This window comes from Meishania litoralis, assembly GCF_042611095.1.
GTDB lineage: Bacteria > Bacteroidota > Bacteroidia > Flavobacteriales > Flavobacteriaceae > Meishania > Meishania litoralis.
The window spans coordinates 343065-573750 of record NZ_JBHFPV010000002.1 but is presented as its reverse complement, the minus strand read 5'-3'; the positions used below and the strand labels follow the sequence as shown (position 1 = coordinate 573750).

The following is a 230686-nucleotide window of genomic DNA, read 5'->3' as shown; positions in this document are numbered from 1 at the left end:
TTGGGTACGACCAATAGCTGCGTTTCCGTGATGGAAGGTAACGAGCCCGTTGTAATACCCAATGCCGAAGGAAAAAGAACTACACCATCGGTCATTGCATTTGTAGAAGGTGGTGAGATCAAGGTGGGCGATCCTGCAAAAAGACAGGCGGTCACCAATCCTGAAAAAACGATTTATTCCATCAAAAGGTTTATGGGCAATAAATTTTCGGAATGTAAGGCCGAAATTGACCGTGTTCCCTATAAAGTGGTGAAGGGCGATAACAATACGCCAAGGGTCGATATTGACGGGCGTTTGTATACGCCTCAAGAGTTGTCGGCCATGGTACTTCAGAAAATGAAGAAGACCGCCGAAGACTATTTAGGACAAGATGTTTCAAGAGCTGTAATTACGGTTCCGGCTTATTTTAACGATGCACAGCGACAGGCCACCAAAGAAGCTGGTGAAATTGCCGGTTTGACCGTTGAGCGAATCATCAATGAGCCTACAGCGGCCTCTTTGGCCTATGGAATGGACAAAAAGGACACCGATCAAAAAATAGTCGTCTTTGACTTTGGCGGGGGAACCCACGATGTTTCCATTTTGGAATTGGGCGATGGCGTATTCGAAGTATTGGCCACTGATGGCGATACCCATTTGGGCGGTGACGATGTAGACCAGAAAATAATCAATTGGTTGGCCGAAGAATTCAAGAAAGACGAAAGCATCGACCTTCGTGATGATGCCATGGCGTTACAGCGACTTCGTGAAGCTGCCGAAAAAGCAAAAATAGAATTGTCATCTTCGGCGCAGACCGAGATCAACCTGCCTTATGTGACCGCTACGGCCACCGGGCCCAAACACTTGGTACGTACCTTGACACGGGCAAAGTTCGAACAATTGATCGAAGACTTGGTGAAAAGGACCATCGAGCCTTGCCAAACGGCATTGAAATCGGCCGGACTTTCAAAAAGTGATATCGACGAGATTATTTTGGTGGGAGGTTCTACCAGGATTCCCGCGGTACAGGAAGCCGTTGAAAAATTCTTCGGCAAAAAACCTTCAAAAGGGGTGAACCCTGATGAGGTAGTGGCCGTTGGTGCGGCGATTCAAGGTGGCGTGCTTACTGGAGACGTAAAAGATGTATTGTTGTTGGATGTTACCCCATTATCCTTGGGTATTGAAACCATGGGTAGCGTGATGACCAAGTTGATCGATGCGAATACCACGATACCGACCAAGAAGTCACAGGTATTCTCTACGGCAGCCGATAACCAGCCTTCGGTCGAGATCCATGTTTTGCAAGGTGAACGGCCTATGGCAGCAGATAATAAGACGATAGGAAGATTTCATTTAGACGGAATTCCTCCCGCACCAAGGGGAACACCTCAGATCGAAGTGACCTTTGATATCGATGCCAACGGAATCATTAAGGTTTCGGCGACCGATAAGGCAACGAACAAGACACAGGACATACGTATCGAAGCTTCTTCAGGTTTGACGGAAGAGGAAATCGAAAAGATGAAGGCCGAGGCCGAGGCCAATGCCGAATCTGATAAAAAAGCCAAGGAAACGGCCGATAAGCTGAACGAGGCCGATAGCATGATTTTCCAGACAGAAAAACAATTGAAGGAATTTGGCGATAAATTGTCGGATGACAAGAAAAAGCCGATAGAAGATGCTCTGGAAGAACTAAAGAAGGCCTATGAAAGCAAGGACCTGGCCGTGATCACAACAGCTTTGGAGAAGATCAACGAAGCATGGAAGGTCGCGTCAGAAGAAATGTACAAGGCCCAGGCCGAAGCCCAGCAGAACGGTGCCGCCCCCGAGGGTGGTGATGCCACTGCCGATGCCGGTGGCGAAGGCGACAATGTCGAAGACGTTGATTTCGAGGAAGTGAAATAATTCCGAGAACCTTTAGATTTCAAAAAGCACCATTCATTAATGGTGCTTTTTTATTTTGGTCTCCTCTATTTGATCTTTAGGCTTCTTGAAGGTTCGCGGCCGTAGCCTTTTACGAGTAGGGAATCTTTCAAAAATGTAACCGTAGCAAAAGAAGAGGAATCTTCTGTGTCGACCATGCCTTTGAAGTTCAGGTAATGAACGCCATTTCTTTGAACATAGCTACCGGCATGATTGTGGCCGTTGAAATAAAACTTAACACAATCGTATTTATCGATAATGGCCAAAAGCTGTTCATAGTTCCAGAGATTGTGCGCCTGTTCTTCACCCAGTGCGGGAAAATGGCAATAAAAGCCTACGCGTTGGCCCTGTTCGGTCGCCAACCTTAATTCATCTTCGATCCAAGCCAATTGCCCATGGCCCAGGCCTCCGTTCCATTCCTTCAGATTCGGCATGTCTTTGCTCGATATATGGTTGAACAATGAATCGGTCTGCTGTCTTTTATCCTCGGTCAAGGCACCATGAACGCTAAGGTCGTTTCCATCGAGAACGATAAAACGCCAATCGTTCTTAACAACACTATAGTACCGGTCCTTGATATTCATTTTTTCAAAAATCAGGGGTTTGAGCGAATCCGCCACACTAAAATCATGATTGCCCAGAACGTGGTATTTTTTCGATTTAAGGCCGTTCCATATTGGGGTTACAGAATCATAGCTTTCAAAATTCCTATCGATGAAATCCCCTAAATGGATAGCATACTCCAAAGCGCGTTCATTGAATGTGTTCACGGCCTGTCGTAAACGACCGGGTGATTTTCTATAATGGCGAACCCCCGCTGCTTCACAGTTGCAGTATTGACAGTCTGCCACAATGCCTACCTCGAACCCCGTGTATTCGGAAACCTGTTTCTTTTTAATATTGCATCCGATGAGTACCAAGAAAAAGAAGAATAGAAAGATTGATTTTTGATAGACGTGCATCGTTGAAGGTTTACGAATTTTAGCAGGTAAAGATACGTCACCGTCTTTTTTAAATAGGGATTTCATGTCAAACTCATCTAAAACACAGAGATCGTTTGACGATTTGGCATCCCTTTTGTTTCTAATTGATCGAATAACAAGTAATTTTACGGTATGGTAAAAAACTACACCTATTTGGTATTGATATTAACGGCAATCGTTCCGCAGTTCATTTTATCCCAGGAAATCAAAATTTTCAGAACGTCCGATTTTGACTTAAAAGGGAAAGTGAAAAAGTGCTTGGTGCTCACCCATTATGGCAAAGAGGAGTATGAATTCAATATTGATGGCCTATTGACGAAGTCGGTGACCCGCTATAATGATCAAGATTACGACGTTACCCACTACAAATATTCAGGAGATGAACTTTTGGAGAAAAGATCGGAAGTTTATCGCGACGATGTTTTTGACGAAAATACGTCGATCGCCAATTTCTACACCATCGATACCACTGAAAATCGTAAGGTTACCGAAAAGATCATTTCGTACTCGAAGGAATTTTTGGGCCAAAATGAATATCATTACGATGCGGAGGGCAAGCTCATTAAAGTTTTTCGTAACGATAATGAGGGAAGTGATGAGACCGAAATCGTGTACACCAATGTCAAAGGAGAGTTCACAAAGACGATCAAGGTCAACGGCATTGTTCTGCGATCTGTGAGAACCTCTGAAAAAAAAGGAAAAGACCAAGGCAAAAATAGCATTGTTTTAACGAAGGAGTTTATCGAAGGACAGCCCAACAAGGCCGTTGAGGAAGTTAAAAATGGTATAGGCCTGTTACAGGATCGAACACTCTATTACTTTGATACCAAAACAAACCAATTCGTGCCTGAAGCTTCGATGTCGTATGCATACGACGAAAATAACATGCTCATAAAAACCGAAACCAAGACCGGGGAAGTTGTTGAAATAAAAGAGTATATCTACCAATTTGATGGCTCAGAATATGCCAATTGGGTGAAGCAAATCGTAAAACCCGAAAATGATTACAAAACCCGGGAAATCAGTTATTACAAAACTGAAAAACTCGTTGTTGAAGAGTAACTACTTGATTTCGATTTAAAATTTGGCATTTTTATGGTCAAAGATTCATAAAATTGGCATTTGTTCCCTCGAGCGCAGGCGAGAGGTAGGTAAGATTTGAGATCTTGAATGAGGTCTCGACTGCGCTCGACCTGACCTAAATGCATAAACTACTAAAAACCAGTTTAGGATTTCAAGTAAGTTGTATCGAACTCACTTTAACTAGCTTCGCCCGGCCTTTATTTGCCGCCATTCCTCCTTTAGAATTCCGTAACAGCAGGTGTTCCTTTTGAAGCCATCCAATAGGTACACATCTTTTCGAAGTATGCCTTCTAGGGTGCACCCCAATTTTTCGACCGCTTTTCGTGATCGCATGTTGCGTTCATCGACCCTGAACTCGACTTTTTCGAAGCCCATGGTTTCGAAGGCATGATCCAGCATCAAGATTTTCATTTGTCCATTTAGTCCGCTGCCCTGAAATTCCCGCCCGATCCATGTTGAACCTATATGCAACACTTTATTGGCCCAATGAATGTGCATATACCTCGTGCTACCGGCAAAGCTGTCGGTAGCCTTGTCAAAAATGATAAAGGGAATGTCGGTCTTTTTACGTTGACCCTCCAAGGCAGTTTCCACATAGTTTTTCAACCCTTCTTTATGCGCTATGTCAGATGGAGAATATTGCACCAATTTGTCCTGGGCGGCAATAGCGTACAAATGGTGAAAATTATCAAGCGTCAAAGGTGATAGTCTCACCCTTTCGTTTTCAAGGATAATCGCATGTTGTTGCTCCATAGCCTTATTTTTTTAAGGATTCGTATTCTTTCTTGAGCAAGCGATATTGGATCAATGAGACATAAACATTATCATCAATGGTATGGTCTCTTTTGACATCATGGTCTATGAGTTCAGCCTCTTTGATCATTCCGTTTTTGACCATCACTTTTCCGGAAGCACTGTTCGTCGTGAGATAGACGGCGATTATTTTGTTGAGTCCGAGCGTTTCAAATCCGAATTTCAGTATTGCCTCGACGGCTTCAGTGGCAAAGCCCAGGTTCCAAAAAGGTTCCGCTATCCAATATCCCAATTCGGCCCTATTGTTCTGCACATCAAGGGTTAGGCCAATTCCTCCAATAAATGAATCATCTAAATTCAGTCGCACGGCAAATATGTACCGATCTTTATCCTGAAAACCCTGATTGACCATTTGGATCCACGAAATGGCATCTTCTTCGTGGTAGGGGTGGGGCATAGTACGGGTATTTTCAACGATCTTGATATTGTCGGCATGTGAAACGATAACGGGAACATCGTTCCATTTCGGTTGGTTCAGCACCAATCTTTCCGTTCTAAGTTCAGGAAAATCTTCCATGATCATATCAATGCGTTTATCAGTTCTTTTTTGATTTCATGGCCTCCTTCATAAATTACCTGCTCGGCCTTGCCGTTAAAGAGCAGCTCTATTTTTTTCGATTCGTCTCGCAGCCTATCTTCGTTGATGTATTCATCTTGATTGCCGATCAACACCTTTACCTTGGTGCCGTAATCTTTTATAAAGTCAAAATCACTTGGCTCCAGTTCGGTAGGTATTCCACCCGCATAAAGTATTAAATGTTCACACCTCGGTTTTTGATATGCCGCCCAGCGCATTGCAATCGATACCCCTTGTGAAAATCCGAAAACGATTAGCTTACAGGTTTCGGGAATTTTTTCAACCTCAAAAACGGCATCTAAATAGGCCAATACATTTTTCTTTTCAAGGGCCGTGTTTTCTTTGGTAAGCCAACTCGCGCCTACATGACGGTATTCATTCTTGAGATAGTACTTTGAAGGGGCCTGGGGGGCAATGAAATAATTCTCTTCTGGGGGAAGTTCATCGAAATACTTGAGAAAATACCGACTCAAGAAACCGATTCCGTGAAATACGATCCAGACATTCTTGGTTTTTTCAGACATTTTGTTCAATGTCTCGTACGTATTGGTCGTTCGGTACGACACTTGTTTTTCAGTAGTATGCATAACAAAAGGCCTTTTGTAAAGAAAGGCTTTAATGGTATTTAATATTCTATAGCGCGAAATTCTTGAAAGTTCCCATAGAAGGAATATTATATCCGTAATTTTGAAAAAAATACTTCCGTGAACGAATTAAAAGAAAAAATTCTAAAGGTCTGCAACGATTCATCCAAGAATACCATGATGGAGACCTTGCAGATCGAATATATTGATGTAGGTGAAAATTTCTTGACGGCCAAAATGCCGGTTAATTCTAAAGTACATCAACCCGATGGGATCTTACATGGCGGTGCCATGGTCGCTTTGGCCGAAAGTGTCGGTAGTATGGCATCGTATATCTTTTTGGATGCCGAGAATTTTTTTGTCCGTGGCATCGAGATATCGGCCAACCATGTAAAAAGCGTAAGCGAGGGAGAGGTTTTTGCTACCGCCACCATAGTACATAAAGGCCGTACGACCCAATTGTGGGATATCAAATTAAGAAATGCCAAAGATGAATTGATATCCATCTGCAAACTAACAACGATTGCCCTGCCCAAAAAATAGGTTTTAGAATGACTCCTGATTTTTTATCGGCGATAGCGCAACAGCTTTCAAAGCAATTGCCATTTGTAGTTTACCGAAAGCCCAAAGCATCGTTTATCTCGGCCATTTTTCAAGCGGATCCCAAATTGAACACGATCAGGGACTTTTCGGAAACAGGATTTGTATTTGCGCCTTTTGATGCCGACAATCCTTCCTATTTTATAAAAACGGATACGATCCTCAAAGATCCGACACATTATGAAACGGCACCAATAGCTTATAAAAAGGTGGAAAACATCGATTCGGAAGACAAAACCTCCTATATAAAACTGGTGCAAAAGGCCATAACCGAAACCAATAAGGGAACATTTGAAAAAGTCGTACTTTCAAGAAGTATTGTTTTTAAATGTGCGGTCAAGCCTTTAGAAATATTACAGTCTTTGATCCATAGGTACGAAAACGCCTTATGTTATCTATGGTACCATCCAAAAGTCGGTATGTGGATGGGGGCCACACCCGAAAAATTGTTGCATGCCGAAGGTAATCGTTTGACGACCATGTCTTTGGCCGGAACACAAAAATACAATGGAGAGAATACGCCTACATGGGGCGAAAAAGAAAGGAAGGAACAACAATTGGTCACCGAATATATTGCGGCAGCGCTTAAGGAACAAGTAAATAATCTTGAAATCTCCGAAACCGAAACTGTACGCGCAGGAAACCTTCGGCACTTGCGCACAAAGTTATCAGGTACAATGAACCACAATTTGGCATCGGTCATCAAGGTACTTCATCCCACACCTGCGGTGTGCGGCATGCCTTTGGCAGCCACGAAAAAATTCGTCATGGAAAACGAAGGGTACGAACGTAAATTCTACACCGGTTATTTAGGAGAGCTTAACTTTAAGAAAGAATCAGACCTTTTTGTGAACCTAAGGTGTATGGAATTTAGTGGTGGCTTTGCGACGATTTACGTCGGGGGCGGGATTACCAAAGATTCGGTGCCACAAAATGAATGGGAAGAGACCGTCGCAAAAAGTCGCACAATGCTCGACGTACTCTTAAATTGAAAATTATTGGTCTATAACGGGGTGGCATTGTATTTTTGTCGACTATGAAGCATTCGAGTATTCCGTCGGCTAGGTCCGTTGTTCAACATTGCAAAGCAAAGGGACTTGAGAACGTTGTAATTTCTCCCGGATCAAGAAATGCCCCATTGACCATTGGGTTCTCCGAAGATCCATTTTTCAAATGTTTCAGCATTGTCGACGAACGTTGTGCCGGGTTTTTTGCCCTGGGCATTGCGCAGCAGATAAGACGTCCCGTGGTTTTGGTGTGCACCTCTGGCAGTGCCTTGTTGAATTATTATCCTGCCATTGCCGAAGCTTTTTATAGCGATATCCCCTTGGTCGTTATTTCGGCCGATAGACCAGCCTATAAGGTCGATATTGGCGACGGTCAGACCATTCGCCAAGACCGTGTTTTCGATAGGCACATCGGTTATTCGGCCAATTTACGCCAAGATATATCACATTCAACAGAGCGTATTTCATACTATGCACCTCAATGGTTGACAGGTGGTTCGGTCGATCGGTTGCAACAAGAAGTTTTAACTTTCAATGTCCAAGAATTGAACAAGGCCATCAATATTGCGTTGAAGGAACGTACGCCAGTGCACATCAACATTCCTTTTGAAGAGCCGTTGTACGACGTGTCAAAAGCCCCTCCCGTAGATCCTGAATTGGTTTTCAATGATGAAGAGAGCAATCTCGAAATTAAGATGGAAACGTTTTGGGACGTTTGGAATGCTTCGGAACGAAAAATGATTCTTGTGGGGGTGAATCCCCCTAATACAATTGAACAACAGTTTCTCGATGTTCTGGCGAAAGACCCTTCAGTGGTGGTCTTGACCGAGACTACATCGAACTTGCACCATCCAAATTTCTTTCCCAGTATCGATAGCATAATTGCCCCGGTTGAAAAGCTTGAGGATAATGCGACTGTCTTTAAAAAACTACAACCCGATTTGTTGTTCACTTTTGGTGGTCTTATCGTATCGAAAAAAATCAAGGCCTTTCTAAGGGAATATCGTCCCAGGCACCATTGGCATGTCGATTCGAAAAAAGCTTTGAATACTTTTTTCTGTCTTTCACATCACTTTAAAATGGATGCCAACGCGTTCTTTCGTGATTTTGTTCAAGGAATAAAACCAATATCGAGTAATTATTATAGGCAATGGAATGCCTTGAAAGAGCATTATTTGGAAAAAAGGGAAGCCTATTTAAATGAAATGCCTTTTTCCGATATGACGGTTTTCAATCATGTCTTAAAAAGTATCCCCCCGAATTATCAACTGCAATTGGCCAATAGTTCCACGGTTCGGTACGCACAACTTTTTGACCAAGACCCTTCTGTAAAAGTATATTGCAACAGAGGAACAAGCGGTATCGATGGCAGTACCTCTACCGCTATCGGAGCCTCTATGTACCATAAAGAACCTACCATTTTTATCAGTGGAGACCTTGGTTTTCTCTATGATAGCAACGGTTTGTGGAATACCCACATAAGACCCGATTTTCGAATAATCGTGGTCAACAACGGCGGGGGAGGGATCTTTAGAATTCTACCCGGCAAGGAAGACACTGCCAATTTTGAAACCTATTTCGAGACCGTACATGGCCTAAACGCCAAGAACCTTTGTCAAATGTTCGGTATTTCATATAGGTCTTCCGATAATCAAAAATCTTTGCAAGTCGCCCTTAATGATTTCTTTAATGAATCGAATAAACCTCAACTGCTTGAGGTTTTTACGCCGCGGTTTACCAACAATAAAATTTTGCTCGGTTATTTCGATTTTATATCTTCGGAAATTATTAACCATTAATTAATTTGAACACTAACTATTATGAGTAAAAGAGATGATTTAATCGTAAAGTATGCCGCGGATATCAAAGAAAAATTTGGCGAATCCGCCGACATGGATCTTTTGACCAAGGTAACCGTTGGGCTTGGCCCGGCCATCTATAATTTGGATGCTTCAAAGGTTTCAGGCAACGATGATAAAGAATTGGAGACGGTCAAAAACAACTATTTGATTAAAAAACTGGGAATGAAAGATGGTCCTCAGTTAATGGAAGCCATCAAAAGTGTTTTGGATAAATACGGATCATCCAATAAGAATAAACATCGTGCCGTAGTTTACTATATGCTTTGCAAGCATTTTAAAAAGGCCTCGGTTTATAAATAAGATCTATCGGGATAATAAAAACCGTTTCACTTAAGAAACGGTTTTTTTTTGCACCCTACTTGAACTACATTAGCGTCATGATAGCACTAGGAGATTTCAATACGCTTGAAATATTAAGGGAAACAAGCGTCGGCCTGTTTTTGGGCGACGGGGAAGGGAACGAGATTTTATTGCCCAATAAGTATGTGCCCGATACCTTTGAGATTGGCGGTGCGTTGACCGTTTTTTGTTATTTGGACCATGCCGAACGCCCTATAGCCACAAATATTGAACCAGAGATTATAATCAATGAATTCCAGTTGCTCAAAGTAGCCGAGGTCAATGAATTTGGAGCCTTTATGGATTGGGGATTGGAGAAGCACCTTTTGGTGCCTTTTCGAGAACAACGGCATAAGATGGTCGAGGGGCAATGGTATGTTGTTTACTGTTATCTAGATCAAAAAACCAATCGACTTGTGGGCTCGAACAAATTAGAACGTTTTTTGAGCAATGAAAATATCACGCTGACGGAAGGTGAGGAGGTAGAGCTCGTCGTTACCCGCAAGACCGAATTGGGATGGGAAGTAATTATAAACCATAAACACAAAGGCTTGGTATATTTTGATGAGGTGTTCAAAAAAGTATCAGTAGGGGATCTTACCAAGGGCGTCGTTAAAAAAATACGAAAGGATGGAAAGATCGATGTTTCGCTCCAACCCATTGGAGTTGATATTTTAGAGCCGGCCGCCAATAAAATCTACGAAACCTTGCAGGCCCATGGGGGTTTCCTTCCCTTGCATGACAAATCAAGTCCCGAAGCGATCAAAGAAGAACTGCAAATGAGCAAGAAAACTTTTAAAAAAGGGATAGGGACTCTTTACAAAGCAAGAAAAATCCTTATCAAAGCTGACGGTATTCATACAGCCAGATAGCATAATACATAATTATTACTCTTTTGATTATCAGTCTTATAGTAGTTTAACCATAGTTTTTTGGTACTTTGCCTGCTAAAAAGCTATTTTTGTAACAAAAGGCAAAATATTATTGTTAACAATGCCTTATTTTTTGTTAAATTTAGCCTTGACGGTCCCCTAAAAATTGTAAACAGATGCCATTCATAGAAGAAAGTGATTTGTTGGAGCTCCATAAGGACATAGACAAAGCCCAAATAATAAACGAACGCCTTTTAGATCAAATAAAATTCAAGAACAAAGAACTCAAGAGAAGTAAGATCCAGCGAAATGTGCTTGCCGGAATTACCGGACTTTTTTTGATCGGCACTTTGGCAATCACTGCTTTTACCGCCGGGTTGAGCCAGAATAATTTTGAGGCACAGGATCAATATGTGCTTTCAGATATCGATAGTTTGGACGCCATAAAGAATAGGTTGGACAATCTAAAACAGCAAAATGAAGAGTTGAGCTTAGTAAAGGAGTTTTATTTGGCCAAGAACTTTCTTGAAAAAGAAAAGGTCTACTCCGTTCAGGTTAAATCCTTTGTCGATAACAATGTGACCTTGGCATCTGAGGCACTTACCAATACCATGTTCGTTAAAACGAACCCATTTTATTCGTATTCCTTGGGAAACTTCGAAACCTTGCAGGAAGCCCAAAAATTCAGAAAACAATTGGTAGATATCGGGTTTAAAGATGCCTTTGTTGCTTCTTACAAAGAAGGTAAACGTATAAAAATAGAAGATCCATATTAGTTTGTCGAAACTCTCCACTTGGCTCGATGCGGCTAGGTTGCGCACGCTACCATTATCCGTTTCAGGGGTAATAACAGGTACGGCACTTGCCAATTTTCAAAGTTATTCTGACAAGAGGATATTTTTTCTAGCCTTGTTGACCACAATTAGCTTTCAAGTCACTTCAAATTTTGCCAATGATTATGGCGATGGTGTCAAAGGCACCGATAACGAAGGGCGAATCGGCCCAAAAAGGGTCTTGCAAAGTGGAATGTTAACGCGAAATGAGCTGAAGACCGGCATAATCATTTCCATTGTAATCAGCCTATTACTGGTACTTCTTGTTCTATATGTTGCATTCGGAACCGAGTATTTAGAATATTTTCTGCTTTTCACCGTTCTAGGACTGGTCAGCATTTGGGCGGCCGTACGATATACCATTGGGGATTCCGCATATGGTTATCATGGTTTGGGCGATTTGTCCGTGTTTCTCTTTTTTGGCCTTTTGGCCGTTGTAGGAACAATGTTTCTATATACAAAAGAGTGGGTCTGGTGGTCATTTTTGCCGGCTGCCGTAATTGGTCTTTTAAGTACAGGGGTTTTGAATCTGAACAATTTACGTGATTTTGAGAATGACCAAAAAGTAGGTAAGAATACATTGGTCGTTAAGATGGGTTTTCGAAAAGGAAAGCGCTACCATGTATTTTTATTGCTTACGGCATTTGGTTGTTTGATGGTTTTTATCCTATTGAAAGCTGCATTTTGGTATCATTTCTTGCCAATACTGGCCTTTGTTCCGATACTGTTGCATTTGTTGAAAGTTTGGCATACAAAAGAACCTATTAAACTAGATCCCGAGTTAAAAAAACTAGCGCTGAGCACCTTTTTGCTCGCCATGTTGTTTTATATCACTTATAATAATTTTTTGTAATTTTGAATACTAACCACCTAAATCCCAAACACTTTGGAACAACCTATTAGAATACTTATCGTAGAAGACAATGTGATTATTGCCGACGATATGCAATCGATGCTCGAAGAAATCGGTTATGAAATCGTTGATAACGTAATCGTTTATGAGCAGGCCGAAGAGGTCTTGAAGACAAAAGAAGTAGATCTCGTTCTTATCGATATTATCTTGGCATCCGACAAGACGGGCATCGATCTAGGAAAACATATTCGAGAGAACTATAACATACCGTTTATTTTCGTCACTTCCAATTCGGATCGGGCCACCGTTGAGAATGCCAAGACTGTCAAGCCGAACGGTTATTTGGTAAAACCGTTCGAACAGCAAGATCTGTACACTTCGATTGAAATTGCCTTGTCTAATTTTATTTATTCCGATGAAAAGCCAAGTGCTAGTAATGGCAGTTCTGATGTACCTATGTCGAACAGTGTTCTAAAAGATTCGATTTTTGTAAAGAAACAACATCTCTACTATCGCATTCAGTTTGAAGAGATACAGTTTATAAAGGCCGATAATGTCTATCTTGAGGTAAATACGGTCGATAAAAAGTTTTTGGTGCGCTCCCCGCTTAAAGATTATCTTGAAAAACTACCCAAGAACAAGTTTTATCGCGCGCACAAGTCCTACATTGTGAATGTTGACCACATAGATGCCATTAACTCTAAGGATATTATGATAAACAACAATTTGATTCCTATATCGAAGGAATTCAAAGAGTTTATCATATCTGCCATGAATTCTTAGAGCCTAATTTTTTAGGACAAATTCTTTGATTCGGTTTCAAAAATGTAAGGCTTGATCGGAAGTCTTGGTTTCCCATCTTGGGTTTATCTAACTGCAATTCTATTATCGTGAATTATGGTTACGCCTAATATGCCCACAAATAAAATTTTTGATATCCATGAAATGCAAAAAAAACCGATGAAATGCATGGTGAAACCCCATAATTGCATTACACAACAAAAATCGGGCATTACACAACATTATTCCTGAAGATACGGCACAAAACAATAATTTTGAAATCATTAGAAAAGGTACCCCAAACCTTATCATGTTGATAATAGACTTAAAAAAGCTGTGTACGCGTTATGCAGCTTTTTTTTAATGTTTCAGCGATATTCTCTGCAAGAGTTTTATTGATGGGTATTAAAGGTTGTGGCATCAAACGCACAGTTCAATTTGATTTGTTGAAAAAGATCTTGAACCAGAAAATCAAAGTTGTCAACATCATCGTAATTGTTCCGCAACAATTAATTGGTAAAACCGTTCTATTTTTGGCCTGTTCCGTCGATACTATGAAGAATTTGCTTGGCAAGACCCTGGGATTACTATTTATGACTTTTTTGGTCGTTGACCAGCTACCTGCCCAAGAAACCGCTACATCGACTTCAAGTACGTTCGATGTCTTTCAAAATGCCGACTCATCTGCAGCTCGATTTACCTTGTTCTTTGAAACTCCGAACAGGTATAGCGAGAATTCGGCATATGATTGGCTCGAAGTGGTCAACCAATATCTTAATTCGGCACAAAGATCGAATGACTCCACCGAAATGGCCCGTTATGGGCTCATGCAGTCACGATTATACCATGATTTGGGTGAGTATGATAGAAGCTTGGCCATTGCAAAAGAAATTTATCAAAGAGACGAAAAGCTAGATGCCGACCTCAAAGCGGTTCTTCTCGAGCTAATGGACGATGTTTATGGTAAATTAGGATTGTATACTGAACAAATCGAAATTCGAAAAGAAGAGAAAGATTTAGGCCTTACCGATAACATTGCATTTTACGATATCTATTCTAATCTCGGCCTATATCGTAAAGCAATGGAAGATTATATAGATTATGCCAAAAAGACATTGGATGAAAAGAATTATTATCAGGTTGCGGCGCACAAAAATACCGTTGGAACATACCTTAGACTAGATAAGTCTATACCAACCGCCCTTACACGCTTCAAGGAGGCCAGAAGCTATAGTGATCTTAATATGATCGATGTGACCAAGGTCAAAACTGAGAAAGAGATTATCGAGGGTAAACTTCTCAATGCCGAAATCTTGGGTAATATCGGTAAGTGCTATGTTGAGCTTCAACAGTATGAAGACGCCATTCCAAATCTAGAAACGAGTTTGGAGACTTTGGAGGAATACGGAAAAGGGACATTCTCTTCTGAGATCATAGAGAATAGATTGGCGATCGCAGAATGTTACCTGCAGTTGAACGATCTTGAAAAAGCAACGGATTACCTGAGCGATAATCTTACAACTAAAAAGCTGGACAACCTAATCAACAAGAACCGATTACTTTCTCTGTATTATAGTAAAACTTCAGATTATGAAAATTCCGCATTTTATCTGCGACGTATAATTCGCATTAAAGATTCCATCAATGCCAATGAATCGGAGTTGCGTACACAACAACTGGCCGCAGTGATGGACGAAGAAAAAAAGAACACAAAGAAAATAATGGACGCTCAAAAGGAGGATATTGAACGACAGAGAAGCGAAATGATCGCCCAAGATGAGCGTACCAACATAGTATTGATATCGCTGGTATTCACCTTGCTCTTGTTTTCAGGTCTGGTCTATGCATATCTAAGAAGTATAAAGAACCAAAGACTTATTGCCGAGCAAAAGCATATTATCGAAAATTCATTGATTGAGAAAGATTCTCTGTTGAAAGAGATACACCATAGGGTTAAGAACAATTTGCAAATGGTTTCAAGTTTGCTGAGCCTTCAGACCAAGAATACGCGAAGCAAGGCGGCCATTGAGGCTTTAGAAGAAGGTAAGAGTAGGGTAAAGGCGATGGCCTTGATCCATCAGAAACTATATCAGAACGATGATCTTTCGGTAATCGAAATGCAGGGGTACATCGAAAGTTTGATCAACAGTGTTCAATCGGTTTACAAAAAAGGGGGGCATAATATCAACATTACAATTGATGCCGAAGGAGTGGAACTTGATATCGATCGTGCGATTCCCTTTGGCCTGATTTTGAACGAGCTTGTATCTAATTCGTTCAAATATGCTTTTCCTCTTGATGATGAGAATGGCAAAATATATATACATCTTCGTAAAATAGGTGATAAGGAAGGTTACTTCGAGTATACCGACAATGGTGTCGGGCTGCCCGACGATACCGATGAAAGGGCCAATTCTTCAATGGGTATTCGCCTAATGAACCGTTTGGCCAACCAATTGCAGACTAAATTGAACGTAGACAACACCAAGGAAGGAGTTCGGTTCTGGTTCAACTTCGTGTAAGTTCTCACGCCAATGCCAAAATGATACAAGTTGATTTTACCGAATGTGTTGCTGTTAGGCAATAGGTGCTAAATCAAGAAAACACCCTGATCGAAACCTCATTGCTGCCGGCTTTTTTTTTCGGTTTTTCTTAATACGAACCGATGCAATAATCGCGGAAAAAATCTCTTGAGATAAACACCGATTACTTCTTTTCCACCCATGTACTTTTCATGCTTTTTCATTTCGATTGCCAAAATCATTTTTTTTGCAACAAGGTCGACTTGAAGTCCATTTTTGTTTTCAATATCATCCGTTCCTTGAGCGCTTCCATCTCCGGTCAAGGCATTTTTGGCCACATTGGTGTCTACGTAACCGGGGCAAACCATGGTAACATCGATACCGTCTTTTTCATGCTCCAACCGAAGTACGTCAAAAAAACCGTGTAGTGCGTGTTTTGATCCGCAATAGCCGGACCGCGGGGGTGCCCCGAATTTTCCCATTAAACTGGTAACGGTCACAAAATGACCGGCTTGTTGCGAAATAAAATGGGGCAGCACGGCCTTGGTTATGCCTACCGTGCCCAAGTAGTTGATTTCCATTAATTTCTTATAGACCTCTAATTTGGTATCGATGATGTATGACCTTTGACTGATTCCGGCATTGTTTATCAAGATATCGATTTTGCCAAATTCGGCTATAGCCTTTGAAGCGGTTTCGGTCATCGTTTCAGTTATCTCGAGATCCAGAGGAATTACGCTTACCTTTTCTGGATTATGGCACTTGTTTTTTACCCGCAGCAGTTCCACTTCCTTTCTCGATGAGATTATAAGATTACAGTCTCTTGCAGATAAGGCATAGGCCAAAGCTTCGCCGATTCCAGAAGATGCACCCGTGATCCAAACTGTTTTCCCGTTTATCCTGTTCATTTATATAGCTTTCAGACCTAAAATATAGTTAAATTTGAACGCATCGATGAAGGCTTCCTATAAAAAATATATACTCGATTTCAAACGACCTAGCGGTACTTCTCGCGGGGTAATGCTACAAAAAGAAACCTGGTTCATCATCTTGGAGGAACAAGGGAAGTTTGGAATTGGCGAGTGCGGATTGTTAAAAGGCCTCAGTATTGACGATGTGCCTGATTATGAAAAACGTCTTGCCTGGGTTTGTGACAACATAGCGGTGGGCAAAACATCGCTTTTGAGCCAACTGCAGGATTTTCCTAGTATCCAATTCGGAATCGAACAGGCTTTTCTCTCCTTTGCATCGGATCATCCTTTTCGGCTTTTCGCCTCTGATTTTCTTGAAAAGGAGCAGCCTATCAATATTAACGGACTGGTTTGGATGGGCGATGAACGCTTTATGCATGAACAGATCCAGCGGAAAATAAATGACGGCTTCACATGCATCAAGATGAAGATCGGTGCCTTGAATTTTGAGACCGAACTCAAGTTGTTGCGTTCGATAAGAAATGAATATTCCAAGGAGCAGATTGAACTTCGGGTCGATGCCAATGGTGCTTTTAAGAGCGATGAAGCCTTCGAAAGGCTTTCCGTTTTGGCCGAATTAGATTTACATTCCGTTGAACAGCCAATTGCACCGGGTGATTGGAAGACAATGCAAAGACTTTGTAAAAACACTCCGTTGCCCATCGCTCTGGATGAAGAACTGATAGGGGTTTCAGATGTTACGCAGAAAGAAAGTTTGATACGAACCATTAAACCACAACACATTATTTTGAAACCAAGTTTGATCGGAGGATGCCAAAGAAGCCAAGAGTGGATCGATCTGGCCGATAAATATGGAATAGGATGGTGGGTCACGAGTGCCTTGGAAAGCAATATTGGTCTAAATGCCATCGCGCAATGGGCATATACGGCCGGCAGCAAGATACCCCAAGGTTTGGGCACCGGCAGTCTCTACAAAAACAATTTCGATTCCCCTTTGCAAGTTGAAAAAGGGAACCTATATTACAGACAAAACAAGACTTGGAACGTTAACTTAATAAGAATTCTATGTACGTAGAACAGGGTTATAAAGGCGAATTGGGCCTTTGGAAATATTTTTTGATCCCCATGGGATTTATCGGTTTGATGGCATTGAACTATGCCGTGATCAAATTTTTGAATATTGATGTAGAGGCCCTAATGGCCTCTGAAATAGCGAAAAAAGGGGCCAATCGTTTTTTGGTCGAAATGTTGGTGCCTTTTGTGGTGGGTATCGTATTGTTGTTTCTTTGGGTAAAGTACATACATAAGCAGACATTGACTTCGTTGACCACGTCAAGAAGAAAAATTGATTGGAAAAGAGTATTTTTTGCCTTTGGTCTTTGGGCGGCGATTACCATTTCGTTGACCGCGATAGACATGTATTTTTCTCCAGAAGATTATGTTTTCAATTTTAAACCCGAGCCCTTTCTATACCTTATGATAATCGCTTTGCTGTTGATTCCGATTCAGACCAGTTTCGAGGAATATCTCTTTAGGGGGTATATGATTCAAGGGCTGGGTATTATGGCCAAAAATCGATGGGTGCCATTGGTAGTGACATCGGTATTGTTCGGCCTTATGCATATTGGCAACCCCGAAGTGGAAAAAATGGGTGCCGGTATCATGGTCTATTATATTGGCACAGGGTTCTTTTTGGGAATAATGACCTTAATGGATAGAGGTCTTGAATTGGCCCTTGGCTTTCATGCGTCCAATAATTTGGTGACCGCTTTGTTGGTTACGGCCGACAGTACCGCCTTTCAGGTAGATGCTGCATATAAATATGTGGCCGAGCCAACTTTGGGCTTCGATGCCTTTGTTCCCGTATTCGTAATATTTCCTATTTTATTATTTGTTTTTGCACGTAAATATGGATGGACCGATTGGAAAGATAGGTTGACCGGAAGAGTCGAAACCAAAGAAGTTTTTCTAGCGACAAATACAGCACCAATAGATGACGAATGAAATTCACCCGCAATTTAAACTCAACGGCATTCATTTTTCCAAGGAAGGCCTAAAGGAAGTCGGGTATAGTCTCGTCAAGGAGGGGGACCCTTATGAACATGCGATAGGCGATTTTCTGCTCGATTGGTGCAACGAGACCCCCCATATATCTGTCAGAACATCGGGTTCTACCGGAAAGCCGAAGCAAATTCTATTAAAGAAGCAGCATATGGTCAATTCGGCCCTGGCCACCAGTAAGTTCTTTGGATTGAGACCGGGAGATAAGGCCTTACATTGTTTGCCTGCCGAGTTTATAGCGGGTAAAATGATGTTGGTAAGGGCAATGGTACTCGGTCTTGAACTTGATTATTTGCAACCCTCCTCAAATCCGCTCGAATTGCTTTCAAAGCGCTATGACTTTTGTGCAATGGTTCCGATTCAGGTCGCTAATTCCCTGAAAAAACTGAATAACATCAAAACGTTGATCGTAGGTGGCGCGCCCATTTCCAATGCTTTAAGAACGAAGTTACGAAGTGTTGATTGCGAGATTTACGAAACATACGGAATGACTGAGACCATAACCCATATCGCGGCAAGAAAGATGGGTAATATCAGATCTACCGAGGCCGATGCCCATTTTAAGGTCCTTCCGGAAATCAATATATCTCAAGATAAAAGAAGTTGTTTGATTATAGATGCTCCGCACATTTGCGAAGAAATTATCATGACCAATGATGTAGTTCGGTTAATCTCGAAAAATGAATTTGAATGGTTGGGCCGCTATGATAATATCATTAATTCAGGTGGAATAAAATTGTTTCCTGAGCAGATTGAATCCAAATTGGAAGAAACTATTCCTAAGCCGTTTTTCGTAACGGGACTTCCTGATGAGGATTTAGGTGAAAAATTGGTGCTGATCGTGGAAGGCGTCCATGATACCCAGAAATTGGACAGAAAACTGAAGGAACTATCGAACCTTGAAAAGTTTGAGGTGCCCAAAGAAATATATGGGGTGCCCGAGTTTGTTTTTACGCCCAACAATAAAATTGCCAGGAAGAAAACCGTCCAGATCGCTTTGGACAGAATGTGATTCATTTTTGAAATTTGTCAAATTGTGTTTTTTCGTATTTTAATGCAAAATCCATAAAGTATATGAAGAAAATCATATTTTCAATGTTCGCCTTTACGATGATGGTCTCTGCCCAGCAAATACTTCCCGAAAATGAAAGGGCAAGGGTCGTTGATGAGATTTTGGCCGACCGGTTCGATAATTTGCTTCCCAAGTTGATGGACAATACCGATATCGATATGTGGATTCTAATTTCCAGGGAATACAACGAAGACCCGGTGTTGAGGACTATGTTGCCAGCTACTTGGTTGAATGCACGAAGAAGAACGATCCTGGTTTTTTATCGTGATAAGGTAAAGAATACAATCGAGAAATTGGCAGTTGCCAGATACGATGTGGGCGACAATATCAAATCGGCCTGGAACAAAGAGGAAGAACCCGATCAATGGAAACGTCTGATCCAATTGATAGAAGAGCGCAATCCTAAGAAAATAGGTCTTAATTATTCAAAGGACCACAACATTGCCGACGGGCTTGATAAGACCGACCATGATGAATTCATGGCATATTTGCCAAAAAAATACCATTCAAAAGTAGGTTCGGCCGAACAATTGGCGGTACGATGGATAGAAACCAGAACACCACGTGAAATGGTGATTTACAACCAACTGGTCGACATAACACATGACGTTATTTCGGAGGCTTTTTCTGAAAAAGTGATTACGCCCGGTATTACGACAACCTCGGAAGTGGAGTGGTGGATGCGCCAGAAAGTAACCGATTTGGGATTGGAAACATGGTTTCACCCTACGGTAGATGTGCAAAGGAGCAGCGAAGAATTGGTCGGTCACCTCTATTCGTTTTCAGGTCGGCCGAGCGATACGGTCATCTTGCCCGGCGATTTGCTGCATTGTGATTTTGGCATTACCTATTTACGGTTGAACACCGATTGTCAAGAACTGGCATATGTTCTGAAACCAAACGAAAAAACCGCGCCCCAATTTTTGATCGATGCCTTTAAGGATGGAAATCGAGTGCAGGATTTTCTGACCAAGAATATGACCGAAGGCCGTACAGGCAACGAGATTTTGGCCAAAGCTTTAGGGGAGGCAAAGGCTGCAGGGCTGCGCCCTGCGATATATACGCATCCATTGGGGCTCTATGGACACTCTGCCGGTACGACCATTGGCATGTGGGACGCGCAAGGTGGTGTCATGAAAGATGATGGCGAAAACTATCCGTTGAATCCGAATACGGTTTATGCCATTGAACTGAATACAACGGTTAACATTCGGGAGTGGAAGAGAGATATTCGTATTATGTTCGAGGAGGCGGGTTTCTTCGGCGAAAATGGCTTTCGATACGTAAATGGCCGACAAACTGAATTATTGCTTATACCACGGCAAAAAGAACAATTAGGAAATTAGGTCAATCGTATGACGCTTAGGTTCAGTCCATAAATTGCAACTGTTTCAAGCACCGATGATGAAAAAATCTATCTGTTCGCTGGTTTTTTTTCTTTTCTGCGCTTCGGTGTTTTCCCAAGAGTTGACCAAAACTATTTTTGGAACCATATCAGATGATTATGATGTTCTCAAGGGTGTAAATGTTATTGTCAAAGGGAGCGATATTGGTGTAACTTCAGATAATCAAGGAAAGTATAGTATTCAGGCCAAAAAGGGTGATGTTCTGGTTTTTTCGCGCATGGGTATGCTACCTATCGAAATAAAGGTCGAAGATGTCACTAGGGTCTTGAACGTTACGATGTTCGAGAAGGTCGAAGAGCTAAAAGAGGTGACCGTTGCAAAACGCAAGCGTAGAACGCAGCAATATTTTGCTAGAGAATATTACAGGGATTCGAGTATCATTAATTCCAATTTCGGATACCTCAGTCCTGAATTGGTCGGTTACGAGCTTCGAGTCGTTGACGGCAAAAATTTGAATAGAAAGGCCCGTGATATATTGGATGCCATTGCCGAACAATTACCTGGATTCACGGTTCGTACCATCAGAGGGGAGCGTTTTCTTTATGTCTCAAGTTATGGATCATTACGGGGTGAGCCTCCTGTAGCCTATGAGCTAGATGGACATATTTGGAAAGAAGCCCCTGTGGAGTTGGATATTAGAAAGGTAGTTAGAATAGGGGTCATTCCCCCCGATCAGTCAGCGCGTCGGTACGGCCCAGATATTGCACCTGGAGGAATGGTGATTATCAACACAAGTGACATCAATCACGGATCTGACGAAGATGGCAACCGCCCTTTCGATTTGGCCAGACTTCGGGGAAATATTTATCAAGGTGATGCCATTAGTGGCGATGACATAATCAGAAATGAACCAAATTACATCAAGGCCTTACATCGTGCCAAAGATTTTGAAACAGCCAAGAGTATATATCTCGATCAAAGTAAAATCTACGGAGACTCTTACTTCTTTACACTCGACATGTTTCGAATTTTTCGCGAAGAATTCGATGAATTGGCATTTTCGGACCATATCTTAGAAGTTTATATCGAAACTTTCGCATCTAACCCTGTAGCTTTGAAAGCACTTGCCTATTATCTTCAAAGCTATGCTGATTTTGAGGGTGCCAATAGACTATATAAAGAAATTTTTATTCAGAGACCGAATTATGCCCAATCGTACCTTGACTTGGCCAATAGTTATAGAGAAATTGATGATACCAAACGTGCAGCTTCATTATACGCCCGATATAATTATTTGGTAACCCATGATTTCTTGAAAAAAGATACCCTGGCATTTGGTAAAATCATGGATCGCGAGTTTAATAACCTTATAACGTTGAACGGAAGAGACATACTTTTCAAGAATGAAGTCAAAAAGTCCGTGCTGGAGGAAGATTTCAAAGGGACCCGTTTGGTTTTTGAATGGAACGATAGTGAAGCGGAATTCGAATTACAGTTTGTAAACCCTGAGAATCACTATTATACTTCAATGCATGCATTGATCGCAAATGCAGCTCGTATTCGCGATGAAAAACTTCTTGGGTACTCTTGCGAAGAATTTCTGATTGATGAATCATTGCCTGGCACTTGGTTGGTGAATGCAAAGTATCTGGGTAATAAAAAATTGACCCCGACCTATATGAAGGCAACAAGATATTATGACTACGGACGCGTCTCTCAGCGCAAGGAAACCAAAGTATATAAACTGGGATTACGAAACGTAACCAAGAACTTTTTAGTATTAAGAACGCTTCAAGAGTTGTTTCGAACTAAGAATCGGTTTGATTTGGTAAATTTCTGTTATAAGGTGAAGATTTAGCCTATAATAGTCGCAAAATTTTAATTTGTAATATATTTAGCACAAATTGTTTTTATGAGACTATCAGTTACTTTTTTCTTATTATTCATTGGTTTTTTTGCAGTTTCCCAAGACAAGGTCAACATGATAAGTGGTGTAGTGTCCGACATGGGCTACCCTTTGGCCAATGCCAACATTGCAATAAAGGGCCTTGGAGAAGGGGTTCAAACCGACTCGAAGGGCCGATACGAAATAACGGCAAGACCTAGGGATGTTCTGGTCTTCAGCTACATTGGTATGCACACGGTTGAAATCATCGTTGAGGATGTTACCTCGATCCTCAATATTGATATGGTACCAAAAGTTGAAGAACTTGATGAAGTTGTTGTGCAGCAAAAGAAGCCAGAAGGACAGCGCGGCTTGATGCTTGATTATGCCTCAAATAAGAATATCTTTAGAACGGCTTATGGTTATATCGATGCGACAAAGACAGGATACTCCATGTCTAGCATCGATGGCGCCGATTTAAATCCCAGTGCCATAGACTTGATCACGGCATTACAGGGAAAAATTCCGGGGATTACCGTGGCAACGGCAGATGGAGTCAATGGAAGTTCCCAAAGGGTAATCTATATGCGTGGCAGAAGTTCTGCTAATAATCCGAGACCGGTTATCTATGAGGTCGACGGTACCATTTTCGAAACGGCACCTGATTTTTTGCAAATCGACAATATTGATCGCGTAGCCACCATACCTGGCCTGGCGGGCGTCATAAGATATGGGCAGATTGCTGCAGGAGGGGTAATAATCATTAATACCAAAAGAGGAAATGTGATTCGCGAAGAGGGCACGAACAAAGTGTACGATCATGCAAAACTTCGCAACAATATTTTTGACGAAAAGACCGGTGTCAGCAAACTCACCAGAGAACCGCCCAACTATATCGGCTTAATCGATTCGGCTGATTCGGCCGATGATGCATTTCGGATCTATGAAGAACAGAAGAAGTTGTTCGGTAATTCGGCCTATTTTTTTATAGAGTCGTCCAATGTCTTTTTGAACAAATGGAAAAATACTGAGAGATCTCTTGGAATATTGAACGAAATGAAGGAGTTGTTTGCAGATAACCCGAATGTTTTAAAGGCATTGGCCTATACCTATGAAGAAAGGGGACAATTAAAAGATGCTATGGACATCTATATTGCTATTTTCAAGCAAAGACCGCGATACGCACAGTCGTATCGTGACCTTGCCAATAGTTATACCGAAAACGGATTCTATAAAAAGGCATTGTCACTATACGCACGATACGAACAATTGCGAAAATTGGATACAACGACCAGTGACTTTGAAGGTATTGACGGTATAATAGAGGTTGAATCAACCAATCTCATTGCACAAAAAGGTGACGAGATGTCGATTTCTAATGGCGATATATTAGATGCCGATATAGGTGGCACAAGGGTACTTTTTGAATGGAACAATAGTGAGGCCGAATTTGATTTGCAGTTTGTCAATCCCGAAAATCATTATTTTATATCGAGCCATACACTGCAGAACAGTGCAGACATGATCAAAGACGAAAAGCTCAAAGGGTATAGTTGCGAACAATTTTTTATAGACGAGAATATGCCGGGAGTTTGGAGAATCAATATTACGTATTTTGGCAATAAGGGTTTCAATCCTACCTACATCAAAGCAACCACCTATAATGACTATGGCCGCCCATCACAGACCAAAAAAGTGACGCTATTGCCATTGGTGGAAAAGAATATTAATATAGAATTTCTAAAACTTGTGGTCCAGAATCGATTGGTTCGAAATTAAGTTTAAACGGCGATATTTATCAAAAGATTGATGGTATGGGGTATTTCGATAGAGAACTATTTCTGGTGTTCGGCAAAGCCCCATTTTTTGACCTAGGATATATTTTAGGCTTAAAAAAAACCATTTTCCTGTCCCTTGCCATCATTAGCTTTTCACTTTCGGCACAAGAATCGACCATAAGCCTAAGCGGAACCGTTACCGATTATGAAAATCGGCCTTTGGAAGGTGTCTCCATTACGCTCAAGGGAACTTTAGAGGGTGCCCAGACAGATAAGAGGGGTTTTTATGAGATTGACGTAAAAGTGGCTGATACACTTGTTTTTTCACATGTGGGTATGCATACGAAACAGATTGCCATTGAGGATCATATAGACCGCTTGAATGTGCAATTGTTCATAAACGTTCAAGAATTGGACGAGGTACAAGTGAAGAAAAGGAGGGTAAAGACCCAAAAAGACCTACTGGCCGAATACCCTACCAATAAGAATTTGATAAAGACTTCGAGGGGCATTTTGGATAAAGATCGCACTTCATTTTCAATGCGGATAGTTGACGGTGATCAGATACTTCCGACAGGTAATGATTTTTTGACCTCATTACGATCTCATTTTCCGAATATGGTCGTTCACAGGGATACAACTCCGCCAAGAGTTTATCTTTGGAACCCCGGTTCTATTAATAACGAAAGCCCGCCGCCAGCTGCAATTTTCGATGTAGATGGTATAATATATGAGCAGACTCCTACGTGGTTGATTCCTAGCGAAATTGACCGTATAGCCGTGATGAAAAGAAATGGGGCTTTCAAATACGGCCCGCAAGGGGCAGGAGGGGTAATCATTATCAATACAAAAGAAAAGACGCGTATTGACGAGCTTGATGTAGAAAGAGTCTATAATAACAGGGGTTTGGTAGATAGTTTAACTAAAGAATCCAACAAACCGACAAGGTATACGCCAAAAAAGTTTGATTTTATCGAGAAATATGAAGAAGCGAAATCGAGGCAAAAGGCATGGACAATTTTTAATGAAGACAAGGAAAACCATTTGGACTCACCGGTTTACTTTTTTGAGACCTCCAGATATTTTTTAAAACGATGGCAAGACGAAACAAATGCAATTGCCATCCTTGAAATGGCGAAGCAAAGTTTCGCTGACAATGTTGCCGTAAGAAAGGCAATCGCATATTTTTTGGAAGAAATGGGACAGTATGGGCTGGCCCTTCAGCACTATCTCGACATACTCAAACTTAGGTCTAGTGCGGCCCAATCGAATCGAGACGTCGCCAATGCTCAAAATGAAGTGGGCGATTATACGAAAGCCCTTTTGAGGTACGCGAGGTACGAAAAGGCCATTGTGTTATTCGATTCCATTGCTTTTGACCCCTTTGGTGCCGATTTGCTCATTTCGGTAGAGACGAACAATATTCTAAGGCAAAGACGTAAAGAACTAGATATATCGGAAAATCAGATTAACAAAGAACTCGAAGTCGCGACGACAAGGGTTTTATTGGAATGGAATCTAGACGATTTTGAATTCGAAATACAATTGACCGACCCCGAAGACCTTTTTGTACTTTGGAACAATTATGACAAATCGACGCCAGAAATGGAAATGGCACAAAAAAAGGGATATTCTAGCAAGCAGTTTTTTTTGGACGATTCCTTGGAAGGTGATTGGAAGCTTAACTTGAATTATCGGTACGAAGAAAACAAGGTGCCCGCAGTCTTGAAGGTTACTACTTTTTTGGATTATGGACTCCCTACGCAAAAAAGCGAGTCCAAGGTGTTTAGGTTGTACGATTTGCAATCGAGTTTTCACTTGGCCACTATCGATACATCGGGCAAGAAGATATCCTTTTAAACCTGTAGAACCCCCATATTAAAGGGTTTGTCAATGGGGGCATTATTGGCCGCCGCGATGCCCATTGATATCCATTTACGGGTATCTAAAGGATCGATAATGGCGTCGGTCCAAAGTCGGGAAGCTGCATAATAAGGCGAAATTTGGTTGTCGTACCGGGCCTTGATCTGATCATAAAGTTCTTTTTCCTTTTTTTCCGTTATTGCCTCACCTTTCTTTTTTAAGGATGATTTTTCGATCTGTAGCAATACCTTGGCCGCCGAGTTACCACTCATAACCGCAAGTTCGGCACTTGGCCAAGCCATTATCAAACGAGGGTCATAGGCCTTGCCGCACATGGCATAGTTTCCTGCACCGTAACTGTTACCGATTACCACCGTAAATTTGGGTACGACCGAATTACTTACGGCATTGACCATTTTCGCACCGTCTTTGATGATTCCACCATGCTCGCTTTTACTGCCGACCATAAAGCCAGTAACATCCTGCAGAAATACCAACGGAATCTTCTTTTGGTTGCAGTTGGCGATGAAACGGGTAGCCTTGTCCGCCGAATCGGAATATATGACCCCTCCGAACTGCATTTCGCCCTTGGTGGTCTTCACGACTTTGCGCTGATTGGCGACAATACCGACCGCCCAGCCATCGATGCGGGCATAGCCCGTTAAAATGGTTTTTCCATATCCTTTTTTGTATTCTTCGAAATCAGAATTGTCGACCAAGCGTTTTATGATTTCCAACATATCGTATTGGTCCGTTCTTGAAGCGGGGAGAATTCCATAAACATCTTTTGGATTCTCTATTGGTTTTTGTGATTTTGTTCGATTGTAACCTGCTTTGTCAAAATCACCGATTTTACCGACGATATTTTTTATGGTATCCAGAGCATCTTCGTCATCTTTGGCCTTGTAGTCGGTTACTCCACTGATTTCACTATGCGTTGTTGCACCACCCAGGGTTTCGTTATCTATGTTCTCGCCTATGGCAGCTTTGACGAGGTAGCTTCCGGCCAAAAAAATGCTTCCGGTCTTATCGACGATCAACGCCTCATCACTCATGATGGGTAGATAGGCCCCACCTGCAACACAGCTTCCCATGACGGCGGCGATCTGGGTAATTCCCATACTGCTCATTATGGCATTGTTTCGAAAAATTCGCCCAAAATGTTCTTTGTCAGGAAAGATTTCATCTTGCATGGGTAGATATACGCCCGCACTATCCACTAAATAAATTATCGGAAGTCGGTTTTCGATGGCGATTTCCTGGGCCCGTAGATTTTTCTTTGCGGTTATAGGAAACCAGGCTCCGGCTTTGACCGTCGCGTCATTGGCTACAACGATACATTGCTTCCCAGAAACATAACCGATTTTGACGACCACACCGCCAGAAGGGCAACCACCATGGTCTTCGTACATACCTTCGCCCACCAAAGCACCGATTTCGATTCGGTCGCTTCCATCGTCCAATAAGTAGTCGATTCTTTCACGAGCTGTCAGTTTACCTTGGGCATGTTGTTTTTCAATACGGGTTTTTCCTCCGCCCATTTTAACTTTTGCAAGTCTTTTGTTCAGCTCCGACAGCTGTAGTTTATTGTGGTCTTCGTTCTTGTTGAATTTGATATCCATTACGGTATGCTTTCATTGATGTTGCTAAAGATAAGGAGTAAAATTTGATTACATTTGGGCAAAGGTGACGGTATTTATGGATAGTATCAGATGGGGAATTTTAGGCCCGGGAAAGATAGCGCATAGTTTTGCAAAGGATTTAAAATTGGTAGAATGGGGTGAATTGACGGCCGTTGGATCCCGAGATATCGAAAGGGCCAAAACCTTTGCACAAGCGTTTGGTGCATCGGAATATTTCGGCTCTTATGAAGAATTGCTCGATTCGAACAATGTAGATGTCATTTATATCGCTACCCCTCATACCGGCCATGCCGAATGGGCCATCAAGGCCATGGAGAAGGGCAAGCATGTACTTTGTGAAAAACCTATGGGCGTTAATGGGGCAGAGGTGCGTCGCATGATAAAAACGGCTACCGAGAACAATGTCTTTTTAATGGAAGCCTTATGGAGCCGATTCAATCCTACCATAATCGAAGTCAAAAAACTAATCGATGAAGGACAAATTGGTACTCTAGGTTATTTGAATGCCGATTTTGCCTTTTATGCCATGGATCGAGATGAAAAGGGAAGGGTCTTGAATCCTGAACTGGCGGGGGGATCATTGCTGGATATTGGTATATATCCGGTTTTTTTATCTTATTTGATGTTGGGCAATCCCGAAAAAATACAGGCAAGCTCCAAATTTCATTCCACCGGGGCCGAGATTCAGACCTCCATTATTTTTGAATACAAAAACGCGCAAGCCGTGCTTTACAGCGGATTCACTTCAAAATCATCCATGCGGGCCGAACTTTCAGGAAGCAAGGGTACTCTTTATATCAACCCATGTTGGCATGAAGCGGAATCATATTCAATCGAAAAAAACGACGAAATCAAGTGTTATGATGTCCCCAAGATAGGAAAAGGGTATTCCCACGAAATTATCGAGGTCCATAAATGCATTCGAAATGGCGGACTACAAAGTGACCTATGGAACCATCAAAACAGTCTGGACCTTATCGACCTACTAGATGCCGTTCGTTCGAAAACAGGTATTACGTTTCCATTCGATACCTGATTCGTCATTGAACGACTTCAGGGTGTCTTACCATGCCTGTCAATCCTTTTTAGTACGATCTCAGCATTTAAATCTCGATTATCGCGTAAAAATTCCGATATTTGGGGTTACTACAAACCAATCTGAATACCATGGGAATGAACAAAAATACCGTACTTGCTTGGGCTACATATATAATGATAATCGTGGGTCTCGGCCTCATTGCACTTGGGGCATTTCGGTATAACGAAGTAGCTGGCTGGGGTTTTGCCTCCGTCGGAATCGGTTTTTTTGCCATAGCATGGGTATTCAATGCCTTGAAGGGCAGGGTTTGAAACAACAAAAACTTCCCAACCTAGTAAAATAAGAAAATGAGCGACGACAAGAAGGTAATCTTCTCAATGGCCGGGGTTACCAAAACCTATAAAAATGCCAATACTCCCGTACTAAAGAATATTTATCTGAGCTTTTTCTACGGGGCTAAAATCGGTATCCTGGGGCTAAATGGTTCCGGTAAATCGACACTATTGAAAATCATTGCGGGCGTTGATAAAAATTATCAGGGCGATGTGGTTTTTTCTCCAGGATATCAAGTAGGCTATTTGGAGCAGGAGCCACAACTGGACGAAACCAAAACCGTGATCGAGGTCGTTCGCGAGGGTGTTTCAGAAACCGTCGCCATTCTCGATGAGTATAACAAGATCAATGACATGTTCGGGTTGCCCGAAGTCTATGAGGATGCCGATAAGATGCAAATGCTCATGGACAAACAGGCCGAGTTGCAGGACAAGATCGATGCCGCGAATGCATGGGAGCTTGATACAAAGCTCGAAATAGCCATGGATGCGCTGCGTACTCCCGAAGCCGATAAAAAAATAGGCGTTCTTTCGGGGGGTGAAAGAAGGAGGGTGGCATTGTGCAGATTGCTTTTGCAAGAACCACAGATTTTATTGCTCGATGAGCCGACCAACCATTTGGATGCAGAGTCCGTGCATTGGTTGGAACACCATTTGGCGCAATATAAAGGAACGGTAATCGCGGTTACTCACGACCGCTATTTTTTGGATAACGTGGCCGGATGGATCCTTGAACTTGATAGGGGAGAAGGTATTCCATGGAAAGGGAACTATTCAAGCTGGTTGGATCAAAAATCAAAGCGATTGGCCCAGGAGAGCAAGTCCGCCTCTAAAAGACAAAAGACCTTGGAACGTGAGCTTGAATGGGTACGTCAGGGCGCCAAAGGGCGCCAGACCAAGCAAAAGGCACGCTTGAAGAATTATGACAAGCTCATGAGCCAGGACCAGAAGCAGCTTGATGAAAAACTTGAAATCTACATTCCGAACGGACCGCGATTGGGTACGAACGTGATCGAAGCGAAAGGGGTAGCCAAGGCCTACGGTGATAAGTTGTTGTACGAAGATTTGAATTTCAAATTACCACAGGCGGGTATTGTCGGGATCATAGGCCCTAACGGCGCAGGTAAGACCACTATATTTCGAATGATAATGGGGGAGGAGACCCCTGATAAGGGAGAATTTGAGGTGGGAGACACGGCGAAAATAGCCTATGTCGACCAAAGCCATTCGAACATCGATCCCGACAAGACGATATGGCAAAACTTCAGCGATGAACAAGAATTGGTAATGATGGGTGGCAGGCAGGTCAATTCGCGTGCCTATTTGAGCCGCTTTAATTTTTCGGGTAGCGAGCAGAACAAAAAAGTCAATATGCTGTCAGGAGGTGAGCGCAATAGGCTACATCTGGCAATGACCTTGAAGGAAGAGGGCAACGTATTGCTCTTGGACGAACCTACCAACGATCTTGATGTAAATACATTACGGGCCCTTGAAGAAGGTCTTGAGAATTTTGCCGGCTGTGCGGTGGTCATCTCCCACGACCGTTGGTTCTTGGATCGTATATGTACCCATATTTTGGCATTCGAGGGTGACTCCCAAGTGTATTTCTTCGAAGGCTCTTTTTCCGATTATGAGGAAAATAGGAGAAAACGCCTTGGAGCCGATACGATTCCTAAACGTTTGAAATACAAGAAGTTGGTGCGCTAGAAGTCATCTTTTGGATACCAATCGAGTTGTATCACCTCAATATCAGGATTTCCTGCATTGACGATTTCTTTAAACTTTGAAACATCGCTTACGTCTGGGTTGCCCCTGTAATGGTAGGGATAGACTTGTTTCGGTTTGAAATCCAATACGGCGTCGGCCGCACTTTCTTCGGTCATTGTGTAGGGCAGATTCATACAGATAAACGCCTTATCGATATTTTCAAGTGCCCTCATTTCGGGTATATCTTCGGTATCGCCCGAAAAATAGATGCGTTGATCGCCGAGGTTAAGTATGTAGCCATTGCCGCGCCCTTTTTCGTGGAATTTCAAGGCTTCTTCCCTAAGGTTATACATGGGAACGGCCTCTACCACGATTCCGTAACGTTCTTTCGAATCGCCATTGTTCAGAATATCGATTTGGGGTACAAAAGCATCGGGCATCTTGTCCGCCACGGCCTGGGGCATGATTATTTTGGCTTTTTCGGTATCAAGTGCCTGAAGGGTCTCCACGTTTAAATGATCCCCGTGAATGTCGGTGATCAAAATAAGGTCGGGGGCTTTTTGGCCCTCAAAAGCTTCCGCGCCGCCTACGGGATCGACATATATGGTCAAATCTTTCCATTCAAGAACGACGGTGGCGTGCTCGATGGGTACGATTTTCAAATTTTCTTTGGTTGACAACTCTAATACCTTAAAAGATTCTGGCGATGTAACAGCATTTTCTATATCCGAATCGATAAACGGCCCAGATTTGGTTTTTTCCTTGCATGCAAAAAAAGTGAGGTTAACCGCTACTAGAGCAATAAATATTTTTTTCATGATCGATTTAATTTAGTAAAAGTTCCATTTTTATATCGCTACGTACATACGGATTTTCTTTTTCCAAAGGGATTTCCGTAAAACCGTATTTTCGGTAAATATGTAGTGCGGCATCTAATTTTGTACTTGAATAAAGTATAATTTTTTTCCAACCTCCCTTTTTCGCGAAATCTATTGCAAAGGTCAGTAGGTGTTGTCCGATTTTCATCCCTTGGTAATTTTCGTCCACGGCCATCTTTCCGAGTTCGAACACATCGTTTTCGATCTTTATGAATGAAAAACAGCCAATAATGGATTTTTCATGTTCAGCAAAAAAAATATATCCTCCTTTGTCGATTATCGAATTTTCGCAGTCCCTTAAAAGTAGTACATCTTTAGGCTCTACAAAGAAAAATTTTTCGAGCCAAGCTTGGTTAAGATCCTTAAAGCGACCAGCATACTTTGGTTCAAACGGAATTATCTTTATATCCATAGATGGTCTGCCACTGATTATACTTGACAAGTATTAAAGATCGGTAAAAAATATTTCTTTGATCAAAAAATCCAATTCGAATCTTGAACCGTATATAGAACGACACAAACAAACACTGTATTAAACAGAAAAACAAAAGTTAATTAATTCTAACATTATGACTGAAACAAAGAATAACAATGGATTAAAAGTATTGGCCGGTCTTCTAGGTGTAATACTGATCGGTACGATTATCTATACCGTAAGTCTTTATCAAGACAAGCAGAAGACCGAAAAGGTGCTTACCCAAGAGAAGCAATTAGTGGTCGAGGACCTTAATAGCTTGAAATCTGAATACGATAAGGCTATTTTGGAAAGCAATGCGACCAATGAAGAGCTTGTCGAGGCAAGGGACAACATTGCGAAGTACATTGATTCCGTAAAGAACATGAAAGGTGATATCGCCAGTCTTTCAAGATATAGAAGGCAAGTGAGTGTTCTTAAAGCGGAAAGGGAGCAATTATTGAAGCAGGTTGATTCACTTACCCGTTCGAACACCATGATCGCGATGCAACGTGATAGTACGTACGTCGAGTTGGAAAAACAAACGGTGTTCAACGATTCTTTGGTCGTTCAGAATACCCAATTGGCCGACGTTGTCGAGAAAGGTTCGGCTTTGAACTTGGTGACTATGAACGTTGATGCCGTTAGGGAGCGTAACAGCGGTAAATTGGTTTCTACGCAAAGAGCTGGTAGAACTGACAAATTAAAAGTATGTTTTACCGTTGCGAACAATACGATTGCGCAAGCCGGTGATCGCGAGTTCTTCGTAGAGGTTCTTGACCCACAAGGTAACGTTATGGGCGAAAGCTATTCAAAAACCAATGAAAATGGTGCTTCGATAACCTATAGCAAAGGAACCAACTTTTACTATGAAAATAGCACTTTGGATGTTTGCGACTACATAAACAAGCCAGCCAGCGATTTTCAAAAAGGAAATTACATGGTCAACGTTTATGATGACAAATTGAAGTTATTGGCTACTTCAGAATTTACCTTGAAGTAAGATACTATCCATTAACAATAAAAGGGCCACTCCAAAGAGTGGCCCTTTTTTTATACTATCAAGTTTTTTTTACCCAAGTCCTCCGACCATATCTTCTGGTTTTACCCATTGATCATATTCTTCGGCGGTAACATACCCTAGATTAATCGCTTCTTCCTTTAAGGTAGTACCATTTTTATGTGCGGTATTGGCTATTTCCGCAGCTTTATAATAGCCGATTTTGGTATTAAGAGCGGTTACAAGCATCAAAGAATTGTTCAAAAGTTCTTTGATGACGCCATGATTGGGCGCTATGCCCACGGCGCAGTTTATATCGAAACTCACACAGGCATCGCCCAACAACTGCGCTGATTGCAATATGTTCGCGGCCATCATGGGTTTGAAAACGTTCAGTTCGTAATGGCCTTGGGTTCCTCCCACGGCAATCGCAACATCATTGCCCAATACTTGGGCGCAGACCATGGTCAGGGCCTCGCATTGTGTCGGGTTCACCTTACCCGGCATGATAGAGCTTCCCGGTTCATTGGCCGGAATGATTATTTCACCAATACCCGAACGCGGGCCCGAGGCCATCATGCGAATATCATTGGCGATCTTGTTTAATGATACCGCTAATTGCTTAAGGGCGCCATGACTTTCAACAATGGCGTCGTGGGAGGCCAATGCCTCAAATTTATTGGTTGCGGTCTTAAATGGTAAACCGGTGAAATCGGCAATGTATTTGGCCACAAGAACGTCGTATCCTTTCGGAGTGTTCAGGCCCGTGCCGACGGCAGTTCCCCCAAGGGCCAATTCACTGAGGTGGCCCAAAGTGTTTTCAAGGGCCTTAAGGCCGTGGTCGAGCTGCGAAACGTAACCCGAAAATTCTTGACCCAAAGTTAGGGGAGTGGCATCCATTAAATGAGTACGTCCGATTTTTACGACCTTGCTGAATTCCATTGATTTCTTGTGCAAGGTATCTCTTAATTGCTTGACTCCCGGTATCGTGGTCTCAACGATTTTTTTGTATGCCGCGATGTGCATACCCGTTGGAAAGGTATCGTTTGACGATTGTGACTTATTGACATCGTCATTGGGCTGGATTGTTTTTTCTCCCTCACCAATTTTTTTGCCCGCGATTTCATGAGCTCGGTTCGCAATGACCTCGTTTACATTCATATTGCTCTGCGTACCGGAACCGGTCTGCCAAACCACCAAAGGGAATTGACCATCGTGTTTTCCCTCCAAAATTTCATCACAGACTTGGGCTATAAGGTCTCTTTTTTCTATCGGTAAGACCCCTAGCTCATGATTGGTATACGCTGCCGCTTTTTTTAAGTATGCAAAACCATAAACAATTTCTATCGGCATGGAAGCCGATGGCCCGATTTTGAAATTATTTCGAGATCGCTCGGTTTGGGCACCCCAATATTTGTCGGAAGGTACCTGAACTTCACCCATTGTGTCTTTTTCTATTCTAAAACTCATTCTTTAAAATTTAAGTGTCTTACAAAGGTATGGTTTTGAAGGCTTAATCAAATAGGGGAGTGGTATATTTGAAAACGGATTTGCCATGGATTTGAGGCGTACACATATTTTTTTATTTTTTGATTTGCACTTTTTGTCAATTTCAAAGTATCTTTGTTGAAATAAATTTTCACACTCATGTTCGAATTCGACCAATATTTGGGTTTTTTAGCTTTCTTGACCATTTTGACAATCGGTTTTTGGCTAATGATGTTTTTACTGCTTTTTGTTGTTCCGTATTGGTTGGGTGGAAATTTACTCGAAATCTGGAAAGAGCGTCGTGAGGCCAAAAGGGCCAAACGATTGGAATCATAAACAAAAAGGAAGCCGAAGGGCTTCCTTTTTGTTTTTAATCCTCTTTGTTATAAAATTATCCCTCGAATTCGGGATCTCCATCGTCGTCTCCCCCTCCTCGTTGGCCATTACGTTGCCGCTGGTTCTGCTGTTGGTTGAAGCGGTAAAGAAATGAAAGCGTAATTTGTCTTTGACGCCATTGAAATTCACTATAGGTAAAGACGTTTTCTGTTCTTGTCTCGCTTTTGCGTTTACCGCTATTGAAAATATCGCGAACGTTCAATGAGATGGATCCCTTGTCCTTTAACACATCTTTGCTCAATGCCAAATTGGTGAACAACATGCCCTTACTTTTTGATTGGGCATCTTGTTGGGGGCCCATATAGAACAAGTTGGTCTGAAAATCGACTTTGCCCGGTAGCGGTAATTTTGCGCTTAATCTTGAAAACCAACTAAAATTGTCGGCATCAAAAACTTGGGTAATCTCCTCGTCACGAAAATTAATATAGGTGTAATCTCCTCGTAGTTCTCTTTGAAAAAGGTTTACATTCCAGGTCAGGCGCCAATTTCTTTTTGGTGTATAGGTAGTCGTGAATTCGGCTCCATATCTTTTCTCGGTGGCCAAGTTAATAGGACTGCGAACCTGTACCGGAACCAGTACGGGATTTGCGGGGTCATCGGGGTTTTCTATTTCGACGAAATCACCCCGTTCTCGCGTAATGAATTGAAATACACCTGTCGAGCGATTGAAATAGGCCGAGGTGTTGAAACTTATTTTATCCCATCGCTTCAAATAACCCAGGTCGTAGGCATCGGTAAATGTCGGGTCAAGATCAGGGTTTCCTTGAAACAAATTGGTATTGCTGCTGCGTGACGGAAAAGGGTTTATAAAACGTGACCTTGGTCTTCGCAGGCGCTTGCTGTAGCTTAAGTTAAATTGTTCTTTTTCAGAAAGTTCATAACCCAAGAATATCGATGGAAACCAATTTACATAATCCTTATCGGTCACTTCGTTCGTATTGACCAGTTCAACGCCGATATCGGAAGCTTCCATGCGAAGTCCTCCCAAAACACTGAACTTTCCGAATTTGCTTCCCAATTGGGTGTAAAGGGCGTTGACGTATTCTTTGTAATTCAGTTCGTTACTAAAATTGGGATCACTATCCAAAATTCCGTTTTCAAGTATTCCAAAATCAAAATCAGTGTTGAACCTATTGAAAGTGCCACGATAGCCGAATTCGAATTGAGATTCATTGTCCTTGCCGAAAGGCCTGACATAATCGAATTGGAGTAATTGATTTTTTTGGCTTTCATCGTTGATGGTCTGTTCGGTGGGAAGGTTGATGTTCTCTCCGAGAATCACCTCATTGATGATAGAATTCTCCAATTCTGAACCGCTCGAATATTGATAATCGACGGTCAATTTATGGTCGTCGTCTTCACCGAATTTTTTAACGTAATTGAGGGAATACTGCACGTCTTCATCCTCATCACTTTCATTGGTGAACCTATTTCTTTGGATTGTCGGATTGCGAACAGCATCAAAATTGAAGAAATCGATATCCGTTTCATCGTTCCCCCCTCCATTTCTATAGACAAAGGAGTTCGTGATACTACTTGTAGAATCGATAAAGTATTCAAAACCTATATTCGTATTGAAACCATCATTTTGACGCTGATAGTCGCGATATTCGTTTTGAAAGCTGGCCGTAGTGCCATCTGGGTTAAAATTCTCCTGTTCGAACAATGCATTGCCCGGTCCGCTTCGATAACGGTAAGAGGTATTGGTAAAAATGTTGAAATTGTCGCGGCGCAGATTCAAACTGACATTGCCCCCATAAGTTTTTGGATCACCTACATTAATGCCGAACGAACCATTCAGGCCAGCGGTTTTACTTTGTTTGAGTACAATGTTCAAAATACCGGCAGTTCCTTCGGCATCATAGCGGGCGGATGGATTCGTTATCACTTCGACCTTTTCGATCGCTTCGGCAGGTAACTGTTGCAATGCTTCCGGACTGAGACCGGATAGGGCAGAGGGCTTACCATTGATAAGTATACGAACACTTTCATTGCCACGAAGACTTATATTGCCTTCTACGTCTACCGATACCGAAGGCACATTGTCAAGAACATCGGTGACCGAACCTCCTTTTACGGTCAGGTCGCTACCGACATTATACACTTTTTTGTCCAGCCTGAGTTCAACAGTGGTGCGTTCACCAACGACCTCGACGGCTTCCAATTGTTCAACGTCGACTTTGAGCTTGATTACACCTAAATCGGTTGATGTTGTAAATTGTTGATTTTCGGCTTTGTAGGTCTGAAAAGAGATGTATTCGACACTCACATTGTAGCGCCCGGGCATGGTCTCTACTTCAAATTTGCCTTCGGCATTGGTCACGCCACCCGTTATTCTATCAGGGTTTCGAATATTTTGCAGTACCAAGGTGGCATATTCAAGTGGCTGATTTGTATCGTTGTCTAAAACTGTTCCCGTAATCTTTATGGGTTCTGGTCGACCCCCTTGAGGTCTTTGGGCACTTGTGGATAATGTAATAAGAACCAAAAGTGCAATCGGGAATAGTTTCTTCATATTCAGTCTTTAGATTTCTTTTTTTGCTTTCGTTTTTTTTCTTTTTTCTTTTCTTTCTTCGCCTTTTGAAGTCCGTTTTTCTGCATTTCTACGAAGGCCTCGTATTTTTCGAGGGGTAGTCCTGCCTTAAGTTCTTCATCTTGAAGCTTGGTTATCTTTTCCATGCCCGCTCGCATCTGATCGGCATCCAATTTCAAGATTTGCATCTCGATACGCTGCTGCACATATTTTTTTAGAATACTGCTTAATACTGCTGTTTCGAAATCGTTCAATTCCAAGGTCTCTGCAATACCGGGCATTTCGGCATCGACAATCTGATCGGCCGTCATCGGCTCAGGCTCTTTTTGGTTTTCCTGCACCTGGGGTATGGCACTTCTTTGTCTGCCATATCCGTAACCGTATCCACTCCCGTATCCGTACCCTCGCCCCCCATAACCTCTACCATATCCGTATTGGGCCTGTATTTCAGCACTTAACAATAGAATTGCAAAAAAGGCAATTATGTGCGTAACGTTGATTTTCATAATGTCTTGGTTTTAATGACTACTAAATTAGAAGATGGTTTAAGCCATTTTGGTTAAATCTTTGTTAAATGACCATAACCCTTGTTTTTTCTATATAATGGTTTCAATTTTTTCAGGCGGCCTACCGATCGCGGCCTTTCCCCCATTTATGACAATAGGACGTTCGATTAGTTTCGGATGTGCAACCATGGCCTCCAAAAGTTCTTCATCGGTTAAGGTTTTGCCTTTGTAATTTTCCTTCCAAACGGCCTCGTTCTTGCGAATCAATTGTTCTGGTCTGATGCCAAGCAATTTGACGATTTCCTTTAATTCTTTTTTAGTGGGAATATCTTCCAGATATTTCACTATTTCAAAGTCCTTTCCAGAACTTTCAAGAATCGCAAGTCCTTCTCTAGACTTGGTGCATCTGGGATTGTGGTATATTTTGATCATGTAATGTAGTTTGATGCGCGATGTCGGGTGCGCCATGACTTCCATCGAGCATCGCGCACCCGACTTCAAGCCGTTTTATTCTTCTTTTTGTCCCATCATCATAAGATAGGCTTTTAAAAAGGCGTCGATTTCACCATCCATGACCGCATCGACATTTCCGGTTTCCTCACCGGTACGAACATCTTTTACGAGTTTGTAAGGCTGCATGGTGTAATTTCGAATTTGCGAACCCCATTCGATTTTTTTCTTCGAGGACTCGATTTCTTCTCGGGCTTCCATTTTTTTTCGCAATTCGATTTCATACAATTGCGATTTTAACATCTTCATGGCCGTTGCCCTGTTGTCATGTTGGCTGCGGGAATCAGAGCACGATATCTGAATTCCCGTGGGGTGGTGTACGAGTTGTACTTTGGTCTCGACCTTGTTCACGTTCTGCCCCCCGGCACCACTAGATCGGGCAGTGTTTATTGTAATATCGGCAGGATTGACATCGATTTCGATACTATCGTCGACCAAGGGATATACATATACCGAGGCAAAAGAGGTATGCCGCTTGGCATTGCTATCAAAAGGCGATATGCGTACCAAACGATGTACGCCATTTTCACCTTTTAACCACCCGAATGCAAATTCGCCATCGATTTCAAGGGTCACGGTCTTGATACCCGCCACGTCGCCTTCTTGATAGTTCAGTTCTTTTACCTTATACCCGTTCTTCTCGCTCCACATGATGTACATGCGCATCAACATGGAGGCCCAATCGCAACTTTCGGTGCCTCCCGCACCTGCGGTAATCTGGAGCACAGCGGGGAGTTCGTCGCCTTCTTCAGAGAGCATGTTCTTGAACTCCAATTTCTCGATCTGGTTCAAGGTCTTTTGGTAATGGGCTATCACCTCATCTTCCCCAACATCGCCTTCTTGTTGAAATTCAAGCCATACTTCAAGATCTCCGACCAAGGTCTTGGCCGCATTGAAATCATCTACCCACTGTTTTTTGGATTGGATGAACTTCATGTGCGCCTGGGCCTCTTGCGGATTGTCCCAAAAGTCAGGAGCCAGGGTTTTTTCCTGCTCGTTTTCTATTTCGATGAGTTTCGCATCGACGTCAAAGATACCTCCTTAACGCACCAAGGCGATCATGAAGACTTTTATAAAGGTCCGTCGTAATTGTCATTCAGTGAAATTTTCGACAAAAATACCATTCTTTCCAATTAAAAAAGCTAGGGTTGATTATAGATTTTATCATGTAGAGGCGTTTTTTTTTCGAGATGGACAAAGAGATGGCCCTAAATATGTTATAGAAAGACCTTCGTAATTTTTGATCCTTTTTATCTAAATTTAACGGCAAAACCAATTCTGATGAACAAAAAGATACTATTCGTAACCGCCCTTTTATCACTACAGTTCGCAACTTCGCAGTATGCCGAAAAAAGCAAGGATTTTCAGCGGTTTAACGGACTTTTTAATTTTCTGTACGACGATAAAAACGATAAGGTCTATCTCGAAGTCGAAGATTTGAACAAAGAGTTCTTGTATGTCTATTCTTTAAGTAGTGGTATCGGTAGCAATGACATCGGTTTAGATAGGGGCCAACTTGGAAACGAACAAGTTGTTTTCTTTAAAAAGGCGGGTGGAAAACTTCTTTTGGTGCAGCCGAATATGACTTTTAGGGCTTTGACCGACAATGATCTGGAAAGAAAATCTGTTGAACAAGCTTTTGCCAAGTCTATTTTGGGAGGATTCAAGATAGAGGAAGAAAAAGATGGAAAATATGTTATCGATATTACCGATTTCCTGATGCAGGATGCCCATGGGGTCATAGGAAGATTGAAGCAAGCCGATCAAGGTACCTACAGCTTGGATAAGGAGAAAAGCGCAATTGATTTGGAACGTACCAAAGCGTTCCCCAAAAATGTGGAATTCAATGTGGCCTTGACATTCAAAGGGGAGCCCAAAGGCGGATACATTCGTTCGGTAACTCCTAACCCCGGTCTGGTTACGGTCGCGCAACACCATTCCTTTATCGAGTTGCCCGATAACGGTTACGAAATGAGGGAGTTCGATACAAGAAGCGGATCGTATCCGTTTTCATACTATGATTATTCGACTCCCGTTCAAGAACCTATCTTGAAACGGTTCATCACGAGACACCGATTGAAGAAAAAAGACCCTTCCGCGACGCAAAGTGAAGCGGTAGAACCTATCGTTTATTATTTGGACAATGGTACTCCCGAGCCTGTTCGGTCGGCACTTTTGGATGGGGGTCGTTGGTGGAACCAAGCCTTCGAGGCCGCAGGGTACAAGAACGCCTTTCAATTGAAAATGCTTCCTGCCGATGCCGACCCTTTAGATGTACGGTATAATGTAATTCAATGGGTCCACCGTTCTACACGCGGATGGAGCTATGGCAGTAGCATAACCGACCCACGCACGGGCGAAATCATAAAGGGGCATGTCAGTCTGGGCAGTCTTCGCATTCGACAAGACTTTTTGATCGCCCAAGCCCTGATGAACAAACCTTTTGCCGAACGCGACGATAATTATCAACCCATGCTCGACTTGGCCTTGGCGCGAATTCGGCAACTATCGGCACATGAAATAGGACATACCTTGGGGTTTGCACATAATTATGCGGCCAGCACGAATAATAGGGCATCTGTGATGGATTATCCGCACCCACAGTTTTCGGTCAAAAACGATGAAATCGATTTCACGAATGCCTATGCCACAGGAATTGGGGACTGGGACAAGGTTATGGTTGCCTATTCGTATTCCGGGATTCCGAAAGGTCAAAATGAAAAGGAAGTATTGGACGCAATCTTAAAGAAAGCACAAGATGACGGGTTGCGTTACATTACGGATCAAGATGCACGGCCACAGGGTAGCTCACACGTTCTAGCACATTTATGGGATAACGGTAAAAGCGTAAGCGAGGAGCTCGATGCGCTTCTAAAAGTGCGCCGAACGGCAATCGATAATTTTTCTATCGACAATATCCGCACCGGGGAACCCAATACCGTTTTAGAGGATGTCTTTGTGCCGCTGTACCTCCTACATCGGTATCAGACCGAGGCCGTTGCCAAGGTGGTTGGTGGTATGGAATACAATTATGCCGTAAAAGGCGACGGCCAAACAACTGTTGAGATTGTTGACAAGGCTATGCAGCAGAAAGCCCTGCAAAGCATTTTAAAGACTTTGGATGCTGCCGAAATTGCAATCCCACATGAAAAACTGTCCCTGTTCCCGCCCCGTGCCTTTGGGTATCGAAAAACGCGGGAGTCCTTAAAGGGTAAGACAGGTGTTTCCTTCGATGCGCTTTCCGCGGCGGAAACGGTGGCCGATATGACTTTGGGTCTACTATTGCACCCTGAAAGGGCGTCACGGTTGGTACAGCAAAAAAGTCTGGATGCTAAAAACATAGGCCTGGGCGAAGTACTCGAAACCGTTATCAAAAACACTTTAGGGAAACAGCACAAGAATGATTATATAGAAGAGGTACAGCGTAGCATTGATTTCAGGGTTGTCTACCATTTGATGAATTTGGCCCGTAGCGAAGACGTGCATCCTCAGGTCAATGCGATCGCCAATGCCAAATTAAGGGGTTTGGTGACAAAAAACCTTGGCGATGCCCTATCGAATGATTATAAAATGGAAATAATGCGGCGTATCGATGATTTTTACAAGCATCCGGAGCAGTTCAAAGTCGTGCCCGCACCTAAGATTCCGGATGGTTCGCCGATTGGCATGGATTGTTTTCATTAAGTTTGCCGTTTAATATCATAAACCTGATGATTTGAGCTTAAACTTGCACCGCATGCCTGAATATGAAACTTGAAATGGATATAAACCTTATTAGCGACACGGTTACAAAACCAACATCCGCAATGTTGAATGCCATGATGTCTGCAGAAGTGGGCGATGATGTTTTCAAAGAGGATCCATCGGTCAATGCGCTGGAACAAAAAGTGGCCGAAATGTTCGGTAAGGAGGCCGCTTTGTTCTTCCCCTCGGGAAGTATGGCGAACCAGACGGCGATTAAATTTCATACCAATCCTGGGGATCAATTGATCTGTGACAAATATGCCCATGTCTATAATTATGAAGGGGGAGGGGCCAGTTTCAATAGTGGGGTATCCTGTAGGTTGATCGATGGCCATCGGGGCATGATGACCGCTGAACAGGTCGAAGCGGCCATCAATCCTCCGGATTTTTACCACAGTCCTTTTACATCATTGGTTTGCATCGAAAATACAACGAACAAAGGTGGGGGAGCCTGTTGGGACTTCGAGGAACTAAAACGCATTAAGGCGGTTTGCGAGAAACATAGTTTAGGATATCACTTGGACGGGGCCCGCTTGTGGAACGCACTCGTCGCAAAACATGAAACCCCAAAACAGTACGGTGAGCTATTCGATACCATTAGTGTTTGTTTGAGCAAGGGACTGGGCTGCCCCATAGGCTCGGTCTTGGCAGGTAGCTCGGAAATGATGGATAAAGCGCTTCGAATACGTAAAATACTTGGTGGCGGTATGCGACAGGCAGGGTATTTGGCTGCAGCTGGCAGTTATGCCCTTGACAATCATATTGAAAGATTGGCCGAAGACCATAAGAAAGCCATCGAAATAGGTGATTTGCTAAAAAAGTTGCCCTTCATTAAAAAAGTAGAACCCATAGAGACGAATATCATAATTTTCGAAATCGATGAAAGCCTTTACGATTCTGATGGGTTCGTTCAAAAATTGAATGAAAAAGGTGTTCGGTTGATTGGAATGGGACAGGGAAAATTGAGGATCGTAACACATTTGGACTATACGGATACCAAGCACCAAGCTTTTCTTGATATTCTCGGCTCAATATAATTTCTATAGAGTTGTTAGGGAGGCAATTCGGTTTCTAACGTTTTTGATTCCGTTTTCCATACCTGCTTCAGAAGTATAAAGCTCACTTTTTCCGATCAACCTTCCATCGAGACCTTTGACACTGAAAAGAAATTTTCCTTCGTGATTGGTTTTCCTTTCAAAAACATGTTGGGTATTTTGTACTGCTTGTAATTGTTCGACGGTCTTTTTTACCTCTTCATGACTGGAAAACGGCACGCTGCTCAGCAAATTGGCCCCGTCTTCGGCCTTTAGGCTAAAAGTGTATCCGTTACGTTTATATTTTTTTATCTCGATCATGCAGTGGTATAACGGTTGTATCCTTAAAGATAGTCTATTTGAACAAAGAATCCATACCCGGTATGTTGGGCATCCCTTCTTTGGCGACGGCTGCAAGCTCTGCCTCATTGACCTCGGTGGCCTTCTTGATGGCCTTATTGAGTGTCAGTACCAAATAGTCTTCCAATTGTTCTTTGTCATCCAACAAAGAATCATCTATCTTGATTTCCTTGACGACCCGGTTCGCGGAAATCGTGACCTCCAACAGTTCATCTGAAGTACTCTCCCTCAAGTATACCGTATCCAATCTATTTTTGGTTTCCTCGACCTTTCTTTGGGTTTCCTTGAGTTTCCCCATCATTCCCATCATATCTCCGAACATATCCTTTTTTTTATTTTGATGCCTCCAAAATTACTAAATTGTACCCATACTAAAGAAATATGATACAGTTCGAAAAAAACAAATCGGTTCTCGCATTAAGTCTTATTTTAGCGCTCTCTTGCAAAAATGAAAATAAGGATATGAAGGTTGTTGAAGCCCCTGTGGCCAAAAAAGCCCCTAAAGAATTGGTGAAACATGGCGATATAAGGGTCGATGACTACTACTGGATGAACGATCGCGAAGACCCCGAGGTCATAGCGCATCTTGAAAAAGAAAATGCGTACTACGCGGCCTTAACAGACCATACCAAAGAATTTCAAACCGTTCTTTTTGAAGAAATGAAGGGCAGGATCAAAGAGGATGACGCTTCGGTGCCTTATAAAGAAAACGGATATTGGTATGTAACGCGATATGAAACCGGCAAGGAATATCCGATCTATAGCCGCCACAAGGAATCTTTGGATGCCCCGGAAGAAATCATTTTCAACTGTAACGAAATGGCCGAAGGGCACGAGTTTTTTAATCTTGGCGGTATCGGGGTCAGCCCCGACAATAAATTGGCGGCATTTGGTGTAGATACGGTTTCACGCAGGCAGTATACGCTTCAGATCAAGAATCTGGATACCGGTGAGGTATTGGCCGACAAAATAGACAATACCACGGGCGGAGCGGTCTGGGCCAATGATAACGAGACGATGTTCTATAGTAAAAAGGATCCGGTCACTTTGCGCAGCGATAAAATTTACAGACATAGACTGGGCACCCCTACCTCTGAAGATGAACTGGTCTTTCACGAGGCCGACGAAACTTTTGGCACCTTTGTCTACAAATCAAAATCGGACAAGTATATCATAATAGGCTCGTACAGTACATTGACGAGCGAATATCAGATATTGAACGCCGATGACCCCAATGGAAAGTTCAAGGTGTTTTCTCCGAGGAGCAGAGGTCTGGAGTATTCCATATCGCATTACGGCGATTCTTTTTATGTGTTGACCAATAAAGACGAAGCGACCAATTTCAAACTTATGAAACTGGGGGAAGTCAATACATCTTCCGAAAACTGGGAAGAATTTATTCCTCATCGCGAAAATGTACTTTTGGAAGATGTAGAGATTTTCAAAGAGTACTTCGTATTGTCGGAAAGAGAAAATGGTCTCAATAGACTAAAAATCAATCGTTGGGATGGAAAAGACGCGTACTACCTCCCTTTTGAAAGCGAGACCTATACCGCCAATGTAAGTACCAATCCGGATTTTAACACGGAGATTTTACGTTATTCCTACAATTCTTTGGGAACGCCCGCATCGGTCATCGATTTCAATATGCGTACCCAAGAAAAAGAAATTAAAAAAGAACAGGAAGTACTGGGTGGTAAATTCGACAAGGCCGATTATGTTGAAAAAAGGGTTTGGGCCACGGCGCGAGACGGGGTGAAAGTGCCCATGTCGATAATTCATCACAAAAACACCAAGCTAAGTCCCGACACGCCAATTCTTCAGTACGCATATGGGTCTTATGGGGCAACTATCGACCCGTATTTTTCAACGGTCCGTTTAAGCCTATTGGATCGTGGGTTCGCCTACGCCTTGACCCACATTCGTGGCGGGCAATATTTGGGCCGTCCATGGTATGAGGACGGCAAATTGCTTAAAAAGAAAAATACATTTACCGATTTTATCGATTGCTCTAAATTCTTGATCGAAAGTAATTACACGAGTGCAGACCACCTATACGCTATGGGAGGTTCGGCAGGCGGACTTTTAATGGGTGCCGTGGTCAATATGGCCCCGAAACTTTATAACGGTGTGATTGCAGCGGTTCCTTTTGTAGACGTCGTTACGACCATGCTCGATGATTCCATTCCATTGACTACGGGGGAATACGATGAATGGGGCAATCCGAACGAAAAGGAATATTATGATTACATGAAATCATATTCCCCGTATGATAATGTCGAGGCCAAGGAATACCCGAATATGTTGGTGACCACGGGATTGCACGATTCGCAGGTACAGTATTTCGAACCGGCCAAATGGGTGGCCAAACTACGTGAATTGAAAACCGACAAAAACCTATTGCTATTTGATATAAATATGGACGCAGGTCATGGCGGTGCCTCAGGTCGTTTTGAGGCATTGAAGGAGGTGGCCAAGGAATATGCGTTTTTGCTTGATTTGGAGGGCAAAACCGAATAATCCGAAAAAAATAGTAATTTTGCGCTAGAATATTACGGAATCAACATTCTGTAATATTCTTTAACTTATATAGCCTTTATGGAAAATAAGATTAAAGCTTACAACAATATCCTTGAACTTATAGGAGACACCCCCCTAGTAAAACTTAATCGAATTACCGAGAAGCTCCCCGGAAATTTTTATGCCAAGTTAGAATCGTTTAATCCCGGTCACTCGTCTAAAGACAGGGTGGCGGCATATATTATTGAAGAGGCCGAGCGCAAAGGTATATTGACAAAAGGTAGTACGATAATCGAGACTACATCGGGCAATACGGGTTTCAGCATTGCCATGGTCAGCATTATTAAGGGATATGAGTGTATTTTGGCGGTAAGTTCGAAATCGTCAAAAGATAAGATAGACATGCTGCGCTCCATGGGAGCTACGGTTTATGTGTGCCCTGCGCATGTTAGCGCCGACGATCCAAGATCGTATTATCAAGTGGCGAAAAGGCTTCACGAAGAGACCAAGGGGTCTATATACATAAACCAATACTTCAACGAATTGAATATCGATGCCCACTATAATACCACCGGCCCTGAAATATGGGGCCAAACCGACGGGCAAATCACCCATTTGGTAGCTTGTAGTGGTACCGGAGGCACCATTTCGGGCACGGCCAGGTATCTAAAGGAGCAGAACCCGAACATCAATGTCATCGGTGTGGATGCCTTTGGGTCGGTTCTCAAAAAATATCATGAGACAGGTGAGTTCGATAGCAATGAAATCTATCCGTACCGTATCGAAGGTCTGGGCAAGAACCTGATTCCAACTGCTACCGATTTCGAAGTAATCGATAAATTCATTAAGGTTACCGACGAAGAAAGTGCCCATGCGGCTCGAGAAATAGCTAAAACCGAAGGTATGTTCGTAGGCTATACCAGTGGTGCTGTGATGCAGGCCATAAAACAACTTAGTGCGAAACGAACTTTTGACGAAAACAGTAAGGTGGTCGTTATCTTCCCCGATCATGGATCACGCTATATGAGCAAGATCTATAGTGATAAATGGATGGAAGATCAGGGCTTTTTCGATAGCCAATCGGTGGAAGGGACACAACAAGCCCAATTCGTTAAATAATTTAAGTACTTCAATAGTTTTAGAAAGCGATGGCCTTTTAGGTTGGCCCATCGTTTTTTTTTATGGCTTGTTAATTATTATGAAGGCATGTTAAAATTACATATTTTTGCAGGTAGATTCAACCAGAATTCATGAAAGACCTATTCGATAGAATAATTGAAAACAAAGGCCCTTTGGGAAAATGGGCCTCACAAGCTGAAGGATATTTTGTTTTTCCAAAATTGGAAGGCCCCATTTCAAACCGGATGAAATTTCAAGGTAAGGACGTAATTACCTGGAGTATCAATGATTATTTGGGCCTGGCCAATCTTCCAGAAATAAAAAGGGTCGATGGCGAAGCAGCACATGAGCACGGTGCGGCCTATCCGATGGGAGCAAGAATGATGAGCGGTCATACAGATTATCATGAGCAGTTGGAGCGTGAGTTGGCTGCTTTTGTCAAGAAGGAAGCTTCGTATCTACTCAATTTTGGGTATCAAGGCTTTATGTCGGTAATCGATGCGTTGGTCACCAAAGATGATATCATCGTTTATGATGTTGATTGTCACGCCTGTATCATCGACGGGGTACGTTTGCATATGGGCAAACGCTTTACGTTTACCCACAACAACGTTGAAAGTCTTGAAAAGAACTTGGAACGTGCCACCCGATTGGCCGAGCAGCACGGTGGCGGTATTTTGGTGATTTCGGAAGGTGTATTCGGCATGAGGGGCGAACAAGGCATCTTAAAGGATATTGTTGCGCTCAAGAAAAAATACAAGTTCAGATTATTGGTCGATGACGCCCATGGCTTCGGAACTCTGGGCAAGACCGGTGCAGGTGCAGGTGAGGAGCAAGGCGTTCAAGATGATATCGATGTTTATTTGGCCACATTTGCCAAATCCATGGCCAGTATCGGTGCCTTTGTGGCCGCCGATCAAGAAATCATCGATTATCTAAAATACAATCTGCGCTCTCAAATGTTCGCAAAATCCTTGCCGATGGTCTATGTGAAGGGAGCTTTGAAGCGTCTTGATATGTTGCGTACAATGCCCGAATTAAAGGCAAAGCTTTGGGAGAATGTAAACGCCCTCCAAAATGGGTTGAAAGAACGAGGATTCGATATCGGTACAACCACTAGTTGCGTTACTCCGGTCTATTTGAACGGAAGTATTCCAGAGGCGATGGCGTTGGTAAAAGACCTACGTGAAAATTATGGAATATTCTGCTCCATAGTTGTTTACCCGGTTATACCTAAAGGGTTGATTTTACTTAGAATGATACCTACCGCTACCCATACGTTGGAAGATATAGAAGAAACTTTGGATGCTTTTTCCGCGATTCGCGAACGTCTTCAGAACGGTACCTACAAGCGATTGTCGGCAGCTGTGGCGGCCGCAATGGGGGAATAAGGATTTTGTTTCAGTTTATAAGCTCTTTCGATACGTTCGTCTACGTTTGTAGATAACGGGATTAAAATGTTTCCACATTTGACGAATCGCCACGTTTTCTTCTAGTTCTGGTGTACGGTAGCACATATCGATTCCCTTTGCCTTAAAGGTTTTATAGTATTCGTTGAAAATAATCGCGGTCACCCCTTTGTTCTGGTAGTCGGGGCGTATTCCGATAAGATAGAAAATAACGTCTTTGCTATGTTTTTTGGCCTTTAGAAGATGAAATATGCCAAAAGGGAACAATCGGCCCTTCGCCTTTTGCAAAGCCTTCGAAAATGACGGCATAACTATGGCAAAGGCAATCAGGTTTTCATCCTTGTCCACAATAAACTTGATGTATTCAGGATTGATAAAACTGATATATTTTTTCTTGAAATAGGCCTTTTGTACCTCGGTGATCGGCACAAAAGAGGATAGTTTTGAATAGGTTTCGTTGAATAGGTCGAACATTTGATCGGCCATGGGCAAAACCTCGCTGGTTTTGGTGAAATTGATTTCCTTTAGTCCGTAACGTCGCTTGACCAGATCGTTCAATTTTGTGAAAAGCGCGGGATCCGCGGCACTGGTCGGGAATTTATTCTCCATATATTCCTTTTCCTTTACAAACCCCAGGCGTTCATAATGTCGTTGATAGTATGGATGATTGTACCAAGTGACCATGGTGCCAATGTGGTCGAAACCTTCGACGAGCACACCGACCTTGTCGAGATTGGAAAAACCAACAGGCCCTTCCATATAGTCCAGATTGTGTTTTTTGCCTATTTCTTCGGCCTTTTGCAATAATGCTTCGGAAACCTCGCCATCGTCGATAAAATCGAACCAGCCGAAACGGACTTTACTGATTTTTTGCTCGTTGACTTCGAGCCAATTGATGATGACCACGATTCGACCAGAAATGACCCCATTCTTGTAAGCAAGGAAGAACCGGGCATCGGCGTTTTTGAATGCTGGGTTCTTATCCTTATCGAAAGATTCCAATTCGTCATTGATAATAGGTGGCACCCAATAGGGACTATCTCGATAAAGCGAAAATGGAAATTTGACGAATTGCTTTAATTCATTCTTGGTAGTAGCTTCTTTGAGCGTGACCATACAGATTTTTTGTAAGGTCAATATTATGAATAATTACAATGGTAATACTAAAGATTACGGTTAAAATTTGAGCCTTGTAATCTAGAAATCATATTCGCTCTGGCTGTCTTTTTTCTTTTTTCTTTCGGCCCGTTTTAATTCGCGAAGCTGTTTTTTAGTAGGGCCAAGATCAATATCTTCGGCGCCCGTGCCCCTATTTTTTGCTTTTTTGGACCTGCGCTCTTTCTTTTTCATTGCATTCTTTTTGATCGCCCCACCGTTTTCTCCTGCATTTTGTTCGTCGATGGCTTTCGGTTTGGGATCCTTGTGAAGGTCAAAACGGTAGGATCCACCTAGGGTAACAAATACACGAGAGGGTGTGTTCTTAAAACTGGCACCCATATTCACATCAAATTGAAGATCTTCGCTTAACAAATGTGCAACGCCTCCCCGTAAAAGTACGTCGGAATATCTATCGCTTTTTATCCCCTGATTTTCGATGAAGGCACTCCATTTAGGATTGCGAAAGGCGTGCGATATAGAGACTAGATAGCTCATTTCAGGAAAGTCGGTAGAAATACGGTCATACGCAAAATTGGTGATCAACACGAAGCGAGGCGTCAATCTACTTTGAGTGGCCACCATGCCGCGATATGAAACCGTCGGGTCACCAATATGAAAAGGATTGTCACCGATATTGAAGGTAGCGCCGCCATAGATCGATACCGAGGGAATCAGGTTTTTGAGTTGAAAGAGGTTGTTCTTTCTCCAACTATAGAGGTTGGGTTTGTTTCGTTCGGGATCTTTATAACGATCATAAATAAGAAACTTCAGTCCCAATCGGTTTCGCGAGAAATCGGTAAACGATTGCTCCACGCCGATGTTCGCGAAGGTTGTTTTGCGATTCTGAAAAGTACCTTCGTAGTTGATCTCCAATTGTTCGAACAACAATCCGTAACGCAAAGAAAGATCGGTGCCCCAGATATTTGATTGGGTATTCAATAGGCTATGGTCGCTCTGCTCATAGAAAGCACCCAACTCGGCTTGAATCACATTTTTTCCTACCGCATAGGCGCTGACCGATAGTCCGGGGCGGTTAGAATTAATGACATCCGTGTACTGCGAGATTCCAAAAAAAGGCAAAAATAGAGGAAGAATGCGTATCAATTGCCGTATTCTTTTCATTTCGAAGTTATGCCCCATAATGGTGATTTTATTATTATTTTATGACTTTGGCCCTGCTATTACAACGTGAGAATTGTATTTTTGATATATACTATTTAAATAAAATGGCTTTTTTAAAGACGATATTGACAATCTTTCTGGTATACTACCTACTGAAAATGGTGTTGCGTTTATTGGCCCCGAAACTATTCAGTTATGCGGCCAAGAAGACCGAGGCACATTTTCAGGAAAAATTCGGCGAGTTCGTGAACCAGAATCAACATAGAGAGCAGCAGGTCGACGACGTGATAATCAATAAAAAACCGCAGCGAAAGGACAGTTCTTCGCAAAAAGTTGGTGAGTATATTGATTTTGAGGAGGTAGATTGATTAAATTAGCAGCTTCAATCCGTTAGTCTACTTCATGCAAACCGGTTTAAAAGCCCTTTTTGTCCATTTTTTTGTTGCCGTATTTTTCGTCATTGCCGCCTTGGCCTATTTTTACCCCGTACTTCAGGGAAAGGTCATCGAACAATCCGATATTATTCTGTATACCGGCATGGCCAAAGAGCAGAACGATTTCAGGAAGCGAACAGGAGAGGAGCCCTATTGGACGAACGGTGCATTTGGCGGAATGCCCACCTATCAGCTTGGGGCCTATTACCCGCACAATTATGTAAAGAAGCTCGATAACCTTGTTCGTTTCTTGCCCAGGCCCGCCGACTATCTTTTTTTGTATTTTATCGGCTTTTACATTCTTCTATGCTGTCTTAAGGTGGATTATCGCCTGGCGGTCGTGGGAGCTTTGGCATTTGGCTTTTCCACGTATTTGATTATCATTTTTGGCGCAGGCCATAATGCAAAGGCCCATGCGATCGGTTATCTGCCTTTGGTACTGGCCGGCATTGTTCTCGTCTTCAGAAAGAAATACCTGTGGGGATTCGTTCTGACCGCCGTAGCCATGGCTTTGGAAATCGGGGCCAATCATTACCAGATGACCTATTATTTTATGTTGCTGGCTCTGATTTTAGGAATTGCTTATTTAATCGATGCCGTTCGTAAAAAGAAATTAAAACATTACTTCATCTCGATAGCAATACTATTGGGTGCCGTTGCCCTAGGAATCGCATCGAACGCCACGAGTTTAATGGCCACCAAGGAATATGCCGATTGGAGTACAAGAGGGAAATCCGATATAACCATCAATCCCGATGGTTCCCCCAAAGAGAGCACGGGTGGGCTGAGCAAGGAATACATTACGCAATGGAGTTACGGAATTGCCGAATCATTGAATCTGTTCGTCCCCCGACTATTCGGAGGGGCCAGTGGTGAAGAATTGGGAGAGAATTCCAAGACGTTTGCCTATGTGATTGACAAGGAAATCCCAAGAAGTACGGCACTAAAATATTTTAGCACCTTGCCCCTTTATTGGGGCGACCAACCAGGAACCTCAGGCCCAGCCTATATTGGCGCGATTGTCTTCTTCCTTTTCATTTTGGGGTTGATTTTGGTCAAGGGTCGTGCCAAGTGGTGGCTTTTGGGTGGCACCCTGATGTCTTTGGTACTGTCATGGGGCAAGAATTTTAGTCTGGTGACCGATTTCATGATCGACTATTTTCCACTATACGACAAGTTTCGCGCCGTATCGTCAATACAGGTGATTTTGGAGCTTTGTGCACCGATACTTGCCATACTGGGCTTGAGCGTGCTCCTCAACGAGTTCGTTTCCAAAAGCCGGAAAGTAAAGGCGCTCAAAATCTCATTTTTCACTGTTTTAGGTATCGGTATTTTGTTGTTTTTGGCAAAGGGAATGTTCGATTTTATCGCTCCGGGAGATGAAAGTTTGAAAATGACAGGACTTGAGGGATTGCCCGACGTGATCCAACTTGACCGAAAAGCTGTTTACAATAGCGACCTTTTCCGATCCCTACTTTTCGTATTGCTTGCGGCTGCGGTCCTATGGGTTTATCTAAAGGAAAAAATCAAGGAAAATGTACTGATCATCACATTGGGCGCGCTAATCGTTTTCGATTTGGTCGGGGTAAACCTCCGCTACGTCAATAAAGAAGATTTTGTAGCAAAAAGAAGGATGACACAGCCTTTTCAGGAAACACCTGTGCATCAAGAAATTTTAAAAGATGACAGTATTTTCAGGGTCTTCGATCAAACTCAGGGATTCGAAGGGGCTGAAACCTCTTATTTTCATCAGGCTATTTCAGGGTATCATGCCGCAAAGCCTGCAGGCATGGAAGATCTCTTTTATTTTCATATTGCCCAGGGCAATATCAAGGTTCTGAATATGCTCAATGTTAAATATGTAATTCAACAGGATCAAGATGGACAGCGATATCCGGCCGTAAACACCGATGCGAACGGAAATGCTTGGTTCATAAAAAAAATGGTGGAAGTTAAAAATGCCAACGATGAGCTTTTGGGGCTCAAAGATTTTGACGAGAAGAACGAGGCGATTGTCAACACCGAAAAGTTTCCAACGGTGAACCAGTTTAATTTTCAGGTCGATTCCGCGGCCACCATTCAACTTATCACATATAAACCGAATCATTTGACCTATGAATCGCGTAATTCACGAATGGGCGTTGGAGTGTTTTCCGAGATGTATTACCAACCAGGGTGGAATGCCTATATCGATGGAAAACAGGTCGAACACTTTAAGGCGAACTACGTACTGCGTGCCTTAAAAATACCTGCCGGCAAACATGCTATAGAATTCAAGTTCGAACCACCGGTCGTCGAAAAAGGAAGCAAAATAGCAATGGCAAGTTCAATTCTTTTAGGATTGGTCGTTTTGGGTGGTCTGGCGTACAATTTTTGGCATGTCCGTAAAAGGGAAGAAGAGACTGCGAAATCGCCAGCATCCTAGAGATGAACCATTGCTCAAAAGACATCCCCAATGTCTAACCTAGTATTTGATCGTATGAAAAAGGTACTTATCATTACGTATTACTGGCCACCGGCCGGTGGTCCGGGGGTACAGCGATGGCTGAAATTTGTGAAGTACCTTCATGATTTTGACGTTGACCCTGTTTTGTATGTGCCTGAAAACCCACATTATCCGATACAGGATTCATCGTTTCTAAATGAAGTACCCGAAGGCCTTAAAATTTACCGATACCCCATAAAAGAACCCTACGGTCTGCCCGGATTGTTATTCCCCAAAAAAACTAACCGGATCAGTTCGGGGATCATTCAGACCAAGAACCAAACAATTCTAGAAAAGTCGATGCTTTGGATCCGGGGAAATTTTTTCATTCCCGATGCGCGAAAAAGCTGGGTAAGACCTTCGGTAAACTTTCTCTCGGATATTTTGGATAAAGAAAACATAAATACGATCATAACCACAGGGCCGCCGCATAGCGTCCATCTTATCGGAAACCGGTTAAAACAACGGCATGACCTAACTTGGTTGGCGGACTTTAGGGATCCATGGACCTCGATCGGATACCACCAAAAATTACGGTTAACCAAAGCATCACAGAGGAAACACGAAGAACTGGAAAGAATGGTTTTGCAAAATGCTGATAAAATCATTGTGACCAGCCCAACGACGAAAAAAGAGTTCGAACAATTGACTGACAAACCGATTGCAGTAATCACCAATGGATATGACTCCGATTATGAAGGTGGCGCAAATGTGGACAGCCAGTTTACCATATCACATATCGGTTCATTGCTCACGGGCAGAAATCCGAAAAATCTATGGAAGGCAATATCGGATATTGCCCGTGAGAACGAAGTTTTTAGAACTGACCTGCGATTGGAGTTTATAGGTGTGGTCGCACAAGATGTACTTGATACGATGTACCGTTTTGAACTTGGGCCTTATGTTAAGATCAAAGGTTATGTTTCGCACGCAGAGGCACTTAGAAGGCAGCAACGTGCACAACTTTTGCTTTTGTTGGAAATCGATTCGAGAGAGACCCAAGGCATCATACCTGGAAAGTTATTCGAGTACATGGCCGCCCGTCGCCCTATTCTGGCGGTCGGACCCAAAAAATGGGATGCCGGCGCCATTATTGAAGAGACCGATACCGGAAAAGTTTTTGATTATGCTTCGGGCGATGAGCTTAAAGAAGTAATTTTAAGTTGGTTCAAAGCGTTTAAGGAAGGAACCTTGCACGTTGTGTCAAAAGATATTGAAAAGTACAGTCGCAGGGCACTCACCAAGCAACTTGTCAATCACCTCTAATGGGAATCGTACTAAAACAATCTTTTCAAAATACATTGATTACCTATATTGGCTTTGCCATCGGTGCGGTGAATACGTTGTTTTTGTACACGAATTTTATGGATCCCAAATATTATGGACTCATTCAGGTCATATTGTCTGCTTCAGCCGTATTAATGCCACTGCTGGCCTTTGGTGTTCCAAATACCTTGGTCAAATTTTATAGTAGCTTTGAAAAGAATGATGGGCAAGACGGTTTTTTGACCCTGATGCTTTTACTTCCATTTATGTTGATTTTACCCGTGGCGCTAATAAGCTACCTGGCCAATGACACCATCGGTAATTTGCTGTCAAGGGAAAACCCCATCGTCAAAGATTATGTTTGGCATATTTTCATTATCGGAATGGCCATGGCCTATTTTGAGGTTTTTTACGCTTGGGCACGTATCAAGATGAAATCGGTTTTCGGCAATTTCATGAAGGAAATATTTTGCAGGGTAGGGCAGACGGTTCTATTGATTTTACTTATGCTTGAAATCATAACCGTCGATTTTTTCATAATGGCACTAATGGGCTTCTACGTTATTCGTATGTTGATCATGAAACTATATGCCTATAGTTTACGAATGCCCAAGTTGTCGTTTGACTTTCCCAAAAATGTCAAGGATATTCTCAAGTATAGTGCTTTGATCATTGTAGGAGGCTCTACGGCAATCATTCTTTTGGAAATAGACAAGGTCATGATCAATAATTTCATCAAAATAGAAAACGTGGCCTATTACAGTGTAGCAGGGTTTATCGCTATGGTAATTGCGGTACCCTCTCGGTCGATGCATCAAATTACCTATCCGTTGACAGCGGAATATTTGAACAAAAATGACAGGGCCTCGCTAAAAAGGCTCTATGAAAAAAGTTCCTTGACTCTTTTTATCGTTGCCGGAATTTTGTTCTTACTCATTCTATTGAACCTGAACGATTTGTACGTTATGCTTCCCGATGATTACCGTGGAGGTTTCATGATCGTCTTTTGGATCGGACTGGCCAAGGTATATGATTCTCTTTTGGGCAACAATAATTCAATTCTATATAATTCGAACTTCTACCTGTCTGTTCTAACCTTTGGTGTATTGTTGGCAATAATGGCCGTACTTTTCAATTTATGGCTTATTCCCAAATACGGACTGAACGGTGCCGCCATCGCCAGTTTTTCAGCCTTTTTTATTTACAATACGATCAAACTGATTTATGTTCAAAAAAAATTTGATATTAGCCCCTTTACCAGCGAGACTTTTAAGGTCTTTGGCCTATTAGCGATGATTGCCATTTTGTTCTATTCTTTACAATTTTCTTTTCACCCGATTTTGAACATAATTCTAAAAAGTCTTTTGATGATTGCCATGTATCTTGGTGTTCTCTATCGGTTCAAGATTTCCGAGGATGTATTCGGTGTGCTTTCCAAATTTTTGAGGAAATAGCAGATACAGGATAATAATGGCCATTGGGGTTAATGACTATTTTTATATCTTTTTACAATATTGATAAAACCAAAATCTATGTACTTTTCAAATGCTAAATTTTATATAAGCCGAAGTTTTCAAATTCTGGTTACGACCCTTCTTTTAAGTGCTTGTGGCCCGGTTAACGAAAACCCTGATGGTGAAGAATGGATTGCCTTGTTCGACGGTGGGTCGATGAACGATTGGACTCCAAAATTTGCCGGTTACGATCTAGGCGTAAATTATCATGACACCTTCATTCTAAAAGATAGTCTGTTGAGTGTTCGGTATGATGTAAAGGACACCTTTAAAGGTAATTTCGGGCATCTATATTTCAAGGAAAAGTTTTCGCATTATCGCTTAAGGGTCAAATATCGTTTTGTGGGTGACCAAATGACCGGGGGACCAGGGTGGGCCATACGTAATAACGGACTGATGCTTCATTGTCAAGAACCTTCCACCATTGGCCTAGATCAAGACTTTCCGATTTCGTTGGAACTACAGTTGCTTGGTGGAGATGGCGTAAACGAGCGTACCAATGCCAACCTTTGTACGCCCGGAACCAATGTAGTCATGAACGACTCGTTGTTCACGCCACATTGCGTCAATTCGACCTCTGAAACCTATCATGGAGACCAATGGGTAGAAGTCGAAGCATTGGTTTTGGGCGATTCACTTATCCAACATATTTTGAATGACCAAGTGGTTATGGAATACCGAAACCCAACAATTGGCGGTGGGGCCATTAGTGGTTACAAAGAAAGTGCCTATATCGAAGGTGCACCGCTAAAGGAAGGGTATATTTCGATTCAGGCCGAAACACATCCTATAGACTTCAAATCGATAGAGTTATTGGATCTTACCGGCTGTATGGACAAGAAGGCAAAGAACTATAAGTCGTATTATGTGCATGAGGATAATGGTAGTTGTGAATATTGATAGTTCAAAAAAAAAGGCCCCGCAATGAACGAATCCATTACGGGGCCAAACAACTAACCAACCTAAAAACTATTTTTATTGCCTTCTACTACTTCTTACGGTTGCCGACCTTGCATTTTTACCGCCACTTCTTGAACTAATGGCCTTGCTTGTTCGACTTCTTGAACCCGTACTTCTTGCTACCGTACTTCTACTTCTAGCAGGTGCTTTGCCAACAGATTGGCTTCGCGAACTACTTTGAGGCTTTCTATACGTATTGGCATTTCTTGTGACCTCACGACTTGTTGGGGTTCTGACCACTGTTCTTTTGCCAACCGCGCTACGTCTTGGCGTATTCACGGCCGTTGAACGTTTTGTCACGGTTTTCCTAGAGTTGGATCGAACATTACCTTTGTCGTTACTTCTACTTTCTATTCTTTGAGAACGATCCACCGCGGTTCTTCCGGCAATTTTTGACCTTGAACGATTTGATCTGACCGCTACATTTCTTTCCACACTCTGGCTATTTCTTGAGATATTGGAGTTTCTTGCCGTGTTGCTTCTACTTTCTACCGTTCTATTGCTTCGCGCAACAGCTCCTCTTCTGGTATTGTTTTCACGAACTGCGACCCTCTTGTCATTGCGATAGACCGTTGCTCTTTCACGTCGAACTTTATTATATCTATATTCTCTTCCGATTTTGGCGTAAGCCCATCTACGGTTGTTCAAGTAAGGCCTATAATAAGTGTATCGGAAAGGATTGTAATACCTTCTATAGGGGTGGTCGAAGACCAAACAGAAGCCTATAGCGGGTCTAACAAACCACCTGTGAAATGGTCGATATACATAGTACCTGTTGTAAACATTGATATAGCCCGTATGATAATCGTAGAACCCTCTATTGTTATAGTATACGTACATGCCTCCCATTCTAAAGACCCTTCCGTTTCGGTAGGCAATATCGACGTTTCCGATTTGGTTCACGCGGCCATAGTAGTCGTAATAGATGGGAACGTTTTCTACTTGAATTACGGCGCCATAGTCATCATATTGGGCATAAGGACTATAATCAAAACCTGAATTGAATGTAATTTTGTTTCTTCTTCCGTTTACATAGTTGTCAATGTAAAAGTCGAACTCGCCATCAGGATATACCGAAAACGTAATGCCACTTTCAACAAAGATGAACGAATTGTTGTATCTATAAGCATTGCGTGTTGCAACCTTATCTTCGTTTGTTGTACCGGAGGCCATGACACCCGAGGTGCCTAAAATGAGGGCCGTAAATAAAAGTACTAGATTTCTCATGATATAAGGTTTTAAGTTCCTGAATGCAACTATTTACATTCGATAGGTATATACCAAACAGCGTGCCAAAAAAGATAAAATACAATTAAATATCTGAAAATCAGATATTTAAAATCCATATTGTACAATGGTAAATTTGGTTGACCATCGATAAAGGTCAACTTGTGAGAGCTTTTTCCAATGTTTTCAATGAAGTAATCTTGCCCAATTCAAGAATGGTATATGCAACGGTCATTTTCTGAATTGGCCTATCTTCGAGGTTTTAGGCTTATAATTTTTCTTTCAGGTAATTAGCCGTTACCGAATCGATATTTTGGACAATTTCCTCAGGTGTTCCTTCCGCGATTAAGTGTCCGCCATTTTCCCCGCCTTCCGGTCCAAGGTCAATAATATAATCCGCGCACTTGATCAGTTCGATATTATGTTCGATCACCACTATTGAATGCCCGCGGGCGATCAAAGCGTTGAACGACCTGAGCAGTTTTCTGATATCATGAAAGTGAAGGCCCGTAGTAGGTTCGTCAAAAATGAAGAGTGCCTTGTCTTTTGTATTCCCTTTGACTAGAAAAGAAGCTAATTTGATACGTTGTGCCTCTCCGCCCGATAGGGTGGAAGAAGATTGCCCTAGCGTTACGTAGCCCAGCCCCACATCTTGAAGCGGTTTGAGCTTTGCGGTCAGTTTAGTCTGTTTGTGTTTTTCGAAAAAAGCGATAGCATCATCGATCGTCATGTTAAGAACATCATCGATGGAGACATCCTCAAATTTAACTTCAAGGACTTCTTTCTTGAAGCGTTTTCCTTCACAAGCGTCACATTCAAGATGTACATCGGCCATAAATTGCATTTCTACGGTAATCTCACCCTCTCCCTTGCATTTTTCGCATCTGCCGCCATCTACATTGAAAGAGAAATGCTTTGCCTGATATGCCCTTATCTTGCTCAATTTTTGCGACGCGAAAAGATTTCTGATATCGTCATAGGCCTTAATGTACGTTACTGGGTTTGACCTTGAAGACCTTCCGATCGGGTTTTGGTCAACGAATTCCACGTGTTTTAGAAACTGGTATTTTCCGTCGATCGAAGTAAATTGTCCCGGTTTTTCGCCGTACCCCCCGATTTCCTTTAAAATTAACGGGTATAGCAACTTCTTTACCAAGGTACTTTTGCCACTACCGGAAACGCCGGTGACAATCGTCAACATATTCAATGGAAACGTAACATTGATGTTTTTTAGGTTGTTCTCTCGGGCACCATTGATCGTTATATGGTTCTTGGAGGTTCTCCGCACTTCCGGAACCGAAATTTCCATCGTGCCGTTCAAATAACTTGCGGTCAACGATGTGGATCGTAATACCTTTTCCAAAGTTCCGTGTGCGACCACTTCGCCACCATGGGTGCCCGCCTCTGGACCTATATCGATAACTTCATCGGCCGCTTTCATGATATCTTCGTCATGTTCGACCACAATGACGGTATTGCCCAAATCGCGCAGTGATTTCAGAACTTCTATAAGGTTCTCGGTGTCCTTTGGGTGCAGGCCAATACTGGGTTCGTCCAAAATGTACATGGATCCGACCAGACTACTGCCCAGCGAAGTGGCCAGGTTTATTCGCTGGCTTTCACCTCCTGACAGGGTATTCGACTTTCGGTTAAGGGTGAGATAGTTCAATCCGACCTTATCGAGGAATTCAAGCCTAGTGTTTATTTCCTTTAATAATCGGGAGGCTATTTTATTATCATGGTCATTCAGGGAAATTTCGCCGAAGTACGCGATTAATTTTTTTATGGGAAGCTCGACCAGATCCGAAATCGATTTGCCGCCCACTTTTACATAGTCGGTTTCTTTTCTAAGTCGTTTTCCTTGGCAAACATTGCACTTGGTTTTTCCGCGATAGCGCGAAAGCATGACCCGATTCTGTATTTTGTAACTTTTTTCCTCCAACATTCCAAAGAAATCATGGAGTCCGGTAAAATGTGAATTGCCATCCCAGACCAATTGTTTTTGCTCTTCGGCCAGTTCGAACCATGGTTTGTGAATTGGAAAATCGAATTTGTAGGCCGAATTTACCAGTTGGTCGCGATACTGGCCCATACTTTCGCCCCTCCATGGAAATATGGCGTTCTCGTATACCGATAGGGCCGTATTCGGAATTACGAGATCTTCGTCGATTCCGATGACATCTCCATACCCTTCGCATTTTGGGCACGCCCCATATGGATTATTGAAACTGAACAGATGCACATTCGGTTCCATGAACGACATGCCATCAAGTTCAAACTTATTGTTGAACACAGTCTGTCTCAAAGTTGACAATTCTTCGATTATGCATTCGCCCTTGCCTTCAAAAAAAGCGGTGTCGACGGCATTGGCCAAGCGATTATAAAAGGCTTCATCATCGGCCTTTACGATACGATCTACCACAAGCTCGAAGTCTTTGCCGATATGCTTTGGAGCGGCATCGATTCGAATCACTTCCCCTTTATACTTTATTCGCGCATAGCCCTGTTTCGATAAAAGCTGTAACGATTTAAGTGTATCCTTATTCTGCTTAACTGATATTGGGGCCAATAGAAGTAATTTTGACCCTGAATAGAAATCCCTCACATGGTTTACAACGTCGGTAACGGTATTCTTTTTGACCTCTTGACCCGAAATCGGCGAGATGGTCTTGCCGATGCGGGCATACAACAACTTAAGATAATCATATATCTCGGTCGTCGTTCCTACGGTAGACCTGGGGTTCGTCGAATTGACCTTTTGTTCAATGGCTATTGCAGGTGCGATTCCTTTGATGTAATCTACTTTCGGTTTGTCCAATTTCCCCAAAAACTGTCTTGCGTAAGAAGAAAGACTTTCAACATAGCGGCGTTGTCCCTCGGCGTATAAGGTGTCGAAAGCCAGACTTGACTTTCCCGATCCCGACAGACCGGTAATGACCACCAGCTTGTTTCTAGGTATAACGACATCTATATTCTTCAAGTTATGCAACTTCGCACCCTTGATAATGATGTTCTGTTTAGGGTTTACATCTAAGATTGTTGACATTGTTTACTTTGATTGCGTAAAGATACGGCAAGCCTTTTTCACTACCCAATATTGCATGGCCGGCAATCAAAATTCTGTGGTTCAGAACATAAAATTTACGGGAGTATATAATTTTTTCTATATTTGAACTTACTTTAACGTCACACGCCTATAGCGCAACATTACTTTTTTAAATCTAGTTTACGAACGAAAACGACCTCTTGCTTGAGAGGCCCCCTAGTTTTAACCTATAAAAAAGTAATTGTTATGGACCTACAAGTTGACGATTCCTTACTCATAAAAAATTACATCTCTGGAGACGAGAAGTCCCTTGAAATTCTCATCAATAGACATAACCAACGAATAAGCAGTTTTATTTATTCCAAGGTAAATGATCGAGGTATAACCGAAGATATTTTTCAAGATACCTTTATTAAGGTAATCAGAACCCTTAAAAAAGGCAGTTACAGCGAAGAGGGCAAGTTTCTGCCTTGGGTCATGCGTATAGCCCACAACCTGATAATCGACCATTTTAGAAAGAATAGTAGAATGCCTATGTACGGCGGTGCCGATAGTTTTAACATCTTTTCGGTCATCGGCGATGAAAAACTTAATGTCGAAGGGCAAATCATCAAAGATCAGATAGATTCAGATTTGACCCTGTTGATCAATGAACTTCCCGAAGACCAAAAAGAAGTGCTTATTATGCGCATGTACCGAGATATGAGTTTTAAGGAGATTTCTGAAAATACCGGTGTCAGTATCAACACGGCTCTGGGCAGAATGCGTTATGCATTGATCAATCTTAGAAAAATTATTGAAGAGAACAATATAATTTTAACGAACTAATCGAACCTTAGGTCTAATAAACGAATTATTCAACGTCAGGTCGAACAGATCCATTATATTTATTTCAAGTAGCGTTATCCTAGTGAAACAATTCTGAAATAAATATGGAGAAAATTTACGCTAAAGATCAAGATCGATGTAAGCTTATTAAGGCCAAACCTCAAACTGTGAAGTTCTTATTGGATTATTCAAAATCTTTGAGAATAACCGAGATTCAGGGAATCAAGTTCGAAGGGAACATCAACTAAAATTGATCGCTAATTTTTATACCCTCATGATTTACGGATTATGAGGGTTTTTTCTTGCCCATACCGTACTTCTTTATCCCTACCATATGATTGATATTTTCTTAGGGTACTATAAAGTATTTTTTCAAAACCGCTGAGAAAAGGAATCGTTCTCGTAATCATACGCTAATTTTTTTTCAAAACTAATGATCGAATCGGTCAGTCAAAATGGGCTTGCAATTGGAATTGCCTGTTTCACATCAAAAACCGACGGTTTGACAACATAGTTTTTTACACACTGGCCCTTTTATCTAGTTTTATATCATAATTCAAAAGCGATGAAAGTCTTTATTAAAAGGCCTTTGTTGAATAAAGCTCAAAAAAAAACACTAACCGTGCTTTCCTAATTGAAAGCCAATTTTAACCAAAAGTAGTTTGTATGGAATTGCAAATCGAAGACTCAGAACTAGTAAGGGATTATATCAGCGGTGATGAAAAAGCCCTTGAAATCTTAATCAACCGTCACAATCAAAGAATCTCTAGCTTTATTTACTCGAAAGTTTTAGATCGCGACATTACCGAAGACATATTTCAAGACACCTTTATCAAAGTCATCAAAACGCTGAAGAAAGGATCTTATAGCGAAGAAGGAAAATTCTTGCCATGGGTAATGCGCATTGCACATAACCTTATCATCGATCATTTTAGAAAGAATAAAAGAATGCCGATGTTCGAAGGAAACGACGACTTTAATATTTTTTCAGTAATTGGTGACGATAAATTAAATATAGAGAAACAAATTATCAAGGATCAAATCGATTCTGATTTGAGAGAACTAATCGAAGAATTGCCTGATGATCAAAAGGAAGTTTTGTTAATGCGTATCTATAAGGATATGAGCTTTAAGGAAATTTCAGAAAACACAGGGGTTAGCATAAATACTGCCTTAGGTCGGATGCGATATGCACTGATCAACCTCAGAAAAATAATCGAAAAACACAATATCGTTCTTACCAATTAAGATTTCGTTAAATGAGATAGAAACAATATTTCCATATTAGTTGCGTTATCTTAACATAACTATACGATTACTAATATGGAAAAAATTTACGCTGAACAGTTAGGAAAGAACAGACTTTTCAAAGTTGGCCCTGAAACAGTACGCTTTTTACTCGATTACTCGAAGTCGCTGTACATTTTAGAGCATAAGCAATTCAAGTTTGAAAATGTTATGAACTGATAAAAAGACCCGCTAAATGCGGGTCTTTTTATTTTTATGGTATTCTTTCAATACCGTCGTTCTACCGATGGTTTTTGTAATAATATCTTTTTCAAGGTCCCAGCCCCGGGCAGGTGAGTATTCGCGTCCATACCAAATAATTTGTAAATGAAGGTCGTTCCATAGCTTTTTTGGGAACAATCGTTTGGCATCCCTTTCAGTCTGTACTACATTTTTGCCATTGCTTAATCCCCAACGGTACATGAGCCGGTGAATGTGCGTGTCAACCGGAAAGGCTGGTATACCGAATGCCTGTGAGACCACAACGCTTGCCGTCTTATGACCTACGGCAGGGAGTTCTTCCAGCAGCTCAAGTTGTTTGGGCACGGTACCATTATATTTTTCTATCAATATTTTAGACAGCCCGTAAATGCCCTTTGATTTCATTGGCGAGAGCCCGACCGGTTTAATAATCTCCCGTATTTCATCCACCGACAGTTTTATCATATCATTAGGATTATCGGCCTTGGCGAATAGCAGGGGCGTAATCTGATTTACGCGAACGTCGGTACTCTGTGCCGATAATAGTACTGCGATCAAAAGTGTATACGGATCTTTATGGGCTAGCGGAACCGGAATCTCAGGATAAAGTCTATACAAGGTCTTTATCGTAAAATCTACTTTTTCGGCTTTGGTCATTATTCCTTAGTTTCGCTCAAAATTTTAATGTCCGAAAATAATCAAATTTCAATTATGAATACATTGAAGGTGGGAGATAAAGTACCCGATTTTACGGTAGAAGATCAAGATGGCAACGCAGTGAGACTCGCTGATTTCGTGGGAAAGAAATTGATAGTATTTTTTTATCCGCGTGCGAATACGCCAGGCTGTACGGCAGAGGCCTGCAATTTAAGGGATAACTATGCCGAACTTAAGGCGCAAGGCTATAACCTATTGGGGGTCAGCGCCGACACGCAGCGGAAACAACATGGTTTTAAGAAGAAGTTTGATTTTCCGTTTCCGTTATTGGCCGATACCGAGCATACCGTAATCAATGCTTTTGGGGTTTGGGGGCCGAAAAAATTCATGGGGCGCACCTTTGACGGCATTCATAGAAAGACCTTTGTAATCGATGAAAATGGTGTAGTCGTCAAGGTTATAGATAAGGTAAAAACAAAAGATCACGCCGCCCAATTATTGGAATAGCTTTTTAATGACTACCTAAAAGAAAAAGGCCCTGAACCACCAAATGGTCACAGGGCCCTTCATTTTTTATGGGGCTCACACTTTATCCTCAGTGTCTTTGACTAGTTTTCTAGTGAACAAATGGTTTTCTTTGATCATTTCGGCAAGGCCTTCTGGAAGCATTTCTTCCCAACCTTCTTCATCGTTTATCAATTTCTTTAATACGTCGCGCGAGAAAATATGCATGATCTCAGGATCGTAATCTATAATATCCATTACTTTACCATTGTACTTGAAGAATTTGTATAATTCCTTCATTCTTGGGTGTACCTTGATATTGTTGCTGGTCATGATTTGCCCGGTCTCTGCATTCTTCATGGGATACAGGTATACCTGTAAGTCTTTGAAAAAGAGCTTGCCAAAGGCCTCAAGTATTCCACCACTTAAATGGCGGTAGTATTTTTCATCAAAAATATCGACGAGGTTATTGACGCCCATGGTCAGGCCGATCTTGGCCTTGGTGTAATTGTTGAAGTATTCGACCAATTTATAATACTCTTGAAACTTAGAGATCATTACCGTGTGGCCCAGTGAACAAAGCAATTTGGCCCGATCCATAAAGTCTTGCTCGTCAATCTCACCCGAAGCTTTTAGGTTTGAGAGCGTAATCTCAAAAATAACAATCGTGTTTTCTTGTTCTACCGATGGGTCGCGAATGAAGATATCGAGTGATTTTTCGAACATATCCATATTGACCTTGGTCACCGGTCTAAAACTTCCGCGCAAGGCCAGAATATTCTTTTTGTAAAGTACCGTGGCCGGTAACAAATTGTTTCCATCGGAACCGAACATAACGGCATCGGTCATATCGTTTCTGATCAACTGCAGACTCATCAATCGGTTGTCGACACCCTTAAAGTTCGGCCCTGAAAAATTGATCATATCGATTTCGATAGTGTCCTTGTCAATGTGGTCATATAGATATTTAAGAAGCTTTCTAGGTTTGTGGTACTTGTAAAAAGCGCCATAAATAAGGTTTACACCGACAGTGCCCAAGGTTTCTTGCTGCAATCTGGCCTCGTTCTGCTTGAACCTGATATGTAGAATAATCTCATCGTATTCTTTTTGCTTTGGATCCAATTGAAAACGAATTCCGACCCAACCATGGCCCTTGTAACGTTTCGAAAAATCGATGGTCGCAACCGTATTTGCGTATGAAAAGAATAATCTATCAGGGTGTCTATCACGGGTAATACGCTCTTCCATTAACTTCATTTCATGGGCGAGCATTTTCTTGAGTCGCGGCTGGGTTACATAACGGCCGTCTTCTTCGACCCCATATATGGCATCGCTGAAATCCTTGTCATAGGCGCTCATGGCCTTCGCTATCGTGCCCGAGGCGCCCCCAGACCTAAAAAAGTGGCGGGCAGTCTCCTGGCCTGCACCTATCTCGGCAAAGGTTCCGTAGATATCAGGATTAAGGTTGATTCTAAGCGTTTTTGACTTGATGGAGGGAATATTCTCAAATGAGGTATCCTTATCTAGAACTGAAGCCATTTTTAATGGTTTTGCTAAGAAGCAAAGTTAAAAAGATAGCTTAATCTTTTAAATAAATAAGTTATAATTTTGAAATAAATAGGCGAGAAGTTGAAAATTGTTTTTTTGGGTACGGGAACGTCGCAAGGAATCCCTGTTATAGGCAGCGAACATCCGGTTTGCCTAAGTTCGGACCCGAAGGACAAAAGATTGCGCGTATCGGTACTACTTTCATGGAACGGCCATAATCTTGTCATCGATTGCGGCCCTGATTTTAGGCAGCAGATGTTGACCCATCGAGTTACCAAGCTTGACGGAATTCTATTCACGCATGAGCATTCTGATCATATTGCGGGGTTAGATGATATAAGACCTTATTTTTTTAGACAAGGTGATATTCCGATATATGCCCACGAAAGGGTGGTTACGGCATTGCGTAAACGTTTTGACTACATTTTTACCGATGAGAACAGATACCCCGGTGCCCCTGCAGTAGCCGTCAACGAAATCGAAAAAAATCGAAATTTCGAGGTATGCGGACAAACGATTGTTCCGATCGAGGCAAATCACAATCGATTAAAAGTCTTTGGTTTTCGTATCAAGGACTTTACCTATCTGACCGATGTGAAGTCCATCTCTGAAAGCGAAAAGACTAAGATCGAGGGGTCTAAGATTTTGGTCGTCAATGCATTGCGAAAAGAAGCCCATCATTCGCATTTCAATTTGGAGGAAGCTTTGACTTTTGTCGATTCGGTAAAACCAGAAAAAGCCTATTTTACCCATATCAGCCATCATATGGGGTTTCATGCCGATGTAGAAGAATCCCTGCCCGATAACGTGCATTTAGCCTATGACAACTTAATACTCAATCTTTAAATCAAAAGTTTATGAAGAGCAGAATTTTTATGTATCTATTTGTATTTACGGCACTGATCTGCCTTTATCTTTTTGTGAGCAACAATAAGATGAGCACCGCCAAGGATGCTAAAATCGATAAGCTTGAAAAACAGATCGTTCAATTGGAAGATTCGGTTCAAAGTACCCAATTGAAGGTATTGGACATGCAATATTTCTCTCTCGAGAACAATGATGATGCTTTGGCCTATTATGATCATTTGGGGCTAAAGGACCCTTCGCGCTATATTGCCGATAAACTCTTGGAAACCAATGAGCAAAAAGGTGATAACCCTTTGGTACCCTATGAGGGAATGGAAAGCGACTTCAAGATCAATAAGATAAAGGTCTTGAACCATAAGTGGATTTTGACCGATTTTTCAGATGGAAAGTATTGGGGCGAGTTATTGATCAAATACGAACTGAAAGACGATATGGGAATCGATTTTACCATGTTGGATCACCTGTTATACTCCCGAAGTAACTAAATGCGATCTTCAAGCCATTTTTTGAAGGAATGAAAATTCTGGGGAGCTACACCGTGACCGACCGGAAATTCTTCATAAACATGTTCTACCTTAAGATTTTTTAGAAAATCGGGCGCTCGCTGGGCCCATTCAGGGGGTATTACCTGATCGACCTGTCCGTGCGATGCGTAAATTTGAAGGGTCGAGTGGTCTTTGTCCTGATAACCTTTGGCAAGAATATCTTCATTGATGTATCCGCTCAAGGCAACAACATTCTTTATCTTCTCCGGATACGATAGTGCAACGGCATAGCTTAGAATGGTACCTTGGCTAAAGCCGATCAAAGTAATCTGTTCGTCATCGAGACCATAGGCGGCGCAAGCTTCGTCAATAAAGGTTATGATTTTTTCACGTGAAGCGATAGCTTGTTCGTTATCGCTCCATTTGCCTTGCTGTGCATCAAAATTTATGGCGTACCAAGCAAAACCGAAGGGTTCTAGACGATAAGGTGCCCGGGCCGAAATAATACATAATTCTGGCGGCAGCTCGGGGGCGAATGAAAAGAGGTCTTCCTCATTACTGCCATATCCGTGGAACAGAAAAGCGACGGGTATTTTTCCCGAAGTCAACGATGAAGGTTTGATAAGATGTTCTAAAGATAAAGGGGCGGTGGTCATTTGCTATGGAATAAAAGTAAACCATTTTTGAAAATAGGGGCCTAATACCGGCACTGATTGTTTCTTATACTGAAGTGCACCGATAAAACCGTATCCCCATAAAACGATATAGGAAATGTAGAGTCCGTACCAGGCATATTCGTTGAACCATTGACTGAGAAAGATGGCGAATCCTAAAAAAAACAGGTGAAGCCCAAAAGCCTGCCGTGTATGAAAACGTGCAAAATCGTTCTTAGGTTCGATATTCATGGTGATGGCGATAAGCGCACCGACCATGGTCAGATAGGCTATGATTGCGGTCGTCTTTCCTTGGTTGCCGTTTTCCATTTATAGAACTGCTTGGCCGTTGTTGATTATTCCCAATGCCCTTCCCTTTAGGCGATTCCCCAAAAACATGCTGTTCTTCGAAGCGGAAGCGATATGCGACTCTTCGAAAACATATTCAGTTGTCGGGTCAAACAGTGTAAGACAGGCCCTCGAACCTTCTTCTAAAGATTCGGAAGGAAGGCCATATCGTTCTCGGCCATAAGTCACTACGCGAATCGTGGTTTCCAAATCAAAAAATTGGTTCAATGTTCCGAAGGCACTTTCAAGTCCGATGGTTCCGTTAGCCGAATTATCGAACTCCACTGCCTTTGTTTCGATGTTCATGGGCCTATGGTCCGTAGTTACAAAGTCGACCGTGCCGTCTTTGACTCCTTTTATCAAAGCCTTGATGTCGTTGTTGGTCCGTAGGGGAGGTATTACCTTGTATTTCGAATCGTATTCTTCTAAAACCGTATCGGTAAACCGTAGGTTATGTACGGCCACGCTGCAGCTAACGTCAAACCCTTTTTTCTTGGCCTCGGCGATCAGTTTGACCGAACCGGCGGTAGAAATGTTCGGAATATGCAATTTGCCCCCGGTATATTCGAGGACGAAAAGATCTCTGGCAATTTGTATTTCCTCGGCAAAGGCAGGAATTCCCTTTAAACCCAACTTTGTTGAAACATGCCCTTCGTTGACGATGCCTTTTCCGGCAATATTTTTATCCAAGGGAAAAGAATACACCAGACCATCGAAGTTCTGGGCGTATTGCAAGGCGATTTTCAGCAGGTTCGGATTTTCCACTGGGCCTTTAAAATCATAGAATCCGATCGCACCGGCATTTTTCATGTCAAAAAGCTCGGCAAGGTCACTTCCCTCGGCCTTGGCGGTAAGTGTTCCCAGCGGGTGCAGATTAGTTGCATGGCCACGTGACGCATTCTTGAGAAATACAATATCAGAACTGCTATCGGGCACGGGGTTGGTATCGGGGTTTAAGACCACATCGGTATATCCGCTCTTGGCAGCGGTCAACAATCCATTTGCAATGGTTTCCCTTTCTTCATAACCCGGTTCACCGAAACAGACACCGCTATCGAACCATCCTACCGATACATGGAGATTTTTTAGCGCGATGACTTTGGTCGTCTTGTTGGGCGCATCTATTTTACCGGCTATTTTTTCGATTTTTCCATTGACAATGAGAATGTCCCTCTTTTTTAAATGGAATTCGCTACTGGCGTCTATAATTTTGGCGGACTTTAGCAGTATGTTCATCAAAGGTATTTTTGAATGAGTATTTCGACCAGCAGAAACAACAACGCTAAAATAACAAACCATTTCCAAAGCTCGTTTATCGCATTGTCTTTTTGCATATCGTCAAACAGTGAAACCAAAGAGGTCTGGTTACTTTGGGCATGTATCGTCGCCAGATCTAAATAATTCAACTGGCTTTCATCGCGCGGATAGTTAAAGCTGATGTTCATTACGGGTTTTTCGTCGTTCAAGATTTGATAGATGCCATCGGGAATGTCATTTTCCTGAAACGATAGATTCACCTTATTGGCCAATGAACGCTGAAGCGGAATGAATTCGTAACCGGATTTTGATACTTTGACAATTTCGTCCTTCGACAGCTTGATAGGGATATCGATGCCGCTATCGGACCCTATTTGCCTATACAATTCGGGCAATTTAAGGCTAGAGGCCGCCATATTATATAACGTCGGAACGATCAAAGGAGAATTCTTGAAATTGGAGTTATCGGTATTCAAAGCTGCCGTAAAGAGATATTTGCCGCCCGAACCGACCAATAAAGGAGAATTGTCTTGCAATGTAAGGGCTTGCGGCAACGAGGTCTTGATGCGATAGTGCCGTGAGACCTTTGGATACTGAAAATTGGTCACATTTTTTTCAAATACATCACGGTAGAGAGAGTGATCAAAATTGATGTTCGTAATATTTCGCTCGAGTTCTATTTTTTGGGTAAACGATGTGCCCATAACGTTCATCAAGAATGTATTATACGAATCAAAGTCGCTATCGGTCGAAGGAATTACGATGACGCTGCCGCCCTCATCCGAAAAGGATTTTAAACTGGTCGTCAACGCGTTCGGAATAGAGGGCAATTCGTTCAAAAGAATGGTATGCTGGTCGGCGATTCGGGCGTAATCCAAATTTTGAAGACCGAAATTACCGTAGATAAACTCGTCGGGATTAAAAATCCGTTCTAGAAAATTGGCATCTGCCGGCCCAATGGACATGACCTTTATTTTTTCCTTTTTGTCAATATTGAAGTAGAGCTTATTGTCGTAGGGCAATCCCGTATCCGAAATTTCCACGATACCCTCTATTCTTTCATTTGCCGGAACCGTGAACCGAACACTGGCATTTCCGTTTTCATCAAAGGTGGCAGATGTTTTTGCTATGAGTTTATCTGTATTGAACAGCGAAACAGGAATATTTTCTATACGCCCTTTCGACGAGAGCAAGGCTGTTAATTCGATGTTTTCAGAAGCTACATCTTCCAAAAAAACCGAATCGACGGCGACATTGACAAGGTCGGGTTCCCTTAGTTGTACCAGGTGTTTTCTTACGGCATTCGATGTGTCGATTTCCGTTGCGGCCATTCGTTGCTGAAAATCGGAAACAAGGATCAGGTTTTTTTCAGTGCTTTCATCGGTACCGAAAAATGTATTGGCCTTCAACAAGATTTCGTCAAGCCTTAATTGTTTAGCACTGTGTTCAAGCGTCAAAAGGTCGTTCTGAATATCTTGTACGGTAACGGCGCTATAGGTTTTCTCATTCGTGAAAAGCGAGAAGTTTTCTCCCACCGGTATCGATTTCATCAAATCTTGAACGGCATTTTCAAAAAGGGTGGCATTTTCCGATTTGGCCTGTGTGCTGAACGAATCATCAAGGTATATTACGGTCTCTTTCTTTTTTAAAGCGGTCTTTGCGGCAAAAAACGGTCGCGCAAAAGCGAATATCAACGCCGCCAACAGCAATAGCCGGCTCAGCAACAACAACCATTTTTTCAGGGTGCTGCTTTTGCGTGATTCCGATTGTACGCGCTTCAGTACCTTAACGTTCGTAAAAGGCGTTTTCTTGAATCTACGAAGCTGAAAAAGATGGATAAAAATGGGAATCAACAGTAATAAAAGGGCCCAAAGAAGTTCTGGATGTCTAAACTGCATTCCTATATAAGATTGGGCAAAGATAGTTAATTCAGGGCTTAAAGTTCAAAGTTTAGGTTTTATTTAGAGTTTGTGACCGCTTAACAAAAGAAGAAATAATCCAACATATGTTTTTGCCCCAACCCGGAAAAATAGCTGCGGATCATTGCTTGGGCCTCTTCATTGGCCACGGTAACTATGCTTTGGGTATTATCGAGTTCGTTAAGTTTTGAGAAGTGCATCATCGGCTTTCCGTATATTTTTTTGCCTATTTTCTTCGGATTGTCGCACAGCCAATAGAAATCGATATCGCGGTCCAAAAGTCCTTTTGCAATTTCCTTGCCTTTGTTTCCTGCGCCCCAAATGGTCAATGGTCGGGTTTTGTCATATTCCAATTTTAGGAAATAGCGGAGCTTGATTTCCAAAAAATAATTCTGTGCATAGTGCTCGCTCGTTCGCGACGTTCGTGTGTCGTAATCCCGCCATAAGTGCAAGACCTGATTGCAGGGAATGCATTTCAATCCATTTTCATAGAACCGAAAGGTAAGGTCGTAATCCTCGGGATAACTGTCGGGAATAAATGCGCCAGAAGTATCAAAATCATCCCGAAAGGCCATCCAACAAGGGGAGGGGATAACACATTCTTTGTAGATTTCTGAATAATTCTCGCCTTTTTCGGTGAGGCGGTTGAGCCATTTTTCATAGCGGTCATAACCATCACTGATACCTCTATGCGAAAAGTATTTTACCTGGCCCACGGCAAGGTGGCCTTTTCCGGCTTTGGCCAACGAATCGACCATGACCTCCAATTTGTTGGACGTCATGATATCGTCGGAGTCCATTCGGGTAATCAAATTACCGTTACTTTCCTTGTAGGCTTTTCGCAAAGCGCATATGATTCCCGATCCATCGTTGCCGAAGATTTTGATGCGTTTATCGTTCTTGGCATATTCTTGTAAAATCTCAAGACTTTTGTCGGTAGAATGGTCATTGACGGCCAATATTTCCCAATGCGTATAGGTCTGGTCCAATATTGACGCAATACATTCGGGCAAATATTGCGCGGTGTTTTTAAAAGGGATTAAAATACTGACCAACGGTTGTTGCATGGGCGCAAGTTAGGAAATACGGAAAAATTTGGTTCTGGAGGTTGTCAGAAAATGGATCGGTATTGATTTTAAAATGCATAGCGGATTATTTTAATCCCGAACTAATAGATTATATTAGTTACGAAAAACTTGAAACAGACCGACTCGAACCATAATACGAAAGAAAAAAATGAAAAAATTATCCATGATTAAGAATTTCATGCTTGTTGTACTCGCCTTTAATGGCATGCAATTGGCCGAAGCCCAAGAATCAAACGCTGACCAATCTTATACCTTAGTAGTCGAAGGTTACGATTGGGGCCCCGCAACGAGCAAGGTGATTTTACATCTTAGCGACACCACTTCAGTGGCAGAGGGCGCCAATTATTCGATAGACGTTCTGCGCGAATCAGATTGCCTTGATGCAAATTCACCTCGTTCGAAGGGTACATTGCAAGTCGTTACCGCATATGTTTCAGATGCCGAAGGGAATAAAATGGAAACCGGCAAGAACATAACACTACATGTCGGGGTCGGCCCACATATTCAAATCGGGTCTCCCATCGTATACTTCTTTACCGAAGGTTGCCGCGGAAACCAATGGACGAATTACCAACTGACCATCACAAATTCGAAAAATAAGAGTATTTGGAACAAAGAAAGCGACCGAATCATGCCACTTGTCGATGAGTTCGATTTATCGGGTAAATTCAGTTCAAATAACGTGGATCTTACGTACGCTTCGTTCTCACCAAAAATGGGAGAAGGTAAAAAGCCCTTGATTATATGGCTGCACGGTGGTGGCGAGGGTGGCACCGACCCCAGTATCGTTCTCTTGGCCAATCGCGCCGCAAATTATGCCTCAAATGAAATTCAAAAAATATTTGGAGGTGCCTATGTATTGACGCCACAGACCCCGACCCGTTGGATGCACGGCATTAGCGGGGAAACTACTAGAGGTAATGAACCCGATATTTATAGTGAAACATTAATGGATTTAATTAAGGATTTTGTTTCGAAACATCCTGATATTGACAGTAACAGAATATACGTTGGCGGTTGCTCCAATGGGGGTTATATGACCCAGGAATTACTTTTGAACAATCCTGATTATTTTGCGGCCGCGTATCCTTCGGCACTGGCATTTTTTGCGGAATTTTTATCGGAAGATGATATAAGATCGCTGGCAAAACAATCTATCTGGTACATGCATTCAAAAGATGACCCCGTGACCAAAGCAGATGTAACGGTGATTCCGACATTTGACTTATTAATGAAAGCGGGCGCTAAGGATGTGCACTTATCGTTATATGACCATGTTGTCGATTTATATGGAGTCTACGGCGGAAACGATTATCATCTGAACGGACATTTTTCTTGGGTGTACAGCCATCGCAACCACGCCTCAAAAGTAATCGATGGACAAGAGGTTACCGTAATGGAGTGGATGGCCGGCAAAAGTAAATAGCGTTTATTTGGTTTTATTTGTAGAATTAATTCAGCATCCTGAACTCATTGGGTGAGTGGCCCACACGCTTTTTAAAGAGCCTGCTAAAATGTTGGGGATATTTAAACCCAAGCTCGTAGGCAATCTCGCTGACCGATTTTTGGGGATCGAACACCTTTTCCTTGGCTACATCGATCAGTCGGTTCTGAATATATTCTTGGGCAGAATACCCTGTTTCCTTTTTGACCAAGTCACCAAAATAGTTTGGGGAAAGGTTGAGCTTATCAGCAAAGTATCCAACGCATGGCAGCCCATATTCTTGGGGCTTGCCCGAGGTAAAATAGTCGGACAACAAGGTTTCAAAACGTTCCAACGAGCCTTGGTGCGCAATTTCCCTTGTCAAGAACTGCCGATCGTAAAAACGCAAACAGTAATCCAATAGCAACTCTATGTTGCTGACAATTAGGTTTTTACTGTGCTTGTCTAGGTTTTGCTCCAATTCGTATTGAATCTTGTCCAATACGCTCAATATCAATTCGCGTTCCCGTGGCGATAGATGTAGAGCTTCCTTTACGGAATAGGAAAAGAAGTTATAGGTATTCATTTTGCGTCCCAACGTACTTCCCAATAGCAGATCAGGATGGAAAATCAAGGCATATCCTTTGGGTACATAATCAGGATCATAACTAATTTCCACCTGCTGTCCCGGCCCCATAAAGACCATGGAACCCTCATCAAAGTCATATTCCCCGCCACCATATTTCAATTTGCAGTTCTTGGCATCCTTCAGTAAAACGGCATAACAATCAAAATGCAATCCATCGTATGAATAATCTGGAAGCGCCTCAGTGCTTTCGTAATCCAAAATACCCACCAAGGGATGGGAAGGTTTGGAACTTCGCCATCTAAAGTAATCGGCTACGGTTTTTATGTGGTATACCATTTCCATTTATTATAGTAACTTTATCTAAAGATAGGGCACTGATTCCCAAAACTTCAAACTATAATCCTCAAATAAGTAATAATGGTATGAACATCCGTAATCTGGGTATTACTTACTAATGTATGGTTGAATATTTTTGGCATTACGTTAATCCTGACAAAAATACATTTTCATGAAAAAAATGATTTGTTTTCTATTGTTCACGGTATCTGTCGGCATTTCTGCCCAAGATTCCGGTTACGCGGTCTCTTCATACTTGGTAGAAGGCTTTAAGGCGCCAAACACGCATTACATTGGCGAGGCATGGTTGAATCACATTTTACAATCAGATGATGATTTGAATTACAATATTACCAAAGCAACGTTCAAGGCAAATTCTACCTTAGATTGGCACAAGCATGAATCGGTTCAAGTGCTGATTATCGTTGACGGTGAATGTTACTATCAAGAAAGGGGCAAAGAACCTATATTACTTAAAGAGGGTGATGTGATACGATGCGAAAAAGACATTGAACATTGGCATTCGTCTTCCAAAGAAAACGATGTGACCTACTTGGCTTTGTATGGAGGAGGAAATCCTACGACTTGGACTGAAGTCTTGACCCAGGAATATTACGATAGTGTGGCAAAAAAGCTAAACTAGGTAACTGTTAAAAGCACTTCGTTGAGTGTATCCAACAATTCAAAGCAAACATGAAAATTACTTTGACCATTTTTTTATTGGTCGGATTCAAGACATTTTGCCAATCTCAAGAGGAAGAGAAAAAGTTCCTCGATGATTTCAGGGGAACGGCCAGTGTCACGCATAATGGTATTTCGCTTGTTCCTTCATTTTCATTGGGCGACCCGGCCTTGATCTTCGACCTTAAATTCACTGCCGGTCGCTTGAGCTTTGAGCCCGATATGCGTTTTGCCCTTGAAGGGAAACCTTGGTCGTTTTTGTTTTGGTTTAGGTACAAGGCCATTCAAAAGGAGCGCTTTTCACTTAGGGTTGGCGCGCATCCTGCGCTCAACTTCCGAACGGTCAATATAATTCGTGATGGCCGGGAAGAGGATATTTTGGAATCACGCCGCTATGTGGCCGCTGAACTTGCGCCCAACTATAAGGTTTCCGACAAGGTCGGGGTCGGCATGTACTACCTTATCGGGCATGGTTTCGACGAAGGAGTCAAGAGGACGCATTTTTTGGTGTTCAATTCGAGTTTTTCCAAGCTCGGCATATCGAAGGATTGGCACGTGAACCTTTCCCCTCAGGTATATTATTTGCGTATGGACGACCTTCAAGGCTATTATGCCGTAGGTTTTATATCATTGGTCAAAGAAGGGTTTCCCCTGTCACTTTCGGCCATTTTGAACAAGGCGCTCGATACGGAAATTTTACCCGAAAAGCATTTTACCTGGAACGTTTCATTGGTGTACAATTTTCCAAATTAAAGAAGAGCCATTGATAAATGGCCATCATAACGAACATAAATTTTAATAATATACCGATATGAATTGCGGAGTTTATTCCAAATAAATCCATAATTTAAAGCGAACATTCAACGTCATGGCAAAATATACACTTAACATCAACGGAAAAAAACAGGAAGTAGAGGTTTCGGCGGAAACTCCCATTTTATGGGTATTGCGAAATCATCTGAAATTGGTCGGCACCAAATACGGTTGCGGCATAGCACAATGTGGTTCATGTACCGTTCATTTGAACGGGGTGGCCACACGATCCTGCATGTTGCCGGTTTCGGCAGTGGGAAATCAGGAAATAACCACCATCGAAGGACTCTCGGAACATGGGGACCATCCGGTTCAAAAAGCATGGCTGGAGGTCGATGTCGCCCAGTGCGGCTATTGCCAATCGGGCCAGATTATGACGGCAACGGCCCTGTTGAACAACAATCCTTCACCTACCGACGAAGAGATCGAAGGTGCCATGAACGGCAACATTTGCCGGTGCGGTACTTATACACGTATCAAAAAGGCCATAAAACTGGCTTCGGAATCATAATATCCATTTCATACTAAAACCATCGTACGATGACACTCGTTCAGACAAAAATAGGCAGAAGGGCATTTATTAAAAATACAGGAATGGCCAGTGGAGGCCTGGTACTTGGATTCAGTTGGCTGAACTCTTGCAAACCTGAACAAGCGACCAAAATAGCGGCCATTGAAATGCCAAAGGAATGGTTCGATATCAATGCCTATCTAAAGATCGGTGACAATGGAATTGCCACCATTTTATCGCCAAACCCTGAATTTGGACAAGGAGTGATTACCTCGATGCCGATGATCGTGGCCGAAGAACTTGATATTGCCTGGAAAAATGTACTTGTAGAGCAGGCACCCTTTAACGCCGAACTTTTCGGACGACAATTCACCGGAGGGAGCCAAGGTATTCGAAGGGGTTGGGAAGGCCTTCGATTGGCCGGGGCAACTGCACGGCAAATGTTGAAGGAGGCCGCTGCCCAGGCTTGGCAGGTGCCCGTTTCGGAAATTAACACAGAATCAGGAATCTTAAAGCATACAGGTTCTGACAAAACCGGAAGCTACGGCGAATTCGCTGCCGCCGCCGCACAGCTGTCCGTACCAGAGGAAGTGCAGCTCAAGGAGGTGTCCGATTTTAAGATTATAGGACACTCCAAAAAGAACGTGAAAGGAAAGGAAATCGTGACCGGAAAACCACTCTTCGGTGTGGACTATATGAAGGGGGGAATGCTATACGCCATGCCGGTATTCCCCCCCGCGTTCGGAATGAAATTGAAGGACTTTGATATGGCGAGTGTACAGAGTATGCCCGGAATACGTGATGTTTTCAAAATAAGGACCCATGAAGAAGACTATCAACGAAATGGATTTGATACCACAACGTTTACCGAGCCCATCATCATTGTCGGCGATTCCAATTGGGAGGTGATGCAAGCCAAAAAGGCTATTCGTGCCCAATGGGAACCTTTTGAGGACTATTCCTTTCCCATGATGGGTAGGGGCGGGGCCCAGACCGTTACCGTTCCCTCGGGATTGGAAAGATCCAGTGCACATATGGCCAAAATGCAAGAAATGGATGCCAAGCCGGGTCGGGTAGTCCGCAGGGATGGTAATCCCGAAGCTGCCTTTAAAAAAGCCGCAAAGGTTATTGAACGCAGTTATTCCTGTCCGTTTCTTGCCCATAATTGTATGGAGCCCATAAACTTCTTTGCCCATGTCACCGATGATAAGGCCGAACTTGCGGGTCCGCTACAGGCTCCCGAGTTTATAGAGGGCACGCTTGCCACTCGTTTGGGACTTCCTATTGAAAAAATTGATATTCACATGACGCGCATGGGCGGTGGATTCGGTAGAAGGGCCTATTGCCATTACGCTGTTGAAGCGGCTTTGGTCTCGAAAAAGGTCAATGCGCCTGTACAACTGATGTATTCCCGCGAAGATGATATGACCTTCGGAATCTATAGGCCTGCCTATTACGCAACCTATAAGGCTGCACTGGACGAAAACAACAATTTGTTGGCCTTTCATGTAAAGGCTGGGGGAATTCCAGAACATCCATTGGCTGCCAATCGTTTCCCGGCAGGGGCTATCGACAATTATCTGGCCGAAACATGGGAAATCCCTTCGAACATCACAATTGGGGCGTTCCGGGCACCACGATCGAATTTTATCGCAGGTGCCGAACAGTCTTTTCTGGATGAGTTGGCATCCGAAATGGGGAAAGACCCCATTGAATTCCGTCTGGAATTATTGGATCGGGCGACAAAAGATCCTGTGGGCGAGAACAATGACTATGAAGCGGAACGCTATGCCGGGGTGTTGAAGTTGGTAAAGGAAAAATCGAACTGGGGCATCAACGATTCAGGATTGAATCGTGGGGTTTCCGCTTATTTCTGCCATAATTCTTATGTGGCCCATGTATTGGACCTAAAAATGGAAAATGGTACGCCGAAAGTCGCAAATGTTTCTTGTGCCATAGATTGCGGTATCGTGGTCAATCCCGATGCGGCCGCCAATATGGCTGAGGGAGCCATTATAGATGGAATCGGCAATGCGATGTTCGGGGAAATGACCTTTAGTGAGGGCAGGCCAGATAAATCGAACTTCAATGATTACCGTATGATACGAATGGGGGAAGCTCCAAAGAACATCGAAGTGCATTTTGTCAAGAACGAAATCGCCCCAACGGGAATGGGAGAGCCTCCGTTTCCTCCAATTTTCGGGGCATATGCCAACGCTTTGTATAAAGCGACGGGCCAACGGCATTACCACCAGCCCTTTGGTTCTAACAAACCGCAGATTATAGGATAGTATTTAATTAAAATAATCCATCGCAAGAAACAGTGCAGAAGGAAACAGTAAAGATCAATCGACGGTTTTTTATCAAAAGTTCGGCCATGGCCGGAGGAGGTCTTGTATTGGGCTTTAATTGGCTGGCATCCTGTAAACTGACTGCCGAGGAAGAAAAACAATTACCCAAAGAATGGTCCAAGATCAATGGGTATCTGAAAATTGCCCATAACGGTCAGGTCACCATTATGTCGCCCAATCCCGAAGGCGGACAGAACGTTAAGACCTCAATGCCCATGATCATTGCCGATGAACTCGGGGTTGACTGGAAGGATGTAATCGTTGAACAGGCACCGTTGGACACCGATGCCTTCAACTTTCAGTTCATTGGTGGAAGTCAGGCCATTCGAAGAGGGTGGCCAGGGCTACGGATGGCAGGGGCGACGGCGCGGCACATGCTGAAAATGGCGGCGGCCGAAGCTTGGCAAGTTCCTATTGATGAAATCGAAACGTCGAACGGTACGTTGAGCCACGAGGCTTCAAGAAATACTGCCGGATATGGAGAAATGGCCTTGGCCGCCGCGAAACTTGAGGTACCCAAAGAAGTTCTACTTAAGGATAATAAGGATTTTAAAATTGTCGGCACTTCGCAAAAGAATGTGGATGGCAAAAAAATAGTGACCGGACAGCCACTTTTTGGGGTAGATACCCAACGAGAAGGTATGCTCATCGCCATGATCGTACATCCGCCGGCGTTCGGGTTGAAATTAAAATCCATCGATGATAACGAGGCAAGAAAGATGCCCGGAATCAAAGATATCTTTCCGATAAAGGTTTTCAATGAGGGCTATGAAAAAGCATTTTTTGATACGAGGACTTTTAACGAAGTTGCCGTCATTGTAGGAAATTCAACTTGGGAGGTAATTAATGCGAAAAAGGTCTTGAAAATAGAATGCGAACCTATTGAAAGCAGTACGGACACCCGAGACCGTTTTGGACGGAAATGGGAAGAACATACACCATCGGGATTAGAGAACTCCACCGATCATGCTGCTGAAATGGAAGCCATGATAAAAAAAGGCGGGACCGTCAAAAGAAAAGATGGAGATCCCGAAGGAGCTTTAAAGAAGGCGGCTAAAATTATAGAGGCATCTTATACGGCTCCTTTTTTGGCGCATAATTGTATGGAGCCCATGAACTTTTTTGCCGATGTGACCGAAGAAAAGGCAGAACTTATCGGACCCCTTCAAAAACCGGAGCTGACGGAACAGACCCTTTCGGCCCGTCTCGGAATGCCCGTCGAGAACATTGATGTCAAAATGACCCGTTTGGGCGGGGGATACGGGCGGCGTTCCTACGCCCATTGGATGGTCGAGGCGGCTATTATTAGTCAACGAATGAAGGCTCCGGTTCAATTGCTCTATACGCGTGAAGACGATATGACCGATGGAATTTATCGCCCAGCGTATCATGCCAAATTTCGTGCAGGCCTGGATGAAAACAATAAGTTGATCGCTTTTCATGTAAATGCCGGAGGCGTTCCGCAAAGTCCGTTGCATGAAAACCGTTTTCCTGCAGGGGTGGTTGACAATTATTTGGCCGAAGATTGGACCATCGATTCCAATATTACCGTAGGATCTTTTAGAGCGCCTAGCTCCAACTTCATGGCCAGTGCTGAACAATCCTTTTTGGATGAGGTGGCAGAAGCCGCCGGGAAAGACCCGATCGAGTTTCGATTGGAACTTTTGGATAGGGCAATGAAGAATCCCGTTGGCGAAAACAACGATTATGATGCGGCGCGCTATGCTGGAGTTTTAAAATTGGTAAGGGACAAATGTGATTGGAACAGTGTCTCCGAAAACACCCACCGAGGGGTTTCCGCATATTTTTGCCACAATTCCTATGCTGCGCAAGTATTGGATTTGACAATCGAAAACGGGAAACCCGTCGTACAAAAGGTAACCAGCGCCATTGATTGTGGGATTGTTATAAATCCCGACGCGGCCACGAACCTTGTTGAAGGAGGTATCGTCGATGGTATCGGAAATGCCATGCACGGGGGGTTGACCTTTACGAATGGAGTACCTGATAATAACAACTTTGATAGTTACCGAATGATTCGAATGAACGAGGCCCCAAAGGAAATCGAAGTACATTTTGTTGATAACGGCATAGACCCAACGGGATTGGGAGAACCGTCATTTCCTCCAATATTTGCGGCCTTGGCGAACGCACTTTACAAAGCTACCGGCCAACGGCATTATCACCAGCCCTTTATTTCTGGTAAAGCATAAAACCTTGACAAACTTCGTTTTCTGTACTATGTTTTCATACGCGCGCAGAAAATGCTTGTCAATGAAAAAAACCGACGGTTATCGCCGGATTTCTTTTCCGGAGGAAAAGGAATTCACTCCGTGCATCCCTAATACCGTATTGTGCAAATGCAACTTTGAATTCCCTTGGAATCCACATCTTAAAAAAGCAAAATCCCGTTCAAGTAAACTTGACGGGATTTATCTTTTCAAGCTGAACCAAAGTTGCGCTTGATTGCGGAGGAAGAGGGATTCGAACCCCCGGAGGTGTGACCCTCAACAGTTTTCAAGACTGCCGCATTCGACCACTCTGCCATTCCTCCTAAGCGGTTGCAAATATAGCAACCTTTTTCAATTCATTAAAAGAACTGCAATTATATTTTTATGTTATTCTTAGTTTATCACCTTCAAGCCCTTATTTTTGTTCAATGGAAGAATGGTACCATTACGCACTACTAATTGCCGTGGGTTTTGTGGTTGGCTTTATCAATACCGTGGCCGGAGGCGGCTCTTTGATTTCCCTTCCAGTACTTATTTTTTTGGGACTGCCGCCCAGTGTGGCAAATGGCACCAATCGAGTGGCCGTAGTGATCCAAAATATTATGGGGGTGGCCGGTTTTAAGAGCAAGGGCGTGACCACCTTTCCTTTCGATATCTATTTGGGTATTTCGGCATTGTTCGGGGCAATCTTGGGCGCTTATATAGCAGTCGATATCAAGGGCGAGACATTCAATAGAATTCTGGCCATTATTATGATAATCGTCGTTCTGATCATTCTTTTCAAACCCAAGCTCAAACTTGAGGACCTTCACGAACGGATTACGGGCAAGCATCTGTGGATCGGTATCATTGCATTCTTCTTTTTTGGCATTTATGGCGGATTTATAAATGCGGGACTAGGGTTTATAATTATACTATTTTTGCATTACGCGAACCAGATGACCTTGGTGCGCTCAAACGCGACTAAAGTGATGGTGGTTCTTATTTACACCTTGGCCGCGTTGACCGTCTTTGTATTAAACGATAAGGTCATTTGGCAAGTGGGACTAATTCTCGCCATTGGCAATGGTACCGGTGCATGGGTGGCCAGTCGGGTTTCGGTCGATAGGGGAGACGGTTTTATCAAGTCATTTTTGGTGATTATGGTCGTTGCAATGTCAATTAAACTTTGGTTTTTCAATTAGATTCAATGTTGAGGTCGTTTCCGCATAGAAGGAAATGCGTATAACAGTTCAAAAAATGGATGTACTCGAACAAATGAAATGGCGCTATGCCGTAAAGAAATTCGATTCCGATAAGATATTATCTGAAAAAAAGGTGATACGGCTAAAAAAAGCCTTTAATCTTACGGCTACTTCGTATGGCCTTCAGCCGATTAAAATGGTAGTCGTTCAAAATAAGGTTCTGCAGGCCGAATTGGTGCCCTTTTCCATGCAGCAGCAGCAAGTTGCGCAAGCATCCCATGTACTTGTTTTGTGCATCGAAAATAAGATAGACCCTAAATACATAACCGAATATTTTGAAAAAGTCAGAAGTGTGCGGGGCACGAGCGATGAGATACTGCGGCCTTTCAAGGAAAGCATGGTTTCGAGTTTTTCAAAAAAAGAGGCCTCAGAAATTCAGGAATGGTCAAAGAATCAGGCCTATTTGGCAATGGGTAACTTATTGACCGTCTGTGCAATGGAAGAAATCGATTCTTGCCCGATGGAAGGCTTTTCCCCAGAAGGCTATGACCAACTCTTAAAGCTGGAGGAAAAGGGACTTCGCTCCGTTTTGGTGATGCCCGTGGGCTATCGTGCGAAAGATGACGTATTTTCGACCTTTAAAAAGGTCCGTAGGAATATAGAGGATAGTATTATCGATATTCATTGATCAAACAATTTACAAAGAACCAATGCCGGGATTCGAACTTTTTGGAAATCAGGAAAGAAAACAAGTGAACGAGGTGCTTGAAACGGGCGTGCTTATGCGCTATGGTTTTGATGGAATGCGTCAGGACCATTGGAAGGCCCTTGAACTTGAAAATGCATTGGCGGCTAGAATGCAGGTAAAACATGCACAGGTGGTCAGTAGTGGTACGGCTGCCCTGACCATTGCGTTGGCCAGCGCGGGAGTAGGGGCGGGTGACGAGGTCATTATGCCGACATTCACCTTTGTGGCCAGTTTCGAGGCTATTTTGGCCATTGGGGCCGTTCCGATCTTGGTCGATATCGATGATACCTTGACGTTGAGCCCGGTAGCGGTCAAAAACGCCATTACTGAAAAAACAAGGGTTGTGATGCCCGTACATATGTGTGGTTCAATGGCCGATTTAGGAGCCTTGAAAGCCATCTGTGATACAAACGGATTGTTGTTGTTGGAAGATGCCTGTCAGGCGATCGGGGGCACGTATGATGGAAAACCCTTGGGAAGTTACGGGCACTTGGGATGCTTTTCCTTCGATTACGTAAAAACGATTACTTGCGGTGAAGGCGGTGCCATTATCACCAACAATGCCGCCTTTCATAAAAACGCGGACCATTATTCCGACCACGGGCACGACCATATCGACAACGATAGGGGGGCGGAAGGCCATCCTTTTTTAGGGTACAACTACCGTATTTCAGAGTTGAATGCCGCCGTTGGTCTGGCACAATTGGCACGTTTGGATGAGTTTTTGGCCATACAAAAGAAAAATTATTCCATTTTAAGGGAAGCGCTCGAAACCGTTTCGGGAATAACTTTTCGGAACGTGCCCGAAGGTGGCGAGGAAAACTATTCGTTTCTAAGTTTCTTTCTGCCAACTAAGGCACTCGCCAAAAAAACGCATAAGGAATTGGCCAGCGCGGGAATCGATGGTTGTTTTTATTGGTTTGACAACAACTGGCACTATTATAGAAAATGGGAGCATTTGACCGAACGCAAGTCGCTGGGAAAGCTTTCAAAAGAAGTTTTGGCAGGACTTCAAGATTTTTCGACCACCGATTTTTCGGCATCCGATCATTGGGTCGGCCGTAATATCTCTTGTCTCGTCAAACTTTCGTGGACTGAGGAAGAAGTCGCCGGAAGAGCCGCTAAAATGAAAAAAATAATAAGCGAAGTTGTTTCAACTTTTGGTTAATACGCAACGTATTCAACGATCTCAAGGCCATAACCAACGATGCCGACCCTTTTTGTTTGCTCGCTATTGCTTAACAATCTCAATTTGCTGATGTCAAGGTCGTGAAGAATTTGTGCCCCGATTCCAAAATCCTTTGCATCCATATCGATTTTTGGGGCTTTATTGATTCCTTTTTTCTGAAGCTCTTTAAGTTCGGTCAGTCGCGACAAAAGGTTCAGCGATTCCGAGTCTTGGTTGATGAAGACGATGGCCCCCTTGCCCTCTGAATTGATGGCGGTGAACATATCTTCCAATTTTTGATCGGGGTTATTGGTCAATGTTCCCAAAATATCATTGTTGACCAAGGTCGAGTTGATGCGCGTCAAGACCTTTTCGTCTTTTTTCCAGCTACCTTTGGTAAGTGCGATATGAATGTGATTGTTCGTGGTCTGCTTATAGGCCCTGAGTCTATATTCCCCGAATCTTGTGTTGATCTGAAAATCTTCCTTTTTTTCGATAAGGCTGTCATGTTCCATACGATAGGCTACCAAAGCTTCAATGGAAACGATCTTTAGATCAAATTTTTTGGCAACTTCCATTAATTCAGGTAAGCGCGCCATACTTCCATCTTCGTTCATGATTTCAACGATGATTCCTGCGGGCCGCAATCCGGCCAATCGCGCAAAATCGATTGCCGCTTCGGTATGCCCGGTTCTTCTTAGTACACCTCCTTCTTTGGCGATCAAAGGGAAAATATGCCCAGGACGCACTAAATCATGCGGTTTGGTTTCAGGATTGGTTAGGGCACATACGGTTTTGGCCCTATCAGAAGCCGAAATACCTGTTGTCACTCCATTCCCCCGCAAATCTACCGAAACCGTAAAAGCGGTTTCCAAGGGGTCTGTATTGTGATCGACCATCATGTGCAGGCCAAGATCGCGACACCTGCCTTCGGTCAATGGCGTACAGATAAGTCCGCGACCGTGCATGGCCATGAAATTTACCGTTTCAGGGGTCGCCAATTCGGCAGCGGCCAGAAAATCGCCTTCATTCTCCCGATTTTCATCGTCAACGACAATAATGACCTTGCCTTGGCGTACATCTTCAATGGCCTCTTCAATGGTGTTCAGTTTGATTTTCTTTTCCATGTTCACGATCATCATACGGCTACTTTGTCTTTCTTCCTGAAAAAATCCTTGAAGCGATCAAGGGCGTTTCCAATACTCATCAATCCCTTATCGGCAGTGGCCCTTTTTGTCAGTATTATGCCCAAGGGCAACATGATCAACGTAGGGAGCCATGCCCCAAATATAGGGTGAATGTTATTCTCCATGGCATAGTTTTTGGCAAAAACGCCAACGAAATAGTAGATCAGGAACAAAATAATGGCGATTACCATTGGAAGTCCGATACCTCCTTTTCGAATGATAGCGCCCAACGGAGCCCCGACAAAAAACAGTATTACGCATGATAACGCCAATGCAAATTTGGCATGCAGTGAGTAGATATGGAGATTGTAAATCTTATAACGCCGGTCGATCTCATCTTTTTTGGCCTTTACGGAGGTCAAGATGTTCGTGGCCGAATTCTTGGCCGAGGTCATGAGCTGTATACGTTGCCAGTCTTTGAAAAAACCAAGAAGGTCTTCGATTGTGGCCAAAGAGTCTTTTATGCCGCCGGCCTTGGTGCCAACGGTATCCAAAGCCGAACTATCGCGCATCATTTCCCTTTGTTTTCTCGCCATAAAAGTGTCGATCTCAACAACCGGTACGAAAGCTCCTATGCGATTATTTATGTTCTTTGAGAAAGCGCCCACAACCCTTAGATTGTCATTTTTTAAAGAATCGATGTCCTTGTTCAATCGCGAAACGTTCTTCATCTTATCGGTGCTGATGTTACGGTCTTCTTCAAGGTCGAGATCCATCTCGGGAATTTCGATGTTCATCCGATAGATTTCAAAATTTGCATTGGCAAACGGACTTTTTAGCCTGTCTTTGTTCCGTTTGGTCTCTATGTCCTCATAATAATTTCCATCCTTCAAGATCAGCTGTATTACTTCCGAATCCTCACTGCTCACCAATTCACCCGATTTTGCCTTGATTACGGTATTATTTATTTTTAGCGTGGTTTTCTGATGTATCGTGACGTTTCGCAAAAAACGGTCTTTTTCGCCATATTTTTCGTCCACTTTGATGCTCATGCCCTCAAAATCGCTAAAAACACCTTCTTCAATAGCCGCTGCAGGCTTAAGTTGGGCAATGTTGCGTCGCATGTTGAAGATTTTCTGCTCTGATACGGGAATAACACTATTGGCGAAATAAAAGGTGACGCCACCCAACAATATAACAAATGCGATAACGCTCATCATGGCCCTTCGCAATGATATTCCAGAGGCTTTCATTGCGGCGAACTCATAATTTTCGGCAAAGGTGCCAAAGGTCAATATTGACGATAGAATTACCGTGAGCGGTAATACCTTTTCGGTGAGCTCGGGCATTTTATAAAAGAAAAATTTGCCGATTACCAACATATCAAGCCCCCTACCGGCCAAGTCATCCATGAAAAGCCAGATAGCCTGAAATATGAAGATGAACATCAATATTATAAAGGCACTAAAAAAATTGAACAGAAATCGCGATAAGATATACCGGTCGAGAAGTTTCAATGAATGTCGGTTAATGAACTGATTTAATTTCTTATAATATAGTACCCTTGATCTTTGTACTTGCCTTCGTCAAAAGTAAATAAGGTATTCGACAAAGGTTGGTTCGTTTTAAAAGAATTAACAGTTATCGTCGTCGTGGTGCCGTTTTGCCCTGTTTCTATCAACTTATAAATATGCTTGGTCTCGGCATCGATTCCTAATAGAATTGATTTGACTTCAGAATTCGAATCTATAGGGGTGAGCTTTACGTACTGTATCTTACGACCCTGTACGTTTTGCAGGATGTCCCATTCATAATTGTGTCCTTCACGATAAAAAGTAAGCATTTTCGAGGGTGTAATTGCACTGGCGTCATCCGATTTATCCTCAATGGTCACCTCTTCGTTCTCAGGTACCACGGTATATACTTTTTTTCCGTCGTATAGCTGTTTGGCACCAAAAAAATTGCCCAAATACTTATCGCCCTGCATGGTTACATCACCACGCGTCTCTTGATTGATATCGGCCTCGGCATTGTGCAGCACATATTTAAAATCGACCACAATATTGTCATAGCTCTTTACCTTGTTGTAAACATCGTCCAACAAGGCTTTGGCTTTATCGGAATTTTGGGCCATCACAAAGTTCGTTGCCATCGTGACGGTCAGTAAAAGCATTATTTTTTTCATGAATTCAGGTTTCGATATTATTGCCCGTTATGGGTTTCGTTGTTCAAAAGTTGCTCCAATGAAACAAGATCGGGTACTAGTACCTGCCTTGCCTTGCTGCCCTCAAAAGGTCCCACTATTCCTGCAGCCTCCAACTGATCTACGATGCGGCCTGCGCGATTGTACCCCAATTTCAACTTGCGCTGGATCAAAGAGGCCGAACCTTGTTGGGCGGTCACGATGACTTCGGCGGCTTCACGGAACATGGTATCCCTATCGGAAATGTTATAATCAATACTTGTGCCAGAATCCTCTCCGACATACTCAGGTAGCTCATAGGCTTCAGGGTATGCTCTTTGTGCCCCGATATATTCGGTAATTTTAGAGACCTCGGGAGTGTCAACAAAAGCACATTGTAAACGCGTAACGTCGTTACCTTGTGTAAACAGCATATCGCCCCGACCGATGAGCTGGTCGGCCCCTTGGGTATCCAAGATCGTTCTTGAATCTATCTTTGAAGTTACCCGAAAAGCGATTCTCGCAGGGAAATTGGCCTTGATAATACCGGTAATGACATTCACCGACGGTCGCTGTGTGGCGATAATCAAGTGAATACCTATAGCTCGGGCCAACTGCGCCAAGCGTGCTATGGGCGTTTCAACTTCCTTGCCCGCCGTCATGATCAGATCGGCGAACTCATCGATGACCAAAATGATGTACGGGAGGAATTTATGCCCATCGTTCGGGTTCAACTTGCGTGACTTGAACTTGGTGTTATATTCTTTGATATTGCGCACCATGGCCAATTTCAACAGCTCGTAACGATTGTCCATTTCAATACAAAGGGAATTCAAGGTGTGTATGACCTTCGTATTATCCGTAATGATGGCCTCCTCTACATCGGGAAGTTTTGCCAAAAAATGCCGCTCTATTTTATTGTAAAGCGTCAATTCTACCTTTTTCGGATCGACAAGTATGAACTTAACTTCGGCCGGATGTTTTTTATAAAGTAGTGAGGTAAGCACCGCATTGAGTCCCACAGATTTACCCTGCCCCGTGGCTCCGGCCATGAGAAGGTGCGGCATTTTCGCCAGATCGACGACAAAGGTTTCGTTGCTGATCGTTTTTCCGAATGCGATCGGTAGCTGCATTTCAGCTTTTTGAAACTTGGTGGAAGCGATGACCGAACGCATCGAAACGATGGTCGCATTTTTGTTGGGCACCTCGATACCGATGGTTCCCTTACCGGGAATAGGTGCAATGATCCGTATGCCCAATGCCGCCAAAGATAGCGCGATATCGTCTTCAAGGTTCTTGATTTTTGAAATGCGCACCCCGGCCTCGGGCACAATTTCATATAAGGTAACCGTCGGGCCTATTGTCGCCTTGATCTGTGCGATACCTATTTTATAGTTTCGAAGCGTTTCTACAATTTTGTTCTTGTTTTCTTCAAGTTCTTCCTGATTGATCGTTATTCCACCCGAAACACCATGTTGATCCAATAATTCGATTGTGGGAAATTTATAATTGCCGAGTTCAAGGGTCGGGTCGAACTCCCCGAAATCTTCTACAAGCTTGTCCGCGATATTGTCCTTTTCTTCTTTTTCCTCGACAATTTTTTCGACATGTATTGACAGATCATCTTCAATGTCCGTTTTGGCCGGTCTTGAAATTTCGAGAGCGGTCTCGGAATCTTTCTTATTTAAGGGGGGAATATCTTCCTTATGGGTATAAGTGTCGATGATTACAGGGGTTTCGTCCTCATCGATTAGATTGTTTTCTGTAGAATCTTCCTTCTTTCTGGGTTTTTTGAACTCAGAGGCAATCGTGTCGGATTTCTTTTGCAAGTATTTCGCTACACCTTCTGGTGTGAATTTGAACAAGCGCACCAAAATAAAGACAAGGCCGAACAGCAATAAAAGAAACACGCCGATCTTGCCGGTGTAGTCTTGCAAAAAATCATTCATCTCATAACCTACAAGTCCACCTAGTAAAGGTTTTTCGATTGCAAAGAAACCCAATGCGATAGAAATCCAAATGACAAATATCGACCCCCATATCCATTTTTCAAGAAGTCCTTTCTTCTCAAGACTCAAGAACATATATAGGCCCGTGACGAATAGAAGAAATGGGAGTATGAGCGAGGCAAGACCAAAGCCTCTGTACATAAAAAAGTGGCTGACACTTGCGCCGAACTTGTTCAATAAGTTTTCGGCCTCCTTGTTGCGATCCGCGAATTCGGTCAATAAACTTTGATCCTCCTGCCAAGTGAAATAAAACGAGATAAATGAAAAGAACAAAGCGATACTGAAAAGCATCAAGAGGCTTCCCAATATGATCTTATTTTGTTTGGATAATCTAAAAGTACTGCCCTTTTTGGTGGTATTAGGCTTGGACTTTCTTCCCTTCTTTGCCATTAAATCATCGATTCTGGGGGTAAAAATACAAATTTACTGACTGCGAGACTATTTTGAAATATCCTGATTTGTTTTCTTGTCAATACTTGACGGCCTATACCTTCTAATTTTGAAAACTGTGATAATATTTCAAAAAATTGGCCCCTTGTTATCCAAAAAAAACAGAACCGAAGTTGGCAAATAGGCATTTCATGCGCTTAAAAAAACTTCGGGATATATATGATCAAACCGACCACTGCCGCCGCTACCGATACGAGCATGACCGCCCCGGCCGATACATCTTTCAAGAAACCGATTCGTTCATCGAACTCGGGCTGGCAGAAATCAGCCAATTTTTCAATGGCCGTATTCAACCCTTCGACACCAAGTACCAATGCAATCGCCAAAATTTGCAGGATCCATTCGGTATTGGATATTTCGAAGTAAAACCCAAGGGCCGTTACGATCAAACCAAGCACTACCTGCACCTTTATGCTCGCCTCGGTGCGAATCAACAATAATGCGCCCCGAACCGCGTACCGCACCGCTTTTAGCCGGTTTACTAGAAAGGATTCCTTAGGCATCCCTTAATGCCTTTAGTGCAGATGCGTAGTCAGGTTCATCGACGGTTTCAGCAACCTGTTCGGTATGGATGACTTCTCCCTTTTCATCCAAAACGACAATGCTCCTTGAATGAAGTGCCTCCAAAGGTCCATCTATAAACGTCACCTGATATGCCTCGCCAAAATTACCGTTTCTGAAATCGGAAAGCATTTCGACCTTATCGATTCCCTCGGCTCCACAAAATCGGGCCTGTGCAAATGGGAGGTCCTTTGAAATACATAGTACCACCGTATTGCTCAGACTTGTGGCCTCTTTATTGAATTCACGTACCGATTGGGCGCAGGTGCCGGTATCGACACTCGGAAAGATGTTCAAAATTACCTTTTGCCCTTTGTAGTCGGCCAAGGAGGTTGCGGAGAGGTCATTTTTGGTCAATTGAAATTCAGGGGCTTGGCTACCAACAGCAGGCAAATCGCCTATTGTATGGATCGCGTTTCCTTTGAGCGTTACGGTTGCCATATCAAGTATTTTAAATTTGGCGTGAAATTAGAAATATTACCCTAAAATGGAAAACATTGGGCAAGAAAACTACGACGACGGTGTTTTGACCTTTATTCGATCGAGGCCAACTTTTTGATCTTGATCTGTAAGGCGGCAAAAAGCAAGGTCATCATCGGACTCAACCAGTTGAATATGGCATAAAGGAAATACTCGCCCACACCGACCCCTAGTACACCGCTATGATAAGCGCCACAGGTATTCCACGGGATCAATACCGAGGTCACGGTGCCTGAATCTTCTAAAGTACGGCTCAAATTTTCCGGTGCCAATCCGCGGTCTTCGTATGCCTTGGCGAACATTTTTCCGGGAACAACGATAGCCAGATATTGATCGGATGCCGTAACGTTCAGGGCCAAACAACTTCCTACCGTACTGGCAAAAAGTCCGAAGGTCGTCTTGGCCATGGACAATAAAGCCTTCGTAATGCGCGAAAGTGCCCCAATACCATCCATTACACCACCGAATACCATGGCGCATACGATCAGCCAAATGGTGCCCAACATACCTTCCATGCCCTTAGCGGAGAACAATTCGTTCAAAGCTTCATTGTCGGTAGGAATCGACGTTTTTGTTGTTATGGCCTTGAGAATGCCTTTGTAGCCCGACTCAAAAGTCAACTCTGAAACGCCGGTGACCCCTGCAACGACGCCCGGCTGGAATATTAGGGCGAAAACCGCGCCCAACAATGTACCGATAAGTAAGGCGGCCAGTGGAGGGGTTTTCTTGACGATCAACACTATTACCGCCACTGGAACCAAGAACAACCATCCGTTGATGTTGAAAGTGGCGTCGATAGAAGCCAATATTGCATCGGTATCGGCAGAACCCGATGTGTCGATCGCAAATCCCATTATAATGAACACCGCGAGAGTTACCGCGATGGTTGGTATGGTTGTGAAAGTCATATACTTGATATGATCGAACAATTCACCCCCGGCCATGGCGGGCGCCAGATTCGTAGTATCGCTCAACGGCGACATTTTATCTCCGAAATATGCACCCGAAAGAACTGCTCCGGCTGTCATTCCCAAAGATATTCCCAAGGCATCGCCGATTCCGATCAGGGCAATGCCAACGGTCGCCGCGGTCGTCCAACTGCTTCCGGTAGCGATCGAAATAATCGCACAGATAACAACGCACGCCGCAAGAAAGATCGTGGGATTCAAGATTTGAAGGCCATAATATATCATTGCCGGAATGATGCCGCTGACCAACCAAGTTCCTGCCAAGGCCCCGACCATCAATAAAATAAGCAGGGCACCAGTGGTCGATTTCACATTTTCGGCCACTTCGGCCAACATCTGCTTGTAGGAAACTTTATTCGAGAAACCGACGATTGCGGCCACCGCCCCGCCCAAAAGTAAAATGAATTGATTTGAACCGCTTATGGCATCGTCACCGAAGACATATACGTTGTAGGCCAACATACCGATTAATGCAAAAACAGGAATCAAGGCCTCCCAAATGTTCAGTTCGCGATTTTCAACAATATTTTCGTTCTGGCGGAATTTTTTGGACTCGCGGTCTTTCATGGCATTGTTTGGTTACCCCGTAATATTACGACTTTGGCAACGGTTCTGCAAATTCGAAAAGTATATTGATGATCAAGGGTTTACCGTGTCCTTCGCCAGAACGCCCAATTTTTCCATACACGTTCTCATCATACCGTACGTTCGCCGAATGTCATTGTCAAGCCCTATTGAAAAGCGAATGAGCCCGTCGCCAAGCCCCATCGTTTTTTGTTCTTCCAAGGGAATTTCCGATGATGTGGAGCTGCCCGGGGCACTGAACAATGTTTTATAAAAACCGAGACTTACGGCCAGGTAGCCTAGTTTTTGGGCTTGCATCATTTCCATAAGGGCATTGGCTTTTTCAAGAGAGCCGACATCGATCGTCATCAAACCTCCAAATCCATATTCAAGGTTCATTTGACTTTTTATGATCTCATGGCCCGTATGTGATTTAAGACCGGGGTAAACGACGCGCAAACCGTCTTTTTCAAAATTTTGAGCAAGATACATGGCATTTTCACTGTGCTTTTTCATTCTGATATGCAGCGTGCGCATGTTTTTTAAGATGGAAGCTGCACGAAGACTGTCCAAAGTGCTTCCCAATAGCATTCCCGCGCCATTGTTTACATCTTTTAGTCCCAAACATAATTCTTTGCTGCCGCACACCACGCCGGCAACAGCATCACTGGTGCCGTTGATGAATTTGGTCAGGCTATGAATTACGATATCTGCGCCTAGTTTTACAGGGGTTACGGTTAGGGGCGAAAAGGTATTGTCAACAACCAACGGCAAATTATGTTTTTTGGTCAATTTTGAAAGGGCCCTGATATCGGCGACCTCCAATAACGGATTGCTTACACTTTCGCAATAGATCAATTTGGTTTTGGGCGTTATGGCTTCTTCGACGGCACCAATGTCAGTTATGTCGACAAAGGACACTTTTATATCGAATTTGAGCAGGAAGTTCTTCATAAAGGCATAAGTGCCGCCATAAATGGTACGGCTACTTATTATGTGGTCACCGGCAGCGCACAATTGCATTATGACTGCGGTAATCGCCCCCATGCCACTCGCCGTAACGTTGGCCGTTTCGGTACCTTCCATAGCGGCCAAGGCCTCGCCAAGGTAGAGATTTGAGGGTGATGAGTGCCTACTGTACAAATAACAACCTTCGGTATTGCCCTCAAAAGTATCGAACATGGTCTTGGCAGATAAAAAGGTATAGGTGGAAGAGTCTGATATCGATGGATTTACACCGCCGTACTCACCAAAATACTGGAGGTCTTGCAAATGATCTGATGCTTGGTAGTCCATAAAATGATTTTTTGAATATTAAAATTAGAGCCTATGTGATTAATTATCAATAAATATTCATTATAATAGAAAATAAAACTATGATATCGATTTTATAGTTAATAAAAAACTATATTTATGATCTAACTAAGGACATAATGGAAATATAATCATGATCAGACTTGATGAAATAGATAAGCAACTTTTAAGGATGCTGCAAGCCGATAGCAAGAAAACGACCAAAGAGTACGCCAACGTTCTCGGTCTTTCGGTCACCGCAATCTATGAACGCATCAAACGATTGGAAAGAACAGGGGTGATCACCGGCTATGCGGCCTTGGTCGATAAGCAAAAAGTGGGCAAGGCTTTCGTTGTTCTTTGCCATGTGAAGTTAATTCAGCATTCAAAGGAGTTTTTGACCCAATTCGAAAGAGAGGTACTGAAGTTGGAAGAAGTTGTCGAGTGCTACCATATTAGCGGTGATTACGATTACATGCTCAAAATATACGTTGGCGACATGCAGGAGTATCGCAGCTTTATGGTTTCAAAATTGACTGTGATCAAGCATATCGGGAGTACTCAAAGTTCTTTTATCATTGGCGAGGTCAAGCACACCACAGCTATCAGTCTTTAACACCTGTTAAACCAAAAATTAGTACTAATTTTGTCGGAAATTAATTTTCTATGACTCAATACGATGTGGCCATTATTGGCTCCGGACCCGGCGGATATGTTGCGGCGATACGATGTGCCCAACTCGGAATGAAGACTGCGATAATCGAAAAATACAGCACTTTGGGAGGAACTTGTCTTAATGTAGGATGTATTCCTTCAAAGGCTTTGTTGGATTCTTCGCACCATTATGAAGATGCGGTCAAGCACTTTGAAGAACATGGAATCGAGATCCCCGGGGAAGTAAAGGTCAATCTGGAAAAGATGATCGGCCGAAAGCAAGCCGTTGTAGACCAGACTTGTGCCGGTGTTAAGTTTTTAATGGACAAAAATAAGATCGATGTTTTCGAAGGTCTGGGAAGTTTTAAGGATGCCACACATGTCAATATCAAAAAAAATGATGGAAAGACCGAGACCATAGAAGCCAAAAATACCATTATCGCAACTGGTTCGAAACCATCGACTTTACCGTTTATCAAACTGGACAAAGAGCGTATCATTACCTCCACGGAAGCGTTAAAGCTTAAAGAAGTTCCCAAGCACATGATCGTTATTGGTGGCGGGGTTATCGGTTTGGAACTAGGGCAGGTCTATAAGAGATTGGGTGCCGAGGTGACCGTAGTGGAATTTATGGATAGGATCATATCAGGAATGGACGGCGCCTTGTCAAAAGAGCTTATGAAAGTGCTCAAAAAGCAAAAGGTAAAGTTCAATTTGTCGCACAAAGTGAAATCGGTCGAGCGCAAGGGAAAAGAGGTAATCGTAAAAGCAGATGACAAAAAAGGCCAAGAAGTCATATTTAAAGGCGATTACTGTTTGGTTTCAGTGGGCAGAAGGCCATATACCGAAGGATTGAACCTTGAAGCCGCAGGGGTTAAACTTGATGACCGGGGTAGGGTAGCCGTCAATGACCATCTACAGACCAATGTTTCGAATATCTATGCGATCGGTGACGTAATACGTGGTGCCATGCTGGCCCACAAAGCCGAAGAGGAAGGTACATTGGTCGCGGAGCAACTGGCGGGTCAAAAACCACATATCGATTACAATTTGATTCCGGGCGTGGTCTATACTTGGCCAGAGGTAGCGGCCGTAGGCAAGACCGAGGAAGAATTGAAAGAGGCAGGTGTAGAATACAAGGTGGGGCAGTTCCCGATGAGGGCCTTGGGCCGTGCCCGCGCCAGTATGGATATTGATGGATTCGTCAAAATTCTGGCCGACAAAAAAACCGACGAAGTCTTGGGGGTACACATGATCGGTGCGCGATGTGCCGATTTGATTACCGAAGGTGTGACCGCTATGGAATTTAGGGCCGCCGCTGAAGATATCGCCAGAATGAGCCATGCACACCCGACCTATGCAGAAGCTGTAAAGGAAGCGGCGTTGGCAGCAACTGACGACCGTGCGTTACATGTTTAAGTCCGTGGAAAATTAGAGCGGCATATCGGAAAACTCGCTACATCCATTTGATAGATCGGTGAATAGGGGCAACTAGTTTTTGGCCAGTCCTAAAACTCTTAGCAGTCGGGCAGTTCCTGTTTTGAGACTTTTTTGTAAGAGAAGCAAAATAGGTTCTAACTTATCCGTTACATATCGAAGTCTTTTGCCGACGGCCGATTTGATATCCGTCTTATATTTTTCATATTTCAATGCGGTTATCGTACAGACGGCCATAAAAAGAATGGCCGTAGGAATAACTACCATCGGCGAAAGCGAATGATTGAAGAAACGATAGAGTCCTAATCCCGTAAAACTGCCATAAAGAATAATAAAATGCACCACGTAGATGGAAAGGGTGCTCGAACCTATCTTTAACAGGATTTTGTTGGTCATCAAACCTCTGAAAAGCATAAAAACGGCGAATACCAGAAAAACGTCCCCCAGCCGTATGAACAGATAGTTATTCGAGTAAATATCGGTGAAAAGCTGAATACCGGTAACCTTTGACAAGGTAACGAAAAGGCTTGAGGAATAGAAAATCAATCCGCTTCCCGCCAAAACGGTCAATGTGATGGCAACGGGATATAAATATTTGAAATGTCCAAAGCGTTTGAATAAAACGGATAAAAAGCCGCCCAAAGTGGCATAACCGAACCAAGGTATAATGGTAAATACAGAACCGTTGGCCCTTGTGAAATAATTGGCCATAGCATCGGGCAAAAGGCTGTACGAGAAAGTCTTGTAGACAGGTTCGAAAAGAAACAGCAATAGCGTGACACTGACCAAAGTGAACGGAAACAAAAATTTCCCTCGCTGCTGTGTCAACAAATAGATCCCGATGATTCCTAATATCGAAAGGCCGATACAATGCAACACGTCTACCAAGTAAAAAGCATTGTAGATTTGACCTTTAAGGAGTCCAAAAAGGTTCAAGCGAAGCAGGTATCCTATCAACAGAAGTTGGAGTCCGCGTTTTAGGCCTTTTTTGACCCGCGGATTTTCCAAGCCCGTTTGAGGGACACGAATCAAAAGATAGGTAAAGATAAATCCGGAAACGGTAAAGAAAACAGGTGCGGTAATACCCCTGAAATATTTCCAAATGCCATACACGGCACTCAAATTGTCGCGAAAGGCATTATCGAGCAATCCGTCTATAAAATGCCCCTGCAACATCATAAGGATGGCCCATGCTCGCATGGCATCTATAAAGTAAAGTCTCGCCTTTTTCTTTTCCACTTAAACTTTATTTTTCTTTGCACACCCCTATATACCTGTATAATAGGCTATTCGGTTGTTTTACCGGGCAAAATTAGACAAAATTTGTGCAAATCGATTGCATTTGGGGTATTTTAGCGACAAAACTAAAAACGCAAATATGGCGGCTATATTGGCATTTGCCGGAAGTAACTCCTCCACATCGATCAATCTTAAATTGGTCCACCATACAATAGCGTTGGTTTCGGGGCATGAGATTCGAACATTGAACATGGTCGATTACCCCTTTCCGATGTTCAGTGAAGATTATGAACGGGAAAACGGTTATTCAAATTCGTTGGTCGAACTTAAGAACGATATTCAAAATGTTGATGCACTCATACTTTCGGTCAATGAGCACAATGGCAACCCGTCGGCATATTTCAAGAACCTGTTGGATTGGTTGTCAAGGGTAGACCGTAAGTTTTTAGAAAGTACCAAGGTCTTATTAATGTCGACCTCGGGTGGCAAAAGAGGTGGTATGAGTTCGCTTGAAGTGGTAAAAAATATGCTTCCTCGTTTTGGAGCCGAGGTGGTCGCAACTTTTTCCTTGCCCTCTTTCAATGAGAATTTCGATGTTGCCAAAGGAATTTTAGATGAAGATTTGGCCGAATCGCATCGGAAAGCACTTGACGAATTCTTGAACGCCTTATAAATTAATCTCTTGCGGAAAATAGTTGCTTTTGTAGTTTCCGATATTCCAAAATTCAAGGAAGCGCTTTTGCATTGGGCACGACAATTCGAAGAGGTCGTTTGGTTCGAAGGTAACGGAGTTCAAGACAGGTACGGTTCATTCGATGCCTTGTTGGCCGTCGATGCATTGACCTCGATTTTGACCGATACCCAAGAGGCCTTCGACGGGCTACAAGAATATCAGCACCTGGCCCAAGATTGGATATTCGGCTATTTGGCCTATGACTTAAAGAACGATATAGAAAGTCTGGGATCCAATAACTTCGATGGCCTGCATTTTCCTGATTTGTTTTTCTTCCAGCCAAAAAAGATGATCCGGATTATTGGTAATCAGGTCGAATTCCATTATCTGAAAATGGTCGATGATGAAATCGATTCTGATTTTGCATTGCTTTGCCAAAACATCTGTAAAAAAGACGAAATATCCGAAGAAAAGAATATTCGCATCAAAATGCGGATTTTCAAGGATGAATATTACCGACAAGTGCAAAAAATGTTGGAACATATACACCGTGGGGATATCTACGAAGCCAATTTTTGCCAAGAATTCTATGCCGAGGACATCCAGGTCGACCCCATAAAACTGTTTGCCAAATTGAATGCCGTTTCAAGGGCGCCCTTTGCCACGTTTTTGAAATTGAATGACAAATACCTCATATCGGCCTCTCCCGAGCGCTATTTGAAGAAGATCGGCACAAAACTGATCTCGCAACCGATAAAGGGTACCGCCAAAAGATTTCGGGATCCGGTCAAAGATAGGGCTTCAAAGCACAGATTGGCCAATGACCCAAAGGAAAGAGCGGAGAATATCATGATCGTTGACCTGGTTCGCAATGACCTGTCGAAAAGTGCCGTAAAGGGAAGCGTTCATGTCGTTGAACTTTGCAAGGTATATACTTTCGAACAAGTGCACCAAATGATCTCAACGGTCAGCGCAGTGGTCGAAAAGGGCAAGAACCCGGTGGAATTGATAAGGGAAACCTTTCCGATGGGCAGTATGACCGGTGCGCCCAAGATCTCGGCCATGAAAATCATTGAAGAATTGGAGGCATTCAGGCGAGGGCTTTATAGTGGTGCCGTGGGCTATTTTGAACCCTCCGGTAATTTCGATTTCAACGTGGTCATTCGAAGTATTCTCTACAACAGTTCGAAAAACTATGTTTCTTATGCGGTGGGAGGTGCGATAACGGCCAAGGCAATTCCTGATAAGGAGTATGAGGAATGCCTGCTGAAGGCCAAGGCGATGCGCGAGGTCCTTGAGGGGTAGCTTTAGCGTTCGAACAGTTACTTGCTTTAAAACGTATCTTTGCCGCAACAAGCCAAAACAGAATTAGCCGAGTTTCAACACATCATATTGTAAAGTGCAAAAAACCGAATTTGAAATAACATCACATGGTACCAAGATTTACGGATTGAAGATAGTGCCGGCCGAAATCAAGGGGGCGATAGTTTTGGTGCACGGTTTTGGCGAACATTCGGGCCGTTATTTTGAAAATGTCGTTCCCATGCTGACCGAAAATGGTCTGGCGGTCTATCTATATGACAACTTCGGACATGGCAGATCGGGCGGAAAAAGAGGGCATTGCCCGAATTACGAAGCTTTAATGGATCTTCTTGAAAGCATTATTGAAAAAGCGCGAAGTGAATTTGCTACACTTCCTATATTTCTGTATGGCCACAGTATGGGCGGAAATTTGGTTTTGAACCATGTACTTCGGTTTGAAAATGAGATCAAAGGCGTTATAGCCAGTAGTCCGTATCTCCGATTGGCATTTGAACCACCTAAATGGAAAATGTTCATTGGGAAGTTTCTATTGCATGTGCTCCCTTCGGTCACCTTGCCTTCGGGGCTTGACCCCAAGGGTATCTCAAGAATTCCCGAAGAAGTCGTCAAATATGTTAAGGATCCCTTGATCCATGACTTGGTGAGCCCCATGTTTTCGTTCCCCATTATGGATGCAGGTGAGTGGGCCATTAAAAATGCCTACAGATTGAAAGTACCGACATTGTTATTGCATGGAACGGGCGATCCGATTATCGATCATAAGGGCACCGAGGCATTTCATAATAACTCGAACAAAACAACCTTGAATTTGTTTGAAGGCGGGTATCACGAACTTCACCATGATATTTGCAGTGCAACCATGCTGCAGACCATTGGCAATTGGTTGCGCAGGCTACTTTAACTACTTTTGTGGCATGCTCCAAGATTTTAAGGAACATATCGAAAACAAATTCCCACACCTCTTTGTCCAACATTCTTTATTGGCCTGTAGCGGAGGATTGGACAGTGTTGTGCTGACCCATTTATGCCACGCCGCGGGATTACATTTTTCTTTGGCCCATTGTAATTTTCAATTACGCGGAAGCGAAAGCGACCAAGATGAACAATCGGTAATGTACTTGGCCGAAAAATTGAATAAGAATATTTATGTAACCCATTTTGATACAGTTGGTTATATGAATAATAATAAATTATCGGTTCAGGTGGCAACACGAGAACTGCGCTATCATTGGTTCGCTAAAATCATGGAAGAAAATGACCTGGCTACCCTGATGACCGCACATCACGCCGATGATAATCTGGAAACTTTTTTGATCAATCTTTCTCGGGGAACCGGAATCGAGGGGCTTACCGGAATTCCCGAGAAAACACCAACCATTTCAAGACCGTTATTGCCCTTTTCGAGAGACGATATAAAAGCCTATGCCATTGCTGAAGGTATTCAATGGAGAGAGGATGGTAGTAATAGTGAGACCAAGTATTTGCGCAACAAAATCCGCCATAATATCGTTCCCTTATTGAAAGAATTGCACCCTACCTTTCTGCACAACTTCAAGGCCACTCAAGAACGATTGGTAGGAACTTCGAAAATAGCGGCCCAACATATTCAAAAGATTCAAGCGGACATTTTTTCCAATGAAGGTGAGGTAGTCAAAATCGACGTTAGCGCTTTGAAACGTTTACATCCCTTAAAAGCCTATTTATATGGTCTTTTCAATGATTACGGCTTTACCGAGTGGAATGACGTTGCGCACTTGTTGTCGGCTTCCAGTGGCAAGGAAATTCATTCCAAGACCCACCGGCTGGTAAAAGATCGTGAGTTTTTGCTGTTATCGAAGCTATTGTCCCGCGATGAAGGGGTTTTTACCATCGATGAAAACAAAACCGAAATAGAGCATCCCATAGCGCTAAATTTCCAAGAAGTACCGAAAATCGATGGGCAGGGCAAAAATGTACTATTTGTAGATAAAGAAACGTTAAAGTATCCGTTGAGTTTAAGGAAATGGAAAAAAGGCGACTACTTTTATCCCTTGGGCATGCAGGGCAAGAAAAAACTCTCCAAATTCTTTAAGGACGAAAAGGTAGATGTGATTTCAAAACAACGACAATGGCTTTTGTGCTCCGATGACAAAATTGTGTGGGTGATCGGGCGGAGACCTGACGAGCGTTTCAAAATTACCGAGGCCACCAACAAAATAGTCAAGGTTACATGGACAAAATAAACAACTTGGTTCTATTTCTATTACTGGTTCTGAACATTGTATGGACAAGTAACGCGCAAGACGATGACAATCCGGTTGTTTGGTCCCAAGAGCTGAACAAAATTTCTGATACGGAATACGAACTTCTCATGGTTGGTAAAATTGCCAATGATTGGCATGTATATTCACAAAACACGCCTGAAGGTGGATCCTTGCCAAGCGTATTTTCGTATCCGAGAGCGGGTATTGATTACGAATTGATAGGCAAAACAAAGGAGAGTGAAACCCAATCTGAATATGTAGAAGCTTTTGAGTTGGAAGAGGTGTTTTTTAAGAAAGAGGCCATTTTCACCCAGAAGGTAAAACTCTTAAATTCAGAAGTTCAACAAATTGATGTGAACCTTTCTTACCAAGTGTGCAAGGAGGTGTGTATTATGGTTGAAAAGGATTTCAATTTTCCCTTGAATGGTACCGCGGTCGTAAAAGAAGAAAAAACGGTCGACGAACGGAGCTTGGCCTTATCATCCGCATTAAAACTTAATCTAAAGAATAACGAATTATTGACCAATTCGGTCGATAAGGCCCTGGAGTCGAAATCCGGTCTTTGGACTATTTTCGGTCTGGGCTTTTTAGGCGGTTTGATAGCCCTCTTGACGCCCTGTGTGTTTCCCATGATTCCTTTGACGGTCTCTTTTTTTACAAAACATTCGGCAAAGAGATCCAAAGGTGTCGCCAATGCATTGTTATATGGTTTTTTCATCGTACTGATCTATTTTCTACTGAGCTTGCCATTTCACCTTTTCGATTCGGTAGACTCGCAGATATTGAATACCATTGCGACCAATGTTTGGTTGAACGTCGCTTTCTTCTTGATTTTCGTCTTTTTCGCTTTTTCTTTTTTTGGCTATTATGAATTGACCTTGCCCAGTTCTTGGGCCAATAAAATGGATGCCGCATCGAGCAACGTTGGCGGAGTGATCGGCATCTTTTTTATGGCGGTTACCTTGGCGATCGTATCATTTTCGTGTACGGGACCCATTCTAGGCGGACTTTTGGGAAGTACGACCCTGGCACAGGGCGATGTTGCTACGAACCTATCCGCCGGAATGACAGGTTTCGGGGTGGCCCTGGCGCTTCCGTTCGCCCTTTTTGCATTGTTTCCGACTTGGTTGAATTCATTGCCGAAGTCGGGCGGATGGATGACTACGGTAAAAGTCGTTTTGGGCTTTCTTGAACTGGGGCTTGCCCTAAAGTTCTTGTCCAATGCCGATCTTGTCGGTAATTGGGGACTTTTAAAACGGGAAATTTTTCTTGCGTTATGGATAATCCTTGCCGTTCTATTGACCCTATATCTTTTCGGAATTTTTGGATTTTCCCACGACGGACCGAAACAAAAGCTTTCGTTCGGAAGAAAAATAACGGGAGTAATCAGCGGGGCCTTCGCTGTTTATTTGATATTGGGAATGATGAACATGACCAATTTAAAGTTGTTGAGCGGGTTTCCACCCCCGGATTTCTATAGCATCAAGGAAACCGAAAGCGACTGCCCTTTGGGAATCGATTGTTTTAAGGACTTCGATAGCGGGGTGGCCCATGCCAAATCGGTCAATAAACCCATTTTGTTGGACTTTACCGGATGGGCATGCGTGAACTGCAGAAAGATGGAGGAAAACGTGTGGAGCGAGCCCGCTATTTACCCCATCCTGAAAAATGATTATATATTGATTTCACTTTACATCGACGATCGCAAGGAATTGCCCCAAGAGGAACAATTTGACTTTAAATTCGAATCGGGCAGGGTGAAGACCATTGAGACCGTAGGGCAGAAGTGGGGCACTTTTCAGACATTGAACTTCAATTCGGCCTCTCAGCCCTACTATGTGCTGTTATCTCCAGATCTAGAAGTTTTGAACGGTCCCATCCAACAAGTTGACGCTGATACATACCGTACCTGGTTGAGTGCCGGACTTTTGAAGTATCAAGACTTGGCACAAAATAGAACTGGTAAAAAAAATAAGACCGTCAAGTGACGGTCTTACTTTTCAAGATATTGTTATTGAAAAATTTATTGAAAATTCGTTTCGGGCTCGATTACCGGGCCACTTTCAATAATGGTGCCTAGTTTTTGAATAAAGGCATTATGTACTTCATCTGCACTGAGAATCTTACCATTTTCTTGAGCACTTTTAGCAAGTAGATATCCTTGATAAGCGGCAGCCTCGCGTTGAATGGGAGTGCCATGGTGACCCGGGTTTGTGAATGCACAGTCCCCAATTCCAAAAAATAGGTTAAGAAATTCCTCGGCTCTCCACCAGTTGTACGTACCCCCTCTTTTATGGGTCAAAAAGTACCCAGTAATAAAATCGGCTTCCAATTCGGTCGACCTGGTATCCTCGGCTTCATCGCTAAGATCCACTCCCGGATACTCCCAAGCGCCACGTTTGTTAAATTGTAGCTGATGTCCCCATTCATGTGCCATGATTCCGTTCCAAGCAATCTTGGCGTCGATACCCGCCGACGATGCCAGATCGATGATTCCGTCCCCGATCACGATTAAATCGCCTTGTCCAAGTATGCCGTCCAAGGCTATCGCGAATCCGTCCGCAGAAATAAGTGGATTTTCAAGAATATTGCTTTCCAAATTCACGTAATTGACCAAAAAATCGGCATAGGCTACAGCCAATGAGGGGTCGAGGCCATAGATTACGATTAATGATTCGGCAATTTTATCGGGATCCGTCAAGGTCATGTTGTGCTCGCCCCTAACGGTGACCTCATTGGGCATATTCCAGAAATTTTCAAGATTACGGGTAATCTTGTTTACAAGGTTCGTATACTGCCCCCTATCGCCAAAGTACTGGGCATCGTCATCGATTATTGTAGTTCCAAAGTTTACGGCGGCATAAAAATCGAACCATTCCCTTGCCAAAGGGTCTAGATTATTAAACGCCTCAAATACGGCATAATCAAATTCTGTTAGCCCACATTCGCTTGGTTGAACCAGTTTCGCTTTGGCCGGATTAAAATCGTGGGAAAAGGTACTCTTTGAAATTTTCGAAGTCAACTTGACGGCTTCTTGGTGGCTTTTTTTAACCGAGGCCTTGGCACTTACCCCGACCACCTGTTCAGTACTGCCTTCAAGATCTGACTCTTTCGAACAGGAGACAAAAACAAGTGCGGTCATCAAAATGGGGAGGGTACTTTTAAAAATGCTTTTTTTCATAATAATGTTCATTAGGTTTTTTGTTAAAGTAGCAGAAAGTACAAAAATCATTTGAATTGGGTTATAAAACAAACATTTTTTGACGTAAAAACCAATATTTATAACATAATGATTAAAGTCAATTTTATATCTGGCTTGTTACGATAGTTGGCGGATTATGAAAATTGCGTAGCTTTAGAAACCAAAAGAGATATTGATAGCTAGTCAAATATTCTTTGTATTGCTCGATTTTAAAGTAGCCCGATTATCGTTGTCGGTATTCATTTGGTATTCAGCTTTATGGGCTGAATGAATAATCTTATGGACATACTCATGAAGAAAAACTACTTGACAGTCGCGCTTGTATTGGCTTTGATTACCTTTTGCATAAAACAAACATTTGCGCAGAACGACTCGATTCCGTCATCCGTACAGCAAATCTCCTTAACCTTTGAAAATAGTACGATAAAGGATGTATTGGTGCAAATCGAGGGGTTGACGGACTATAGATTTTACTTCGCCGAAGCATGGTTGGGCGATGGACTGGTTTCGGGATCGTATGAAAATGAATCCGTAAAGACCATATTAGAGAATGCTTTTGATGATACTGCCCTTAATTTTTATATACTCAATGATAAAAAAATCATCCTGACAAAGAATAATATCATTTATGATGAACTTCCCAATGGTTTTTTCAATGAGGATAAAGAAGATACAATTGTAGAGGGCAATGAAATTACAACTCAGGTAATAACCCCCGTTTTTTATGATTTGGGCAATACGGCAAGGCCAGCTTCCTTAGAGACCGTTCGCATTGGCAAGGCCGATGCAGGCACCAATAAGAATCGGTTCACTTTACAAGGTTATGTTCGCAAACAAAACGGAGAACCCATACCCGACCTGTCGTTGCTGGTAAAAGGCAAGGGTACCGGCACGGTAACTGACGAAAACGGCTATTATAGACTTGAGCTCGCACCCGGTCAAAATTTGATCCAGGCCAGGGCAATGGGTATTCAAGGAGCTGAACGTGAAGTTATTATTTACAATGACGGTACGCTCGATTTTGAACTTTCGGAAAGCTTGGAAATGCTTGAAGAAGTTGTAGTTCAGGCAGATGCCGCAAGAAATGTCGAGGAGGCCACCACAGGTACCACCCAAATAGAATCAGAAGAATCTAAGAATATTCCCCTAGTTCTAGGAGAAAGGGACATTCTTCAAGTGGCAAAATCACTACCGGGAATTACATCGGCCGGAGAAGGTGCCGTGGGTTTCAACGTAAGGGGCGGTAAGACCGATCAGAATCTGATTCTTTTGGATAATGCGGTAATCTATAACCCTTCACATTTCTTCGGTATTTTTCAGGCCTTGAATCCTTTTACCACAAAAGGGGTAGAAATTTTTAAAGGTAACATACCTGCCGAGTACGGTGGAAGGTTGTCGTCGGTTTTCGATATCGAGACGAAAGACGGCAATGTCGAGAAGTTCTCGGGGGAAGCCTCGATAGGGCCTGTGACCGCAAATCTTGCCTTAGAGATTCCGATTGTAAAAGAAAAGTCGTCATTGATAGTAGGCGGCCGTGGGGCCTATTCAGATTGGATATTGAGATCACTCGATGAAGAATCGCTAAGGAATAGTTCGGCCTCGTTCTATGACGGTATCGTGAAATATAATCATAAGTTCAACGAGCGCAACGACCTGCGTGTTACCGGGTATTATAGTCATGACGGTTTCAGTATAACTTCAGATTCGCTTTATAATTATAGTAATCGTGGATTTTCGTTGCGATGGGACAAAAAGTTCAACGATAGAAATACAGGCAGTTTGATCGTTGCCAACAGTCGCTATGAATTCGGAATCGACTATGATGGGGAGTCCAACAATGATTTTAACCTAGGCTACGATATCAATGAGACCGGTTTAAAACTAAAGTTGAATTACTTTTTGAACGATAGGCACACGCTCACCTATGGGTTGTCGGGAAAAATTTATGGAGCCAATCCGGGTAAAATTTCGCCCGAAGGCGGTGAATCGATAGTCCAGCGCATTTCGATTCCAAAAGAAAGGGCTTTCGAATCGGGTATTTTTGTTTCGGACGAGTTCAAGGTAAGCGATAGATTCTTGGTCGATTTGGGCCTGAGATACTCATTCTATGCGGCACTGGGCGAATCTGAACAACGGATTTACGAACAAGATGTTCCCAGAAATGAGGGGTCGAGAATCGATTCGGTGCAATATGGAGATTATGAAATCATCAAAACTTACGGAGGACCAGAAGTTAGGGTTTCGGCGCGATATTTCTTGCTGCCGGACCTTTCGTTGAAGGCAAGTTTCAACAATGGGTATCAGTTCATCCATACATTGTCAAACAATACCACGGTATCGCCCATCGATACCTGGAAGCTTTCCGATACCAATATCAGACCCCAGCAGGGCAATCAATATTCTCTGGGGTTATATCAAAATTTGAAAGAGAACGAATATGAACTCAGTCTCGAAGGTTATTTCAAGACTTCAAAAGATGTACTCGATTTTAAGACCGGGGCACAGCTTTTATTGAACGAGACCATAGAAACCGAGGTATTGCAGGGCGAGGGACAATCGTATGGTGTTGAGCTTTTGTTGCGCAAGAACAGGGGGAGGCTGAACGGATGGTTGGGGTATACTTATTCAAGGTCCCTCATAAAATTCGATAGCCAGTTCGGTGAGGAAAGAATCAATAATGGCAAGTACTTTCCATCCAATTACGATAAGCCCCATGATATTAGTTTGATCGCCAACTACAAATTTACCAGACGCTATAGTGTCTCGGCGAACTTCGTTTACCAAACTGGGCGTCCGGTAACCTATCCCATTGGTTCGTATCAGTTCAACAATGCGGAGTACGTTTATTACAGTAATCGAAACGAGTTCCGCATTCCCGATTATTACAGGCTTGATTTGGGCATCAATATAGAAGGCAATCATAGGATCAAAAAGTTCGCGCATAGTTTCTGGACGATTTCCGTATATAATGTTCTGGGCAGAAACAATCCGTACTCCGTTTTTTTTGTTACCGATAATGGCGAGGTCAAGGCCTTGAAGAGCTCAATATTCGCCGTTCCGATACCTTCGATAACCTATAACTTCAAGTTTTAATATCAAATAAAAAGGTGCTTGTATCACATAAAATAATAAGACGGGTCTTGGCCTTTTTTGTGGTCGTAGGTTGTTATGTTGGGTGTGTCGAACCCTTCGATGCCAAAACGGAGTCCTTTGGCAATGCCCTGGTGGTCGATGCCTTGCTGACCACGGAGTTCGATCGGCACCGCGTTTCTTTATTTCGAACATACCCCTTTGAAGCTGATGGACCTGAAGCAGAGCAAGGTGCACTTGTATCAATTACCGATAATTCGGGTACTTCGTACCGTTTTGAGGAAACCGAACCGGGTATATATTTATCCGAAACCCCATTTGCGGCACGACAGGGGACCGACTATACCCTTGATGTTCAGACCGCAGATGGCAAGGCGTATCGTTCGGCTACCGTGACGACACCCGAAAACGTACCAATTGACAATATTGAAGCAAAAAGACTATTTAACGATAAGGGGGAAGAGGGCGTTAGTATTTTGTTGGACAACGCTTTGCCTTCGGAGACACCCAATTATTTTCGATTCGAATACGAGGAAACCTATAAGATCGTTGCCCCTAACTGGGATCCCTTCGAGTTTGAAGTGGTACATTACATTCCTTGCGATACGATTCCCTATCAAGTCGATATCAAGGTACAGACCGAAGAAAGAAAGGTCTGTTATGGTTCGGCAACTTCAAATGCCGTGATACAAACCTCGACGGTGGGATTGACCGAAAACAAGGTGAATGATTTCAATATCCGTTTTATTGGACGGGATAATTATATCATGTCTCATCGGTATAGTATTTTGGTTAGACAGTTTTCGCAAACACAAGATGCGCATTCTTATTATGAGCGATTGGGTGATTTTTCTTCCTCTGACAATATTTTTTCACAGATACAACCCGGTTTTTTAGAAGGTAATGTACGTTCGATTAGCGATGAGAGCGAAAAGGTGCTGGGCTATTTTGAAGTTGCGGCGGTAGAAGAAAGGAGAGAATATTTTAACTATGACGATCTGTTTCCCGGTGAAGAATTGCCGCCCTATGTTGTGAATTGTGCAACTCCGGGCAATCCTCAATTGTACTCCTTTGGGTACCACTGTGCTGATTTTAGGGTATGTGACGGGGCATGTGAATCACCCTTGATCGAGGCCATTTTGGCCGGTAATGTCGTTTTTCATTCGGTAAATGAAAACGGGTCGGCCGATCAGCCCGGACCCTATTTTACATTGCCGAGTCCTTGTGGTGATTGTACAAAGCTGGGAAGTAATATAGTACCCGATTTTTGGACGGAATAAATAGTATTATGAAAAAGAATCATTATTTAATTTTTTTACTTTTTTTAATGTCAGCCTGCATTGAGCCATTTGATATAGGTCAAGAAGTCGGCGACTCACAGAATATTCTGGTCGTACAGGCAACATTGACCGATGAATTGAAGCGGCATCAGATTTTGATCACCCGTTCGTTGGACCTTGAAAGTGTCAACAAACTGGGCATACCCCCTTATGACCCCAACACCCCAATGCGGCCGATCGATACCCTTATTACCTACGAGCAAAACGCAAGTGTAAGTATTGTCGATAATCTAGGTAACAACTATCCATTTTCAGAAGCCCAGCCCGGACTTTATATATCGACAAGCGATTTTGCAGCTCAAAACGGTATCGAGTATACACTGAATATCGATACCCAAGATGGGACCAATTATCGCTCGCGCCCCGAACGTTTTACATCGACCGCAGTTCTCGAAGACGTGCGCGCTGAACGCAATCGCAATGCTGAGGGAGTTGAAGGCCTTACGCTTTATGTCGATGGCCGTGGAAATGATACCGATGCCAAGTACTATCGGTACACCTATGACGAAACCTATAAAATCATTGCCCCTGAATGGAAACCTGAAGACTTTAAACTAACTAATTATGACCCCTGTGCCTTACCTCAGATCACCTATGACCTTGAAATTATAGAACGCGATGAAAGCGAAGGCAAGGTTTGCTACAATACCGTCGGTTCTACCGATATTATTCAGGGTTCTACGGTCGAGTTTCGAGAAAATTCCATTGCGCATTTCCCGATTCGATTTATAGATAGAAACAACTTTATCATCACCCATCGGTATAGCATATTGGTAAGGCAGTATGTTCAGACACAAGAGGCATATGGTTATTATCAGGCCCTGAATGATTTCTCGGCTTCTGAAAGCATATTTTCAGATGTGCAGCCAGGGTTCCTTGATGGAAATATTAGCATTGTAGGAGATGATGAAAAAAAAGTTTTGGGGTATTTTGAGGTGGCATCGGTCGACGAAAAAAGAATTTTCTTCAACTATGAGGATTTTTTTCCGAACGAGCCTTTGCCCGATTATCCGGTGGCATGTTTTGTTACCTCTGCTCCTTTGGAGCACGTTTCTTATTGCTTTACAGGAGAGGTTGCCAACCCTTGTCCTTTGTCGATTGTCGAGGCGGTAAATGCGGGTGGTTTGATAGCGTACTATGGCCTGAATGATGAAAATATTGGTGCTTGTCCCGGTCCCTATTTGGTAACCTATAGGGCCTGTGGTGATTGTACTGAATTGGGCGAGAGTGAAGTGCCGGATTTTTGGATAGAATAAAATATAGATGAAAATGAAAAATAGCATAGCGATTATCGGTCTGTTGTTCTGTGTGCATGTAGCGTTCGTGAATGCGCAATATGTGGTAAAGAACCAAACAGAATTGGAACAATTACAACAGTTGCCATTGGAAAAGATATACGTTCATTATAACACCAATCTGTTGTTTCCGGGTGAATACGTTTATTACAGCGTCTATTGTATAAATGCCCAGACCAATCGGCTTAGCAACATAAGTCGAATGGCGTATATCGAGCTAGTGGACTCTGACCTAACTACGCGAATTACCCAAAAGGTCAGGTTGGAGGCAGGTCGGGCGCAAGGTGATTTTTTCATTCCCGTATCGATTCCTTCCGGAAATTATAAGTTGATAGCCTATACGCAGTGGATGAAAAATGCGGGTCAAGATCAGTTGTTTCAAGATGATATAACGATAATCAATCCGTATCGGTCGGATCAAGAGGCGATAACATCGGGTAAAGAAGATTTGCAAGAAGGCCAAGATTTGGAAATCGGGCAAAAAGGGCCTGAAACCGTAAACAAAGGAAAGAAGGATGACGGCACCTTGGTGTTGATTACGGACAACCAAAAGTATGGACAGCGAAAAAAAGTCTCCCTTACACCTCGTAATTTCAAGGGGCCTCTGGGTTACGGAAATTATTCGATAAGTGTTCGACGGATCGATGAATTTGACAAAAATGGGCGATTGGATGCCTATGATTTTTCAAATACCTTTTTGTCAGCGGCCAAGTCGATTACAAAGGCGGTGAACGATTCCATTGCTCTTCCTGAACAGCGTGGCGAGCTTTTCTACGGAAATGTCAGAACGAGGGAGGGTGGACTTCCTGTCGCTGGTAAAACGGTCGTCATATCCATTCCCGGAACGGATTTTCAACTGCGATCGGCGATTACCGATGATGATGGCAATTTTTATACCTACATCCGTAAAGAATACGACATTGATACCATGGTCGCACAACTAATAGACAATAGCCCTGAAAATTATGTCGTTCAATTTCTCGATAAACCCGGCATAGAATATAAAGGATTGAACTTCGGAAATTTTAGCATTTCAAAAGAAATGAGCGATGCCATTGTCAGCCGTAGTGTGTACAATCAGATTGAAAATGCGTATTATGGCGTAAAGCCAGATTCCATTTTGGCAATCGATGAAAAAGATCCGTTTGATGGCGGGGTGCCCGTTGTGGTAAATTTGGATGAGTTTACACGCTTCAATACGTTGCGTGAGACATTGGTCGAGGTAGTGCCCAATGTTTGGGTGACCAAATTGGATAATGGCGAATATACCTTTTGGGTGAAAGAAGATTTGGAACCATATGACGAACAATACGCGAGCGACCCCCCGTTGGTTTTGGTCGACGGGGTATTCGTGCCAGATCATGGAAAATTATTGGATTACAATGCTAGAACGATCAAAAGGTTGAATATTTTGAGAGACCCGTTGATGATGGGATCCAACAAATACCATGGTATGGTGGTCATAGAAACCAATGACGGCGATTACTTGGAACGAACGGAAGACGCGAATATGGCCCGAAAAGAATTGAAACTACCTGCGGCCAAAAAGAATTATTATCAACAACGATATGGCGCCGAGGGCGACAAAAACTTTGAACGTGTTCCTGATTTCAGATATCAATTGTTCTGGGAGCCGAATTTGGTAATTCAAAATGATGTTGTATCCTATGAATTCTACACTTCGGATGTGCCAGGGGAATATGAGATCGTTCTTGAGGGATTTACCACCTATGGCAAGCCTATTTCGGTGCGCGAAACCATAATGGTGGAGTAGGATTTCTAAAAGTTCTTCGAAACGATTACATTTAGGCCTACAGAACACTAACAAGAATGCTTACAAAAGTTTACGGAAGCGCCGTTTTCGGTGTCGAGGCAACGACCATTACCGTCGAGGTGAACGTAGATACCGGGGTCGGCTATCATTTGGTGGGCTTGCCCGATAACGCCATAAAAGAGAGCAATTACAGAATTGCGGCGGCCCTATTGAACAACGGATACAGAATTCCAGGCAAGAAAATTACTTTGAACCTTGCACCGGCCGATCTAAGAAAAGAAGGATCTGCGTATGACCTGACCTTGGCCTTGGGTATCTTGGCGGCCTCAGGGCAGATACGATCCGAGAACATCGAAAAGTACATCATTATGGGCGAGCTTTCGTTGGACGGGAGCCTGCAACCTATCAAAGGTGCCCTTCCGATCGCCATTAGGGCGAAAGAAGAAGGTTTTAAGGGATTCATTCTTCCGAAGGAAAATGCCATGGAAGCCGCGATTGTCGACGGACTTGAGGTCTATGGAATAGAAAACATAGCTGAAGTGATTTCATTTTTTGACAAAGGGGAACCTTTGGAACTTACCGAAGTTGATATCGAAAAGGAGTTTTACAAAAATCTTGATTTCCCCGAATTTGATTTTTCCGATGTCAAGGGGCAGGAAAGTATAAAACGTTGTATGGAAATTGCGGCCGCAGGCGGACATAATATCATTCTGATAGGCCCACCGGGTGCGGGAAAGACGATGCTGGCCAAACGTTTGCCGTCAATATTGCCTCCAATGACCATGCAAGAGGCTTTGGAAACCACCAAAATCCATAGTGTGGTCGGAAAAATAAAGAATATGGGGCTTATGACCCAAAGACCTTTTAGAAGTCCGCATCATACGATTTCAGATGTCGCCTTGGTCGGCGGTGGTGCCTATCCCCAACCGGGGGAGATTTCACTTTCGCATAATGGAGTATTGTTTTTGGACGAACTTCCCGAGTTCAAACGCGGGGTGCTCGAAGTGATGCGCCAACCTTTGGAAGACCGCGAAGTTACCATTTCGCGGGCACGATTTACAGTTACGTACCCCAGTAGTTTTATGTTGGTGGCGAGTATGAACCCCAGTCCTGGGGGGTATTTTAACGACCCCGATGCCCCTGTAACTTCTTCCCCGGCCGAGATGCAGCGGTATCTGAGCAAGATCTCAGGGCCTTTGTTGGATCGCATCGACATTCATATCGAGGTAACCCCTGTGCCTTTTGAGAAACTATCCGATGATCGAAAAGGCGAATCCAGTGTTGAAATCAGAAAACGGGTGAGTGCCGCAAGGGCCGTACAGAGCGAACGCTTCGCCGAACTGGAAAACGTGCATTACAACGCCCAAATGAACACCAAACAGATACGGGAATATTGCAGGTTGGACGAAGCCTCTAAAACCATGCTCAAAAATGCCATGGAACGCCTAAACCTTTCGGCACGGGCCTATGATCGTATTTTAAAAGTGGCGCGAACGATCGCCGATCTAGAAAATTCTGATGAGGTCAATGGCAACCATATCGGTGAGGCCATTCAGTATCGCAGTCTGGATCGCGAGGGGTGGTTGGGGTAACTTGAGGTACGAAGTCCAAAATTTTAAGTACAAGTCCATGGTTCATACTACGAATTAAGGATTAGCAATTCAAACGGTTTTATGTAGTTTATAGTTTCCTCGATATTTACTAAATTGTAACTGCAATGGCCGAAAAATCAAATATTTATACAATCTACGCTTCAGTGGACGAGGCGTTGGTATTTCAGCTTTTACATCGTCTGAAATCTCTTGAAAAGGACCAAAATGTGCATACTTGGTACGATGACCCTATTCATTGCGATCAACTTTGGCAACCTCGCGAAGCATCACGGATCGACCAGACGAACGTCTTTCTTTTGATGCTGAGCAATGCGTTCATGCATTCAGAGTTTGTAAAGCAATTGGAATTCAAACAGGTGATAGACCGTTATAAAGCGGGCGAAGCAAAGATTATTCCTATAATTCTTGATGATTGTCCGTGGGACACCAATTTTGAGTCCGACGAATACAACTTTAGCTTTAAGGAACTGCATGTTTTGCCGGAAGGAGGGAAGCCCGTTAAAAGTTGGGATTCTTTGGATAAGGTGTTTAAAAACGTCGCATCACATATTGAACATTTTGTTGAATTCGGTGGCGGAATTACAACTGGGCCAAGTTCGGTCCGAAATCAAGAAAAAGAGCCTCCGACTATAAAGAAAGAAGATCAGTTGGCCATGGATTTTAAAAAGGAAGCGGAAGCCAAACGATTGGCCGAGGAGCGGCGTATCCGTGATGAAAAGGTTAGAATGGAAGCGGCGGAACATAAATTAAAACAGGAGGCCGAAGCAGCAAAAAAAGTTGAGGAAGAGAAAAGAATAAGGCAAGAAATCGAGGCGCAACGTATGGCGACCGAAGAACGGTCGAAAAAAGAAGCGGAATATCAAAAAGGAGTAGAGGAGGAGCGAAGAACTAATTTTGAACAAGAATCTGTTAGAAATTCCATTGATGATAATGGTGGAGTATTGATTGAAGAAAACCGTACCCCACGGAAACGAATTTTCATCGGCTTGTTAATTGTGGCACTTGGTATTGCAGCTATTCTATTTTTCTCAAAATCTGGAAATGGCCCAAAAGAAGAGACTCCGCCCGTTATAAATTCCGATACCATAGCCACTCAAGATTCTGTCGGTTCGCCATCCGCCGAAACGATTGTCCCCGACGACGAAGGTTCCACTGCGAAATTGGCTATTGGGGATTCGTATGATGGCGGAATCGTGTTCGAAATTGCTCCTTCCGGAAAAACGGGTAAGATAGCGCATCAAGAAGATGCCGGCCCGATGCCATGGCAAGATGCCATGAAAATCGATATGCAGTTAGGTGAAGGATGGCGGTTGCCTACCTTAGAAGAATTGCAGATCATGTATCGAACTATCGGACCGGGGGCGGACAACAGCGGGAGATTCGATGGTGGACTTTATTGGAGCGCCACGGATTATGATGAATACCAGGCCCGCTTATTACGGTTTCGTGATGGCAATGCCTCATACCATTACAATAAAGCGGTCGAGGGCCGAAGATTTTTGGTCAGGGCCGTTCGGGATTTTAGCCGATAATATAGTGGCGTTTAGTTGAACGCTTTTATCAAGTGGTAGGTAAAGGCAATGATTTCCTTATAGTTTTCCTTATTGATTTTTTCATCGATACCATGAAATCCTGTCATATTACCTTCATTGATCCGCAAAGGGTAAAACCGATAGACATCATCAGAAATTCCATAAAAATATCGGGCATCGGTACCCCCGCCCACTAGTCCTGGTACTACTATGGCATCTGGAAAAACAGATCGTATGGTCTTTTCGAGATTTTTGAAGTTTTCAGAGTCGATACTTGAAACGGGCGAGGGATTGGTCAAAAACCCGACGGGCTCCACACGGATTTTATCGTTGATCGTCTTTTCGATATGTTTTTGCACCGATTCAATGGTTTCCCCGGGCAATATTCTAAAGTTTATGGTCGCCTCGGCCACTGTGGGAATAACATTGTTCTTTACGCCGCCTTCCACTATAGTCGGTGCCGTAGTCGTGTGGGCATTTAATGCTTCCAAAATAGGCGTTTTCAACAACCAAGGATTGGCAAAGGCCAACCTTTTGAAAAAGGGTAGTTCGGCACCCAAATATTCGAATTGATAGTTGATCGGTTCCACCAGTTTGTAGGGTAATTGGTTGTTCTCAAGATCTACGATCGCCTGTGCCAACATGCCGATGGTGTTCTCACGCGGCGGTTGTGAACTATGCCCTCCGGTAGTTTCGACGATCAGTCGGAACGAGGCAAATCCTTTTTCGGCCAAATTGACCATGGCAACGGGGTTATCGACACCGGGTACCAGGCCTTCCGCGAGAAAACCTCCCTCATCCAAGGTCATGGCGGCCTTGACTCCTTTTTTCTCAAGGTATTCCGCTATTTGACCGGCACCGTTTTTACCGCCGACCTCTTCGTCATGGCCAAATGCAAGATAAATTGTTCGGGACGGTGCGAATGATTCGCTCAAAAGTCTTTCGACCGATTCCATTACACCCATTAGGGAGCTTTTATCATCCATGGTTCCCCGACCGACAATATCCGTCGCGGTTATTTTTCCGGTAAACGGCCCTGCTTCCCAATCCTTCAGCGTAGGTTCGTCCACAGGGACAACGTCTTGATGCGACATCAAAATGATCGGTTTTTTATCGGAATCCGTTCCTTCCCATTTGTAGAGTAAACTATACCCGCTGATTTTTTCCAGAGAAAGAGATGCATGGGTCAACGGGAACGTCTCGATCAAAAAATCATGAAAACCATTGAAAGCCGTTGAATCGGGTATGGCATCTTCGTTATAGGAAATCGTTTTGAACTGAATTGATTTGGACAGGTTTTGCAAGACCTTATCCGGAATATCAAGTTTTTTAAGAGGTTCCGGCGCTATTTGCCTTGATGTCAGCATAAGCGTATTGAATACGAGAACAATGGCCAATATTGCAAAAATGGCCAATATCGTATAGATGAGTTTTTTCATTTCGGTAATGGATAATGACTTAGTTCGGTGTTGGCAATAAAATTGAACGATTTATGACCACGTTTCAATTTCAAGCGCCACAATGTACACAAATTATTTTGTGAATTAGGTGTTCAATGGGTTTATACCGACCCAAACTACTCTAGTCATTGTCAAGAATCTTATCCTAGGGGTTATATTCGTTCCAGTTCTTGCAACTTTGTCAAGGCTTCCGATTTTGAGTTTACATCTAGCTTCAGATAGATATTCTGAACATGAAAGTTAACTGCGCTGGCCGTAACGAATAATTTTTCGGCGATGGTCTTATAAGTGGCCCCTTGGCATAGATAATCGATAACCTGATTTTCCCTTTCCGAAAAAAAATGGCGTGATTTCCTTTGAAACTTCGCGATTATTTTGCTTGCAATATCATTACTGATCGTAGTTCCTTCGATTTTTATCGAATCGAGGGCATTGTACAGGCTTCTTTCACTTATGGGCTTGGTGATAAATCCGTTGGCGCCATTTTTGAACGTTTTCTTTACAAGTTCAAATGCATTGTTCGTACTCATCATTATGACTTTTACATCGGAGTCTTTTTTTCTAAAAAGTTTGATCGCCTCGATTCCGGCAACGCCGGGAAGTGTCACCTCGCAAAAAATAACGTCCGGGAATGTTCGTTCATAATCATATAAGGCCTCTTGAGCTGTCGTATAAATAGCTGTTAACGAATACTCTAAATAGCTTTCAAAGTAATTTCTATAGATTTCATGTAGTTTTCTATCATTATCGATTACGATAAACTTCAGTGGGGTATTATGGTTCATTTTAATTTGGGTTTGATGGTGCCTAGTAGGACAAAACGGTCTTTGGCAACCTTGGTTGTAACAAGTAGGTTTTTACTGCAGACTTCTTAGGTCTCAGTTGAATTGTATCAATACATGACACTTGACATGCAGCCTTGGGCTACAACGCCCATAGAGTGCAGGTTTTAAAAATGTTATTCGGAAAAACTTGAAAAGGAGTTTATTCAATGGGGTATTAGTCTACCCGATAATGAAACAACTTTTTTAGCGCTGTCCGAAAATGTCGATGTAGAAAAATTGGTCTAGGTACAAATAGCTTTAGAAAGAGTGCCGGTATTTGACCTTTTCGATACTGGGAAATTTTGCTACGGAAATAGCACTGTTTTCATGGTTGTGGTTGTGGGGTAGGTAAGTTTCCATGTAGTGGGGTTTTGGGGGTTCGACAATAGTTCTTTATGCTTTTATCTTTTCCAAACATAGAAAAAAAAAATTCACATCCGAACCAAAAGTAAGTATTTTCGTTCAAATGCATGCTTGTGATTTGTTTTAGATGTTCAAAGAACAATCTTAAATTTAAATAGCGGGGCATTGCCCCGCTATTAATTAACCCAGTTTCCAACCACAAAAACCAGGACCCACTGTTAACTTTTAATAGTATTGATGAAACCTTCAATCAAGATATGTATTATTGACTATGGCCGTGTTGTCACTGACCTCCATGATCCATTTTTCATCGTGATATTTTCCGTTTAGATCGGTAACCGATGCTATTCTAGCGTCTTCTTTGGCATTGAAATCGGCCAAATAAACATAATACAGTCCATTTTCTTTATTGTAGAATTGCTTTGCGTTCAAACCTTGTTTTCTCAAGTCATCCATAAAGGCGGTAAGGTATTTTTTGGTCTTGTATACGTTCGCGATAACATAATAACCTGATGGTACGCCAACAATTTGTGATTGATCCAACACTTTTATGGGCAGGTCCAAAAACTTATCGTTCTTTTTGGTACTCTCTGCTTTCGCCCGTTCAGGTTTTGTTTCGGCGACCATGACGGTATGTTTAAAAGCATTTGATTTATTGGATTTCGTATCGATACTCTGTTTGAGATCGTTTCTTAATAACCGTACTATCGTTTCGAAGCGTTTTTCAAACGCCGCTGTGAGGGCCGATTCGACGGAGTCTTGTCGTAAGATCAACTCGTCCAAGATCAAACGATTCTCATGGGCTATTGAACCAGAAGCATCTTCTGCAACTGAAATTACTGGCGAAACCTCTTTGTTCGAGCGATTCTTTTTCCTTGATTCTAGGCGTTTAGAAGAAGACCTGTTGTTGTTTTCCGCCAATTTTTTATTCTCTGAGGTAAGTTTCAATATCTGCTCCTCATAATTTCTTACTATACCATCTATTTTGTTGTCAACCGAATTTTCGGCCAAGACACCAAATTCGGCATTACGGTCCTGAAAGGTATAAGCCAGGGATACTTCATGGTTCCAGCCTAGATCGGAGTTTTCTTTTTTGATATCTTTTTCCATTAGATACCCTAGTGACATTCTTTTGTTAAGGTTGACCCCAAAGCCCATAGATATACCATAGGTGTCATCGATATTGCTTTGCAGCCAACCGTATTTTGGCAGATCGAGCAATATCGAGCCCATATAATCCACACTTCCATCCGGATTTTTACCCAGTTGTACCAAAGGCATTAGCCGGGCATCGGTGAACAAGCCTCTTTGGGCAGTGAAATAATGCGTGTACTGTAAGGAAGCCTTGATGCTTTTGTCGTTCAAGCTCGTTAGAAAATCATTCGTTGTTTGATTGTATTTCAAAAGCTCTTTGGCATATAGTCCGAAATCAAAGTTTCCCAAGGAGAGGGTAATACCGGGTTGAATGGCCAATTTGCTCTCTTTTCTTGCGGTATTGATTTCCTGGTCTCCTTCATTTGCAATAACACGATTCTTGTCAAGGCCTTCATTGAAATAGGTAACATTGGTGCCAAAACTGAGTTTGCTGTTCGAACCCAACTGAACCGAAGTGGCGTAGTTCGCATTAAAGCCAAATTCTTGAACGACCCCAAGCCATTGGCTATATACGCTGATTCCTAGAGCGGTGCGTTCGTTGAGTTTGTTGCTGAAACCTAGAAAATAGTTTTGACTGTTGTCCTCGAAAGTGGCATATTGATTTCTATGAAGAATATTGATATATGATTTATTTTCCCGTACCAGCGAAAATGTCGGGTTTATCAAGAACCTATTGAAAAACAATTGGTTGTGATACGCGCCTTTGGTATCTAAATCGGTGTTGTCTTCCTGTCCGTGGACGGTATATGCGCCCGTTAATCCAAAAAATAGGATCATGAGACATGACTTGATTATTAATGTATTATTGGTGTTCATCTTAGTGGGGTATTAGCATTGTTCTTTTTCCGGTGCCCCTCATATAGATTTCTTGTTGGATAGTGGTCGATAAAACCCGTTTACTACCGTCGAAGAAACTTGCTCGATCATTTAATCCTCTTTGGTTAAGTCGCCTTCTATTCATTTTCGAAAACAGTGGTCGAATAATCGATTTTGTCCGTATTGTTGAGAATATCAAAGAGGTCGTACTCCTTTTTCCGTACAGGCCTGTCGTATTCATTGTTGAAGTAAAAGGCAACATGTTGCACGGAGTTTCTATCGTTTCCTCGGTTAGACATTACATAGCCTATTCTATCTCCTTTTTGAATGATAATTGAAAAATCATCATCCTTACTATTGATATCGCTTCCAAGATTGACCGACCAATCAACGCTGCTCGAACCGACTTGGGCCATGTACACATCAAGGCCTCCGAATCCCTTATGACCATCCGAGGCAAAGAATAAAGTGTTGTTTGCCATAAGATTCGGATAAAGGTCATTCTTTTTGGTGTTTATCTTTTCTCCCAAGTTCATGGCGACGCCGACCGTGCCGTCTTTTTTGATGTGTGAGACATAGATATCGTAATTGCCAAATGTTCCGGGCATGTTGGAGGCAAAGAACAAGCGCTTGCCATCACTGGAAATTGTTGGATGTTTCGCCGAAGCATATTTGGGGCAAAGAGAGAGCTGTTTTATATTTTGCCATTGTCCGTTTACCTTTTCGGCCCTGAATATTTTATGCACCAATTCCTTTTTCGAAAAAATACCGTACAAAGGCTTTAGGTAAACGGCCTTGCTGAAGTAGGCGGTATTGCCATTGTCGGTAACAGCGATAGGTGCTACATAAGCGTTTTCGGTGGTCATAATCTCTTCCATTAAGGGTTCTAGACCGCGGTCTATGGGCCTTACGGCATCGGTAATAAGTTCGCCTGAAGGGGTGAACTCGAAATCTCTAAACCTACTTTGCCTTTTCTTTTCGATTTGATAATCGGCCTTGACCATGGCGACCATTTCGTCATGACCGAGGTTAACTGTTGATGACGATTCGGGATCCGACTTTCGGGAAGCATACTTGAATCTTTTGAGGTAGCTTTCGGGTAATTCTCCATCTTTACTGATTGCTTTTAACTTCTTGTACCAAAAAATGGCATCGTCATAATTCTCAGCCAAAAAACTGGCATTTCCGAGGTCTTCGAAAATCGCTTTGTTTTCATAGCCCAGCCTTTTAAGCTCTAAATAGTTGTTCAAGCGTTTGTCAGTGGCCTGGGCCAAGGCAATAGTAGAATTGTCGAACTTGCTTGTCTGCGCGGATTGCCCATATATTGAAAAGGATAGAATGGCGAAAATACATCCGAATATATGGTTGTAGGATAAAGTATTTTTCATAATAGATCGATAAAGGGTTAATAATCATCGACAAAGTTCACGCAATGCTTCGATTGATTACCTAACAAAAATTAATAGGTTTTTGGCCCTATGATCTATTTTTTGTTAAAATTGGAAGAATGTGATGCTAATTTATCTTCAGTTTGAAGAGGTGTCCGTTATAATAATACGGCTTTCAATTGTACCAATATTATTTTAGAGCAGCTCCGTTTCATACCTAAAATAAAACATCGGTTTGGGAGCACGCTTATTTTACATTGATCAACACGGCCTCGCAGCTCTTGAGATCGGAGTTTAAGACAACGTTTTCCGCATTATTGCCATCAACGATTTCAATCGACACCGTATTGGGTGGAAATTTACCTAGGTTATGTGCATAAAGAAAGAGGTCGTTCGGTTTGGAAGGGTCTAACGAAATCGCTACTTTCTTTTTATGATATTGTAAGGTGTACTTGGAGACTATGGCTTCACCATTTAGATAAATAGAGACGATATCACCGTCTTTTCTGCTGTGATCCCAAAGATTGATATGTATATTGGGGCTATGTACCTCCATTTCTTCCACATAATTCAATTTTCGTCCGTCAAAGGTTTCCCTAACCGTTGGAGGTGTTTTGGATTCTTCGGATGCGATGGGTTTAGGTTGCCGTTGTTTTTTGGTAATCGTAAATAAAGGGGTGGCATTCTTCGCGACGTTGTTCTTGTCATCAGGAAAAAGTTCGATGCCAAAAACCCGGTAGTTCGCACTAGGCTGAAGATAATGTTCCAGTTTTATACTTTCGGCATAACCACTGTTCTTGAAAATGCCCAGTTCTTGAATGACCATATCGTCTTTTGACAAATAGAACATAATGGTCTTGTTGGCAGGTATGTTCTTGGTCGTCCATTCCAGTTTAACCAAACCAGGAGCTTCCCATTCGGTTCCGTTTTTAGGATAAGTAATGGTTATTTCAGTTTTGGCTATCGTTTCGTTCGTGTTAAAGGCTTCATTGTAACCTAAAGTATTTCCATTTGTGTGGATTGGCACCAACAGAACGAACAGAACAACCTTAAAAAGAAAATGCAATCTTCGCATGACAGTATTAGAACGTAAAACGGCCCAATGTAGTATAAAATTTAGAAGAAGGTGTTTATTTGAAAATCACTCCTTTCTTGCCTTTTCAGTATGTTTTTCAAAGGCCTGCCCATTCCGTTCCATTCAACGGTCATGACATCATTTTCTTGAAGTATGATCTTTTCCCCAAAGCTAAACGCATCGGCACCAAAGAAATGGATATGCCCCAAACCTGAAATACGATGGTTTTCATACTTGAAATGGTGGTACTCGAGGTTATCAAGGTTGTGCGACATGTTCGCTTCGCCGGTATTGATAGCTTGCTCCCACAAAACCTTGTTGTCCCTGATGATACTGACCGTCCCTGAGATTTCCTTGAAGCTGTCGGTCAATACCAGTTCTGGCCCCAAAGAACAATTGCGTATTTTCGAAGGTGCCAAATAGAGGTAGTTCTTTCGCTCCATTACATGATCCGAAAATTCATTGGCCGTGGCAAAACCGATTCGCCAAGGATTTCCCTTAAGATCGTTGATATAGATTCCGGCAACCTCGGGTTCTTCGCCGCCATCATTCCCGAAATGGGGGATGCTCAAAACCTCGCCGTGTGCCTTTAAAATCGTTCCATTGCCTTTATAGAACCACTCGGGCTGTGCACCGACCTCACCTTTTTTGGCCTGTCCGCCTTCCACGCCCCATAAATACATTTTCATACTATCGGTAAGTTCTTGTTCTGCTTCCGCCTGGTGCATTTTTTGTCGATTTTCAGCACTTGTCTTATGGGTTAGACCCGTACCCGACAGCATCAATTTGGTCGGGTCGGTAGGATGGTCGAAGGCGGGCAGAAGCTTCCAATTTGATTGGCCCCCATAAATAGAATCATAGTTAAGCAGCTCTTCGGAAAGATTTTTCAGTATGAGTTGCTTCAAGCCACCACCAATTCGTAAGGCTTCGATTACCAATTCGTACACCGAGCCATATTCGGAAATCAACCTTAGGTCAGGCTCTTCAACCAGCGCGACTTTTCTACCTTTTGCTTTATGGGTTATCTGCACCAATCGCATGGGCCTTTTCTTATGAAATTGCAATTTGATTTAGATTTTTACTTGACAGTTCTGCGCCGCGGACTTATAAATTGCCTCGACCACTCGAATATCCCTTAAACCTTCTTCACCAGGTACCATCATAGGCTCGCCGTTTTTGAGTGCCAGCGCATCGTCGTCCATTTGTCTGGCCTGTTGGTTTTCGAGCGGAATATTGATAATGGTACCATCCGACATGCTTCCGTTGTTGCCGCCGTAAGAGGAATGGGGTTCCATTTGAAGTGACCCTTTTTCGTATGTTACCTTCAGATAATTCATTTGCATGCCATAGCTTGTGTGGCAGGCCGCACGGGCGCCGCTAGGGAATTCTAATTGAAACATGGCGGTTTCTTCGACCTCATGGTAGATTTCAGGCCGCGTTGTAGAAGTTTGGGCAAGCACGGAAATGGGTTCTTCCCCCGTGGCCAATCGGGCCCCTTGAATGGCATAAACCCCCATATCGCCCATAACACCGCCACCCATGGCCTTTTTTTGCTTCCAGTGTGTGGTTCGACCATCAAAATAACCTGCGGCAGAGGTTACCATTCTTACTTTTCCGAACTTTTGTTCCTTTACAACGTTCATGTATGCCTGAATATTGGGGTCGTGCTGACAACGGTAGCCGATCGATAGTTTTACCTTGTTGTCGTTACAGGCCTTGATCATGGCCTCGCACTCGGAGACAGAAGGCGCCATAGGCTTTTCACACCATACATGTTTGCCGGCCTTTGCCGCCCGAATGGAGTACTCGGCATGCATCGATGGAGGAAGTACCACGTATACCACATCGATATCCACGTTGTTGGCTATTTCGTCAAAATTTTGATAGTTGTAGATGTTTTTATCTGCAATACCATACTTAGTTTTCCAAACAGGGATTTTTTCCGGACTTCCCGTAACAATACCCTTTAATTCGCAGTGCTGTGTCAAAAGTAGGGCAGGTGCCAGTAGGTCTGCGCTGTAATAACCGAGTCCGACCAGGGCAATCCCCAATTTTTCTTTTTGCGGCCTTGAACCGCAAAAAAGAGTATTTGGAGCAAATGCAGTTGTTGTGGCGATAATGCCCGCTTTTAGGATGAATTCCCGACGATGATTTCTCATTTTAATATGGATTAAGGAGAGAAATTACGATAAGAATCCGAATAAATCAACTAATGTGCACCTATCAGTATCCAATTAAGCATGGGACTAATCGACAAAAAGAATATACAGTGCCCATAAAAAGCAGAATATGCAAAATGCATATACCAAATAATCGTTTATTGTAGTTTTTTCCTTCATAAAAATGGGTTTATGTCATATATATAAAACCCTGAAAAGTGCCCAAAAGGATTTTCATGCCCATGTATGGGGCAAAAATTCGATATGTTGTCATTGTGTCGGTCAAAGTGCCCCGAATCCTCCGTGAAGTGAAAAATATGAAAATCCGCAAAACCTTTAAAAAAGGCACTTTATCGATAAATGACATGTCTTTTTCAAAGCGATAGGGCCCTTAAAATGCAGTTTTACCGCTCAAAAATCGGTTTGGTCATCAACACCTAGGCCATTACTTTTTTCAAGGCATTGGAGAATTGTCGCACCTGTTCGATAGTTCCAGTGCTGATACGTGCCCAATCCAATAATGGGGGAAAAGGCCTACCAATAAGAACCCCCTCTTTTTGCATGGCTTTGATTATTTCCTGTATCGGCCTACCTGTTTTAAAGAATACAAAATTAGTGTGTGAAGGGATATACGGAAGCTCCAAATTGTCCAAAGTAGCATAGATAATGTCTTTTGCCTCCTTGTTCTTAAGAATGCTGAATTTGTAAAATTCATCGTCACGCAATGCTTCCTTGGCTGCCTCGATGGCCAATATGTTGGTGTTGGCCATAACAATGGCCTTTAAGCGTGTCGCAATGTCGGGCCGTGCCACTAAATATCCGATTCGCATACCTGCCAGGCCATAGACCTTTGAAAAGGTCTTCGAAACGATAACATTACGCCCTTGTTTGACCAATTCGACCATCGATGGATAATCGGGCTCCGTAATGAAATCGTAATAGGCCTCATCACTGAATATCATGGCCTTATTGTCATGAGAGGTACAGAAATCTTTCAATTCATCTTTGTTCAATAAAGTACCTGTAGGGTTGTTCGGATTGCAGATGAAAATAAGGCTGGTCTTATTATTCACTCTTCGCGACATGGCTTCAAGGTCATGTTGCATTTTATCGTCAACGGGAACGCGGTGGACATGGGCGCCGAAGGTTTCCCCATAACGGAGCATACTTTGAAAGGTAGGGTCGGCTGCGATAAGTTCACCGCCATTCAGGCCATAGGTCAATCCCACGGCTTTCAAGCCTTCGGTCGATCCTCCCGTAACGACGATATGGTCTTTTGTGACCCCTTCTTTTTCGGCAATCAACGGAACCAAATCTGACAATGCCCCAAAGGGATATCGGCAGGCATCATCGAAGGTTTTGGCAATGACTTCACGCACACGTTTTGAAGGGCCATATGGGTTCTCGTTCGAACTCAATCGAACAGGACCTTTTTCTTTTGCGCTTTTTTGTGGAATCTCAAGGGCAAGGCTTTCGAAACCTCCCAACAAGGCAAACCCTCCAGAAAGGCCGACCGTTCTCAGCCAATTTCTACGATCTATATTTCTCATTTTTGAAGTATTGTTTCGAGAAATAAGATACGTATTAATTGTATAAGCTTTCTATCAAGTGAAAAGTAATCGCATAAATGGAAAAGAAATGGTGCCTAAAACCTTTGAAAAACGGTATGGATTTCGGTGTTTCTTTCCTCTAAAACGAATTTCTACAACTGAAATTCTTCGTTGTTGCCTTCTTCATCATTGGCTGAACCCGGTAATAAGACATCTTTAAGAATATAGGCTGCGACCATGGTTATTCCTAGAGACAATAAATGCACTGAATATTCCCAATGCAATATTTTAAGCAGGCTTCCGCATATTACCCCTAATGTTCCTAGAACCAAGGTGCAATTCCATAAAATGTGCGACAGGGTGTTTTTGGATCTTCTGTCCTCATCCATAAAATAGGCCGTTCCCTCCATAATAAACCAGATTACGAAGGTAATCGCGGTTACGATCTGAAAAAATAGGGTATACGGAAAGTGGAGTATTCTTAGCAGTCCATTGGTCGTCCAAAAAAGAACGAGTATCAATTTGACGTAATCAATATATTGTTTCTCTGTCTTTTTATAGAACCTTATGGCGTAAAGAATGCCGACGGCAAAAAAGCCTATGAGCATTGTCTCCTTGGCAAAAGGCCATTGCAAGATTTTGGCCATCATGCCTATGAGCAACACGGCCAGTGAAATTCGTAGCGGTGTTTTCAAAACCTTCTTTACTGCAGTCATAAGATTGTTAGATTACTTTGATATTGGCCCGAAGACCTTCCATGATTCCCAAAATATTGTGCACTGTTTCTTTCAGATAGTGCTTGATCAATACATGGGGTATTCGAATTGTGGTAAATCCGTTCTTGAACGAATGCATGGCCTCTTCGAGATCATTGATGGCCTGTTCATGGGTAAGCATATGATACTTGGTGTCTATTTCGATATTGAGCTTTACCCTTGAAATGGCAATATCGACCGACTTTTTACCGTCCCACCATTCCAGCATGGCATTGACTCCGGCATCCTTAAGCCCATAATAGAGCTGTATGGCCTCGATCGGGGTTCCATGCTGTTCGACCAATTTTTTCATACGTACAAAATGTTGTCCGCATAATTCGACCCCGACATTATCCATCGAGTTTTTATGATCTAGGTAATCAAGTGCTTTATTGCATTCTAAACAGTTCATTCACGTAGGTTAATTTAAGCACCCGATTGTTTACGGGTAACGTTTCTTTTGGTTTGATCTGGGATAATAATAACCTGATGTTTTTTCGATTCGTATAATTGCTCGACGTTTTGCACCCTGATTTTAGACGAACTGCAAAATTTTAGATGAAATGCATCCAAAAATGTTAAAACTGTGGTGTAATTCGACCGAACGGTCTTCTGGCCATTTTAATTTTAAAAGTTGCTATTTTGTAAGCCAATGAAGGCATTACCAATTTTATTTACGACCAAATAGATTTATCATCGTATGTTCAGAAAGATTGGACCTGGTGTTTTGATAGCGGCGGCATTTATTGGTCCGGGTACCGTTACCGCCTGTACATTGGCCGGGGTCGGGTTCGGGTACTCCTTGCTCTGGGCAATGTTGTTATCGGTCATGGCGACCTTGGTTCTGCAAGAAATGTCGGCGCGATTGGGTATTATTACCCAAAGTGGACTGGCCGATGTTATTAAAAAAGAAGCACATACACCATGGATACGCATGTTGGCCCTAACGATTATTCTCGGAGCCATTGTCGTCGGCAATGCGGCCTATGAGGCAGGAAATATTGGTGGTGCCGTTTTAGGAATGGAGGCCATTTTCGGCCAACAATATAAAAATCTATACCCCTTGGTAATCGGTGGCCTTGCCTTTTTACTTTTATATTTGGGCAGCTATAAGACACTTGAAAAGGTATTCGTATCGTTGGTCATGGTCATGAGTATTTCCTTTTTATTGACCGCAATTATTACGCGCCCGAATATTGTTGAGGTTTTTAAAGGACTTTTTATTCCTTCGATGCCTTCAGAAAGTCTGTTGACCGTTATCGCTTTGGTGGGTACGACGGTAGTACCGTACAACCTATTTTTACACACTTCTTTGGTCAGTGAAAAATGGAAGTCAAAGGGCGACCTGAAGCATGCGAGACGTGACACCTTTGTTTCCATAGCCCTTGGAGGGTTGGTTTCAATGTCAATTATCATTGCGGCTTCGGCCATACCAGGGGAAAAGGTGAAAGGGGTAATGGATCTTGCCATGGGATTAAAACCGCTTTACGGCGAAAGCGCCAAGTACTTTATGGGCATCGGTCTATTTGCCGCGGGAATCACTTCTGCAATTACTGCACCGTTGGCCGCCGCCTATGTCGCCAATAGTTGCTTTGGGTGGAAGGCCAATTTGAAGGATATCAGGTTCAAGAGTGTCTGGATGTTAATTCTTGCACTTGGAGTCTTTTTTCTTTCTTTCGACCTGAAACCCATTGAAATTATCAAGTTTGCACAGGTTGCCAACGGAATTTTACTTCCCTTCGTCGCTGTATTTCTACTTTGGATTGTAAACAGGTCTTCTGTGATGGGAAAATATAAGAACACCCTTGTCCAGAATATTCTGGGCATCTTGATCATCGCCTTGGCCATTTTTCTTGGAGTTAAAAGTGTCTTCAAGGTATTCGGACTTTTTTGAAATGAATGAATTTTATATTGATATCAACTGTGATGTGGGTGAGGGAGTGGGCAACGAGGCTCTTTTACTTCCTTTGATATCTAGCTGTAATATCGCGTGCGGGGGCCATGCGGGAAATCAAGAGTCCATGTTCAAAATTGCCAGGATGGCACACGAAAATGGAGTTAAGGTCGGGGCGCACCCTTCTTACCCGGATAGAATCAATTTTGGTCGGGTTTCATTGGATATTTCCGAAAAGGAATTGATAGCCAGTATTCGCGGCCAATTGGCCAGTTTTGCGAGAGTCTTGAAAAATGAAAAAATCGAATTGCACCATATAAAGCCCCACGGAGCTTTATATAATGATGTTGCCAAGAATAAGGGACTGGCTCAAGTATTGCTATCGGCCATTGAGGAGTTTAAAAAATTGGCGATACTTTATGTACCATATAAATCTGTTATAGAACAAGAGGCGCATGAAAAGGGATTTAAACTAAAAAGAGAAGCCTTTGCCGACCGCAGCTATAACGATGATTTGAGTTTGGTACCGCGCAAGCTACCGGGTTCTGTGATCCATGAACCCGAAAAGGTTTTGCAGCATTTATTGGACATGGTAAGGTCAAATAAAGTGACGACCCTAAAAGGGGAAAAAATTGAAATTTTGGCAGACACATATTGCATTCATGGCGACACCCCATTCGCTTTAGAAATTTTAGACTACCTTACCCAAGAATTGCCAAAAGCAGGCATTCGAATCAAAAAATGAAGCCTTACCCATTATCAATACGCCCTTATGGATTGCGAGCCGTTTTGGTGGAGTGGCCAAGTACGGTCGATGAGGCCATTCTTGAAGATATTTTGTGTTTTTATCGGTATCTGAAAACCAAATGCCTAAAGGATACCGGTTGGGAAATGATACCTGCCTATAACTCATTGACCCTCGTTCAAAACTACAAATTGGTCGATTTCAAGAATTTTAGCGCAAAACTGAAAAAATGGTACGCCGAAAAGTCAGGCACCATACCTGAACAACGATACCTATGGCGGCTTCCTGTGTGCTATGACCTTGATTTTGGCATCGACCTAGAACTAGCTTCTGAAAAACTGCGATTGTCGGTCCCTGAAATTATCGAACAGCACACGGCACATGTTTATCGTGTATACGGAATTGGGTTCTTGCCCGGGTTCATGTATTTGGGAGGGTTGCCCGAGTCACTGGAAATCACTCGAAAGGAGACCCCAAGGTTGAAGGTTGCAAAAGGCGCTGTCGGACTTGCCGGGAAGCAGACCGGAATTTACCCCCAAGAATCGCCCGGGGGGTGGAATATTATCGGTAATTGCCCGGTTTCCATTTTTAATGCAAAAGAAGATCACCCATGTTTGGTGAGCGTTGGCGATCAGATTCAGTTTTATTCCATTTCAAGGGCCGAATATGATTTGCACAAGATCGAAGGCGAAGTCGGTATTTATAAAATTGAAAAACTAAAAATCGATGCTTAAACTTTTGAAGTCCGGTTTTTATACTTCCGTTCAAGATCGCGGTAGGTTCGGCTATCGCGATAAAGGAGTGCCGGTCTCAGGGGCAATGGACAACCAGGCCTTTGAAACGGCGAACGCGCTTTTAGAGAACGATGAAAACGATGCGGTTCTCGAAATAACCATGACGGGGCCAACGTTTGAGTTCGAGAAGAACACCTTTATCGTTTTGACCGGAGCCTCCATGAGCGTTACGCTGAACAATAGCCCGGTCGATAATTATAAAGTTCTTAAGATTGTACCTGGCGATATTTTATCATATGGTAGGCTCGAAAACGGATTCCGTAGTTATTTGGCCATAAAGAATGGATTTAAAACGGAGAAGGTTTTGGGTAGCCGTTCGCAGACCAAATCGATAACCGACAGCACCTATTTAAGAGATAGAAGTACAATTCGATATGAGCCCTGTGATACCTTCGTTCCTAAAATTCCCGAGATCAAGATAAATCCATATTTTGATAAGGAAATTTTGGAAGTCGCAAAAGGCCCTGAATTTGAAATGCTTGAGAACCGGCAGCTCGAAAAAGTATTCGGCAGTAATTTTTCGGTATCGAAGGAAAACAATCGAATGGCATATCAATTAAAGGAAACCATTGCTGGTCATAACAGGTCGATGCTTACTTCGGCGACCCTTCCGGGAACGGTACAACTTACCCCCGCAGGTAAATTGATAGTTTTGATGAAAGATGGCCAAACCACCGGGGGCTATCCTAGAATTTTACAGCTGACCGAAGATGCGATTTCAATACTTGCCCAAAAAAAGCTGGGAGACGTTATTTCGTTCAGATTGATCGCACCCTAGAAAAGGTGTTTTATTTTTTTGACCAATTTCATTGAAAGATTGTAGGGCGGATATCGAAGCGGGGCATCGAACCAATTCGCTTTTTTGATAATCGCTTTTTGGTGCGAAAAGATGTCAAAAGATGTCTTGCCATGATAGGCACCGATACCACTTGAACCTACTCCGCCGAACGGTAGTTTTTCGTTCGTAATCTGTATTACGGTATCGTTGATTGCACCACCGCCAAAACTGTATCTATCGATAATTTTCTTTTGGAAGGATTTTCGGTTTGAAAATATATAGGTCGCCAAGGGTTTGCCGTAATTCATGATATGGCGTTCGATATCGGCTTCGGTTTCATAGGCGATTACGGGAAGTATCGGCCCAAAAATTTCGCCCTGCATCAATTTACTCTCCAGCTTGGGCTCGTTGACCAAGGTAGGTGAGAGGTAATTGTCATCCTCATTCGAATCGCCGCCAAAAAGTACCTCTTCCCCTTCGAGCATGGCCTTTAATCCTTCAAAATGCCTTTGGCTTACAGTGCGAGAAAAATCGGGAGAATCTTCAATGTTTTCTCCATAACTTTTTGTGATATATCGTTTTAAGGCCTTTACGAGTTTGTCCTTTACGCTTTTGTGCACTAAGATATAGTCGGTGGCGATGCAGGTTTGGCCGGCGTTCAAGAATTTGCCCCAAGTGATTCGCTTCGCCGCCAAATCAATGGATGCCGTTTCGTCGACAATGGTTGGGTTCTTGCCACCCAGTTCCAAGGTAACCGGGGTCAGATGTTTCGCTGCACTTTCATAAACGATTTGCCCGACCCTTGTGCTTCCCGTAAAAAAAATGTAATCCCAGCGTTCGGCGAGGAGTTCTTGCGAAACTTCCACGCCACCATCCACTACGGCAACATGCTCAGGTTCAAAAACGGCGTTCACGATTTCAGATATGATCATTGCGGTGTTCGGGGTTACCTCAGAGGGCTTGACAACGACCGTATTTCCAGCAGCTACGGCTCCGACCAACGGTGCGAACGCCAATTGAAACGGATAATTCCAGGGCGCAATGATCAATACGGCACCATAGGGTTCTTTATAGATCCAATCAGATGACGGCCAATTCATCAAGGTGGCCGCCTTTCTTTCGGGCCTGGCCCATATATCGATATTCCTTAGCGCCAATTTCAACTCTGCCAAAACGAACTGTGTTTCGGCCGCCAAGGTTTCGAACTTTGGTTTTTTAAAATCTTTATAGATGGCTTCCGCGATATCATCCTCACGCTCGATGATTTCTTTCTGTAATCGCTTTAGCGCCTTTTTTCGAAAGGCGATGTTCTTTGTACGCTGTGTTGTAAAAAAATCACGCTGTTTCTTTAATAATTCCATAGGCATCATTTTAACAAAAAAACCAAATGTATCATGCATTTGGCGATTTCACTGCTAAGAACACAGCTAATCTAAACCAAGCTTATCGAATAATGTAATTTTCGGGCCCTCAATTTCTCTCGAATATATAATTCTTGCAATCGAATATCCACAAGACAGGCCATAGCGGTATTCCGTTAATTTCATTTTGACCTTGGCACTAAACCGAACTTTTGTATTTAACCTAAGCCAGAACTTCAAAAAGGGCAGTTCTGGCCTCTCCAATGGAGAGATAAATAGAAAACCCCGAGGCAGGGCCATCGGGGAATTATTAAGATCAAAGGGATTCGAACGTTAAATGAAAAAACAAAGTGGGCGTATCATAAAAATCGGGTTCGGTATGGATGCCCATAGCCACGTTCATCGTCGTTTCCGTAAGCTCCTTGATGATGACGATATTACTGGTTTCCTTATAGCCTAGATATTCGTCTAAAATAAGCCGTTGTTTTCCTGTAAATTCAACGGTTTCAGGGCCAACTTGCGGAAATAAGGTGTCAACGGAGAAATCTTCTTCACTTACAGACCACGTGGCAGCGGTCTTTGGTTCATAAAGCGCATGTGCCAAGGGTACATTGTTTATATCTGCCGAAACACCCGTTATCTCGGTCGGAAAAAAGGCACTGGCATGAATCAGGCCCATAAGGCTCTGCCCATCGACATTATCGACTTTATAGGTGCCATCATGAACAAAGGTAAATGAATCTTCATAGGAGGCTCCGAGGCCAACGGCTTCCAATAGATTGTCGAACGATGCGATCAAAAGTCCTAGGTCGTTTTCGATCAGACCTGCACCTTCCTTACCTGCGGTATACGCTTTTTTCAATCGCCAAGTCTTGCCTTCGGGCCGCGCCGGGCCTCCAGTCAATAATATCTCAAGAGAGGGCAAGATTGTAACTTCCTTTGTTTCCGAAAATGTACCGTTCTCACCACTTACCGATAGAACCACGGTATATGTACCCGGGCTGGCAAATGCATATTGGGGGTCTTCTTCAGTGCTGGTGGAACCATCGCCGAAATCCCATGAAATGGAATTTGCGTTTTCGACCGTTCCGTTAAAAGTTACTACCGAACCCTCGACCAAAAATTGGAAATCAGCCAAAGGCAATCTTGGATCTTCATCATTGCTACAGTTGACAAAAAACACAAAAAGTAACAAAAGACCGATTATCTTAATGTATGTAATTTTCATGTGATAATTTTTTAACGTTTAATTTTTGTCCCACCAGATGGGGGTATCAATTTTGTTAGCGCCTTGCCTAGAAATAGCTTCTTGAAGGTTGGTGGCGTTTGAACTTTGTTCGAACGATGGGTAATTGAACCTTTTCGGCATAATGCCGTTCGTCGCGCCCTGATGCAGCCCTGGATCTGTTCTCACGGGAAGCACCGGAAATCCTGTACGGCGTATATGCGACCACGACTCAAAGTAATTCGGGGTTAGTGCCAACCACAATTGAACGCCGATCTGCTCTTCATCGTTGTTCCCTGAGAGCGTAGCGATGGGCGATGCCATGAAATCCGATATTTCGGCAGCTTCTACTCCCCATTGGTTCAATGAAGCTTCGATACCATTTCTAAAAAAAGAATTTGCCGCGGTCGGGTCGTTGTCATACGCCAAGGCGGCCTCTGCCCTTAACAACCATGTTTCCGCTGCGGTCATCACAAATAGTTTGCTTTCCGGTGATGATAGTGCCAGTCCCATGTCTGACAAGTTGGCAAAATTGGAATTTCCGAACGCTTGATCGGTCAATCCGTTCGTGATTCCCGAATATTGGCCGCTACCGTCTTGACTTACGAATATCGATAATCTCGGATCCGAGGTATTCTGTAATTGGTCGATCAAAAATGTTGACATTTTTATGGAGGGAAAGCCGGTACGTCTTGTAAACCAAGCATTTCCGGTGCCTTCGGTCTCTATCATAAATGCATCGTGTTCGGGAGTTTCCATCAAAGGCTCCGATAAACATTGCACGACGGTTGATTGTGATAACCCTGGGTCGGCATACCGTAACCGCATGGCCAAGCGTAGGCGGACACTATTCGCCAATCGGACCCATTTGTCGAGATTATTGTCAAAAATCGGATCGGAACCTGGATAGCCCAATTCTGGATTTGCGGTTTTAAGAACGGCTATACTTGAAGCTAAACGGGCGATCAGGTCGGTATAAATACTTTGTTGTGAATCATATCTGGGCTGTATAATGTTTTCCGACTTGCCCTTTCCGCCTTCATTATACGGAACATCGCCAAAAGCATCGGTCATTTTGGCATAGCCCAGTACCGCAATGATATCGGCCATCGCATGGCGAACATTGTTCTGTGTTCCAGCGGTAGATGTTATTAGCAATACTTCTTCGATATGACGGATAGTACCACTATAGCCTTCCTTTAACATGCTGTTATAGTCGCCATCAAAACCATCGCCATATTGATCAGGGGCCCTCCAAGTACTTCCTGCGACGAAATAATGCGCGTATTGTCCGGCAAACCGGGCTGATGCTTGATCGGTGGTGCCTTGAAACAAACTTCTGACCGCCTTTGTAAAGAGTGCGGAATCGTCAATCGTCGTTACCGCGTTCGGGTTGTCATAAAGGTTTTCCAAATGTTTTTCGCATGATGAAAATAGTATTCCGAACAATGCGACAACTACTATTTTACGTATGTTGTTTTGTGTATTTTTCATGGTCATCGCTGTTAAAAGTTGATTTTTAGGTTAAGGCCATAGCTTCGGGTCGAAGGTAAGGAGGAATGTTCAAAGGCAGTACTGGCAGGGCCGCTACTATAGGTCGCCTCGGGATCTATGTCACCACTGGCATTGTATAGAAAGAGCAAGTTTCTACCAACGGCCGATAAAGTAGCCGACTGAATAAAGGTGTTTCGCAACATGGTTTCCGGAAAATCAAAGGTCAGCGCTACTTCCCTGAGTTTTACGTTAGTTGCGTCGAGTATCAGGTCTGTAGCTACCTCATTTGCGAATATATCAGTAAACTGTTTGAGCATGGCATTGGCCGGCACATCATTTTCAAAGCCGGTAAACTCGTTGATACCGTCTTCGATGATGCCAGTTTCCCTTCCTACGAGGCTTCGCTGATCCGTTCCGAAGAACAACCGGTAACCGCGACCATACGAATAATATTCCCCACCGACCTGTGCTGTGATCAACGAACTTAAAGTGAAATTCTTAAATCGTATTTGGTTAGTGAAGCCGCCGTACCAATCTGGGTTGATATTTCCGAGGGCGACACGCTCTCCTCTTTGGGCAAGGCCGTCATTACCGATAATCTTCCTTCCGAAATTATCCCTTAGAAAATCATTGCCATAGATGGTACCGAATTCTTGGCCTGGCCTTGCCTCGACCGAAGCGGTCCAAAGGGTTCCCAAAACAATATTCTGCAGCCCTTCGTTGAGTGAAACGACCTTAGAGTTACTTTTCGTAAAGTTGAATCCTAGGTTCCATGTAAAACTTTCAGAATCAAAAGGTATCAGGTTTAATTGGGCCTCAATACCTTTATTTTGAATTTCGCCCGCGTTGACCACTTTCGAATCGAAGCCCGAAGTGCCCGAAATGGGTACTGCCATGATCTGGTCGGTGGTATTGGTCTGGTAATACGTGGCGTCCAATAGAATTCGATTGTCCAAGAATCCTAGCTCAGTACCGATTTCCCAAGATTCTGAAGTTTCTGGTCGTAGGTCAAAAGATGGTAGGCTTCCTGAAATCGACGCGACCGTATATGGCAAGGTAACGGTTTGGTCGACATTGTAAACGGCCTGTGTTCGGTACGGACTGGTGTCGTTACCGACCTTGGCGAACGAGCCCCGCAATTTGCCTTGGCTCAATATTCTTGAATTCAGGCCTAGCAATTTCGAGAACAATAAGCTCATATTTTCCGAATGGTACCAATATGAGTTGTTCGTTTTAGGCAGTGCAGACGAATTATCGTTTCTCAGGGTAACGTCGAAGTATAGATAGCCGCCATAGTTGAACTGCCCCAAGCCGTAGAAAGAGTAGATTCCCTTCTTTGTCGTGTTTTCGTTGCTGAACGAATTTTTGTAGTTACTGATCTGATAAAACCCGTCGACTTTCGCATCGTTGCCCGAAACGTTCAACGCACTACTGAATTCATTGCGATAGTTCGCGCCCAAGCTTAACGTAACATTGAAATCGGAAATGTTCGTTGTATAAGTTCCCAATATGTCGGAGTTCCAGATACTACTTTTTCCCGTTTGGTGGTTGTAAGATCCCAAACCGTTCGAAATGGCATTGGCACCCCGTGCGCCAAAACTTGTAAAATCATAAACGATATAGTCGATACCCGATTTGGCAGTAATGTTGAACCTTTCGTTTAAATCCCAATTTGTCGAAATAAAGCCTTGAAAGCGATCTTTTTCGTCAACGTTGCCCGCATTTTCCAAAGCCCAATAGGGGTTATTGAACGTATTGTCCAAATTCCACTTGATTTCTTCCCCGTTCACATTGATCGTATTGTTGGCTACATCTTGTAAGCGGATATCGCGCGGCATGAGCGAAAGTTGTAAGGCCGTATTTCCACTCCCCTCGGCCAATTCAGGTCGGTTTTTTACTTTAGAAGTGATATAGGTCATCTTTCCATCGATCTTTAACTTATCGGTTAAGTTCGAAGACCCCCTCATATTAAAAGTCTGTTTCGATAGGGTATTGTTGCTAACGATTCCTTGACCATCTTCGTCGGTTATGGCCAATCGAAAAGAACCTTTGTCATTTCTCCCTTCAAACGACAATGTGTTTGACATGGTAAAGCCGGTCTGGTAGAATTCATTATAGGGATTACGATTGGGGTTCGGTGCGTAAACATCTTGCCGGCCCAGCCAATTCGTGTAGGCCTGCCCTTCCATTTTAGGTCCCCAGCTCCATGAAAAAGGGTAGTCGAGAACTGGTCTTCCATCTGCGTTGATGGGGGCAAAATCGCCGAACGCACCTGAGCCGTATTCATTTTGAAAATCGGGGGTCAGGGCAATATCGGTAAACAAGAAGGAGGAGTTCAACCCAATACCCACTCCCTTCTTTTTGGTACCCGACTTGGTAGTGATCAGAATTACACCGTTCATGCCAAGCGAACCATAAGCTGCTGCGGCTCCTGCTCCCTTAAGTACGCTTATCGATGCGACATCGTCTGGGTTAATATCTGAAAGGGCATCCCCGCGGTCGATACCACCGCCGCCGCCGGCACCTCCCGAACCATTATTAATAGGTATTCCATCGACAACGACCAAAGGTCTGTTGTTGCCACTGATCGTGGTTATGCCCCTTAAAAGTACGCGGCTCGAACCATCGACCCCGGTATTCGATTGCGTGATCTGTAATCCGGAAACCTTTCCGGAAAGGGAATTCATTACATTGTTTTCACGGGCCACATTGACTTGGTCGGCAGTAACCTGAGAAATGGAGTACCCTAACGACTCCTTGTCCCTTTGAATATTGAGTGCCGTTACAACCACTTCATCAAGTTGCTCGCCGTCTTCCTCAAGTGCCAAATCGATGGTGGTCTGCCCGGTCATCGTTATTTCAACGGTCTTGAACCCTAAGAAGGAGAATTCCAAAACGGCCCCATCGGAAACGTTGTCGATCGAATACTTACCGTCAAAATCGGTCGTGGTTCCGATTGTGGTTCCTTTTACCAAAACGCTCACGCCAAGTAAGGGTATATCGGTATTCTTTTCCAATACCGTACCTGAAACCGAGGTCTGTGCCGTGCCCATAATGGAAAATACCATTAGGCCTATCACTGTTAAAAGGTTTTTCATACAAAATTAGATGTTTAGTTAAATAGTCAGTTATTGATTTGAGTTTGTCACTGTTTCGTGTTTCATGTTCAGAATGTATTCGGCCACCGCCAATTTGGCTTCGTCAGACAGGTAATCTTGCGGAGGCATTTCAGGATAGTCTTCGCGTAGGTTTTTCGGATTATTGATATAGTCTACGATACCCTGTGGATTACCATTGTGAATGGCCTGAAGAATTTCGGTAGGAGGCCCGATCAGGCGTGTGCCGAAAGCATGGCATCCCGCACAGACCCCATAGTAAGTAAGTTCGCCCAGTTCTTCTTTAGAGACCGATCTTGCCGGAACCGGTGAAGGGGTCATCATAGTGCGTATTCCCTTGGTGTCGTTTATCGGTGCGGTTCCATAACCATCGAGACCAAAGGTGCGGTATCTGTTTTTATCCCTTATGGAACTTCCGGTACCCCCGCCATAGGCAAAAATGTCCGGCCCTTTCGTATCCATTTGGCTTAGCATGATGGCTTTGATTTCACCAGTTGGGTCATTGCCATTTTCATACATTATATTATCGAGGATGACAACTCGATCCGGATTACCCTCCGAATTTGGGTCATTCGCTTTTGGGGCGCCCGTCGCCAAGTCGACTATGGTAATGCCCGTATTGTTGTTTCCGGTAATGATATTGTTCTCGACGACCACATCGTCAGCGGCCATAATGAGAATGCCCGTTCCGGCAGGAATTCCCGCCACGGTAGACCCCGGGGCACCGAAATTCGCCGTGTTGTTGTTGACCACGAAATTGTTACGCATAATGACGTCGAAAGTGGTCTTTATGGGAAGCCCTGGCGTTACGAAGGCCAAAAGGCCGCCCGTATTGTCGTGGGCATAATTGTTCTCCACCAAACAGTGACGTGAATTCTCGATTTCAATACCCGCCACATTATCGAATACCTCATTGTGGAGAACATCTACGTTATCGCACATGCCCACATAAATGGCAGCATCTTCAATCTTGCTGCAAACGTTATGTTCGATGAGACCATTTTTGCCGTACTGCGGGAAGATACCGTATACCCCGGTATCGATTATCCAGTTATTACGAATAACAAAGTTGTTTCCGGCCTGTCCCATGATACCGTTACCCTTGTAATTGACGATCTTGAAATTCTCGATCAAAATGCCGTTACCGGAATACAGAAATGCATCGTTGATTTCCTTCTTTCCGTCCAACGTAGGCCATTCGCCTTCGATGACCACACCTTGGAGCCCGATATTGTCTTTATCGATATAGACATTTTCGGAGTAGGTGCCAGGGTATACGCGGATCAGATCCCCGGGATTGGCCTTTTTGACCGCCTCTTGAATGGAGGCGCCACTTTTGACCTCGATAATTTCACCATCATAGGTAATCGTGTTGGCATAGAGTGTGTCGTTTGAGTTACCTGTGGTGCGCAACCCGATGCCAGAAGGCATGGGAACGGTGCTGACTTTGGGTGACGAGAACATTGATTTTCCCAAAAAGATCCCGGCTACCAGTAACACGATGGCGGCAATGATTTTGAACAGCGTTGATTTCATAATAGTATATTCAAAAGGATTATATAGATGGTTTTAGTCCCGAAGGCAACCTTTCGGGTATTCTTGGCATAAACGTCTCGTCGGTCAAGGTGTTCAAAAAATCAACAAGACGGTCCAATTCGTAATCACTCAACTGGGGATCCCAAATGTGCCAATGTAAAATAATGTCCTCATCTTCGGGTACGGCATGACCACGCCCTTTTGTATAGAATTCGACGGTTTCTCTAAGCGTACTGAAATTACCCGAGTGCATATAAGGGGCTGTTTTTGCAATATTCCTTAGACTGGGCACCTTAAAGGCACCCCTAAGCGTCTTGTCGTTAAAAGGTATTTCGGCCCCCGGGTCCAGGGGTAGGCCATCAGGTTCGGGAGTACCGATCACTGCAAACTGTTGGTTCGTAAAAAGAGGTGGTGTATGGCATTCGGCACAGCGGGCAATAAAGGAACGGAAAACGTTCATGCCCTCAATTTCTTTCTCGTTCAAAGCCTCATGATAACCATGGGCATATCGGTCGTACTTACTGTTCAACGATAGCAATGACGATTGAAAGGCGGCGATCGCCCTATAGACCTCATTGAGTTCGATCCGGTCTTCCGCCCGTCTTTTCGGAAATGCCTCGGCGAAAAACGCCCTATATTCCTGTATCTCGTTAAGTGTTTTCAAAAGGCTTTCTGGAGTATTGTTCATTTCCTCTTCCGAGAACAATGGGCCTTTCAATTGTTCTTCCAAAGTGGATGCGCGACCGTCCCAGAAAAGTTTTTTTAAGAAAGCCACGTTCCACAACGATGGGGCGGCCCGTTTAAGTTGCTGTCCGTTATGTCCAATACTTGTGGGAAGGCCATCCGAAAAGCCTTTTTTCGGATCGTGGCAGGTGGCACATGAAATGGTTCCGCTACCCGATAGCACCGGGTCGAAGAATAAATATCGGCCCAAATCGATTTCTTGGGGGGAAAAACCATCACGTATTTCTGGAAGTCCGGTTTGAAGTCCCCCGACACCTTTGTTGTTCGGCGAGTCGTACTGCATGTATAAACTTTGTGCAATACACTCATTATCGGCATTTCGCTTAAAACCTGGTGGACAATTAGGGTTCAATCTGGGTACATTCTCATAACCGGCCGTACGACTTTCGGGAAGAAAAAACAACAGTAGAAAGGCCAGAAGGATTCCGGAAATGCTTGATTTCAAGATGATATTTTTCTCGCTCATTGCCCCAATGGCCTTATTACTGGATAACTAACCTAACAACACAAGAATTTCTTGCTGGGCACGAAATAAATATAATTGGGAATCGAGTGGGAAGTTTTGGCTTGATTTGTTATGAAACAACCCTATGTTGTGACGAACGGGGAGATTTTCTTTTCAGTATTTTCTCAAAAGAATCCTTGTAACTTGTTGAAACGGGAATCGTTGTGTCAGGAAGGTGTTGTACGATAAGCTCGTAACTTTTTTTCGTCTTTTTCAAGGATGCGATGTGGTTTATGTTGACCAAATATGATCGATGGGCCTTTATTATACCGGTGTCTATAGTTTTTTCCTCGAACTCCTTCAAACTGGAGCGGACCAATTCTTTTTTTACCGATTCACCCTGTAGATAAAAAAGCTCAAGGTAATTTCCAGCAGATTTGACAAGTAAGAGCTGATTGTACTTAATGGCTAATTTTATTTTTTCGTTTTCTCCGGTAATGGTAAGAAGTTTTTCCGCTGTATTTGATGAATTTTTCAAAATTTTATTTTCGATTTCCTTTTGGGCGGACAATCTTTCCCTTAATACGAGATAAACCAAAACCATAAAATAGGGTATGGCCGCAATTAAGGTAACAATCCATAGCGTATTTAGGTAGTCAAAGATTTTTTCACTTAGCGTTACATGTGGGGCGGCAAAAATTACATGAAGGGCGGTCGCCATTAGAAAAAGTTCAAATAGACACCAGAAAATAAGGCTTCGATAGTTAAAGGTCTTTATTCCGAACAGCGGTCTTAGAACGAACTGGGTAACAAAAATGACCAAGATCCCCAGCAATACATATTTCCAGTACGCATCATTTTTCCATTGATCAATGTTGAAGGGAGAGTAGACTATTAAAAAAAATGACGAGTATAGCCCGATGGCACCGATAAGTATCAATTTGTTTCTGGTAGAATCCAGATAAGGGAAATCTTGCTGTAGAAATTGCTTAAAATTCATTTACGAAATCAAATATTATCAATTTAAGAAATATTTGCAACTGTTGTAGTTGGCCAATGATTTTTTAATGAATGAGCACGGATCATTTGTCGGGGCAGGGGCATTGCGCTTTAAATTATTCCTTTGAAAAGGTTGCCTCCTACCCACCAAAAAGTAATTTCCTGGCTTTAGGTACTATTTGAATCTGCATGCATGACCGTAATTGGAATTGCTATTGAATATGATAAAATATTGATGCTATATATTTGATTTACAATAATTTGGAGAAATATCTTCAAAATTGGATTTAAATCGATTCTAATTGTCAATAGAGCGCGGCATATGAAACACTTATCTTTGATGATCAGAGTAGATACAATGTATTTGCAACGCAACAGAACACTTTTGAATGGAATTGAACAAATACAGTAAGAACGTTACCCAAGACCCGACCCAACCTGCCGCCCAGGCCATGCTATACGCCATTGGTCTTGGAGAAGAAGATTTGAAAAAGCCCTTAGTAGGTATTGGAAGCACTGGCTATGAAGGCAATCCGTGCAACATGCACCTCAATGACCTTGCCCAAGAAGTAAAAAAGGGTATCAATGATGGTGGAGCGGTCGGATTGGTCTTTAATACCATTGGTGTCAGCGATGGTATCTCCATGGGCACTTATGGTATGCGTTATTCCTTGCCTTCCCGTGATATTATTGCCGATTCTATGGAAACGGTCGTGCAGGCCATGAACTATGATGGGCTCGTCACGGTCGTGGGATGTGATAAGAACATGCCCGGGGCACTAATGGCAATGATCCGGTTGAACAGGCCTTCGGTATTGGTCTATGGTGGAACGATAGCTTCTGGTTGTTTTAAGGATAAAAAACTGGATATCGTTTCGGCCTTTGAGGCCTGGGGCGAGAAAGTGGCCGGCACCATGAATGAAGCTGATTATAAAAGCGTAATTCAAAACGCTTGTCCGGGTGCTGGTGCATGCGGTGGTATGTACACGGCGAATACCATGGCTTCGGCAATTGAGGCACTTGGTATGGCAATGCCCTACAATTCATCAAATCCGGCAATAGGTAAAGAAAAACAACAAGATGCCTATAAATCGGGCAAAGCATTGTGGCATTTGTTGGAGAACGATATCAAACCTAGCGATATAATTACCAGAAAGTCGTTCGAGAACGCTGTTCGTCTTTTGACCCTTTTGGGGGGGTCTACAAATGCCGTGCTACACTTTTTGGCCATTGCAAAAGCGGCCGAGGTTGATTTTACCATTGACGATTTTCAGAAAATAAGTGATACGACTCCTTTTTTGGCCGACTTAAAACCGAGCGGGAAATTCTTGATGGAAGACCTGCATCGTGCCGGCGGTACGCCCGCTGTGATGAAATTTATGTTGGAAAATGGAATGCTTCACGGCGATTGCATGACCGTTACGGGCAAAACGATTGCCGAAAACCTCGCTGACCTTCCCGGTCTGCAACAGGGTCAACAGGTCATACATGGTTTGGACAATCCGATTAAGGAAACAGGGCATCTCCGTATTCTTTATGGTAATCTTGCTGAACACGGGGCCGTTGCAAAAATAACCGGAAAAGAAGGATTGCACTTCACGGGCCCGGCGAAGGTTTTCGATGACGAGTTCAAGGCGAATGCCGGTATCGGTGCCGGTGAAGTCAAAAAAGGCGATGTGGTCGTCATCCGTTATGAAGGACCAAAAGGAGGCCCGGGAATGCCTGAAATGCTAAAACCGACAGCCGCCATTATGGGTGCCGGACTTGGAAAGGATGTTGCTTTGATAACTGATGGTAGATTTTCAGGGGGTACGCATGGTTTTGTTGTTGGGCATGTCTGCCCTGAAGCACAGGAAGGCGGCACGATTGGTCTGTTGCAAGATGGCGACATTATTACCATCGATGCCGAAAAGAATAGCATTTCAGTCGATTTGACCGATGAAGAGATCGATAAGAGGCGGGCTAGTTGGAAACAGCCGCCCTTAAAGGTCAAAAGGGGTAGTCTATACAAATATGCAAAAACGGTTTCTTCGGCCTCAAAAGGTTGTGTAACCGATGAAATATAGTAACATTAAATAAGTTCCCGATACTCCCCCTTTTTTGAAGGGGGTCGGGGGGAGGCCTATGGAAACAATAAAAGAAAAAAAGGTCGAGACAAAGTCTCCAAAAAGCATTCGTATCAGTGGTGCCGAAGCAATAATCCATTGTTTATTGGAGGAAGGTGTCGATTTGCTATATGGTTATCCAGGTGGTGCCATTATGCCCGTATACGATGAACTCTACAAGTTTCAAGATAAGCTGACTCATATATTGACGCGTCACGAACAGGGTGCGACACATGCCGCCCAAGGATATGCACGCGTTTCCGGAAAAGTCGGTGTGGCGATGGCCACTTCAGGTCCCGGTGCCACAAATTTGGTCACTGGCCTGGCAGATGCCCAAATTGATTCGACTCCCATTGTCTGCATAACAGGACAGGTAGCTAGGCATTTGCTTGGGTCGGATGCTTTTCAAGAAACCGACATTGTCGGTATCTCGACCCCGGTAACCAAATGGAACTATCAGATTACCAAAGCTTCGGAGATTCCTGAGGTGATGGCAAAGGCTTTTTATATTGCCAAATCGGGTAGGCCAGGTCCGGTATTGATCGATATTACGAAAAATGCGCAGATCGACGAACTTGATTTTACATACGAAAAGTGTACCGGCATACGTAGCTATAAACCTGTGCCAAGTCCTGATATTGCAGCAATAGAAGCCGCTGCCGAATTGATCAACAGGGCCAAAAAACCTTATATCGTTTTTGGGCAAGGGGTTATCTTGGGCGAGGCCGAGGAACAACTAAAGGCATTGGTCGAAAAGGCCGGCATTCCCGCGGCATGGACAATAATGGGAGAATCGGCACTTTCATCGAGCCATCCACTGAATGTCGGAATGGTGGGTATGCATGGTAATTACGGGCCTAACATCTTGACGAACGAATGCGATCTATTATTGGCCATCGGTATGCGATTTGACGACCGGGTCACTGGCAATCTTGATACCTATGCGAAGCAGGCTAAAATCGTTCATTTCGAAATAGACCCGGCCGAGGTCAATAAAAATGTAAAAGTCGACCTTGCCGTATTGGGCAATTCTAAGGAAACCTTAGAGATCTTGCTTCCTATGGTCAAAGAAAACAGGCATGAAACATGGCATGGCGAGTTTAAGAAAAAGCATGAGATCGAATACGATACGATCATTAAAAATGACATTCATCCGACCAAGAAAGGACTTACGATGGGAGAGGTCATTGAAGAGATCAATTTGGCCTCTAAGAACAAAGCCGTTATTGTTACTGATGTTGGTCAACATCAAATGATTGCCTGTCGCTACGCAAAATTTGAAGAATCGAAGAGCAATATCACCTCTGGTGGCTTGGGTACTATGGGTTTTGCATTACCGGCCGCAATCGGTGCCAAGATGGGCGCGATGGACAGGGAAGTTGTAGCAATAATCGGTGATGGCGGTTATCAAATGACCATTCAAGAATTGGGCGTTATCTTTCAACATCAGGTTCCTGTAAAGATCGTCGTTTTGAACAATGATCATTTGGGTATGGTACGACAATGGCAAGAATTGTTCTTCGACAGCCGTTACGCATCGACGGTAATGACCAATCCCGATTTTGTAAAAATCGCCGAAGGATATCATATCGAGGCGAAACGGGTGACCAAAAGAGAAGATTTGAAAAGTACGATACAAGAAATGATCGCTTCAGATAAACCCTATTTTCTTGAGGTCAAGGTCGAGAAAGAAGATAACGTTTTTCCGATGATTCCTTCCGGGGCTTCAGTATCCGATATTCGATTGAAATAATAATGAAAAACTGAAAAAGTCTTTCGGTTTGTGAAGAATTATTCGAGACTATGATCGATTCCAATATACATGATGTTCCTAAAATCCATGGAGTAATCCAGAAGAAGTCGGAAGAAATCGGATTTCCGATGCCCTCGGATTTATATATTGGAACACTATTGAAAACCTTGGTTTCCTCGAAGCCAGAAGGAAGGTTTTTGGAATTGGGCACGGGTATAGGGCTAAGTCTTTCTTGGATGATCGATGGAATGGGCGAAAAATCCAAATTGAGTACCATTGATAATGACCCGGAATTGACGGAGATAGCGAAACAATATTTCGGACAAGACCCAAGGGTGGAAATCATCTGTCAAGATGGTTCCGAGTGGATCAAGCATTATCGGGAAGAAAAGTTCGATTTGATTTTTGCCGATGCTTGGCCCGGAAAATATAGTGAAATTGAAGAGCTGTTGGATTTGATAAAGATTGGCGGGTTTTATGTCATTGACGACATGGCCGCACAACCCAATTGGCCCGAAGGGCATGAAAAAAATGTGGAAGGTTTGATGGCTTATTTAGAAAGTAGAAATGATTTTACCTTGACCAAAATGAATTGGTCAACGGGAGTAGTAATAGCAGTGCGAAAATATTAGTTTAACAGGGTTATGAGTGAGAAAAAACAATGGTTTACAATTTCGGTCTATTCCGAAAACAACGTCGGCCTGCTTAACAGAATATCAGGAATATTCTTAAAGCGACACATTAATATAGAGAGCTTAAATGTTTCAAAATCAGAAATAGAAAATGTTTCTAAATTTACAATAGTTGTCCATACGACCGAAGACTGGGTACATAACATAGTGGGTCAGGTCGAGAAACAGATCGAGGTCATCAAGGCTTTCTACCATACCGATGACGAAACCATCTATCAAGAGTCGGCGTTGTTTAAAATAGCATCGCACTTACTGTTCGATGAACGTCAGATTCAAAATATAATCAAGGAAAGCAATTCGCAGATCGTTACGGTTTCGAGAGATTTTTTCGTGTTGGCCAAGACTGGCAGAAAACATGAAATCGATGAAATGCATGATCAATTGGAACCCTATGGAATCATGCAGTTCGTACGGTCGGGTAGAATTGCCGTTTCTAAAGAAGCCATGCAGATCACGGCCTTATTGAACGGAATTCATAAATAACATCAAATAAATAAACAATCGATTTCCCCTTTGGGGAATAATAACAAAGAGAGCATTAATTATGGCAAATTATTTTAATACACTATCGCTACGAGATCAATTGACCCAATTGGGAAAATGTAGGTTCATGGAAGCAAACGAATTCTCCGATGGTGTAGAAGCATTGAAGGGAAAGAAAATCGTAATCGTAGGGTGTGGTGCCCAAGGTTTGAACCAGGGCTTGAACATGCGTGATTCCGGCTTGGACATTTCGTACACATTACGCGAGGCGGCAATAAATGAAAAGCGCCAATCATACCTAAATGCGACCGAAAACGGTTTTACCGTCGGAACTTATGAAGAATTGGTTCCCGGTGCCGATCTGGTCATTAATTTGACACCCGATAAACAACATACAAATGTCGTCGGTACGATAATGCCCTTAATGAAGCAAGGTGCCACGTTGTCGTATTCCCACGGGTTCAACATCGTAGAGGAAGGCATGCAGATCCGTGAAGATCTGACCGTCATAATGGTGGCGCCAAAATGTCCGGGTTCAGAGGTGCGCGAGGAATATAAGAGAGGGTTTGGCGTTCCTACCTTAATTGCGGTGCATCCTGACAATGACCCCCAAGGGAAAGGCCTTGAACAGGCCAAGGCATATGCTGCCGCCACGGGTGGACACCGGGCGGGAGTTTTGGAATCTTCTTTCGTTGCTGAAGTAAAGTCCGATTTAATGGGCGAACAGACTATTTTATGCGGATTATTGCAGACGGGGAGCATTCTGTGCTTTGATAAGATGGTCGAGAAGGGTATCGATCCCGGATATGCTTCCAAACTGATCCAATATGGATGGGAAACCATTACCGAGGGTATGAAATATGGCGGTATAACCAATATGATGGATCGTCTTTCGAATCCTGCGAAGATCAAAGCTTTTGAACTATCGGAAGAGTTGAAAGAAATTATGAGGCCATTGTTCCATAAACACATGGACGATATCATGACCGGACATTTCTCGAAGACCATGATGGAAGACTGGGCCAATGATGACAAAAATTTGTTGACATGGAGGGCCGCCACGGGCGAAACCGCCTTTGAAAAAACGCCTGCCGGAGATGATGAGATTTCAGAACAGGAATATTATGATAACGGTGTGTTAATGGTCGCCTTTGTGAGGGCGGGTGTAGAGCTGGCCTATGAAAGTATGGTCGAGTCAGGTATTATCGGCGAATCGGCCTATTATGAATCGCTGCACGAAACCCCATTGATAGCGAACACCATTGCACGCAAGAAATTGTTCGAAATGAACCGTGTTATTTCCGATACCGCGGAATACGGATGTTATCTTTTCGACCATGCCTGCAAACCCCTGTTGGCCGATTTTATGAAAAAGATAGATGCCGATGTGATCGGTAAGCATTACGGCGAAGGAAAAAATACGGGGGTGGACAACGCCAAGTTGATAGCCGTCAACAAAGTGTTGCGTGAACACCCGGTAGAGCGGGTCGGTGCCCGACTACGTGAGTCGATGACCGCTATGAAACCTATCGTTTAACGTACATATCCCCGAGCCATCGGGGATTTTTAATTGCAAGAATACACAAATGGATAAGATGCCGACAATACCTGAACGGTTCCAGATAAAGGAACAGATCCACCAAAGGCAATATTTGGTAAACGGAGAGCTAAAAAATTGGGAAGGAAGTACTTCCGAGGTTTATTCCACCATTTCATCGACCGATGCCTATAAGCCCACATTGCTCGGTAGCATTCCCGATATGGGAGAAACCGAGGCCCTACATGCTTTAGATGCGGCAAATGAGGCCTATGGCAATGGGCAAGGGGTTTGGCCTACGATGCATTCTCGCGACCGCATTGCCTGTATGGAGCAGTTTGTGGAAAGAATGGCCGAGAAACGTGAAATAGTAGTGAAATTGCTCATGTGGGAAATCGGCAAGAACCTATCGGATTCAGAAAAAGAATTCGATCGAACGATCGATTATATCAAGGATACCATAGAAGCCTACAAAAAAATAGACCGTAAGGCCATTCAATTACAAAAGGAAAGCGGTGTCTATGCTCAAATACGTCGTGGCCCATTGGGCGTTGTATTATGCCTTGGACCCTATAACTATCCATTGAACGAGACCTTTACCTTATTGATCCCCGCGATCATCATGGGCAATACGACCATATTCAAACCGGCAAAATTCGGGGTGCTGCTGATCGCCCCGTTGCTCGAAGCATTTCAAAGTAGTTTTCCAAAAGGCGTGGTGAATATTCTATTTGGTAGGGGCAGGGCCATTGCAGGCCCCATAATGAAAACGGGAAAGGTGAACGTTTTGGCCCTTATTGGCAACAGCAAATCGGCCAATGCCTTGCAGACCCAACACCCTAAAGCCAATCGTTTACGTCTGGTACTGGGGCTTGAAGCAAAAAATCCTGCGATTATTCTACCCGATGCCGATATGGAACTTACCATCAACGAATGCTTGAGCGGAACCCTGTCGTACAATGGCCAACGTTGTACGGCTTTAAAAGTTTTGTATGCCCATAAAGAGATCAGTAAAGAGTTTCGTGAGAAATTTGCCGAAAAGGTCGATGCATTGCAATTCGGGAATCCTTGGGATGAGGGCGCACAACTCACCCCGCTTCCCGAACCGGATAAACCGGATTATATTCAGGAACTAATTGACGATGCTTTGTCCAAAGGAGCCAAGATACTCAACAAGAAAGGTGGAAAACGTTATGATAATTTTATCTGGCCAGCGGTGCTGTACCCGGTGACCAAGAATATGCGAGTCTATGAAGAAGAACAATTCGGACCGGTAATACCGATTCTTGATTTTGAGGATATCGAGGAACCGTTGAACGATATGGCGGAGAGCAATTATGGTCAACAGGTAAGCTTGTTCGGAAAAGATGTCTATGCCCTAGCACCCCTGATCGATACTTTGGCCAATATTGTATGTCGGGTGAACCTTAACAGTTCATGTCAGCGAGGACCGGATGTCTATCCGTTTACGGGAAGAAAAGATTCTGCCGTGGCGACCTTGAGCGTGTATGATGCACTGCGCTCTTTTTCTATTCGCACGTTTTTGGCCTTTAAGGATAACGAACTGAACCGTGAAACCGTCGAACAATTGTTGGAAACCAAACTCTCCAATTTTGTGAGTACGGATTATATTTTATAGAAATTATCGATAGGCTGGCCTAGACCAAGCGGGAACTTATTGTTGTAATGCCATTATTTTTTTGGCAAACCTTTTTCCCATTTCCCTTTGGCCATTGGCATCAAAATGGATGCTATCGCCCTTGTGCTGCAAGTCTTGGGTCTTGATATAGGCAGAAAACGGATCTGTTTTCGTGTAATCATGAATGGCTTTGTTGATTTGCTGCCATCTTGCATTATGCTTGTTGAAACTTCCCAGTTCCCCTAGTACGATGGGCAAAGAGTCGTTGCCAATGATAGTTCTGAATTTTTGGAAAAGAACGGAAAGCCGTTCCGGGTATTTTTCCAAATCCTCATCCTTTAAGGTATCACTTTCACCTTGATGCCATATGATTCCTTTTATGGTACCATATTTTTTACCGAACCGTACCATGTTTTTGAAGTTGCTCAGCAAGGGTACATCATGATGCTCAAGGTCGTTTATCCATTGCTGTATTGAACTCCCGCCGATTGCAGTCGGGAGTACCAATATATATTCATTCGGATTCCCATCAAGCAAAGAACGGCCAAAAGAGAGACCACAATCCAGTCCTGTTCTGGGCGGCTCGTACCAATGCAATGGCTCTTTGGCCAAGATCAGTTGTTCCTTGGCATTGGTCGTTAATAATCGTTCATGCGGTATCGTATCTTTCGGTGCAACCAGACCGCGACCGGCCATATTCGATTGTCCCGCCATGATATAGACCGAGATTTCTTCTTGATCCGGCGGTGAGGAGACCAACACTTGGGTCTTCGGAAAGTTCTGCGTTCTTTTTTCGGAATTACAAGATAGAACGAGAACAATGATCAGTGATAATATCAAGTTTTTTTTCACAACACGATGTTCTAGTAACCATGCAATTTATAAAAACCTGCATATAATAATCGTGCTAACGCCAATCTTATGAATAGTAGAAAAATAAGAGGCTGTCTAAAAAGTTATATTTGGCCTTGTTGTCAGGTTGGGCCTGTCGAAACCGATTTTTGATTTTCAACAAGTTAGAGTATTTCGACAAGCTCAATATGACATTCGGCAAAACTTTTTAGACAGCCTCTTACACATTTTCCGAAGCTATTGCTATCAAATGTTCTCCGCCAACCAATCACCGACCTCGCTGGTCTTATATGATTTTCCTCCGTCTGCAAGGTCTTCGGTGACGAACCCTTCTGCCAACGATTTGTTCACGACATTGCGAATCGCCTCTACCTCATCGGTAAGATCCATGTCTTCGAACAGCATGGCCGCCGAAAGTACGGTCGCCAACGGATTGGCAATATCCTTGCCTGCCGCTTGCGGGTACGATCCGTGAATAGGTTCATATAGCGATACTTTACTGCCCACGGATGAAGAAGGCATCAAGCCCATAGAACCCGAAATCACCGAAGCTTCGTCGGTCAAGATATCACCGAACAGATTGGCCGTAATGATTACGTCATAATCTTTGGGCCATTGTATTAATCGCATGGCCACAGCATCGATGAATTCGTAGGAGACCACTACTTCAGGATAGTCCTTTTCCATGCCTTGCACGGTTTCTCGCCATAATCGCGATGATTCCAAAACATTGGCCTTATCGACACAGCACAATTTTTTCGAACGTTTCATCGCCATTTCAAAACCTTTTTTTGCCAAGCGCTCGATTTCAAAGCGTTGGTAGGTCATGGTGTCGAAGGCGGTATCGCCATTGTCTTTTCTGCCTCGTTCGCCAAAATAGATACCTCCGGTCAATTCACGTAAAATAATCAAATCGGTTCCTTCGATGCGTTCACGCTTCAAGGGTGATTTGTCGATCAAGGAAGGAAAAGTAAAAGTTGGACGCACATTGGCGAACAAGCCTAATTTTTGGCGCATTTTCAATAACCCTTGTTCTGGTCTGACTTTGGCCGAAGGATCATTGTCAAATCTAGGATGTCCGATTGCGCCGAACAACACCGCATCGGCATTGGCACAGACGTAATGCGTCTCATCGGGATAAGGCTCACCAACGGCATCGATGGCGGCCGCACCGGTCAAGGCGGGTTTCCATGTAATTTCGTGGTCATATTTTGTTGCTATGGCATCACATACTTTAACGGCTTGGTCGATTACTTCAGGGCCGATTCCATCACCGGCCAAAAGGGCAATATTTAGTTTCATTTAATTAGTATTGAGATATAAGATTTCAGTATTGAGAATTTTTTTTTGATTTGTTTGGATTTTGGGCTTTAAAATGAACGGCAACTTAGTTTAATTATCCTGAAAAAGGAAATTCGATTTAGGACGGAAATTTTCTCACTACTCACGTCTAAATGCTGAAATTCTATATGATATTCAACATCTTCTCCGTCGCCTTGATGGCACTTACTGTCTGATCTGAATCCAAACCACGGGTCGTAAATTCTTTTTCGAATAATTGCCAGGTAATTACGGTTTCGCATAAAGCATCGGAATTACTTCCCGGAGGAATTCGAACGGCATAATCGGTCAATTTTGGAAAATCCTTTTTCTGCGATTTGTAAATATTTCGTAATGCATTGATAAAGGCATCATATTGTCCGTCGCCCTGGGCACTCTCCTCAAAAGTCTTTCCATCGATTTCCAGCAAAAGGGTAGTGGATGGTTTGAGTCCTTTTGAATGCGTCAGCACATACGATTTTACAAATACCTTTTGTTGGTAATCGGTATCCAACACATCCGAAATAATATAGGGCAGATCATCTTTGGTCACCCGCTCTTTCTTGTCGCCCAGTTCTATGATGCGGGCCGTAACCTTTTTGAGTTCGTCGTCATTAAGGGTCAGACCGAGTTCTTGTAAGTTCTTTTGAATATTGGCCTTGCCCGACATTTTGCCCAGCGCATATTTTCGCTTTCGGCCAAAACGCTCGGGCATCAGATCACTGAAGTAAAGATTGTTTTTGTTGTCTCCATCGGCGTGAATGCCAGCAGTTTGTGTAAAAACACTATCGCCCACAATGGGCTTGTTCGACGGAATGCTTATTCCGGTAAAAGCGGAGACCAACTTACTTACTTTATAAAGCGCTTTTTCGTTTACCGAAATCTTGGCCCCCGGCAAGAAATCATTGATAACGGCAATGGCACTGGCCATCGGTGCATTGCCCGCGCGTTCGCCCATTCCGTTAACGGTCAGGTGCAGACCGTGGCAGCCCGCCTTGACGGCTTCCATGATATTGGCCACGCCCAAATCATAATCATTGTGCCCGTGAAAATCAAAATGCTGATCGGGGTATCGTTCGATAATCTGTGAAACAAACTCAAATACCTCGGTATGCGTAAGAATGCCCAAGGTATCGGGCAATAAAATACGCTTGACCGGTTGGGTAGCCAAGAAATCTAGGAATTGAAAAACATATTCCGGGGAATTGCGCATTCCGTTGCTCCAATCCTCCAGATAAATATTATTGATTATTCCCTGTTTTTCGGCTTTGGAGAATACTTTTCCGATCTCCGAAAAATGCTGTTCGGGCGTTTTCTTAAGTTGATGGGTCAAATGGTTCAGAGAGCCCTTGGTCAAAAGGTTCTGCACTTTGGCACCTGCTTTTTCCATCCATTTAAGTGATACCCCGCCGTCGGTAAATGTCAACACCTCGATATTTTCAAGATGACCGTTTTCTGATGCCCAATGGGTAATCTGTTTTACGGCTTCCAATTCTCCTTCAGATACTCTTGCGGACGCCACTTCGATGCGATCGACCTTCAGTTCATCGAGCAATAGTTTGGCCAAGGTCAATTTTTCCGAGGCGGAAAATGACACTCCCGACGTTTGTTCCCCGTCGCGAAGGGTCGTGTCCATTATCTCGATAGTTCGCTTTTTCATTTTTTGCCGTTCCCGTTGTTATGTGTTTCGGTAGTTTTTGAAGAAATAAGCGTTTTTAGAGCGGTCTGCTCTTGGCGAATTCACGAATGTCTTCTTTGATATTCAACAGATAATCGATATCATCAAAGCCATTGAGCAGATTTTCTTTCTTGTAATCATTGATATCGAAAAGTTCTTGCTCGCCCGTTGATAAAATGGTAATCGATTGATCCGGTAGGTTGACTTCGAACAGCGTATTCGGATCGGCTTCGATGGACTGAAATATCCTGTCCAAAAACTCCGGACTTACCTGAACCGGCAATACACCGATATTGAGGCAGTTGTTACGAAAGATATCGGCAAAAAAGCTTGAGACCACACATCGAAATCCGTAATCATAAATGGCCCAAGCCGCATGTTCTCGGGAGGAGCCGGAACCAAAGTTTTTGCCTCCCACCAGAATTTTCCCGCTGTATATGGGATTGTTCAGGATAAAATCCTGCTTTGGGGAATCATCGGAATTATACCGCCAATCCCTAAATAGGTTATCACCAAAACCTTTTCGTTCAGTGGCCTTTAAAAATCGGGCCGGAATGATTTGATCGGTATCCACATTTTCTATTGGAAGCGGTACCGCGGACGTTTTTAGTATGTTGAATTTATCGTATGCCATAATAATTTGTTGTTCGTTGATGGCTGTTCGCTATTGGCCGTTAGCTGCTAGCCCAAATAATTATTTTGTTTTGCTAAAGGCCGACCGCCAATAGCCGAATTCGTTATGCGAATTCTTTTTCCATTAATTCTCGTGGATCGGTCACTTTTCCGGTGACTGCCGCCGCCGCCGCAACCAACGGACTTGCCAATAAGGTTCTCGAGCCGGGCCCCTGTCTACCTTCAAAGTTTCTATTCGATGTGCTTACGGCATATTTACCTGCGGGAACCTTGTCATCGTTCATGGCCAAGCAGGCCGAGCAACCGGGTTCGCGCAGTTCAAAACCGGCTTCGGTAAGAATATCCAAGATACCTTCATCCTTTATGGCCGCTTCTACTTTATGGCTTCCGGGAACCAACCACGCCGTCACATTCTCCGCTTTTCTCCTTCCTTTAACTATGGATGCAAATGCCCTGAAGTCCTCGATTCTTCCGTTGGTACAACTTCCAAGGAAAACGAAATCGATAGGCTTCCCGATCATGGTGTCACCTTCATCAAAGGCCATGTATTGCAATGATTTTTTATAGGAAGCTACTCCTCCTTGAATGGTATCGGAATTAGGAATATCATTGGAGATACCCATGCCCATACCAGGGTTGGTGCCGTAGGTTATCATAGGTTCGATTTGAGAACCGTCAAACGTCAGTTCCTTATCGAACTCGGCCCCTTCATCGGTATAAAGTGTTTGCCAGTAATCCATTGCCTTGTTCCAAGCCTCTCCCTTGGGTGTGAACTCACGGTCTTTGATATAGTGAAAAGTAGTTTCATCGGGTGCGATCATACCGCCACGGGCACCCATTTCGATGCTTAGATTGCAAACGGTCATACGACCTTCCATCGTCATGTTACTGAAGACGTCTCCGGCATATTCTACGAAATAGCCCGTAGCGCCCGAGGTGGTCAATTGTGAGATAATGAACAATGCAACATCTTTAGGGGTTACGCCATACTGTAATTCGCCTGTAATGTTGATGCGCATACTTTTGGGCTTTGGCTGCATAATGCATTGCGAGGCCAAGACCATTTCGACCTCAGAGGTGCCGATGCCGAAGGCGATGGCACCAAACGCCCCGTGCGTAGAGGTATGCGAATCTCCGCATACGATAGTGGCACCGGGCAGGGTAATGCCGTATTCGGGACCTACAACATGCACTATCCCGTTTTTTTCATGGCCCAATCCCCAATACGAAATACCATATTCAGTGGCATTTTCCTCAAGCATTTTCAATTGATTCGCCGAAAGCGGATCGGTAACTGGCAAGTGTTGGTTAATGGTCGGGGTATTGTGGTCGGCCGTTGCGAAGGTCTTTTCGGGGTGCATGACCCGAATATTCCTATTTTTTAAACCTAAAAAAGCAACAGGACTGGTTACCTCATGAACCATGTGACGGTCGATGAACAAAACATCAGGGCCGTTTTCAATATGCTTCACAACGTGTGAATCCCATACCTTATCAAAAAGTGTTTTTCTCGTACTCATTTTCTAAAAATTCTAAGCCAACAAAGCTAATGAAAACAGTAGTTTTTGGAAATTTTTCCATTAACAAATTACGATGTTCAACGCTTGGCCACATTTGTTCATATAGTTTTTTAACAGCACACCTCTTTACTTTAACAGAACACTAACTATTTTGACTTCTTTGTATAAATACCTTGTCAAAGAACAATTAAATCAACGTTAAATCAACAAAAAACGAACTTATGAAACAATTTTACATGAAATGCGGCATTTTGACAATGTTAGGAATGCTTTTGCTGAGCGCGAACGTTACAGCTCAGCTCGATTTACCAAGAGGTAGTCAAATGGCAAAGGTATCGCAGCGCATCGGTATTACCGATATCTCGATAGTATATTCCAGGCCAAGTGTCAATGAAAGGCAAGTTTGGGGTAGTTTAGTCCCCTATGGGATGAATAATTTAGGTTTTGGAACGGCCAAGGAGTCGCCATGGCGGGCCGGAGCTAACGAAAATACGACAATCAAGTTTACGGATGATGTAAAAATTGAGGGGGAGGACCTACCTGCAGGTAAATATGGCTTACATATGGTCATTTATGAGAATGGAAAGGCAGATATCATCTTTTCAAAGAATAGCTCGGCATGGGGAAGTTATTTCTATGAACCTTCCGAGGATGTACTGAAAGTTGAAGTTGAGACCGGTGAAGTTTCCCATACCGAGCAACTCACCTTTACTTTTGATCAGGTTTCCTCAAATTCTACCGTCGCCGTCTTGAAATGGGAGAAAAAACAGATTCCCTTTAAAATCGAAGTTGATGTGGCCAATGTAGTTTTGGCCGATATCAGAAAAAAATTGCAAGACTCTCCGGGATTTAATCGGCAGACCTGGGAGCAAGCTGCGGGATATGCCTTGAACAATGGGGGTGATCTTAACGAAGCCTTGGGTTGGATCGACAATGCCATAGCGGGTCAGTTTTACAGTCAAAAAAGTTTTGCCAATTTGAGTACCAAGGCGCAGATTCTTTCAAAAATGGGTCGATCGGGCGAAGCTGACAAAATAATGGAAGAGGCAATGGCCATGGGCAATGTTTTCGAAATACATGGATATGGAAGACAACTCATTGCGCAAGGCCAAAAGGATAAGGCTCTCGAGGTGTTTAAGAAAAACGCGAAAATGAATAAAGGACAATGGCCCGTAGACTTTGGACTAGCCAGGGGGTATGCGGCAAACGGCGAATACAAAACTGCTCTAAAGCATTTGAAAATTGCTGCCGGGCGCGCACCTGACCAACCCAATAAAGATGCAATTGCCGGTTATCTGATAAAGCTTCAAAACAATGAGGATATCAATTAAAGTGGATTGAATCCTGTAAAAAAAAAGCCCATCGATCGATGGGCTTTTTTTAATCTAGCTTATATAGTTCCAGATGTTCTTATGTTTGAGCAATTGGGTATAGGCGTGGCGAATTGCCCTGTTTTCAGGCTTTTCCAGCATCGGGTCGTCTTTCAGGATTTGAATGGCATAATATCGGGCACTTTTTAAGATAGCATTATCTTTTACGATATCTGCGATCTTTAGGTTGAGAATACCACTTTGCTGAGTGCCCATTAAATCGCCGGGGCCGCGTAGCTTGAGATCTACCTCGGCGATTTCGAAACCATCATTGGTCTTGACCATGGTCTCCAAGCGAGTTTTGGCCTCAGAGGATAATTTATGACCCGTCATCAAAATACAGAAACTCTGGTCGGCACCTCGACCGACACGCCCCCGTAATTGATGCAACTGAGATAGGCCAAAACGTTCGGCGCTTTCGATTATCATGACCGAGGCATTGGGTACGTTCACTCCGACTTCGATGACCGTAGTGGCGACCATTATTTGGGTCTCTCCCTTTACAAAGCGTTCCATTTCATAGTCCTTATCGGCTGGCTTCATTTTACCGTGTACGATTGAAATTTGATAATCGGGAAGTGGAAAATCGCGAACGATACTCTCATAGCCATCCATTAAATCTTTGTAGTCTAAAGCCTCGGACTCTTGTATCAACGGATAGACGATATAGATTTGCCTTCCTTTTTTGATTTCATCCCGAATAAATCTGAAAACCTTTAAGCGATTTGAATCAAAGCGATGAACCGTTTTGATCGGTTTTCTGCCCGGCGGAAGCTCATCGATTACCGAAATGTCCAGATCACCATAAAGACTCATGGCCAAAGTACGTGGAATTGGCGTTGCGGTCATGACCAGGACATGGGGCGGAATAGCCCCTCGAATCTCCCCGGTTGTTGTGCTTCCCTTATGCCAAAGTTTGCTCCGTTGTGCCACTCCGAATCGATGTTGCTCATCGACGATCGCTAATCCCAAATTGTTAAATTGAACCTTATCTTCGAGTAGGGCGTGGGTGCCGATCAAGATCTGTAATTCGCCGTTTTCAAGTTGTTCATGAATCGGTTTTCTGGCCGATTTTTTTATCGAACCGGTCAACAGGGCACATGTTATATCGGTGCCTTTCAACAATTCTTTTATGCCATTGTAATGTTGGTTCGCCAGTATTTCGGTGGGTGCCATAAGACATGCCTGAAATCCGTTATCGATGGCGAGAAGCATGGTCATTACGGCAACGATGGTCTTTCCGGATCCCACATCGCCTTGCAACAATCGGTTCATTTGAGCGTTGCTTCCCAAGTCTGCCCGAATTTCTTTGATGACATTTTTTTGGGCATTGGTCAATTCAAAGGGCAGATGGTTTTGATAAAAATCATTGAAGAGATCCCCGACTTGGTCAAAGTTAAGGCCCTTGATTTTTTGCTTGCGTGACATTTTCTTCGAAATCAACTGCAATTGAATGTAGAACAGTTCTTCGAACTTTAATCGAAATTGTGCTTTTGCCAACAAGTCTTGGTTCTTCGGAAAATGAATATTAAAGAGGGCCTTGTTTTTGGGCAGTAAATTCAGTTCATGCAAAAGTTTAGGAGAAAGGGTTTCCAAAAACATTCCCTTTGTTTCCAAAAAAAGATGTTGCAACAATTTACTGATGACCCGATTCGTAATGCCTTTGTTGCCCAATTTTTCTGTTGAGGGATAAATGGGTTGCATTGCGATTTTGAGTCCTGCTTGATGGTCCTTCAACAACTCCATTTCGGGGTGGGGCATCGAAAACTTACCGTTGAACCAATTGCATTTTCCAAAGACCACATAGGGTTCGTTGATTTTGAGGTTTTCACGGATCCATTTTTGTGAGCGAAACCATACCAATTCCATTTCGCCCGTTTCATCTACAAAAGAGGCGACCAAACGTTTCCCCTTTTTTTGTTCGACGGTCTTTATGTGGATGATTTTTCCAACAACCTGTACGTCGGCATTGCTTCGCTGCAATTGTCCGATTTTATAATACTGGGTCTTATCGATATATCGGTTCGGGAAGAGATTCAACAAATCCTGAAAAGTCTGAATGCCCAGTTCCGATTGCAGTGTTTCGGCACGATTTGGGCCAACACCTTTTAAATAGACGATCGGGGTCTGTAAATTGACACTCATAGGGCTAAATTAGGAATAAGCCCCTTAACCCCCAAGCATGCAAATTCACCTTTGTCATTCCGACGTAGGAGGAATCCCATAGCCTATTTCCAAATTAATCAGTATCGATTTGACTTCACTCGATGCGATTTATCGGTCGCTTCGCTTTCTCAAAATACCACCGATAGTCATTTCGACCGAAGGGAGAAATCCCATAATCCATTTCTAAAACAATCATTATCAATTTAATCCACTTGATGCGATTTCTCGGTCGTGCCTTCTTCGAAATGACTAGATGACCTGATTATTCAAGGTTTCCCATTTGGGATTAAAGGTTGAGATCAACCTGTTTTTCTTCTCCCGCCGCCACTTTTTTAGTTCTTTTTCGCGAGCGATGGCGTCTTTGGGAGCATCAAAACATTCATAGTAGACCAGATAAATACAATTATACTTACCTGCAAACGATTTTCTTGCATTTTGACTGTCAAAATAATGCTGGGCGATTCTTCTTTGAATATTGTTGGTCATTCCGATATAAAGGGTAGTCCGATATTCGTTGGTCATTATGTAAACAAAGTAATTGGAAAGCATCTGTCAATATAGATCATTTCAAGGGTAAGGGGAAATCCCATAACCCATATTCGGCTAGACTTTTTGATTACCGTCTAGACTTGATGTGATTTCTCGGTCGCTTCGCTTTCTCGAAATGACACCGACAGTCATTTCGACCGAAGGGAGAAATCCCATAATCCATTTCTAAAATAATCAGTATCGATTTGACTTCACTTGATGTGATTTCTCGGTCGCTTCGCTTTCTCGAAATGACGCCGACAGTCATTTCGACCACAGGGAGAAATCCCATACTTTTTTTCAGAGAAACTACATGTTTTAATGTCATAAGGATGCGATTTCTCAGTTGTTCATCCATCGAAATGACTAAAACGCTAAATTTGGTCTTGACTTTGTACTTATCACAACATGAAACGATTCTTATCGCTTTTTTTTCTTTTCGTTGCCTTTTTGGGATTGAGCCAACATCAGGATAAGGTCGATTTTATAAGAGGAGAAATCATGGTTGTTCCAAAACCAGATGAAAAAAAAATTGTTGGTCAGGTCACCTATTCTTTTGAGATACTTGAAAATGTGGATTCCGTCTTTTTGGATGCCCAAAATATCGAATTGAAGAACATCGAGTTGGATGATAAAAAAGTGAAGTTTTCGAACAACGGAAAAACCATTTCAATTTATACGAATTTCAAAAAAGGAAAATCACACGAACTATCAATCGATTACTCGGTAAGACCGACACAAACGGTTTACTTTTCGGGTTGGGACGATGAAATCGAGGGAAATGAACAGGTATGGACCCAAGGCCAGGGCAAATATACTAGCTATTGGCTACCGAGTTTCGACGATATGGAAGAGAAGGTAGAATTTGACATTACAGTTACAACCAATAAAGATTTAACCGTCTTAACCAACGGTAAATTGATAACAGAAAGTGAATTTCCCTACCATGGTAAACATTCTTGGATCTTCGGCATGCGCAACCCCATGAGCAGCTATTTGTTGGCTTTTGCCATCGGAGATTACAAAAAACAAGAATTGAAATCGGCAAGTGGCATCCCCATAGAAAATTATTATTACCCGTCTGATAGTTTACGGGCAGAACCGACCTATCGATATACAAAACAGATTTTTGATTTTTTAGAAAAAGAAATAGGCGTACCGTATCCGTGGCAAGACTACAAGCAAGTTCCCGTACATGATTTTCTCTATGCAGGAATGGAGAATACTACCGTTACGATATTCTCGGATCAGTATGTTATCGATTCCACGGCTTTTGTCGATAAGAACTATGTCAATGTCAATGCCCATGAAATGGCGCATCAGTGGTTCGGCAACTTGGTTACCGAAAAAGATGGTGAACACCATTGGCTGCATGAAGGTTTTGCGACCTATTATGCCTATTTGGCGGAACAACACCTTTTTGGTGACGACCATTTTTATTGGAAGCTTTATCACACGGCGCAAGAGCTTCGAGAGGTTGCCGAAAAGGGGGGAGGGCAAAGTCTGCTCGACCCCAAGGCCAGCAGTTTGACGTTTTACGAAAAAGGGGCCTGGGCACTTTTCATGTTACGAGATGAAATCGGTGACGATGCTTTCAAAAAGGGAATACGGTCCTATCTGAACAGATATGGATTCAAAAATGTTACCGTCGATGATTTTTTGGAGGAAATGGAAATTTCAATCGGCAGAGACTTGACTGACTTCCAGGAAGAATGGTTGAACAATAAAGAATTTCCATTTGAAAAGGCCAAAGCGAAATTGGCCGAAAAATCCCCGTCCTTGAAATTATCGTTCGATTTGGAAATGGATTTAAATCAGTCGCAAAGTGATGACATTGATTATTTGAAGTATTGGGAAGCTACGAACTCCGTCCACCTCAAAAAATATATGCTGAACTATTATCGTACCTCACTTCCCGATGCAATCTATGCCAAGGCGTTCGACTCCGATACGATTCCGGTCAGGCAGGCACTTTTTTCCGGACGCGATTTGCCCAAGTTTCTCGATAAGGAAAAATTGGAGTCGTTATTGAACGACAAAAGTTATATAACCAAAGAAAATGCGCTTTTTAGCCTATGGCAGGCCTATCCCGAAGAAAGGGCAAACTATTTGGACCGTACCAGAAATGTTGTCGGCCTCCCAAATAAGAACATTCGTTTAATGTGGTTGACCTTGGCCATTTTGACCGAGGGTTTTGAATCGGTAAAGACCAAGAGCTATTTTGATGAATTGAGTTCGTACACAAATCCCGAATATCCCTTTGAGGTTCGACAGGGAGCATTTTTTTATCTGAAAGAAGCCTTTGGCTTTAACGATACGAGTTTGATAAATCTCATTGGTGCCACAGACCATCATGTTTGGCAATTTCGAAAATATACACGAGATTTATTGAACGGCCTGCTAGAGGATGACGACTATAGAACCAGAATCAAAAAGCTGGCCCAAGAATTAAGTGTCAAAGAAACCCGTTACCTAAGTACAAAACTGAGTTTGGAATGAGAGCCTTGGTCATATCAGGAGGAGGAAGCAAAGGTGCCTTTGCAGGAGGTGTAGCCCAATACCTCATGCAGGGACTCGGCCATAAATACGATCTTTTTTTGGGCACATCAACCGGTAGCCTCTTGATATCACATTTGGCACTTCAAAAAATCGATAAGATAAGAGAAGTATATACCTCTGTAGACCAAGACAGTATTTTTAGTAACTGCCCGTTCATTATCCAGAAAAAACATGGTGTCGATAACATAGCGATCAACCACTGGAACGTCTTCAAAAATTTTTATAAGGGCAGCAAAACTTTCGGAGAGAGCCACAATCTATTGGAACTTATCAAGAATACACTTACAATTGACGAATTCGAGAATTTAAAAAATGGGCCTAAAGAAATAATCGTTACGGTCTCGAACCTTTCGTTGAACCAGGTCGAATATAAATCGATAAACGACTGTAGCTATGATGAGTTCTGTGAATGGGTATGGATTTCATGTAACTATACACCATTTATGTCACTAGCTCTTAAAAACGGATGTGAATATGCCGACGGAGGATTGGGCAATATGGTTCCCATAGAGGAAGCCATAAAAAGGGGGGCGACCCAAGTCGATGCGATCATTCTACAGACCGAAACGACAATGTTCAATCGAATGCCATCAAAAAATGCCTTCTCATTGTTGACCACGATGTTCGGATTTATGCTGGATCGCATAGAACATCAAAACATACGGATAGGAAAATTTGTGGCAGGCCATAATGATGCCATTATAAACTTTTACTATACACCGACAGTTTTGACTACGAACTCTTTGATTTTTAACAAGGAAAAAATGACGGTGTGGTGGGAAAGCGGATTTAACTTTGCCAAGTTCAAGAACACCGAACTCAATCAAATCGAACCAGACCTAGAGTAGTTTCGGGTTATCACCAAAGTTCACCTATCTCTTTTTTTACAAAAGAGAGCGCCGTCGCCGACGGAGATTGTTTGTCCATGGTTTCGGTTAGCACATCTTCACGAAGTTTATCCGCAGAATCGGTCTCGCTCATACCTGCCCTACGGATCATTTGAATGGTGGCGCTTTTGGCAGCCTTGATAATGTTCCAACACTCGTCTGAAAGATAAATCTGTTGCGAAAGATTGTGGTCAAATTCGTTTTCTATACTTTTTATGAGCAAGTTTTCATATTCGTTCTTGTTTGACGATTTTGGGGCCACGCGAACCACTAGACTCGGAATTGAAATGCGCTCCAAGAACAAGGCCATGCGCTCATAGGCCTGTAAGCGTATAGGAAGCGTGTTTTTTTGAGAGTCTTTGTGCAACAGGTAACGGCGACGCCCCTCTTCGTTCTTGGTGTGCATCTTGAAAAAGTAAAAGGCAACGACACCGGTTACGACGGCCGGTAAAAGAAAACCGAACATTTGTAATATTTGTTCTCCTGACATTGTTTTGGTTATTGGTTACGGAACTAGAACGCAGGAAAATAATAAAAATTATGTGTGCTTGTTAGGTGTTAGTCGCTAACCACCATTCTTCATACTTTCCCTTACCATAAGATAAAAAGCATCGTACTTTGGGTGCAATTTTAACAGAACCCCCTCTTTCAGATTGCCATCTCTTCCCAAGGTATTTATTCTACTGGAATCAACTGAAAACTTGGTTTGCAGCACGCTTGCCACAGAAGCGGCCTGTTTTGCCGGCAAATCAAGATTCCCGGTCATACTAAGTCCTTCTACGGTCAGGGCGATCTCGGGATTGACGCTCAATATTTGTGCCAATTGACCCAAAAAAGTTTCGGCCTTTTCGGTGACCGCGGTGCCCGTATCACTACCGAATAATGCGTTCAGACTTTCTGAAATCACTACCGCGCCGTTCGATACCGAAATGTTGGCATTCTCCCCCAAAGTCTGTTTGGCATTGGTCAAGACCACGATAGCGGTTGAATCATTCGAACTGATCGCATCTTTAATGTCTTTCAATTGTTTTTCCTTGGCTTCAAGGCTGGCCATTGCACTGTTGACAATGTTCGAGTTTTTATTCGAAACCTCGGCAAAACTGTTCAGGTTTTTTAGCAGCGTGGCATTGGCGTCTTGAAGTTCACTTACCTGTGCTTCAAAAGACTCGGCCCTTGCCGTGCTTACTTTTTCATTTTTTTGGGCCAGGGTCACCAAAGATTTAAGTGAATCGCGCTCTTTTTCCAATCCGTTTATTTGAGCGATCAGCTCACTTTTCTTTTGCGCCGAGCCAATGGCAGTGAGTAGCAGAACAAAACTTAGCGAGAGTATAATTTTCTTCATGAATGATAACAATTATGGATTTTTTACTTGATTATCGATGCAAAAATATAGTAATCGGTTTATTTATGGGAATCTTTCCCTCCCAAATAATCGCAATCGTACAATTTCTGCATTGAGGAAAAGGGGACAGGATTCTTATTGTATCCGTAGGAAGAGCGAAGGGTTCTATAGAGCTCATCATCGTCGACATTGACTTGAACATCGTTCATGGTGAACTGACAGGGGTGCTCGTATCCGGCGGCGTGCGTTATTTCGACCAACTCTTTTCGAAAGGTCTTGAAATATTGGGCCAAGCGATCCGACTTTAAAGGAATATCGATACCATTTTGCAACCATTTATTCTGTGTGGCCACCCCCGACGGGCAGCGATTCGTATGACAGATTTGGGCCTGTATGCAACCGATGCTCATCATGGCCTCTCTGGCGACATTGATACAATCGGCGCCCATGGCAAATGCCATAGCTGCCTTGGCCGGAAATCCGAGTTTGCCGCTGCCTATGAAAACGATTCTTTGCGTCAAATCCTTTCTTTGAAATACCTTGTACAAGCTTGAGAAGCCATATACCCATGGCAAAGAGACGTGATCTGCGAATGATGGGGGTGCTGCCCCAGTGCCTCCTTCGCCGCCATCAACGGTAATGAAATCAGGACCTTTACCGGTCGCTACCATCAACTCGGCCAGTTCTTCCCATTGGTCCAATTTGCCGATGGCACTTTTGATACCTACGGGCAAGCCCGTTTCATCGGCAATTTTCTCTATCAACTGCAATAATTCGGGAACATTGTCAAAAGCCTTGTGGGTGGCAGGCGAAAGCACATCTTTGCCGACTTCGACACCACGGATTTCAGCCAATTCGGGAGTGATTTTGGTACCGGGCAACACGCCGCCTTTCCCAGGTTTTGCTCCTTGAGATAATTTAATTTCAATTGCCTTGATACACGGATTGTCATTGACCAATTGTTTCAATTTTTCCATGGAAAGGTTGCCATCGGAAGAACGTACTCCAAAGTAGCCCGTTCCAAAATGAAAAATAACATCGCCACCTTGTTTATGATAGGGGGAAAGCCCTCCTTCTCCCGTATTGTGGTAAGCCCCGGCCTTTGCGACCCCTTTGTTCATGGCTGAAACGGCTGCTGCTGACAGCGAACCAAAACTCATGGCCGAAACATTGATGATCGAGGCTGGGCGATATGGCCTTTTTCTTTTATTGTATTCGCCGATGATCTTGGCGCAGGGCAGAAAAGATTTATCCACCGTATTCGGATGGTTTTCCGGAACCTTGAAGGCCATCATCTGATTTTTGATAAAGATGTGCTGGTGGGCATAGATGTCACGGTCCGTTCCGAAGCCTTCGTAATTGTTCTCTTTTTTTGCCGACGCATAGATCCAACTTCTTTCGATGCGGTTAAACGGAAGTTCTTCGCGATTGTTCGCAACGAAATATTGCCGCATTTCAGGACCGATGCTTTCCAACCAATACCGCAAATGACCTACGACCGGAAAATTGTGACTGATCGTGTGCGCCCGTTGAAAGAATATATCGCGAATGGCAACTAGGGCCAAAAAAATCAGAATCCATATCCACCAAGGAATATTTCCCAATATTTCAAGAAGTCGTTCCATTACAATCAGTACTAACCTTTGACGTTTGCGGGCAATGTTGGGGTTTTGGGACTATTCAAATAATCAAGGCTCATTTCTGTCAGGGCCTTAACGCCAAGGATCAAACCGCTGTCATCGATAAGAAAATCTGGAGTGTGATGCGGAAAAGACTCGGTATTCCCAGGAGTCATTCCTCCCAAGAAGAAAAAGAAACCTGGCACCTCACGTTGAAAATAAGAGAAGTCCTCGGCTCCGGTTATGGCCTTCTGGGTCACAATATTTTCATCTCCGGCAACGCGCTTCAAAGTCGGTAACATCTGTTCTACTAACTCGGGGTTGTTAAAGGTGATATCGGTAGCATCGTTGATTTCACAGGTTGCCTCACCGCCGTAGGCCTTGGCAATGGTCGCGACCATTTCTTTCATTCGTTTGTTGATATGGTCTTTCATATCATAATCCAAAGTTCTGATGGTACCGATCATTTCTGCACTTTCAGGTATGATATTAAAGCGCACGCCACTAGTGATTTTGCCCACCGTTATTACTGCCGCTTCGTTTGTCAAATTTGTTTCACGACTAATGATGGTCTGTAGGCCATCGATAATTTTGGCACTGATCAAAATGGGATCCACCCCTGACCAAGGTTGAGAGCCATGGCTTTGCTTTCCCTTTACTTTGATGGTAAAACTTTGAGCAGCGGCCATGGTACCTCCTGACTTGTAACGAATTACGCCTACGGGTGTTTGTGAATTGATATGGAGTCCGAAGATAGCATCTACGTCGGGGTTTTTCAAAACGCCTTCCTTGACCATCAGCAATGCCCCACCTTCTTCGCCCGGTGGCGGCCCTTCCTCGGCAGGTTGAAAGATAAACTTGACCGTACCCTTGATTTTATCCTTGTTTTTTGAAAGCACTTCGGCCACACCCATTAGAATAGCGGTATGGGTATCATGTCCGCATGCGTGCATTACGGGAACTTCTTCGCCCATAAACTCCCCTTTGGCCGTGGATTTGAACGGTAGTTCATTGCGTTCGAGAACGGGAAGGGCATCAATATCGGCCCTTAGTGCCACCACCTTGCCCGGTTTTTTCCCTTTCAATATTCCCACAACGCCGGTATGGGCTATTTCCGTTTCGACTTCAATGCCCAAAGACTTCAAATGCTCCGCAATTTTCTCGGCGGTCTTGAACTCACGGTTCGAAAGCTCCGGATTTTGATGAAAGTACCTTCGCCATTCTATCACTTGAGGTTCGATGTCCGAATAATCCTTATCGAATTTTGAGTGTTGCGAAAAACCTGAAAAGGCAAAAAAGAGTGCCCATAAAAACATAAACTTTTTCATATCTGCGTTTAAAATTTAATTAGTCTGTAACCTTGGTTTTGTAAGTCTATTAAAACGGTCATGGCCGATAGGGCCAATTGTACCCCTTCAATAAGTTCTTCTTTCGGAAAGTTTCTTGCCGCTGACGATTGGCCACAAAATATAACCTGTACATCGGCATCCAATAGGGCCTGGATCAATCCTGAATTCGGATTGTCACTGCCATATCTTTTTTGATAGGCTTCGTTGGTGATAATGTCTTTCGATGCGGCATTATGTACAACAATAGCAGCTCTCAACTTGTCTTTGGGTACCCCGGCCTGCGCATGCATGTTCAAAAAACGAGCGGCGGTTTCGATACTTCGATTCAGGGCGTCATGCGATTCTGGCGAATTCATAATGTCGAACACAGCTTTGTATTCTTGGGTAGGATCAACCTTGAAATCGGGGTTTTCGATCATAAAAACTTCTCCAAACCCTGATATTATAGGACCGTCGGATTTCTTTTGGGAAAATGACGCGGTTGTCAAAAAAAACAGGAATAGAAATATGGGATAACGTACAACTTTTGTCATTGATTTGAATTAACTCCCTAAATATATTCAAATTCAAAAGAAATACCTTTTGGTTGCACATAATTGTCGAAATCAGATTTTTCGAACAGGGTAATTATGGCTAAATTCACGGATCTAAATACCGATAGCTTTTGAGTACTTTTTTAGATGAATTGAACGAGGCCCAGAGAGCCCCGGTTTTACATAAAGACGGACCTCTTATGGTAATTGCGGGCGCCGGATCCGGTAAGACCAGGGTTCTGACCTATCGTATTGCCCATTTGATGGAGCAGGGGGTAGATTCCTTCAATATCCTCGCTTTGACCTTTACCAATAAGGCCGCCCGAGAAATGAAAAAAAGAATCGCGGATATCGTTGGCAATTCGGAAGCAAAGAATCTTTGGATGGGAACCTTTCATTCAGTGTTTGCCAAACTTCTGCGTTTCGATGGGGACAAGTTGGGTTTTCCCAGCAACTTCACAATTTACGATACGCAAGATTCGCAACGATTGATCGCCTCGATAATTAGGGAGATGGGACTTGATAAAGATGTTTATAAGTACAAACAGATTCAAAACCGCATTTCTTCCTATAAGAACAGTTTGATAACGGTCAAGGCCTATTTCAACAATCCTGAATTGGTCGAGGCAGATGCCATGGCCAAACGGCCACGTACAGGAGAGATTTACCAAGAATATGTCGACCGCTGCTTTAAGGCCGGGGCCATGGATTTTGATGATCTGCTATTGCGGACCAACGAACTGCTCAATCGCTTTCCCGAGGTATTGATGAAATATCAAGAGCGTTTCAAATATATTCTTGTCGATGAGTACCAAGATACGAACCACTCTCAGTATTTGATCGTAAAGGCATTGTCTGACCGATATCAGAATATCTGTGTCGTCGGTGATGACGCCCAGAGCATCTATTCCTTTCGGGGGGCGAATATCAGCAACATCCTGAATTTTCAAAGAGATTATAACGATGTCGGCGTCTATCGTTTGGAGCAAAACTACCGATCTACCAAAAATATCGTGAATGCGGCCAACTCGATTATTTCCAAGAACAAGAACCAATTGGAGAAGGTCGTTTGGACGGCCAATGAAGCAGGTGCCGCCATTAAAATACACCGAAGCATTACCGACGCCGAAGAAGGTCGTTTCGTGGCCGGTTCCATTTTTGAGAACAAGATGCAACGGCAATTGCCAAATGGAAACTTTGCCGTATTGTACCGTACCAATTCGCAGTCAAGGGCCATTGAAGATGCCCTGCGTAAAAGAGATATTCCGTATCGCATTTACGGGGGGTTATCGTTTTACCAGCGCAAAGAAATAAAGGACGTTTTGTCGTATCTGCGATTGGTCGTCAACCCTAAAGACGAGGAAGCCCTGAAACGGGTGATTAATTTCCCTGCAAGAGGAATAGGGCAAACAACCGTCGATAGATTGGTTGTCGCGGCAAACCATTATGGAAGATCCATTTTCGAGGTTATGGAAAATCTTGATAAGATCGACCTGAAAATCAACGCCGGAACCAAAAACAGGCTGCACGATTTCGTTACCATGATCAAAAGCTTTCAGATAATGAACGAAGGTGCCGATGCCTTTGTACTTGCCGAACATGTTGCCAAAAAAACAGGCATTCTATTGGAGTTCAAAAAAGATGGCACTCCCGAAGGTATTGCCCGGATGGAAAATATTGAGGAACTTTTGAATGGAATAAAGGATTTTGTGGAAGGACAAAAAGAGTTGGCAGATGCGACAGGCGATATCGGGGAGTTTTTAGAGGATGTCGCGTTGGCAACAGATCTCGATAAGGAAACCGGAGATGAAGACCGCGTGGCCCTTATGACCATTCATCTTGCGAAAGGCCTTGAGTTCCCTTATGTGTATATTGTCGGAATGGAGGAAGATCTATTTCCGTCCGCAATGAGCATGAATACCCGCAGTGAGTTGGAAGAAGAACGAAGGTTGTTCTATGTAGCGCTGACTAGAGCTGAAAAAGAAGCTTATTTGACCTATACGCAGAACCGCTATCGATGGGGCAAGCTTATCGATGCCGAACCCAGTAGATTTTTGGAAGAAATCGATGAACAATATGTCGAGAACCTGACCCCGATCGAAAACACCTACCGATACAAATCGTTGATCGATACCGATATTTTTGGCGAGGTCGACAAAAGTAGATTACGCCAGACGAAGCCTAAAAATACAAATCCGCCCAGTATTCGAAAGCCCAACGAGAGTCAATTGCGCAAACTTAGAAAACTCAAGCCGCAATTGGCACAGCCCATCGGCAACGGCAATACCGTTGACCCGAACCTTGCAGAAGGTTCACTGGTAAACCATACACGGTTCGGTAGAGGTAAGGTATTGAAGATCGAAGGCATCGGTAACGACAAAAAAGCAGAGATCAAATTTGAGAAAGGAGAGGTTAAGAAACTGTTGTTGCGTTTTGCTAAATTGGAAGTGTTGAATTAACCATTAAATAAGTTCATTTATGTCAAGAAAACCTTTGTTCGTGCTATTGGCCGCGCTATTTTCATTAGGATGTGGCAACGATGGTGCCCAAGGACAGGAAATTCCAGTTCAAAATGAAGACGACGACGCAACAACTGTTGAAATCGACGATGTTTTTGCGGCCGACTATTGGAACGATGCCGAATTGGTATGGAGCGATGAATTCGATGGTACGGAGCTTTCTTCAGAAAATTGGGTTTTTGAGACCGGATCACACGGATGGGGCAATAATGAACTACAGGATTATGTGGCCGATAATAATGTGGAAGTCGGCGATGGCACCCTTAAGATCATTGCTAAAAAAGAGGCCAGCGGATCGGCCAATTATACCTCTGCGCGATTGAACAGTAAGAAATCGTTCCGGTATGGAAAAATGGAAATTCGGGCAAAAATACCCGATCATCGCGGTAACGGTATCTGGTCGGCATTGTGGATGTTGGGTTCGAACATTGAAACCGCTGGATGGCCCGCATGTGGGGAAATCGATATAATGGAATATGTGAGTTTTGACCCGAACAAGGTACATTTTACCATTCACAGTACCGCGAACAACCATATTAGCGGTACACAGGTCACTTCAGGAGCGGTCGAACTTGCGTCCATTGAAGAAGAATTTCACGTCTATGGACTACTTTGGACGGACAAATACCTGAAATTCTATATTGACGATCCAGGAAATGTGAAACTAAATTTTTTGCGTTCTGCCGTTTCCAATGTCGATAACTGGCCTTTCAACCAGCCTTTTTACTTTTTGATGAATATTGCAGTAGGCGGCAACTGGGGCGGTATGGAGGGTGTGGACGACTCCATTTTTCCGGCCGTTATGGAAGTTGATTATGTCAGGGTCTACCAGGTCAAATAGAAGTATTTATGGACAATGGCCTATTGTTACAAGTTTATGAACATCCCCTTCTATCTAGGGAGGAAATAGGTACCATATGCGCCTTACATAAAAAAGTATACTTCAGAAAAGGTGATTTTGTGCTCAAAGAGGGGCTGGTCGCTGACGAATATCTTATACTTGAAGAAGGCCTTGCGCGTTCTTTCGTTTATGATTATAACGGTAACGATATTACCACCAATTTTTTTGCCCAGAATGAAATCATCATTGAAGTATCGTCGCTTTTCCAACGCATTCCCTCTAAGGAAAATATTCAGGTCTTGACAGATTGCATTTGTTGGAAAATCGATTTCGATGATTTTCAGAATATATACCATTCCATAGCAGGCTTTAGCGAATGGGGCCGTGCTTGGATGTCGCAAAGCCTTTTTGAGTCAAAGCAGCGGGCAATTTCGATGATTACCGATTCGGCCATGAAACGATACCATAAATTGTTGGAAGAAAAACCATTGGTCATTCAAAACGCACCTCTTAAACATATTGCTTCCTATTTGGGAATTACCGATTCTTCATTAAGCCGTATCCGCAAAGCAACCGCACGAACATAGCCTCCATTTCTTGCCATAGGTCAAGTTTACTTTAATGATGGCTTAGTAAATTGAAGCACTAATTTAAAGTTTATAGCAAATGAAAAATCCTGTCGGTTGGTTCGAGATTTATGTGGATGATCTCAATAGGGCCCAAAAATTTTATGAAAAAGTGCTTGACGTGCAGTTGACCGAATTACAAAACCCCACCAAAGATGAGTTACTTATGTTGGCTTTTCCCGCAGATATGGAGCAACACGGTTCATCGGGTGCGTTGGTTCATATGAATGACGTAAAGGCCGGCGCCAATAGCGTCATCGTTTATTTCATGTCCGAAGATTGTTCGATTGAGGAAAGCAGGGTCTCAAATGCCGGCGGAAGAATTATTACCCCTAAAATGTCCATTGGCGAGTATGGTTTTATTAGTCTATGTAATGATACCGAAGGAAATATGTTCGGATTGCATTCTTTAAAATAAGGAGTTTATCAATCAATCTTAAAACGACCTGTAATGAAATTTAAACTTTGCTTTTATGAATGAAGCGGTTGATAATTACATAAAGAGGGCTTCGGTCGGCACACAGCCGATAATTATCCATTTACGGGCCCTCGTTCAAAAAGCTTTACCAGAGATTGTAGAAAACATAAAATGGAACGCCCCTAATTTTGAGTACGGCGAAAAAAACGTGTGCAGTATCATGGCGTTTAAAAAACATGTGAATTTTATGTTCTACCAAGGCAAATCATTAAAGGATCCCAAAGGAGTTCTTGAGAATATTGGCGAAAAGTCAATGATGAAAGGGATAAAAGGGATTACGAAATTATCGGACTTGCCCGATGACAAGATTTTGGTAGCTTTAATCGAAGAAGCTGTTCGAATTTCAAAAAATTGACAAAGCCCCGAAATCGTTTGAAGATTTAGGGGCTTTGTAAAAAATTAAATATTAGCCAAAAAAGGGGCCTTTTGAATAAAGGTTGATTGTTTCAATTGTTCGATAAGAAAATCAGCAAGATCAGTTGTACTGATCCTGTCGCCCAAACAATCCTCGAGACTGGTTATTATACCGCGTCTTTCTTCCGTCAATTCGATTACGGGAAGTCTTATCAATGTCCAATCAGAATCACTTTTTACCAGTGTCTCATACTCCAACTGCCTGTCTTTGGTGAAATCTGGATAGTTTTCGTACATCCATTGTGTCGCCATGCCGGTCTTTACCGATTTTTGATCGTAAGGAGTGTCTACATGCAGACCGGAAAGCACAATGTAACGTCTTTTACTGTAATCAAGCATCGCTTGAAGTATGTTCTGTGTTGCTGTACCAAAAATGGTGTTCGGACTTGGGGGCGTACCCCAACCCAAACAACTGATTGCGGCATCACAACCCTGGATCAGCGACCGTACCGTTTCAAGGTTTGAAACATCTCCTACGATGGCTTCTACTAATGGACTTTCTATTTTAAAATTGTCTGGATTTCTGATCAGGATTTTAAAACGGAATTTCCGTTTTAATAATTCTTGTACGAGGTAGCGACCTGATTTTCCTGTACCGCCGACAACGGCAATTTTTGTAGTATCTTTCATCTTTCTCTTTATAAAACCATTGTACTGAAAATTCGGCATCATAAGAAGTCGTGATGCCTTGGAAGGGAAGTCGAAAACTTCCTGATGTGTATGTTATAAAGAGAATCTAATATTCAAATGTATTAATAATAACCGAACAATAAATTAATTTAGCTGTGAATAGTTGATTGTAATGGCCGATTTCATTAAGATATATGAAGAGAACCCTAACCCAAAAGAGGTTATGCGTGTTGTTAAGATACTTCAAAAGGGCGGTTTAATCATTTATCCCACCGATACCGTATATGGCTTGGGCTGCGATATTACGAATACCAAGGCTTTGGAGCGTATTGCGAGGATCAAAGGAATCAAGCTCGCCAAGGCTAATTGGTCTTTTATTTGCGCCGATCTAAGTAACCTTTCAGATTATATCAGGCAAATCGATACACCTACTTTCAAAATTTTGAAACGTGCTTTGCCCGGGCCCTATACTTTTATCCTTCCAGGAAACAATAACCTGCCGAAAGATTTTAAAAAGAAAAAGACCGTCGGTATTCGGGTGCCCGACAACGCCATTGCGAAGGCTCTGGTGGAAGGTCTTGGCAATCCAATAGTCTCTACATCGATACGTGATGAGGATGAATTACTTGAATACACGACCGACCCGGAACTGATTTTTGAAAAATGGAAGAATTTGGTAGATGTTGTGGTCGATGGTGGCTATGGTGGCAATGTGGCCTCTACGGTAATCGACCTATCGAGCAATGAACCGGAGATAATCCGTGAGGGCAAAGGGGGCCTTGATATATTTTGAAACGCTTAATCTTCACCTTCTCCCTCTTCGATCGATAGATCGGGATTTGCAGGAATGAAAAAGTTTCCGGGATCTTGGGTTTCCCCGATTACCTCTTCGATTTCTTTTTGAAGATAAAGCAGGTGCGCTTTTGTCATGCGATGGTTTATCACAGAAAGTGTGCCCTTAATTTTACGTTGAAGCGTGGTAAGGTTGTGAAGTGCCAGCGAACGAACGTCGGTATTGGCCGTGTAGCCTTCAGACAGCTTCGCCAAAATTCCCTCGACGACACCCTCGGCCTCATTGGGTTTGTAAAGCGCTATCATATTCGAAACGTAAGCTTTTTGTAATTTTCTTCTATAGGCAGTGGTTTTGTAAAAAACGTTCATCTCACCCCATATAAGCTGATTGAGGTCGTCGATATATTGTTCTGGGGTATAAACGTCCTCATCTTGGTAGCGCTCACTTATAAATGTCATACGGCTCATACGGCTTCCGCCCATAAGGTTCAACAAAACGGTTTCCATCGTTTTGGTAATCGATTCCTTTGATTGCGGGGAAGCGGTTTTGTTCAAAATCTCGTTGTTGATCAACCATTTCGGTTCCTTGAAGATGTGGTTGTTCAAAAAGACAAGGGCTTCTTTTTGCTGACTTTTTGGAACAGGACAATAAACTTCCCCAGATTCGCCCATGGTCCTTGGGGTTACATAGATTCCGCCTATATTTTTGGCCACATGAAACAGGTAGTTCTCATATTGCTTCACGAGGCTCTCGTAAATTTCGTCGAGATTGGAATAGTCATCACTGTTTCTAGCTTTGGTCCAATCGGTCAAACGAGGCACGATCCGTTGTAGGTTCATTATTCCGTAGGTACTGGCAACCATAGCGTTGTCGCCCAAATCTTCGGTTTGAGATCTCGGGTCAAAATCACGTCCCTCGCCCCCGAACCATAATCTCGGATTTGATGCGATACTATCGACCACCCAGCGATTTAGAATTTCCCTTTCGTCATCCAGGCCTTCAATATCGGGTAGTTTTCCGTAACCCCACTGTATAGCCCATTTATCGTAGTCACCTATTCTGGGCATTAGTTCTTTTGGCGGTATGCTATCTTCAGGTTGTGCAACATAATTGAAACGTGCATAATCCATTATTGAACTGGTATGTCCATTTTTTTTCAGCCATTCCGCATCTCTCAGTTTTTCTACAGGGGTTGCGTGACTTGCTCCCATATTGTGTCGAAGGCCCAAGGTATGGCCCACTTCATGTGATGAGACGAAACGGATCAATTCGCCCATAAGCTCAGGCTCGAACTCCATACTCCGCGCCCTTTCGTCAACAGCACCGGCCTGAATGGTATACCAATTGTGCAACAAGCTCATCAGGTTGTGGTACCACCCGATATGACTTTCAAGAATTTCACCGCTACGTGGATCGGTGATATTGGGTCCATAGGCGTTCTTTTTTGGCGAGGCAAAATAGCGAAGTACTGAAAATCGGGCATCTTCAAGGCTTATCGAAGAGTTGTCGATAGGCCATTCCTTGCCTACTATGGCGTTTTTGAAACCTGCCTGCTCGAAAGCACTTTGCCAATCATTGATGCCCTTGATCAAATAGGGCCGCCATTTCTTGGGTGTGGCCGGGTCGATATAGAAGATTATAGGTTTTTTGGGCTCGACCAATTCCCCATTTTTCCATTTTTCGATATCCTCCGTTTTTGGTTCAAGGCGCCATCGATGTATAAAGGTATTGCGGTCTACTTTTTGCTGATCGTCGCCATACTCCAAGTATGAACTGGCAAAATAACCCACCCTTTCATCGTAGTACCTTTTGCCCATCGGAACTTTTGGAAGCAGTATGAACGAACTGTTCAGTTCAAGGGTCACAACACCCGATAAGATTGCCGCGGGAAGTTCCTTCTTTTTTTTTCCGGTAGTTTTGGCCTTATAGGTCTTTACGGTTCTAACTTCGGTATTGATGGGGAAGGTGGTAATCTTTTGAATATAAGATTTGTCTTTTTCAAGTGAAGAAAGCCTGTATGATTCCTTCTGACCTTCATTCAAAGATAACAATGTGCTTTCGCCGTTAATGAAATCGGTAACCTCGATAAGACTGGTTTTCTTTTTATCGTTACGGGCCTTAACATCAAAAGCCTCAAGAATGGGGGTTATGTTCGAATTATTGACGGCCCGGGAAATGGAATCGTCTTCATCAACGATGCTCACCAAGGTTCCTATCCGTAGAAAAATATTGTTTTGAGGCCCTTTTTCAAACGTTATGGTTTTCTTTCCTATTTCCTCGCCTCCATAATTTCCAGAACCGGCAGGTGTTTTTGCGAATCGGGTAACGACCAAAATTTCACGGTTCAAGATACTGTCGGCAATTTCAAAATAATATTTAGTGCCCACTTGATGAACGTCCAAAAGTCCTTTTTGGCTTATGGCCTCTTTTGTAATAAATGATTCGTAGCCATGCGCTTTGGCTTTCGATGAAGCGCGTTTTGTGCTTATGGGTGCATCAGCAGTACCGGGGGCATTGGCCTTATTTAGCAGGCCACAGCCGTTTAGCAGGAAGAGCAGGCAAATCGATCCGAATAATATCCTCATGCTAGGAAAACGCTTTTATTATGCAAATAGTATTCTGTGGAATAATCGGCTCGGTCGTTCAAATATACTATAAATTAAAGACCGTGAACAAGGATCTGGTTTAAATCAAAAGACCGCAGTTTTATTGGCTGCGGTCTTTTGTATTCTGATGATCGAATTTAGTTATTGATAGAAGGGTCTTTCATACCTTCCTCGATCATGCTGTAGAATTGGTCGATTTTTGGAAGTACAACGATTCTTGTTCTTCTATTCTTTGACTTTTCAGTCGCGGATACCGGCACGTATTCTGCACGCCCTGCTGCGGTCATACGCTTGGGGTCCACTCCGTAATCCTTTTGAAGAATCCTAACAACGGCCGTAGCACGTTTCACGCTCAAATCCCAGTTGTCATATAGTGGGGGTCTATTATAAGGCACATCATCGGTATGGCCTTCGACCATGAATTCAAAATCAGGCTTGTTGTTCACGACTTGTGCAACTTTGCCCAATACCTCTTTGGCACGGCTTGTAACGTTGTAGCTACCACTGCTGAATAAAAGTTTGTCTGAAATGGAAACGAATACCACACCCTTTTCGACACTGATTTCGATATCTTCGTCATCAAGGTTGCCCAATACGCCCTTTAAGCTTTGTACCAAAGCAAGGTTGACCGAATCTCTTCGGGTAATGGCATCTTGTAGTTTACGAATGGTCAGGTCTTTCTCCTGAAGACTTTCCAAAGACTTTTCAAGGTTTTCCGCACCTTTGGTGGTCAAAGTGGTCAAGTTGCCCATGTTGTTGATCAATTCTTGGTTGTTCGCCTTAAGAAACGCGTTTTGATCTTCCAACGTTTGCAGTCTTGATGTGGCCGTTGCTTTTTCTTCGAGACAACTGTTCAGTTTTACCGTTGCAGAATTAAGTAGGTCCTGAGCTTCTTTATGCTTGGCCTCAAGTTCGGCATACTTCTTTTGCGAAACACAAGAAGACAATAATACTGCAGCTCCCAAACAGCCTAGAATGATTTTTTTCATAGTTATGTTACTTAAATTAAAATGATAGTTATTCGTTCAAATTGGTTCGATTCGTTGACAAAATTAGATAAAACGTTATGTCACCTTTCGCGAAATTAGTTAATCTTTTACTAATACGTTAAAATTCTTTACCTGATGTACGAAATGTGACCATACTATGGATTTTGTCACATAATATTTTAGGATAAAATTGGCTTTTTCACGTTTTCGGTACATTTTCGGGAATTGCCTATAAAAACTCAAATGCGCCCTAAGTATGGCAAAGCAGTGGTTCCATTTGAATTGGAATATGAAACGTATGGCGGCGACACCGTCGAGAAGCAATCGAAAGATTATGATAACGAAAGTTTTTTTACGGGGCAGGTTTTTGACAATCGAAAACAGTGAGTTCCTAAAATTGAGATAGGTTTTCTTCGGGTTCATATTGCTTAGGGTAGATCCACCGAGGTGATACACCTTTGAGGCACCTACATAAAAAACTTTATGCCCGGCATTTTTTGCGCGCCAGCAAAGGTCGACTTCCTCTTGATGCGCAAAATAATCTTCGTCGAAACCGCCCAAGGCGTCGAAAACTTCCTTTTTGATGAACATGCAGGCACCGGTCGCCCAAAATATTTCGCGAACATCGTCATATTGCCCATTGTCTTTTTCCAAAGACTGAAAAATACGCCCACGGCAGAACGGATACCCCAGTTGATCAAGAAATCCCCCGGCCGCCCCGGCATATTCAAAATAATTCTTGTGAAGAAGATCCAATACTTTAGGTTGTACGATTGCCGCTTGGAGATTGTTGGCGAATAAATCGATTATAGCGGTAAGCCAGCCCTCGGTTACCTCAACATCTGAATTCAATAGGCAAAAAATATCGGCCTCAACCTGTTGAAGGGCATCGTTATACCCTTTTGCAAAACCGCCGTTGACCCTGTTTTGAATGACTTTTACCATCGGGTAGTTCTCGTTAATAAATTGCACCGACAAATCGGTAGACGCGTTGTCGGCAACATAAATATCAGCTTCTTCGGAGTGGCGTACCACAGAGGGCAGAAAACGCTCTAAAAGCACTTCACCGTTCCAGTTGAGTATGACTATGGCTATTTTCAAAACAGAGGCAAATTAACGGCTAAAATCAGGAATATGCTCTAAAAACGTATATTTTTGATTCTCAAGATCCATTTGACAATAGAAGTGTTGCAGTCCGTTACTGACCATTAAATACTCGGCGTTCATTTGCATATTGTACCGAGCGATCTGATCAAAAGTAGCCTGTAATATCGTTGTCTGGGGCGATTTGCACTCGACCAAGACCTTAATGCTTCCATCGCTATTAAAGACTACTACATCGTATCTTTTTTTAAGACCGTTAACAGTCAACTGTTTTTCAACATTGATATGACTTGGGGGATATTTTTTATCCTCGATAAGAAAGTGCACGACGTGTTGCCGCACCCATTCTTCAGGTTGCAAGACCACGAATTTTTTACGTATTATGTCAAAAATCCAGATTTTATTTTCGCTACTTTTGAAGCGGAAGCCATATTTTGGAAAGTCTAATGCCTGCATAGGGCAAATTTGATGATTTTTTTTGATGGAAGAAGCAAGACAGATAGTCAATGAAATACGCGATGGAAAAATAAAGCCGATTTATTTTCTGCATGGCGAGGAAGTTTATTATCTGGATAAGATCGCCGATTTCATTTCGAAAAAAGTACTTACCGAAGAAGAACAGGGGTTCAATCAAATGACCTTGTATGGTAAAGATACATCGATAGACGAAATTATTTCGAATGCCAAGCGCTATCCCATGATGGCCGAAAGACAGGTCATCATCGTGAAAGAGGCACAACACTTATCGCGCACTATCGAACAATTGACTTCGTACGCAAAGAACCCGCAGCCGACAACGGTACTGGTGATTTGCTATAAATACAAAAAGCTGGACAAACGAAAAAAATTGTACAAATCCATTTTGACCAAAGGATTGATCTACGAAGGAAAAAAACTATATGAGAACCAGGTTTCGGATTGGATCCGCAAAAACTTGCTTCAAAAGGGCTACCAGATATCCCATAAGGCTGCGGTGCTTTTGGTAGAATTTCTTGGTACTGATTTAGGTAAGATCGACAAAGAACTTGAAAAGTTGATGCTTGTACTTCCATCGGGCCATGAGATCGTACCGTCTGACATCGAAGAGCATATCGGGATCAGCAAAGACTATAACAACTTCGAGCTTAAAAAGGCCGTTGGCGAAAAAAATGTTTTGAAGGCCGCTAAAATCATCAACTACTTTGCGCAAAACCCCAAAGACAACCCCTTTGTACTGACCGTTACCTTGTTGCATTCTTTTTTTGCGCAACTTTTGCAATATCATGGATTGAACGACCATTCGCCAAAGAATGTCGCCGGCGCACTTCGGATCAATCCATATTTTGTTGGTGAGTTTCAAACCGCCGCCAAAAACTATCCCATGAAAAGGGTCAGTCAAATTATCTCGCACTTGCGCCAAATGGATTTAAAGGGCAAAGGGGTAGGGGCACAAGCCGCTTCGCATGAAGACTTGTTGAAAGAACTCTTGGTCAAGATAATCTAACGCTATTTTTTGTCGATACTATAGCGCCCTGGGCCTAAAAGCAAGATCACGATAAACATCAAAAGAAATAAAAGGGCTTTTTCCTTCGTTCCAAAAGGATCCGCCTTGTGAACGATAAAAGCGGCCGTGGCCATGGTTATCGCCGATGGAATAGCGGCCCATCGCGTTTTGAAGCCTATGATGATTAAGATGGGGCAAATGAATTCGCCCAATACCGCTAGAAACAAAGAGGGAGCCGGTCCAATGCCGATTGGATCGCCAAACTCAATTTCTCCACCGCCAACAAGTTTTTGAAATTTAGGGATGCCATGGGTAAGCAACATTGCCGATGCGCCGACCCTCAGCAATGCCAGCCCAATATCTTTTAGAAGTGTATTTTTCATGGGGGGATTTTTTTAAAGCCCTAAAGTATTCAATTTTTATTTGAATTTGAAATTGATATGTTGACTTTGCTTATAAGGCCTAACTTGGTAAGCGATCCCCGAAGCGGTAAAATAATTGTTCTAAAAGCACTTAATGTCTTATATTTATGCATTATTGAAATAAAAAAAAACTAAAGTCATCGATCATGAAAAAATTACTATTCTTTTACTTTTTACTTTTAATGTCGATTCAATTGACTCGGGCGCAATCCTTTGAGTTCAAAGCCGACCAGATTGATATTCCATATGAAAGATTCGTTTTGCCCAACGGCCTTAAACTTTTGGTACATGAAGACCATAAGGCGCCTATTGTTGCGGTAAACGTCTGGTACCATGTAGGTTCAAAAAATGAAAAGCCGGGTAAGAGCGGTTTTGCACATTTGTTCGAACACTTGATGTTCAACGGTAGCGAAAATTTCAATGATGATTATTTTCAGGCCCTTGAACGTATTGGGGGCACCGATTTAAACGGAACGACCAATTCTGACCGTACCAATTACTTTCAGAACGTACCCGTTTCTGCATTGGATCAAGTTTTGTTTTTGGAGTCCGATCGCATGGGGCATTTATTGGGTGCCATCGATCAAGCAAAACTTGATGAGCAACGAGGGGTCGTACAAAATGAAAAACGACAAGGAGATAATCAACCTTATGGTAAACAATGGGATTATCTGACTTACGCCATGTACCCTAAAGGCCACCCGTATTCTTGGACGGTCATTGGTGAAATGGAAGACCTCAATGCTGCTTCGCTTGAAGATGTGCAAGACTGGTTCAAGTCGTATTATGGTGCCGCGAATGCCGTGGTCGCCGTGGCCGGAGATATCAATCCTCAAGAAGTTTACCAAAAGGTGCTCAAGTATTTCGGTGACATTCCTTCAGGGCCTACGGTCTCAAGACATGAGGTGAATGTTCCCGTACATAATGGGGACACTTATCAGGTCTATGAGGACAGGGTTCCAGAGGCGCGAATATTGTTTGCCTACAATACCCCTGAATTCGGGAATAGGGAAGATATACACTTTGATTTGATTTCCTCAATTTTGACCAGCGGAAAAAACTCAAGGTTATATAAGAGACTGGTCTATGAAGACCAGATCGCCAGTTCGGTGGTTTCCTTTCAGGCATCCAGCGAAATTGCCAGCAATTTTGTCACTTGGGCGAACGTAAAGCCGGGCGAAGATGTCGAAAGGGTACGGACCATTTTGGAGGAAGAAATCCAAAAACTTATTAATGAAGGGCCAACACAAGATGAACTCAAAAGGGTAAAGGCCGCCTATTTTTCCTCCTTCATTAAAGGATTGGAGCGTATCGGTGGTTTTGGCGGGGTATCCGATATTTTGGCCTCGAACGAAACTTATTTTGAAGATGCCTCTTATTACAAGACCGTATTGAAATATGTTGAAGATGCGACAATAGGCGATGTGCAGGCAACTGCCAAAAAATGGCTTTCCAAAGGCAAACACGTTTTATTGTGCAGGCCCTTTCCTGAGTACAGCGTAGAAGCAAGTACGGTCGATCGCTCGAAATTACCTGAATTGGGCCAGACCAAGACTTCGAAATTCCCGGAATTGGAGCGCGCCAAGCTATCCAATGGGCTGGATATTGTTTTGGCAAGACGAACGGGAGTGCCCACGGTCGTAATGAACCTAATGTTCGATGCGGGCTACAAGACCGATCATATTGCGGCCCCAGGAACGGCGAAGTTGGCCATGAATTTATTGGATGAAGGCACAAAGGAGCTTACCTCTTTGCAGATCAATGAAAGGTTACAGTTGCTCGGGGCCAGTCTTTCAACCTTTTCAAGCCTAGACAATTCCAACGTATATCTCAATACCTTAAAACCCAGCCTTGATGCGAGCATTGATTTATTCGCCGATGTGGTGTTGAACCCTTCCTTTCCCGAAAAAGAGTTTGATCGCTTAAAAAATGAACAGGTCAATTCGATAAAGCAAGAAAAGGCGCAACCGATATCGATGGCACTTCGGGTGATGAACAAATACCTTTATGGTGAAGGTCACCCTTATAGTAATCCATATACAGGAAGTGGTTATGAGGAAACCGTTGAAAAACTGTCAAAGAAGGACATCGAGAATTTCTATAACACTTGGATCAAACCCAATAATGCAACCCTTGTGGTTACCGGTGATATCGAAATGAACGATTTAAAGAATAAACTTGAAAAAGCTTTTGGTAAATGGAAAAAAGGAGATGTACCCACAATAGCGTTTACCAAACCGCAGGTTAATTCTAAAAACACGCTATACTTGATGGATCGGCCAGAATCGGAACAATCGGTGATCTTGGCGGGCCATTTGACAAAAAAGTATGGTGACGTAAATCAAGTGGCCTTGGAGCAAATGGTAAGTATCTTGGGCGGTGATTTTACCTCAAGAATCAATATGAATCTGCGCGAGGATAAGCATTGGGCGTATGGCGCAGGCGGATTTGTTATGGGTGCGAAGGCCGAAAGACCGTTTATTATGTATGCCCCTGTTCAAACCGATAAATCGGCCGAATCGGTAACCGAGCTACGTAAGGAAATATCGGAATTCATAACTTCGCGACCCGTGACCCAAGAAGAACTCGATAAGGTAAAGACCAATCAGATATTGAGCCTTCCGGGCCAGTGGGAAACCAATAGCTCGGTCAATAGTTCGCTGTCTAACATAGTTAATTACAATCTTCCCGATGACTATTATCAAAGTTATGATAGCAATGTTAGAAACCTTTCATTAAAAGATGTTCAAGAAGTTAGTAAAGAAGTGGTCAAACCTGATGCCGTCAATTGGTTCATGGTCGGGGATCGCGCAAAAATTGCGGAGAAACTTGACGGGCTTGGTTTTGACAATATTATCGAAATCGATGCCGATGGCAATCCAAAGGTTCCGGCCATAAAGCAACCCGATACCGATATCAAAAACTAATAGCAAAAATAAAAGCCCCGCATTGAGCGGGGCTTTTTAGTTCTATTTTTATCTGAGTTTCGGATAATCGTCAGGATTCGATTCGTGCATCATACCGTAGACTTTTTCAAAGATATCTTCTTCATTGGGCTTCGAAAAATAATCGCCATCCGAGCCATATGCCGGCCTATGTGGCTTTGCTGTAAGTGTTTGAGGAGCACTATCGAGAAATTGATACGCCCCTTGATTTTCAAGAATTTCGTGCATTAGGTAGGCTGAGCAGCCACCAGGCACATCCTCATCGATAATCAATAAGCGGTTCGTTTTTTGAACACTCTTTACGACATCATGTTTCAGGTCAAAAGGCAATAAAGTTTGTGCATCAATGACTTCTGCTTCAATACCTACTTCCCTCAACTGTTTTGACACTTTCATAACAATTCTCAATGTCGACCCATAAGAAAGTAAAGTAATGTCGGTACCGTCAATCAACTTTTCCACTACACCTATAGGGGTACGAAAAGCACCTAGATTGTCCGGCCTTTTTTCCTTTAGACGGTAACCGTTCAAACTTTCAATAACCAGTGCGGGTTCATCACTTTTGAGCAGGGTATTGTAGAAACCAGCGGCTTGCGTCATGTTTCGAGGCGCCAGAATATATATGCCCCTTAGCAAATGGATGAGCCCTCCCATTTGGGAACCCGAATGCCAAATGCCTTCCAGTCGGTGGCCCCGTGTACGAATTATGAGCGGGGCTTTTTGTTTTCCGCAGGTTCTATACCGTAATGTTGCCAAGTCATCGGTCAGTGTCGCCATGGCATAAAATATGTAATCAAGGTATTGAATTTCGGCAATTGGCCTAAGTCCACGTAAGGCGAGGCCTATGCCTTGACCTATTATTGTCGTTTCACGAATGCCGGTATCAGAAACACGGAGTTCACCATACTTTTTTTGTAGTCCTTCAAGACCTTGATTGACATCTCCGATGGCTCCGGTATCTTCACCGAAAACCATAAGGTTCGGGTGGTCTTCAAAGAGTTTGTCAAAATTATCGCGCAAAACGATCCGGCCGTCCACCTTTTCGGCGCCAGCATTGTATGTGGGTTTTATTTCCTCAATATTAACCGCCCTGTTGGGTTGCTCGCTGTAGAGGTCGGCACTGAATTTGGGTTGCATTTCAGCTAGAAAGGATTCCACCCATTTTTTCAGTTCTTCTTTCTCTGCCATTTCTTGGCCAAGAAGATACCTCAATGCCGTTCTTGCAGATTTTGCCAGATCTTTTTTTAACGGTTCTTCAATAGCGATCAAATCATTCTTTATCTGAAGAACAATACCCTTGTTTGCCGATTTATGCGCCGCCTTGTCAAGTATCGTGACAAGTTCTTTCTTTAGAAGTTTGTGATTTTCCAAAAATTCTGACCAAGCCTCCTTTTTGGCCAACCGTACTTCCTTGCTAATATTTTTTTCAATTGCCGCAAGCTCCTCTTCGTTAGAAATTCCCGATTCCAATATCCAGTCCCTAAAACGCTTGTTGCAATCATTTTCACGTTCCCACTCAAGGCGCTTATCACTTTTGTAACGCTCGTGGGACCCTGAAGTAGAATGTCCCTGAGGTTGGGTCAATTCGCGAACATGAACAATGACCGGAACATGTTCTTCGCGGGCAATATCCGAGGCATTTTCATAGGTATGCATTAATGCGGTGTAGTCCCATCCGTTTACCCTTAACAACTCGTATCCCTTATCATTCGCATCTCGTTGAAAACCACTGAGAATCTTTGAAATATCCTCTTTGGTCGTATGGTATTTAGCAGGGACGGAAATACCATATTCATCGTCCCAGATACTAATGACCATTGGTACTTGAAGCACCCCACCGGCATTCACGGTTTCGAGGAACATGCCCTCACTTGTACTGCCATTTCCGATAGTGCCCCAAGCTACCTCGTTTCCATTACGTGAAAAATTGGTGGCGTCGATGCCTTTAACGTGACGGTAGATTTTCGAAGCCTGCGCCAATCCTAATAGTCTTGGCATTTGACCTGCTGTACAAGAAATATCGGCACTACTGTTTTTTTGTTTGGTAAGATCTTTCCAATTACCATCATCATCAAGGCTGTAGGTCAAGAAATGGCCGCCCATTTGCCTGCCGCCGCTCATGGGTTCTTTTTCCATATCGGTAGTGGCATAAAGGCCATGGAAAAAATTCTTTGGAGTCAACAGCCCAAGAGCCATCATGAAAGTCTGGTCCCTATAATAGCCACTTCTAAAGTCGCCATTTTTGAAACAGCGGGCCATCGCCAATTGGGGCAGCTCCTTTCCATCACCAAAAATCCCAAATTTAGCCTTTCCGGTAAGTACTTCTTTTCTTCCAAGGAGACTGCAGGTTCGACTGATTACCACAATTTCGTAATCTTTTAGAATCTGCGATTTGAAATCATCAAACGAAATGTCGTTGCTGGTTTTGGAAGATACGTTCATTTACATTTTTGGGTTTCTGCAAAAGTACCGAATCAATAGGATTTTTACAACGTCAAAACCAATATACTTATTATAAAATCGTTAAAATAAACCTTATTCGATTCATTTTTTCATATAAAAATAACCTAAATAGCTTATTTTTTTACGAATACAACAATCGCTTAAAACCATTTTCTGGTAAAAAGCCCTATTAAGGTTTTTGGACTTACCGTTACGATAAACCTTATTTTTTCACCATAGTCTGGCTGAGCTACCTCCCAACCATTATTCGAATAAAGGGGAAAGTATAACTCGAAATAATCGGTAACAAGGTTCAAACGTACGCCCGAGTCATAGACGAATTTGCCATTTTCGCCCCGATTTTTTACATACCCCGCATCACCGTACAACTCAATCCACTTCCATAAATTGACACTTGTGTTGACCGTTGTCAACCAATCATTTGAGAATCGGTAGCGCTCATCCATGAACGATTTGAAACCACCTTCGGCAATTATGATCTGTTGACTATAGAGTCCTGAATCTTCCGAACGACCGAGATAATTGTAATCGAAGAGGTAATCGGTCGGTCTATCCAAGGCAAAGCTAAAAAAGTCGTCCTGTGTCTTGTTGCGCAAAAACTTACCGGCATAGAACCTTAAATTGAACTGACGGTTATTTTCGAACAGTTTGCGGTATTCGTACTCGAAAATCAGTTTGGAGAATTTGGAGGCGTACTGAAAGTCGACAAACCAAGAGCTGTAGTCCAGAATATGGTTGTGAACATTGTAATACCTGGCGTCAAAAACACTGTAATCAGGACTTTCGGGTGCCCTGCCCGCCGCCTTTAGGCTTTCATCCAAATTTCTGAAGATATTTATGTAGCGGAACGATAGTATCTGACGCTTGTTCGAAATAAGGTCTTCAGGCCGCCAGGCAAAACTGACCGACGGGGTAATGGTCGAATAGCGCGAATTGATGTCAAAATGAGATGTCGACCCGCGAATGCCATAATCGGCAAGGTAGAGACCTGATTTGCTCAAATATTTGCGATACGTAATTTTTCCGTACCCGACGAAAGACCTTTCCCTGAATGAATATGAAGGGGCCAAATCGTATATGAACGGTCGTTCAAGAAAAGTCTTATTATATAGGCGCATACCTGGTGCCCATCCATCATAGATATTGAAGTTTATGACGGGCACATAGAATATTTGATTGTAATACGGGTTTTCAGAGTCCCTAAAAAAAGTGAATTTCAATTTCTTGTTGCTCGAAAGAAAACCGCCCAAAGATTTCCAATTGTCCCTTTGATTGAACTCCGGAATCTTTTGGTCATAATTGAGAACCAGACGATCTTCACCATTGCGAGGAATGGTAAAAGTCTTCTCCCCATCCACATTTGTGAACCAATATTTTGAAATAACGGTATCGTTTTTGAGGCCGAACAGAGAAATCGGTACGACCGTACCCTCTTTATTTTTAAGGGTAACGGCAAGTGAATCCTCTGATTTTTCGACTTTCTTGATCTTATAATCTATTTTTCGATCCGTAAATACGTAATTGTTGAAATACCAATCAAGGTTCTGATTTGACGACCGTTTTATAATCGATTCGAAATCAATTACTTTAACACGGCTTAGCTTGTAAAATTCATAAAAGGTCTTGATGCCCTCGTCCACTTTTTCCTTGCCGATATAGCTTGCCAAATAAGAAAGCCCTAGCCCGGCCTTATATTTATTGGCAATTTTTTGGTTGAACCATACCAAAGAGTCGTTCGAAGTGGTCAATGGCTGGTCAAGATTTTTTCTTGCCATTAGCATGTATAAAAACGGATATTGTTCGTTAAAATCCATTTTAGCGAGGTTAAAGCCCCTTATTCCCCATATTTTAGATAGTTTTCCCAAGAGTTTTTGATCGGGATAATATTTTTCGACGAAGGCGATCATCAAGTAATTGGCAATGGCATCGTTTACCCATTGTTCCTTTCTCGGGTCCAGATAAATGCTTTCTTCCAGAATATTGATCAGCGCGGTTTTCAGAAATTTCATCTCAAATTGAAACCGCTCTTCATAAGGCCGTATGAAAGAGGGCAATTGATTGATTCCGTAAAGCGGATTTTTGTTATAGTCCAATTCGCTTACCAAAAGCTGTTGATGCGGATAAGCGCCTAGGTGTTCGCTAATAAACGCCGTGACGCGGTTGATCGAGATGTCTTTTGAGATCAAGTCATATTTGGCCGCTTGAATATTCGTGATAACGGTAATATCGGGTGTAATATGTGTTGTGAAATTTTGAATCGGTTGGATTATTATCTCACAATTCTTTTGTTTGACGCCCTCTAATTGAACCTCTTTGGCATTCGGTAGGGCGACATTGGAAAGAACCCGATAATTGGATGCCAAAAAGAGTTCTTGGGGATAGGTCAGGTTTATGGTCGTATTGGTAATGTCGGTATAAAGATCTTCCAAATTCTTGTTCGAGTAAAGATGCCAGACACCGTCATATACGGCCGGGGTTAGATACCAATCTTTTAAGTAATACTCATTATTATTGCCATAACCAAATGGAGTAAATTTATTTGATGGAAGCTTTACCGTGTAGGTTATAAAGAATTTAGCCGAACCTCTAGGCTGTAGGGGCTTGTTCAAATCGATTTTTATAATGTCCTTGTCTGTGACCCGGGTCAGTTTAAGGCCCCTGTAATCATCATCGACCGCACTTAAAATCTCGGTATGGCCGCGCTCATGGTCTCTTGCCAGGTGCAGACTTTTCTTAAATTCTTGTCCAAATCGTTTTGCAAGCCCCGTGTTTTTGTCCGAATAGGCATTTGCCCAATCATTGAAATACAGGGTTTCAAGAATGTCGTCGGTATTGTTCAAGTATTCGAATTCTTGCTGAATACTTATTTCCTTTGTTTCGCCATCCAAAGAGGCATTAATAATATTCTTGTGTTGCGCCGTTACGGACAGTAGACCGAACAAGAAGAACAGAATTCGGGCGACATCGTTCAAAAACACCTTCTTCATTCGCACAATATCGGTTAAAAATTCGGGCTCAGCGAGCGCCCTTTATAGAAAGAATCTATTATTTCGAGAACTTCATCCTCAGTATCTACAAGTTTGACTAGGTCAAGGTCATGCGGACTGATGTTTCCGGCTTCAAGCATGGTATTTTTCACCCAATCAAAAAGTCCTTTCCAAAAATCGGTGCCGACCAGTATGATGGGAAATTTTTCGATCTTGTTGGTCTGAATCAGGGTAATCGCCTCAAAAAGCTCATCAAGGGTACCAAAGCCGCCCGGCATGACCACGAAGCCCTGAGAGTATTTCACGAACATCACCTTTCTCACAAAAAAGTAATCAAAGTCAAGGCTCTTATCGGGATCTATGTATGGGTTGTCGTGTTGTTCGAAAGGAAGGTCTATGTTCAATCCGACCGAAGTTCCTCCGGCCAAATGTGCCCCTCTGTTACCTGCCTCCATAATACCGGGGCCGCCCCCTGTAATTACTCCGTATCCTGCTTCGGAAATCGTTTTGGCGATACTGACCGCCAATTCGTAGTATTTTTGGTTTTCTTGGGTTCGCGCCGAGCCAAAAATCGAAACACAGGGCCCGATGGCGCTCAAACGCTCATAACCATTGACGAATTCGCCCATGATTTTGAATATCGCCCATGAGTCATTGGTCTTGATCTCGTTCCAACCTTTATGATGCTGTTCTTTTCTCATTTAATTGATTCGTTGATATTGTTAATTGGTCGCAGCCTGTAAGGTGTTCTTGGATGATATGGACCCAAGTTCTTTCTTCAAAAATGCCGCCGTGTAACTCTTCTTGTCTTTGGCCACGACCTCGGGCGTGCCCTTGGCCACGACCATGCCCCCGCCACGGCCTCCCTCGTAGCCGATATCGATAATATAATCCATCATTTTGATGACATCCATATTGTGCTCGATCACCAGGACTGTATTGCCTTTGTCTACCAAACGGTTCAAAACTTCCATTAGTACCCTAATGTCCTCAAAATGAAGCCCCGTTGTAGGTTCATCGAGAATATAGAATGTATTTCCTGTATCCCGTTTTGATAGCTCGGTCGCCAATTTAATGCGTTGGGCCTCACCACCCGATAGCGTCGTCGATTGTTGTCCCAATGATATATAGCCGAGGCCGACATCTTGGATCGTCTTTAACTTACGATGGATTTTAGGGATGGCCTCAAAAAAATCGACGGCTTCATTGATCGTCATTTCCAAAACGTCGGCAATCGATTTGCCCTTATACCTTATTTCCAGTGTTTCCCGATTGAAACGTTTGCCATTACAGGTTTCACATTCAACATATACGTCGGGTAGAAAGTTCATTTCTATTACCCGGAGTCCTCCTCCTTGACACGTTTCACAGCGCCCGCCTTTCACGTTAAAGCTAAAGCGCCCGGGTTTATAGCCCCTTATGGCCGCTTCGGGCGTCTTGGTGAACAGCGCACGTATTTCACTGAAAACGCCGGTGTAGGTTGCGGGGTTCGATCTAGGTGTTCGCCCGATGGGCGATTGATTGATATCGATGACCTTGTCGATATGGTCCAATCCCGATATTTTTTTGTAGGGCATTGGTTTTTTTACGCCGTTAAAATAATGGGCGTTCATGATAGGGTAGAGGGTCTCGTTTATGAGGGTGGATTTGCCACTGCCGGAAACCCCGGTGACCCCGATCATTTGTCCCAATGGAAAATCAACGGTAATATTCTTTAAGTTGTTTCCCGTACAACCCGATAAGGTAATTTTGTGGCCATTGCCCTTTCTTCGTTCAATGGGCGTGGGAATCTCCTTTTTACCCGTGATATAATCTGCGGTAAGCGTACGATGTTCTTTTAACCTCTCCGGAGGCCCTTCCGAGATAATTTCACCACCATGACGACCAGCTTTGGGGCCGATATCTATCACGTGGTCGGCACGTTCTATCATATCGCGGTCATGTTCGACCACGATAACTGAATTGCCGATATTTCTCAGTGCTTCCAATGAAGCGATCAAACGATTGTTGTCACGCTGGTGAAGTCCGATGCTGGGTTCGTCGAGAATATAGAGTACACCGACCAATTGTGAACCGATTTGGGTCGCCAGCCTGATGCGTTGCGCCTCACCCCCGGAAAGTGACTTCGAACTTCGGTTCAAAGAGAGATAATCGAGCCCCACATCCAACAAAAATTGAATGCGTGCTGAAATTTCCTTGATAATTTCCTCGGCGATCAGTTTTTGATTTCCCTCAAGGTTCTGGTCGAGACCTTTAAAGAACAGGGCCAAATCGGCAATGTCAAGATGCGCCAGTTCTGCAATGTTCTTTTCATTGATCTTGAAATTCAACGATTCTTTTCGAAGACGAGACCCTTCGCAGGCCGGGCACACAATCTTGTCCATGTATTCTTTGGCCCATCGTTTTATCGAAGTAGAATCCGCTTCCTCGAACTGGCTCTTTATAAAGTTCGCGATACCTTCATAATCGATTTTATAGTTGCGTTTTACACCCAAAGTCTTCGATTCGACCTCAAAAGTATCGTGCCCCCCGTTTAAAAGAACTTGGATCGCCTCATCGGGAATTTTTGAAATAGGGTCGGTGAGTTCAAAACCATAACGTTGGGCGATGGTCTCGATCTGCTTGAAGGCCCATGATTTTTTGTATTCGCCTAAAGGGGCGATTCCCCCAGACTTTATGGAAAGTTTTTTGTTGGGAAAAATTTTGTTTTCATTGACCTCGTACACATGGCCAAGACCGTTGCAATGCGGACACATGCCCTTGGGTGAATTGAACGAAAAGGTATTGGGTTCGGGCGCAGGATACGAAATGCCCGTAGTGGGGCACATCAGGTCGCGACTGAAATAGCGTGGTTCTGTAGCGCCCTCTTCCAAGACCATGAGTACATTGTTGCCGCTGTACATGGCCGTATTGATGGTTTCGGTCAAACGTTTGTCCAACTCTTCCGAGGCCCCTATTTTCAAGCGGTCGATAACGATTTCGATATCATGGGTCTTGTATCGGTCGACTTTCATGCCTTTTACGATATCCTTGATCTCGCCGTCGATACGGACTTTTACAAAACCTTGTTTGCCGATTTGCTCGAAAAGCTCGCGATAATGTCCTTTTCTCGATTTGATGACAGGTGCCAGCACATTGATCTTCTTGTCGGCGTAGTCGGCCTTGATAAGTTCTTTGATCTGTTCATCATTATAACTGACCATTTTCTCGCCCGTATTAAAACTGTAGGCATCGCCCGCCCGCGCGAACAACAGTCTTAGAAAATCATAGATTTCGGTGATGGTGCCCACGGTCGATCGCGGGGATTTCGAAGTCGTTTTTTGTTCAATGGCGATCACTGGTGAGAGGCCATCGATCTTATCAACGTCAGGACGTTCCAGTCCGCCTAAAAACTGACGGGCATAGGCCGAAAAAGTTTCGATATACCTACGTTGGCCTTCGGCATAAATGGTATCGAAAGCAAGGGACGATTTTCCGCTTCCGGAAAGGCCGGTGATGACCACCAGTTTCTCCCTTGGAATCGTAACATCGATATTTTTGAGATTATGAACGCGAGCCCCTCGTACCTCAATATTTTCCTCGTAGTCTATCATTTTTCAAAGCAAGGATGCAAAAGTACGATTTTGACGAGTAAAATGGAACTGGCAGTTATTTATATATTCCGACATTAGGTAGCAACATTGCCACAATAGGATGGTACCTTCCATCTATTGGGTTTTAAAATCATACCGCTTCCTTCTTCTCGCTCAAATACTTCCAATAACGTTTTGGAACATGTTGCGTATGAAGCTTTTTGTTGATACGCGATTTGATATGGGTGCTTTTAAAATAGTTGTTCCATAAATCTTGATAATCATATTCTTGCGCGCCGAAAGCCGAACTTCTTTTGAGACTGTTCGAATATACCTCTTGAAGGTCCAATGAAATAATCTCCACACGTTCCAGATCGTAAAACAATCCGTATTTGCGCTTTACGTCATAGATGATCCATTGTTGGTCGGCGTAACGCGAACGAAAATGTTTTGAAATCAACGGCAGTACATCAAAATCAGGCTCGATAGTGGCAAAATAAACATCGTCTTTTGTCAATTGAAACCGCACAAAGGCTTCCATTCTATGTTTTTCACGACCTACACTTTTGGCCAGTTGACCAACTTTCAGGACAATGCCATCGGAATAATCGGAATGTCCGGAGGATGGCCCGGCGAACAATTTTCTAATGTAGCGATAGAGTAGGAGCTCTACCCCCTTGCTTTCGCTCATATAGGCGAAGTAGATGTTCTTGATCGCCGAACTGCTTTTGGCCTGAATACCGTTCCAGACCCGTTTTGCCTTTTCGATATTGGTAAAAATGGTTTCCGTGTCCGAAAACAGTCCGTTTTGGCTCACGGAGTTCTTTTGAATGTCGGAGACTTGGATTTTTTCTTCGAAAGCGACGAAAATGGCCGTTAAAAAGCCATTGAAACTTCCATCATAAATCAGAATCTTTGAATTGCTCATAATCAGGCGAATAATTTAAGTTGTGTGCTGTGTTCCTTTCTAAACTTCCCAACGGAATTCCCTAAAATCTTTCCCTTTATCGTTGATGCCTCCAAGTCACGATGTTCACATCGTGCCGAATCGCAGACCATAAAGTATTTGGCTCTGTTAAGGGCAACACCGATTTTTTTAAGGTGCTCCCAGCTCAGTTTACGAAAACGCCTTGCGCTTACAATTTTGTGAACGGACTGTATTCCTAATCCCGGTACTCTGGCCAGCATGGCCTTATCGGCCGTATTGACATCGATAGGAAAGAAATCGAGATTGCGCAATGCCCAACCGAGTTTGGGATCCACATCGATATCAAGATTGGGGTGACGGTCATTCAATAATTCCTTCACTTGAAACCCGTAGAACCTTAGCAACCAATCCGTTTGGTACAACCGGTTTTCACGAAGCATGGGCACCTGGCTACCCAAGGCGGGCAATCGCTCATCATCGGCAATGGGCACGTAACCCGAATAATATACCCGCTTCATTTGGTACTTTTTATAGTAATGTGTTGCCGAGTACATGATTTCCTTATCCGATTCGCCCGTAGCACCGATTATCATTTGGGTGCTTTGCCCCGCAGGGGCGAATTTGGGTGTGCTTTTGATAATCTTTCGTTCGGCCTTGAATTGAACGATCTCGTTCTTGACCTTCGCCATCGGCCTTATAAAATCTTCATGCTTTTTGTCGGGCGCCAATAATTTAAGGCCGGAAATAGTGGGGATTTCAATATTGATCGATAACCGATCGGCATATAATCCGGCCTTATACATTAATTCATCACTCGCCCCTGGAATCGATTTTAAATGGATATACCCATTAAAATGCTCCTCGGTACGCAGCTTTTTGGCGACCGCTACCAATCGCTCCATAGTATAGTCGGCACTTTTAAAGATGCCCGAACTCAAAAAAAGCCCTTCGATATAATTTCTGCGGTAAAAATTGATGGTCAGGTCGACGACTTCCTGAATTTTGAAGGCCGCCCTTTTGATATCATTACTTTTTCGTGTAACACAATAGGCACAGTCGAAAATGCAATAATTGGTCATCAAGATCTTTAAAAGCGATACGCAGCGCCCATCTTCGGTATAACTATGGCAGATGCCCACGCCCGAGCTATCGCCAAGCCCCTTGTTCGTATTCGTTCGTTTGCTCCCGCTGCTGGAACATGAAACATCGTATTTGGCGGCGTCGGCCAAGATGTTCAATTTTTCTTTTATTCTCTCGAAGGACATTTTATATTTTGTAATTAATCCAAAATTATGGAATAATTCCTAATTATGGAAATATTCCAAATAATATTTTGGAAATAATCCATAATTTGTATATTTGAAGTATGGAAAATGAATTGACGCTCAAGCGTTTTACCGACATACGGCGCGAACTGGGATATACCCAGGCCGAATTCGCCAAATTATTGGGTATCTCGAATACCACTGCCGATATCGAAAGGGGGCGCACAAAATTATCGGGCAAGGTCGTTGCGGAACTTTTGAGGCAGTTTAAGATCAATCCGTTATGGTTGTTCGGTGAAAGTGAGGAACAATATTTGGAAACTTCAAAAACGAGTGTTATACCCAAGGTGGTCACGGTCGATTCTTCGGACCAGGACAATATGGTACTCGTCAATGCGAAAGCTGCGGCGGGTTATCCGCAGAACATACAAGATGCCAGTTGGTACAAACAACTGCCGGCCTTTGACCTGCCCATACCCGAGTTTCGAAATGCCACATATCGAGGTTTTCAGGTTGAAGGCGACAGTATGCTTCCCAATTTAAGGCCAGGGGAATGGGTATTGGCGCGGGCGGTCGAACATATCGACGATGTAAACCCCAATAAAATGTATGTCGTGGTCTTACAGGATGCGGTACTCGTCAAGAAAATCGAAAAACGCCCGAATTCGAACAATATCACCTTGGTCTCCTTGAACGAAACCTATCCTCCCTATGAAATAAAACCCTTCCAGATTCAGGAAATATGGCAGGTCAGTAGCAAGATTACTTTCGGGGAAGACGCGACCACAGAAAAAGGGTTGTTGAAGCAACTTCAAGAGTCTATGGACGAGTTAAAGAAACAGTTTAACAAACAACAGGCAAGTTAGTTTAAAATCAATCGATAAAGTCCGCTATCTTTTAATTGAAATCCTAAGCTTTTGTACAGATTGATGGCCGGTGTTCGATGATGGCCCGAGAATAACAATACTTCGTCCAGTTTTTTGTTCTTGGCCGATTCCAGCAGTTTTTCCATGAGTTTTCTACCAATTCCCTGCCCCCTGTGTTTTACATCCACTACGACATCCTCGATCATGCCCTTATGGCCTGAAATGACTTTGTACGTCGCCATCAATGCGATTCCGGCCACTTGACCTTCCGATTTGCAAATGGCAAAAACCAAGCTGTCACCATCTTCGACCAATTGTTTTAAAGGGAGTTGTTTTAAATTGGAATTCAATTGATTGTACAATGCTGTAATGCTTGTTTGAAGCGATTCGTCAACTTGGTCTTTTGTTAAAATGCTAATGGTCATAAAGAATACTTTTTTATAAAGTTCACCTGAGCTCGAATAACCGGCTAATATGTTATTCTAGTTTTTAATCATTTTATAAACACATGTCCGGTCGAGCGCAGTCGAGACCTCATTGAAAATAATGAATTTTGCCAACCTCTCGACTGCGCTCGAGGAGACATATGCCGATTTATTGACCTCTGATCATATGATGCCAAATTTTAAATCGAGCTCATATCAAAGTTATGAAGATGCGCGCCATTCGAAAGAAGATTCCAAAAAATTGGCATTTATCGTATATTTAAAAGCTGACCCTTCAATAGATGAAAAAAATAATCCTGCTTTTTACCCTATTCTTTCTTTTTGCCGAAAAAGCCAGTTCTCAGGCCATAAACGATACCCTTGTGGTCGGTTATACGACCGCACCACCTTTTATCGTTCAGAATGGTGAAAATCTTGAAGGCATCAATATTTGGCTTTGGAACCGTGTTGCCAAAGATTTGAAATTGAACTATCGTTTGGTAGAAATGGAATTTACCGAAATGCTCGATTCTCTGAAAAATGGCGCTATTGACATAAGCATCAACCCTTTGACCATTACCAGTGAACGGCATAAGAGAATGGACTTTACCGATTCGTTCTATGCATCGAACTCCACCATTGCAGTGGCCGAAATTTCCTCGTTTCAGAAATTTATCAGTTTTATCAGAGGTTTTTTCAGCGCCAATTTCATCAAGGGCATGATGGTGCTTTTGTTGATCATATTTTTGTTCGGATTGGTTGGATGGTATTTCGAGCGCAAGAAGAATCCTGAACAGTTTCGGACCGGTCGCAAGGGAATCTGGGACGGACTCTGGTGGTCCGCCGTTACCCTGACCACCGTAGGCTATGGCGATAAGGCCCCGCGGACCAGATGGGGCAAGGTGGCGGCGTTGGTATTGATGTTCGGGGGGCTGCTCTTTATTTCCGGACTTACGGCGAGTATCGCGTCGAGCCTTACAGTAAACCAACTGAACAATAATCCCGATGGCTTCAATGCGTTCAAGGAACGTGAAGTCGGCACGATAAAAAATTCGAGCACTCTGGGCTTTTTAAAATCCCATTTTTTTAAAAATTTAAAAGAATTTGACGGAGTGCAAGAAGGCCTGGCGGCTTTGAACAATAACCAAGTCGAGGCCTTTATTTACGATGAGCCCATTCTAAAATACCGTATAGCGCAGGATTCTATACTGCAAAAAATATCGATTTTGCCCATAAAATTCGATGTCCAATTCTATGCTTTCGGAGTGGCAAAAGCGCGACCGCTGTTGGAAAGCACGATTTCACAACGTATCCTTGAAATAACGGAGACCAATGAATGGCAAGTCGTACTCAATGAGTATGGATTGACCGAACTCTAAAACCCTACGGCCGTATCGTCCCCACGTTTATCGGCACCCCCTTCAAGTCGCCCATCGGGCAAAACACGAATGGCATCGACCTTGCCGATAATCGGTGTTCTATCTTGATTGATGATATATCCTTTTGATTCCAGTTCCGATTTGAGGGTCTCGGAAAAACCATCGGGTTCAAAAATGACCATATCGGGCAGCCATTGATGGTGAAAACGGGGTGCGTTGACCGCATCTTGCATACTCATATCGAACTCATAGGTATTCAAGATAGTCTGTGCGACCGCGGTAATGATCGTCGAACCTCCCGGTGTGCCCACCACCATATATAATTGTCCGTCTTTTTCAACAATGGTCGGGGTCATGCTGCTGAGCATTCTTTTCTCAGGCGCGATGCTGTTCGCTTCGGCCCCGATGAGTCCGAACATATTGGGCACGCCGGGTTTGGCACTAAAATCGTCCATTTCATTGTTCAAGAAGAAACCAAGTTCATCGCTATAAAGCTTGGAACCGTAGGCACCGTTCAAGGTAGTCGTCACCGAGACCGCATTGCCCTCGGCATCGACGATGGAGTAGTGGGTCGTTTCCATACTTTCGACGATCTCAATTTCACCATGCCGCACATCTTCGGATTTTGTGGCGGCCTCGAACGAAAAGTTTTCCATGCGCTCTTTTAAATAGGAGGAACTTAAAAGCACATCTAAGGGAATTTCAACAAAATCGGGATCCCCCAAAAAGTAGTTGCGATCGGCATAGGCCCTTCGGGACGCTTCGGTAAACAATTGGACCGTTTTGGCCGAATTATGGCCAAATTCGGCGATGTCATAGGGTTCGATCATCTTGAAGATCTGATTGATCGTCACCCCGCCGCTACTCGGCGGACTCATCGAGATAATGCGAAGGTCTTTATAGGTGAAAATGATTGGCTGCCTCCATTTGGCCTCATATTTTTCCAAGTCCTCCTCAGTAATATACCCTCCTTTTTCCTGAATGAACCGGGCCAAGGTCTTGGCCGTTTCACCTTTGTAAAATCCGTCGCGGCCATTTTCGGCAATTCTTTTCAAAGTATTGGCCAATACCGGGTATTTGATGGTATCGCCTGCCTTGCAGCCTATCGGAAAACTGGTAATTCCGCCATTGACCTCTAGAATGGACGCCTTGAAATTTTCAAAGCGACCGGCTTGTTTCTCGGTCACTACCACCCCTTTTTCGGCAAGGGCGATTACCGGGGCCAAAATTTCCTCCCACGGCATGGAGCCGAACTTTTGGTGCACTTCGAAAATTCCCGCAACCGTGCCCGGTACACCGACCGCGGTTGCCCCTTGGGTGCTCATTCCCGGGATGACATTTCCGAGAGAATCGAGGTACATATCCTTATAGGCGGACAAAGGTGCTTTTTCCCTGTAGTCAATTCCGCCCACATCACCATTATTGCGTCGGTAGACCATAAAGCCTCCGCCACCTAAATTTCCCGCAAACGGATAGGCAACGGCCAGCGCCAACTCGGTAGCTACCATGGCATCAAAGGCGTTGCCGCCCTTTTCGAGAATATCGGATCCGATTTTCGAGGCCTCGACCCTTGCCGAGACGACCATTGCCTTTTCGGTGACCAGCCCCGTAGGCGCCGCGGGTTGTTTCTTGCAATGGACAAAAAGGAGCAATAAAAGACTGGCGAAAAAAAGTTTCTTCATAGTGATATGTATTTCTGCTTTGAAAAGATAATCAATTCATCAAAAAAGGAAGTGAACTCGACCTCGAAAGCCTCATAGTGTTCCTCAAGGTCAAGAATCGCAAAATTCATTTTCGATTTGTTCTGCGTTCTGCGGTTCATACCGTTCAATACCTTGCCGATACCTTCCATTTTTGAATAGTTGTAGATCCAGTTATCGGCGATCATGTAGGGCATCATCCGTTTTACGCCTTGCGGAAGAATGACATAGTTATCCTCCAAAAGGTCATAAAAATGCTCAACAAAAACATCGAGCGGGGTGTTCGAATAGGCGCTCCAATTCTTGGCCAAAAAATGGTCATAAAAAATATCGACGATGACACGGCTGTAATGACTATAATTTTTATGCAGCCTTTTACTGCTTTTTTTGGGAATGTCATGGGCATCGGTGTACGTGTCGATAGCGCGATGCAAAAGAACACCCTTTTGAACCCGCTCGGGCAAGTGTTGGTACTTATTGCCCCGAATACTGTCGGCGATAAAATTGCCGAGTGTCACTTCATCATCTCCAAAGGAAAGATAGATATGCGCTAAAAAATTCATCGGCATAAATTACAAAGAAGCGCAATAGTAATACTGCCCAACCGTTTATATTTGCACAAACTTTATAAACACCATGACCTTAATCAAATCAATTTCTGGAATACGGGGTACCATAGGAGGCGGCCCCGGAGACAATCTTACCCCCATCGACGCCGTCAAATTTGCGGCCGCTTATGGCGTGTGGCTCAAAGACCAATCGCAAAAAAGCGACTTAAAGGTCGTCATTGGCCGTGATGCGAGACTCTCTGGCGAGATGATCCAGAATTTGGTTGTGTCTACCTTGATCGGATTAGGGATCGATGTGGTCGATCTTGACTTTTCGACCACACCGACCGTTGAAATTGCGGTGCCCTTGGAAAATGCCGATGGCGGCATTATTTTGACCGCCAGCCATAACCCCAAACAGTGGAACGCTTTAAAGCTCCTGAACGAAAGAGGCGAGTTTTTAGATGCCGTTCAGGGTGCCAAAATATTGGCGATCGCCGAAAAAGAGGATTTTAACTTCAGCGAAGTGGATGATCTGGGTGCCATCACAAAGAACGATGCCTATTTCGATATTCATATCGACGAAGTATTGAACCTGTCGCTGGTGGATGCCGAGACCATTAGAAAGGCCGGTTTTAAGGTAGTGGTAGACGGTGTGAATTCCACCGGGGGCATTGCGATACCCAAACTTTTGGAGGCCTTGGGCGTAGAAGTAGTCAAATTGTATTGCGATCCTACGGGGCATTTTCCGCATAATCCTGAGCCGTTGAAAGAACATCTGGGCGATATTTGCGATTTGGTCGTCAAAGAAAAGGCGAACTTTGGCATTGTCGTGGATCCCGATGTTGACCGCCTCGCCTTTATCAGCAACGATGGTGAAATGTTCGGTGAAGAATATACCCTGGTCGCCTGCGCGGATTATGTGCTGGGCAAAACGAAGGGAAATACGGTCTCGAACCTTTCCTCTTCAAGGGCATTGCGCGATATTACCGAAAAACACGGCGGAACCTATGAGGCCGCGGCCGTGGGCGAGGTGAACGTGGTCACCAAAATGAAGGCCAACAATGCCATAATCGGTGGCGAGGGCAATGGGGGCATCATTTATCCTGAAAGCCATTATGGCCGTGATTCGTTGGTCGGTACGGCCCTGTTCTTAATGCTAATGGCCGAAAGGGGAGGAACGGTCGCCGAACTTCGGGCCAGCTACCCCGCCTATTTTATGGGGAAGAAAAAAATTCAGTTGACGCCCGAATTGGATGTGGACGGAATTTTAAAGGCCATGGCCGAAAAATATAAAAACGAGGACATTTCAACCATTGATGGTGTAAAAATCGATTTTCCCGACAACTGGGTGCACCTTCGAAAATCGAATACCGAACCGATCATACGTATTTATACCGAGGCCAAAAGTCAAGACGAGGCCGATGACCTTGGCGAAAAGATCATTGCCGAGATCAAGAAAATTGCGGGGTTGGGGTAGGAAAGCGTTTAAAGCTTTCAGTTTTCTTCGCTAGATTTTAGATACGTATCAAAAAAGGGAAGCATATCATTTAATGCACGACCATCGTCGGTCCATAGTTTATTTCCATGTGTTCCGATGTATTCTTCTGCATAATGGTTAATTCCTAGGTTTTCTAATTTCTTGCTAAACAATTCACAAGTTACGGGTATCAATTCGTGTTCTTCGTTCCTTCCCCAATCCAATTTTAATGCTTTAAGTTTCTTTAGATTCCCTATATAATCGTCTACCATTCCAATTGCGGATTTATTTTGCCAGATTTCTAAGATTTTATGATTGACAACAATTTCATCGTTAATGTATTCGTATGGAAAATCTGCAAAATAGGGTGGATTATCAAGATTAGGTGAATATGCCCTACCCATAGCTACTATCACATTAGCTTCGAATTCATTCCATCCCGTAACAACTTGTTCAGGTGTTATTTCATTAATTCTTCTGTACGCCGAACCATGTATTCCCAAGCTCTCCGTTATTCCAAGAGTAGCTGGTGACAAAGCATAGACGGTTGAAAACACATCAGGAAACAACATGCCCATTTTTAGGGCACCTTGCCCACCCATGGAATGGCCTGCCACCCCTCGACCATCTTTATTGGCTATGGTTCGAAAATTTTTGTCAATAAATGCTACGAGGTCTTTTCCGGTAAAATCGGCCCATTTACCGGTCAATTCCGAATTCGTATACCAACTTCCTCTATATAGAGTATGTTGGTCAGGCATCACAACAATGACCGGTTTTATCTTTTTGAGTGCAATGGCCTTATCCAGTAGTTTGTCAAACTTATCTTCAGAAACCATAAGGCTGTCACTCCATGTAAAACCATGTAAATAATAGATTACGGGATAACTTTGCTCGTTTTCATCATACCCGGGAGGGAGGTAGATTGTCAATCTACGGGTAGGATTTTCTCCGCCTGGATTTTCCAATAGTTCTGAATATAGTTTTTTTACTACTACTTTTCCTTCTGGAAATTGTGCTATGCCCAGATTTGTTGTCAGTAGAATGCCAAAAAATAACAAAATTGAGTTTTTCATACGGCTTTGTTTTTAATGTGCTCGATTGTTCATGTTATTATGATATGTACTATTAGTATTCCTGTTAATTGAAGAGGGATACCATTGTTCAATCAAATAATCGGGGGAGGTTTGTGCCTTGTAGCACCTAAATGTAGGAAATTCTTTGGTTAATAATTACGTAAGAGCGTACTATTGAAAATTTTAGGGGTTTTGAACATCCCCCTGTTGGCTTTGCCAACTTCCCCCTTCCAAGGGGGAATTTAAATTGTCCCTTCGAAGGGACAGCCAAAACAAAGTTTTGGCAGGGATGTCCTGAATGTATAATTATAATGAGTTTCTTAATTCTACAACGGTCTGTTCAAGTTTCAGCAACACACTGAACATTTGCTGTTTTACTTCTCTGTCGGAAAACCGCAAAAACCGAACGCCTTCTTTTTCCAACCGGCCTTGTCTTCTAGTATCATATTCGTATTTGAAATCGTGGCTGCAGCCAACAATTTCTATGGCGAGCATCAGTTCATGGCAATAAAAATCAACGATGTAATCCAGAATAGGTACTTGTCTGTGAAACTCGACCCCATAAGCCTTCTTTTTGATTTTTTGCCAGAGCAAGACTTCCGATAACGTGCTGTTTTTTCTCAATTCTCTGGCGTATTCCTTCAGCTTTGGGTTGTAAGGTAGAATTTTGTTTCCCATGGGGTGTAAGATACACTGCCGTGTTGATGAAGTCAACTTTGTTGCTTAAAAAGACATCCCCCTGTTGGCTTTACCAACTTCCCCCTTCAAAGGGGGAATTCCATTGCACAAAATTGTCCCTTCGTAGGAACAGCCCCGAGTATTCGGGGCAGGGATGTGACTTGACACGAATGCGCTCACCGCGTAAATACATGCCCCTGTTCTGCGAAGCAGAACTTTGGCCCTTATTAGAGGGAATAAAATAACTAAAACGCAGCCTTCTGTTCTTGCAAATAAGCGTTGCGGACCCGTTTGGCTGTTTTATGGTCGCCGGTATGGCTCCACCCGGGAGGCATGACGATGTATCGGAGTTTGTTCATAAGTCCGGGTGCGCTCCAGACATCCTTGGCCAAGGCTACGATCTCACCAAAGTATACATCCAAAAAATCACCTGAATTCATTTCACGGGTGATTCCGTATTCGATCTGTACGTTTCGGTCTTCATCTTGATAGGTATTAAAGACCTTGTCCCAGATGTTCAATAGGTTGCAGAAATTGGTATCCATGTACAACGGGTTTCGCGCGTGGTGCACCCGATGGTGCGACGGTGTCAATATGATATTGTTGAGAAAACCAAGCCTGCCGTCTTTCAATAAATTTTCGCCAATATGTATGAAAGCCCCCCAAGTGCCATCGATGAACATGATCAAGAACAGCATTTCAGGCTGTACACCCAATAAGATGCAGACCGTGGTGCGAATGGCATCGGCATAGGGCGCCTCCAAAAAAAAGTGCGCATGTGTAACCGATAAATTCATATCCTCGGGAGCATGGTGCGTGGAATGCAGGCACCAGAACAACCGTACCTTATGGCCCCAATAGTGGTAAAGAAAATGGCCGAATTCCCAAACGATGTACCCATAAATAAACCAATACCAGGTCAGGCTGGTCTGAAAAGGAGCTATGGGCTGTAATAGGCCAATGATGTAGGTGACCATCGCAATCGCGATAAACCGACCGACAAACCTATTGAAGATATAGATCAAGAAATTGACCTTATATACCTTGGCCTGAGGCTTTTTGTAAATAAATCCTAAAATCAGCTCAAGCAATAAGAGCAAGGGAATGATCGGGTAGATGAGCGAGACGATACCGTCATAGGTGCGGAATACGCTATAGTCGCCCGCCCGTAATATTTCCAAAGCTTGGGATATTCCCAAAAAGCCGATGATTTCGTTGAATAGTGTTTCGAGTATTTCCATATCATTTGGTGGTTGTTGGTTTTGGTGTTCGAAAATATACCTCCTTAAAATTAAAAAGAAAACAATTCGATAAATGACTTGCTTGAACAAACGGAAAGTGCTGTCAAGCAATGTAATAAGAGCCTATTTAAATGCCTCTGGCACTTTGTCGCGATGTTTCCAACGTTTGTGCGTCCATAAATAATGCTCTGGGCGTTCCCGTATCTGTTGTTCGGTAAGTGCCAAAAACTTTTTGGTTATTTCGTAGGGTTCGGTTTGCTTGCCCGATAACGTGATCGGAATGAACTCCGCTTGATAATAACCTCTTTTGACCTTGGAAACCTTGAGAAAAACGACGGCGAGATCGAATTTTCGGGCCATGGTCTCAGTGCCCATGAATACCGGCACGGTAACGCCCATGAATGGGTGCCAGTAATGGGCTTGCGATACCATCGGAGACTGGTCGCTGACCATGCCATAGATGCCCCTTACGCCGTTTTTTTCATTTCTGACCACCGTTTTGACCGTTTCTTGGGTGGTAATCAGTGTGGTATTCCAACGTGAACGGAGCTTCTTGGCCAGTTTGTCGAAATACTTGTTCGCTATCTTTTGATAAACGGCATACCCCTTGCTAGTTACATAAAGGTTTAGACTAACGTTCCACTCCCAATTCGCATAGTGCGCGCAGGGTACCAAAATACTCTTTTCCGTTTCAATTCTTTGAACCAGTTCGACATTGGTGATATGATATCTTTTTTTGACCTCTTTTTTTGAAAGGTTCATGGTCTTTACCATTTCGAGGAACATGTCGCACATGTGCCTATAGAATTTTTTTTCGATGGTTTTGCGCTCGCCCTTCGATTTGGTGGGAAATGCCAGTTCAAGATTTTGGGCAACTACCTTCTTTCGGTATCCAAAAACACGATAGACCAAAAAATAGACGATGTCTGAAAAGCCGTAGAAAAGCTTATGGGGTAGTATGGAGATGCACCAGATTAAGGGGTACACCAGTATAAAAACGAAGAGCTGCATGCAATGGCTTATCAATGTGCAAATATAGCTATATTTGGCACTAAATAACATCGGACCGCTTATGTACGACCTCCATTTAGTGACCATTGCCATTATTGCCGCCAATGTGCTGGTATCAATGAAGGGATTCAACGATTCCGCTTTTTTCGAACGCTATAAATTCGGAATAGGCCCCATACGTGCGGGCCAGAAAGATCGTATGGTCACTTCGGGATTTCTGCATGTCGACCTTACCCATTTGTTGTTCAACATGATCACGCTCTATTTCTTTGCCGATAGGGTCATCAATTGGTTCGGTGCCGGTAAATTTCTGATCATCTATTTTGTAAGTCTGGTGGCAGGGAGCCTATTGGCCCTGTTTTTTCATAAAGATGAGCCTTATTATAGTGCAGTAGGGGCGAGTGGGGCCGTAACGGGCATTTTGTACGCGGCCATTTTATTAGATCCGGGCATGAACCTGTATTTAATGTTCATACCTATTCCCATACCGGCCTATGTATTGGGTATCGGGTATTTGTTGTATTCCATATACGGCATGAAGAACCGATTGGGCAATATAGGCCATACGGCCCACTTTGGGGGCGCGATAGGAGGTTTCGCCACAACATTGCTTTTTGAACCCAATCTCTTGTTCACGGAAACTTTGATGGTGGTACTATTGGCCATACCGATTGTGATACTTTTTGCGCTTGAAAAGATGGGGAAGCTATAGGCCGTCTCCCTGTATTTCACTGGTATTTTCGTGAATTTGGTCCGTTTTGGGCCAAGCTTGTTCCAATTTTATTGCATTTCAGCGAAAAGTATGCATTAAAATATACCTTATTGATATTTTTGACGTTACGTTAGAACCCAAATCTAACTAGTAAACCTACTTAGTGATGAAAAAAATTTCCATAGCGGCAATAGCAGCAGTTTTTATTATTCTTTCTTGTAGTGACGAAACTACGGTCTATAGCGACCCCACCGAAGATACTTTGATGGAAAATAGCGAAACGGTGCTTGAAAACAGTGTCGTCTTCGATAATTCTGGAGTACTCGATATCTTTGAGGAAAATAGCCTGACGGGCAAGTTTTCGCCAACGGCAAAAAACGGGCAGGCCGGTGATTATCCGTTGACCCTTGTGGCCCAAATAACACCGCCATCGTTCAACGGTGGGGAGAACTTAACGGCCTCACATGTATTTGTGGAAGGCGACTATGCCTATGTTTCCTACAATACGGTCGAAGATGCCTATGTCGGTGGCATCGATATCATCGATGTAAGGGATCCGAACCGGCCAAGGGTAAGGTCTCGCCTGTACTACGTAAATGCCGACATTAACTCGATTACCTATAACGACGGATATGTTTATGCGGTCGGGGGTGTTGATTCAGAGAAATCGGTAAGGGCCACGAGTAATTCGTTTGTTGCCAAGATAAGGGCTTCATATGGATATTTGGACACAAGTAATATCGTCTATGGATTTCAAGAGGGTTTTAACGCAAACGATGTTAGGGTTACCTCAAATTCGGTACTTGTCACCAGTGGAAGAGATGGTTTTTTAACCGTTTATAACAAGGCTGATATGACCGTTCAGAACTCGGCGCCCTTTGCAGATCTACGTTCTGTCGCTTTAAACGGAAGTTCCATTGCCGTTTTAGATGCCAGTAAAGGTGTCGACCTATTGGATGCCAACCTACAGACCGTTCGTGAAATTACCATAGATTCAGACTTTGGCAGCGCTTCAAAACGAACCTTGGACTTTTCAAGTGACAGGATCGTGGTGTCCGAGGGGTCTAACGGTGCCGGTATATACGACCCGAATACAGGTTCATTGATAGAATACGTGCCCATTTTGGTAAACCCAGAGGGAGTTGCAGAAAGCGATATTGTTACGAATGCGGTAGCGTTGAACCAGGAAGTATTGCTGATGGCGAACGGTGGTGCCGGTCTAAGTTTATCGGAAGACCAAGGCAACAATACCGATTTGGTAGGTATCATCGAACTTAATGGATCGATCAATTTTGTGGCCTCCAAAGATGACTATATTTTTGCCGCTTCAGGCAAGGAAGGTCTGCAGGTCATCAAATTGAACAGGCCCAATGAAAGCCTTGTGACCCGGTGCGCATCACTGCCCGCTTATAGTGGAAGTTCCAATTTGGTCGTCGCGCAAGGAGAAACCCAAGAGTACCGTGGTGCGAAAAGGTTCAACAGTATAACGGTCGACGGTTCTCTGCTGCTTTGCGGATCATGGACAACCAACAACAGTAATTTCATAAACGAAAACGGATTGTTCGAAATGAACGGAGTTTTGTCGGTAGGTCGTAATAACAAGCGAAAGAACATTACCTTAGGTAAAAATGCCACTTTAAGGGTAGAAGGCAATCTGAATATCTACGGGGACTTGATTTTGGAAGATGGTTCCACCATTGAATTTTTAGGTGGAAGTTCAGAGGCAAACATTTTTGGTAGTGTAAAGAAATCAGGTAATGTAACGGTCAAAGGCCAATTTCTTGACGTGCGTAATAAATTCTAAAACAGTAGATAAGATTCAAAACAAAATGCCCCGACCAATTTTGGTCGGGGCATTTTCCGTTCTTGGGGCTTCGGCCCTAATTCAATAGCTCCGCTACCTTTTCTTCAAGGGCGGCACCCCGTAAATTCTTGCCGACGATGACCCCGTTCTCATCCAAAAGAAATGCTGCGGGTATGGCGTCTACATTATAGAGTTTGGCAATGGGATCGTTGAAATAAGCCAAATTAGAAATCTGGCTCCAGACCAATCCGTCATCGGCTATTGCCTTGTTCCAATCCTCTGCCTTTCTGTCCAGCGAAACACCTACGATATTAAGTCCTTTATTATGATATTTATTGTAAACCTTCAGTACATTAGGATTCTCGGCCCGACAAGGTTTGCACCATGCCGCCCAAAAATCAACAAGGGTGACCTTGCCCATGGCATCTGCAAGGGCCAATTCCTTACCGTCTGGCGTTGGGCCTGAGAAGAGTGGGGCTTTAGCGCCGATTTCAGTACTTTTCTCTCGTTCTACCATCAACTTCATTTCTTCGAGTTGGTCCAATACCTTTTTTGCCGTTCCCGTTTTCCGCATATTCTCGGAAAGTCCATCATAAAGGGTTTGAACCTCATCCATGGGGAACATCCTTGAAGCGATTACCCGTTCCAATAGCAAAACAGATATCAAGGCATCAGGATTTTCTTTAATGAAGTTGACATCAAACTCCCGGGCTTCATCTTGAAGGTCGTTCATTTCATCGTTCAACGCTACCGTTGTGGCTTCATCCTTTGCCAAGGCGGCCTTTTGATAATCTTCTTGGATCGACCTTACCTTACTTGATATGGCCTGGGAATTTTCCATATAATCGGCAAAAAAGCCGTTTTGTGGCCCGCCCGCCAGTTTAGGCAGCCCCAGGCTATCTTTATGTGCGGTGACCATTACCTCACTGTTTTCGAGGATTACCGGAGAATAGCCCAGGAGTTTGTCGATAAAGACATAGTGTACTTCAGGTGCGTCAACGGGCTCTCCGCTAAAGACATACATACCATTTTCAACGGTAGTGGTGTCTACATCTACGGGAACCATATTTTCGCCCATTTTCCTCAAAAAGACCTGGGTGCCGTTTTCAACTTCACCCGTGAGATTTCCGGTTATGGTATATCCTTGAGGTTTTTGACTACAGGCCAAAAGTAATAAGGCAATTGCCGTGACCAATATTGGTTTTTTCATCTAATGCGTTTTAAGCGACAAAAATAGCGATATAAGCGGATATAAAAAAAGTCCTGAAATTAAATCCTCAGGACTTTCGATGAAGTATGTGACTCTTAAAACTGATACCTAACGCCGAGGGCAACGTCAAAATCGAAACGATCGGAAAAATTTCCATACCCCACAACCCCGATTTCAGGTCTGATATCCAACGACAATAAAAGCGGAAAATCGAAATTATATTCGATTCCTATATCTCCGGCAGCAAATACGAACAATCCTCCTTCGGGTTCGACCGCAGGACCAAGGTTGGCGGCAACGGGATCGAAGTTGACGCTTCCGGCACCGCCTCCGACACCGTAATACCAATTGAAATTGCCATCGATACTATGGATCCATTGAAAAACACCGGCAAGTTTTATGGCGTCGTATTGACGATGGTCGCGCCATCCAAGATCAAGTTCCAACCGGTTGTACCTAAAAAGTGATTTTTGATATGAAATTTCGGCACCGAAGCCGTCGCTATCGCCCAAGCGCAGTCCTATGGCGTGATCTGAAATCTCTTGGCCTCTGACGCTCAAAGCGATAAAGAAAATAACTAATGGAATGATTTTCGTGATTTTCATATAGTCTAGAATTAAGTTTAATTTTAAAACATAGGGTTCAAGAGTAAAAACTTACTTTAGCCTTTAAAATTGTTCAACGGTGACCAAATATTTACTCAAAGAATTAAAGAATGAACTAGAAGGTGAACTTCAAACGGATGCGTTGACTACGGCGCTTTATGCCACAGATGCCTCAGTCTACCGTAAGATTCCTTTGGCAGTGGCATTTCCAAAAACAATTGAAGACATCAAGAAACTGGTTCGGTTCGCCCAAAAGAATAATGTGGGACTTATACCGAGAACAGCGGGTACTTCTTTGGCAGGGCAATGTGTAGGAGAGGGAATCGTAGTGGACGTATCGCGCTATTTTACGCGCATAATCCATCTCGATGAACAAAAAAAACAGGTTACCGTGCAACCCGGTGTCATTCGTGACGAACTCAATCAGTATTTAAAGCCGTTCGGACTTTTTTTTGGGCCGAATACCTCTACATCCAATCGTTGTATGATCGGCGGCATGGTGGGTAATAACTCTTCGGGGACTACATCGATACAATATGGGGTGACCCGAGACAAAGTGGTATCTATGCGAACCATACTTTCGGACGGAAACCTGGTCGAGTTCAAGAAGCTTTCCGATGATGGTTTCAATCGAAAACAGTACGACAATACATTTGAAGCATCTATTTATAGAAATGTATTTAATGAATTAACAAACAAAGAAATACAATCAAACATTTTAAGAGAATTTCCAAAAACGGAAATACATCGTAGAAATACAGGTTATGCGGTCGACGCCCTCTTAAAATACGAACGGTTTGGAGGTGATGAACCTGAAATCAATCTTTGTGAACTGCTCTGCGGCAGTGAGGGAACATTGGCCTTTACGACCGAAATCACTGTACAATTAGATGATTTGCCGCCTAATTTGTCGGCGATGGTGGTCACGCATTACGAAACCTTGGAGCATTGCCTGGCAGATGTCGCCCCTGTAATGGGGCATGACCTGCATACTTGCGAAATGATGGACAAGGTTATTCTCGATTGTACCAAAAATAATCGGGAGCAATTGAAAAACCGCTTTTTTGTCGAAGGGGATCCTGCGGCTTTATTGATGTTGGAGGTTCGGGACTCTTCGCCAGAAGGACTTGACGGCCAACTGCAAAACCTCTTGGAGACCATCGATAAATCAGGTCGCAGTTATGCCAGTCCGATTTTACGCGATGCAGATATCAACAAGGCCGTGGAGCTTCGAAAGGCGGGTCTGGGCCTATTAGGAAATATCGTGGGCGATAAAAAAGCGGTTGCCTGTATCGAAGATACCGCGGTCGCTCTAGAAGACCTTGAAGATTTCATAGGTGAGTTCACAAACATAATGAAAGATTACGGACAAGAAGCGGTCTATTATGCCCATGCCGGTGCGGGGGAACTGCACTTGAGACCGATTCTGAACCTGAAAAAATCAAACGATGTTGCCTTGTTCAGGTCGATTACGACCGACGTTGCGAAGCTGACCAAGAAATATCAGGGGTCCTTTAGCGGGGAGCATGGCGATGGCATTGTAAGGGCCGAGTTCATCCCGATGATGATAGGCGAGGAGAATTATGAACTATTAAAGCGGATAAAGTCCTATTTTGACCCGAAAAATATCTTTAATCCCGGTAAGATCGTTGACGCTTATCCCATGGACCGTTCGTTGCGTTACGAGGTAGACCGCAATGAGCCAAATATCGGGACGTTGCTTGATTTTTCAGATAGCCAGGGCATACTCAAAGCGGCTGAAAAATGCAACGGAAGCGGTGATTGTAGAAAAACCCACCACATGGCCGGGGCCATGTGCCCGAGCTATCACGCCACGAAAAACGAAAAGGATACAACTCGGGGTCGGGCAAACGCCTTGCGTGAATTTTTGACAACTTCTGAACGGCCGAACAAATTTGACCAGAAAGAACTAAAAGAGGTTTTCGACCTTTGCCTGAGTTGCAAAGCCTGTTCGAGTGAATGCCCCAGCAATGTCGATGTCGCCGCCCTGAAAGCGGAGTTCCAATACCAATATCAAGAAACCAATGGCTATTCAATGCGGGCGAAGTTGTTTGCCAATAACCATAGATTGAACAAATGGGCAAGTAAGGCCCCTGGCATTGTAAACGCCGTCTATTCTTCAAAGATAATAGGGCGGCTTGTGAAGAAATTGGCGGGAGTGGCTGCGGAACGCAGTTTCCCAAAAATTTACAGCTTTGATTTCGATAAACATCTCTTATCGATTAAAAATGAAAAAGTTAATACAAGAAAATCAATAATATTATATATTGATGAGTTTACCCGGTATTTGGATGTTGAGGTCGGCAAGGACGCCATTGAGGTGCTTGTGGGCTTGGGATACGACGTGCAGCTTTTTTATGCCGAAAGCGGGCGCGCCCACCTTTCGAAAGGTTTTTTAAGGCAGGCCCAAAAACTCGCCCAGTCGAATATTCCCATGCTAAAGAAATTTGCGGATGAAAAAATACCCGTAATCGGATTGGAACCTTCCGCCATTTTGACCTTCAGGGATGAGTATAGGCGTTTGTCGCCCGAAAATGTCACGGACGACATGGAAAAAAATTGTTTTCTGATCGAGGAATTCATAGCGCAGCAAATCGAAGTCGGGGAGATTACACCGGATCTATTCACTTCAAAGTCCCAAAAAGTCAAGATTCACAATCATTGTCACCAAAAGGCCTTGAGCAATCAAAAGGTTACCTTTGATATATTGAACCTGCCCGTGAACTATGAGGTTTCCATTATTGCCTCGGGATGTTGCGGAATGGCCGGTTCCTTCGGTTACGAAAAGGAACACTACCTAACGAGCATGCGTATTGGCGGTTTAAAATTATTCCCGGCCATCGACAAAACCGACGGTGATGTATTGATCGCCGCAAATGGAACGAGTTGCAGGCATCAAATTTTCGACGGCACAAAAAGAAAGGCCAAGCACCCGATATCGATCCTTAAGAACGCCTTAGTCCAATAGGGATTCGCCCTTCATTTCGTTTTGCATTTTTTCAGCCATTATCGAGGCCAGCAATTCTTGCATGTCCATATCCTTCAATTCGACATCGGCAAAGAATGGTGAAAGCTTGTCATGACTATATTGGTATATTTTCCACCGTTTGAAGGAATATTCAAGTGCGGTCAGGTTTTCTACCCAATCGCCGGAGTTCAAATACATGCAACCTCCCTTTTTTGTGGTTCTTATTTCTTTTTTCGGTTGGTGAATGTGACCACATATGACATAGTCATATTCATTTTCGATTGCCAATTCAATCGCCGATTTTTCAAAATCGGACACGTATTTTAATGCACCCTTGACGCTGTTCTTTATTCTTTTTGACAAGGAGTAGCGTTCACTTCCCATTTTTTGCAACGCCCAGTTTACGACCCTGTTCAGAACAATAAGCAGGTTGTACCCATAGCCGCCCAGTTTGGCAAGCCACTTTGCGTTTTGAATCGAAATATCAAAAATGTCCCCGTGAAAGAACCAAGCCTTTTTGCCGTCCAGGTTTAGGACCAATTTGTCCACGATGTGTAAGTTGCCCATTGAGGTGTCGCTGAATTTTCTAAGGGTCTCGTCATGATTTCCGGTAATGTAGTACACCTCGGTGCCTTTCGATGCCATTTCGATCAGTCTTCGAAGTACTTTCATGTGGGTAGTAGGAAAGTAGCGTTTGTTGAATTGCCACATATCGATAATGTCGCCGTTCAAAACCAATCGTTTGGGCTGAATGCTGTTCAGGTATATAATGAGTTCGTCGGCATGGCAACCATAGGTTCCTAGGTGAACATCTGATATAACGGCAATATCGATCCTTCGTTTTTTCAATCAAAATAGTTTTCACAAAACTAAACCCTTCGGTATAATTGAACGATTGTGCAAAATCATGATTTCATGACGGTATGGTTAATTCTGTATTAATAATCGCTGTCTTTGTTAAGACATCATTAAGCACGGGGTAAATTTTTCTATCTCTCTTTTAAGATTTACCTTTGAGGGAACATTTTGAAAATATTTAAAAGAGGTAAGGGGCGGTTGTTTCAATGGATTTGTAGACTGCCCGTTTGTCTTCTAACCCTTTAGCTTTTACGAATGCCCGGAAACATTTTTGGTAATCTTTTTAAATTGACAACTTTTGGCGAATCGCACGGGGTTGCCATTGGTGGAGTTGTGGACGGATGCCCTGCCGGTGTGGAGATAGACCTGGATGCCATTCAAAAAGAATTGGATAGAAGAAAACCTGGACAGTCGGCCATCGTTACCCAACGAAAGGAACCCGATACGGTTGAATTCTACTCGGGGATATTCGAAGGAAAAACTACAGGTACGCCCATCGGTTTCGCGATTCACAATACCAATCAAAAATCAAGGGACTATTCGCATATCAAAGATTCGTACCGCCCTTCGCACGCCGATTTTGTGTATGACAAAAAATATGGTTTCAGGGATTATCGCGGTGGAGGTAGAAGTTCGGCCCGAGAAACGGCAAGTAGGGTGGTGGCAGGCGCTATCGCCAAACAGTTTTTAAAAGATATTAAGATCAACGCCTTCGTTTCTCAGGTGGGCGATATGAAGCTGGGAAAAAAATATACCGAGCTCGATTTGTCGTTGACGGAATCCAACCCCGTTCGTTGCCCAGATCTTGAAATGGCCTCGAAAATGGAAGCCTATATCAAAGCGATCAAGAAAGAAGGCGACACCATTGGCGGTATTATCACTTGCGTAGCGCAAAATGTTCCTGTTGGTTTGGGCGAACCTGTTTTCGACAAGCTGCATGCCGAACTCGGTAAGGCGATGCTGTCGATCAATGCCGTCAAGGGATTTGAGTATGGCAGCGGTTTCGAAGGGGTGAAAATGAAAGGTAGCGCGCACAATGATAAATTCAATTCCGATGGAAGCACTATTACGAATTATAGTGGTGGTATTCAGGGAGGTATAAGCAATGGAATGGATATATACTTTAATACTGCATTTAAACCTGTCGCCACGATCATACAGCCCTATGAGACTATCGACAAAAAGGGCAATAAGGTACAAACACAAGGTAAAGGCCGCCACGATCCTTGCGTGGTTCCCAGGGCAGTGCCGATCGTCGAGGCTATGACGGCCTTGGTATTGGCAGATTTCAAATTACTGGGGCGAACCTCAAAATTGTAGGCGTTTTCACCTCAAATTGGTATATTACCCATCTAAACCAGACTTAAATGCGAAAACTCGAATTACACTGGAAGATTCTGATCGGTATGGTATTGGGATTAGTGTTCGGCTTTGCCATGACCTATCCCGAATGGGGAAAGGATTTTGTGGTCGATTGGATAAGCCCTTTCGGAACGATCTTTATCAAACTTCTAAAGCTTATAGCAATACCCCTTATTCTAGCATCTTTGATCAAGGGAATATCCGATTTAAAGGATATTTCAAAATTCAGGAATATCGGGCTTCGCACTATTGGCATTTATATCGGTACTACTACGGTTGCCATAATCCTGGGGCTTATGCTCGTCAACATATTACAGCCGGGTAATGGTATCTCAGATGAAACCATTGATAAGCTGACGGCGACATATGCTTCCGATAGTGGCGTAGTTTCGAAATTGGAGGAAGCTACTAGACAAAAAGAAAGCGGTCCGCTGAAGTTTTTGGAAGACATGGTGCCCGATAATGCCGTTGCGGCGCTCGGCAATAATCAATTGATGCTACAGGTCATTTTCTTTACCATTTTTATGGGTATTTCGATGTTATTGATAGGCGAGGAAAAGGCAAGGCCCTTAAAGAATTTTTTTGATGCGCTGAACGATGTGGTTCTTAAAATGGTCGATTTGATCATGTTGACGGCACCTTTGGCCGTATTTGCGTTATTGGCCAATGTAGTGGTATCCTCCAGTGACCCTGAAATCTTGTTGGCCTTGCTCAAATATGCGGGTGTTGTTGTGCTTGGCCTGTTTTTGATGGTCGTCTTTTATTGTGTGCTGGTTTCGGTTTTTGCGAAAAAGAACCCTTTTTGGTTCTTAAAGCAGTTGAGTCCGGCGCAATTATTGGCTTTTTCGACCAGCTCAAGTGCGGCCACATTGCCCGTAACCATGGAAAGGGTCGAAGAGCATATTGGAGTGGACAAAGAAGTATCGAGTTTCGTGCTTCCGGTCGGTGCGACGATCAATATGGACGGCACCAGTCTATATCAGGGTGTTGCAGCTGTTTTCATTGCACAGGCATTGAGTTTTGACCTTCCGTTGACTGCACAGCTTACGATTGTATTGACGGCACTATTGGCCTCGATAGGCACCGCCGCCGTTCCCGGCGCCGGTATGGTCATGCTGGTCATCGTTTTGGAATCCGTAGGATTTCCCGCGGACAAATATGCCATTGGTTTGGCCTTGATATTTGCGGTGGACAGGCCACTGGATATGCTGAGAACTGTAATCAACATTACGGGAGACGCCACGGTAGCCACAATTGTGGCAAAGTCTGTTGGAAAATTGGGAGAACCCCATCCGCAGGAATGGGACGACCATTTGGACGAGGTAAGATAACCGCGACAGGTGTGGGCGGTAAAGTTTTCCAACGAATAACCTTGATTGTCAGATAACACTATGAAATTGAACGAATTTCCATATTCTTGGCAATATCCTTAAATAGAAGCCGATGAACATTTGTTTTTTGATGTACCCATGGAGCGAAATCGATGCCGAGAATGACACGAGCTTGGCCTTGATCCATGAATGTGTGAGACGTGGACATGGTGTCGCCATTTGCAGCCCTGCGAATTTGACGATACGAAATAGTGTGACAAATGCATTTTGCACCGTAATCAACCGAATGGATAAGGTGCCAGGAAGTTTGAAGTCATTTTATAAACAGGCGACCCTGCGCGAAGAAATGCTGCCCCTTGCGGGTTTTGATGTGATTTTCATGAGGGCAAATCCGCCTTTGGACCCCATAATGTTGAACTTTTTGGATTCGGTCAAAGATGATGTCTTTATCATGAACTCGCTTCAAGGACTTCGTGAGGCCAATAACAAGCTATATACCGCTGCTTTTGGTGATTCGCATAGCAATATTATACCCAAGACCCATGTTTCGAAAAACAAGGATTATCTCATTCGGCAGATAAAGGAATCGAAATCCGATAAGATGATTTTGAAGCCTTTGAACGGTTTTGGGGGTTCAGGGGTGATACTGATCGAAAAATCCGCGATGAGCAGTATAAAATCCTTGCTCGATTTTTATGTCACCAATTCCGATGGAACGTCGAACTATGTTATACTTCAAGAATATATAGCGGGCGCTGACCAAGGCGACGTTCGGATACTTCTGCTAAACGGTGAGCCGATAGGCGCCATGAGAAGGATCCCCGGTACCGAGGACCATCGTTCCAATGTTTCGGCCGGAGGGTCGATAGCCAGGCACAATATGACCAAGGGCGAAAAGGCCTTATGTAAACAGATAGGTCCTAAATTGGTCAAGGACGGACTCTTTTTCGTCGGTATCGACGTTATCGGCGGCAAACTGGTCGAAGTCAATGTAATGTCCCCTGGCGGAATAACCTATATGAACAAGGTGTACAAAACAAAGATCCAGGCAAAGGTCATTGATTTTGTGGAAAGTAAGGTGATGGACAAATTAAAGGCTTTTCAAAGACGCGCCCGATTACGCGATGAGGTCGAAAATGCATAGACTATCCATAGAAAATATTATCTCGAATATCGAGAACGAAATTCCGTTTGAAGCCGTTTCGAACGATTATTCGCTTACTTTGAAGATCGAGCACTATGCTCCGTACATCTGTGGTGCGGTACATGACGGACACCAATTTCGAAAATCACTTTGGGGTAACTGTACCCATACCGATTATGAACGATGGTATGAAGAAGACCCTTGCACAAAAGAAATGGTGCGGTCGCACCCTATCGTTATCGCAGGGTGCGACAGCCGTTTCGAATACGATTTGAACAGGCCGCCCGAAACCGCTATTTATGAGGATGCATGGGGCAAGCGACTTTGGAAAAATCCGTTATCTAAAAATGAAATGGAACAGAGTCTTTCAAAACATGCCAATTTTTACAAAATAGTTCATGCCCTTCTGCGAAAGATCGAGCACAAATATGGTAAGGCACTCGTTTTCGATATGCATAGCTACAACTGGAAACGATGGGAGAGGAGCGTTCCCGTTTGGAATTTGGGCACGGCAAATATCGACAATGGCCGTTTTGGAGAACTTGCTATGGCTTGGAGCCAAAAATTAGGCGGAATGCAATTGCCCAATAATATTGAATCTACCTCAAAAATCAACGATACTTTTCAAGGCAACGGTTATTTCTTGAAATACATCACCAAGAATTTCGCAAATACCTTGGTTCTCGCCACGGAAATTTCAAAAGTGTATTGTGATGAGCTTTCGGGCATAATTTATCCTGAAGTGGTACGATCGGTCGAGGAACAACTTAAGGAAATCATACCTTTACAGGTCGCAGCGTTTGAAAGAACAAGGCTATGATAAGTAAGACTGAAATAAGGCATGAATATGCCGATGTTTTTGAAATAGATGCCAATCTTGATAGGTTGGTCAGGCGTATTGAGCTTCTCAACTATGTGAACCCTCAGAATATCGAAAAAGAAAAGCATCGGTTTTTTGCCTCAAAATATACCGAGGAGCCACAATTTCGCTATCCTAAGCTAAGGTTCGACCCCTATAAATTACACCGTTTGTTCTTTTCGCAACGTTTGGAGCGCATCGAAGACGATGGGATAAGAAAATTGTATCAAGACACCATTTACTACTATTCCAACATGATACAGTGCATCGAATCGATAGGGGACAAGCGAAAGTTCCATTACAATTCGTTGCGGGTCTACGGTACGCCTACGGAAAAAGATGTACAAAACGCCAAGTTCATTTTACATTTCAAGAATGCACCGGCCTCTGTTGATATGGAAAAAACCTTGGGGGCCGAAGAGGCCAAAATCTATTTTGAGGATTTTGCAAGACAATATGATTTTCCGCTGAACATTAAGTTTTCAACCCATATTGCGGCAGATGCGATGGTCAGCAATGCCACCCAAAGCCTGTTGATAAAGAAAAATGCGAAGTTCAGCAAGAATCAAATCCTGACTTTGACGAACCACGAGATCGGGGTACATCTGGTGACCACTTTTAACGGATTGTTGCAACCCTTGAAAATATTTTCCAACGGTTTGCCGAATAACGTGGAAACCCAAGAAGGCTTGGCCGTTTTCAGCGAATACATGTGCGGGGCATTAAGTTTAAAAAGGTTAAAAGAATTGGCTTACAGGGTTTTAGCTTCCGATAGTTTAATAAAAGGTTATAGTTTTTCAGACACGTTCGACCTCATTCACAATCAATACAAATTGAACCGTGACGATGCCTTTTCGATTACCTTACGGGCGCACAGGGGAGGTGGGTTTACGAAAGACAGACTCTACCTGAGCGGGCTTCGAAAGATCTATAACCGTTATAGGAAAGAGGTGTCTATGGACAACCTTTTGACAGGTAAGGTTTCATTGGATTATGAAGATGCCATCAAAGAACTTTATAATGTGGGGTTGGCACGTAAGATTACGTATCGAAACAATGCCTATGACCGTTGTTTGAATAGGGACAAGACCCTTGATTTCATCCTTAAAAACCTCAAATAGTGAATTGGGGCCTCATCATAACTATTGCTGTCGGCCTGTTCGTGATTCTCAATATTATCGCGTATTTTTTACAGGAACGCCTTATTTTCAAGCCTGAAAAACTTCCGAAGGATTTTGAATTCAAATACGAGAACCAGGTTTTTGATGAATACAATATCGAAATTACCGATGGCGTAAACCTGAACGGAGTACATTTTAAGGTCAGGAAACCGAAAGGAATCGTCTTATACCTTAAAGGAAATTCAAGGAGTTTGAAAGGATGGGGAAAGTTTGCCATCGATTTCACACGACACGGTTTTGATGTCTTGATGGTCGATTACCGGGGGTTTGGAAAAAGCACGGGTATGCGCACAGAGGCGGGAATCAAAAGAGATCTGCAATATGTTTATGACGAACTCAAAAAACAGGTCGACGAAAAATACATTGTACTTTACGGAAGGTCTTTAGGTTCGGGATTTGCGACAAAATTGGCTTCAAGAAACAATCCCAGAATGTTGATTCTAGATGCACCGTATTACAGTATGGGCCATATTGCCAAGAAATACCTTCCGATCATGCCCATGTCGATTTTGCTTCGCTTTCCTATCAAGACATACAAATGGATCGAGCATGTAAAATGTCCGATAAAAATAATTCATGGCACGAACGACAAGTTGATCCGCTTTAAGACCAGCATTAAGTTATCGAAGATAAATGCCAAGTATACCCGATTATATCCGGTTATCGATGGCGGACACAATAATTTGCACACCTTTCCGCAATACCATCGATTTTTGGAAGAGATTTTGCATGCCAAGCTTCCCAAGGAAATCGACCCAAAAACCAGCAGCCTTAATTTTAGAAGAAAAAACGTGAGATGAGAATTATTAAACGTTTTTTCAAGCTTGCCTTATTTTCGTTAATCGCATTATTGACCATGTTGTACTTTTTTCAAGAAAAATTGATTTTCCACAGCACCCGAATTCCACAAGACCATGTTTATCAATTCGCTACGGAATTCGATGAACTATTCCTTACCGCTGCTGATGGAGCCGTGTTGAACGGACTCCATTTCAAGCAACCGAACCCGAATGGCGTTATACTATACTGCCATGGCAATGCCGGTGAATTGGACGATTGGGGTGCTTGGGCACAAGAACTTTCGGAACGCTACCATTACGATGTCGTCATCTGGGATTATCGCGGATATGGTAAAAGCACCGGAAAAAGACGGCAAAACCTAATGCTCGATGATGGTTATTTGTTCTATAATTATTGTAAGTCACAATTTCCAGAGGATAAAATAACGGTTTTCGGAAGGTCATTGGGCGGATTTTTCGCAACACACATTGCTTTGGCATCAAAAGCATCACAGCTGATACTCGAATCGACGCCGACCAGTTTATTGAACATTGCGAAAAGGGAATATCCGTTTTTACCATCAAAGCAGTTGTTAAAGTTCAAGTTTCAAAATGAAGGTAATATAACTGACATCAAAATGCCGACCTACATTATTCATGGCACCGATGATCAATTGGTTCCATTTGAACACGGACAACAGTTATATACGCTTTCTCAGGCCCAAACCAAGAAATTGTTCGCTATCGACAGCGGAGGCCATAACGATCTACATAACTTCAAAGACTCCTATTTTAATGCCTTAGACGAGCTTTTCAAATGAATTGGGCCGATTCTTGAAATCAGAGGTATTGGGCAGTTCAAATCCTTCTAGGTCAAAGAAGGAAATCGCCGCCAGAAGGTGGTCGAAGATATCTGCCATGATGTACTCATAGTTTTGCCAGCGTTTGTCCGCACTAAAGGCATATATTTCTAAGGGCAGTCCTTGTGAAGTTGGTTCCAACTGTCGCACCATGATAATCATATCCTTGTTTATTCCTGAAGCATTGTTGAGATATGTGTCTATATATTTGCGAAAGACACCGATATTAGTCAAGTTTCTACCATTTATCAATATCGATTTGTCTATGTTCTTCTTCGTATTGTATTCCTTTATCTCCTTATCCTTTTTTTGAACATAGTCGGTGATCAAGGTTATTTTTGAGAGCTTGTCAATATCTGATTCAGTAAGAAATCGAATGCTTTCCTGTTTGATGATCAGCGCCCTTTTTATCCGTCTCCCATCCGAATTGGCCATACCGCGCCAATTTTTGAATGAATCTGAAATGAGGGCATACGTCGGTATGGTCGTAATGGTTTTGTCAAAATTCTGGACTTTTACCGTTGCGAGATTGATTTCGATTACATCACCGTCGGCGCCATATTTATCAAAGGTGATCCAATCGCCGATACGCACCATATCGTTGATCGAAACCTGTATACTGGCAACAAACCCTAAAATGGTATCCCTGAAAACCAATATGATAACCGCCGAAGCCGTGCCCAAGGCCGTCAGAAACTTCCATAGTTCTATCCCTGTAATTATTGAAAATGCAAAAAAGATACCTACGGCCCAAGCGAAAATCATGAACACCTGAATGTAGCTGTCAATTGGCTTGTCTTTTAAATTTGACAAGGTTTTGAGAAAATCCCTAATGGTGTGCAACAGGCTCTTGACAATCCACAAAAAGAGGAAAATGCCAAATACCTCAATAGTTTTCAAAAGAAAAGATTCCGTTGCGGGAAAATCCCTGAAAACAATGGGAACGGCCTTGAACAGTATGATCAGGGGAATAATATGCGCAATGTTTCTCGGCGCCTTGTTTTTGACCAAAAGGTCATCAAAATGGGTTTTTGAGCTGGCCGATAGACGAGCAAAGATACCTATCAAGACTTTGCGCAATACAAAATCGATTGCAAACAATACAATGAGCAACCCGACAAGAAGTATTGCCAGATTGATGTATGAGGCCCATTCGTCCGATAGTCCTGATTCGACAAGATAATCATATACTTTGTGTGATAGTTGTTCCATACTAACAATTAATCCAAAAACTTGGCCTTTAAGGCTGGAGTAGGCACCATACATTGATCCTTTTTGCCGAACCATTTGTAGCGTTTTCGGGCAACAAAATCGTATACGATATTTCTAATTCCTTCGGGAATCCAAGTAAATACTGAAATTAGCGGCCATGCGCCTCCCAAATGTTTGGCGATTTCCAAGGCGGCGGTGGATTTTACGTAATACGCCTTTCCGGGTTCCGCCAAAATGATGGAATCAATCTTTGAGGTATCGATATTTCGTTCCGAAATGAACGTTTGGCCAAACTCTCCCTGTAACGGAGCATAGCGGAACACATCCTTTTTGTCTCTTTTGATGACAAACTGAACAGAGCGGTTACAAAGGTTACAGACTCCGTCAAAAAGAATGATTTTTTTGCTACTTTCCATTGTGCAAAGATACGCCTTACTCGTTTTGGGAAACAAAAAAGGCCACTTTAAAGTGACCTTTTTATCAAACAAAGATTTTTAGTATCTAACGAACAATGATGGGTTCGTCTACATTGTCGGGATCAGGTCTGAAAGCAGATCTTCTAAAAATATCGGTGCCACTGTAATTGCCGGTAGCCGATTGCCCTTTTACTTCCCAATAAGCGTCAGAGGCCGTTCCGTCAGAAGAAGGATTGCCCAACAAAAGCACTCCCGCGGCATGCGGCGATGCCATGGAGGTTCCGCTGATGGTATTGTAGCCACCGTTCAACCAAGTAGATTCCACTTGATATCCAGGGGCGATATAATCAACTGGTGAGCCGTAGTTTGAGAAATAGGCAAAGTAATCGCCCTCAGCCATGGCCGAAATGGTGTATATGTTATTGCCATTGGCATTTGCAGGGGAATACAATGCGGCATCGTCATACGAATTACCGGCGGCAATGGCCACTTTGATGCCTGCTTGCCCAACGGCCTGCGTGGCGGTAACAACTGCTGCATCAGTATAGGGCGTTTTTGGCCCTAGACTCATGTTCACCACATCGCCGTTGCTTCCGTTTTGTACCACATGGTCCAAAGCATCGATTGTCCAAGAGAAATCTCCCGTTCCATCAGACCCCAGTACCCGTAAGGAAACTACGCTGGCACCGGCGGCAACACCCACAACACCTTCGTTATTGTCAAGTGCGGCAACGGTACCTGCCACGTGCGTTCCATGACCGTTGGCATCTTCGGGAGAGGCATCGCCCGCTACAAAGGAAACACTTCTACCCGCATCGCCATTCAGGTCTGGGTGGTCCAAGTCGATACCGGAATCAATGATCCAGGCGGTTTTACCAGTGCCGTCAGCAGCTCCGCCCACACGGGTAATGCCCCAGGGAGTGGTCTGGCCCGTGGTACCTCCGCCACCTCCGCCGTTGCCGGGGTTATCGGGTTTTTTTGCCGCAATAATGGGAGGTAGGCTCACCTTGACATCGGGCATGACACGTAGTACGGCTGGGTCATCCTCCAATTTTTTGAGTTGTCCTTTGTTCAATTTCATGGCAAATCCGGAAAAAACATGGCTGTAAACGTTGCGAACCTCCGCGTCCATACCTGTTTTTCTAAGGAGCCCAAGTGCCTTTCCTCGGATTTTTGTTTCATTGAAGTCTACAGTAGCATCTTTTTTAAGCATTACGATGTACTGGTTGGGAATGACATCTGAGGATGGGGAAGCGACTTTCAATGCCGTGGATTCAAGAACTTCGGAATCGGTGGTCATTTCGTCTTTGGTGCATGAGAAAAGCACCATTGCTGATAGGGCCAAAAGACCTACCCTAAGGGGGAACTTTAATTTCATCATAAATGATTAGTGTTGTTTATGCAGTAAAAATTGTTATGAACTGCACAATGGTTAAACATAGTGTTAAAAATTCAACGTTAAATATAAAAGAATTGTTAAAGGAATAAATGGGACGAGAAAAGAATTCTGTAGTATTTTTCAACAATTCGACGAACTGCACTCACTTATATTGAAGATAAAAATTCTACGAGATCTGTATTTTTATCAAGTCCCAGTTTCTTTTTCAATCGATACTTCGATTTTAAAATGCTGTCTGGCAATACGTTCATTGTGGCCGCGATTTCCTTGGTCGTCAAATTCATGCGCAAAAAGGCTGCCAATCGAATCTCTTTTTCAGTAATGTCGGAGGAAAGTGTTTTCAGTTTTTGGTCAAAATCATTGTGCACCTCAGAGAAATAGGTCTTGAAAGTCTCCCAGTCACGATCGGAGGCCTTTTCCTTTTTGAGCAGCATGGCAATGCGCCGAAACTCCATTTTGAATTTATCGGGGGAGTTCTTAAGGTTTTCTAGATTTTCTTTCAACTCTTCCAAAAAAGTGTTTTTCTGTACTAGATGCAGGGTCTGGCTGGCCAGTTCTTTCTTTTTATGTGCTATTTCCTGTTTATAGATTTCTTCCTGTTTTTTGCGGGCAATGCGGTTCTTTTTGATACGCTGACGGTAACCAAAAACAGAAAGACCAAACAATGCTAAGGCAGAGGCCATACCCCCGGCATAGAGTCCTTTGGTGAGCTTGTCGACTTTCGCTTTTTCATTTAAAGTTTTGATTTCTTCCTGCTGTAGGGCGATTTCGGCTTCTTTTTTTTCGGTTTCATGAATTGTTTTTAATTCCTCGATTTGTTGTGCTTTTTTTAGTGTAAAAAGGCTATCATTAATATGTTGAGCACCTTTTTGATCTTTAATAGCCAAATTAAGTCGACCTAATTCCTCATAGATATTTGATCTAATGCTTAACGCGCGCTGTACACTTTTCATAGCGCCAATATCTTTGGCCATTTCTAGACCGGCGGTCGCATACCCAATGGATTCTACAGGATTTTTTATGGTGGCCATAGACAAACCTAAGTTGGCATCTATCAATGGTAGCTTTAAATCTTCATTTATAGCAATTGACCTAGCTTCCATAAAATTGGCTTTAGCTTCTTTAATATTGCCTTCTAGAATCAGTAATTCGCCCAAGTTGTTTAGAGATTCTGACAAAGACAAATTCGCGTCATTCTTTCTTGCTAATTTTATCGCCTCCAATTGGTATTTTTTTGCTTCTTGTAGTTGGTCTAGTTCTTTGAATGCCAAACCAATGGCACCATTGGCATATGCTAGATAAAAATCATCATTGTTAGTTTGATAAGTTGCAATAGCTTCTTTGAAATATTCTATTGATTTTTCATAATTCTCTAATGCATATTCCAAATCTCCTAGTAACTTCAGTGCATCTGCTTTTCTAACTTCATTATTTATCCTAGTAAATAAATCCAATGCCTTGAGAGCTTCTATAACAGCTATTTTATAGTCTCCTTTGTCCATGTATACAGTGGCAAGTGTATTATGCTGCGCTGCATTCAATTTCGCGACAAAATCTGGATGGGTTTCATTTTCTGCAATTAGCACCAAATTTTGTTGCAGGATATCGATCGCCTTATCAAAATTTCCATTGCTTCTTTCAATATCGGCAATAGAGTAGTTTACGAAAATTAGACCTCTGGCCTTATTGATAGAAGTAAAAAGTTGCTTTGCGTTATTATAGTAGTAGAGTGCCGAATCGGTACTGTTTCTATTAACAAAAAAATCGGCCAAATGCATATAGCCTTTGCCAATCCCCATTTTATAATCAATTTCTTTGGAAATACTTAGCTCTTCCTGAGCATATTTTTTCGCTAATAGCGGCTGAGAAAACATTAATTCTTCATGCAATTCGGTAAGTATATCGACTCGAATTGAATCTCTGTTCGGGTGGTTCGACAAGACTTGATGCAAACTGTCAACTACAACCCTGTCTTGAGCGATTGTAATCTGAAGGCAAAAGAAAATGATTAAACTGGTAAAAATCGATGTTTTCATACTTGAATGGATTTATTGCCAAGGTAAACAAATATTACAAGCGATTATGACTACAAGCAAGCATTCATTTTCTTGTTGTCCATAGAAAGTCCATAAAAATAAAATAGATCTATATTGAATCATGTTGTGTTAGGCGTTGTATTTATTGGGATTTCTGATGTTTTTCTCCAACGGTTAAATTTGGAATGTCCATGCCCTTTTTTGGCAAAATCCATGCTTGCTGTCCATACTTTGTCCATGTCAAAAATTAGGGTAGGCCTGTTTTCTATGCTAGGTTTGGGGTGTTGAATCTCTTAAAACCAAATAATTATGAAAACAATCGATCATGTAGTACAGAGAACCTTTCTCCTAATTTTGAGCGTGTCGCTTCTCACGGCAGTCTCTTGTAGCAAAGAAGATAACCCTGTTGATCCGCCAATAGAAAACGGTGGGGACAATGATGGCGACAAGGATCCTGAAGAAGCAAGTCAAGACCTTGAAGCCATTAATGCACATATTTCGAACTTGAATTACGATCAGGACCAAATTCTGAATGTGCAGGGTAGCACGGGTACAGATGAAACGAATACCGATCTAGACCGCAATGTTGTAAAAGGTGAGGTTACCGAATGTAGAACGGTCGACTATAATATCAGGTCGAATTTCGAAGATGTAGTGATGTTCGATCCCACGGCCGGTGTTATCTATCCCGGTGCTCTTGTTATCGCAAATCGTCAATTATCGGAAGGGTCTCCGTTGCCTTTACAAATCTCCAAGGCCCCGACCAAACTACGGGTGGAGCTTCCGGGTATCGGCGAGGGGGGCAATATTACCATTTCCGAACCAAATTATCAGAATACGCAGGCCGGTATCGACGAAGCGCTTGAATATTGGAATTCGGACATCCAGCCGCAAGGATATGAAATCGATTCAGATACCTATTTCGAAAAGACCAATGTATATAGCAGTGAGCAAATGAGCCTTGATTTAGGTGTCAGTGCCGAATGGTCGAAAGGCTCATCCTTCGAATCGCAATTCAACTATACCAAAACGACCGAAAAAAGAGTCGCCACACTGTTATATCGCCAAGTATTTTATGATGTTACCATGGAAACACCTGAAAGTCCCGCTGCGGTTTTTGGCAGCGACGTGAGCTTGGCAATGGCGCAATCGGCCATTTCGAACGAAAGCCCGCCGGCCTATGTAAGCTCCGTACAATACGGAAGAATAATCATGATGCGGTTAGAGACTACCGATACCGAAACCGATGTAAACCTTGAAGCTGTCTTGGAATACAAAACGGCAAAAAAGGGAGCTACAATCGAAATAGACGCCGATTTTGAAAAGGTCATAAAAGAGTCTACCATCAATATTGTGACCATCGGCGGTAATGCCCAAGTAGCGACCGAGGTCATCACGGGAAGCGAGGTAGAAGAGGGCAAAGGCGGACTGCATTATGTTATTGCCGAAGGAGCATTGTACAGCAGGGACAATCCTGGCGCGCCTATTGGCTATACGGTAAAATATTTGCGTGACAACCAAATAGCTAAAATGGGCTATAATACCGATTACAGTGTTACCACGTGCGGCAGTTTTCCGTATGAACATAAGAGTATTTATGCAAAAAGGACCGCCAATAACAGTTTTCGGTATCGCTTTTCATATTTCGAGCAAAATGACGATGTACAAAAATATTCAGATTGGGTAAAACTAGATGACAAGAACGTCAATTACTCCTTAAGTCCAGAAGATGGGGCATACAATGTAAGGGTTCAATTTCAGGTGTGGGACATTGTCTGGAAAACACTTGGGGAATTCAACGTTGGTTATGTCAATAGTAACGAATATTATGAAGCCTACTGTTCGAAGAGGGTATTAGGGGTGTGTACCGAGGTTTCCGTGAAAGAATTGTAAGATTTGGGACAATCAGTCGGCCACCCAGGTTGTGGGTTCAACAACCTGTGGTCGGCTGTTTCCTTTTAGTAATCACATAAAATCATATACGATTTATCATAATTTATTGATAATCAACTACATTTTAATAGTACCCAGAAGTATAAATGCCACAATTGGCAATTATTTT

General features: G+C 43.2%; 190 protein-coding genes and 1 tRNA gene (2 of these 191 only partly in view). 96 read left to right on the top strand and 95 right to left on the bottom strand.

What is annotated here, in order from left to right; translation table 11 throughout:
• Window positions 1–1884 carry the 3' portion of a molecular chaperone DnaK gene (gene dnaK, locus ACEZ3G_RS11615; protein WP_432425659.1) on the top strand. 24 nt of this gene lie to the left of the window's left edge, so the window shows 1884 of its 1908 coding nt (coding positions 25–1908); the start codon falls outside the window, past its left edge; its stop codon occupies window positions 1882–1884.
• Window positions 1885–1949: 65 nt separating this feature from the next.
• On the opposite strand, the gene ACEZ3G_RS11610 is transcribed toward dnaK, so the two are convergent.
• Window positions 1950–2930 carry a metallophosphoesterase gene (locus ACEZ3G_RS11610; RefSeq protein ID WP_432425658.1) on the bottom strand — a complete coding sequence of 327 codons (981 nt, stop codon included), beginning with the start codon at window positions 2928–2930 and terminating at the stop codon, window positions 1950–1952.
• A gap of 87 nt (window positions 2931–3017) precedes the next feature.
• On the opposite strand from ACEZ3G_RS11610, the gene ACEZ3G_RS11605 reads away from it, so the two are divergent.
• Entirely contained in the window at window positions 3018–3947 is a 930-nt protein-coding gene (locus ACEZ3G_RS11605; RefSeq protein ID WP_432425657.1) for a hypothetical protein, read from the top strand.
• Between the two features lie 201 nt (window positions 3948–4148).
• Here ACEZ3G_RS11605 and ACEZ3G_RS11600 read toward each other — a convergent pair whose 3' ends face one another.
• From ACEZ3G_RS11600 to ACEZ3G_RS11590, 3 genes are read right to left on the bottom strand one after another with little or no spacing between them, the layout of a single operon-like run.
• Window positions 4149–4721, bottom strand: coding sequence for a GNAT family N-acetyltransferase (locus tag ACEZ3G_RS11600; RefSeq protein WP_432425656.1), 573 nt, complete (start codon window positions 4719–4721; stop codon window positions 4149–4151).
• Between the two features lie 4 nt (window positions 4722–4725).
• Window positions 4726–5304 (bottom strand): GNAT family N-acetyltransferase, encoded by a 579-nt coding sequence (locus ACEZ3G_RS11595; RefSeq protein ID WP_432425655.1) that lies wholly within the window; start codon window positions 5302–5304, stop codon window positions 4726–4728.
• Entirely contained in the window at window positions 5301–5945 is a 645-nt protein-coding gene (locus tag ACEZ3G_RS11590) for an alpha/beta hydrolase (protein WP_432425654.1), read from the bottom strand. Before ACEZ3G_RS11590 ends, ACEZ3G_RS11595 begins: the two co-directional genes overlap by 4 nt.
• Before the next feature lie 117 nt (window positions 5946–6062).
• On the opposite strand from ACEZ3G_RS11590, the gene ACEZ3G_RS11585 reads away from it, so the two are divergent.
• The 9 genes from ACEZ3G_RS11585 to ACEZ3G_RS11545 all read left to right on the top strand — a co-directional run bounded on the left by ACEZ3G_RS11585 (window position 6063) and on the right by ACEZ3G_RS11545 (window position 15610).
• Window positions 6063–6485 (top strand): PaaI family thioesterase, encoded by a 423-nt coding sequence (locus tag ACEZ3G_RS11585; RefSeq protein WP_432425653.1) that lies wholly within the window; start codon window positions 6063–6065, stop codon window positions 6483–6485.
• An 8-nt stretch (window positions 6486–6493) separates the two neighbouring features.
• Window positions 6494–7534 (top strand): isochorismate synthase, encoded by a 1041-nt coding sequence (locus ACEZ3G_RS11580; protein ID WP_432425652.1) that lies wholly within the window; start codon window positions 6494–6496, stop codon window positions 7532–7534.
• Between the two features lie 44 nt (window positions 7535–7578).
• On the top strand, window positions 7579–9348 hold the full coding sequence (gene menD, locus ACEZ3G_RS11575) for a 2-succinyl-5-enolpyruvyl-6-hydroxy-3-cyclohexene-1-carboxylic-acid synthase (RefSeq protein ID WP_432425651.1): 1770 nt from the start codon (window positions 7579–7581) through the stop codon (window positions 9346–9348).
• Window positions 9349–9369: 21 nt separating this feature from the next.
• A complete protein-coding gene (locus ACEZ3G_RS11570) occupies window positions 9370–9711 on the top strand; it encodes a DUF2853 family protein (RefSeq protein ID WP_432425650.1) in 342 nt (113 codons plus the stop codon).
• Window positions 9712–9788: 77 nt separating this feature from the next.
• A complete protein-coding gene (locus tag ACEZ3G_RS11565; RefSeq protein WP_432425649.1) occupies window positions 9789–10622 on the top strand; it encodes a CvfB family protein in 834 nt (277 codons plus the stop codon).
• 176 nt (window positions 10623–10798) lie between these two features.
• Window positions 10799–11398 (top strand): SPOR domain-containing protein, encoded by a 600-nt coding sequence (locus ACEZ3G_RS11560; protein WP_432425648.1) that lies wholly within the window; start codon window positions 10799–10801, stop codon window positions 11396–11398.
• A gap of 1 nt (window position 11399) precedes the next feature.
• Window positions 11400–12308, top strand: coding sequence for a 1,4-dihydroxy-2-naphthoate octaprenyltransferase (gene menA, locus ACEZ3G_RS11555; protein ID WP_432425647.1), 909 nt, complete (start codon window positions 11400–11402; stop codon window positions 12306–12308).
• A gap of 33 nt (window positions 12309–12341) precedes the next feature.
• Window positions 12342–13091 (top strand): LytR/AlgR family response regulator transcription factor, encoded by a 750-nt coding sequence (locus ACEZ3G_RS11550; RefSeq protein ID WP_432425646.1) that lies wholly within the window; start codon window positions 12342–12344, stop codon window positions 13089–13091.
• A 344-nt stretch (window positions 13092–13435) separates the two neighbouring features.
• Entirely contained in the window at window positions 13436–15610 is a 2175-nt protein-coding gene (locus ACEZ3G_RS11545) for a tetratricopeptide repeat-containing sensor histidine kinase (RefSeq protein ID WP_432425645.1), read from the top strand.
• Window positions 15611–15708: 98 nt separating this feature from the next.
• On the opposite strand, the gene ACEZ3G_RS11540 is transcribed toward ACEZ3G_RS11545, so the two are convergent.
• Complete coding sequence (locus ACEZ3G_RS11540; protein WP_432425644.1) at window positions 15709–16518, bottom strand: SDR family oxidoreductase; 810 nt, start codon at window positions 16516–16518, stop codon at window positions 15709–15711.
• Between the two features lie 46 nt (window positions 16519–16564).
• Here ACEZ3G_RS11540 and ACEZ3G_RS11535 point away from each other — a divergent pair, with 46 nt between their 5' ends.
• The 7 genes from ACEZ3G_RS11535 (at window position 16565) to ACEZ3G_RS11505 (ending at window position 26544) form a co-directional block, all read left to right on the top strand.
• Window positions 16565–17617 carry an o-succinylbenzoate synthase gene (locus tag ACEZ3G_RS11535; RefSeq protein ID WP_432425643.1) on the top strand — a complete coding sequence of 351 codons (1053 nt, stop codon included), beginning with the start codon at window positions 16565–16567 and terminating at the stop codon, window positions 17615–17617.
• Window positions 17608–18546, top strand: coding sequence for a CPBP family intramembrane glutamic endopeptidase (locus tag ACEZ3G_RS11530; protein ID WP_432425642.1), 939 nt, complete (start codon window positions 17608–17610; stop codon window positions 18544–18546). The genes ACEZ3G_RS11535 and ACEZ3G_RS11530 overlap by 10 nt, the downstream gene beginning before the upstream one ends.
• The gene (locus ACEZ3G_RS11525; protein WP_432425641.1) at window positions 18536–19615 is read left to right on the top strand and encodes an AMP-binding protein; all 1080 of its coding nucleotides are present in this window, start codon (window positions 18536–18538) and stop codon (window positions 19613–19615) included. The genes ACEZ3G_RS11530 and ACEZ3G_RS11525 overlap by 11 nt, the downstream gene beginning before the upstream one ends.
• Window positions 19616–19677: 62 nt before the next feature.
• On the top strand, window positions 19678–21021 hold the full coding sequence (locus ACEZ3G_RS11520; protein WP_432425640.1) for a M24 family metallopeptidase: 1344 nt from the start codon (window positions 19678–19680) through the stop codon (window positions 21019–21021).
• A 58-nt stretch (window positions 21022–21079) separates the two neighbouring features.
• Window positions 21080–22879, top strand: a complete 1800-nt coding sequence (locus tag ACEZ3G_RS11515; RefSeq protein ID WP_432425639.1) for a carboxypeptidase-like regulatory domain-containing protein — start codon at window positions 21080–21082, stop codon at window positions 22877–22879.
• A gap of 54 nt (window positions 22880–22933) precedes the next feature.
• The gene (locus ACEZ3G_RS11510; protein ID WP_432425638.1) at window positions 22934–24685 is read left to right on the top strand and encodes a carboxypeptidase-like regulatory domain-containing protein; all 1752 of its coding nucleotides are present in this window, start codon (window positions 22934–22936) and stop codon (window positions 24683–24685) included.
• Window positions 24686–24720: 35 nt separating this feature from the next.
• On the top strand, window positions 24721–26544 hold the full coding sequence (locus ACEZ3G_RS11505) for a carboxypeptidase-like regulatory domain-containing protein (RefSeq protein ID WP_432425637.1): 1824 nt from the start codon (window positions 24721–24723) through the stop codon (window positions 26542–26544).
• Here ACEZ3G_RS11505 and ACEZ3G_RS11500 read toward each other — a convergent pair.
• Window positions 26541–28169: an acyl-CoA carboxylase subunit beta gene (locus tag ACEZ3G_RS11500; RefSeq protein ID WP_432425636.1), complete on the bottom strand. Its 1629-nt coding sequence runs from the start codon at window positions 28167–28169 to the stop codon at window positions 26541–26543. The two genes, ACEZ3G_RS11505 and ACEZ3G_RS11500, sit on opposite strands and share 4 nt — an antisense overlap.
• A 76-nt stretch (window positions 28170–28245) precedes the next feature.
• Here ACEZ3G_RS11500 and ACEZ3G_RS11495 point away from each other — a divergent pair, with 76 nt between their 5' ends.
• The 3 genes from ACEZ3G_RS11495 to ettA all read left to right on the top strand — a co-directional run bounded on the left by ACEZ3G_RS11495 (window position 28246) and on the right by ettA (window position 31268).
• A complete protein-coding gene (locus tag ACEZ3G_RS11495) occupies window positions 28246–29226 on the top strand; it encodes a Gfo/Idh/MocA family protein (RefSeq protein WP_432425635.1) in 981 nt (326 codons plus the stop codon).
• Window positions 29227–29357: 131 nt separating this feature from the next.
• The gene (locus ACEZ3G_RS11490) at window positions 29358–29540 is read left to right on the top strand and encodes a CAL67264 family membrane protein (protein ID WP_432426064.1); all 183 of its coding nucleotides are present in this window, start codon (window positions 29358–29360) and stop codon (window positions 29538–29540) included.
• Between the two features lie 36 nt (window positions 29541–29576).
• Window positions 29577–31268, top strand: coding sequence for an energy-dependent translational throttle protein EttA (ettA, locus tag ACEZ3G_RS11485; RefSeq protein ID WP_432425634.1), 1692 nt, complete (start codon window positions 29577–29579; stop codon window positions 31266–31268).
• On the opposite strand, the gene ACEZ3G_RS11480 is transcribed toward ettA, so the two are convergent.
• On the bottom strand, window positions 31265–32086 hold the full coding sequence (locus tag ACEZ3G_RS11480) for an MBL fold metallo-hydrolase (RefSeq protein WP_432425633.1): 822 nt from the start codon (window positions 32084–32086) through the stop codon (window positions 31265–31267). The two genes, ettA and ACEZ3G_RS11480, sit on opposite strands and share 4 nt — an antisense overlap.
• A gap of 7 nt (window positions 32087–32093) precedes the next feature.
• Complete coding sequence (locus ACEZ3G_RS11475; protein ID WP_432425632.1) at window positions 32094–32558, bottom strand: GNAT family N-acetyltransferase; 465 nt, start codon at window positions 32556–32558, stop codon at window positions 32094–32096.
• A 157-nt stretch (window positions 32559–32715) separates the two neighbouring features.
• Here ACEZ3G_RS11475 and ACEZ3G_RS11470 point away from each other — a divergent pair, with 157 nt between their 5' ends.
• Window positions 32716–33603, top strand: coding sequence for a hypothetical protein (locus ACEZ3G_RS11470; RefSeq protein WP_432425631.1), 888 nt, complete (start codon window positions 32716–32718; stop codon window positions 33601–33603).
• A gap of 69 nt (window positions 33604–33672) precedes the next feature.
• Here ACEZ3G_RS11470 and fumC read toward each other — a convergent pair whose 3' ends face one another.
• Window positions 33673–35070: a class II fumarate hydratase gene (fumC, locus tag ACEZ3G_RS11465; protein WP_432425630.1), complete on the bottom strand. Its 1398-nt coding sequence runs from the start codon at window positions 35068–35070 to the stop codon at window positions 33673–33675.
• A gap of 177 nt (window positions 35071–35247) precedes the next feature.
• Between fumC and ACEZ3G_RS11460 the strand changes: the two genes are divergently transcribed.
• Entirely contained in the window at window positions 35248–35424 is a 177-nt protein-coding gene (locus tag ACEZ3G_RS11460; RefSeq protein ID WP_432425629.1) for a hypothetical protein, read from the top strand.
• A 55-nt stretch (window positions 35425–35479) separates the two neighbouring features.
• On the opposite strand, the gene ACEZ3G_RS11455 is transcribed toward ACEZ3G_RS11460, so the two are convergent.
• The 4 genes from ACEZ3G_RS11455 to prfB all read right to left on the bottom strand — a co-directional run bounded on the left by ACEZ3G_RS11455 (window position 35480) and on the right by prfB (window position 40129).
• Window positions 35480–37999, bottom strand: a complete 2520-nt coding sequence (locus ACEZ3G_RS11455; RefSeq protein WP_432425628.1) for a TonB-dependent receptor domain-containing protein — start codon at window positions 37997–37999, stop codon at window positions 35480–35482.
• A 2-nt stretch (window positions 38000–38001) separates the two neighbouring features.
• Window positions 38002–38523 (bottom strand): hypothetical protein, encoded by a 522-nt coding sequence (locus tag ACEZ3G_RS11450; protein WP_432425627.1) that lies wholly within the window; start codon window positions 38521–38523, stop codon window positions 38002–38004.
• Between the two features lie 90 nt (window positions 38524–38613).
• Entirely contained in the window at window positions 38614–38955 is a 342-nt protein-coding gene (gene arsC / locus ACEZ3G_RS11445; protein ID WP_432425626.1) for an arsenate reductase (glutaredoxin), read from the bottom strand.
• A gap of 75 nt (window positions 38956–39030) precedes the next feature.
• Window positions 39031–40129, bottom strand: a protein-coding gene (prfB, locus tag ACEZ3G_RS11440) for a peptide chain release factor 2 (RefSeq protein WP_432425625.1) whose coding sequence is annotated in 2 segments (ribosomal slippage) — window positions 39031–40062 and window positions 40064–40129 — 1098 coding nt in all. Because the reading frame shifts where the segments join, the coding sequence is not laid out codon by codon here.
• Window positions 40130–40314: 185 nt separating this feature from the next.
• Here prfB and ACEZ3G_RS11435 point away from each other — a divergent pair.
• Both ACEZ3G_RS11435 and ACEZ3G_RS11430 read left to right on the top strand, forming a co-directional pair.
• Window positions 40315–42717, top strand: a complete 2403-nt coding sequence (locus tag ACEZ3G_RS11435) for a zinc-dependent metalloprotease (protein WP_432425624.1) — start codon at window positions 40315–40317, stop codon at window positions 42715–42717.
• A gap of 74 nt (window positions 42718–42791) precedes the next feature.
• On the top strand, window positions 42792–43814 hold the full coding sequence (locus ACEZ3G_RS11430) for a threonine aldolase family protein (RefSeq protein ID WP_432425623.1): 1023 nt from the start codon (window positions 42792–42794) through the stop codon (window positions 43812–43814).
• A gap of 3 nt (window positions 43815–43817) precedes the next feature.
• Here ACEZ3G_RS11430 and ACEZ3G_RS11425 read toward each other — a convergent pair whose 3' ends face one another.
• Both ACEZ3G_RS11425 and ACEZ3G_RS11420 read right to left on the bottom strand, forming a co-directional pair.
• Window positions 43818–44132 (bottom strand): YegP family protein, encoded by a 315-nt coding sequence (locus ACEZ3G_RS11425; RefSeq protein ID WP_432425622.1) that lies wholly within the window; start codon window positions 44130–44132, stop codon window positions 43818–43820.
• Window positions 44133–44166: 34 nt separating this feature from the next.
• The gene (locus ACEZ3G_RS11420) at window positions 44167–44493 is read right to left on the bottom strand and encodes a YbaB/EbfC family nucleoid-associated protein (RefSeq protein ID WP_432425621.1); all 327 of its coding nucleotides are present in this window, start codon (window positions 44491–44493) and stop codon (window positions 44167–44169) included.
• 140 nt (window positions 44494–44633) lie between these two features.
• Here ACEZ3G_RS11420 and ACEZ3G_RS11415 point away from each other — a divergent pair, with 140 nt between their 5' ends.
• The 3 genes from ACEZ3G_RS11415 to ACEZ3G_RS11405 all read left to right on the top strand — a co-directional run bounded on the left by ACEZ3G_RS11415 (window position 44634) and on the right by ACEZ3G_RS11405 (window position 49201).
• Entirely contained in the window at window positions 44634–46691 is a 2058-nt protein-coding gene (locus ACEZ3G_RS11415; RefSeq protein ID WP_432425620.1) for a S9 family peptidase, read from the top strand.
• A gap of 78 nt (window positions 46692–46769) precedes the next feature.
• On the top strand, window positions 46770–47810 hold the full coding sequence (locus ACEZ3G_RS11410; protein ID WP_432425619.1) for a PLP-dependent cysteine synthase family protein: 1041 nt from the start codon (window positions 46770–46772) through the stop codon (window positions 47808–47810).
• A gap of 131 nt (window positions 47811–47941) precedes the next feature.
• Window positions 47942–49201 carry an aminotransferase class I/II-fold pyridoxal phosphate-dependent enzyme gene (locus ACEZ3G_RS11405; protein ID WP_432425618.1) on the top strand — a complete coding sequence of 420 codons (1260 nt, stop codon included), beginning with the start codon at window positions 47942–47944 and terminating at the stop codon, window positions 49199–49201.
• A gap of 15 nt (window positions 49202–49216) precedes the next feature.
• Here the strand turns inward: ACEZ3G_RS11405 and ACEZ3G_RS11400 are convergent, their stop codons facing one another.
• Entirely contained in the window at window positions 49217–50335 is a 1119-nt protein-coding gene (locus ACEZ3G_RS11400) for a GTP cyclohydrolase (protein WP_432425617.1), read from the bottom strand.
• Window positions 50336–50416: 81 nt separating this feature from the next.
• On the bottom strand, window positions 50417–51517 hold the full coding sequence (locus tag ACEZ3G_RS11395; protein WP_432425616.1) for a transporter: 1101 nt from the start codon (window positions 51515–51517) through the stop codon (window positions 50417–50419).
• A gap of 86 nt (window positions 51518–51603) precedes the next feature.
• Between ACEZ3G_RS11395 and ACEZ3G_RS11390 the strand changes: the two genes are divergently transcribed.
• From ACEZ3G_RS11390 to ACEZ3G_RS11370, 5 genes are all read left to right on the top strand, one after another.
• Window positions 51604–51867 carry a DUF4834 family protein gene (locus tag ACEZ3G_RS11390; RefSeq protein WP_432425615.1) on the top strand — a complete coding sequence of 88 codons (264 nt, stop codon included), beginning with the start codon at window positions 51604–51606 and terminating at the stop codon, window positions 51865–51867.
• Window positions 51868–51901: 34 nt separating this feature from the next.
• Entirely contained in the window at window positions 51902–54358 is a 2457-nt protein-coding gene (locus ACEZ3G_RS11385; protein ID WP_432425614.1) for a YfhO family protein, read from the top strand.
• Between the two features lie 54 nt (window positions 54359–54412).
• Window positions 54413–55684, top strand: a complete 1272-nt coding sequence (locus tag ACEZ3G_RS11380) for a glycosyltransferase (RefSeq protein ID WP_432425613.1) — start codon at window positions 54413–54415, stop codon at window positions 55682–55684.
• Window positions 55684–57138: an oligosaccharide flippase family protein gene (locus ACEZ3G_RS11375; protein WP_432425612.1), complete on the top strand. Its 1455-nt coding sequence runs from the start codon at window positions 55684–55686 to the stop codon at window positions 57136–57138. The genes ACEZ3G_RS11380 and ACEZ3G_RS11375 overlap by 1 nt, the downstream gene beginning before the upstream one ends.
• Window positions 57139–57216: 78 nt before the next feature.
• A complete protein-coding gene (locus tag ACEZ3G_RS11370; RefSeq protein WP_432425611.1) occupies window positions 57217–58098 on the top strand; it encodes a 3-keto-disaccharide hydrolase in 882 nt (293 codons plus the stop codon).
• 75 nt (window positions 58099–58173) lie between these two features.
• Here ACEZ3G_RS11370 and ACEZ3G_RS11365 read toward each other — a convergent pair whose 3' ends face one another.
• Window positions 58174–59385: a hypothetical protein gene (locus ACEZ3G_RS11365; RefSeq protein ID WP_432425610.1), complete on the bottom strand. Its 1212-nt coding sequence runs from the start codon at window positions 59383–59385 to the stop codon at window positions 58174–58176.
• 268 nt (window positions 59386–59653) lie between these two features.
• Complete coding sequence (uvrA, locus tag ACEZ3G_RS11360; RefSeq protein WP_432425609.1) at window positions 59654–62431, bottom strand: excinuclease ABC subunit UvrA; 2778 nt, start codon at window positions 62429–62431, stop codon at window positions 59654–59656.
• A gap of 246 nt (window positions 62432–62677) precedes the next feature.
• Here uvrA (ACEZ3G_RS11360) and ACEZ3G_RS11355 point away from each other — a divergent pair, with 246 nt between their 5' ends.
• A complete protein-coding gene (locus ACEZ3G_RS11355) occupies window positions 62678–63259 on the top strand; it encodes an RNA polymerase sigma factor (RefSeq protein WP_432425608.1) in 582 nt (193 codons plus the stop codon).
• 272 nt (window positions 63260–63531) lie between these two features.
• Here the strand turns inward: ACEZ3G_RS11355 and ACEZ3G_RS11350 are convergent, their stop codons facing one another.
• The gene (locus ACEZ3G_RS11350) at window positions 63532–63669 is read right to left on the bottom strand and encodes a hypothetical protein (RefSeq protein WP_432425607.1); all 138 of its coding nucleotides are present in this window, start codon (window positions 63667–63669) and stop codon (window positions 63532–63534) included.
• A 256-nt stretch (window positions 63670–63925) separates the two neighbouring features.
• Between ACEZ3G_RS11350 and ACEZ3G_RS11345 the strand changes: the two genes are divergently transcribed.
• Together ACEZ3G_RS11345 and ACEZ3G_RS11340 are read left to right on the top strand one after the other, a co-directional pair.
• Entirely contained in the window at window positions 63926–64507 is a 582-nt protein-coding gene (locus ACEZ3G_RS11345) for an RNA polymerase sigma factor (protein ID WP_432425606.1), read from the top strand.
• Window positions 64508–64582: 75 nt separating this feature from the next.
• The gene (locus tag ACEZ3G_RS11340) at window positions 64583–64726 is read left to right on the top strand and encodes a hypothetical protein (protein ID WP_432425605.1); all 144 of its coding nucleotides are present in this window, start codon (window positions 64583–64585) and stop codon (window positions 64724–64726) included.
• 12 nt (window positions 64727–64738) lie between these two features.
• On the opposite strand, the gene ACEZ3G_RS11335 is transcribed toward ACEZ3G_RS11340, so the two are convergent.
• On the bottom strand, window positions 64739–65404 hold the full coding sequence (locus ACEZ3G_RS11335) for an endonuclease III domain-containing protein (protein ID WP_432425604.1): 666 nt from the start codon (window positions 65402–65404) through the stop codon (window positions 64739–64741).
• 54 nt (window positions 65405–65458) lie between these two features.
• Between ACEZ3G_RS11335 and bcp the strand changes: the two genes are divergently transcribed.
• Window positions 65459–65911: a thioredoxin-dependent thiol peroxidase gene (gene bcp, locus ACEZ3G_RS11330; RefSeq protein WP_432425603.1), complete on the top strand. Its 453-nt coding sequence runs from the start codon at window positions 65459–65461 to the stop codon at window positions 65909–65911.
• A 75-nt stretch (window positions 65912–65986) separates the two neighbouring features.
• Here bcp and ACEZ3G_RS11325 read toward each other — a convergent pair whose 3' ends face one another.
• Entirely contained in the window at window positions 65987–67447 is a 1461-nt protein-coding gene (locus ACEZ3G_RS11325; RefSeq protein ID WP_432425602.1) for a TonB-dependent receptor, read from the bottom strand.
• Between the two features lie 90 nt (window positions 67448–67537).
• Here ACEZ3G_RS11325 and ACEZ3G_RS11320 point away from each other — a divergent pair, with 90 nt between their 5' ends.
• The gene (locus tag ACEZ3G_RS11320; RefSeq protein WP_432425601.1) at window positions 67538–68302 is read left to right on the top strand and encodes an MBL fold metallo-hydrolase; all 765 of its coding nucleotides are present in this window, start codon (window positions 67538–67540) and stop codon (window positions 68300–68302) included.
• Window positions 68303–68313: 11 nt separating this feature from the next.
• Window positions 68314–68808 (top strand): hydrolase, encoded by a 495-nt coding sequence (locus ACEZ3G_RS11315; protein ID WP_432425600.1) that lies wholly within the window; start codon window positions 68314–68316, stop codon window positions 68806–68808.
• On the opposite strand, the gene ACEZ3G_RS11310 is transcribed toward ACEZ3G_RS11315, so the two are convergent.
• The 5 genes from ACEZ3G_RS11310 to ACEZ3G_RS11290 all read right to left on the bottom strand — a co-directional run bounded on the left by ACEZ3G_RS11310 (window position 68805) and on the right by ACEZ3G_RS11290 (window position 74052).
• Window positions 68805–69464, bottom strand: coding sequence for an alpha/beta hydrolase (locus tag ACEZ3G_RS11310; RefSeq protein ID WP_432425599.1), 660 nt, complete (start codon window positions 69462–69464; stop codon window positions 68805–68807). The genes ACEZ3G_RS11315 and ACEZ3G_RS11310 overlap by 4 nt on opposite strands.
• Window positions 69465–69467: 3 nt before the next feature.
• The gene (locus tag ACEZ3G_RS11305) at window positions 69468–69791 is read right to left on the bottom strand and encodes a hypothetical protein (RefSeq protein ID WP_432425598.1); all 324 of its coding nucleotides are present in this window, start codon (window positions 69789–69791) and stop codon (window positions 69468–69470) included.
• A complete protein-coding gene (locus ACEZ3G_RS11300) occupies window positions 69792–71045 on the bottom strand; it encodes a dihydroorotase (protein ID WP_432425597.1) in 1254 nt (417 codons plus the stop codon).
• Window positions 71045–72964 (bottom strand): BatA domain-containing protein, encoded by a 1920-nt coding sequence (locus ACEZ3G_RS11295; protein ID WP_432425596.1) that lies wholly within the window; start codon window positions 72962–72964, stop codon window positions 71045–71047. Before ACEZ3G_RS11295 ends, ACEZ3G_RS11300 begins: the two co-directional genes overlap by 1 nt.
• An 80-nt stretch (window positions 72965–73044) precedes the next feature.
• Complete coding sequence (locus ACEZ3G_RS11290) at window positions 73045–74052, bottom strand: glycosyltransferase family 2 protein (RefSeq protein ID WP_432425595.1); 1008 nt, start codon at window positions 74050–74052, stop codon at window positions 73045–73047.
• A 169-nt stretch (window positions 74053–74221) separates the two neighbouring features.
• On the opposite strand from ACEZ3G_RS11290, the gene ACEZ3G_RS11285 reads away from it, so the two are divergent.
• On the top strand, window positions 74222–75499 hold the full coding sequence (locus tag ACEZ3G_RS11285; RefSeq protein WP_432425594.1) for a prolyl oligopeptidase family serine peptidase: 1278 nt from the start codon (window positions 74222–74224) through the stop codon (window positions 75497–75499).
• Window positions 75500–75524: 25 nt separating this feature from the next.
• Here the strand turns inward: ACEZ3G_RS11285 and ACEZ3G_RS11280 are convergent, their stop codons facing one another.
• Window positions 75525–76421, bottom strand: a complete 897-nt coding sequence (locus ACEZ3G_RS11280; protein WP_432425593.1) for a helix-turn-helix domain-containing protein — start codon at window positions 76419–76421, stop codon at window positions 75525–75527.
• Between the two features lie 172 nt (window positions 76422–76593).
• Between ACEZ3G_RS11280 and ACEZ3G_RS11275 the strand changes: the two genes are divergently transcribed.
• The 5 genes from ACEZ3G_RS11275 to ACEZ3G_RS11255 all read left to right on the top strand — a co-directional run bounded on the left by ACEZ3G_RS11275 (window position 76594) and on the right by ACEZ3G_RS11255 (window position 82990).
• Window positions 76594–77064, top strand: coding sequence for a cupin domain-containing protein (locus ACEZ3G_RS11275; RefSeq protein ID WP_432425592.1), 471 nt, complete (start codon window positions 76594–76596; stop codon window positions 77062–77064).
• A gap of 50 nt (window positions 77065–77114) precedes the next feature.
• On the top strand, window positions 77115–77855 hold the full coding sequence (locus ACEZ3G_RS11270; RefSeq protein ID WP_432425591.1) for a hypothetical protein: 741 nt from the start codon (window positions 77115–77117) through the stop codon (window positions 77853–77855).
• Between the two features lie 115 nt (window positions 77856–77970).
• Complete coding sequence (locus tag ACEZ3G_RS11265) at window positions 77971–78426, top strand: (2Fe-2S)-binding protein (protein ID WP_432425590.1); 456 nt, start codon at window positions 77971–77973, stop codon at window positions 78424–78426.
• Between the two features lie 29 nt (window positions 78427–78455).
• The gene (locus ACEZ3G_RS11260; protein ID WP_432425589.1) at window positions 78456–80717 is read left to right on the top strand and encodes a xanthine dehydrogenase family protein molybdopterin-binding subunit; all 2262 of its coding nucleotides are present in this window, start codon (window positions 78456–78458) and stop codon (window positions 80715–80717) included.
• Window positions 80718–80803: 86 nt separating this feature from the next.
• Complete coding sequence (locus ACEZ3G_RS11255; RefSeq protein WP_432426063.1) at window positions 80804–82990, top strand: xanthine dehydrogenase family protein molybdopterin-binding subunit; 2187 nt, start codon at window positions 80804–80806, stop codon at window positions 82988–82990.
• A 256-nt stretch (window positions 82991–83246) separates the two neighbouring features.
• On the opposite strand, the gene ACEZ3G_RS11250 is transcribed toward ACEZ3G_RS11255, so the two are convergent.
• A tRNA-Ser gene (locus ACEZ3G_RS11250) sits at window positions 83247–83331 on the bottom strand.
• Between the two features lie 105 nt (window positions 83332–83436).
• Here ACEZ3G_RS11250 and ACEZ3G_RS11245 point away from each other — a divergent pair.
• Genes ACEZ3G_RS11245 through ACEZ3G_RS11235 form a run of 3 tightly spaced genes read left to right on the top strand, consistent with a single transcriptional unit; the run spans window position 83437 to window position 86108 of the window.
• Window positions 83437–84192 (top strand): sulfite exporter TauE/SafE family protein, encoded by a 756-nt coding sequence (locus tag ACEZ3G_RS11245; protein ID WP_432425588.1) that lies wholly within the window; start codon window positions 83437–83439, stop codon window positions 84190–84192.
• A 55-nt stretch (window positions 84193–84247) separates the two neighbouring features.
• Window positions 84248–84880: an NAD(P)H-dependent oxidoreductase gene (locus tag ACEZ3G_RS11240; protein ID WP_432425587.1), complete on the top strand. Its 633-nt coding sequence runs from the start codon at window positions 84248–84250 to the stop codon at window positions 84878–84880.
• A gap of 22 nt (window positions 84881–84902) precedes the next feature.
• Window positions 84903–86108: a DegT/DnrJ/EryC1/StrS family aminotransferase gene (locus ACEZ3G_RS11235; protein ID WP_432425586.1), complete on the top strand. Its 1206-nt coding sequence runs from the start codon at window positions 84903–84905 to the stop codon at window positions 86106–86108.
• On the opposite strand, the gene ribB is transcribed toward ACEZ3G_RS11235, so the two are convergent.
• From ribB to ACEZ3G_RS11195, 8 genes are all read right to left on the bottom strand, one after another.
• Window positions 86105–87250, bottom strand: coding sequence for a 3,4-dihydroxy-2-butanone-4-phosphate synthase (gene ribB, locus ACEZ3G_RS11230; protein WP_432425585.1), 1146 nt, complete (start codon window positions 87248–87250; stop codon window positions 86105–86107). The two genes, ACEZ3G_RS11235 and ribB, sit on opposite strands and share 4 nt — an antisense overlap.
• Window positions 87247–88683: an LptF/LptG family permease gene (locus tag ACEZ3G_RS11225; RefSeq protein ID WP_432426062.1), complete on the bottom strand. Its 1437-nt coding sequence runs from the start codon at window positions 88681–88683 to the stop codon at window positions 87247–87249. The genes ribB and ACEZ3G_RS11225 overlap by 4 nt, the downstream gene beginning before the upstream one ends.
• Before the next feature lie 92 nt (window positions 88684–88775).
• Complete coding sequence (locus ACEZ3G_RS11220; RefSeq protein ID WP_432425584.1) at window positions 88776–89420, bottom strand: LolA family protein; 645 nt, start codon at window positions 89418–89420, stop codon at window positions 88776–88778.
• Between the two features lie 17 nt (window positions 89421–89437).
• Window positions 89438–91816 (bottom strand): FtsK/SpoIIIE family DNA translocase, encoded by a 2379-nt coding sequence (locus tag ACEZ3G_RS11215; protein WP_432425583.1) that lies wholly within the window; start codon window positions 91814–91816, stop codon window positions 89438–89440.
• Window positions 91817–92013: 197 nt separating this feature from the next.
• Window positions 92014–92379 (bottom strand): diacylglycerol kinase, encoded by a 366-nt coding sequence (locus tag ACEZ3G_RS11210; protein WP_432425582.1) that lies wholly within the window; start codon window positions 92377–92379, stop codon window positions 92014–92016.
• On the bottom strand, window positions 92372–92878 hold the full coding sequence (gene tpx / locus ACEZ3G_RS11205; RefSeq protein WP_432425581.1) for a thiol peroxidase: 507 nt from the start codon (window positions 92876–92878) through the stop codon (window positions 92372–92374). The genes ACEZ3G_RS11210 and tpx overlap by 8 nt, the downstream gene beginning before the upstream one ends.
• Window positions 92879–92970: 92 nt before the next feature.
• A complete protein-coding gene (gene nhaC, locus ACEZ3G_RS11200) occupies window positions 92971–94452 on the bottom strand; it encodes a Na+/H+ antiporter NhaC (RefSeq protein WP_432425580.1) in 1482 nt (493 codons plus the stop codon).
• A 72-nt stretch (window positions 94453–94524) separates the two neighbouring features.
• The gene (locus tag ACEZ3G_RS11195) at window positions 94525–95745 is read right to left on the bottom strand and encodes an aminotransferase class I/II-fold pyridoxal phosphate-dependent enzyme (protein ID WP_432425579.1); all 1221 of its coding nucleotides are present in this window, start codon (window positions 95743–95745) and stop codon (window positions 94525–94527) included.
• A gap of 151 nt (window positions 95746–95896) precedes the next feature.
• Between ACEZ3G_RS11195 and ACEZ3G_RS11190 the strand changes: the two genes are divergently transcribed.
• Complete coding sequence (locus tag ACEZ3G_RS11190; protein WP_432425578.1) at window positions 95897–96358, top strand: Lrp/AsnC family transcriptional regulator; 462 nt, start codon at window positions 95897–95899, stop codon at window positions 96356–96358.
• A 50-nt stretch (window positions 96359–96408) separates the two neighbouring features.
• Complete coding sequence (gene lpdA, locus ACEZ3G_RS11185; protein WP_432425577.1) at window positions 96409–97815, top strand: dihydrolipoyl dehydrogenase; 1407 nt, start codon at window positions 96409–96411, stop codon at window positions 97813–97815.
• Between the two features lie 72 nt (window positions 97816–97887).
• Here the strand turns inward: lpdA and ACEZ3G_RS11180 are convergent, their stop codons facing one another.
• On the bottom strand, window positions 97888–99072 hold the full coding sequence (locus tag ACEZ3G_RS11180) for a heparan-alpha-glucosaminide N-acetyltransferase domain-containing protein (RefSeq protein ID WP_432425576.1): 1185 nt from the start codon (window positions 99070–99072) through the stop codon (window positions 97888–97890).
• Window positions 99073–99211: 139 nt separating this feature from the next.
• Between ACEZ3G_RS11180 and ACEZ3G_RS11175 the strand changes: the two genes are divergently transcribed.
• The 5 genes from ACEZ3G_RS11175 (at window position 99212) to ACEZ3G_RS11155 (ending at window position 105299) form a co-directional block, all read left to right on the top strand.
• Entirely contained in the window at window positions 99212–99745 is a 534-nt protein-coding gene (locus ACEZ3G_RS11175; RefSeq protein WP_432425575.1) for an NADPH-dependent FMN reductase, read from the top strand.
• A 9-nt stretch (window positions 99746–99754) separates the two neighbouring features.
• Window positions 99755–101050, top strand: coding sequence for an anthranilate synthase component I family protein (locus ACEZ3G_RS11170; protein ID WP_432425574.1), 1296 nt, complete (start codon window positions 99755–99757; stop codon window positions 101048–101050).
• Between the two features lie 94 nt (window positions 101051–101144).
• Entirely contained in the window at window positions 101145–101969 is an 825-nt protein-coding gene (locus ACEZ3G_RS11165) for an alpha/beta hydrolase (RefSeq protein WP_432425573.1), read from the top strand.
• Between the two features lie 13 nt (window positions 101970–101982).
• Window positions 101983–103290, top strand: coding sequence for a tRNA lysidine(34) synthetase TilS (tilS, locus tag ACEZ3G_RS11160; RefSeq protein ID WP_432425572.1), 1308 nt, complete (start codon window positions 101983–101985; stop codon window positions 103288–103290).
• Window positions 103278–105299, top strand: a complete 2022-nt coding sequence (locus tag ACEZ3G_RS11155; protein WP_432425571.1) for a protein-disulfide reductase DsbD family protein — start codon at window positions 103278–103280, stop codon at window positions 105297–105299. Before tilS ends, ACEZ3G_RS11155 begins: the two co-directional genes overlap by 13 nt.
• 35 nt (window positions 105300–105334) lie before the next feature.
• Here ACEZ3G_RS11155 and ACEZ3G_RS11150 read toward each other — a convergent pair whose 3' ends face one another.
• The gene (locus ACEZ3G_RS11150) at window positions 105335–106492 is read right to left on the bottom strand and encodes a hypothetical protein (RefSeq protein WP_432425570.1); all 1158 of its coding nucleotides are present in this window, start codon (window positions 106490–106492) and stop codon (window positions 105335–105337) included.
• Window positions 106493–106804: 312 nt separating this feature from the next.
• Between ACEZ3G_RS11150 and ACEZ3G_RS11145 the strand changes: the two genes are divergently transcribed.
• From ACEZ3G_RS11145 to ACEZ3G_RS11120, 6 genes are all read left to right on the top strand, one after another.
• On the top strand, window positions 106805–109606 hold the full coding sequence (locus tag ACEZ3G_RS11145; RefSeq protein WP_432425569.1) for a TonB-dependent receptor: 2802 nt from the start codon (window positions 106805–106807) through the stop codon (window positions 109604–109606).
• A gap of 14 nt (window positions 109607–109620) precedes the next feature.
• The gene (locus ACEZ3G_RS11140) at window positions 109621–110883 is read left to right on the top strand and encodes a DUF4249 domain-containing protein (protein WP_432425568.1); all 1263 of its coding nucleotides are present in this window, start codon (window positions 109621–109623) and stop codon (window positions 110881–110883) included.
• Between the two features lie 47 nt (window positions 110884–110930).
• Window positions 110931–112199, top strand: coding sequence for a DUF4249 domain-containing protein (locus ACEZ3G_RS11135; protein WP_432425567.1), 1269 nt, complete (start codon window positions 110931–110933; stop codon window positions 112197–112199).
• Window positions 112200–112212: 13 nt separating this feature from the next.
• Window positions 112213–114012, top strand: coding sequence for a hypothetical protein (locus ACEZ3G_RS11130; RefSeq protein WP_432425566.1), 1800 nt, complete (start codon window positions 112213–112215; stop codon window positions 114010–114012).
• A 56-nt stretch (window positions 114013–114068) separates the two neighbouring features.
• The gene (locus tag ACEZ3G_RS11125; RefSeq protein WP_432425565.1) at window positions 114069–115604 is read left to right on the top strand and encodes a YifB family Mg chelatase-like AAA ATPase; all 1536 of its coding nucleotides are present in this window, start codon (window positions 114069–114071) and stop codon (window positions 115602–115604) included.
• A 125-nt stretch (window positions 115605–115729) separates the two neighbouring features.
• Window positions 115730–117157: a TIR domain-containing protein gene (locus ACEZ3G_RS11120; protein WP_432425564.1), complete on the top strand. Its 1428-nt coding sequence runs from the start codon at window positions 115730–115732 to the stop codon at window positions 117155–117157.
• Window positions 117158–117168: 11 nt separating this feature from the next.
• Here the strand turns inward: ACEZ3G_RS11120 and ACEZ3G_RS11115 are convergent, their stop codons facing one another.
• The 10 genes from ACEZ3G_RS11115 to ACEZ3G_RS11070 form a co-directional block, all read right to left on the bottom strand.
• Window positions 117169–118596: a M20 family peptidase gene (locus tag ACEZ3G_RS11115; protein WP_432425563.1), complete on the bottom strand. Its 1428-nt coding sequence runs from the start codon at window positions 118594–118596 to the stop codon at window positions 117169–117171.
• A gap of 173 nt (window positions 118597–118769) precedes the next feature.
• Window positions 118770–119402 carry a response regulator gene (locus ACEZ3G_RS11110; protein WP_432425562.1) on the bottom strand — a complete coding sequence of 211 codons (633 nt, stop codon included), beginning with the start codon at window positions 119400–119402 and terminating at the stop codon, window positions 118770–118772.
• 648 nt (window positions 119403–120050) lie between these two features.
• Window positions 120051–121736, bottom strand: a complete 1686-nt coding sequence (locus ACEZ3G_RS11105) for a PorP/SprF family type IX secretion system membrane protein (RefSeq protein ID WP_432425561.1) — start codon at window positions 121734–121736, stop codon at window positions 120051–120053.
• Window positions 121737–121912: 176 nt separating this feature from the next.
• Entirely contained in the window at window positions 121913–123163 is a 1251-nt protein-coding gene (locus ACEZ3G_RS11100) for a cell envelope biogenesis protein OmpA (RefSeq protein ID WP_432425560.1), read from the bottom strand.
• 247 nt (window positions 123164–123410) lie between these two features.
• Window positions 123411–124238, bottom strand: a complete 828-nt coding sequence (locus ACEZ3G_RS11095) for a hypothetical protein (RefSeq protein WP_432425559.1) — start codon at window positions 124236–124238, stop codon at window positions 123411–123413.
• A 41-nt stretch (window positions 124239–124279) separates the two neighbouring features.
• Window positions 124280–125302 carry an AraD1 family protein gene (gene araD1, locus ACEZ3G_RS11090; RefSeq protein WP_432425558.1) on the bottom strand — a complete coding sequence of 341 codons (1023 nt, stop codon included), beginning with the start codon at window positions 125300–125302 and terminating at the stop codon, window positions 124280–124282.
• A 6-nt stretch (window positions 125303–125308) separates the two neighbouring features.
• Window positions 125309–126397: a Gfo/Idh/MocA family protein gene (locus tag ACEZ3G_RS11085; RefSeq protein WP_432425557.1), complete on the bottom strand. Its 1089-nt coding sequence runs from the start codon at window positions 126395–126397 to the stop codon at window positions 125309–125311.
• Between the two features lie 437 nt (window positions 126398–126834).
• Window positions 126835–127947, bottom strand: coding sequence for a pyridoxal phosphate-dependent aminotransferase (locus ACEZ3G_RS11080; RefSeq protein ID WP_432425556.1), 1113 nt, complete (start codon window positions 127945–127947; stop codon window positions 126835–126837).
• 152 nt (window positions 127948–128099) lie between these two features.
• Window positions 128100–128663, bottom strand: coding sequence for a hypothetical protein (locus tag ACEZ3G_RS11075; RefSeq protein WP_432425555.1), 564 nt, complete (start codon window positions 128661–128663; stop codon window positions 128100–128102).
• A gap of 7 nt (window positions 128664–128670) precedes the next feature.
• Complete coding sequence (locus ACEZ3G_RS11070) at window positions 128671–129114, bottom strand: hypothetical protein (RefSeq protein WP_432425554.1); 444 nt, start codon at window positions 129112–129114, stop codon at window positions 128671–128673.
• Window positions 129115–129402: 288 nt separating this feature from the next.
• Between ACEZ3G_RS11070 and ACEZ3G_RS11065 the strand changes: the two genes are divergently transcribed.
• Genes ACEZ3G_RS11065 through ACEZ3G_RS11050 form a run of 4 tightly spaced genes read left to right on the top strand, consistent with a single transcriptional unit; the run spans window position 129403 to window position 132913 of the window.
• Window positions 129403–130596, top strand: a complete 1194-nt coding sequence (locus ACEZ3G_RS11065) for an Nramp family divalent metal transporter (protein WP_432425553.1) — start codon at window positions 129403–129405, stop codon at window positions 130594–130596.
• A gap of 1 nt (window position 130597) precedes the next feature.
• A complete protein-coding gene (pxpA, locus tag ACEZ3G_RS11060; protein WP_432425552.1) occupies window positions 130598–131341 on the top strand; it encodes a 5-oxoprolinase subunit PxpA in 744 nt (247 codons plus the stop codon).
• Entirely contained in the window at window positions 131338–132075 is a 738-nt protein-coding gene (pxpB, locus tag ACEZ3G_RS11055; protein ID WP_432425551.1) for a 5-oxoprolinase subunit PxpB, read from the top strand. Before pxpA ends, pxpB begins: the two co-directional genes overlap by 4 nt.
• The gene (locus ACEZ3G_RS11050) at window positions 132068–132913 is read left to right on the top strand and encodes a 5-oxoprolinase subunit C family protein (protein ID WP_432425550.1); all 846 of its coding nucleotides are present in this window, start codon (window positions 132068–132070) and stop codon (window positions 132911–132913) included. The genes pxpB and ACEZ3G_RS11050 overlap by 8 nt, the downstream gene beginning before the upstream one ends.
• Here ACEZ3G_RS11050 and ACEZ3G_RS11045 read toward each other — a convergent pair.
• The 7 genes from ACEZ3G_RS11045 to ACEZ3G_RS11015 all read right to left on the bottom strand — a co-directional run bounded on the left by ACEZ3G_RS11045 (window position 132910) and on the right by ACEZ3G_RS11015 (window position 143834).
• A complete protein-coding gene (locus tag ACEZ3G_RS11045; RefSeq protein WP_432425549.1) occupies window positions 132910–134274 on the bottom strand; it encodes an aldehyde dehydrogenase in 1365 nt (454 codons plus the stop codon). The two genes, ACEZ3G_RS11050 and ACEZ3G_RS11045, sit on opposite strands and share 4 nt — an antisense overlap.
• 316 nt (window positions 134275–134590) lie before the next feature.
• Window positions 134591–135502 carry a PKD domain-containing protein gene (locus ACEZ3G_RS11040; protein ID WP_432425548.1) on the bottom strand — a complete coding sequence of 304 codons (912 nt, stop codon included), beginning with the start codon at window positions 135500–135502 and terminating at the stop codon, window positions 134591–134593.
• Between the two features lie 18 nt (window positions 135503–135520).
• Window positions 135521–136993 (bottom strand): SusD/RagB family nutrient-binding outer membrane lipoprotein, encoded by a 1473-nt coding sequence (locus ACEZ3G_RS11035; RefSeq protein ID WP_432425547.1) that lies wholly within the window; start codon window positions 136991–136993, stop codon window positions 135521–135523.
• Between the two features lie 11 nt (window positions 136994–137004).
• Window positions 137005–140091, bottom strand: a complete 3087-nt coding sequence (locus tag ACEZ3G_RS11030) for a SusC/RagA family TonB-linked outer membrane protein (RefSeq protein WP_432425546.1) — start codon at window positions 140089–140091, stop codon at window positions 137005–137007.
• 30 nt (window positions 140092–140121) lie between these two features.
• Window positions 140122–141645 carry a parallel beta-helix domain-containing protein gene (locus ACEZ3G_RS11025; RefSeq protein WP_432425545.1) on the bottom strand — a complete coding sequence of 508 codons (1524 nt, stop codon included), beginning with the start codon at window positions 141643–141645 and terminating at the stop codon, window positions 140122–140124.
• A gap of 19 nt (window positions 141646–141664) precedes the next feature.
• A complete protein-coding gene (locus ACEZ3G_RS11020) occupies window positions 141665–142855 on the bottom strand; it encodes a cytochrome-c peroxidase (RefSeq protein ID WP_432425544.1) in 1191 nt (396 codons plus the stop codon).
• 109 nt (window positions 142856–142964) lie between these two features.
• Window positions 142965–143834 carry a LytR/AlgR family response regulator transcription factor gene (locus ACEZ3G_RS11015; RefSeq protein WP_432425543.1) on the bottom strand — a complete coding sequence of 290 codons (870 nt, stop codon included), beginning with the start codon at window positions 143832–143834 and terminating at the stop codon, window positions 142965–142967.
• 388 nt (window positions 143835–144222) lie between these two features.
• Here ACEZ3G_RS11015 and ilvD point away from each other — a divergent pair, with 388 nt between their 5' ends.
• The 6 genes from ilvD (at window position 144223) to ACEZ3G_RS10985 (ending at window position 152042) form a co-directional block, all read left to right on the top strand.
• On the top strand, window positions 144223–145899 hold the full coding sequence (gene ilvD, locus ACEZ3G_RS11010; protein WP_432425542.1) for a dihydroxy-acid dehydratase: 1677 nt from the start codon (window positions 144223–144225) through the stop codon (window positions 145897–145899).
• Window positions 145900–145957: 58 nt separating this feature from the next.
• Window positions 145958–147691: a biosynthetic-type acetolactate synthase large subunit gene (ilvB, locus tag ACEZ3G_RS11005; RefSeq protein WP_432425541.1), complete on the top strand. Its 1734-nt coding sequence runs from the start codon at window positions 145958–145960 to the stop codon at window positions 147689–147691.
• Between the two features lie 50 nt (window positions 147692–147741).
• Window positions 147742–148323, top strand: coding sequence for an O-methyltransferase (locus ACEZ3G_RS11000; RefSeq protein ID WP_432425540.1), 582 nt, complete (start codon window positions 147742–147744; stop codon window positions 148321–148323).
• Between the two features lie 12 nt (window positions 148324–148335).
• On the top strand, window positions 148336–148866 hold the full coding sequence (gene ilvN / locus ACEZ3G_RS10995; RefSeq protein WP_432425539.1) for an acetolactate synthase small subunit: 531 nt from the start codon (window positions 148336–148338) through the stop codon (window positions 148864–148866).
• 61 nt (window positions 148867–148927) lie between these two features.
• On the top strand, window positions 148928–150403 hold the full coding sequence (gene ilvC, locus ACEZ3G_RS10990; protein ID WP_432425538.1) for a ketol-acid reductoisomerase: 1476 nt from the start codon (window positions 148928–148930) through the stop codon (window positions 150401–150403).
• A gap of 49 nt (window positions 150404–150452) precedes the next feature.
• Entirely contained in the window at window positions 150453–152042 is a 1590-nt protein-coding gene (locus ACEZ3G_RS10985; RefSeq protein WP_432425537.1) for an NADP-dependent glyceraldehyde-3-phosphate dehydrogenase, read from the top strand.
• A 36-nt stretch (window positions 152043–152078) separates the two neighbouring features.
• Here the strand turns inward: ACEZ3G_RS10985 and ACEZ3G_RS10980 are convergent, their stop codons facing one another.
• The 5 genes from ACEZ3G_RS10980 to leuC form a co-directional block, all read right to left on the bottom strand.
• Window positions 152079–152894, bottom strand: a complete 816-nt coding sequence (locus ACEZ3G_RS10980) for a sialate O-acetylesterase (protein ID WP_432425536.1) — start codon at window positions 152892–152894, stop codon at window positions 152079–152081.
• 246 nt (window positions 152895–153140) lie between these two features.
• Window positions 153141–154196: a 3-isopropylmalate dehydrogenase gene (gene leuB, locus ACEZ3G_RS10975; protein ID WP_432425535.1), complete on the bottom strand. Its 1056-nt coding sequence runs from the start codon at window positions 154194–154196 to the stop codon at window positions 153141–153143.
• A gap of 163 nt (window positions 154197–154359) precedes the next feature.
• On the bottom strand, window positions 154360–155874 hold the full coding sequence (locus ACEZ3G_RS10970) for an alpha-isopropylmalate synthase regulatory domain-containing protein (RefSeq protein WP_432425534.1): 1515 nt from the start codon (window positions 155872–155874) through the stop codon (window positions 154360–154362).
• Window positions 155875–155929: 55 nt separating this feature from the next.
• Window positions 155930–156526, bottom strand: a complete 597-nt coding sequence (gene leuD / locus ACEZ3G_RS10965; RefSeq protein ID WP_432425533.1) for a 3-isopropylmalate dehydratase small subunit — start codon at window positions 156524–156526, stop codon at window positions 155930–155932.
• A 103-nt stretch (window positions 156527–156629) separates the two neighbouring features.
• Window positions 156630–158045 carry a 3-isopropylmalate dehydratase large subunit gene (gene leuC / locus ACEZ3G_RS10960; RefSeq protein WP_432425532.1) on the bottom strand — a complete coding sequence of 472 codons (1416 nt, stop codon included), beginning with the start codon at window positions 158043–158045 and terminating at the stop codon, window positions 156630–156632.
• Window positions 158046–158266: 221 nt separating this feature from the next.
• On the opposite strand from leuC, the gene ACEZ3G_RS10955 reads away from it, so the two are divergent.
• Window positions 158267–159376: a DUF2911 domain-containing protein gene (locus tag ACEZ3G_RS10955; protein ID WP_432425531.1), complete on the top strand. Its 1110-nt coding sequence runs from the start codon at window positions 158267–158269 to the stop codon at window positions 159374–159376.
• Between the two features lie 54 nt (window positions 159377–159430).
• On the opposite strand, the gene recG is transcribed toward ACEZ3G_RS10955, so the two are convergent.
• Window positions 159431–161560, bottom strand: coding sequence for an ATP-dependent DNA helicase RecG (recG, locus tag ACEZ3G_RS10950; RefSeq protein ID WP_432425530.1), 2130 nt, complete (start codon window positions 161558–161560; stop codon window positions 159431–159433).
• A 270-nt stretch (window positions 161561–161830) separates the two neighbouring features.
• Window positions 161831–162130 (bottom strand): GIY-YIG nuclease family protein, encoded by a 300-nt coding sequence (locus tag ACEZ3G_RS10945; RefSeq protein ID WP_432425529.1) that lies wholly within the window; start codon window positions 162128–162130, stop codon window positions 161831–161833.
• Window positions 162131–162517: 387 nt separating this feature from the next.
• Between ACEZ3G_RS10945 and ACEZ3G_RS10940 the strand changes: the two genes are divergently transcribed.
• The gene (locus ACEZ3G_RS10940; protein ID WP_432425528.1) at window positions 162518–164608 is read left to right on the top strand and encodes a M1 family metallopeptidase; all 2091 of its coding nucleotides are present in this window, start codon (window positions 162518–162520) and stop codon (window positions 164606–164608) included.
• The gene (locus ACEZ3G_RS10935; protein ID WP_432425527.1) at window positions 164605–165516 is read left to right on the top strand and encodes a patatin-like phospholipase family protein; all 912 of its coding nucleotides are present in this window, start codon (window positions 164605–164607) and stop codon (window positions 165514–165516) included. The genes ACEZ3G_RS10940 and ACEZ3G_RS10935 overlap by 4 nt, the downstream gene beginning before the upstream one ends.
• Window positions 165517–165526: 10 nt before the next feature.
• Here ACEZ3G_RS10935 and ACEZ3G_RS10930 read toward each other — a convergent pair whose 3' ends face one another.
• The 5 genes from ACEZ3G_RS10930 to ACEZ3G_RS10910 all read right to left on the bottom strand — a co-directional run bounded on the left by ACEZ3G_RS10930 (window position 165527) and on the right by ACEZ3G_RS10910 (window position 170398).
• Complete coding sequence (locus tag ACEZ3G_RS10930) at window positions 165527–166045, bottom strand: DUF7935 family protein (RefSeq protein ID WP_432425526.1); 519 nt, start codon at window positions 166043–166045, stop codon at window positions 165527–165529.
• Between the two features lie 75 nt (window positions 166046–166120).
• Window positions 166121–166897 carry a hypothetical protein gene (locus ACEZ3G_RS10925; protein ID WP_432425525.1) on the bottom strand — a complete coding sequence of 259 codons (777 nt, stop codon included), beginning with the start codon at window positions 166895–166897 and terminating at the stop codon, window positions 166121–166123.
• A 59-nt stretch (window positions 166898–166956) separates the two neighbouring features.
• Window positions 166957–168522 (bottom strand): FMN-binding glutamate synthase family protein, encoded by a 1566-nt coding sequence (locus tag ACEZ3G_RS10920; RefSeq protein ID WP_432425524.1) that lies wholly within the window; start codon window positions 168520–168522, stop codon window positions 166957–166959.
• Window positions 168523–168533: 11 nt separating this feature from the next.
• Complete coding sequence (locus ACEZ3G_RS10915) at window positions 168534–169844, bottom strand: amidohydrolase (RefSeq protein WP_432425523.1); 1311 nt, start codon at window positions 169842–169844, stop codon at window positions 168534–168536.
• Between the two features lie 8 nt (window positions 169845–169852).
• Entirely contained in the window at window positions 169853–170398 is a 546-nt protein-coding gene (locus ACEZ3G_RS10910; protein WP_432425522.1) for a DsrE family protein, read from the bottom strand.
• A 131-nt stretch (window positions 170399–170529) separates the two neighbouring features.
• Between ACEZ3G_RS10910 and ACEZ3G_RS10905 the strand changes: the two genes are divergently transcribed.
• From ACEZ3G_RS10905 to ACEZ3G_RS10885, 5 genes are all read left to right on the top strand, one after another.
• Entirely contained in the window at window positions 170530–172857 is a 2328-nt protein-coding gene (locus ACEZ3G_RS10905; protein WP_432425521.1) for an ATP-dependent helicase, read from the top strand.
• Between the two features lie 19 nt (window positions 172858–172876).
• Complete coding sequence (locus tag ACEZ3G_RS10900; protein WP_432425520.1) at window positions 172877–173758, top strand: glycoside hydrolase family 16 protein; 882 nt, start codon at window positions 172877–172879, stop codon at window positions 173756–173758.
• 8 nt (window positions 173759–173766) lie between these two features.
• Window positions 173767–174345, top strand: a complete 579-nt coding sequence (locus tag ACEZ3G_RS10895; protein WP_432425519.1) for a Crp/Fnr family transcriptional regulator — start codon at window positions 173767–173769, stop codon at window positions 174343–174345.
• A gap of 79 nt (window positions 174346–174424) precedes the next feature.
• Window positions 174425–174802, top strand: coding sequence for a VOC family protein (locus ACEZ3G_RS10890; protein WP_432425518.1), 378 nt, complete (start codon window positions 174425–174427; stop codon window positions 174800–174802).
• A 55-nt stretch (window positions 174803–174857) separates the two neighbouring features.
• Window positions 174858–175217, top strand: a complete 360-nt coding sequence (locus ACEZ3G_RS10885) for a DUF1801 domain-containing protein (protein WP_432425517.1) — start codon at window positions 174858–174860, stop codon at window positions 175215–175217.
• Window positions 175218–175261: 44 nt separating this feature from the next.
• On the opposite strand, the gene ACEZ3G_RS10880 is transcribed toward ACEZ3G_RS10885, so the two are convergent.
• Window positions 175262–175906, bottom strand: a complete 645-nt coding sequence (locus ACEZ3G_RS10880; protein WP_432425516.1) for an NAD(P)-dependent oxidoreductase — start codon at window positions 175904–175906, stop codon at window positions 175262–175264.
• A gap of 172 nt (window positions 175907–176078) precedes the next feature.
• Between ACEZ3G_RS10880 and ACEZ3G_RS10875 the strand changes: the two genes are divergently transcribed.
• Window positions 176079–176699 (top strand): L-threonylcarbamoyladenylate synthase, encoded by a 621-nt coding sequence (locus ACEZ3G_RS10875; protein ID WP_432425515.1) that lies wholly within the window; start codon window positions 176079–176081, stop codon window positions 176697–176699.
• Window positions 176700–176704: 5 nt separating this feature from the next.
• Here ACEZ3G_RS10875 and ACEZ3G_RS10870 read toward each other — a convergent pair whose 3' ends face one another.
• The 4 genes from ACEZ3G_RS10870 to ACEZ3G_RS10855 all read right to left on the bottom strand — a co-directional run bounded on the left by ACEZ3G_RS10870 (window position 176705) and on the right by ACEZ3G_RS10855 (window position 181854).
• Window positions 176705–179284 carry a zinc-dependent metalloprotease gene (locus ACEZ3G_RS10870; protein WP_432425514.1) on the bottom strand — a complete coding sequence of 860 codons (2580 nt, stop codon included), beginning with the start codon at window positions 179282–179284 and terminating at the stop codon, window positions 176705–176707.
• Between the two features lie 158 nt (window positions 179285–179442).
• The gene (locus ACEZ3G_RS10865; RefSeq protein ID WP_432425513.1) at window positions 179443–180294 is read right to left on the bottom strand and encodes an OmpA/MotB family protein; all 852 of its coding nucleotides are present in this window, start codon (window positions 180292–180294) and stop codon (window positions 179443–179445) included.
• A 99-nt stretch (window positions 180295–180393) separates the two neighbouring features.
• Entirely contained in the window at window positions 180394–181395 is a 1002-nt protein-coding gene (locus ACEZ3G_RS10860) for a glycosyltransferase family 2 protein (protein WP_432425512.1), read from the bottom strand.
• 12 nt (window positions 181396–181407) lie between these two features.
• Window positions 181408–181854, bottom strand: coding sequence for a type I restriction enzyme HsdR N-terminal domain-containing protein (locus ACEZ3G_RS10855; protein ID WP_432425511.1), 447 nt, complete (start codon window positions 181852–181854; stop codon window positions 181408–181410).
• Window positions 181855–181879: 25 nt separating this feature from the next.
• On the opposite strand from ACEZ3G_RS10855, the gene holA reads away from it, so the two are divergent.
• Window positions 181880–182881, top strand: a complete 1002-nt coding sequence (gene holA / locus ACEZ3G_RS10850; protein ID WP_432425510.1) for a DNA polymerase III subunit delta — start codon at window positions 181880–181882, stop codon at window positions 182879–182881.
• A gap of 2 nt (window positions 182882–182883) precedes the next feature.
• Here the strand turns inward: holA and ACEZ3G_RS10845 are convergent, their stop codons facing one another.
• Window positions 182884–183264: a DoxX family protein gene (locus ACEZ3G_RS10845; RefSeq protein WP_432425509.1), complete on the bottom strand. Its 381-nt coding sequence runs from the start codon at window positions 183262–183264 to the stop codon at window positions 182884–182886.
• A gap of 185 nt (window positions 183265–183449) precedes the next feature.
• Here ACEZ3G_RS10845 and ACEZ3G_RS10840 point away from each other — a divergent pair, with 185 nt between their 5' ends.
• On the top strand, window positions 183450–186230 hold the full coding sequence (locus ACEZ3G_RS10840) for a M16 family metallopeptidase (RefSeq protein WP_432425508.1): 2781 nt from the start codon (window positions 183450–183452) through the stop codon (window positions 186228–186230).
• A 48-nt stretch (window positions 186231–186278) separates the two neighbouring features.
• Here the strand turns inward: ACEZ3G_RS10840 and ACEZ3G_RS10835 are convergent, their stop codons facing one another.
• From ACEZ3G_RS10835 to ACEZ3G_RS10810, 6 genes are all read right to left on the bottom strand, one after another.
• Window positions 186279–188690, bottom strand: coding sequence for an alpha-ketoacid dehydrogenase subunit alpha/beta (locus tag ACEZ3G_RS10835; RefSeq protein WP_432425507.1), 2412 nt, complete (start codon window positions 188688–188690; stop codon window positions 186279–186281).
• 161 nt (window positions 188691–188851) lie between these two features.
• Window positions 188852–191698, bottom strand: a complete 2847-nt coding sequence (locus tag ACEZ3G_RS10830) for a metalloprotease (protein ID WP_432425506.1) — start codon at window positions 191696–191698, stop codon at window positions 188852–188854.
• Window positions 191699–191712: 14 nt separating this feature from the next.
• Window positions 191713–192399 carry an LOG family protein gene (locus ACEZ3G_RS10825; protein ID WP_432425505.1) on the bottom strand — a complete coding sequence of 229 codons (687 nt, stop codon included), beginning with the start codon at window positions 192397–192399 and terminating at the stop codon, window positions 191713–191715.
• Window positions 192400–192420: 21 nt separating this feature from the next.
• Window positions 192421–195291, bottom strand: coding sequence for an excinuclease ABC subunit UvrA (uvrA, locus tag ACEZ3G_RS10820; protein WP_432425504.1), 2871 nt, complete (start codon window positions 195289–195291; stop codon window positions 192421–192423).
• A 130-nt stretch (window positions 195292–195421) separates the two neighbouring features.
• Window positions 195422–196198: a TIGR03915 family putative DNA repair protein gene (locus tag ACEZ3G_RS10815; RefSeq protein WP_432425503.1), complete on the bottom strand. Its 777-nt coding sequence runs from the start codon at window positions 196196–196198 to the stop codon at window positions 195422–195424.
• Between the two features lie 2 nt (window positions 196199–196200).
• Window positions 196201–197463: a putative DNA modification/repair radical SAM protein gene (locus tag ACEZ3G_RS10810; protein ID WP_432425502.1), complete on the bottom strand. Its 1263-nt coding sequence runs from the start codon at window positions 197461–197463 to the stop codon at window positions 196201–196203.
• Window positions 197464–197564: 101 nt separating this feature from the next.
• Between ACEZ3G_RS10810 and ACEZ3G_RS10805 the strand changes: the two genes are divergently transcribed.
• Window positions 197565–198329, top strand: a complete 765-nt coding sequence (locus ACEZ3G_RS10805) for an XRE family transcriptional regulator (RefSeq protein WP_432425501.1) — start codon at window positions 197565–197567, stop codon at window positions 198327–198329.
• Here the strand turns inward: ACEZ3G_RS10805 and ACEZ3G_RS10800 are convergent.
• Complete coding sequence (locus tag ACEZ3G_RS10800) at window positions 198326–198754, bottom strand: GNAT family N-acetyltransferase (protein WP_432425500.1); 429 nt, start codon at window positions 198752–198754, stop codon at window positions 198326–198328. The two genes, ACEZ3G_RS10805 and ACEZ3G_RS10800, sit on opposite strands and share 4 nt — an antisense overlap.
• 302 nt (window positions 198755–199056) lie before the next feature.
• On the opposite strand from ACEZ3G_RS10800, the gene ACEZ3G_RS10795 reads away from it, so the two are divergent.
• Window positions 199057–200133: a transporter substrate-binding domain-containing protein gene (locus tag ACEZ3G_RS10795; RefSeq protein WP_432425499.1), complete on the top strand. Its 1077-nt coding sequence runs from the start codon at window positions 199057–199059 to the stop codon at window positions 200131–200133.
• Here the strand turns inward: ACEZ3G_RS10795 and ggt are convergent.
• The gene (gene ggt / locus ACEZ3G_RS10790) at window positions 200130–201815 is read right to left on the bottom strand and encodes a gamma-glutamyltransferase (RefSeq protein WP_432425498.1); all 1686 of its coding nucleotides are present in this window, start codon (window positions 201813–201815) and stop codon (window positions 200130–200132) included. The genes ACEZ3G_RS10795 and ggt overlap by 4 nt on opposite strands.
• Window positions 201812–202396, bottom strand: a complete 585-nt coding sequence (locus tag ACEZ3G_RS10785; protein WP_432425497.1) for an acyl carrier protein phosphodiesterase — start codon at window positions 202394–202396, stop codon at window positions 201812–201814. Before ACEZ3G_RS10785 ends, ggt begins: the two co-directional genes overlap by 4 nt.
• Before the next feature lie 73 nt (window positions 202397–202469).
• Between ACEZ3G_RS10785 and glmM the strand changes: the two genes are divergently transcribed.
• A complete protein-coding gene (gene glmM, locus ACEZ3G_RS10780) occupies window positions 202470–203861 on the top strand; it encodes a phosphoglucosamine mutase (protein ID WP_432425496.1) in 1392 nt (463 codons plus the stop codon).
• A gap of 17 nt (window positions 203862–203878) precedes the next feature.
• Here the strand turns inward: glmM and ACEZ3G_RS10775 are convergent, their stop codons facing one another.
• The 4 genes from ACEZ3G_RS10775 to ACEZ3G_RS10760 form a co-directional block, all read right to left on the bottom strand.
• The gene (locus ACEZ3G_RS10775) at window positions 203879–204937 is read right to left on the bottom strand and encodes an alpha/beta hydrolase (RefSeq protein ID WP_432425495.1); all 1059 of its coding nucleotides are present in this window, start codon (window positions 204935–204937) and stop codon (window positions 203879–203881) included.
• A 306-nt stretch (window positions 204938–205243) separates the two neighbouring features.
• On the bottom strand, window positions 205244–205615 hold the full coding sequence (locus tag ACEZ3G_RS10770) for an endonuclease domain-containing protein (protein WP_432425494.1): 372 nt from the start codon (window positions 205613–205615) through the stop codon (window positions 205244–205246).
• A gap of 245 nt (window positions 205616–205860) precedes the next feature.
• On the bottom strand, window positions 205861–206856 hold the full coding sequence (locus ACEZ3G_RS10765) for a sterol desaturase family protein (RefSeq protein ID WP_432425493.1): 996 nt from the start codon (window positions 206854–206856) through the stop codon (window positions 205861–205863).
• Between the two features lie 123 nt (window positions 206857–206979).
• The gene (locus tag ACEZ3G_RS10760) at window positions 206980–207867 is read right to left on the bottom strand and encodes a lysophospholipid acyltransferase family protein (protein WP_432425492.1); all 888 of its coding nucleotides are present in this window, start codon (window positions 207865–207867) and stop codon (window positions 206980–206982) included.
• Window positions 207868–207928: 61 nt separating this feature from the next.
• Between ACEZ3G_RS10760 and ACEZ3G_RS10755 the strand changes: the two genes are divergently transcribed.
• On the top strand, window positions 207929–208579 hold the full coding sequence (locus ACEZ3G_RS10755) for a rhomboid family intramembrane serine protease (protein WP_432426061.1): 651 nt from the start codon (window positions 207929–207931) through the stop codon (window positions 208577–208579).
• A gap of 166 nt (window positions 208580–208745) precedes the next feature.
• On the top strand, window positions 208746–210383 hold the full coding sequence (locus ACEZ3G_RS10750) for a hypothetical protein (RefSeq protein WP_432425491.1): 1638 nt from the start codon (window positions 208746–208748) through the stop codon (window positions 210381–210383).
• Between the two features lie 76 nt (window positions 210384–210459).
• On the opposite strand, the gene ACEZ3G_RS10745 is transcribed toward ACEZ3G_RS10750, so the two are convergent.
• Window positions 210460–211593 carry a thioredoxin-like domain-containing protein gene (locus ACEZ3G_RS10745; RefSeq protein ID WP_432425490.1) on the bottom strand — a complete coding sequence of 378 codons (1134 nt, stop codon included), beginning with the start codon at window positions 211591–211593 and terminating at the stop codon, window positions 210460–210462.
• 95 nt (window positions 211594–211688) lie between these two features.
• Window positions 211689–212198, bottom strand: coding sequence for a hypothetical protein (locus ACEZ3G_RS10740; RefSeq protein ID WP_432425489.1), 510 nt, complete (start codon window positions 212196–212198; stop codon window positions 211689–211691).
• Between the two features lie 79 nt (window positions 212199–212277).
• On the opposite strand from ACEZ3G_RS10740, the gene ACEZ3G_RS10735 reads away from it, so the two are divergent.
• Entirely contained in the window at window positions 212278–215187 is a 2910-nt protein-coding gene (locus ACEZ3G_RS10735) for an FAD-binding and (Fe-S)-binding domain-containing protein (RefSeq protein WP_432425488.1), read from the top strand.
• On the opposite strand, the gene ACEZ3G_RS10730 is transcribed toward ACEZ3G_RS10735, so the two are convergent.
• Window positions 215176–216036 carry a UDP-2,3-diacylglucosamine diphosphatase gene (locus ACEZ3G_RS10730; protein WP_432425487.1) on the bottom strand — a complete coding sequence of 287 codons (861 nt, stop codon included), beginning with the start codon at window positions 216034–216036 and terminating at the stop codon, window positions 215176–215178. The genes ACEZ3G_RS10735 and ACEZ3G_RS10730 overlap by 12 nt on opposite strands.
• A gap of 264 nt (window positions 216037–216300) precedes the next feature.
• Here ACEZ3G_RS10730 and aroC point away from each other — a divergent pair, with 264 nt between their 5' ends.
• The 7 genes from aroC (at window position 216301) to ACEZ3G_RS10695 (ending at window position 223522) form a co-directional block, all read left to right on the top strand.
• A complete protein-coding gene (aroC, locus tag ACEZ3G_RS10725) occupies window positions 216301–217365 on the top strand; it encodes a chorismate synthase (protein ID WP_432425486.1) in 1065 nt (354 codons plus the stop codon).
• Window positions 217366–217412: 47 nt separating this feature from the next.
• Window positions 217413–218738, top strand: a complete 1326-nt coding sequence (locus ACEZ3G_RS10720) for a dicarboxylate/amino acid:cation symporter (RefSeq protein ID WP_432425485.1) — start codon at window positions 217413–217415, stop codon at window positions 218736–218738.
• 112 nt (window positions 218739–218850) lie between these two features.
• Window positions 218851–219882, top strand: a complete 1032-nt coding sequence (gshB, locus tag ACEZ3G_RS10715; RefSeq protein ID WP_432425484.1) for a glutathione synthase — start codon at window positions 218851–218853, stop codon at window positions 219880–219882.
• Window positions 219875–220702 (top strand): N-formylglutamate amidohydrolase, encoded by an 828-nt coding sequence (locus tag ACEZ3G_RS10710; RefSeq protein WP_432425483.1) that lies wholly within the window; start codon window positions 219875–219877, stop codon window positions 220700–220702. The genes gshB and ACEZ3G_RS10710 overlap by 8 nt, the downstream gene beginning before the upstream one ends.
• A complete protein-coding gene (locus ACEZ3G_RS10705; RefSeq protein WP_432425482.1) occupies window positions 220699–221862 on the top strand; it encodes a flavohemoglobin expression-modulating QEGLA motif protein in 1164 nt (387 codons plus the stop codon). Before ACEZ3G_RS10710 ends, ACEZ3G_RS10705 begins: the two co-directional genes overlap by 4 nt.
• On the top strand, window positions 221862–222722 hold the full coding sequence (locus ACEZ3G_RS10700; RefSeq protein ID WP_432425481.1) for an alpha/beta hydrolase: 861 nt from the start codon (window positions 221862–221864) through the stop codon (window positions 222720–222722). Before ACEZ3G_RS10705 ends, ACEZ3G_RS10700 begins: the two co-directional genes overlap by 1 nt.
• Entirely contained in the window at window positions 222719–223522 is an 804-nt protein-coding gene (locus ACEZ3G_RS10695; protein ID WP_432425480.1) for an alpha/beta hydrolase, read from the top strand. Before ACEZ3G_RS10700 ends, ACEZ3G_RS10695 begins: the two co-directional genes overlap by 4 nt.
• Here ACEZ3G_RS10695 and ACEZ3G_RS10690 read toward each other — a convergent pair.
• The 4 genes from ACEZ3G_RS10690 to ACEZ3G_RS10675 all read right to left on the bottom strand — a co-directional run bounded on the left by ACEZ3G_RS10690 (window position 223502) and on the right by ACEZ3G_RS10675 (window position 228624).
• Window positions 223502–224773, bottom strand: coding sequence for a mechanosensitive ion channel family protein (locus ACEZ3G_RS10690; protein WP_432425479.1), 1272 nt, complete (start codon window positions 224771–224773; stop codon window positions 223502–223504). The two genes, ACEZ3G_RS10695 and ACEZ3G_RS10690, sit on opposite strands and share 21 nt — an antisense overlap.
• An 8-nt stretch (window positions 224774–224781) precedes the next feature.
• Window positions 224782–225189 carry a thiol-disulfide oxidoreductase DCC family protein gene (locus ACEZ3G_RS10685; RefSeq protein WP_432425478.1) on the bottom strand — a complete coding sequence of 136 codons (408 nt, stop codon included), beginning with the start codon at window positions 225187–225189 and terminating at the stop codon, window positions 224782–224784.
• A gap of 85 nt (window positions 225190–225274) precedes the next feature.
• A complete protein-coding gene (locus ACEZ3G_RS10680) occupies window positions 225275–226570 on the bottom strand; it encodes a S8 family serine peptidase (RefSeq protein WP_432425477.1) in 1296 nt (431 codons plus the stop codon).
• Window positions 226571–226734: 164 nt separating this feature from the next.
• Window positions 226735–228624: a tetratricopeptide repeat protein gene (locus ACEZ3G_RS10675; protein ID WP_432425476.1), complete on the bottom strand. Its 1890-nt coding sequence runs from the start codon at window positions 228622–228624 to the stop codon at window positions 226735–226737.
• Between the two features lie 309 nt (window positions 228625–228933).
• Here ACEZ3G_RS10675 and ACEZ3G_RS10670 point away from each other — a divergent pair, with 309 nt between their 5' ends.
• Complete coding sequence (locus ACEZ3G_RS10670) at window positions 228934–230517, top strand: thiol-activated cytolysin family protein (RefSeq protein WP_432425475.1); 1584 nt, start codon at window positions 228934–228936, stop codon at window positions 230515–230517.
• Window positions 230518–230679: 162 nt separating this feature from the next.
• Here ACEZ3G_RS10670 and ACEZ3G_RS10665 read toward each other — a convergent pair whose 3' ends face one another.
• Window positions 230680–230686, bottom strand: the end of a protein-coding gene (locus ACEZ3G_RS10665) for an endonuclease MutS2 (RefSeq protein WP_432425474.1). Its footprint extends 2165 nt past the window's final position; 7 of the gene's 2172 nt are visible here — the last part of the coding sequence; its start codon lies beyond the right edge, outside the window; the stop codon is at window positions 230680–230682.

Coding starts and splice junctions, on each gene's coding strand:
- ACEZ3G_RS11195 (WP_432425579.1), bottom strand. CDS start 95,745: ATGGACTACCAAGCATCAGATCATTTGCAAGACCTCCAGTATTTTGGT.
- ACEZ3G_RS11000 (WP_432425540.1), top strand. CDS start 147,742: ATGATCGATTCCAATATACATGATGTTCCTAAAATCCATGGAGTAATC.
- ACEZ3G_RS11130 (WP_432425566.1), top strand. CDS start 112,213: ATGAAAAATAGCATAGCGATTATCGGTCTGTTGTTCTGTGTGCATGTA.
- ACEZ3G_RS11295 (WP_432425596.1), bottom strand. CDS start 72,964: ATGCAGTTTAGACATCCAGAACTTCTTTGGGCCCTTTTATTACTGTTG.
- gshB (WP_432425484.1), top strand. CDS start 218,851: ATGAACATTTGTTTTTTGATGTACCCATGGAGCGAAATCGATGCCGAG.
- ACEZ3G_RS11125 (WP_432425565.1), top strand. CDS start 114,069: ATGCTTACAAAAGTTTACGGAAGCGCCGTTTTCGGTGTCGAGGCAACG.
- ACEZ3G_RS10855 (WP_432425511.1), bottom strand. CDS start 181,854: ATGCAGGCATTAGACTTTCCAAAATATGGCTTCCGCTTCAAAAGTAGC.
- ACEZ3G_RS11510 (WP_432425638.1), top strand. CDS start 22,934: ATGAGACTATCAGTTACTTTTTTCTTATTATTCATTGGTTTTTTTGCA.
- ACEZ3G_RS10675 (WP_432425476.1), bottom strand. CDS start 228,624: ATGAAAACATCGATTTTTACCAGTTTAATCATTTTCTTTTGCCTTCAG.
- pxpB (WP_432425551.1), top strand. CDS start 131,338: ATGAAGCCTTACCCATTATCAATACGCCCTTATGGATTGCGAGCCGTT.
- ACEZ3G_RS11260 (WP_432425589.1), top strand. CDS start 78,456: ATGACACTCGTTCAGACAAAAATAGGCAGAAGGGCATTTATTAAAAAT.
- ACEZ3G_RS11425 (WP_432425622.1), bottom strand. CDS start 44,132: ATGATCGAGATAAAAAAATATAAACGTAACGGATACACTTTTAGCCTA.
- ACEZ3G_RS10785 (WP_432425497.1), bottom strand. CDS start 202,396: ATGAATTTTTTAGCGCATATCTATCTTTCCTTTGGAGATGATGAAGTG.
- ACEZ3G_RS11495 (WP_432425635.1), top strand. CDS start 28,246: ATGGATAGTATCAGATGGGGAATTTTAGGCCCGGGAAAGATAGCGCAT.
- ilvB (WP_432425541.1), top strand. CDS start 145,958: ATGGAAACAATAAAAGAAAAAAAGGTCGAGACAAAGTCTCCAAAAAGC.
- ACEZ3G_RS11045 (WP_432425549.1), bottom strand. CDS start 134,274: ATGGAATTATTAAAGAAACAGCGTGATTTTTTTACAACACAGCGTACA.
- ACEZ3G_RS11395 (WP_432425616.1), bottom strand. CDS start 51,517: ATGGGGCATAACTTCGAAATGAAAAGAATACGGCAATTGATACGCATT.
- ACEZ3G_RS11050 (WP_432425550.1), top strand. CDS start 132,068: ATGCTTAAACTTTTGAAGTCCGGTTTTTATACTTCCGTTCAAGATCGC.
- ACEZ3G_RS11365 (WP_432425610.1), bottom strand. CDS start 59,385: ATGAGAAATCTAGTACTTTTATTTACGGCCCTCATTTTAGGCACCTCG.
- ACEZ3G_RS11040 (WP_432425548.1), bottom strand. CDS start 135,502: ATGAAAATTACATACATTAAGATAATCGGTCTTTTGTTACTTTTTGTG.
- ACEZ3G_RS11430 (WP_432425623.1), top strand. CDS start 42,792: ATGGATATAAACCTTATTAGCGACACGGTTACAAAACCAACATCCGCA.
- ACEZ3G_RS11325 (WP_432425602.1), bottom strand. CDS start 67,447: ATGGCTTCAGTTCTAGATAAGGATACCTCATTTGAGAATATTCCCTCC.
- tpx (WP_432425581.1), bottom strand. CDS start 92,878: ATGGCAACCGTAACGCTCAAAGGAAACGCGATCCATACAATAGGCGAT.
- leuC (WP_432425532.1), bottom strand. CDS start 158,045: ATGAGTACGAGAAAAACACTTTTTGATAAGGTATGGGATTCACACGTT.
- ACEZ3G_RS11460 (WP_432425629.1), top strand. CDS start 35,248: ATGTTCGAATTCGACCAATATTTGGGTTTTTTAGCTTTCTTGACCATT.
- ACEZ3G_RS11310 (WP_432425599.1), bottom strand. CDS start 69,464: ATGACCACCGCCCCTTTATCTTTAGAACATCTTATCAAACCTTCATCG.
- ilvD (WP_432425542.1), top strand. CDS start 144,223: ATGGAATTGAACAAATACAGTAAGAACGTTACCCAAGACCCGACCCAA.
- ACEZ3G_RS10935 (WP_432425527.1), top strand. CDS start 164,605: ATGAGAGCCTTGGTCATATCAGGAGGAGGAAGCAAAGGTGCCTTTGCA.
- ACEZ3G_RS10670 (WP_432425475.1), top strand. CDS start 228,934: ATGAAAACAATCGATCATGTAGTACAGAGAACCTTTCTCCTAATTTTG.
- ACEZ3G_RS10970 (WP_432425534.1), bottom strand. CDS start 155,874: ATGAAAAAGCGAACTATCGAGATAATGGACACGACCCTTCGCGACGGG.
- ACEZ3G_RS10940 (WP_432425528.1), top strand. CDS start 162,518: ATGAAACGATTCTTATCGCTTTTTTTTCTTTTCGTTGCCTTTTTGGGA.
- ACEZ3G_RS11030 (WP_432425546.1), bottom strand. CDS start 140,091: ATGAAAAACCTTTTAACAGTGATAGGCCTAATGGTATTTTCCATTATG.
- ACEZ3G_RS11115 (WP_432425563.1), bottom strand. CDS start 118,596: ATGAAAAAACTCATCTATACGATATTGGCCATTTTTGCAATATTGGCC.
- pxpA (WP_432425552.1), top strand. CDS start 130,598: ATGAATGAATTTTATATTGATATCAACTGTGATGTGGGTGAGGGAGTG.
- ACEZ3G_RS10800 (WP_432425500.1), bottom strand. CDS start 198,754: ATGACCATTAGCATTTTAACAAAAGACCAAGTTGACGAATCGCTTCAA.
- ACEZ3G_RS10815 (WP_432425503.1), bottom strand. CDS start 196,198: ATGAGCAATTCAAAGATTCTGATTTATGATGGAAGTTTCAATGGCTTT.
- ACEZ3G_RS11100 (WP_432425560.1), bottom strand. CDS start 123,163: ATGAAAAATACTTTATCCTACAACCATATATTCGGATGTATTTTCGCC.
- ACEZ3G_RS10805 (WP_432425501.1), top strand. CDS start 197,565: ATGGAAAATGAATTGACGCTCAAGCGTTTTACCGACATACGGCGCGAA.
- ggt (WP_432425498.1), bottom strand. CDS start 201,815: ATGAAGAAACTTTTTTTCGCCAGTCTTTTATTGCTCCTTTTTGTCCAT.
- ACEZ3G_RS11210 (WP_432425582.1), bottom strand. CDS start 92,379: ATGCCTAAGGAATCCTTTCTAGTAAACCGGCTAAAAGCGGTGCGGTAC.
- ACEZ3G_RS11145 (WP_432425569.1), top strand. CDS start 106,805: ATGAAGAAAAACTACTTGACAGTCGCGCTTGTATTGGCTTTGATTACC.
- ACEZ3G_RS11275 (WP_432425592.1), top strand. CDS start 76,594: ATGAAAAAAATGATTTGTTTTCTATTGTTCACGGTATCTGTCGGCATT.
- ACEZ3G_RS10690 (WP_432425479.1), bottom strand. CDS start 224,773: ATGGAACAACTATCACACAAAGTATATGATTATCTTGTCGAATCAGGA.
- ACEZ3G_RS10895 (WP_432425519.1), top strand. CDS start 173,767: ATGGACAATGGCCTATTGTTACAAGTTTATGAACATCCCCTTCTATCT.
- ACEZ3G_RS11020 (WP_432425544.1), bottom strand. CDS start 142,855: ATGAGCGAGAAAAATATCATCTTGAAATCAAGCATTTCCGGAATCCTT.
- ACEZ3G_RS11220 (WP_432425584.1), bottom strand. CDS start 89,420: ATGAAAAAAATAATGCTTTTACTGACCGTCACGATGGCAACGAACTTT.
- ACEZ3G_RS10750 (WP_432425491.1), top strand. CDS start 208,746: ATGAAAAAAATTTCCATAGCGGCAATAGCAGCAGTTTTTATTATTCTT.
- ACEZ3G_RS10775 (WP_432425495.1), bottom strand. CDS start 204,937: ATGAAAAACTCAATTTTGTTATTTTTTGGCATTCTACTGACAACAAAT.
- ACEZ3G_RS11245 (WP_432425588.1), top strand. CDS start 83,437: ATGGAAGAATGGTACCATTACGCACTACTAATTGCCGTGGGTTTTGTG.
- ACEZ3G_RS11225 (WP_432426062.1), bottom strand. CDS start 88,683: ATGTTCATCTTCATATTTCAGGCTATCTGGCTTTTCATGGATGACTTG.
- ACEZ3G_RS10705 (WP_432425482.1), top strand. CDS start 220,699: ATGATAAGTAAGACTGAAATAAGGCATGAATATGCCGATGTTTTTGAA.
- ACEZ3G_RS11420 (WP_432425621.1), bottom strand. CDS start 44,493: ATGTTCGGAGATATGATGGGAATGATGGGGAAACTCAAGGAAACCCAA.
- ACEZ3G_RS10795 (WP_432425499.1), top strand. CDS start 199,057: ATGAAAAAAATAATCCTGCTTTTTACCCTATTCTTTCTTTTTGCCGAA.
- ACEZ3G_RS11315 (WP_432425600.1), top strand. CDS start 68,314: ATGAAGAGCAGAATTTTTATGTATCTATTTGTATTTACGGCACTGATC.
- ACEZ3G_RS11385 (WP_432425614.1), top strand. CDS start 51,902: ATGCAAACCGGTTTAAAAGCCCTTTTTGTCCATTTTTTTGTTGCCGTA.
- ACEZ3G_RS10720 (WP_432425485.1), top strand. CDS start 217,413: ATGCGAAAACTCGAATTACACTGGAAGATTCTGATCGGTATGGTATTG.
- ACEZ3G_RS10925 (WP_432425525.1), bottom strand. CDS start 166,897: ATGAAGAAAATTATACTCTCGCTAAGTTTTGTTCTGCTACTCACTGCC.
- ACEZ3G_RS11240 (WP_432425587.1), top strand. CDS start 84,248: ATGGATGTACTCGAACAAATGAAATGGCGCTATGCCGTAAAGAAATTC.
- ACEZ3G_RS11545 (WP_432425645.1), top strand. CDS start 13,436: ATGCAGCTTTTTTTTAATGTTTCAGCGATATTCTCTGCAAGAGTTTTA.
- ACEZ3G_RS11035 (WP_432425547.1), bottom strand. CDS start 136,993: ATGAAAAATACACAAAACAACATACGTAAAATAGTAGTTGTCGCATTG.
- recG (WP_432425530.1), bottom strand. CDS start 161,560: ATGAGTGTCAATTTACAGACCCCGATCGTCTATTTAAAAGGTGTTGGC.
- ACEZ3G_RS10920 (WP_432425524.1), bottom strand. CDS start 168,522: ATGGAACGACTTCTTGAAATATTGGGAAATATTCCTTGGTGGATATGG.
- ettA (WP_432425634.1), top strand. CDS start 29,577: ATGAGCGACGACAAGAAGGTAATCTTCTCAATGGCCGGGGTTACCAAA.
- ACEZ3G_RS10955 (WP_432425531.1), top strand. CDS start 158,267: ATGAAACAATTTTACATGAAATGCGGCATTTTGACAATGTTAGGAATG.
- ACEZ3G_RS11190 (WP_432425578.1), top strand. CDS start 95,897: ATGATCAGACTTGATGAAATAGATAAGCAACTTTTAAGGATGCTGCAA.
- ACEZ3G_RS10985 (WP_432425537.1), top strand. CDS start 150,453: ATGGATAAGATGCCGACAATACCTGAACGGTTCCAGATAAAGGAACAG.
- ACEZ3G_RS11095 (WP_432425559.1), bottom strand. CDS start 124,238: ATGCGAAGATTGCATTTTCTTTTTAAGGTTGTTCTGTTCGTTCTGTTG.
- lpdA (WP_432425577.1), top strand. CDS start 96,409: ATGACTCAATACGATGTGGCCATTATTGGCTCCGGACCCGGCGGATAT.
- ACEZ3G_RS11530 (WP_432425642.1), top strand. CDS start 17,608: ATGTACGTAGAACAGGGTTATAAAGGCGAATTGGGCCTTTGGAAATAT.
- ACEZ3G_RS11500 (WP_432425636.1), bottom strand. CDS start 28,169: ATGGATATCAAATTCAACAAGAACGAAGACCACAATAAACTACAGCTG.
- ACEZ3G_RS11565 (WP_432425649.1), top strand. CDS start 9,789: ATGATAGCACTAGGAGATTTCAATACGCTTGAAATATTAAGGGAAACA.
- holA (WP_432425510.1), top strand. CDS start 181,880: ATGGAAGAAGCAAGACAGATAGTCAATGAAATACGCGATGGAAAAATA.
- ACEZ3G_RS11080 (WP_432425556.1), bottom strand. CDS start 127,947: ATGAGAAATATAGATCGTAGAAATTGGCTGAGAACGGTCGGCCTTTCT.
- ACEZ3G_RS11605 (WP_432425657.1), top strand. CDS start 3,018: ATGGTAAAAAACTACACCTATTTGGTATTGATATTAACGGCAATCGTT.
- ACEZ3G_RS10840 (WP_432425508.1), top strand. CDS start 183,450: ATGAAAAAATTACTATTCTTTTACTTTTTACTTTTAATGTCGATTCAA.
- ACEZ3G_RS11265 (WP_432425590.1), top strand. CDS start 77,971: ATGGCAAAATATACACTTAACATCAACGGAAAAAAACAGGAAGTAGAG.
- ACEZ3G_RS11305 (WP_432425598.1), bottom strand. CDS start 69,791: ATGGAAAACGGCAACCAAGGAAAGACGACCGCAATCATAGCCTATCTG.
- ACEZ3G_RS11610 (WP_432425658.1), bottom strand. CDS start 2,930: ATGAAATCCCTATTTAAAAAAGACGGTGACGTATCTTTACCTGCTAAA.
- glmM (WP_432425496.1), top strand. CDS start 202,470: ATGACCTTAATCAAATCAATTTCTGGAATACGGGGTACCATAGGAGGC.
- uvrA (WP_432425504.1), bottom strand. CDS start 195,291: ATGATAGACTACGAGGAAAATATTGAGGTACGAGGGGCTCGCGTTCAT.
- ACEZ3G_RS10695 (WP_432425480.1), top strand. CDS start 222,719: ATGAGAATTATTAAACGTTTTTTCAAGCTTGCCTTATTTTCGTTAATC.
- ACEZ3G_RS11270 (WP_432425591.1), top strand. CDS start 77,115: ATGAAAATTACTTTGACCATTTTTTTATTGGTCGGATTCAAGACATTT.
- ACEZ3G_RS10915 (WP_432425523.1), bottom strand. CDS start 169,844: ATGAAAAAGTTTATGTTTTTATGGGCACTCTTTTTTGCCTTTTCAGGT.
- ACEZ3G_RS11600 (WP_432425656.1), bottom strand. CDS start 4,721: ATGGAGCAACAACATGCGATTATCCTTGAAAACGAAAGGGTGAGACTA.
- ACEZ3G_RS11405 (WP_432425618.1), top strand. CDS start 47,942: ATGAAAGACCTATTCGATAGAATAATTGAAAACAAAGGCCCTTTGGGA.
- ACEZ3G_RS10910 (WP_432425522.1), bottom strand. CDS start 170,398: ATGACAAAAGTTGTACGTTATCCCATATTTCTATTCCTGTTTTTTTTG.
- ACEZ3G_RS11150 (WP_432425570.1), bottom strand. CDS start 106,492: ATGAAAAAAAGCATTTTTAAAAGTACCCTCCCCATTTTGATGACCGCA.
- tilS (WP_432425572.1), top strand. CDS start 101,983: ATGCTCCAAGATTTTAAGGAACATATCGAAAACAAATTCCCACACCTC.
- ACEZ3G_RS11590 (WP_432425654.1), bottom strand. CDS start 5,945: ATGCATACTACTGAAAAACAAGTGTCGTACCGAACGACCAATACGTAC.
- ACEZ3G_RS11400 (WP_432425617.1), bottom strand. CDS start 50,335: ATGGTCACGCTCAAAGAAGCTACTACCAAGAATGAATTAAAGCAATTC.
- ACEZ3G_RS10765 (WP_432425493.1), bottom strand. CDS start 206,856: ATGGAAATACTCGAAACACTATTCAACGAAATCATCGGCTTTTTGGGA.
- ACEZ3G_RS11110 (WP_432425562.1), bottom strand. CDS start 119,402: ATGAACCATAATACCCCACTGAAGTTTATCGTAATCGATAATGATAGA.
- ACEZ3G_RS11375 (WP_432425612.1), top strand. CDS start 55,684: ATGGGAATCGTACTAAAACAATCTTTTCAAAATACATTGATTACCTAT.
- ACEZ3G_RS10825 (WP_432425505.1), bottom strand. CDS start 192,399: ATGAGAAAAGAACAGCATCATAAAGGTTGGAACGAGATCAAGACCAAT.
- leuD (WP_432425533.1), bottom strand. CDS start 156,526: ATGGCATACGATAAATTCAACATACTAAAAACGTCCGCGGTACCGCTT.
- ACEZ3G_RS10755 (WP_432426061.1), top strand. CDS start 207,929: ATGTACGACCTCCATTTAGTGACCATTGCCATTATTGCCGCCAATGTG.
- ACEZ3G_RS11475 (WP_432425632.1), bottom strand. CDS start 32,558: ATGGATATAAAGATAATTCCGTTTGAACCAAAGTATGCTGGTCGCTTT.
- ACEZ3G_RS11450 (WP_432425627.1), bottom strand. CDS start 38,523: ATGAAAATCAACGTTACGCACATAATTGCCTTTTTTGCAATTCTATTG.
- ACEZ3G_RS11525 (WP_432425641.1), top strand. CDS start 18,536: ATGACGAATGAAATTCACCCGCAATTTAAACTCAACGGCATTCATTTT.
- leuB (WP_432425535.1), bottom strand. CDS start 154,196: ATGAAACTAAATATTGCCCTTTTGGCCGGTGATGGAATCGGCCCTGAA.
- ACEZ3G_RS11335 (WP_432425604.1), bottom strand. CDS start 65,404: ATGACCAAAGCCGAAAAAGTAGATTTTACGATAAAGACCTTGTATAGA.
- ACEZ3G_RS11410 (WP_432425619.1), top strand. CDS start 46,770: ATGGAAAATAAGATTAAAGCTTACAACAATATCCTTGAACTTATAGGA.
- ACEZ3G_RS11135 (WP_432425567.1), top strand. CDS start 110,931: ATGTCAGCCTGCATTGAGCCATTTGATATAGGTCAAGAAGTCGGCGAC.
- ACEZ3G_RS10870 (WP_432425514.1), bottom strand. CDS start 179,284: ATGAGGATATTATTCGGATCGATTTGCCTGCTCTTCCTGCTAAACGGC.
- ACEZ3G_RS11215 (WP_432425583.1), bottom strand. CDS start 91,816: ATGGCAAAGAAGGGAAGAAAGTCCAAGCCTAATACCACCAAAAAGGGC.
- ACEZ3G_RS11490 (WP_432426064.1), top strand. CDS start 29,358: ATGGGAATGAACAAAAATACCGTACTTGCTTGGGCTACATATATAATG.
- ACEZ3G_RS10930 (WP_432425526.1), bottom strand. CDS start 166,045: ATGTCAGGAGAACAAATATTACAAATGTTCGGTTTTCTTTTACCGGCC.
- ACEZ3G_RS11025 (WP_432425545.1), bottom strand. CDS start 141,645: ATGAAATCAACGCTGTTCAAAATCATTGCCGCCATCGTGTTACTGGTA.
- ACEZ3G_RS11300 (WP_432425597.1), bottom strand. CDS start 71,045: ATGAACATACTGCTAAAGTCCGCCAAAATTATAGACGCCAGTAGCGAA.
- nhaC (WP_432425580.1), bottom strand. CDS start 94,452: ATGAAAGACCGCGAGTCCAAAAAATTCCGCCAGAACGAAAATATTGTT.
- ACEZ3G_RS11370 (WP_432425611.1), top strand. CDS start 57,217: ATGTACTTTTCAAATGCTAAATTTTATATAAGCCGAAGTTTTCAAATT.
- ACEZ3G_RS10810 (WP_432425502.1), bottom strand. CDS start 197,463: ATGTCCTTCGAGAGAATAAAAGAAAAATTGAACATCTTGGCCGACGCC.
- ACEZ3G_RS10890 (WP_432425518.1), top strand. CDS start 174,425: ATGAAAAATCCTGTCGGTTGGTTCGAGATTTATGTGGATGATCTCAAT.
- ACEZ3G_RS10745 (WP_432425490.1), bottom strand. CDS start 211,593: ATGAAAAAACCAATATTGGTCACGGCAATTGCCTTATTACTTTTGGCC.
- ACEZ3G_RS10875 (WP_432425515.1), top strand. CDS start 176,079: ATGGCCGATTTCATTAAGATATATGAAGAGAACCCTAACCCAAAAGAG.
- ACEZ3G_RS10835 (WP_432425507.1), bottom strand. CDS start 188,690: ATGAACGTATCTTCCAAAACCAGCAACGACATTTCGTTTGATGATTTC.
- ACEZ3G_RS11505 (WP_432425637.1), top strand. CDS start 24,721: ATGGGGTATTTCGATAGAGAACTATTTCTGGTGTTCGGCAAAGCCCCA.
- ACEZ3G_RS11065 (WP_432425553.1), top strand. CDS start 129,403: ATGTTCAGAAAGATTGGACCTGGTGTTTTGATAGCGGCGGCATTTATT.
- uvrA (WP_432425609.1), bottom strand. CDS start 62,431: ATGTCAACAATCTTAGATGTAAACCCTAAACAGAACATCATTATCAAG.
- bcp (WP_432425603.1), top strand. CDS start 65,459: ATGAATACATTGAAGGTGGGAGATAAAGTACCCGATTTTACGGTAGAA.
- ACEZ3G_RS11350 (WP_432425607.1), bottom strand. CDS start 63,669: ATGATTACGAGAACGATTCCTTTTCTCAGCGGTTTTGAAAAAATACTT.
- ilvN (WP_432425539.1), top strand. CDS start 148,336: ATGAGTGAGAAAAAACAATGGTTTACAATTTCGGTCTATTCCGAAAAC.
- ACEZ3G_RS11290 (WP_432425595.1), bottom strand. CDS start 74,052: ATGCAACAACCGTTGGTCAGTATTTTAATCCCTTTTAAAAACACCGCG.
- ACEZ3G_RS10885 (WP_432425517.1), top strand. CDS start 174,858: ATGAATGAAGCGGTTGATAATTACATAAAGAGGGCTTCGGTCGGCACA.
- ACEZ3G_RS11390 (WP_432425615.1), top strand. CDS start 51,604: ATGGCTTTTTTAAAGACGATATTGACAATCTTTCTGGTATACTACCTA.
- ACEZ3G_RS10740 (WP_432425489.1), bottom strand. CDS start 212,198: ATGAAAATCACGAAAATCATTCCATTAGTTATTTTCTTTATCGCTTTG.
- ACEZ3G_RS11595 (WP_432425655.1), bottom strand. CDS start 5,304: ATGATCATGGAAGATTTTCCTGAACTTAGAACGGAAAGATTGGTGCTG.
- ACEZ3G_RS11235 (WP_432425586.1), top strand. CDS start 84,903: ATGCCGGGATTCGAACTTTTTGGAAATCAGGAAAGAAAACAAGTGAAC.
- ACEZ3G_RS11380 (WP_432425613.1), top strand. CDS start 54,413: ATGAAAAAGGTACTTATCATTACGTATTACTGGCCACCGGCCGGTGGT.
- ACEZ3G_RS10680 (WP_432425477.1), bottom strand. CDS start 226,570: ATGATGAAATTAAAGTTCCCCCTTAGGGTAGGTCTTTTGGCCCTATCA.
- ACEZ3G_RS11415 (WP_432425620.1), top strand. CDS start 44,634: ATGAAGGTTGTTGAAGCCCCTGTGGCCAAAAAAGCCCCTAAAGAATTG.
- ACEZ3G_RS10830 (WP_432425506.1), bottom strand. CDS start 191,698: ATGAAGAAGGTGTTTTTGAACGATGTCGCCCGAATTCTGTTCTTCTTG.
- ACEZ3G_RS10945 (WP_432425529.1), bottom strand. CDS start 162,130: ATGCTTTCCAATTACTTTGTTTACATAATGACCAACGAATATCGGACT.
- ACEZ3G_RS11535 (WP_432425643.1), top strand. CDS start 16,565: ATGAAGGCTTCCTATAAAAAATATATACTCGATTTCAAACGACCTAGC.
- ACEZ3G_RS11480 (WP_432425633.1), bottom strand. CDS start 32,086: ATGAAAAAAATATTTATTGCTCTAGTAGCGGTTAACCTCACTTTTTTT.
- ACEZ3G_RS11520 (WP_432425640.1), top strand. CDS start 19,678: ATGAAGAAAATCATATTTTCAATGTTCGCCTTTACGATGATGGTCTCT.
- ACEZ3G_RS10710 (WP_432425483.1), top strand. CDS start 219,875: ATGCATAGACTATCCATAGAAAATATTATCTCGAATATCGAGAACGAA.
- ACEZ3G_RS10880 (WP_432425516.1), bottom strand. CDS start 175,906: ATGAAAGATACTACAAAAATTGCCGTTGTCGGCGGTACAGGAAAATCA.
- ACEZ3G_RS11580 (WP_432425652.1), top strand. CDS start 6,494: ATGACTCCTGATTTTTTATCGGCGATAGCGCAACAGCTTTCAAAGCAA.
- ACEZ3G_RS10900 (WP_432425520.1), top strand. CDS start 172,877: ATGTCAAGAAAACCTTTGTTCGTGCTATTGGCCGCGCTATTTTCATTA.
- ACEZ3G_RS11280 (WP_432425593.1), bottom strand. CDS start 76,421: ATGGTATACCACATAAAAACCGTAGCCGATTACTTTAGATGGCGAAGT.
- ACEZ3G_RS11285 (WP_432425594.1), top strand. CDS start 74,222: ATGAAAAAATTATCCATGATTAAGAATTTCATGCTTGTTGTACTCGCC.
- ACEZ3G_RS11105 (WP_432425561.1), bottom strand. CDS start 121,736: ATGATCCTATTTTTTGGATTAACGGGCGCATATACCGTCCACGGACAG.
- ACEZ3G_RS11435 (WP_432425624.1), top strand. CDS start 40,315: ATGAACAAAAAGATACTATTCGTAACCGCCCTTTTATCACTACAGTTC.
- aroC (WP_432425486.1), top strand. CDS start 216,301: ATGCCCGGAAACATTTTTGGTAATCTTTTTAAATTGACAACTTTTGGC.
- ACEZ3G_RS11075 (WP_432425555.1), bottom strand. CDS start 128,663: ATGACTGCAGTAAAGAAGGTTTTGAAAACACCGCTACGAATTTCACTG.
- ACEZ3G_RS11015 (WP_432425543.1), bottom strand. CDS start 143,834: ATGAATTTTAAGCAATTTCTACAGCAAGATTTCCCTTATCTGGATTCT.
- ACEZ3G_RS10845 (WP_432425509.1), bottom strand. CDS start 183,264: ATGAAAAATACACTTCTAAAAGATATTGGGCTGGCATTGCTGAGGGTC.
- ribB (WP_432425585.1), bottom strand. CDS start 87,250: ATGATGATCGTGAACATGGAAAAGAAAATCAAACTGAACACCATTGAA.
- ACEZ3G_RS11560 (WP_432425648.1), top strand. CDS start 10,799: ATGCCATTCATAGAAGAAAGTGATTTGTTGGAGCTCCATAAGGACATA.
- ACEZ3G_RS11540 (WP_432425644.1), bottom strand. CDS start 16,518: ATGAACAGGATAAACGGGAAAACAGTTTGGATCACGGGTGCATCTTCT.
- ACEZ3G_RS10770 (WP_432425494.1), bottom strand. CDS start 205,615: ATGGGAAACAAAATTCTACCTTACAACCCAAAGCTGAAGGAATACGCC.
- ACEZ3G_RS11155 (WP_432425571.1), top strand. CDS start 103,278: ATGGACAAAATAAACAACTTGGTTCTATTTCTATTACTGGTTCTGAAC.
- ACEZ3G_RS10760 (WP_432425492.1), bottom strand. CDS start 207,867: ATGCAGCTCTTCGTTTTTATACTGGTGTACCCCTTAATCTGGTGCATC.
- ACEZ3G_RS11455 (WP_432425628.1), bottom strand. CDS start 37,999: ATGAAGAAACTATTCCCGATTGCACTTTTGGTTCTTATTACATTATCC.
- ACEZ3G_RS11515 (WP_432425639.1), top strand. CDS start 21,080: ATGAAAAAATCTATCTGTTCGCTGGTTTTTTTTCTTTTCTGCGCTTCG.
- ACEZ3G_RS11345 (WP_432425606.1), top strand. CDS start 63,926: ATGGAATTGCAAATCGAAGACTCAGAACTAGTAAGGGATTATATCAGC.
- ACEZ3G_RS11355 (WP_432425608.1), top strand. CDS start 62,678: ATGGACCTACAAGTTGACGATTCCTTACTCATAAAAAATTACATCTCT.
- ACEZ3G_RS11255 (WP_432426063.1), top strand. CDS start 80,804: ATGGCCGGAGGAGGTCTTGTATTGGGCTTTAATTGGCTGGCATCCTGT.
- arsC (WP_432425626.1), bottom strand. CDS start 38,955: ATGATCAAAATATACCACAATCCCAGATGCACCAAGTCTAGAGAAGGA.
- fumC (WP_432425630.1), bottom strand. CDS start 35,070: ATGAGTTTTAGAATAGAAAAAGACACAATGGGTGAAGTTCAGGTACCT.
- ACEZ3G_RS11470 (WP_432425631.1), top strand. CDS start 32,716: ATGACTGAAACAAAGAATAACAATGGATTAAAAGTATTGGCCGGTCTT.
- ACEZ3G_RS10685 (WP_432425478.1), bottom strand. CDS start 225,189: ATGGAAAGTAGCAAAAAAATCATTCTTTTTGACGGAGTCTGTAACCTT.
- ilvC (WP_432425538.1), top strand. CDS start 148,928: ATGGCAAATTATTTTAATACACTATCGCTACGAGATCAATTGACCCAA.
- ACEZ3G_RS11570 (WP_432425650.1), top strand. CDS start 9,370: ATGAGTAAAAGAGATGATTTAATCGTAAAGTATGCCGCGGATATCAAA.
- ACEZ3G_RS11175 (WP_432425575.1), top strand. CDS start 99,212: ATGGCGGCTATATTGGCATTTGCCGGAAGTAACTCCTCCACATCGATC.
- ACEZ3G_RS11120 (WP_432425564.1), top strand. CDS start 115,730: ATGGCCGAAAAATCAAATATTTATACAATCTACGCTTCAGTGGACGAG.
- ACEZ3G_RS10865 (WP_432425513.1), bottom strand. CDS start 180,294: ATGAAAAAAATCATTCTAGGCTGTTTGGGAGCTGCAGTATTATTGTCT.
- ACEZ3G_RS11085 (WP_432425557.1), bottom strand. CDS start 126,397: ATGAGAAATCATCGTCGGGAATTCATCCTAAAAGCGGGCATTATCGCC.
- ACEZ3G_RS11340 (WP_432425605.1), top strand. CDS start 64,583: ATGGAAAAAATTTACGCTGAACAGTTAGGAAAGAACAGACTTTTCAAA.
- menD (WP_432425651.1), top strand. CDS start 7,579: ATGAAGCATTCGAGTATTCCGTCGGCTAGGTCCGTTGTTCAACATTGC.
- ACEZ3G_RS11070 (WP_432425554.1), bottom strand. CDS start 129,114: ATGAACTGTTTAGAATGCAATAAAGCACTTGATTACCTAGATCATAAA.